The organism is Agrobacterium sp. 16-2014-1-2a (genome assembly GCF_053522705.1).
The window spans coordinates 1-230,686 of record NZ_JBNWBX010000009.1; the positions used below are offsets into that span (position 1 = coordinate 1).

General features: G+C 59.0%; 197 protein-coding genes and 1 pseudogene (1 of these 198 cut by a window edge). 121 read left to right on the forward strand and 77 right to left on the reverse strand.

The window, feature by feature from the left end:
* Nucleotides 1-254 precede the first annotated feature (254 nt).
* From ACQZ45_RS21855 to ACQZ45_RS21870, 4 genes are all read right to left on the reverse strand, one after another.
* Nucleotides 255-473 carry a hypothetical protein gene (locus tag ACQZ45_RS21855; RefSeq protein ID WP_236742561.1) on the reverse strand — a complete coding sequence of 73 codons (219 nt, stop codon included), beginning with the start codon at nucleotides 471-473 and terminating at the stop codon, nucleotides 255-257.
* A 103-nt stretch (nucleotides 474-576) separates the two neighbouring features.
* Nucleotides 577-1,581 (reverse strand): cell division protein FtsZ, encoded by a 1,005-nt coding sequence (gene ftsZ, locus ACQZ45_RS21860; protein WP_448742548.1) that lies wholly within the window; start codon nucleotides 1,579-1,581, stop codon nucleotides 577-579.
* A gap of 57 nt (nucleotides 1,582-1,638) precedes the next feature.
* Nucleotides 1,639-2,922 carry a beta-ketoacyl-ACP synthase II gene (gene fabF, locus ACQZ45_RS21865; RefSeq protein WP_025595181.1) on the reverse strand — a complete coding sequence of 428 codons (1,284 nt, stop codon included), beginning with the start codon at nucleotides 2,920-2,922 and terminating at the stop codon, nucleotides 1,639-1,641.
* 173 nt (nucleotides 2,923-3,095) lie between these two features.
* The gene (locus ACQZ45_RS21870) at nucleotides 3,096-3,683 is read right to left on the reverse strand and encodes a TetR/AcrR family transcriptional regulator (protein ID WP_013762146.1); all 588 of its coding nucleotides are present in this window, start codon (nucleotides 3,681-3,683) and stop codon (nucleotides 3,096-3,098) included.
* A 98-nt stretch (nucleotides 3,684-3,781) separates the two neighbouring features.
* Between ACQZ45_RS21870 and ACQZ45_RS21875 the strand changes: the two genes are divergently transcribed.
* Together ACQZ45_RS21875 and ACQZ45_RS21880 are read left to right on the forward strand one after the other, a co-directional pair.
* On the forward strand, nucleotides 3,782-4,894 hold the full coding sequence (locus ACQZ45_RS21875) for an efflux RND transporter periplasmic adaptor subunit (RefSeq protein WP_013762147.1): 1,113 nt from the start codon (nucleotides 3,782-3,784) through the stop codon (nucleotides 4,892-4,894).
* Nucleotides 4,894-8,004 (forward strand): efflux RND transporter permease subunit, encoded by a 3,111-nt coding sequence (locus tag ACQZ45_RS21880; RefSeq protein WP_013762148.1) that lies wholly within the window; start codon nucleotides 4,894-4,896, stop codon nucleotides 8,002-8,004. Before ACQZ45_RS21875 ends, ACQZ45_RS21880 begins: the two co-directional genes overlap by 1 nt.
* Nucleotides 8,005-8,027: 23 nt before the next feature.
* Here ACQZ45_RS21880 and ACQZ45_RS21885 read toward each other — a convergent pair.
* Both ACQZ45_RS21885 and ACQZ45_RS21890 read right to left on the reverse strand, forming a co-directional pair.
* Nucleotides 8,028-8,158 (reverse strand): annotated as a pseudogene (locus tag ACQZ45_RS21885) (flavin reductase family protein); the annotation flags it as partial.
* A gap of 217 nt (nucleotides 8,159-8,375) precedes the next feature.
* Complete coding sequence (locus ACQZ45_RS21890; protein WP_013762149.1) at nucleotides 8,376-8,924, reverse strand: TetR/AcrR family transcriptional regulator; 549 nt, start codon at nucleotides 8,922-8,924, stop codon at nucleotides 8,376-8,378.
* Between the two features lie 112 nt (nucleotides 8,925-9,036).
* Here ACQZ45_RS21890 and ACQZ45_RS21895 point away from each other — a divergent pair, with 112 nt between their 5' ends.
* The 4 genes from ACQZ45_RS21895 to ACQZ45_RS21910 all read left to right on the forward strand — a co-directional run bounded on the left by ACQZ45_RS21895 (nucleotide 9,037) and on the right by ACQZ45_RS21910 (nucleotide 13,163).
* Entirely contained in the window at nucleotides 9,037-9,825 is a 789-nt protein-coding gene (locus ACQZ45_RS21895) for an SDR family NAD(P)-dependent oxidoreductase (RefSeq protein ID WP_448742549.1), read from the forward strand.
* Between the two features lie 48 nt (nucleotides 9,826-9,873).
* The gene (locus ACQZ45_RS21900) at nucleotides 9,874-10,968 is read left to right on the forward strand and encodes an alkene reductase (RefSeq protein WP_013762151.1); all 1,095 of its coding nucleotides are present in this window, start codon (nucleotides 9,874-9,876) and stop codon (nucleotides 10,966-10,968) included.
* Nucleotides 10,969-11,222: 254 nt separating this feature from the next.
* Nucleotides 11,223-12,047, forward strand: a complete 825-nt coding sequence (locus ACQZ45_RS21905; RefSeq protein ID WP_111788694.1) for an oxidoreductase — start codon at nucleotides 11,223-11,225, stop codon at nucleotides 12,045-12,047.
* 111 nt (nucleotides 12,048-12,158) lie between these two features.
* On the forward strand, nucleotides 12,159-13,163 hold the full coding sequence (locus ACQZ45_RS21910) for an NADP-dependent oxidoreductase (RefSeq protein ID WP_013762153.1): 1,005 nt from the start codon (nucleotides 12,159-12,161) through the stop codon (nucleotides 13,161-13,163).
* Nucleotides 13,164-13,203: 40 nt separating this feature from the next.
* Here ACQZ45_RS21910 and ACQZ45_RS21915 read toward each other — a convergent pair whose 3' ends face one another.
* Together ACQZ45_RS21915 and ACQZ45_RS21920 are read right to left on the reverse strand one after the other, a co-directional pair.
* Nucleotides 13,204-13,785: a TetR/AcrR family transcriptional regulator gene (locus ACQZ45_RS21915; protein WP_025595177.1), complete on the reverse strand. Its 582-nt coding sequence runs from the start codon at nucleotides 13,783-13,785 to the stop codon at nucleotides 13,204-13,206.
* A gap of 219 nt (nucleotides 13,786-14,004) precedes the next feature.
* Nucleotides 14,005-16,290: an FdhF/YdeP family oxidoreductase gene (locus ACQZ45_RS21920; RefSeq protein WP_025595176.1), complete on the reverse strand. Its 2,286-nt coding sequence runs from the start codon at nucleotides 16,288-16,290 to the stop codon at nucleotides 14,005-14,007.
* 156 nt (nucleotides 16,291-16,446) lie between these two features.
* On the opposite strand from ACQZ45_RS21920, the gene ACQZ45_RS21925 reads away from it, so the two are divergent.
* Nucleotides 16,447-17,670, forward strand: coding sequence for an MFS transporter (locus tag ACQZ45_RS21925; protein WP_025595175.1), 1,224 nt, complete (start codon nucleotides 16,447-16,449; stop codon nucleotides 17,668-17,670).
* 10 nt (nucleotides 17,671-17,680) lie between these two features.
* Nucleotides 17,681-18,796, forward strand: a complete 1,116-nt coding sequence (locus ACQZ45_RS21930) for an FAD binding domain-containing protein (RefSeq protein ID WP_025595174.1) — start codon at nucleotides 17,681-17,683, stop codon at nucleotides 18,794-18,796.
* A 96-nt stretch (nucleotides 18,797-18,892) separates the two neighbouring features.
* Here the strand turns inward: ACQZ45_RS21930 and ACQZ45_RS21935 are convergent, their stop codons facing one another.
* The 5 genes from ACQZ45_RS21935 to ACQZ45_RS21955 form a co-directional block, all read right to left on the reverse strand.
* Nucleotides 18,893-20,566 carry an FAD-dependent oxidoreductase gene (locus ACQZ45_RS21935; RefSeq protein ID WP_065658409.1) on the reverse strand — a complete coding sequence of 558 codons (1,674 nt, stop codon included), beginning with the start codon at nucleotides 20,564-20,566 and terminating at the stop codon, nucleotides 18,893-18,895.
* A gap of 57 nt (nucleotides 20,567-20,623) precedes the next feature.
* Nucleotides 20,624-20,929 (reverse strand): UBP-type zinc finger domain-containing protein, encoded by a 306-nt coding sequence (locus tag ACQZ45_RS21940; protein WP_003519260.1) that lies wholly within the window; start codon nucleotides 20,927-20,929, stop codon nucleotides 20,624-20,626.
* Between the two features lie 28 nt (nucleotides 20,930-20,957).
* On the reverse strand, nucleotides 20,958-21,329 hold the full coding sequence (locus ACQZ45_RS21945; protein WP_003519258.1) for a response regulator transcription factor: 372 nt from the start codon (nucleotides 21,327-21,329) through the stop codon (nucleotides 20,958-20,960).
* A 91-nt stretch (nucleotides 21,330-21,420) separates the two neighbouring features.
* Nucleotides 21,421-22,062, reverse strand: a complete 642-nt coding sequence (locus ACQZ45_RS21950; RefSeq protein WP_013762159.1) for a response regulator transcription factor — start codon at nucleotides 22,060-22,062, stop codon at nucleotides 21,421-21,423.
* On the reverse strand, nucleotides 22,055-23,632 hold the full coding sequence (locus ACQZ45_RS21955) for an ATP-binding protein (RefSeq protein WP_112673767.1): 1,578 nt from the start codon (nucleotides 23,630-23,632) through the stop codon (nucleotides 22,055-22,057). The genes ACQZ45_RS21950 and ACQZ45_RS21955 overlap by 8 nt, the downstream gene beginning before the upstream one ends.
* A gap of 362 nt (nucleotides 23,633-23,994) precedes the next feature.
* Between ACQZ45_RS21955 and ACQZ45_RS21960 the strand changes: the two genes are divergently transcribed.
* From ACQZ45_RS21960 to ACQZ45_RS21970, 3 genes are read left to right on the forward strand one after another with little or no spacing between them, the layout of a single operon-like run.
* Nucleotides 23,995-25,014, forward strand: a complete 1,020-nt coding sequence (locus ACQZ45_RS21960; protein ID WP_333704566.1) for a cupin domain-containing protein — start codon at nucleotides 23,995-23,997, stop codon at nucleotides 25,012-25,014.
* 54 nt (nucleotides 25,015-25,068) lie between these two features.
* Nucleotides 25,069-25,587 carry a Dps family protein gene (locus ACQZ45_RS21965; RefSeq protein WP_003519251.1) on the forward strand — a complete coding sequence of 173 codons (519 nt, stop codon included), beginning with the start codon at nucleotides 25,069-25,071 and terminating at the stop codon, nucleotides 25,585-25,587.
* Nucleotides 25,588-25,611: 24 nt separating this feature from the next.
* Nucleotides 25,612-26,583, forward strand: a complete 972-nt coding sequence (locus ACQZ45_RS21970) for an alpha/beta fold hydrolase (RefSeq protein WP_448742550.1) — start codon at nucleotides 25,612-25,614, stop codon at nucleotides 26,581-26,583.
* 71 nt (nucleotides 26,584-26,654) lie between these two features.
* On the opposite strand, the gene ACQZ45_RS21975 is transcribed toward ACQZ45_RS21970, so the two are convergent.
* Nucleotides 26,655-27,560 carry a LysR family transcriptional regulator gene (locus ACQZ45_RS21975; protein ID WP_333711321.1) on the reverse strand — a complete coding sequence of 302 codons (906 nt, stop codon included), beginning with the start codon at nucleotides 27,558-27,560 and terminating at the stop codon, nucleotides 26,655-26,657.
* Between the two features lie 95 nt (nucleotides 27,561-27,655).
* On the opposite strand from ACQZ45_RS21975, the gene ACQZ45_RS21980 reads away from it, so the two are divergent.
* Nucleotides 27,656-27,979, forward strand: a complete 324-nt coding sequence (locus ACQZ45_RS21980; protein ID WP_333711320.1) for a nuclear transport factor 2 family protein — start codon at nucleotides 27,656-27,658, stop codon at nucleotides 27,977-27,979.
* A complete protein-coding gene (locus tag ACQZ45_RS21985) occupies nucleotides 27,976-28,755 on the forward strand; it encodes an SDR family oxidoreductase (RefSeq protein ID WP_065658416.1) in 780 nt (259 codons plus the stop codon). Before ACQZ45_RS21980 ends, ACQZ45_RS21985 begins: the two co-directional genes overlap by 4 nt.
* Nucleotides 28,756-28,776: 21 nt before the next feature.
* Here the strand turns inward: ACQZ45_RS21985 and ACQZ45_RS21990 are convergent, their stop codons facing one another.
* Nucleotides 28,777-29,244, reverse strand: a complete 468-nt coding sequence (locus ACQZ45_RS21990) for a MarR family winged helix-turn-helix transcriptional regulator (protein WP_333711319.1) — start codon at nucleotides 29,242-29,244, stop codon at nucleotides 28,777-28,779.
* Nucleotides 29,245-29,388: 144 nt separating this feature from the next.
* Between ACQZ45_RS21990 and ACQZ45_RS21995 the strand changes: the two genes are divergently transcribed.
* The 3 genes from ACQZ45_RS21995 to ACQZ45_RS22005 all read left to right on the forward strand — a co-directional run bounded on the left by ACQZ45_RS21995 (nucleotide 29,389) and on the right by ACQZ45_RS22005 (nucleotide 32,134).
* Entirely contained in the window at nucleotides 29,389-30,180 is a 792-nt protein-coding gene (locus ACQZ45_RS21995; protein ID WP_013762166.1) for an alpha/beta fold hydrolase, read from the forward strand.
* A 331-nt stretch (nucleotides 30,181-30,511) separates the two neighbouring features.
* Entirely contained in the window at nucleotides 30,512-31,348 is an 837-nt protein-coding gene (locus ACQZ45_RS22000; RefSeq protein WP_416333375.1) for an alpha/beta fold hydrolase, read from the forward strand.
* A 75-nt stretch (nucleotides 31,349-31,423) separates the two neighbouring features.
* Nucleotides 31,424-32,134 carry a gamma-glutamylcyclotransferase gene (locus tag ACQZ45_RS22005; RefSeq protein WP_025595163.1) on the forward strand — a complete coding sequence of 237 codons (711 nt, stop codon included), beginning with the start codon at nucleotides 31,424-31,426 and terminating at the stop codon, nucleotides 32,132-32,134.
* On the opposite strand, the gene ACQZ45_RS22010 is transcribed toward ACQZ45_RS22005, so the two are convergent.
* Nucleotides 32,121-33,020, reverse strand: a complete 900-nt coding sequence (locus ACQZ45_RS22010) for a LysR family transcriptional regulator (RefSeq protein ID WP_003519235.1) — start codon at nucleotides 33,018-33,020, stop codon at nucleotides 32,121-32,123. The two genes, ACQZ45_RS22005 and ACQZ45_RS22010, sit on opposite strands and share 14 nt — an antisense overlap.
* 120 nt (nucleotides 33,021-33,140) lie before the next feature.
* Here ACQZ45_RS22010 and ACQZ45_RS22015 point away from each other — a divergent pair, with 120 nt between their 5' ends.
* The 16 genes from ACQZ45_RS22015 to ACQZ45_RS22090 all read left to right on the forward strand — a co-directional run bounded on the left by ACQZ45_RS22015 (nucleotide 33,141) and on the right by ACQZ45_RS22090 (nucleotide 50,879).
* Nucleotides 33,141-34,073: a VOC family protein gene (locus ACQZ45_RS22015; protein WP_003519234.1), complete on the forward strand. Its 933-nt coding sequence runs from the start codon at nucleotides 33,141-33,143 to the stop codon at nucleotides 34,071-34,073.
* 57 nt (nucleotides 34,074-34,130) lie between these two features.
* A complete protein-coding gene (locus ACQZ45_RS22020) occupies nucleotides 34,131-35,048 on the forward strand; it encodes a LysR family transcriptional regulator (RefSeq protein WP_003519232.1) in 918 nt (305 codons plus the stop codon).
* Between the two features lie 723 nt (nucleotides 35,049-35,771).
* Nucleotides 35,772-36,461 carry a hydrolase gene (locus ACQZ45_RS22025; RefSeq protein WP_013762171.1) on the forward strand — a complete coding sequence of 230 codons (690 nt, stop codon included), beginning with the start codon at nucleotides 35,772-35,774 and terminating at the stop codon, nucleotides 36,459-36,461.
* A 62-nt stretch (nucleotides 36,462-36,523) separates the two neighbouring features.
* A complete protein-coding gene (locus ACQZ45_RS22030; protein ID WP_003519470.1) occupies nucleotides 36,524-36,811 on the forward strand; it encodes a XapX domain-containing protein in 288 nt (95 codons plus the stop codon).
* Nucleotides 36,811-38,793 carry an amidohydrolase gene (locus ACQZ45_RS22035; RefSeq protein ID WP_013762172.1) on the forward strand — a complete coding sequence of 661 codons (1,983 nt, stop codon included), beginning with the start codon at nucleotides 36,811-36,813 and terminating at the stop codon, nucleotides 38,791-38,793. Before ACQZ45_RS22030 ends, ACQZ45_RS22035 begins: the two co-directional genes overlap by 1 nt.
* A 173-nt stretch (nucleotides 38,794-38,966) precedes the next feature.
* Nucleotides 38,967-39,410, forward strand: coding sequence for a DoxX family protein (locus ACQZ45_RS22040; RefSeq protein ID WP_448742551.1), 444 nt, complete (start codon nucleotides 38,967-38,969; stop codon nucleotides 39,408-39,410).
* Nucleotides 39,407-41,005, forward strand: coding sequence for an MFS transporter (locus tag ACQZ45_RS22045; protein ID WP_333711316.1), 1,599 nt, complete (start codon nucleotides 39,407-39,409; stop codon nucleotides 41,003-41,005). Before ACQZ45_RS22040 ends, ACQZ45_RS22045 begins: the two co-directional genes overlap by 4 nt.
* A gap of 549 nt (nucleotides 41,006-41,554) precedes the next feature.
* Nucleotides 41,555-41,731, forward strand: coding sequence for a hypothetical protein (locus ACQZ45_RS22050; RefSeq protein ID WP_448742552.1), 177 nt, complete (start codon nucleotides 41,555-41,557; stop codon nucleotides 41,729-41,731).
* A 216-nt stretch (nucleotides 41,732-41,947) separates the two neighbouring features.
* Nucleotides 41,948-42,586 (forward strand): aldehyde dehydrogenase iron-sulfur subunit PaoA, encoded by a 639-nt coding sequence (gene paoA / locus ACQZ45_RS22055; RefSeq protein ID WP_035202503.1) that lies wholly within the window; start codon nucleotides 41,948-41,950, stop codon nucleotides 42,584-42,586.
* The gene (locus tag ACQZ45_RS22060; protein ID WP_013762176.1) at nucleotides 42,583-43,533 is read left to right on the forward strand and encodes an FAD binding domain-containing protein; all 951 of its coding nucleotides are present in this window, start codon (nucleotides 42,583-42,585) and stop codon (nucleotides 43,531-43,533) included. The genes paoA and ACQZ45_RS22060 overlap by 4 nt, the downstream gene beginning before the upstream one ends.
* A gap of 5 nt (nucleotides 43,534-43,538) precedes the next feature.
* Complete coding sequence (gene paoC, locus ACQZ45_RS22065) at nucleotides 43,539-45,737, forward strand: aldehyde oxidoreductase molybdenum-binding subunit PaoC (RefSeq protein WP_025595156.1); 2,199 nt, start codon at nucleotides 43,539-43,541, stop codon at nucleotides 45,735-45,737.
* Nucleotides 45,727-46,686 carry an XdhC family protein gene (locus ACQZ45_RS22070; RefSeq protein WP_025595155.1) on the forward strand — a complete coding sequence of 320 codons (960 nt, stop codon included), beginning with the start codon at nucleotides 45,727-45,729 and terminating at the stop codon, nucleotides 46,684-46,686. Before paoC ends, ACQZ45_RS22070 begins: the two co-directional genes overlap by 11 nt.
* A gap of 44 nt (nucleotides 46,687-46,730) precedes the next feature.
* Complete coding sequence (locus ACQZ45_RS22075; RefSeq protein WP_441360827.1) at nucleotides 46,731-47,324, forward strand: nucleotidyltransferase family protein; 594 nt, start codon at nucleotides 46,731-46,733, stop codon at nucleotides 47,322-47,324.
* 139 nt (nucleotides 47,325-47,463) lie between these two features.
* Nucleotides 47,464-47,769: a putative quinol monooxygenase gene (locus tag ACQZ45_RS22080; RefSeq protein WP_060642898.1), complete on the forward strand. Its 306-nt coding sequence runs from the start codon at nucleotides 47,464-47,466 to the stop codon at nucleotides 47,767-47,769.
* A gap of 299 nt (nucleotides 47,770-48,068) precedes the next feature.
* Nucleotides 48,069-49,055 carry a GlxA family transcriptional regulator gene (locus ACQZ45_RS22085; protein WP_333711311.1) on the forward strand — a complete coding sequence of 329 codons (987 nt, stop codon included), beginning with the start codon at nucleotides 48,069-48,071 and terminating at the stop codon, nucleotides 49,053-49,055.
* 66 nt (nucleotides 49,056-49,121) lie between these two features.
* Complete coding sequence (locus ACQZ45_RS22090) at nucleotides 49,122-50,879, forward strand: putative bifunctional diguanylate cyclase/phosphodiesterase (RefSeq protein WP_333711310.1); 1,758 nt, start codon at nucleotides 49,122-49,124, stop codon at nucleotides 50,877-50,879.
* A gap of 61 nt (nucleotides 50,880-50,940) precedes the next feature.
* Here ACQZ45_RS22090 and ACQZ45_RS22095 read toward each other — a convergent pair whose 3' ends face one another.
* Nucleotides 50,941-51,144 carry a cold-shock protein gene (locus ACQZ45_RS22095; protein ID WP_003518333.1) on the reverse strand — a complete coding sequence of 68 codons (204 nt, stop codon included), beginning with the start codon at nucleotides 51,142-51,144 and terminating at the stop codon, nucleotides 50,941-50,943.
* Nucleotides 51,145-51,647: 503 nt separating this feature from the next.
* Here ACQZ45_RS22095 and ACQZ45_RS22100 point away from each other — a divergent pair.
* From ACQZ45_RS22100 to ACQZ45_RS22125, 6 genes are all read left to right on the forward strand, one after another.
* A complete protein-coding gene (locus ACQZ45_RS22100) occupies nucleotides 51,648-52,760 on the forward strand; it encodes an ABC transporter ATP-binding protein (protein ID WP_019566835.1) in 1,113 nt (370 codons plus the stop codon).
* Entirely contained in the window at nucleotides 52,757-53,407 is a 651-nt protein-coding gene (locus ACQZ45_RS22105; protein ID WP_019566836.1) for an ABC transporter permease, read from the forward strand. Before ACQZ45_RS22100 ends, ACQZ45_RS22105 begins: the two co-directional genes overlap by 4 nt.
* Nucleotides 53,404-54,081, forward strand: coding sequence for an ABC transporter permease (locus tag ACQZ45_RS22110; RefSeq protein WP_003518330.1), 678 nt, complete (start codon nucleotides 53,404-53,406; stop codon nucleotides 54,079-54,081). The genes ACQZ45_RS22105 and ACQZ45_RS22110 overlap by 4 nt, the downstream gene beginning before the upstream one ends.
* Nucleotides 54,082-54,142: 61 nt before the next feature.
* Nucleotides 54,143-55,057, forward strand: a complete 915-nt coding sequence (locus ACQZ45_RS22115) for an ABC transporter substrate-binding protein (protein WP_003518329.1) — start codon at nucleotides 54,143-54,145, stop codon at nucleotides 55,055-55,057.
* Nucleotides 55,058-55,161: 104 nt separating this feature from the next.
* Complete coding sequence (hutC, locus tag ACQZ45_RS22120; protein ID WP_025595150.1) at nucleotides 55,162-55,905, forward strand: histidine utilization repressor; 744 nt, start codon at nucleotides 55,162-55,164, stop codon at nucleotides 55,903-55,905.
* A gap of 79 nt (nucleotides 55,906-55,984) precedes the next feature.
* A complete protein-coding gene (locus tag ACQZ45_RS22125; protein ID WP_025595149.1) occupies nucleotides 55,985-57,475 on the forward strand; it encodes an HAL/PAL/TAL family ammonia-lyase in 1,491 nt (496 codons plus the stop codon).
* 23 nt (nucleotides 57,476-57,498) lie between these two features.
* On the opposite strand, the gene ACQZ45_RS22130 is transcribed toward ACQZ45_RS22125, so the two are convergent.
* Together ACQZ45_RS22130 and ACQZ45_RS22135 are read right to left on the reverse strand one after the other, a co-directional pair.
* The gene (locus ACQZ45_RS22130; RefSeq protein ID WP_029658842.1) at nucleotides 57,499-58,245 is read right to left on the reverse strand and encodes a phosphate/phosphite/phosphonate ABC transporter substrate-binding protein; all 747 of its coding nucleotides are present in this window, start codon (nucleotides 58,243-58,245) and stop codon (nucleotides 57,499-57,501) included.
* 20 nt (nucleotides 58,246-58,265) lie between these two features.
* Nucleotides 58,266-59,309: a fatty acid desaturase gene (locus tag ACQZ45_RS22135; RefSeq protein ID WP_025595147.1), complete on the reverse strand. Its 1,044-nt coding sequence runs from the start codon at nucleotides 59,307-59,309 to the stop codon at nucleotides 58,266-58,268.
* A gap of 135 nt (nucleotides 59,310-59,444) precedes the next feature.
* On the opposite strand from ACQZ45_RS22135, the gene ACQZ45_RS22140 reads away from it, so the two are divergent.
* Complete coding sequence (locus tag ACQZ45_RS22140) at nucleotides 59,445-60,281, forward strand: helix-turn-helix domain-containing protein (protein WP_025595146.1); 837 nt, start codon at nucleotides 59,445-59,447, stop codon at nucleotides 60,279-60,281.
* Between the two features lie 172 nt (nucleotides 60,282-60,453).
* On the opposite strand, the gene ACQZ45_RS22145 is transcribed toward ACQZ45_RS22140, so the two are convergent.
* The 4 genes from ACQZ45_RS22145 to ACQZ45_RS22160 are packed head-to-tail and all read right to left on the reverse strand — an operon-like array spanning nucleotide 60,454 to nucleotide 65,761.
* Nucleotides 60,454-62,064, reverse strand: a complete 1,611-nt coding sequence (locus tag ACQZ45_RS22145; RefSeq protein ID WP_025595145.1) for an ABC transporter ATP-binding protein — start codon at nucleotides 62,062-62,064, stop codon at nucleotides 60,454-60,456.
* 1 nt (nucleotide 62,065) lies between these two features.
* On the reverse strand, nucleotides 62,066-63,196 hold the full coding sequence (locus tag ACQZ45_RS22150; RefSeq protein ID WP_003518322.1) for an ABC transporter permease: 1,131 nt from the start codon (nucleotides 63,194-63,196) through the stop codon (nucleotides 62,066-62,068).
* On the reverse strand, nucleotides 63,189-64,112 hold the full coding sequence (oppB, locus tag ACQZ45_RS22155) for an oligopeptide ABC transporter permease OppB (RefSeq protein ID WP_013762192.1): 924 nt from the start codon (nucleotides 64,110-64,112) through the stop codon (nucleotides 63,189-63,191). Before oppB ends, ACQZ45_RS22150 begins: the two co-directional genes overlap by 8 nt.
* 53 nt (nucleotides 64,113-64,165) lie before the next feature.
* Nucleotides 64,166-65,761 carry a peptide ABC transporter substrate-binding protein gene (locus ACQZ45_RS22160; RefSeq protein ID WP_003518320.1) on the reverse strand — a complete coding sequence of 532 codons (1,596 nt, stop codon included), beginning with the start codon at nucleotides 65,759-65,761 and terminating at the stop codon, nucleotides 64,166-64,168.
* Between the two features lie 598 nt (nucleotides 65,762-66,359).
* On the opposite strand from ACQZ45_RS22160, the gene ACQZ45_RS22165 reads away from it, so the two are divergent.
* Nucleotides 66,360-68,303 (forward strand): methyl-accepting chemotaxis protein, encoded by a 1,944-nt coding sequence (locus ACQZ45_RS22165; RefSeq protein ID WP_025595143.1) that lies wholly within the window; start codon nucleotides 66,360-66,362, stop codon nucleotides 68,301-68,303.
* A gap of 314 nt (nucleotides 68,304-68,617) precedes the next feature.
* Nucleotides 68,618-69,316, forward strand: coding sequence for a DUF2161 domain-containing phosphodiesterase (locus ACQZ45_RS22170; protein ID WP_441360828.1), 699 nt, complete (start codon nucleotides 68,618-68,620; stop codon nucleotides 69,314-69,316).
* Nucleotides 69,317-69,496: 180 nt separating this feature from the next.
* On the opposite strand, the gene ACQZ45_RS22175 is transcribed toward ACQZ45_RS22170, so the two are convergent.
* From ACQZ45_RS22175 to ACQZ45_RS22200, 6 genes are all read right to left on the reverse strand, one after another.
* Complete coding sequence (locus tag ACQZ45_RS22175; RefSeq protein WP_025595141.1) at nucleotides 69,497-71,038, reverse strand: aldehyde dehydrogenase family protein; 1,542 nt, start codon at nucleotides 71,036-71,038, stop codon at nucleotides 69,497-69,499.
* An 11-nt stretch (nucleotides 71,039-71,049) separates the two neighbouring features.
* On the reverse strand, nucleotides 71,050-71,937 hold the full coding sequence (locus ACQZ45_RS22180; RefSeq protein ID WP_013762195.1) for an NAD(P)-dependent oxidoreductase: 888 nt from the start codon (nucleotides 71,935-71,937) through the stop codon (nucleotides 71,050-71,052).
* Nucleotides 71,938-72,071: 134 nt separating this feature from the next.
* Nucleotides 72,072-72,983: a LysR family transcriptional regulator gene (locus ACQZ45_RS22185; RefSeq protein WP_003518306.1), complete on the reverse strand. Its 912-nt coding sequence runs from the start codon at nucleotides 72,981-72,983 to the stop codon at nucleotides 72,072-72,074.
* 62 nt (nucleotides 72,984-73,045) lie between these two features.
* Complete coding sequence (locus tag ACQZ45_RS22190) at nucleotides 73,046-74,203, reverse strand: M20 aminoacylase family protein (protein WP_013762196.1); 1,158 nt, start codon at nucleotides 74,201-74,203, stop codon at nucleotides 73,046-73,048.
* Nucleotides 74,204-74,264: 61 nt separating this feature from the next.
* Nucleotides 74,265-74,783 (reverse strand): hypothetical protein, encoded by a 519-nt coding sequence (locus tag ACQZ45_RS22195; RefSeq protein WP_003518302.1) that lies wholly within the window; start codon nucleotides 74,781-74,783, stop codon nucleotides 74,265-74,267.
* Nucleotides 74,780-75,613: a DUF3100 domain-containing protein gene (locus ACQZ45_RS22200; RefSeq protein ID WP_013762197.1), complete on the reverse strand. Its 834-nt coding sequence runs from the start codon at nucleotides 75,611-75,613 to the stop codon at nucleotides 74,780-74,782. Before ACQZ45_RS22200 ends, ACQZ45_RS22195 begins: the two co-directional genes overlap by 4 nt.
* A gap of 502 nt (nucleotides 75,614-76,115) precedes the next feature.
* On the opposite strand from ACQZ45_RS22200, the gene ACQZ45_RS22205 reads away from it, so the two are divergent.
* A complete protein-coding gene (locus ACQZ45_RS22205; protein ID WP_025595140.1) occupies nucleotides 76,116-76,868 on the forward strand; it encodes a FadR/GntR family transcriptional regulator in 753 nt (250 codons plus the stop codon).
* Here ACQZ45_RS22205 and ACQZ45_RS22210 read toward each other — a convergent pair.
* Both ACQZ45_RS22210 and ACQZ45_RS22215 read right to left on the reverse strand, forming a co-directional pair.
* Nucleotides 76,865-77,662: a DUF7402 domain-containing protein gene (locus ACQZ45_RS22210; protein ID WP_060642835.1), complete on the reverse strand. Its 798-nt coding sequence runs from the start codon at nucleotides 77,660-77,662 to the stop codon at nucleotides 76,865-76,867. The two genes, ACQZ45_RS22205 and ACQZ45_RS22210, sit on opposite strands and share 4 nt — an antisense overlap.
* Before the next feature lie 10 nt (nucleotides 77,663-77,672).
* Complete coding sequence (locus tag ACQZ45_RS22215) at nucleotides 77,673-79,460, reverse strand: heparinase II/III domain-containing protein (protein WP_025595138.1); 1,788 nt, start codon at nucleotides 79,458-79,460, stop codon at nucleotides 77,673-77,675.
* 246 nt (nucleotides 79,461-79,706) lie between these two features.
* On the opposite strand from ACQZ45_RS22215, the gene ACQZ45_RS22220 reads away from it, so the two are divergent.
* From ACQZ45_RS22220 to ACQZ45_RS22270, 11 genes are all read left to right on the forward strand, one after another.
* The gene (locus ACQZ45_RS22220) at nucleotides 79,707-80,636 is read left to right on the forward strand and encodes a carbohydrate ABC transporter permease (RefSeq protein ID WP_236759678.1); all 930 of its coding nucleotides are present in this window, start codon (nucleotides 79,707-79,709) and stop codon (nucleotides 80,634-80,636) included.
* Nucleotides 80,637-80,639: 3 nt separating this feature from the next.
* Complete coding sequence (locus ACQZ45_RS22225) at nucleotides 80,640-81,476, forward strand: carbohydrate ABC transporter permease (protein WP_003518288.1); 837 nt, start codon at nucleotides 80,640-80,642, stop codon at nucleotides 81,474-81,476.
* A 4-nt stretch (nucleotides 81,477-81,480) separates the two neighbouring features.
* The gene (locus tag ACQZ45_RS22230) at nucleotides 81,481-82,653 is read left to right on the forward strand and encodes a glycoside hydrolase family 88 protein (protein WP_003518286.1); all 1,173 of its coding nucleotides are present in this window, start codon (nucleotides 81,481-81,483) and stop codon (nucleotides 82,651-82,653) included.
* Nucleotides 82,654-82,666: 13 nt separating this feature from the next.
* Nucleotides 82,667-83,776, forward strand: a complete 1,110-nt coding sequence (locus ACQZ45_RS22235; protein ID WP_448742553.1) for an ABC transporter ATP-binding protein — start codon at nucleotides 82,667-82,669, stop codon at nucleotides 83,774-83,776.
* A 19-nt stretch (nucleotides 83,777-83,795) separates the two neighbouring features.
* Nucleotides 83,796-84,500 (forward strand): DUF624 domain-containing protein, encoded by a 705-nt coding sequence (locus tag ACQZ45_RS22240; protein ID WP_003518282.1) that lies wholly within the window; start codon nucleotides 83,796-83,798, stop codon nucleotides 84,498-84,500.
* 47 nt (nucleotides 84,501-84,547) lie between these two features.
* Complete coding sequence (locus tag ACQZ45_RS22245; protein ID WP_013762202.1) at nucleotides 84,548-85,828, forward strand: ABC transporter substrate-binding protein; 1,281 nt, start codon at nucleotides 84,548-84,550, stop codon at nucleotides 85,826-85,828.
* 69 nt (nucleotides 85,829-85,897) lie between these two features.
* Entirely contained in the window at nucleotides 85,898-87,772 is a 1,875-nt protein-coding gene (locus ACQZ45_RS22250; RefSeq protein ID WP_025595137.1) for a DUF2264 domain-containing protein, read from the forward strand.
* Complete coding sequence (locus ACQZ45_RS22255; protein WP_025595136.1) at nucleotides 87,769-89,466, forward strand: acyltransferase; 1,698 nt, start codon at nucleotides 87,769-87,771, stop codon at nucleotides 89,464-89,466. The genes ACQZ45_RS22250 and ACQZ45_RS22255 overlap by 4 nt, the downstream gene beginning before the upstream one ends.
* Before the next feature lie 74 nt (nucleotides 89,467-89,540).
* Complete coding sequence (locus ACQZ45_RS22260) at nucleotides 89,541-91,493, forward strand: putative bifunctional diguanylate cyclase/phosphodiesterase (RefSeq protein WP_013762205.1); 1,953 nt, start codon at nucleotides 89,541-89,543, stop codon at nucleotides 91,491-91,493.
* A gap of 607 nt (nucleotides 91,494-92,100) precedes the next feature.
* Nucleotides 92,101-92,394 (forward strand): hypothetical protein, encoded by a 294-nt coding sequence (locus ACQZ45_RS22265; RefSeq protein WP_025595135.1) that lies wholly within the window; start codon nucleotides 92,101-92,103, stop codon nucleotides 92,392-92,394.
* Nucleotides 92,391-92,660, forward strand: a complete 270-nt coding sequence (locus ACQZ45_RS22270; RefSeq protein WP_013762208.1) for a DUF1488 family protein — start codon at nucleotides 92,391-92,393, stop codon at nucleotides 92,658-92,660. The genes ACQZ45_RS22265 and ACQZ45_RS22270 overlap by 4 nt, the downstream gene beginning before the upstream one ends.
* Before the next feature lie 111 nt (nucleotides 92,661-92,771).
* On the opposite strand, the gene ACQZ45_RS22275 is transcribed toward ACQZ45_RS22270, so the two are convergent.
* Complete coding sequence (locus ACQZ45_RS22275) at nucleotides 92,772-93,059, reverse strand: hypothetical protein (RefSeq protein WP_013762209.1); 288 nt, start codon at nucleotides 93,057-93,059, stop codon at nucleotides 92,772-92,774.
* 528 nt (nucleotides 93,060-93,587) lie between these two features.
* Here ACQZ45_RS22275 and ACQZ45_RS22280 point away from each other — a divergent pair.
* The 6 genes from ACQZ45_RS22280 to ACQZ45_RS22305 are packed head-to-tail and all read left to right on the forward strand — an operon-like array spanning nucleotide 93,588 to nucleotide 99,277.
* On the forward strand, nucleotides 93,588-94,613 hold the full coding sequence (locus ACQZ45_RS22280; RefSeq protein ID WP_013762211.1) for a LacI family DNA-binding transcriptional regulator: 1,026 nt from the start codon (nucleotides 93,588-93,590) through the stop codon (nucleotides 94,611-94,613).
* A 35-nt stretch (nucleotides 94,614-94,648) separates the two neighbouring features.
* Entirely contained in the window at nucleotides 94,649-95,602 is a 954-nt protein-coding gene (locus ACQZ45_RS22285) for an ABC transporter substrate-binding protein (protein ID WP_025595134.1), read from the forward strand.
* A complete protein-coding gene (locus ACQZ45_RS22290) occupies nucleotides 95,599-96,408 on the forward strand; it encodes an ATP-binding cassette domain-containing protein (protein ID WP_013762213.1) in 810 nt (269 codons plus the stop codon). The genes ACQZ45_RS22285 and ACQZ45_RS22290 overlap by 4 nt, the downstream gene beginning before the upstream one ends.
* A complete protein-coding gene (locus ACQZ45_RS22295) occupies nucleotides 96,405-97,409 on the forward strand; it encodes an ABC transporter permease (protein WP_003518264.1) in 1,005 nt (334 codons plus the stop codon). Before ACQZ45_RS22290 ends, ACQZ45_RS22295 begins: the two co-directional genes overlap by 4 nt.
* 4 nt (nucleotides 97,410-97,413) lie before the next feature.
* The gene (locus tag ACQZ45_RS22300) at nucleotides 97,414-98,481 is read left to right on the forward strand and encodes a phosphotriesterase family protein (protein WP_013762214.1); all 1,068 of its coding nucleotides are present in this window, start codon (nucleotides 97,414-97,416) and stop codon (nucleotides 98,479-98,481) included.
* 25 nt (nucleotides 98,482-98,506) lie between these two features.
* Nucleotides 98,507-99,277, forward strand: coding sequence for a glutamine amidotransferase (locus ACQZ45_RS22305; RefSeq protein ID WP_025595133.1), 771 nt, complete (start codon nucleotides 98,507-98,509; stop codon nucleotides 99,275-99,277).
* Nucleotides 99,278-99,308: 31 nt separating this feature from the next.
* On the opposite strand, the gene ACQZ45_RS22310 is transcribed toward ACQZ45_RS22305, so the two are convergent.
* On the reverse strand, nucleotides 99,309-100,205 hold the full coding sequence (locus ACQZ45_RS22310) for a ribokinase (RefSeq protein ID WP_448742554.1): 897 nt from the start codon (nucleotides 100,203-100,205) through the stop codon (nucleotides 99,309-99,311).
* Between the two features lie 24 nt (nucleotides 100,206-100,229).
* On the opposite strand from ACQZ45_RS22310, the gene ACQZ45_RS22315 reads away from it, so the two are divergent.
* The 9 genes from ACQZ45_RS22315 to nadE all read left to right on the forward strand — a co-directional run bounded on the left by ACQZ45_RS22315 (nucleotide 100,230) and on the right by nadE (nucleotide 112,424).
* Entirely contained in the window at nucleotides 100,230-101,072 is an 843-nt protein-coding gene (locus tag ACQZ45_RS22315; RefSeq protein ID WP_025595132.1) for a BtpA/SgcQ family protein, read from the forward strand.
* 19 nt (nucleotides 101,073-101,091) lie between these two features.
* The gene (locus ACQZ45_RS22320) at nucleotides 101,092-102,348 is read left to right on the forward strand and encodes a Zn-dependent hydrolase (protein ID WP_025595131.1); all 1,257 of its coding nucleotides are present in this window, start codon (nucleotides 101,092-101,094) and stop codon (nucleotides 102,346-102,348) included.
* A gap of 262 nt (nucleotides 102,349-102,610) precedes the next feature.
* Nucleotides 102,611-103,168, forward strand: coding sequence for a fasciclin domain-containing protein (locus ACQZ45_RS22325; RefSeq protein WP_003518253.1), 558 nt, complete (start codon nucleotides 102,611-102,613; stop codon nucleotides 103,166-103,168).
* A 338-nt stretch (nucleotides 103,169-103,506) separates the two neighbouring features.
* On the forward strand, nucleotides 103,507-106,296 hold the full coding sequence (locus tag ACQZ45_RS22330; protein ID WP_112178896.1) for a bifunctional aconitate hydratase 2/2-methylisocitrate dehydratase: 2,790 nt from the start codon (nucleotides 103,507-103,509) through the stop codon (nucleotides 106,294-106,296).
* 245 nt (nucleotides 106,297-106,541) lie between these two features.
* The gene (locus ACQZ45_RS22335; protein WP_013762220.1) at nucleotides 106,542-107,666 is read left to right on the forward strand and encodes a hypothetical protein; all 1,125 of its coding nucleotides are present in this window, start codon (nucleotides 106,542-106,544) and stop codon (nucleotides 107,664-107,666) included.
* Nucleotides 107,666-109,618 carry an asparagine synthase (glutamine-hydrolyzing) gene (gene asnB / locus ACQZ45_RS22340; protein WP_448742555.1) on the forward strand — a complete coding sequence of 651 codons (1,953 nt, stop codon included), beginning with the start codon at nucleotides 107,666-107,668 and terminating at the stop codon, nucleotides 109,616-109,618. The genes ACQZ45_RS22335 and asnB overlap by 1 nt, the downstream gene beginning before the upstream one ends.
* Nucleotides 109,615-109,878: an acyl carrier protein gene (locus tag ACQZ45_RS22345; RefSeq protein WP_003518245.1), complete on the forward strand. Its 264-nt coding sequence runs from the start codon at nucleotides 109,615-109,617 to the stop codon at nucleotides 109,876-109,878. Before asnB ends, ACQZ45_RS22345 begins: the two co-directional genes overlap by 4 nt.
* Before the next feature lie 18 nt (nucleotides 109,879-109,896).
* The gene (locus tag ACQZ45_RS22350) at nucleotides 109,897-111,429 is read left to right on the forward strand and encodes a class I adenylate-forming enzyme family protein (protein ID WP_112191773.1); all 1,533 of its coding nucleotides are present in this window, start codon (nucleotides 109,897-109,899) and stop codon (nucleotides 111,427-111,429) included.
* Complete coding sequence (nadE, locus tag ACQZ45_RS22355) at nucleotides 111,426-112,424, forward strand: NAD(+) synthase (protein WP_112191772.1); 999 nt, start codon at nucleotides 111,426-111,428, stop codon at nucleotides 112,422-112,424. Before ACQZ45_RS22350 ends, nadE begins: the two co-directional genes overlap by 4 nt.
* A gap of 166 nt (nucleotides 112,425-112,590) precedes the next feature.
* Here nadE and ACQZ45_RS22360 read toward each other — a convergent pair whose 3' ends face one another.
* From ACQZ45_RS22360 to ACQZ45_RS22385, 6 genes are all read right to left on the reverse strand, one after another.
* Nucleotides 112,591-113,109: a hypothetical protein gene (locus tag ACQZ45_RS22360; protein WP_003518238.1), complete on the reverse strand. Its 519-nt coding sequence runs from the start codon at nucleotides 113,107-113,109 to the stop codon at nucleotides 112,591-112,593.
* Nucleotides 113,110-113,313: 204 nt separating this feature from the next.
* Complete coding sequence (locus ACQZ45_RS22365) at nucleotides 113,314-114,138, reverse strand: hypothetical protein (RefSeq protein WP_149916516.1); 825 nt, start codon at nucleotides 114,136-114,138, stop codon at nucleotides 113,314-113,316.
* 236 nt (nucleotides 114,139-114,374) lie between these two features.
* Nucleotides 114,375-114,950 (reverse strand): sarcosine oxidase subunit gamma, encoded by a 576-nt coding sequence (locus tag ACQZ45_RS22370; RefSeq protein WP_149916515.1) that lies wholly within the window; start codon nucleotides 114,948-114,950, stop codon nucleotides 114,375-114,377.
* Complete coding sequence (locus ACQZ45_RS22375) at nucleotides 114,943-117,867, reverse strand: sarcosine oxidase subunit alpha family protein (RefSeq protein ID WP_149916514.1); 2,925 nt, start codon at nucleotides 117,865-117,867, stop codon at nucleotides 114,943-114,945. The genes ACQZ45_RS22370 and ACQZ45_RS22375 overlap by 8 nt, the downstream gene beginning before the upstream one ends.
* Nucleotides 117,864-118,154 (reverse strand): sarcosine oxidase subunit delta, encoded by a 291-nt coding sequence (locus ACQZ45_RS22380; protein WP_112191768.1) that lies wholly within the window; start codon nucleotides 118,152-118,154, stop codon nucleotides 117,864-117,866. Before ACQZ45_RS22380 ends, ACQZ45_RS22375 begins: the two co-directional genes overlap by 4 nt.
* A gap of 10 nt (nucleotides 118,155-118,164) precedes the next feature.
* Nucleotides 118,165-119,415 carry a sarcosine oxidase subunit beta family protein gene (locus ACQZ45_RS22385; protein WP_149916513.1) on the reverse strand — a complete coding sequence of 417 codons (1,251 nt, stop codon included), beginning with the start codon at nucleotides 119,413-119,415 and terminating at the stop codon, nucleotides 118,165-118,167.
* 140 nt (nucleotides 119,416-119,555) lie between these two features.
* Here ACQZ45_RS22385 and ACQZ45_RS22390 point away from each other — a divergent pair, with 140 nt between their 5' ends.
* Nucleotides 119,556-120,542 carry a GlxA family transcriptional regulator gene (locus tag ACQZ45_RS22390; protein ID WP_149916512.1) on the forward strand — a complete coding sequence of 329 codons (987 nt, stop codon included), beginning with the start codon at nucleotides 119,556-119,558 and terminating at the stop codon, nucleotides 120,540-120,542.
* A gap of 55 nt (nucleotides 120,543-120,597) precedes the next feature.
* Here ACQZ45_RS22390 and ACQZ45_RS22395 read toward each other — a convergent pair whose 3' ends face one another.
* The 4 genes from ACQZ45_RS22395 to ACQZ45_RS22410 all read right to left on the reverse strand — a co-directional run bounded on the left by ACQZ45_RS22395 (nucleotide 120,598) and on the right by ACQZ45_RS22410 (nucleotide 125,352).
* Entirely contained in the window at nucleotides 120,598-122,139 is a 1,542-nt protein-coding gene (locus tag ACQZ45_RS22395; RefSeq protein ID WP_448742556.1) for a sugar ABC transporter ATP-binding protein, read from the reverse strand.
* A 4-nt stretch (nucleotides 122,140-122,143) separates the two neighbouring features.
* Nucleotides 122,144-123,121, reverse strand: a complete 978-nt coding sequence (locus tag ACQZ45_RS22400; RefSeq protein ID WP_035200079.1) for an ABC transporter permease — start codon at nucleotides 123,119-123,121, stop codon at nucleotides 122,144-122,146.
* Between the two features lie 10 nt (nucleotides 123,122-123,131).
* Nucleotides 123,132-124,172 (reverse strand): ABC transporter permease, encoded by a 1,041-nt coding sequence (locus ACQZ45_RS22405; protein ID WP_149916510.1) that lies wholly within the window; start codon nucleotides 124,170-124,172, stop codon nucleotides 123,132-123,134.
* 139 nt (nucleotides 124,173-124,311) lie between these two features.
* A complete protein-coding gene (locus ACQZ45_RS22410; protein WP_003518216.1) occupies nucleotides 124,312-125,352 on the reverse strand; it encodes a sugar ABC transporter substrate-binding protein in 1,041 nt (346 codons plus the stop codon).
* 151 nt (nucleotides 125,353-125,503) lie between these two features.
* On the opposite strand from ACQZ45_RS22410, the gene ACQZ45_RS22415 reads away from it, so the two are divergent.
* From ACQZ45_RS22415 to ACQZ45_RS22440, 6 genes are read left to right on the forward strand one after another with little or no spacing between them, the layout of a single operon-like run.
* Entirely contained in the window at nucleotides 125,504-126,253 is a 750-nt protein-coding gene (locus ACQZ45_RS22415) for a GntR family transcriptional regulator (RefSeq protein ID WP_025595124.1), read from the forward strand.
* 22 nt (nucleotides 126,254-126,275) lie between these two features.
* Nucleotides 126,276-127,016 carry an SDR family NAD(P)-dependent oxidoreductase gene (locus tag ACQZ45_RS22420; protein ID WP_003518213.1) on the forward strand — a complete coding sequence of 247 codons (741 nt, stop codon included), beginning with the start codon at nucleotides 126,276-126,278 and terminating at the stop codon, nucleotides 127,014-127,016.
* A gap of 19 nt (nucleotides 127,017-127,035) precedes the next feature.
* Nucleotides 127,036-128,508: a mannitol dehydrogenase family protein gene (locus ACQZ45_RS22425; protein WP_149916509.1), complete on the forward strand. Its 1,473-nt coding sequence runs from the start codon at nucleotides 127,036-127,038 to the stop codon at nucleotides 128,506-128,508.
* A gap of 3 nt (nucleotides 128,509-128,511) precedes the next feature.
* On the forward strand, nucleotides 128,512-129,705 hold the full coding sequence (gene uxuA, locus ACQZ45_RS22430; protein ID WP_019566874.1) for a mannonate dehydratase: 1,194 nt from the start codon (nucleotides 128,512-128,514) through the stop codon (nucleotides 129,703-129,705).
* Nucleotides 129,702-130,691, forward strand: coding sequence for an aldo/keto reductase (locus ACQZ45_RS22435; protein ID WP_111802285.1), 990 nt, complete (start codon nucleotides 129,702-129,704; stop codon nucleotides 130,689-130,691). The genes uxuA and ACQZ45_RS22435 overlap by 4 nt, the downstream gene beginning before the upstream one ends.
* Nucleotides 130,692-130,716: 25 nt before the next feature.
* Nucleotides 130,717-131,559, forward strand: coding sequence for an amidohydrolase family protein (locus ACQZ45_RS22440; protein WP_013762236.1), 843 nt, complete (start codon nucleotides 130,717-130,719; stop codon nucleotides 131,557-131,559).
* Between the two features lie 84 nt (nucleotides 131,560-131,643).
* Here ACQZ45_RS22440 and ACQZ45_RS22445 read toward each other — a convergent pair whose 3' ends face one another.
* A complete protein-coding gene (locus ACQZ45_RS22445; protein ID WP_149916508.1) occupies nucleotides 131,644-132,870 on the reverse strand; it encodes an MFS transporter in 1,227 nt (408 codons plus the stop codon).
* A 121-nt stretch (nucleotides 132,871-132,991) separates the two neighbouring features.
* On the opposite strand from ACQZ45_RS22445, the gene ACQZ45_RS22450 reads away from it, so the two are divergent.
* From ACQZ45_RS22450 to ACQZ45_RS22490, 9 genes are all read left to right on the forward strand, one after another.
* Nucleotides 132,992-133,582, forward strand: a complete 591-nt coding sequence (locus ACQZ45_RS22450) for a TetR/AcrR family transcriptional regulator (protein ID WP_003518207.1) — start codon at nucleotides 132,992-132,994, stop codon at nucleotides 133,580-133,582.
* Nucleotides 133,583-133,877: 295 nt separating this feature from the next.
* Nucleotides 133,878-134,915, forward strand: coding sequence for an NAD(P)-dependent alcohol dehydrogenase (locus ACQZ45_RS22455; protein WP_003518206.1), 1,038 nt, complete (start codon nucleotides 133,878-133,880; stop codon nucleotides 134,913-134,915).
* A 378-nt stretch (nucleotides 134,916-135,293) separates the two neighbouring features.
* The gene (locus ACQZ45_RS22460) at nucleotides 135,294-136,178 is read left to right on the forward strand and encodes an AraC family transcriptional regulator (RefSeq protein ID WP_112673718.1); all 885 of its coding nucleotides are present in this window, start codon (nucleotides 135,294-135,296) and stop codon (nucleotides 136,176-136,178) included.
* Nucleotides 136,179-136,274: 96 nt separating this feature from the next.
* Nucleotides 136,275-137,186 (forward strand): ABC transporter substrate-binding protein, encoded by a 912-nt coding sequence (locus ACQZ45_RS22465; RefSeq protein WP_013762239.1) that lies wholly within the window; start codon nucleotides 136,275-136,277, stop codon nucleotides 137,184-137,186.
* Between the two features lie 71 nt (nucleotides 137,187-137,257).
* Nucleotides 137,258-138,760 carry a sugar ABC transporter ATP-binding protein gene (locus ACQZ45_RS22470; protein WP_149916507.1) on the forward strand — a complete coding sequence of 501 codons (1,503 nt, stop codon included), beginning with the start codon at nucleotides 137,258-137,260 and terminating at the stop codon, nucleotides 138,758-138,760.
* A complete protein-coding gene (locus ACQZ45_RS22475) occupies nucleotides 138,750-139,727 on the forward strand; it encodes an ABC transporter permease (RefSeq protein WP_019566881.1) in 978 nt (325 codons plus the stop codon). The genes ACQZ45_RS22470 and ACQZ45_RS22475 overlap by 11 nt, the downstream gene beginning before the upstream one ends.
* Before the next feature lie 38 nt (nucleotides 139,728-139,765).
* Nucleotides 139,766-140,497, forward strand: a complete 732-nt coding sequence (locus tag ACQZ45_RS22480; RefSeq protein WP_013762241.1) for an SDR family oxidoreductase — start codon at nucleotides 139,766-139,768, stop codon at nucleotides 140,495-140,497.
* A 25-nt stretch (nucleotides 140,498-140,522) separates the two neighbouring features.
* On the forward strand, nucleotides 140,523-142,133 hold the full coding sequence (locus ACQZ45_RS22485) for an FGGY-family carbohydrate kinase (protein WP_060642856.1): 1,611 nt from the start codon (nucleotides 140,523-140,525) through the stop codon (nucleotides 142,131-142,133).
* A gap of 55 nt (nucleotides 142,134-142,188) precedes the next feature.
* Nucleotides 142,189-142,914, forward strand: a complete 726-nt coding sequence (locus tag ACQZ45_RS22490) for an SDR family oxidoreductase (protein WP_448742557.1) — start codon at nucleotides 142,189-142,191, stop codon at nucleotides 142,912-142,914.
* A 64-nt stretch (nucleotides 142,915-142,978) separates the two neighbouring features.
* On the opposite strand, the gene proP is transcribed toward ACQZ45_RS22490, so the two are convergent.
* Nucleotides 142,979-144,499 (reverse strand): glycine betaine/L-proline transporter ProP, encoded by a 1,521-nt coding sequence (gene proP / locus ACQZ45_RS22495; protein WP_025595114.1) that lies wholly within the window; start codon nucleotides 144,497-144,499, stop codon nucleotides 142,979-142,981.
* A 189-nt stretch (nucleotides 144,500-144,688) separates the two neighbouring features.
* Nucleotides 144,689-144,985, reverse strand: a complete 297-nt coding sequence (locus ACQZ45_RS22500; RefSeq protein WP_003518197.1) for a PRC-barrel domain-containing protein — start codon at nucleotides 144,983-144,985, stop codon at nucleotides 144,689-144,691.
* A gap of 215 nt (nucleotides 144,986-145,200) precedes the next feature.
* On the opposite strand from ACQZ45_RS22500, the gene ACQZ45_RS22505 reads away from it, so the two are divergent.
* From ACQZ45_RS22505 to ACQZ45_RS22520, 4 genes are all read left to right on the forward strand, one after another.
* Entirely contained in the window at nucleotides 145,201-146,040 is an 840-nt protein-coding gene (locus ACQZ45_RS22505; RefSeq protein ID WP_019566887.1) for an inositol monophosphatase family protein, read from the forward strand.
* Nucleotides 146,041-146,093: 53 nt separating this feature from the next.
* Nucleotides 146,094-146,702, forward strand: coding sequence for a dual specificity protein phosphatase family protein (locus ACQZ45_RS22510; RefSeq protein ID WP_019566888.1), 609 nt, complete (start codon nucleotides 146,094-146,096; stop codon nucleotides 146,700-146,702).
* Nucleotides 146,696-148,378, forward strand: coding sequence for a metallophosphoesterase family protein (locus ACQZ45_RS22515; protein WP_112153122.1), 1,683 nt, complete (start codon nucleotides 146,696-146,698; stop codon nucleotides 148,376-148,378). The genes ACQZ45_RS22510 and ACQZ45_RS22515 overlap by 7 nt, the downstream gene beginning before the upstream one ends.
* Nucleotides 148,379-148,475: 97 nt before the next feature.
* Entirely contained in the window at nucleotides 148,476-150,119 is a 1,644-nt protein-coding gene (locus ACQZ45_RS22520; protein WP_035200110.1) for a Na/Pi cotransporter family protein, read from the forward strand.
* A 48-nt stretch (nucleotides 150,120-150,167) separates the two neighbouring features.
* Here the strand turns inward: ACQZ45_RS22520 and ACQZ45_RS22525 are convergent, their stop codons facing one another.
* Nucleotides 150,168-151,154: a LacI family DNA-binding transcriptional regulator gene (locus ACQZ45_RS22525; RefSeq protein ID WP_003518188.1), complete on the reverse strand. Its 987-nt coding sequence runs from the start codon at nucleotides 151,152-151,154 to the stop codon at nucleotides 150,168-150,170.
* Nucleotides 151,155-151,671: 517 nt separating this feature from the next.
* Here ACQZ45_RS22525 and ACQZ45_RS22530 point away from each other — a divergent pair.
* The 7 genes from ACQZ45_RS22530 (at nucleotide 151,672) to ACQZ45_RS22560 (ending at nucleotide 159,810) form a co-directional block, all read left to right on the forward strand.
* A complete protein-coding gene (locus tag ACQZ45_RS22530; protein WP_003518186.1) occupies nucleotides 151,672-153,525 on the forward strand; it encodes an ABC transporter permease in 1,854 nt (617 codons plus the stop codon).
* Entirely contained in the window at nucleotides 153,525-154,658 is a 1,134-nt protein-coding gene (locus tag ACQZ45_RS22535) for an ABC transporter ATP-binding protein (RefSeq protein WP_003518184.1), read from the forward strand. Before ACQZ45_RS22530 ends, ACQZ45_RS22535 begins: the two co-directional genes overlap by 1 nt.
* A 44-nt stretch (nucleotides 154,659-154,702) precedes the next feature.
* A complete protein-coding gene (locus tag ACQZ45_RS22540; protein WP_149916506.1) occupies nucleotides 154,703-155,830 on the forward strand; it encodes an ABC transporter substrate-binding protein in 1,128 nt (375 codons plus the stop codon).
* A gap of 64 nt (nucleotides 155,831-155,894) precedes the next feature.
* Entirely contained in the window at nucleotides 155,895-156,995 is a 1,101-nt protein-coding gene (locus ACQZ45_RS22545) for an ABC transporter substrate-binding protein (protein ID WP_149916539.1), read from the forward strand.
* A 73-nt stretch (nucleotides 156,996-157,068) separates the two neighbouring features.
* Nucleotides 157,069-158,157: an ABC transporter substrate-binding protein gene (locus ACQZ45_RS22550; RefSeq protein WP_035200115.1), complete on the forward strand. Its 1,089-nt coding sequence runs from the start codon at nucleotides 157,069-157,071 to the stop codon at nucleotides 158,155-158,157.
* 59 nt (nucleotides 158,158-158,216) lie between these two features.
* Entirely contained in the window at nucleotides 158,217-159,134 is a 918-nt protein-coding gene (locus ACQZ45_RS22555) for an inositol monophosphatase family protein (RefSeq protein WP_188352080.1), read from the forward strand.
* A gap of 49 nt (nucleotides 159,135-159,183) precedes the next feature.
* Nucleotides 159,184-159,810, forward strand: coding sequence for a dual specificity protein phosphatase family protein (locus tag ACQZ45_RS22560; protein ID WP_013762253.1), 627 nt, complete (start codon nucleotides 159,184-159,186; stop codon nucleotides 159,808-159,810).
* Between the two features lie 113 nt (nucleotides 159,811-159,923).
* On the opposite strand, the gene ACQZ45_RS22565 is transcribed toward ACQZ45_RS22560, so the two are convergent.
* Both ACQZ45_RS22565 and ACQZ45_RS22570 read right to left on the reverse strand, forming a co-directional pair.
* Nucleotides 159,924-161,483: a TerC family protein gene (locus tag ACQZ45_RS22565; RefSeq protein ID WP_019566897.1), complete on the reverse strand. Its 1,560-nt coding sequence runs from the start codon at nucleotides 161,481-161,483 to the stop codon at nucleotides 159,924-159,926.
* Between the two features lie 301 nt (nucleotides 161,484-161,784).
* Complete coding sequence (locus tag ACQZ45_RS22570; RefSeq protein ID WP_003518169.1) at nucleotides 161,785-162,801, reverse strand: DUF1402 family protein; 1,017 nt, start codon at nucleotides 162,799-162,801, stop codon at nucleotides 161,785-161,787.
* A 258-nt stretch (nucleotides 162,802-163,059) separates the two neighbouring features.
* Between ACQZ45_RS22570 and ACQZ45_RS22575 the strand changes: the two genes are divergently transcribed.
* The gene (locus ACQZ45_RS22575) at nucleotides 163,060-163,725 is read left to right on the forward strand and encodes a transglutaminase-like cysteine peptidase (protein ID WP_065658463.1); all 666 of its coding nucleotides are present in this window, start codon (nucleotides 163,060-163,062) and stop codon (nucleotides 163,723-163,725) included.
* 70 nt (nucleotides 163,726-163,795) lie between these two features.
* Here ACQZ45_RS22575 and ACQZ45_RS22580 read toward each other — a convergent pair whose 3' ends face one another.
* The 6 genes from ACQZ45_RS22580 to ACQZ45_RS22605 all read right to left on the reverse strand — a co-directional run bounded on the left by ACQZ45_RS22580 (nucleotide 163,796) and on the right by ACQZ45_RS22605 (nucleotide 169,969).
* Nucleotides 163,796-164,881, reverse strand: a complete 1,086-nt coding sequence (locus ACQZ45_RS22580) for an ABC transporter ATP-binding protein (RefSeq protein WP_025595105.1) — start codon at nucleotides 164,879-164,881, stop codon at nucleotides 163,796-163,798.
* Nucleotides 164,878-165,705 (reverse strand): carbohydrate ABC transporter permease, encoded by an 828-nt coding sequence (locus ACQZ45_RS22585; protein WP_448742558.1) that lies wholly within the window; start codon nucleotides 165,703-165,705, stop codon nucleotides 164,878-164,880. The genes ACQZ45_RS22580 and ACQZ45_RS22585 overlap by 4 nt, the downstream gene beginning before the upstream one ends.
* Nucleotides 165,702-166,604 carry a carbohydrate ABC transporter permease gene (locus tag ACQZ45_RS22590; protein WP_448742559.1) on the reverse strand — a complete coding sequence of 301 codons (903 nt, stop codon included), beginning with the start codon at nucleotides 166,602-166,604 and terminating at the stop codon, nucleotides 165,702-165,704. The genes ACQZ45_RS22585 and ACQZ45_RS22590 overlap by 4 nt, the downstream gene beginning before the upstream one ends.
* 114 nt (nucleotides 166,605-166,718) lie before the next feature.
* Nucleotides 166,719-167,951, reverse strand: coding sequence for an ABC transporter substrate-binding protein (locus ACQZ45_RS22595; RefSeq protein ID WP_025595104.1), 1,233 nt, complete (start codon nucleotides 167,949-167,951; stop codon nucleotides 166,719-166,721).
* Between the two features lie 68 nt (nucleotides 167,952-168,019).
* Nucleotides 168,020-168,922, reverse strand: a complete 903-nt coding sequence (locus ACQZ45_RS22600) for a sugar phosphate isomerase/epimerase family protein (RefSeq protein WP_045019392.1) — start codon at nucleotides 168,920-168,922, stop codon at nucleotides 168,020-168,022.
* A 12-nt stretch (nucleotides 168,923-168,934) separates the two neighbouring features.
* Nucleotides 168,935-169,969, reverse strand: coding sequence for a Gfo/Idh/MocA family protein (locus ACQZ45_RS22605; RefSeq protein WP_112949020.1), 1,035 nt, complete (start codon nucleotides 169,967-169,969; stop codon nucleotides 168,935-168,937).
* 139 nt (nucleotides 169,970-170,108) lie between these two features.
* Between ACQZ45_RS22605 and ACQZ45_RS22610 the strand changes: the two genes are divergently transcribed.
* Nucleotides 170,109-171,146 carry a LacI family DNA-binding transcriptional regulator gene (locus tag ACQZ45_RS22610; protein WP_112949021.1) on the forward strand — a complete coding sequence of 346 codons (1,038 nt, stop codon included), beginning with the start codon at nucleotides 170,109-170,111 and terminating at the stop codon, nucleotides 171,144-171,146.
* A gap of 8 nt (nucleotides 171,147-171,154) precedes the next feature.
* On the opposite strand, the gene ACQZ45_RS22615 is transcribed toward ACQZ45_RS22610, so the two are convergent.
* Together ACQZ45_RS22615 and ACQZ45_RS22620 are read right to left on the reverse strand one after the other, a co-directional pair.
* Nucleotides 171,155-172,033: a hypothetical protein gene (locus ACQZ45_RS22615; protein WP_112949022.1), complete on the reverse strand. Its 879-nt coding sequence runs from the start codon at nucleotides 172,031-172,033 to the stop codon at nucleotides 171,155-171,157.
* A 129-nt stretch (nucleotides 172,034-172,162) separates the two neighbouring features.
* Nucleotides 172,163-173,194, reverse strand: coding sequence for a GlxA family transcriptional regulator (locus tag ACQZ45_RS22620; RefSeq protein ID WP_019566906.1), 1,032 nt, complete (start codon nucleotides 173,192-173,194; stop codon nucleotides 172,163-172,165).
* A 100-nt stretch (nucleotides 173,195-173,294) separates the two neighbouring features.
* On the opposite strand from ACQZ45_RS22620, the gene ACQZ45_RS22625 reads away from it, so the two are divergent.
* From ACQZ45_RS22625 to purU, 6 genes are all read left to right on the forward strand, one after another.
* Entirely contained in the window at nucleotides 173,295-174,548 is a 1,254-nt protein-coding gene (locus ACQZ45_RS22625) for a sarcosine oxidase subunit beta family protein (protein ID WP_003518155.1), read from the forward strand.
* A gap of 11 nt (nucleotides 174,549-174,559) precedes the next feature.
* The gene (locus ACQZ45_RS22630; protein ID WP_013762264.1) at nucleotides 174,560-174,880 is read left to right on the forward strand and encodes a sarcosine oxidase subunit delta; all 321 of its coding nucleotides are present in this window, start codon (nucleotides 174,560-174,562) and stop codon (nucleotides 174,878-174,880) included.
* Complete coding sequence (locus ACQZ45_RS22635; protein WP_448742560.1) at nucleotides 174,877-177,867, forward strand: sarcosine oxidase subunit alpha; 2,991 nt, start codon at nucleotides 174,877-174,879, stop codon at nucleotides 177,865-177,867. Before ACQZ45_RS22630 ends, ACQZ45_RS22635 begins: the two co-directional genes overlap by 4 nt.
* Nucleotides 177,868-177,880: 13 nt before the next feature.
* A complete protein-coding gene (soxG, locus tag ACQZ45_RS22640) occupies nucleotides 177,881-178,435 on the forward strand; it encodes a sarcosine oxidase subunit gamma family protein (RefSeq protein ID WP_065687423.1) in 555 nt (184 codons plus the stop codon).
* A 17-nt stretch (nucleotides 178,436-178,452) separates the two neighbouring features.
* A complete protein-coding gene (gene glyA / locus ACQZ45_RS22645) occupies nucleotides 178,453-179,721 on the forward strand; it encodes a serine hydroxymethyltransferase (protein WP_448742561.1) in 1,269 nt (422 codons plus the stop codon).
* A gap of 90 nt (nucleotides 179,722-179,811) precedes the next feature.
* Nucleotides 179,812-180,696, forward strand: a complete 885-nt coding sequence (gene purU, locus ACQZ45_RS22650; RefSeq protein ID WP_448742562.1) for a formyltetrahydrofolate deformylase — start codon at nucleotides 179,812-179,814, stop codon at nucleotides 180,694-180,696.
* A 24-nt stretch (nucleotides 180,697-180,720) separates the two neighbouring features.
* Here purU and ACQZ45_RS22655 read toward each other — a convergent pair whose 3' ends face one another.
* The 10 genes from ACQZ45_RS22655 to ACQZ45_RS22700 form a co-directional block, all read right to left on the reverse strand.
* The gene (locus ACQZ45_RS22655) at nucleotides 180,721-182,814 is read right to left on the reverse strand and encodes a mechanosensitive ion channel domain-containing protein (protein WP_448742563.1); all 2,094 of its coding nucleotides are present in this window, start codon (nucleotides 182,812-182,814) and stop codon (nucleotides 180,721-180,723) included.
* Nucleotides 182,811-183,428 carry a ParB-like protein gene (locus ACQZ45_RS22660; protein ID WP_115064536.1) on the reverse strand — a complete coding sequence of 206 codons (618 nt, stop codon included), beginning with the start codon at nucleotides 183,426-183,428 and terminating at the stop codon, nucleotides 182,811-182,813. The genes ACQZ45_RS22655 and ACQZ45_RS22660 overlap by 4 nt, the downstream gene beginning before the upstream one ends.
* A complete protein-coding gene (locus tag ACQZ45_RS22665; protein ID WP_448742564.1) occupies nucleotides 183,412-185,043 on the reverse strand; it encodes a SulP family inorganic anion transporter in 1,632 nt (543 codons plus the stop codon). Before ACQZ45_RS22665 ends, ACQZ45_RS22660 begins: the two co-directional genes overlap by 17 nt.
* Nucleotides 185,044-185,261: 218 nt before the next feature.
* A complete protein-coding gene (locus ACQZ45_RS22670; RefSeq protein WP_003518141.1) occupies nucleotides 185,262-185,657 on the reverse strand; it encodes a (R)-mandelonitrile lyase in 396 nt (131 codons plus the stop codon).
* A gap of 163 nt (nucleotides 185,658-185,820) precedes the next feature.
* Nucleotides 185,821-187,734 (reverse strand): PhoX family protein, encoded by a 1,914-nt coding sequence (locus tag ACQZ45_RS22675; RefSeq protein WP_013762272.1) that lies wholly within the window; start codon nucleotides 187,732-187,734, stop codon nucleotides 185,821-185,823.
* Nucleotides 187,735-187,863: 129 nt separating this feature from the next.
* Nucleotides 187,864-188,577 carry a 4'-phosphopantetheinyl transferase family protein gene (locus ACQZ45_RS22680; protein ID WP_013762273.1) on the reverse strand — a complete coding sequence of 238 codons (714 nt, stop codon included), beginning with the start codon at nucleotides 188,575-188,577 and terminating at the stop codon, nucleotides 187,864-187,866.
* Between the two features lie 30 nt (nucleotides 188,578-188,607).
* Nucleotides 188,608-189,363 (reverse strand): 2,3-dihydro-2,3-dihydroxybenzoate dehydrogenase, encoded by a 756-nt coding sequence (dhbA, locus tag ACQZ45_RS22685; RefSeq protein ID WP_035200133.1) that lies wholly within the window; start codon nucleotides 189,361-189,363, stop codon nucleotides 188,608-188,610.
* 13 nt (nucleotides 189,364-189,376) lie between these two features.
* A complete protein-coding gene (locus ACQZ45_RS22690; protein WP_013762275.1) occupies nucleotides 189,377-190,246 on the reverse strand; it encodes an isochorismatase in 870 nt (289 codons plus the stop codon).
* Nucleotides 190,247-190,319: 73 nt separating this feature from the next.
* Complete coding sequence (locus ACQZ45_RS22695; protein ID WP_035200135.1) at nucleotides 190,320-191,939, reverse strand: (2,3-dihydroxybenzoyl)adenylate synthase; 1,620 nt, start codon at nucleotides 191,937-191,939, stop codon at nucleotides 190,320-190,322.
* A gap of 18 nt (nucleotides 191,940-191,957) precedes the next feature.
* Complete coding sequence (locus ACQZ45_RS22700; RefSeq protein WP_013762277.1) at nucleotides 191,958-193,133, reverse strand: isochorismate synthase; 1,176 nt, start codon at nucleotides 193,131-193,133, stop codon at nucleotides 191,958-191,960.
* Nucleotides 193,134-193,214: 81 nt separating this feature from the next.
* On the opposite strand from ACQZ45_RS22700, the gene ACQZ45_RS22705 reads away from it, so the two are divergent.
* A complete protein-coding gene (locus tag ACQZ45_RS22705) occupies nucleotides 193,215-197,654 on the forward strand; it encodes an amino acid adenylation domain-containing protein (RefSeq protein ID WP_080671303.1) in 4,440 nt (1,479 codons plus the stop codon).
* Nucleotides 197,655-197,702: 48 nt separating this feature from the next.
* The gene (locus tag ACQZ45_RS22710; RefSeq protein ID WP_035200137.1) at nucleotides 197,703-199,049 is read left to right on the forward strand and encodes a condensation domain-containing protein; all 1,347 of its coding nucleotides are present in this window, start codon (nucleotides 197,703-197,705) and stop codon (nucleotides 199,047-199,049) included.
* Nucleotides 199,050-199,369: 320 nt separating this feature from the next.
* Here the strand turns inward: ACQZ45_RS22710 and ACQZ45_RS22715 are convergent, their stop codons facing one another.
* The 7 genes from ACQZ45_RS22715 to ACQZ45_RS22745 all read right to left on the reverse strand — a co-directional run bounded on the left by ACQZ45_RS22715 (nucleotide 199,370) and on the right by ACQZ45_RS22745 (nucleotide 207,516).
* Nucleotides 199,370-202,225, reverse strand: coding sequence for a condensation domain-containing protein (locus tag ACQZ45_RS22715; RefSeq protein WP_448742565.1), 2,856 nt, complete (start codon nucleotides 202,223-202,225; stop codon nucleotides 199,370-199,372).
* A gap of 69 nt (nucleotides 202,226-202,294) precedes the next feature.
* Entirely contained in the window at nucleotides 202,295-202,573 is a 279-nt protein-coding gene (locus ACQZ45_RS22720) for a phosphopantetheine-binding protein (RefSeq protein WP_013762281.1), read from the reverse strand.
* Nucleotides 202,566-203,405 (reverse strand): siderophore-interacting protein, encoded by an 840-nt coding sequence (locus ACQZ45_RS22725; RefSeq protein WP_013762282.1) that lies wholly within the window; start codon nucleotides 203,403-203,405, stop codon nucleotides 202,566-202,568. The genes ACQZ45_RS22720 and ACQZ45_RS22725 overlap by 8 nt, the downstream gene beginning before the upstream one ends.
* Before the next feature lie 232 nt (nucleotides 203,406-203,637).
* A complete protein-coding gene (locus tag ACQZ45_RS22730; protein WP_035200139.1) occupies nucleotides 203,638-204,591 on the reverse strand; it encodes an ABC transporter substrate-binding protein in 954 nt (317 codons plus the stop codon).
* Nucleotides 204,592-204,614: 23 nt separating this feature from the next.
* Nucleotides 204,615-205,679, reverse strand: a complete 1,065-nt coding sequence (locus ACQZ45_RS22735) for a FecCD family ABC transporter permease (RefSeq protein ID WP_448742566.1) — start codon at nucleotides 205,677-205,679, stop codon at nucleotides 204,615-204,617.
* 11 nt (nucleotides 205,680-205,690) lie between these two features.
* On the reverse strand, nucleotides 205,691-206,704 hold the full coding sequence (locus ACQZ45_RS22740) for a FecCD family ABC transporter permease (RefSeq protein WP_013762285.1): 1,014 nt from the start codon (nucleotides 206,702-206,704) through the stop codon (nucleotides 205,691-205,693).
* Nucleotides 206,701-207,516 (reverse strand): ABC transporter ATP-binding protein, encoded by an 816-nt coding sequence (locus tag ACQZ45_RS22745; RefSeq protein WP_013762286.1) that lies wholly within the window; start codon nucleotides 207,514-207,516, stop codon nucleotides 206,701-206,703. Before ACQZ45_RS22745 ends, ACQZ45_RS22740 begins: the two co-directional genes overlap by 4 nt.
* Nucleotides 207,517-207,716: 200 nt before the next feature.
* Here ACQZ45_RS22745 and ACQZ45_RS22750 point away from each other — a divergent pair, with 200 nt between their 5' ends.
* Nucleotides 207,717-209,018, forward strand: coding sequence for an NtaA/DmoA family FMN-dependent monooxygenase (locus ACQZ45_RS22750; RefSeq protein ID WP_013762287.1), 1,302 nt, complete (start codon nucleotides 207,717-207,719; stop codon nucleotides 209,016-209,018).
* 2 nt (nucleotides 209,019-209,020) lie between these two features.
* On the opposite strand, the gene ACQZ45_RS22755 is transcribed toward ACQZ45_RS22750, so the two are convergent.
* Nucleotides 209,021-209,797 (reverse strand): IclR family transcriptional regulator, encoded by a 777-nt coding sequence (locus tag ACQZ45_RS22755; RefSeq protein WP_013762288.1) that lies wholly within the window; start codon nucleotides 209,795-209,797, stop codon nucleotides 209,021-209,023.
* A 272-nt stretch (nucleotides 209,798-210,069) separates the two neighbouring features.
* Between ACQZ45_RS22755 and ACQZ45_RS22760 the strand changes: the two genes are divergently transcribed.
* A complete protein-coding gene (locus ACQZ45_RS22760) occupies nucleotides 210,070-212,169 on the forward strand; it encodes a TonB-dependent receptor (protein ID WP_035200142.1) in 2,100 nt (699 codons plus the stop codon).
* Between the two features lie 87 nt (nucleotides 212,170-212,256).
* On the opposite strand, the gene ACQZ45_RS22765 is transcribed toward ACQZ45_RS22760, so the two are convergent.
* Nucleotides 212,257-213,444 carry an acyl-CoA dehydrogenase gene (locus tag ACQZ45_RS22765; protein WP_035200144.1) on the reverse strand — a complete coding sequence of 396 codons (1,188 nt, stop codon included), beginning with the start codon at nucleotides 213,442-213,444 and terminating at the stop codon, nucleotides 212,257-212,259.
* Nucleotides 213,445-213,540: 96 nt separating this feature from the next.
* Between ACQZ45_RS22765 and ACQZ45_RS22770 the strand changes: the two genes are divergently transcribed.
* The 9 genes from ACQZ45_RS22770 to cml all read left to right on the forward strand — a co-directional run bounded on the left by ACQZ45_RS22770 (nucleotide 213,541) and on the right by cml (nucleotide 223,590).
* Entirely contained in the window at nucleotides 213,541-214,467 is a 927-nt protein-coding gene (locus ACQZ45_RS22770) for a LysR family transcriptional regulator (RefSeq protein ID WP_035200145.1), read from the forward strand.
* A gap of 128 nt (nucleotides 214,468-214,595) precedes the next feature.
* Nucleotides 214,596-215,663: a LacI family DNA-binding transcriptional regulator gene (locus ACQZ45_RS22775; protein ID WP_025595077.1), complete on the forward strand. Its 1,068-nt coding sequence runs from the start codon at nucleotides 214,596-214,598 to the stop codon at nucleotides 215,661-215,663.
* Nucleotides 215,660-216,682: an ABC transporter substrate-binding protein gene (locus ACQZ45_RS22780; protein ID WP_003518109.1), complete on the forward strand. Its 1,023-nt coding sequence runs from the start codon at nucleotides 215,660-215,662 to the stop codon at nucleotides 216,680-216,682. The genes ACQZ45_RS22775 and ACQZ45_RS22780 overlap by 4 nt, the downstream gene beginning before the upstream one ends.
* Before the next feature lie 169 nt (nucleotides 216,683-216,851).
* Nucleotides 216,852-217,679 (forward strand): ABC transporter permease, encoded by an 828-nt coding sequence (locus ACQZ45_RS22785; protein ID WP_003504739.1) that lies wholly within the window; start codon nucleotides 216,852-216,854, stop codon nucleotides 217,677-217,679.
* A complete protein-coding gene (locus ACQZ45_RS22790) occupies nucleotides 217,676-218,455 on the forward strand; it encodes an ABC transporter permease (RefSeq protein ID WP_003504740.1) in 780 nt (259 codons plus the stop codon). Before ACQZ45_RS22785 ends, ACQZ45_RS22790 begins: the two co-directional genes overlap by 4 nt.
* Complete coding sequence (locus ACQZ45_RS22795; RefSeq protein WP_035200151.1) at nucleotides 218,448-219,473, forward strand: ABC transporter ATP-binding protein; 1,026 nt, start codon at nucleotides 218,448-218,450, stop codon at nucleotides 219,471-219,473. Before ACQZ45_RS22790 ends, ACQZ45_RS22795 begins: the two co-directional genes overlap by 8 nt.
* A 2-nt stretch (nucleotides 219,474-219,475) precedes the next feature.
* Nucleotides 219,476-220,396: a nucleoside hydrolase gene (locus ACQZ45_RS22800; RefSeq protein WP_035200152.1), complete on the forward strand. Its 921-nt coding sequence runs from the start codon at nucleotides 219,476-219,478 to the stop codon at nucleotides 220,394-220,396.
* Nucleotides 220,393-222,186 carry an adenine deaminase gene (locus tag ACQZ45_RS22805; RefSeq protein WP_035200153.1) on the forward strand — a complete coding sequence of 598 codons (1,794 nt, stop codon included), beginning with the start codon at nucleotides 220,393-220,395 and terminating at the stop codon, nucleotides 222,184-222,186. Before ACQZ45_RS22800 ends, ACQZ45_RS22805 begins: the two co-directional genes overlap by 4 nt.
* Nucleotides 222,187-222,399: 213 nt before the next feature.
* A complete protein-coding gene (gene cml / locus ACQZ45_RS22810; protein WP_333704633.1) occupies nucleotides 222,400-223,590 on the forward strand; it encodes a CmlA/FloR family chloramphenicol efflux MFS transporter in 1,191 nt (396 codons plus the stop codon).
* A gap of 74 nt (nucleotides 223,591-223,664) precedes the next feature.
* Here cml and ACQZ45_RS22815 read toward each other — a convergent pair whose 3' ends face one another.
* Nucleotides 223,665-224,837, reverse strand: coding sequence for a M20 aminoacylase family protein (locus ACQZ45_RS22815; RefSeq protein ID WP_174069086.1), 1,173 nt, complete (start codon nucleotides 224,835-224,837; stop codon nucleotides 223,665-223,667).
* Between the two features lie 208 nt (nucleotides 224,838-225,045).
* Here ACQZ45_RS22815 and ACQZ45_RS22820 point away from each other — a divergent pair, with 208 nt between their 5' ends.
* The 5 genes from ACQZ45_RS22820 to nikC all read left to right on the forward strand — a co-directional run.
* Nucleotides 225,046-225,753, forward strand: coding sequence for a phosphoribosyltransferase (locus ACQZ45_RS22820; protein ID WP_174069093.1), 708 nt, complete (start codon nucleotides 225,046-225,048; stop codon nucleotides 225,751-225,753).
* A gap of 206 nt (nucleotides 225,754-225,959) precedes the next feature.
* Nucleotides 225,960-227,015 carry a dipeptidase gene (locus tag ACQZ45_RS22825; RefSeq protein WP_003518101.1) on the forward strand — a complete coding sequence of 352 codons (1,056 nt, stop codon included), beginning with the start codon at nucleotides 225,960-225,962 and terminating at the stop codon, nucleotides 227,013-227,015.
* A 50-nt stretch (nucleotides 227,016-227,065) separates the two neighbouring features.
* Nucleotides 227,066-228,706 (forward strand): ABC transporter substrate-binding protein, encoded by a 1,641-nt coding sequence (locus ACQZ45_RS22830; protein WP_003518100.1) that lies wholly within the window; start codon nucleotides 227,066-227,068, stop codon nucleotides 228,704-228,706.
* 18 nt (nucleotides 228,707-228,724) lie between these two features.
* Nucleotides 228,725-229,792 carry an ABC transporter permease gene (locus ACQZ45_RS22835; RefSeq protein ID WP_003518099.1) on the forward strand — a complete coding sequence of 356 codons (1,068 nt, stop codon included), beginning with the start codon at nucleotides 228,725-228,727 and terminating at the stop codon, nucleotides 229,790-229,792.
* A protein-coding gene (gene nikC, locus ACQZ45_RS22840; RefSeq protein ID WP_025595070.1) for a nickel transporter permease crosses the window boundary here: on the forward strand, nucleotides 229,789-230,686 show its 5' portion. Its footprint extends 35 nt past the window's final position; only the first 898 of its 933 coding nucleotides appear in the window; it begins with the start codon at nucleotides 229,789-229,791; the stop codon falls past the right edge of the window. The genes ACQZ45_RS22835 and nikC overlap by 4 nt, the downstream gene beginning before the upstream one ends.

The following is a 230,686-nucleotide window of genomic DNA, read 5'->3' on the forward strand; positions in this document are numbered from 1 at the left end:
GTCAGGCTCATAACCTGAAGGCCGCAGGTTCAAATCCTGCCCCCGCAACCAATATCTTCAAGACTATCAACAACAAAGCCCTCCCATCCCGGAGGGCACCTTGCGTTTAGGGCCTTGGATACCGCAAATGACTTGCTGGCGGTATAGCCACGTGGGGCTTCGATAGCGTGCACCTAGGCCTTTGTAAAACACGAGCCGGAACAAGCACTTCAAGCGCTCAGAGCGGCATTCACTCTGTGATCAGGGTTTCCGCGTCACCGACGTGGCGTTGTTTCGGCAGCTTCGGGCAAGGTCGCAGGCAGGCGTTTTCTATCTAACGCCTCCGTAGCTGCCTCGAGCTGAGCCACGCGATTTTCCAAGGAGAAGAGGTAGTCCCCCTGCAAATCATCGATACCGAGAAATGCTTCTTCCCACAGACGCCATTTTTCTAAGAAGTGCTTCAGCATGTGCTGTTTTCTCTCGATCGATTTCACTGGAATTTTCTATGTCGCCCTATCTTGGGCCGGGCGGTAGCAGACACGCAGGCACTCTCAAGTCTTCAAGGACATGCTCGCTCGAGGGTGCAAAGGAGCAGGCTCACCCCGTGCGCTCCGCAAGAAAGGTCACCTCTGCCGGTTGCCGCAATCCGCTCGCGACAACGGACACTTTCAGTCGACCCGCAAGCGCATCGTCGAACGTCGCGCCGATCACGACATCGGCGTTAGCGTCGACCTCTTCGCGCACGCGCGTGGCTGCTTCGTCCACATCGAACAGCGTCATGTCCGGTCCACCGGAAATCGAGACGAGGAGCCCTTTGGCACCTTTGACCGATGTGTCGTCAAAAAGCGGATTAGCAATCGCTGCTTCGGCGGCAGCTCTTGCACGGCCTTCGCCTGCCGCTTCTCCCGTGCCCATCACAGCTCGGCCCATACCGCGCATCACTGACCTTAGGTCGGCGAAATCGAGATTGATAAGCCCTTCCCTGACAATCAGATCGACGACGGAGCTGACGCCTGCATAAAGAACCCGATCCGCCATTTCGAAAGCCTCAGCAAACGTCGTTGTGGCATCTGCCACCCGGAAAAGGTTCTGATTTGGGATCACGATCACGGCATCCGCGCTTTCGACTAGACACTCTACCCCGTGTTGGGCCATTCGCATTCGATGTATGCCCTCAAATGCGAATGGCATGGTTACCACGCCGACCGTCAGTATTCCGGCCTTCCGCGCAGCTCGAGCTATAACAGGCGCGGCGCCCGTTCCAGTGCCGCCCCCCATGCCCGCGGTCACGAAACACATATGCATCCCGGTCAGATGGTCCATGATTTCGTCGATCGTTTCTTCGGCCGCCGCTTGTCCGATCTCGGCGAGTGATCCGGCCCCAAGCCCGCCAGTCGCGATCAGGCCGAGTTGAACAACTCGTGGGGCTTTAGACATGGAGAGAGCTTGCGCATCGGTGTTTGCTGCAATGAATTCTACCCCTTGCAGCTTCTGCGCCATCATGTTGTTGACCGCATTACCACCACCGCCGCCGACGCCTATAACGGCAATCCTCGGTTTGAGGTGCAGTATGTCCGGTGTCGTGCCCAAGGTTTGGTTCATTGACGTTCAAGTCCCAAGCGAAAACAGTTTCAGCGTGTGGTGGCGCGACGGTGATCCTCAGCCAGCGCCGTTTGCCTTCGGCCACCGCCGGAACACTGCGCTCGCATTGACACCGCCAAAACCGAAACCATTGGATATTGCGAATTCAGCGTCTAATTGGCGCGCGTGGTTCGCCACAAAATCGATGCCTTCGGCTTCCGGATCCGGAGCATTCAGGTTGAGAGTTGGCGGCGCAATCTGATGCTGGAGTGCTAGAATGGTGAAGATTGCTTCCAATCCTCCAGCCGCGCCAAGTAGGTGTCCTGTTGCTGACTTCGTCCCGCTGACAGCGACAGTCTTCTCGGAACCAAAGATACTTTTGATGGCCCTGATTTCGCCGAGGTCTCCGACCGGGGTCGAGGTGGCGTGGGCATTCAGATGACCTATTTCGCGGGGGGAAATGCCTGCCTGCGCAATGGCGATCTCCATGGCTCTTTTGGCACCGTTCCCGTCTTCTGGTCCTGACGTGATGTGATGAGCGTCGGCTGTCGTGCCGTATCCGACGAGTTCGGCAATTGGTGTAGCGCCGCGAGCAAGCGCATGGCTCAGGGATTCAATGACAAGCATGCCCGCTCCTTCGCCCATGACGAAGCCATCGCGTGATGTGTCGAAGGGGCGCGATGCCTTGTCTGGTGTTTCGTTGAAAGCAGTCGACAGAGATCTGGCGGCTGCAAAACCCCCGAGGCTGACGATGTTCATGCAGGCTTCTGTTCCGCCGCATATCGCAATTTCGGCTTCATTTGACCGAATAAGCCTCGCAGCATCGCCAATTGCCTGAACGCCGGCGGCGCACGCGGTTACCGGTGCACCGAGAGGACCTTTGAAGCCATGACGGATTGAGACATGCCCGGCTGCGAGATTGACCAGAAACGACGGTATGGTGAAGGGCGAAAGGCGACGGACACCGCGTTGATCGACGGTGCGGACCGCTTCGGTTATCGCAGGAAAGCCGCCTATACCGGACGCGATAATCGTCGCGGTCCTCAGCCGTTCCTCATTCGAGGTCGGCTTCCAGTTTGCTTGTGCAAGCGCTTCTTCCGCGGCTGCCAGTGCAAATATGATAAAACGGTCGACCTTGCGTTGGTCCTTCGGAGCCACAATGGTGTCGGGATCGAAGCCGCCCTCGGGATCTTCCATCAATGAGGGGACAATGCCCCCGATTTTCGATGGAAGGTCCGCCACCACGTCGTCACCCAGCCGTCGAATGCCACTTCGACCCGCGAGCAGGCGCGACCAGGAGATACCGACATTCGCTCCAAGGGGACTGACAGCTCCCATTCCTGTGACAACGATACGACGCATGTTTTACACCTGTTCTTCGTTTAAATTGGCATGCCTTCGGCATCCCGACCGACGGTGCGGTCAGGGCCTGTTCTCCGGATATGCAGTTTCTTCAGTGCCTAAATCGCATCCGCCCGAACCCGACGCGGCGACTGCGTTTGGCTTTTGTTTTCCCTAGCTACCGAGCGCGATCCTCAGGCCGCATGATCAGCGCCTGCGATGCGCCTGATTTCCTCCGCCGCTGCGTCGAGGATTCCTTGAGACGTATTCTCGTCTTCCATGATCCGCGACAGGGTAACGGCGCCGACCATGAGAGACAGGATCGCCATCGCCTTGCCGCTGGGATTGGGGCTTCTGGTGTCATCAAGCAGTTCATTGAGCACCTCGAAGTGAGCGCGTATCCCATCCTCGAATGGACGCCTGACTTCGTCACTCTGCCGAGTAGCGTCCGACCCCAGTGCCACCAGGGGGCAACCTTCTGCCTTTTCTCCACGGTGGTCCTTTGACAGATAGAACGCCATCACTGCTTCGAGAGGATCGGAACTGTCCGCAGCCGCTTCAGACCATCTGCGTGTAGCGCTTTCCATCGCGCGCCTTGAAGCCTGGGCTGCAAGATCGTCCTTCGATGCAAACTGCTTGTAGAACCCGCCTTGAGTGAGTCCTGCACCCTTCATCAAATCTTTCAGGCCAATGCCATCGAATCCGTGCTCGCGAAACAGACGGCTGGCAACGTTGATCACCGTCTCCCGATTTTCCTCGGCTTGTGCCCGGCTCACTCTCATATCGACCTCCAGTTAGATTTCGTTTGACATTTATATCGCACATAGATTTAGATCGCAATCTAAATAATTTGCACCGCTGGTCAAGAAGAGAACTTACAATGAAACGCAAACATGTCCTGACTGTCGTGGGTCTTGTCGCAGCGGCTGGGGCCGCCGCCTTTTTCCTCGTTTCTGAGACCCCAAAACGGGAAGCCGAGGCCGCAGACCCAAGGACGGCTTCACCACTGGTAAGGATTGCGGAGGCGAAAAGGACCGGCAGGGCCGACCGGTCATTCACCGGGACGGTCGCATCGCGCGTTCAAAGCAATCTCGGATTTCGCGTTCCCGGTAAAATCGTGGAGCGGCTGGTCGATGTCGGTCAGCAGGTCAAACAGGGCCAACCGCTGATGCGCATTGATGAGACCGATCTTCAGCTTGCACTGACAGCAAAGCGGAATTCGGTCATATCAGCGCGTGCTATTCTGCTTCAGGCGCAAGCCGATGAGAAGCGCTATGCGGCACTGGTCAAGAATGGCCTGGCGGCCACGCCCCAGCGTTATGAACAGGCAAAGGCGGCTCTCGATACAGCGACGGCACAGCTTGCGGCGGCCGAGGCCGAAGCGGAGGTGGCCGAGAACGCGGCAACCTACACCACTCTTGTTGCTGACTCGGATGGAACGGTCGTTGAAACTCTCGGTGATCCGGGACAAGTGGTCGCCGCCGGCCAGACGGTTGTTCAACTCGCAAAGGCGGGCCCTCGCGAGGCGGTCGTCTGGCTGCCTGAGACACTGCGACCTAAGGTGGGATCGGAAGCACAGGCCAGTGTTTATGGAAGCGACGGGCTTAGTGGAAACGCCAGACTGCGACAAATCTCCGATTCGGCTGATCCTCAAACGAGAACCTATGAAGCGCGTTACATTCTTGAGGGTGATGCGGCCTCAGCACCGCTTGGCGCTACTGTAACAATCAGAACACCGGATGCCGAACGCCAGTCGGAGGTCACCGTCCCCGTCGGCGCCATTATGGACGACGGTAATCGCACAGGCGTTTGGGTCGTCGACGGCGCCACGTCAAAGGTGAAGTTCACCCCGATTAAAGTTCAGCAGATTGGCGAGGAGACGGCATTTGTCACGGGGATCGGGACCGGGGAGCAGGTCGTTGCCCTCGGCGCGCATCTTCTCGACGATGGCGCGACCGTCAGGATTGCCTCGAGCCAAGAGGTGAAAAACTAATGCGCTTCAACCTGTCAGCCATCGCGGTTCGCGAACGCGCCATCACCCTGTTCTTTATCGTGCTGCTGGCCGCAGCCGGCGTCTACGCTTTCGTCAAGCTGGGGCGCGCCGAGGATCCGTCCTTCACCATCAAGACATTGACGGTCACGTCAGTCTGGCCGGGTGCAACAGCGCGAGAAATGCAGGACCTCGTCGCCGAGCCGCTTGAGAAACGTATTCAGGAACTGACCTGGTACGACCGCGTCGAGACCACAACGAGGCCAGGTTACGCTTTCCTGACCGTCACCCTCAAGGATAACACGCCGGCAAGTGCGGTTGCAGAAGAGTTCTATCAGGCGCGCAAGAAGCTTGGCGACGAAGCCCGCAATCTCCCCCCGGGCGTCATGGGCCCATTCGTCAACGACGAATATTCTGACGTGAGTTTCGGCCTCTATGCCCTGAAGGCAAAGGGAATGCCGATGCGCGATCTCGTTCGGCAAGCGGAAGTCATCCGCCAGGACCTCCTGCACGTGCCTGGCGTCAAGAAAATCAACATCGTCGGCGAGCGCCCCGAGCAGATTTTCGTCGAGTTCTCCTATGCGAAGCTCGCGACACTCGGCATATCCGCGCAGGATATCGCTTCTGCGTTGCAGCGACAGAACACGGTCACGCCTGCGGGTTCAATCGACACACGAGGCCCACAGGTCTTTATCCGCTTCGACGGAGCTTACAACAGTGTGCAGGCGATTGCCGACACGCCGATCGTTGCTGCTGGACGAACCCTGAAGCTCTCCGATCTTGCAGAGGTGCGACGCGGTTATCAGGATCCCGCCACCTATATCATCCGCCACGAGGGTGAACCGACAATCATGCTGGGTGCGGTGATGCAGGCGGGATGGAACGGTCTTGATCTCGGCAAGGCGCTTGAGGCTCGCTCTGCCGCCATTGCGCAAACATTGCCGCTGGGGATGACGCTTACCAAAGTCAGCGACCAGGCCGTCAACATCGATGAAGCCGTCGGCGAGTTCATGCTCAAGTTCGCGATGGCGCTTGGCGTGGTTCTGTTTGTCAGTCTGGTGGCACTTGGCTGGCGCGTTGGTATTGTTGTCGCACTTGCTGTGCCACTCACCCTTGCGGTGGTCTTTCTCATCATGCTGGAGACCGGGCGCTTCTTCGACCGCATCACGCTTGGCGCTTTGATTCTCGCGCTTGGCCTTCTAGTTGACGATGCCATCATTGCCATCGAAGTGATGGTGGTGAAGATGGAAGAGGGCATGGACCGCATCAAGGCGGCCGCCTATGCCTGGAGCCATACGGCAGCGCCGATGCTGTCCGGCACGCTGGTCACGATCATCGGACTGATGCCCGTGGGTTTTGCCAAGTCGACCGCAGGCGAATATGCCGGCAACATCTTCTGGGTGGTGGGCTTTGCGCTCATCGTATCCTGGATCGTCGCCGTCACCTTCACGCCCTATCTCGGCGTCAAGATGTTGCCCAACATCAAGCCGGTCGAGGGCGGTCATCACGCCATCTATGACACGCCGAATTACCGCCGTCTGCGCTCCGTCATCGAGTTCGCTGTCCGCCATAAGTTCATGGTCTGCGCCGTGGTCGGCATTTCCATGGCCGTTTCGGTCGTTGGAATGGGCGGCGTGAAACAACAGTTTTTCCCGACATCGGATCGGCCTGAGGTGCTGGTCGAGGTGCGCATGCCCGAGGGTACGAGCATCGAGGCGACGACATCTGCGGTGAAGAAAGTCGAGGACTGGCTGCAAACTCAGCCTGAGACCAATATCGTCACGTCCTACGTAGGGCAGGGCGCACCCCGGTTCTTCTTTGCCATGGCACCGGAACTACCTGACCCTGCCTTCGCCAAGGTCGTCGTGCTCACACCCGATGCCCACGCACGTGAAGAACTGAAGCATCGCCTTCGTGCAGCTATTTCGGAGGGTCTTGTTCCTGAAGCGTCCGTCCGCGTCACCCAGCTTGTGTTTGGTCCTTACACGCCGTTCCCGGTCGAGTTCCGGATCATGGGTCCCGATCAGGATGAACTCTACAGGATTTCTGAGCAGGCTCTGGCGATCATGAAGACTATACCCGATGTTCGCCAAGCCAACCGTGACTGGGGCAACCGAACACCCGTTCTGCGATTTGTGCCCGACCAGGAGCGGCTCAATCTGATTGGTCTTTCTCCATCGGAGGCAGCCCAGCAATTGCAGATGCTGCTCTCCGGCATCCCCGTTACGCAGGTGCGCGACAATATCCGCAACGTGCCCGTCGTCGCTCGCAGTGCTGGCGAAAACCGCCTCGATCCGTCACGTCTTGCCGATTTCTCTCTAATGAGCAGGGATGGCCGTCAGGTTCCGCTGGATCAACTCGGGCACTCCGAAATCCGGTTTGAAGAACCTATCCTGAAGCGTCGCGACCGCACGCCTGTCATCACGATCAGGTCTGATATCAACGAGGCGACGCAGCCTCCGGAGGTTTCCCAGCAGGTTATGAAAGCTCTGCAGCCACTCATCGCGTCGCTTCCCGTTGGATACCGTATCGAGATGGGCGGCAACATCGAGGAGTCTCTCAAGGCGAATACGGCACTCGCTCAGGTTTTCCCGGTGATGATTGCTGCCATGCTGATCGTCATCATTCTGCAGGTTCGCAGTCTCTCGACAATGACAATGGTGATGCTGACAGCGCCGCTTGGTCTTGCCGGGGTGGTTCCGACCCTGCTCCTGTTCAATCAGCCTTTCGGCTTCAACGCCATTCTCGGCTTGATCGGACTGGCGGGTATCCTGATGCGCAACACGCTTATCCTGACAGAGCAAATCAAGGAGAACAAGGCGGCAGGGCTCGATGATTATCATGCCGTTATCGAAGCGACAGTGCAGCGGACACGACCCGTGATCCTGACGGCTCTCGCGGCGATCCTGGCGTTCATACCTCTGACCCACTCAGTATTTTGGGGGTCGATGGCCTATACCCTGATCGGTGGAACGGCAGCAGGCACGGTGATGATCCTGCTCTTCCTTCCGGCCCTCTATGCTGTCTGGTTCCGGATCAAGCCACCCAAGCCAGATGTCGAAAAGGAGACGGTCGAGCACGTAGGGCAGCCACTGGCGCTCGCGGCAGAGTAGGGGCGTCCATGCGTGCCGGCTCAAACCTGAAGAGTGGTGTGACGGCGGCGTTCAAGGGCAGCAGGAGCCGCAACAATGCGGGGCCGCACACCATCTGGCCGGGCACGGTTGAAAGGCTGGGGGTTTCCATCTCATCCACATCCGGACCGATCTTCCGGCCGGACTCATCACGCGGATACCAGACCCCGGCAGGCTATGCCGGGATCATCACTGCGCCCGGCTCCAATGCCGCGGGAGATCAAAGCTTCGCTTTGCTACCGATTGCCCACACCGCGCCAACTGGAATGTTGAAAAACGCAGAGCCTCCAATCGCATTTGGATGAAGGTTCCGTGGGAGGGTCATGCCGGTACGCGTCGTCGTTTTTTGCGGACTAACTGATGCTGTTATCGATCCATGCGTGCGTCTGTTCCAGAATCTCGTCCGATAGTTCCAGATCGTCGATTGCCCGGGCGAGTATGACCGCCCCAACCATGGCCGCCCAGCTTCCTATCGCTGTGCGCCGGCGATCTGCCGGGTCCAGTTGCGGGAGTGCCTTTTCGATCCGGCTAATCTGCGCACGAAGGCCTTCTGTCATGGCGGAGCGCGCCGGCGGCGTCTGGTGGCGAATTGCTGCAGCGAGACCGGCGGTTGGGCAGCCACCGGCAGCGTTGTCGCGATGGCGAGGCGCAAGATAGGATTTGACGAAATCGCTGAAGTTGCCTCCTCCGACGCTATCTGAAGCAAGGGCATGGGCAAGGGTCTCCGCGACCAGATCGTCTTTTGAACTGAAATGTCCATAAAAGCCGCCGTGAGTAAGACCGGCTGCCTTCATCACCTCCGCAACGCTGACGGCATCGAACCCCTTGTCGCGAAACAGCCGGCTGGCGACATCCAGAATCCGGCGACGGTTTTCCGCCATCTGTTCTCGGCTGACCTTCATTTTCACAATTCTCCCAACATGGTCGTTGACATTTACATGATGGCTATCATATTTAAATCCAATCATGATGATCGTCATGAATATAGGTTCCATCACAGAAAAGAGCAATCCTATGAGCACAAATCCTGCAGTCCTCATCACCGGCGCTTCCACCGGTATTGGTGCAACCTATGCCGATCGGTTTGCGCGGCGCGGCCACGATCTCGTGCTGGTCGCCCGTGACGTGGCGCGAATGGAGGCCGTTGCAAGCCGTCTGCGACAGGAAACCGGCGTGGCCATAGACATCGTCCAGGCGGATCTCACGCAACTCGCCGATCTTGCGAAAGTAGAGACGAGACTGCGCGACGATGACAGCATCGGCATCCTCGTCAACAATGCCGGAACGGCCATCGGTGGAACGTTCATCGATCAGAGCACCGACGACATGGCCCGGCTTGTTGCACTCAATTCGACTGCACTCCTTCGCCTTGCCAGCGCAATTGCCCCTCGACTCGTCAAGAAAGGTGAGGGTGCAATCGTCAACATCGGCTCCGTGGTTGGTCTGGCGCCGGAGTTCGGCATGACGGTCTACGGCGCAACCAAGGCCTTTGTCCTCTTCCTGTCTCAGGGGCTTAGCCTCGAGCTTGGACCGAAGGGCGTCTACGTTCAGGCTGTTCTTCCCGCCACGACACGAACCGAAATCTGGGACCATGTCGGCGCCGACGTCAACGCCCTGAACAACGTCATGGAGGTGGGCGATCTTGTGGATGCGGCTCTGGTCGGCTTCGACCGTCGCGAGCCGGTGACCATCCCGCCGCTTCCCGATGCCGGTCAGTGGGAAGCCTTTGAAGCTGCGCGCAAGACCATGCTGGCCAACTTCGGCAATGCGCTGCCAGCCGAACGGTACCGCACCGTCGCTTGAGCAGACCGCGCAACCCATACCGCTGCGGCGGCAACACATAGGCAAATCATGACTAAAAAGACGCTTTTCGAACCCTATACGCTCGGCTCCTTGACGCTTTCCAACCGGATCGTCATGGCGCCCCTGACGCGCAATCGCGCCGGTTCGGGCTTTGTCGCAGGTGACCTGACGGCTGAATATTACGGCCAGCGTGCTTCGGCCGGGCTCATCATTTCCGAAGCCACGCAAATATCACAGCAGGGGCAGGGATACCAGGATACGCCCGGTATCTATACCCAGGCGCAGATCGAAGGCTGGCGCAAGGTCACCAGTGCGGTGCACGAGAAGGGTGGCCATATATTCCTCCAGCTCTGGCACGTCGGTCGCATCAGCCATGTTGATCTCCAGCCGAACGGCGCAGCGCCGGTCGCCCCTTCAGCCATCCGCGCCGAGACAAAGACGTTCGTCAACAATGCCTTCGTGGATGTTTCGCAACCCCGTGCCCTTGAACTGGAAGAGCTTCCTGGGATCGTCAACGATTTCCGTCAGGCAGCAGCCAACGCCATCAAGGCTGGTTTCGATGGTGTCGAGATCCACGGGGCCAACGGCTATCTGCTTGATCAGTTCGCCAAGGACGGTGCCAATGTTCGCACAGACGCCTATGGCGGCTCTGTCGAAAACCGTGCGCGCCTCATGCTGGAAGTCACGGCCGCGGTTGTCCAGGAAATCGGCGCTGCACGCACCGGCATCCGCATCTCGCCGGTCTCGCCCGCCAATGGCATTTCGAGTACTGATCCGCAGGCGCAGTTCGATTACATCGTCGATCAGCTCGAAGCCCTTGGCATCGTGTACATTCATGTCGTCGAGGGTGCCACAGGTGGGCCGCGCGATATCGCGCCATTCGACTTCGGATCATTGCGCCGTCGCTTCAGCAAGACCTATATCGCCAACAACGGCTATGACTTCGAGCTGGCGAGTTCGCATCTTGCCGAGGGTCGGGCGGATCTGATCGCCTTCGGCCGGCCGTTCATTGCCAATCCTGATTTGGTTGAACGATTGAAAAGCGATGCGCCGTTGGCAGAGATAAACCCGGCTACGCTCTATGGTGGCGGTGCCGCGGGTTATATCGATTACCCCTCTTTGGCGGCAACTGCCGGGCGTTGACTGCTTTTGGGGCCGCTCGCTGATGCGGCCCCATCAAATCAGTTTGCTGTGCCTGATCCTTTGCGGATTGGTGCCGGGTCCCGACACTGAAGGGTTACCCTTTCCCTCACCACATGAAAGTCACGCTTGACTTTAATGATGATATATATCATTAAAAATCATCAATGATGATGATAATCATCATTAAATTAGTGTCGTAAAACCATATGCCTTGGCGGCAATCCATGGTGATACCGAAAAGAGAGAAAGACGCTATGGCGACGTTTGCTACTAAAAGACAGAAGACCGCCTTTGTGACCGGGGCTTCCAGTGGGATTGGCAAGGCGGCCGCCACGGCTCTGGCCCGGGCAGGCTACCGGGTGATTGGCACGAGTCGTAAGGCCGCACCTGGCGAGATACGTGATGGCATTCGGATGATTGCTTGTGACGTGACTTCCGATTTGTCTGTCGCGGATGCCGTGGCGCTGGCGCATCAGGAACTTGGCCGTATCGACCTTCTGGTCAACAATGCCGGTTACGCCCTGTCCGGGGCGGCCGAAGAAAGCTCGGTGGATCAGGTTCGTTCGCTGTTCGAAACCAATTTTCTGGGTGTCGTTCGGGTGACCAATGCCGTGTTGCCGATGATGCGCCAACAGGGCTATGGCAGGATATTGAACATCGGCTCTGTCCTGGGCTTAATACCCGGTCCTTTTGGAGCCTATTACTCGGCCAGCAAGCACGCCATTGAGGGCTATTCGGAATCGCTGGACCATGAGGTTCGCCAGTTCGGCATCCGTGTCGCCGTGATCGAGCCTTGGGCAACGAAAACCTCGATCGAGGCCAATTCTCCGCAAGGCGACCGTCCGGTTGCAGCCTATGGCCAGACACTGGCCAGATACCGCACGGCGTTTGACTTGGCCATGGCGACCGGCGACACGGCGGATGATGTTGCGGCCACCATCCTGATGGCGGCGCAGGACAAGGCGCCGCGGTTGCGCTACCCCTCCGGCAAGGCGGCCCGGCAGACCTCGTTTGCCCGGCGTTTCCTGCCGCGCGCGCTGTTTGATCGAACCTTGCGCAAGCAATTCAACATCGCGTGAGCGAGAATGACGGCCACGGCAGGGCCTTCCAACAACATGCTCAGTTCGCGCTGAAAGCCTTGGCTTTTTTAGCCATCTGAGCCGATAATATTTTTACACTGGAGAACGTCCGTGAAAGCCTTCGTCGTCGACAAATACAAAAAGAAGGGCGCCTTGCGTCTGGCAGACATGCCCGAACCCCGGATGGGCGCGAATGATGTTCTGGTTCGCATTCAGGCCACGGCGATCAACCTTCTGGATTCCAAGGTGAGGGACGGCGAGTTCAAGCTGTTCCTGCCCTATCGCCCGCCCTTTATTCTGGGTCACGATCTAGCCGGAACGGTTGTAAGCGTGGGCGCGAATGTGCGGCAATTCAAGGCTGGGGACGAGGTTTACGCCCGTCCGAGGGATCACCGGGCCGGTACCTTTGCAGAGTTCATCGCAATTGACGCCGCCGATGTAGCGCTGAAGCCCGCAAGCCTTTCGATGGAGCAGGCCGCATCGATACCGCTGGTTGGACTGACCGCCTGGCAGGCGCTGGTGGAGGTCGGCAAGGTCAAGCCCGGCCAGAAAGTGTTCATTCAGGCTGGTTCCGGTGGGGTTGGGACCTTTGCCATCCAGCTTGCCAAGCATCTCGGCGCCACGGTGGCCACCACGACCAGTGCCGCGAATATTGACCTGGTCAAAAGCCTCGGCGCCGATGTGGTGATCGACTACAGGACGCAGGATTTCGAACAGGTGCTATCCGGTTATGATCTGGTGCTGAACAGTCAGGATGCCAAGACGCTGGCCAAGTCGCTGAATGTTCTGAAACCGGGTGGTCGGTTGATATCGATCTCGGGGCCGCCGGATGTTCCCTTTGCCAGATCTCTGGGGCTGAACATGTTCCTGCGCTTGGTGGTACGGATGCTGAGCCGGGGCGTGCTGAAGAAGGCGAAAAGCCGGGGCGTCTTGTATTCCTTCCTGTTTATGCGCGCGGAAGGGCAACAACTTGCCCAGATCGCCAAGCTGATCGACGCCGGCGTGATCCGTCCGGTCGTGGACAAGGTATTTCCCTTTGCTCAGACGGCGGAGGCCTTGGCCCATGTCGAGACCGGGCGCGCCAGGGGCAAGGTCGTTGTGAAGGTCGCAGACTGAGTTCGTATTTTGCAGGAGATGGGGTCGCATGGCTGCGGCCCTATTGCTCCCGCCCGCCATTTTCGACAGAGGCCCGGCAATCGGCGCGGCAAATATCGAGAATTTCATCCGCCAGGGCCGATGCGTCCGGGCAGGCCCGCGATAGCACGATGGCCCCGACAGCTTGCGCCATAATGCTGATGGCTTGCGTGCGGGCATTTGAGCCAGCGGGCTGGTTCGCCGCAAGATTGCTCTCCAGCGCATCAACAAGGCGCTCGATGCCTTCGCCGAAAACAGCTCTGGTTTCGTTTGGCAGCCGCGCTGCTTCCCCGCTCAGTGCGGCGGCCGTGCAGCCTTGGCCACGCGCATCACGATGCGTGCGCGAGATGTAGGCGTCGATCATCTCGCCCAAATCATACCCGGCATAGCGTGCCAACGTTTCGGAAAGCCCTTTGGCGGAGGCTTCTGCTATGAGCGCCTCCTTCGAGACGAAGTGGTTGTAAAATCCACCATGGGTCAGGCCCGCACCCTCCATCAGGTCAGCCACGCCAACGCCATCGAACCCTCGTTCGCGAAACATCCCGGATGCAATCGCAACAATCCGGTCATGATTTTCCTGCTTCTTTTCCTTGGTGATCCGCATGTCCGAACCCTTTCGACGGCGCCGTCTCCATGATGTTGGATATCATCATGGATTGAGAGTATTGCTGACGCTTATCATTAATAATGCGCTCAACACAAGGAACACGTCGTATCGGCTACCTAATTTTCCGTCCTTCGCCGCCGATATCTTGTCGCTGGCTGCAACGAAGCTTCTGTTTCTGGGAAGCTGGCCCGGATTGTTTGGTAAAATCAAACTCGGCTACGTGGATCGGCGTATCCTCACTGGAACGCCCTTATATGCTGGGGTCCCGGATTTCCTGTCGTAGTCTGCGAGCGCAATGACCTGGTTCATTTCGGGGTAATAACCTGCTACCGAGCCGGGCGGAATATTGTAGGCAACGGCGGTAAATCCGGTAGCGGTTTTGGCGCCACTCCCGCAAATTGCTTCGACATCGATGAGGTCTCCGTCTCTTAGTCCCCGCGTCTCAAGGTCCCGCTGGTTCATGAAGATGACGTCGCGGCGGCCGTAGACACCACGGTAGCGGTCGTCGAGGCTGTATATGGTGGTGTTGTACTGGTCATGACTGCGCAAGGTGGTCAGCACAAGGGCTTCGGGGTCGTGCAAGCGTGTGTCCTCATCAAGGCCCGGTGCGACGAGAAATTCGGCCTTGCCGGACGGCGTATTCCACACACGATCAGAAGCCGCGACCGTGAGCCGGAAGCCTCCGGGCGTTTTCACGCGCGTATTGAAATCATGAAAATCGGGAAATACGATTTCGATCTTGTCGCGGATCTGCTCATAGTCGCCGGCCATCCCGTCCCAGTCGATGTCGTGTCGATTACCAAGCGTCGCCTTGGCCATGCCGGCAACGATCCAGGGTTCCGAGCGTAACTCATCGCTTGGTGGTTTGAGGAAACCGCGCGACGCGTGCACCATCGACATGGAATCCTCTACCGTGACGGATTGGCGCCCTGTCGCCTGAATATCCAGATCCGTTCGGCCCAGAACCGGCAGGAGGATCGATGTCTTTGCCAGCAGCAGATGCGAGCGATTGAGCTTTGTCGCAAGATGAACGGCCAGATCGAGTTTCCGCATGCCCGCGAACGTCGCTTCAGGATCGGACATGGCGACAGCAAGATTGCCACCAAGACACACCAACGCTTTCGACCTGCCCTCAATGATGGCCTCGATCGCCTCCACGGCATTATGGCCCTTTTCACCAGACGGGCGGAAACCGAAGGCTTTTTCCATGCCAGCAAGAAGAGCCTCATTGGGAATTTCAGTGATGCCGACGGTCCGGTCGCCCTGAACGTTGGAATGGCCGCGCAGGGGACAGATACCGGCGCCTGGCCGGCCTATATTGCCGCGCAGCATCAGGAAATTGGCGAGTTGCTGCACATTGGCCGTGCCGTGGGCATGCTGTGTGATGCCCATGCCATAACAGAGAATGACGTTTTTCGCCTTGAGGTAGACATCCACGGCGCTATCGAGCGCTTCCAGTGACAGGCCGGATTTCTCGATAATCTCCGGCCATTGCGTCTGGTCGATATCGGCTTGCAGGGCTTCGAGGCCAATCGTATGCGCTGCGATGAAATCGCGGTCGATGACGCCGGGCCCGCCAGCTTCGATATCGGCCGCGTCCCGCTCGAAGATGCGCTTCATCATACCCTTGAGTGCGGCAAGATCGCCGCCGGTACGAACCTGATGATAGGCAGATGCGATCGGCGTGGATGACATCGTCGCCATTTCGATCGGATCCTGCGGGGCTGCAAACCGCTCCAGCGCCCGCTCCTTGAGTGGATTGAAGACGACGATCGGCACACCCCTGCGGGAGGCCTCATGTAATGTCGTCATCATGCGCGGATGGTTGGTGCCGGGATTGTGCCCGAACGAAAAGATCGCGTCGGCATGATCGAAATCCTCCAGCGTTACAGTGCCCTTGCCGACACCGATCGACAGGGGCAGACCGACGCTGGTGGCTTCGTGGCACATATTGGAACAGTCGGGGAAATTGTTGGTGCCATAGGCGCGAACGAAGAGCTGAAAGAGAAACGCCGCTTCGTTGGAGGCACGACCGGACGTGTAGAACTCGGCCATATGAGGGCTGGGAAGGGCGTTCAACTCCGAGGCAATACGCGCGAATGCGGCATCCCATTCGATCGGCACGTAGCGGTCACTGGCATGATCATAGATCAGCGGATGCGTCAGGCGCCCCTGATCTTCAAGATTGTGGTCGGTCCATTGCCAGAGATCCGTCACCGAATGAGCGGCAAAGAAATCGGGGCCAACCCGCTTGGCCGTCGATTCCCAGGTGATCGCCTTTGCTCCGTTCTCGCAGAACTCAAATGAACTTGTGTGCTTCGGATCGGGCCAGGCGCAGCCAGGACAATCGAAGCCTTCGGGCTGGTTTGCCTTTAACAATGTCGCCGCGCCCTCGGCGATGATCTGCTGGTGAGCAAGGGTTTTGGCAACGGCTTTTAGTGCGCCCCAGCCACCTGCTGGCGCTGTATAATGCTCTATCCCATCCGGCCGCTTCTCGCTCATCACAGTCTCCCTTCAGCGTGTTTCAATAAATCTAGCATCGAACGCATCAGTACGAACCTAGACCGATGTATAGGTCCAGGTAGACGTCTATCGAATGTGCGGCCAACGAGATTGAGCATATTTTGCCCAGATCAAGATTGGCGGTGGAACAGTATCATGGAAAAGACAGGACACATGCAAGCCGGGGCGGCAAGCGCCACCCACAATGATGCGATCGGACAAGTGGCGCTTCTGGCCATGGCCGTCGCGGGCGGTATTGCAGTCGCAAACATCTACTACAATCAGCCGATGCTCGGGCTTATCGAGGCGGACTTCAGTCGGCAGCCAGTTACCGGCATGGTGCCCACCGCAACGCAACTCGGTTACGCACTGGGGTTGTTCCTTTTACTGCCGCTCGGCGACCTCGTTAATCGCCGCCGGATGATCATCGGGCAATTCGTGGTGCTTGCCGCCGCGCTCGCGCTGGCTGCACTGGCGCCGACGGCCTGGATGCTGGTTGCAGCATCGGTCATGGTTGGAGCATGCTCGACAGTCGCCCAGCAGATCGTGCCCTTTGCGGCATCGCTGGCCGCGCCGGAAAAGCGCGGCGCCACAATCGGCACCGTCATGGCAGGCGTATTGTCGGGCATATTGTTCAGCCGCACCCTGTCGGGCTTTGTGGGCGAACACGCTGGCTGGCGGGAAATGTTCTGGATCGGCGTACCGCTCGCCCTGCTCGCCGCGGGCCTCATGTTTGCGGTCCTGCCGCATCATCGGCCAACCTCGACTTTGCGATATCATCAGGCGCTCCGGTCGCTCGGCCAGCTATGGAAACGCCACCCGGCCTTGAGGGCAGCGACTATCATCCAGGCGTTTCTGTTCGCGTCGTTCACGGCCTTCTGGACCATCCTCGCTCTCTATCTGGCGGGGCCAGAATTTCAGCTCGGTGCGGATGTCGCGGGTCTGTTTGGGATCGTCGGTGCGGTCGGCATATTTGCAGCGCCTCTGGCAGGAGTTGTTGCCGACAGACGGGGACCGCATTTCGTGGTCTGGATGGGCGCCGGATTGACGATCGCCGCCTGGCTTATCTTCGGCCTCTGGGCATCGATCGCTTCCTTGGTTGTAGGCGTCATCGTACTTGATTTCGGCATACAGAGCGCGCTGATTTCTAACCAGCACATCATTTATGCCCTGGATGCCGATGCGCGTAGCCGTCTCAACACGGTCTTCATGACTGGCATGTTTCTGGGGGGTGCCACAGGTTCGGCAATGGCGACACTGGCCTGGGGGCAGGGCGGCTGGCTCGTCGTCAGCCTTCTCGGCGCGGCGTTTGGCCTCGCAGCCTTCGCAGTTAAAATATTTCATCATCGCCGGCATTCGCCGACGGTTGTCGGAAACTGAGGGCGGAACGATGGAAAAGCTACGTATAGGAATCGTCGGCGGTTCGCTTGCCGGCCTCTTCGCTGGCATCATGTTACAGCAGGCTGGCCACGATGTTCGCATCTACGAGCGATCGAAGAGCGGTCTTGCAGGTCGGGGAGCGGGCCTCGTCGGTCAGAGGGACCTGCTGCACATTCTCCGGCTGATTGGCTGCGAGCATGTCGCCCGTATCGGCGTGGTGGCTAAGGAACGCATCTATCTCGATCAGGACGGCCGTATCGCACAGACCGTTAAGGCGCCCCAGACCCAGATTTCCTGGGATTACCTGTTCGAAACTGTCGCTTCCCGCATCGCTTCAGGAAGCTATGTGCTGGGTCGGGATGTCGTCAAAGTGCTGGATGGCGAGAGTGGCGCGGAGCTGATTTTTGGTGACGGCACGCGGGTGAATGCCGATCTGGTTATCGGTGCCGATGGCCTTGGTTCGGTGGTGCGCGCAGCGGTCAATCCCGGAGACACTCAAAACCGCTATTCCGGCTATGTCGCATGGCGTGGATTGATACCGGAAACGAGGCTTCCAACGGCAGCAAATCTGCTTCTCGACCGGTTTGCCTTTCATGTCAGGCCGGGCGTACATGCGCTCGGTTATCTTGTCCCGGGCTCAAAGAGCGAAATGGACATCGGCAATCGCCGATATAACTGGGTCTGGTATCGCAAAGTGCCAGCAAGCGAACTTGCCCACACGTTCACCGATCTGGATGGGCGAACGCATGCATTTTCGCTGCCGCGTGGTGGCTTGTCGAGCGACCGTCTGGAGGCGTTGCGCGTCGATGCGCTGCAGATGCTTCCGCCGCAATTCGCCCAGGCGGTCGAGGCGGAGCCAAGCCCCTCTATCCAGGGCATTTTCGACTACGAGTCGCCCCGCATGACGGGCCGTTCGGTCGTCCTCATCGGCGACGCCGCCTTTGTCGCGCGTCCGCACACCGCGATGGGCGTGTCGAAGGCAGCGGGCGATGTCATGGCGTTGAGCAACAGCCTGGAGTCCGAGGTTGACCTTCCCAGTGCCCTGCAGCGGTTCGAGGATGATCGCATCGCGGTTGGCCGGGAAATCGTTGCTTATGGCCGGCAACTCGGTGCGTCGGCTATCTGAGTATCGACCGGCTGTCTGTCACGGTACTCAAGAACGATATTTTTAACCCGCTGGCTTCTGCCAGCGGGTTTTTGATTTTGAGAAAGGTCGGATGCTTCAGTTTGGGGGCTTTATCAGGCTTAGTGCGGCGTGGATTTGCGAGACGACGGCGGCACCTTCCCCAACTGCTGCCGCGACCCGCTTGGTCGATCCGGCACGGACATCCCCGATGGCAAAGACATTCGGCAGGCTGGTTTCGAGAGGCAATGGCTTGCGGGAAAAACGACAATGCTCATCGAAGGATTGCCCAGTGACGATGAAGCCCTTGTCATCGGTTTGCACCCGGCTGCTGATCCAGCCAGCGTTCGGATCCGCGCCGATAAAAAGGAAGAGATGATGAAGCGGCAAGGTGTTCACGCTTCCATCCAGGCGGTTGCGCAGTCTTGCGGAGGAAATGCCAGTGGCGTTATCGCCATTGATCGCGTCCACTTCGCAATGCATGTGCAGTTGGACGTTCGGCAGGGCCTTGATACGGTCGATCAGATATTGCGACATCGTATCTTCGAGTGCGCGCCGCACGACCAGATGAAGTGTCTTGACCTGAGGCGCCAGAAAGACGATGGCCTGGCCTGCCGAATTGCCGCCGCCAACCAGGACGATCTCTTCGCCGGCGCAAAGTTTTGCCTCGATCGGCGAGGCCCAATAGGAAACGCCGTTGCCCTCGAAACCGTCGATGTTGGTGATGTCCGGTCGCCTGTAGCGAGCGCCGGATGCGATGACGACACTGCGGGCCGTCACCGATTTTCCACCGTCGAGTTCGAGCGCCAGCACACCGGCGTCATCTTTCGGAGGGATCAGATTTTTGACAGCGACGGGAAGAACCATTTCTGCCCCGAACTTGAGAGCCTGATTGTAGGCACGTCCCGCCAGCGCCTGTCCGGATATGCCCGTCGGGAAGCCGAGATAGTTTTCGATCCGAGACGAAGCGCCGGCCTGCCCCCCAATCGAGTGTTCATCGATGACAAGGACGTCGAGCCCTTCCGAAGCGGCATAGACGGCGGTGGCAAGGCCCGCCGGTCCAGCGCCGACAACAGCGACGTCATAGAGCTTTCCGGGCTTGAGGTCCGGCGTCATGCCGAGACATGCTGCGGCCTCCGCATCGGTCGGTTTCTTGAGCACGGTGCCGTTGGGGCAGACCATTAGCGGAAGGTCGGAGGCGAGAATACCCAGACGTTCGATCAGCGCCTTACCTTCACCCTCCATGGCAGCATCAAGCACGATGTGGGGAAAGGCATTGCGGGCTAGGAATCCTTGCAGGCGCGAGAGCGCGGCATTGCCAGCGGTTCCAATCAGAACAGAACCTGCGCCTGCATCGATCAGACCGACGCGGCGCAGGATGAAGGCGCGCATGATGATTTCGCCGACATCGGCCGATCCGATCACCAAGGCCCGCAAATGGGCGGCATCAAAGGGAATGGCCGTGCAGCCCTCGGACCCGGCGCGGGCCCCGGCAAGTGTCGGTCGACCCGACAGCTGGTTGACTTCGCCAGACAACTGGCCTGCTCCATGCGTCGTGATCGGTGCCTCGCCGGAAAGACCTTCGTGGCGAAACACGTCCATCGATCCCTTCAGCACCAGCCAGGCGGGCGCTGCGTGGTCTCCTACCTTGTAGACGAAGTCACCACGTGCGAAATCTTTTGGCTCGCCGCTGGCAAAACGCTTCGCCGTCTCGACCTGATGGGGGTTGAGCACCGGAAACATCTGGTCCAGGCGCGCGCTGAGATCTGCCATCTGTTACCTCCAGCTGGAAATGTCGTCCGCAGGTCACCGCCGATTTTTCGGCGAAGTTCAGTAATATCGCGGTATCGGCCCGCGTTGCGGTGTCTGATCAGGCAGGTCCACCATGGTTTCGTCCACATAACACCAGCCCCAGCCTTCCGGCGGGTCATAGCCCTCGATGATGGGGTGGCGGGTGGTGTGGAAATGCGCGGTCGCGTGGCGGCCGGGGGACTGATCGCAGCAGCCGACATGACCACATTCGCGGCAGAGCCTCAAATGAAGCCATATCTGGCCAGTTTCGAGACATTCCTCGCAGCCAAGCGTCATGGGCTTGACCGATCGGATCGTCGGCAGGTGCGAGCATTGATCAGACATGGTTCCACTCCTGAACGTGTTGGAAATTTCAGTGCTTCAGTGCTTCTTCAAGACACAGTATAAGCTGGTTGAAATCGACTGGCTTCCCAAGGAATGCGAATGCACCGCCATCCATTGCCGCTGCTCTCGTTCGCTCGTCGCAATAGGATGTCATGAAGATCATCGGCGGCTTTTGATCACCACGCGAGTTTAACACGTCCTGCATCTGGATGCCGCTCAAGCCTGGCATTTTAACGTCGACCAGCATGCAGTCGATCGCGACGCGATCACCGCGGGCCAGAAAGTCTTCCGCAGACGAAAACAGCCGGCTCTCGTAACCGCAGGACAAAACGAGATCGTCAAGGGCTTCGCGGATCGACCGATCGTCGTCAACGATGGCTATGACAGGTGTTTTGGACAATTTGATTGGGCCTTGCCTCTTAAAATCAACTGGCTTCTATATGCGCCATCGAGACACAACATTGCACCATACAAGGGTCTAGGTTTTGGCCTCAAAGGCCCAGCAGTTCCGCCTTGCGCACCAGTTCGGCTACGGAGCGCGCCTCCATTTTGCGCATGACATTGCCGCGATGCAGCTTGACCGTGATCTCGCTGATCCCGAGGTTGAACGCAATCTGCTTGTTCATCAGGCCTTGCACGACAGCCGTCATGACCTCATGCTCGCGGCGGGTCAATGTCTTGGCCAGTTCCACGACGGCGCCATTTGCAGCAGATTGCTGGCGCATTTCCCGATCTTTCTGAAAAGCGACCGAGACGGCGTCGAGGATGTCCTGGTCCCGAAAAGGTTTGGTCAGGAAGTCGATGGCACCTGCTTTCATGGCACGGACTGTCATTGGTATATCACCGTGACCGGTCATGAAGATGATCGGCATTCGGTTGCCGAGTTTTTCCAGGTGGAGCTGAAAATCAAGGCCGTTCGCACCGGGCAGGCGAACGTCGAGAAGAATGCAGCCAGGTCGGTCCAGATCGGCATTTTCGAGCAGGTCCTGGGCGCTTTCAAAGGATTTTGCTTCTGTTCGAATTGACAGGAACAGATCGACCAAAGCCTCGCGTATCGCAGTATCGTCGTCGACGACGTAGACAACCGGCGTATCGCCGTTCGGCGGTTTGGCGGACTTTCTCGCATCATTCATGGGTTGCCTCCATCGGGACGATCATTTCGAACAATGCGCCACCATCGGTGTGATTGCCGGCAGACAGCGTGCCGCCGCGGGCTTCGAGCATGCTGCGGCAGATGGCAAGGCCCATGCCAAGCCCGGTCGGTTTGGTCGTGCAGAATGGTTTGAACAGGTTTTTGAGAACGTCCGGACTGAGCCCGGGACCTGTGTCGAGAACCTTGATGATCACGCTTTGACCATCCCCAGGCTCGATCGTTACCGATATCCGCCGCATCGCTTCCGGGGTTTCGGCCATGGCGTGAAGCGAATTGGTGATCAGGTTGATCAAGACTTGCTGCAGCTCTATCCGCACGGCGTTGACGGTGGGCGCATCGCTTGCTTCAGCTATTTCAACAATGACCCCGTTTCTGACAAGCTCGCTCTCCATCAGCGCGCGTGTCTCCGTGACGAGATCGGCCAGCGAAACCGGCTCGATATCGGGCGGGCGGTTACCAAGCATTGATCGTGCGCTCTGAATGATGTCACTGGCACGCTGGCTGTCACGAGCGATGCGCTCAGCTGAGCGGGAAACGGCTGCCAGATCCGGCGGGTCGCGATCCAGCCAGCGCTGCAGGGTCTGGGCGTTGACCACCAAGGCGCCGAGCGGCTGATTGAGTTCGTGCGCGAGCGAGGCAGATAACGCGCCGACGGTTGCCGCGCGCGACGCCAATGCCAATTCCGCCTGGGCCTCGAACAGTGCTTTCTGGGCGAGTTCCCGCTCCGTAATGTCGAACATACCGACAATGACACGGTTGAAATTGGCAGGATCTTCAGGAAAGCCAACGGTCAGCAGCACAAATTTGCTGGTGCCATCGCTGGTGAGGATGCTGCCCTTGCCTTCGAAATGCGTCTCGTTGTTGAAAATTGCCGCGATGAGATCGAGAAAGGTGGCGTCGTCCTGGGCAATATAGCGGCGCATGGAGCCGGGATTGCTGTTGCCCACATGGCCCAGCAATTCAAGTGCCGCCGCGTTGGCGGCAACGGTAGGGACGCTGACAATGCATCGCTCCAGAAAATCCGGGTTCTCCCGAGCGTGAGCACCAAGGTCTTTGACACCATTTGCTTTCAACGCCATCAGCATGGCTCGGACCTGCGAATAGTCGCGCTCCCAAAGTGCAACACGGCTTTGCTCGAAAATCGTACGGTAGCGCTCTTCGCTGCTCTGCAGGGCGGCATTGAATTTCACAAGATTGAGGCGCGCGCGCTGATTGCGGATGATCAAGGCGCAGGTGATCAACATTGCAGCAACCGCGACCGCCAGGCGTAGGGTTGCGGCGAGGTCGGTTTGCAGCCCATGAGCTGCAAGATACGAGACTGCCGCCAGACTGATACAGATACCGGTCACCAGCATCGTTCCTTTTTCTGTCAGGGTTTCTGCCGACAGAAGCAAGGTGATGACATAGAGCGTGGCAAGCGCGCTGTGAATGTCGGTATAGGTATCGAGATAGAAGATCAGCGCTGCGAGCAAAAATGCGCAGACGAGCACGCCAAGTTCAAAGCGCGCCGGCAGCCGTCTTTCCGGGTTTACCAAGACCAGCGAATGCAAGGAGATTTCCCACGTTGAGATCGACCGCATTATCAAGCCATCCCTGCTGCCGAAACGCAATTGGCAATTCCAATATTCCTATGCAAACTCAATCTCATAACCGCGCAAAAAAGAAAGGCCATTCCAGGACTGGGATGGCCTCAGATGGATCGCGACATCCATGTGAAAGGGCGCGCTTGAACATTCAGGGTGCATTGGCATCCAGCATCTCTTCAGTGGAGGGCCTGAATTTGTAGCCTCGGTTCGGCAGGCGAGCCACTATACTTAGGTGTCAGTCCGACTAACCAAGCATTGGATACCGCGCAACCAGATCCTCGCCTACAACCATCTCGTCAAACAAACGATGTGGGCAGGAGCTGAAGATGCAGATTTCAAAACATGTTCTTTCTCTCAAGGACCGGCCTGCAGCCTTCGAAAGCCCGGCGGGATCGATCATGCGCCTTGGTCGCAATCAACTGCCAATCCTCAAAGGCCTTTCAATACGCAGGCTGGTGCTCACGGCACACGCGATCAGGGAGCCTCACTGGCATGCGAATGCCAATGAACTGGGCTACTGTGTCCGCGGCCAGGTACTGGTGACTGTCGTCGGCAATCATGGCAGCCGCGACGTCTTTCTTATCGGCATTGGCGAAATGTTCTTCGTTCCGTCAGGCACGGTTCACGCAATTGAAAATACCGGTGAGACGGAGGCGGAGTTCATCCTTGCCTTTTCGAACGAGGATCCGGAAGATTTCAGCCTGTCTGGCGCCTTCGACGTGATGTCCGACGCCGTGCTGCTGAGCACATTCGAGTGGCAACCGCAAAAGCCGCCGAGTTTTGGCAGGCTGAACGCAAACACAGAGATATTCGACCTGCAGGCCCAGCCAGCCGTTGAAAAGCAGGCGCTTCATCCAAACAGGCTCAAATTCCGTGTCGAGGAGTCAGCGCCGCACGTATCGTCGCCGGCGGGCTCTGCAAGGACCGCGCAGGCTCCGGCTTGGTCTGTTCTAAATGGTCTTTCGATGTTTTCTGTCCGCATCAGCGAGATTGGCCTGCGCGAACCGCACTGGCACCCCGAGACCGCCGAAATGGGCTATGTGCTCGAAGGGACCGGTCAGATGACAGTCCTTGATCCCGATGGAAGCGCTGACACTTATTCGATCCATCCGGGTGACGCCTATTTCGTGCCGCCAGCTTACCCGCATCACATCGAAAACACCGGCAGTGGCACACTGCATATCCTGATTTTCTTCAGTCGCAGCGCGCCACAAGATATCGGTTACCGAGCAGCGGCGGCCGGTTATTCACGCAATGTGATCGCTAGCCAGTTGGGCCTTTCCGAGCAAGCCCTCCTGCCTCTTCCTGTCGATATCGACGATCCGCTGATCGTTGCACGGCTCTGAATCCCTGAATCCCTGAAACCCTGAAACCCAAACCCAAACCCAATGGAGATTACCATGAACCGCACCCTCGCTGAAAAACATCGCAAGTCGCCTCTTGCAACACCGACTGCCCTTGGCACGAACGCAACCGCCGATATTTCCGGCGCGTTGACGGCGCTGCTGGCCGATGTCTTCGCGCTTTATCTCAAGACGAAGAATTTTCACTGGCATATGAGCGGTCCGCATTTCCGTGATTACCACCTGATGCTGGACGAGCAGGGCGAGCAGATCTTCGCCATGACGGATGACATTGCCGAGCGAGCCCGCAAGATCGGCGGCACCACGCTTCGTTCGATCAGCCATATTTCCAGGTTGCAGCGGCTTCTCGACAACGACGCCGATTTCGTGACCCCGGCGGATATGCTGGCCGAGCTTCGCGACGATAACCTCACACTCGTCTCGCTGATGAAGGCGACACACAATCTTTGTGAAGACCATGGCGACATCGCAACCGCCAGCCTGATCGAAAACTGGGTGGATGAGGCAGAGCGCCGTGCCTGGTTCCTGTTCGAAAGCACCCGCGGCGCCGAATGAGCGCGCGAAATTTCGGAGAGGCCCATGATCAACGAACTTTCACTGTCCCGTCGGCAGGTCCTGTTGGCCGGCACCACGGTTTCTCTGGCCTTGGCCATGCCGGCGATGGCTTCCGAAAAGAAAATTTCCCGTAACCCAGAAGGAATTGCATCGATGACCACGAATTTCGTCACCACCAAAGACGGCGTAGAGATCTTCTTCAAGGACTGGGGTCCGAAGGATGCACAGCCGATCGTCTTCCACCATGGCTGGCCGCTGTCGTCAGACGACTGGGATGCCCAGATGCTGTTCTTCCTCAGCAAGGGATATCGTGTTGTGGCCCACGACCGCCGCGGCCATGGACGCTCCAGCCAGGTGAGCAATGGTCACGACATGGATCATTACGCTGCCGATGCCTCCGCCGTCGCCGAATATCTTGACCTGCGCAATGCCGTTCATATCGGCCACTCCACAGGCGGCGGCGAAGTCGCTCGGTACATCGCACGGCATGGTCAGCCACAGGGCCGCGTGGCAAAGGCTATCCTCGTCAGCGCCGTTCCGCCGCTGATGCTGAAAACCGCAGCCAATCCTGATGGCACACCGATGGAAGTCTTCGATGGGTTCCGTAGCGCCCTGGCAGCCAATCGCGCGCAGTTCTTCCTCGATGTTGCGTCGGGCCCATTTTATGGTTTCAACCGGCCGGATGCGAAAGTTTCGCAGGGTGTGATCGACAATTGGTGGCGCCAGGGGATGATGGGCAGCGCCGTGGCGCACTATGAAGGTATCAAGGCGTTTTCGGAGACAGATCAGACCGAAGACTTGAAGGCGATTACCGTTCCCACGCTGGTGACCCAGGGTGATGACGACCAGGTCGTTCCCTACAAGGCCGCCGTAGAGCTTCAGGCCAAGCTGATCAAGAACAGCACGATGAAGATATACAAGGGCTTCCCGCACGGGATGCTGACCACGCATGCCGACGTGATCAATCCAGACCTGTTGGCCTTCATCAAGGCTTGATTGTTTCCCTATCCCAAGACGTGTGTGGCGGCTCCCCAAAGGGCCGCCACTACAAATGCGGGGTCAGCGGGTTAGTCAGCCGCTCGTCGCGAAAGCTCGCGGGCCAGATCAAGAAACGCTTTCACTCCAGCCGACAGATTTCGGCGTCCGGGATAATACAGGCAGAGCCCCGGATAAGGTGGTGTCCAGTCCTCCAGCACCCGGACGAGGCGCCCCGCTTTGATGTCGGGGAGCACTTCCTCTTCCATGGTATAGCCCAGGCCGGTACCTTCCAGCACCGAAGTCCTCACAAGGCCCGCTTCATCAAGTGTGATCGGGCCTCGCACATCGATTTGCACCGGCTCGTCGTCTTTTTCAAACCGCCATCGAAACAGTGAGCCGTCCGGCAAGCGAACGCGAATGCATCTGTGATTGAGAAGATCCGGAGGAACCACGGGTTTGGGATGTTGCGCGAAATAGTCCGGAGAACCAACAACAGCGTGTCGCTGGGGCCGGCCGAGCGAAACGGCAATCATGTCGCTGGGAACGAGACCTGCCACCCTGACGCCCAGATCAAAACCGTCATTGACGATATCAACCATTTTTCCTTCCGTGACCAGATCAACATTCATCTCGGGATAGCGACGCAGGAACTCAAGCACGAGCGGTGAGATGATGGCGCGTGCTGCAAACGGTGCCGCATTGATGCGTATCGTTCCAGACGGTGTCTCGCGTTGAGAGCGCACCGTTTCCAGAGCGGCATGAAGGTCCTGAAGCGAAGGCGCAACCTGCTGTACAAAGAGCCTGCCGGCATCTGTCAGCGAGACGCTGCGCGTGGTGCGATTGAACAATCGTACGCCGAGCCCCGCCTCAAGCCTGCCGATGGTGTGGCTGAGCGCAGTTGTGGACATACCGAGATCGATAGCCGCTGCGCGAAACGTCCCGCGCCTGGCGATCGCGATGACTGCTTCGAGTTCCCTAAGGTCCAACTGTTCCATTATCCCGATCTGTTCAACATCACGTGCTTATTTATCCCACTTATCCATGCAATGGTAGAGCACTAACTTAGGGGCACCTCACAAGGAGAAATAAGATGGATATGCCCCAAGTTGTGAATATGTATTTTGACGCCGACACCCGCAACGATGCCGACGGGCTGTTGCAAACGCTTGATGTCGATGCGGTGGTCGAGGACGAGAATGCCCGCTATCAGGGCACTGCCGCCATCCGTCAATGGTGGATGGCCGCCAAGAGGTCGGCTCAATACGTTGCCGAACCTGTGGAAACCACGGTTGACGGTGACAAGGTACTCGTGCGGGCGAGGGTGAGTGGCAAGTTTCCCGGTAGTCCGGTGATGCTAATCCATGCCTTCACGATCAAGGACGACAGGATCGTCAGGCTGGAGATCCGGTCATGATCGACTTTCTCAATCTGAAAGGCAAACGCGCACTCATTACGGCTGGAACCAAGGGTGCTGGCGCTGCGACCGTCAGCCTGTTTCGCGAACTCGGCGCAAAGGTGCTGACGACAGCGCGCGCCCGTCCGGAAAACATGCCGGAAGAATTGTTCGTCGATGCGGACCTGAGCACCGAAGAGGGATGTGAAATCGTCGCAGAGGCCACGCGGCGGCGCCTTGGCGGCGTCGATGTCATCGTCCATATGCTGGGTGGCTCCTCAGCATCGGGGGGCGGCTTTTCTGCCCTGTCGGAGGATGACTGGCACAAGGAAATGTCGCTGAACCTTTATCCGGCTGTCCGACTGGATCGGCAACTGGTCCCGGATATGGTCGCCCGGGAAAGCGGCGTCGTCGTGCATGTGACATCCATCCAGAGAGTCCTGCCACTTCCGGAATCGACAACAGCCTATGCCGCAGCAAAAGCGGCACTTTCGACCTATAGTAAGGCGATGTCGAAGGAAGTGTCGCCCAAAGGCGTGCGCGTCGTTCGGGTTTCGCCGGGCTGGATCGAAACGGAAGCCTCCGTCCACCTTGCAGAGCGCCTGGCGAAGCAGGCCGGAACTGACCTTGAGGGTGGCAAGAAGATCATCATGGATGGACTGGGCGGCATTCCGCTCGGCCGCCCGGCAAAACCGGAAGAGGTCGCAAACCTGATCGCCTTCCTCGCTTCCGACCGTGCGGCTTCGATTACTGGTACCGAATACACAATTGATGGGGGGACGGTGCCGACAGCGTAGGTTCCGAGATGCGCCTGCAGATCAGGCGGGCGCGTCCCACCCGCCGATCTGTGAATAGATCGCGTCGCGGAGATGGCGGACGTCGTGGTTCAGATCGGCCAGCTCCTTTGGAGTTTGCATTGAAGCTGCAAGCAAGGTGTCGCTGAGGCAACCCGCCCTGTGCTGCAATGCGCGGCCTTCCTCGGTCAACGCGATCACCACCTGCCGCTCATTGCTGAGGTTTCTGGTCCTGCGCAACAAGCCGGCTGTCTCAAGGCGCTTCAAGATCGGCGTCAGTGTGCTCGATTCCAATGCGAGGGCTTTTGCAATGGCGCCAACGGTTTGCTCATCTCCGCTCCAAAGCACGTTTAGCACGAGATATTGCGGGTACGTCAGCCCCAGCTCATCCAGAAGGGGCTTGTAAGCGCGCTGGATGGCAATGCCGGCAGTATAAATTGCGTAGCACAGCTGGTCGTGCAAGGGCAGTGGATTGTTGTGACGTATGGTCATTCTAGGCTCCTTCACACATACATATAGCCAATCATACGGCAAAAATAAATATCGCGATAAGAATTATCTTGACGGAAGCATCGGCATCTGTCAGCTTATGTGTATCGCGATAACAGTTATCGCAAAATAAAGAAGGAAGAAGCCATGACACGCAAGTCCGCAACCGCCCTTTCTGCAATTGCCGCCGCCGCATTGTCTGCCGCACTGCCGGCAAACGCTGCCGACACCATTTCCCAGAACCAGTCCGTAAAAAACGTCGTGCTCGTCCATGGCGCTTTTGCTGACGGCTCTGGCTGGAAGGGTGTCTACGACAATCTCACAAAGCGTGGTTACCGCGTGACCATCGTCCAGAATCCCCTGACCTCTCTGGCGGACGACGTTGCCGCCACAAAGCGTGCTCTCGAGCGGCAGGACGGTCCGGTCATTCTGGTCGGACATTCCTGGGGCGGCACCGTCATTACAGAAGCGGGCGTTGATGAAAAGGTTGCTGGCCTCGTCTATGTCTCTGCGCTCTCGCCAGATGCCGGCGAAACGACAGCCCAGCAATATCAGGGGTTTGCTCCCGCATCGGAATTCGTCATCGAAACCACGAAGGATGGTTTTGGATATGTCAGCCCGGCAAAGTTCAAGGCCGGTTTTGCTCATGACGTTAGCGATGCCGATGTTGCGTTCATGAGGGACGCTCAGGTCCCGATCAACATGTCGGCGTTCGGCACGAAGCTCGAACATGCTGCCTGGCGTACCAAGCCCAGCTGGGCTGTGATCGCTACCGAGGACAAGGCATTCGACCAGGCAATGCTGATCCATATGGCCGAACGCATCAAAGCCAAGATCACCAAGGTCTCAGCAAGCCACGCCCTGTTCATGACGCAGCCGACGGTCGTCGCTGATACCATCGATGCTGCCGCCAAGGCCGTCTCGGCAAAGCAGAAATGATAGGTTCCGCGTTATCGGGACAATCCGCACTGTCCCGATAACGACCGGGACGTATTATTTCGAATTTCACAACAAACTATGAATTATTAGTTCAATTGTTGTGCCCGCGACTTGGTAGCAATATCCACGCATCAGACGAGCAACGGCGTCGCCTGAAACACGAAACCATACATTTGCAGGACGTGAGATGACCCAGAACGACTTTTCCATAACGCGCCGTGGCGCACTGCTTTCAGTTGGTGCAGCCGCAGCGGCGATGGCCATTTCACCCGTATTCACCTTCGCAGCAAACGCTGCCCCCACCAACACATCAATCGAAGGAAACAAGACCATGGGTACTATCACCACCAAGGACGGCGTCGAAATATTCTTTAAGGATTGGGGCTCCAAGGATGCTCAGCCCGTCGTCTTCCATCACGGCTGGCCGTTATCGTCTGACGACTGGGATGCCCAGATGCTGTTCTTCCTCGCCAACGGTTACCGGGTCGTTGCCCATGATCGCCGTGGCCACGGACGCTCTGCCCAGGTTTCCGAAGGGCATGATATGGACCACTATGCCGCCGACGCTTTCGCTGTCGTCGAAGCGCTGGATCTGAAAAATGCCGTGCATATCGGTCATTCCACCGGCGGTGGCGAAGTGGCGCGCTATGTGGCGAAGTTTGGTCAGCCGGCCGGTCGTGTCGCCAAGGCCGTTCTGGTATCGGCAGTCCCACCGCTGATGCTGAAGACCGCAGCCAATCCCGAAGGCCTGCCGATCGAAGTGTTCGACGGCTTCCGTTCGGCGCTGGCGGCCAATCGGGCGCAATTCTTCCGCGATGTCCCGGCCGGCCCGTTCTACGGTTTTAACCGCGATGGCGCCAAGGTTCAGGAAGGCGTAATCCAGAATTGGTGGCGCCAGGGCATGATGGGCGGTGCAAAGGCGCACTATGATGGCATCAAGGCCTTCTCCGAAACCGACCAGACGGAAGATCTGAAGGCAATCACGGTGCCGACGCTCGTTCTCCACGGCGAAGACGATCAGATCGTTCCAATCGCGGATTCTGCACTGAAGTCCGCCAAGCTGCTGAAGAATGGTTCGCTGAAGACCTATCCCGGCTTCTCGCATGGCATGCTGACCGTGAATGCCGATGTGCTGAACGCCGATCTTCTGGCATTCATTCGATCCTGACGATAAGAGGTGGCCGTGGCGGAACCTGCCACGGCCACTGATGCAATCCTTGCCGTACTACCGATCGAGACGACGATGCAGTTGACGCCCGAGCTTGTAGCCCTGACCATCAGAGACGTCCGTGACGACGGCCCAGAGCCGGGCTGGACGCCGTTATCTGAAACAGAACTTGACGCTCTGGTTGCCGCTATCGAGCGTGAAGCCGATAGCGATCCAATCTGGGTGTTTGCATACGGTTCCCTCATCTGGAATCCTGAGTTCAAGCCAGCCGGCAGGCGACGTGCCACCGCCCATGGCTGGCATCGTTCGTTTTCCCTGAAAATCGAGCGCTGGCGGGCAACGAGCGCGCAGCCAGGTCTGATGATGGCACTTGAGCGTGGTGGACAGTGCGACGGCGTCATCCTGCAACTCTCGTCCGAGCGGCGGCGTGACGACCTTCGAGCTCTCGTCGCCCGCGAAATCAGGTATCGGGAAGTCATCGACATGGTGCGCTGGGTAAAGGTCAAAACGCCTGACGGCATCCAGAAGGCTCTGACATTCTGGGCGAGCACAAAGCGCGCGGGTCTGACGGCGCCGCTACCGGTGGAAACGACGGCAAAACTGATCGCCAGCGCCTGCGGAGAGGGCGGTTCCTGCGCCCAGTATCTGCACAACACGATCGTCGATCTTCAGGCAGAGGGCATTCGCGATCGAAACCTCTGGCAGTTACAGGCGCGGGTCGCGGCCGAGATCTCCGCACAGCAAGGACGCTGTGGCGGGACAGTCCGGGATATCAATCAAGCATGACCATCTGCGCCGCAACCTGCTCCTCGAAGAATTTGGAGAAGGATGCAATGCGGGGAGGCAGAGCCTGATAGGGCGGGTAGTAGAGGGTCAACCACAGATCGGGTGGGGCCCAGCCCTTGAAGACGTGCACGAGGCGCCCACTCTTGAGGTGTTCCGAGACATGAAAGTTCGGCAGCATGGCAACGCCTGCTCCATCTGCGGCCATGTCGGCCAGAACCTCACCATTATTGGCGCTGAAGGCGCGCCCTGCCGATATCGTCATGCTCGAGCCGCCGTCCGAGAGCACCCAGTTCTCTCGCCGGCTTTCGCCGCTATAGGCGAGGCAATCGTCTGGCGTCAGCTCGTTCGGATGCTGCATCTCGACAAACCGGCTTCCCGGTGCCGCAACCAGAATGCGCGGCACGACGCGGATTTTCCTCCATATCGTGAACTTGTCCGATGGCTGAGACGAGATGCGGATCGCCAGATCGTAGTCATCATCAACGATATTCACCAGTCCGTCGGACAGTGATATCTCGAAGCCCATCTTCGGGTACCGCTCTTTGAAGCCGGAGAGGATCGGTGGGAGCACCGCCTTGCCAAACCACGTCGGCGCACTGATCCTGAGACGCCCTTCGTCGGCTTTGTGAGCGTTCATCACGTCGCGGCGCGCTTCTTCAAGCGTCTTCACCGCCGGCTGAATCTGGGCGGCGAAGATCGCACCGTCTGTTGTCAGCGACACTTGCCGGGTCGTACGGACAAACAGCTGAACGCCGAGTTCGGCTTCAAGTGCCGCAATAGCCCTTGTGACTGCAGCCGGCGTCATGTCGAGTTCGCGGGCAACCTGGGCGAAATTTCGCTTTTCGGCCGCAAGGAGGAAGGTTCGCAGAGCTTTGTAATCGTTCATTGGGATTGTTTCAAAAAGAGCAACGCAGTCGAAATTAATATTGCAATTCTCTGGCGTGATCAATCGGTCTAGATATTCGTCAACAGCCAAACACTAACGGCGACATTGAAAGGCAAGGACATGATCAAGGATATCAAGGGACTGCATCACGTAACCTCAATGGCTTCGGATGCGCGTCAGAACAATCGCTTCTTCACCGACACACTGGGCCTGCGTCGCGTCAAGCAGACCGTTAACTTCGACGACCCGAACGTCTACCACCTTTATTATGGTGACGAGAACGGCTCCGCAGGCACCGTCATGACCTACTTCCCGTTCCCGAACATGATGCTGGGTCGTCCCGGTGTTGGTGAGGTCGGGGAAACCCAGTTCTCCGTGCCAAAGGGCGCATTGAAATTCTGGCAGGATCGGTTTACCGCGCACGGTGTCGATGGCTTGAAAACTGACACCGTCTTTGGCGCCAACAGACTTCAATTCATGGGTCCGGACGGTGACAGTCTGGCGCTGATTGAATCTGCCGATGACAACCGCGCGCCGTGGCTGGCGGACGGCATTCCGGGCGATGCAGCTATCCGCGGTTTTGCCGGCGCCCGGTTCAGCCTGCACGATACTGCCGCGACAGAAGAGCTTCTGGGTTTCATGGGGTATCAACGCGCCGAGAAGGAAGGTGACGTGACCCGCTTTATCATTCCCAATGGAAACGGCGCCGATACGATTGATGTCGCAGCACTGCCGAAAACGTCGTTTGCCCGTCAGGGCGCCGGTTCGGTTCACCATATCGCCTTTGCCGTCGAAAACCGCGAAAAGCAACTCGAAGTTCGCAAGGCACTGATGGACACCGGTTATCAGGTTACGCCCGTCATTGACCGCGATTATTTCTGGGCAATCTACTTCCGCACACCAGGCGGCGTGTTGTTCGAGATTGCCACGAACGAGCCGGGGTTTGACCGGGACGAGGACACGGCACATCTGGGCGAGGCGCTTAAGTTGCCGAGCCGGTATGAAGCGTTCCGTGACCAGATCCAGGCAAATCTCGAGCCGCTGACTGCCTAACAACCCCCGCTCACTGGTGTCTGTGGCAACTGATCGGGCTTCTATGGAGAAATGCCAATGGATCAATTGGGAGCAATCAGAGCCTTTGTTCGCGTCGTCGAGGCCGGATCCTTTGCAAAGGCTGCCAGCACGATGGGTGCGCCACGGTCCACCGTGAGCAAGCTTGTTCAGGATCTTGAGGCCAGCTTGAGCCTCAAATTGTTGGAACGAACGACACGTTCACTCACGGTGACACCCGAGGGCGTTGCTTATTACGAGCGCGCCCTCCGGCTGATCGCCGATTTCGATGAAATGAACAACGAGGCGACCCGCGGGCGCCTTGCCACCAGGGGAAAACTTCGTGTTGACGTAGGAGGGACCTTCGCCAATACGATTCTGATCCCTCGGTTGCCAGAGTTTTACGCGCTCTATCCAGAGATCGAGTTGCACCTTGGTGTGACAGAACGTCAGGCCGACATCGTTGAAGAGGGAATAGATTGCGTCATTCGTGCCGGAGATCTGCCCAGCGCATCTCTTGTTGCGAAGAAACTATGCAGCGTCGAGATAGTCACCTGCGCCACCCCGGCGTACCTCGAAAAATACGGCGTGCCAGCTTCGCCATCGGATCTGCAGCGTGATCATGTTTTCGTTCAGTACTTTTTCGCGCGCAGCCTGAAGGCCGCACCAGTGCGATTGATGAATGGTGACGAGAAAATAGAAATCTACAGCCCGATCAAGCTCTCCACCAGTGATGCGACTGCGCATTTGCATGGAATATTGGCGGGGCTGGGTATTGGACAGACATTTGAATTCTTGGCACGCGCCCATATCGCTCGCGGCGCACTGGTCCCCATCCTGCAAGATTGGGCGCCACCACGTTATCCTGTTCACATAGTTAGGCCAGCGGGCCGGTTTCCGAGCGTGAAGTATCGGGTATTTGCAGACTGGGTTGCGGGCGTGTTTTCTGCCTACGATGAGGGCATCGCCACGTCCTGATAGCTTTATCCATATCCATGGATAGTTACTCCACAACGGCGGGCTTCTCCACGTTCTCCTTTGACGATATCCCACGGCTGATGTGAGCCCGTGGCTCTATCCCGAATGGGAGTATGCTGTGACAGGCTTGGCTCCTTGGTCGCACGAACCCACCTGCAATTTGGAATAACGGTTGTTCAGATCAAGTATAAGGCGACGTGATCGCGATATGGGGCGTCAATGCCAACGGTGACCCGCCATCTTGTCGCGTCAATACTCAACGGCAGACTGCCAAGGATTACGCGGCTCACACACCGCGCAACCGTTGTTCACTGGCAGTGCCGCGCAGAGCCAATTCAGCCAAATCGCTTCCCACCGAGCAGCGAAACCAAGGACGCTGCAGAGGTCTTCAAGGCCGACTCTGCGCATCAAATTTCCTTCAGAAGTTTTCGTAAAGAGTGGCCGCGTATCGCAGCCCCGTGCGAAGTCCGCAGCTCAGCCGGATCGAGAGGTTATTGTTGCGATAAGAGCAATTCATTCGCAATTAATATTGCAATTCTACGGGGTCGCAAGTCGCGCTACCTTTTCTTTCAGCAGCCGAGGCAGCAAGCGAAAGAAAGCATCGGTTTCAACCTCCCGACGGTCTTGGAAGCTGTGTCCCTGGGCACGGCATCCGACCGAAAGGTCCTGCTCATTTCATAACCGGCCGCATTCGCGGTCCAAAACAACCGAAGAGGAATTGACATGTCCAAGCTTGAAGTTCTTACCCCCGCCAACAGCCAGCTCATTTTCATCGATCAGCAGCCGCAGATGGCATTCGGCGTTCAATCGATCGACCGCCAGACCCTGAAGAACAACGTCGTTGGCTTGGCCAAGGCTGCCAAGATTTTCAACGTGCCAACCACGATTACCACGGTTGAGACCGAGAGCTTCTCGGGCAACACCTTCCCCGAACTTTTGGCCGTCTATCCGCAGAATGACATCCTTGAACGCACCTCGATGAACTCCTGGGATGATCAGAACGTACGCGATGCGCTGGCAAAGAATGCTGCCAACGGCCGCAAGAAGATTGTCGTCTCCGGTCTGTGGACCGAAGTCTGCAACACGACCTTTGCACTCTCTGCTTTGCATGACGTTCCGGAGTACGAAATCTACATGGTCGCCGATGCTTCCGGCGGCACCTCTTCCGATGCGCACAAATATGCAATGGACCGCATGGTGCAGGCTGGCGTCATACCCGTCACCTGGCAGCAGGTCTTGCTCGAATGGCAGCGCGACTGGGCTCGCAAGGAAACCTACGATGCGGTTACCACACTGGTGAAGGAGCATTCCGGCGCTTACGGCATGGGCATCGATTACGCAGTCACCCACGTCCACGGCGGTGCCGAGCGTGTCAGCCATGGCAAGCGCATCGGCCCGAACCCCGCGAAGTAAGCCAGATCAACCGCTCCGGTGACGCATCGGAGCGGTTGTCCGTTTTAACGAGGATGACTCTCATGAAAATCTATCTTCTGTCTCTTGGCGCGGGTCTGCTGGTCGGCATCGTCTACAGCCTGCTCAACGTGCGTTCGCCTGCTCCGCCGGTTATCGCGCTTGTCGGCCTGCTCGGCATTCTCGTCGGTGAGCAGATCATCCCGCTCGCCAAATCGCTCTGGAGCAAGGAGCCGGCAGCGGTTTCCTGGCTCCAGCAGGTGAAGCCGCACATGTTCGGTCACATGCCGAAGGGCGGAAATTCTCCGGAGATTGCCCATCGTTCGCAAACCAATTTGGAGGAGCGGAGCTGATGACGACGCGCCGAACCTTCCTTGGAGCGGCCTCGAGCCTGGCGTTTTCGAACCTCTTCTCAAAGGCCAATGCCGCCGATCCCAACCAGACCGGAATAGATACCATGCACCCAGACCTGATCCTCCATAACGGTCGCTTCACGACCCTTGACCGCACCAATCCAAACGCGACCGCGGTCGCCATCAAGGATGGACTGTTTCTTGAAGTCGGTTCAGACAGCGAGGTCATGTCCCTTGCTGGTTCCAACACCAGGATCGTCGATCTCAAGGGCAAGCGCGTCCTGCCCGGCCTCATCGATAACCACACCCACGTTGTGCGTGGCGGGCTAAACTACAATATGGAATTGCGCTGGGACGGCGTGCGCTCGCTGGCAGATGCAATGGACATGCTCAAGCGCCAGGTGGCGATAACGCCAGCCCCGCAATGGGTGCGTGTTGTCGGCGGGTTCACCGAACACCAGTTTGCGGAGAAGCGTCTGCCGACGATCGAGGAGATCAACGCAGTCGCGCCAGATACCCCAGTATTTCTGCTGCACCTCTATGACCGCGCGCTCTTGAACGGCGCTGCACTGCGCGCCGTCGGTTACACCCGCGATACGCCCAATCCACCCGGTGGCGAAATCACCCGTGATGCCAACGGCAATCCGACTGGCCTGTTGCTGGCCAAGCCTAATGCCGGCATTCTCTATTCCACCCTTGCCAAGGGACCCAAACTGCCTCTCGACTATCAGGTCAACTCCACCCGCCATTTCATGCGTGAGCTCAATCGTCTTGGCGTAACGGGTGTGATTGATGCAGGCGGTGGCTTCCAGAACTACCCCGATGACTACGAGGTCATTCAAAAACTTTCTGACGAGAACCAGATGACGGTGCGTCTGGCCTACAATCTCTTCACCCAGAAGCCCAAGGAAGAAAAGCAAGACTTTCTCAACTGGACGTCTTCAGTCAAATACAAGCAGGGCAACGACTATTTCCGTCACAACGGTGCCGGCGAAATGCTGGTCTTCTCCGCGGCGGACTTCGAGGACTTTCGCCAGCCACGTCCGGAAATGGCGCCGGAAATGGAAGGCGAACTCGAAGAAGTGGTGCGCGTTCTGGCCGAGAACCGTTGGCCATGGCGCATGCACGCCACGTATGACGAGACAATTTCCCGTTCGCTTGACGTCTTCGAGAAGGTCAACAAGGACATTCCGCTTGAAGGTCTGAACTGGTTCTTCGACCATGCCGAAACCATCTCGGACCGGTCCATCGACCGCATTGCGGCCCTTGGTGGCGGCATCGCAACCCAGCATCGCATGGCCTATCAGGGCGAATATTTTGTCGAGCGATATGGCCAAGGCGTTGCCGAAGCGACCCCACCGATCCGAAAGATGCTCGACAAGGGCGTCAACGTTTCCGCCGGCACGGATGCGACCCGCGTCGCCTCCTACAACCCCTGGGTCTCGCTGTCCTGGATGGTGACCGGCAAGACGGTTGGTGGCATGCAACTCTATCCGCGTGCCAACTGCCTTGATCGCGAGACGGCTCTGCGGATGTGGACTGAAAAAGTCACATGGTTTTCGAATGAAGAAGGCAAGAAAGGCCGTATCGAGAAAGGCCAGTTCGCCGACCTTGTCGTTCCCGACAAGGACTTCTTCTCCTGCGCCGAAGACGAGATCTCGTTTCTGGTATCGGAGCTGACCATGGTTGGCGGCAAAATCGTCTATGGAGCAGGTGACTTCAAAACGCTCGACGAGAACGACGTGCCACCTGCAATGCCCGACTGGTCTCCAGTCCGCAAGTTCGGCGGATATGCTGCATGGGGTGAGCCGGAAGGAGCTGGCGCGCGGTCTCTAAGGCGCACGGCTATCTCGACCTGTGGCTGCGCCAGCGATTGCGGCGTGCATGGTCACGACCATGCAGGAGCCTGGACCTCGAAACTGCCGATCGCCGACCTCAAGGGTTTCTTCGGCGCTCTTGGCTGCTCTTGCTGGGCAGTCTGATCGTGTCCTCGCTTGGGCGACTTTTGTTCGCCCAAGCGATCCGACCCCATAATTGCAATATTGGCAATTAAATCGAAACTATTGCTGCAATTGTTGGCAGTGCGATCACCGGCCAATATCGCTCCATCAAACGCGGCCGCTCGATCCCGTCAGCGACCAAAAAGGAGCAGGATATGACCTACCAATCCCCTATATCGAATTCGGCCTTGAGCGGACTTGCACGCGTCGTCGGCTCTCCCATTACGAGAACTGTATCGCTGCTTGCTCTCTGCGCTGCCTACATCCAGGGTCCACTCACCAAGATTTTCGATTTCAATGGCGCGCTTGCTGAGATGAATCAATTCGGTCTGCACCCTGCCGCTCTCTTTGCCGTCGTCGTCATCGTGTTCGAGCTTACGGCCTCCGCGATGGTGGTCTCGGGCTTCCTGCGCTGGGCAGGCGCACTCGCACTTGCAGGCTTTACGCTTCTCGCAACGTTCATTGCTCTTCGCTTCTGGGAAATGGCGCCCGGCATGGACCGCATGATGGCAACGAACGCCTTCTTCGAACACATCGGTCTGGCCGGTGCATTCATCTTCGTTGCAGCGGCCGACCTTGCAAAGGGAGCGGGTAAATGAGCGCCACGAAAACATCCGGGGGCACCTTTGCTCCTCTCGCACAGCCCGTCTTCGCGGTCCTGTGGATTGCAACGGTTCTCGGCAATACCGGAAGCTTCATGCGCGATGTCGCAAGCTCATGGCTGATGACGGACCTCTCGGCATCGCCTGCTGCAGTCGCCATGGTTCAGGCGGCCGGAACATTGCCGATCTTCCTGCTTGCCATTCCGGCAGGCGTTCTCACCGACATTCTGGATCGCCGCAAGTTCCTTATTGCGGTCCAGCTCCTGCTGGCCTCCGTAAGTATCTCACTGATGGTCCTCTCGCAGACAGGCATGCTTTCCGTGAGCGCACTGATCGGCCTGACCTTCCTCGGCGGCATTGGTGCCGCATTGATGGGCCCGACCTGGCAGGCGATTGTTCCTGAACTGGTGAAACGCGAGGACGTGAAGAGCGCTGTCGCTCTCAACTCCCTCGGCATCAATATCGCTCGTTCCATCGGCCCAGCTGCTGGCGGTTTGCTTCTGGCAGCGTTCGGGGCGGGGATCACCTATGGCGCAGACGTTGCAAGCTACATCTTCGTTATCGCGGCTCTGGTGTGGTGGCCACGTGCCAAAAACGCCAACGACGCTCTACAAGAGAACTTCTTCGGCGCGTTCAGGGCTGGCCTACGTTACACTCGCTCAAGCCGCCCCCTGCATGTCGTCCTTCTTCGTGCCGCCATCTTCTTCGCATTCGCCAGTGCCGTCTGGGCACTTCTTCCGCTGGTTGCCCGTCAACTGCTGGGTGGTGATGCCAGCTTCTACGGTATTCTGCTTGGTGCGGTCGGCGCCGGTGCGATCGGTGGAGCATTGGTCATGCCGAGGCTACGCGAACGCCTGAGCTCGGATGGTCTGCTTCTTGGCGCAGCGGTGATAACCGCAGTTGTCATGGGTGTCCTTTCGCTCGCCCCGCCGAAGCTCGTCGCCATTATCGCTCTTCTGTTCCTCGGTGGTGCTTGGATCACCGCCCTTACGACCCTGAACGGCGCAGCCCAGGCTGTTCTGCCCAACTGGGTGCGTGGGCGTGGCCTTGCTGTCTATCTGACCGTATTCAACGGAGCCATGACGGCGGGCAGCCTCGGCTGGGGTGCTGTGGGCGAAGCCGTTGGAATTCAGACCACATTGCTTATCGGTGCAGCTGGCTTGCTCGTTGCGGGGTTCATCATGCACCGCGTAAAGCTCCCGGCTGGTGACGCCGACATGGTGCCGTCCAACCACTGGCCGGAACCGCTGGTCGCCGAGCCTGTTGCTCATGACCGTGGTCCTGTCCTGATCCTCATCGAGTACAAGGTCGAGAAACAGCATCGTTCAGCCTTCCTGCGTGCTCTCGACCACCTGTCTCAAGAACGCCGCCGCGATGGTGCCTATGGGTGGGGTGTGACGGAAGACTCCGCCGATCCGGAAAAGATCGTCGAGTGGTTCATGGTGGAATCCTGGGCTGAGCACCTCCGCCAGCACAAGCGGGTTTCCAACGCCGATGCAGACGTGCAGGGAAAGGTTCTGACCTACCATGTTGGTCCGGACAAACCCGTCGTTCGTCACTTCCTGACGATCAATCGGCCAGGGGCGGCGTAAACATTCCATAAAAAGGGCGGCTCTGGCCGCCCTTTTTATGCCATTTGACGCAGGAAACTTGGAGCCGACTAAACTTTTCTCATTCATCCGTTGTCGTGAGAAGGTACCAGATGGATGTCGGCCATCCTCCCCGCCAGAAAGGCGCGACCAAACGGCGCATATACGGATCGATTAACCGGCTCTTGCTGCATTCGAAGCGAAAAAGCCGCAATCGAGCTTTACAACTGTCTGAAAGACGTGGAGGAGCGTGGTACCGTGAAACATCCTATCCCAGCGCTGTTTGTATGTATGGCGTCGCTCGTCGCCTCAGCCGCCCCCGTTTTCGCAAATTGCTTTTCTCTGGTTGGGCGGCCTGAATGGCCGCTCATTGCAGGGGCAGTTTCCTCAGCACAGGTTTGTGAGCAGCTCCCAGCCGGACCCAACCAAACTCGCAGTTTCCGCGTGCAATCCGCAGAACTTTGCCGTGGCGTGGATCAAAACTCCACTCTCAGAGCTACGGCCATAGTTACTTGCGGAAGCCCTCCCGACGCGCTTTTCGAGATGCCACCGATGCAGTCGGAGATTGCGGTGATCGTTTCAGTCAACGAAAGAGCATGCAAAGTCACCGATGCTCAAATTCAGATCGGCGGTGAGCTGGGAAGCCTCCTGCCCGGCACGGTGGATGCCAGCGAACTCGCGAGGCGCTGGACGGGGTCGCAATTGTCGCAACTCTGCCAGATGCGTTAGTTTTATGATCGCGTGGTCTACTCTCTCTCGAAAGAGAGCCTGGGTGACAGTGGGCGGCTTACTGTGGCTGCCCCATGGATCGCTTATGCCGATTTATGAGCCTCGCTAATAAGTGTTAGCGAAAAGGCGCATCTAATCATCTTCTTTTGCTTCCCTATGTTGAGATATGGCGTTTCTCCGAATGCGCCAGGCCATCAACAACGAATGGAGCTGGAGATGAGAGATCACTCACATTTGGAACTTTCGCGGCGGGACTTACTTGTTTCCTCGGCGGCGGCAATTGCTGTCACGGGAGTTGCGGCAAAAGGAGCCGCAGCAAAGTCCTCGGGGGAAGAAATGAATTTCAAGACGAGTGTTTCCTTCAAAGTGAACGGCGAGATGCATGATCTCGAACTCGACAATCGCACGAGCTTGCTCGACGCCTTGCGCGAGCACCTTCATCTAACCGGCACAAAGAAAGGCTGCGATCACGGACAGTGCGGCGCTTGTACCGTGATGGTGGATGGACGCCGGATCAATTCGTGCCTGACGTTGGCTGTGATGCACGACGGTGACGAGGTCACCACCATCGAGGGCCTCGGGCAACCTGGAAACCTGCATCCCATGCAAGCCGCATTCATCAAACACGACGGTTTTCAGTGTGGTTACTGTACTCCCGGACAAATCTGTTCCTCCGTGGCGGTCTTGGAGGAAATCAAGTCGAACATCCCAAGCCACGCCACTGCAGACATTTCCGCAAAGGTGGAAGTCACCGCGGCAGAAGTTCGGGAACGAATGAGCGGAAACATCTGTCGATGCGGCGCCTACTCGAACATTCTCGATGCAATTGCCGAAGTCGGGGGGATCGAAGCATGAGAGCCTTCACATACGAGCGAGCCACAACGGCTCAGGCGGCAGCGAAAGCGGCAGCAGCCAATCCGGAATCCAAATTCATCGCCGGCGGGACAAATATCCTGGACTTGATGAAGCTGGAGATCGAGCACCCGGCGCATCTCATCGACATCAACGGAGTTGGTCTCGACAAGATCGAAACCACCCCTGATGGCGGTCTGCGCATAGGGGCTCTGGTACGCAATACCGATCTGGCAAGCGACGAGACTGTCCGTCGCGACTATGGTTTGCTTACCCGCGCCCTGGTCGCCGGGGCGTCTGGTCAACTGCGAAACAAGGCCACCACCGCGGGCAATCTCCTCCAGCGCACGCGCTGTCCGTATTTCTATGACACCAACCAACCGTGCAACAAGCGGCAGCCGGGAAGCGGATGTTCGGCCCTTGGCGGTTTTTCGCGACAGCATGCAGTCGTCGGAAGCAGCGAATCCTGTATCGCCACCCATCCCAGCGACATGGCTGTTGCGATGAGGGCGCTCGACGCAACCGTCGAAACGGTCAATGGCGACGGTCGTAGCCGCGCAATCCCGATCGCAGACTTTCACAGGCTTCCCGGCGATACCCCACACATCGAGACGGTCCTGGAGCCGGGCGAGTTCATAACTGCGGTCACGCTGCCGAAGCCAATTGGGGGCAAGCATATCTATCGCAAGGTGCGCGATCGGGCCTCCTACGCGTTTGCGCTCGTATCCGTCGCTGCGGTGATCCAGCCGGATGGCACCGGCCGCGTGGCTGTAGGTGGCGTCGCTCACAAGCCCTGGCGAACAGGCTCAGGTGACCAGGAGCTGAAGAGCGGTGCAAAAGCCGCAAGTGCGGCACTTCTCGGCGACGCTCGCCCGACGGAGCAAAATCGCTTCAAGATAACCCTCGTGGAACGAACGATCGGTGCGGTGATCGCAGAGGCAAGGGGATAACGACCATGAAATTCGACACACCTGCAATCAACAATCCCATCGACCGGATGAAAGTCGTCGGTCAGCCTATCCCCCGCATTGACGGCCAAGAGAAAACGACGGGCCGAGCAATGTATGCCTACGAATGGCATGATCCGAATATTCCTTACGCCTACGGGTATCCGGTCGGTGCCGCGATTGCGAAGGGCCGTATCCGGTCGATATCGACCGACGCCGCAAAGCGGTCCCCCGGCGTTTTGACGGTTGTCACCACCTTGGACGTGGGCAAGCGCGAGAAGGGTAAATTCAACACAGCCAATCTTTTTGGTGGCGATGAAGTCCAGCACTATCACCAGGCGGTGGCAGTGGTCGTCGCAGAAACCTTCGAGCAGGCGCGCGCCGCAGCTTCGCTTGTGACAGTAGAATATGAAACCGCGCTCGGGAGCTTCGATCTCAAGAAGGCCAAGGACAGTGCGGTCAAGCCCGACGAGAAGCAGCAGCCCGACACGGCAGTCGGTGACTTCGAGGGAGCCTTCAAGAGCGCACCGGTCACTCTCGACGAAAGTTATACCACTCCAGATCAGTCACATTCCATGATGGAGCCCCATGCGTCCATCGCTGCGTGGCATGGCGATAAACTGACCGTTTGGACGTCCAGCCAGATGATTGATTGGTGGCGATCCGATCTGGCGACTACACTTGGTATCGACAAGGACAATATCCATTTGATGTCGCCATTCATAGGTGGGGGTTTCGGGGGTAAGCTTTTCTTGCGGGCCGACGCGGTGCTCGCTGCCTTTGCAGCAAAGGCTACTGGACGTCCGGTCAAGGTCGCGCTTCCCCGTCCGTTCATAGCCAACAACACGACGCATCGGCCGGCGACGATCCAGCGTATTCGCATTGGAGCGACACAGGACGGCAAAATCACCGCGATTGCTCACGAAAGCTGGTCGGGTGACCAGCCTGGGGGCCAGCTGGAAACGGCTGTCAATCAGACACGACTGCTCTACGCGGGTGAGAACCGGATGACTGCCATGAGACTGGCCACGCTTCACTTGCCAGAAGGCAATGCGATGCGGGCGCCCGGCGAAGCGCCGGGGTTGATGGCCCTCGAGATCGCCATAGACGAGATAGCCGAAAAGGTGGGCGTCGATCCGGTCGAGTTTCGGATACTCAACGACACTCAGGTCGACCCTGAGAAGCCCGAGCGCGCTTTTACCCAAAGGAACCTGGTCGGCTGTCTCAAACTCGGCGCGGAACGGTTTGGCTGGAACCAGCGCGGCAAGCCGGGTTCCCGACGAGAAGGAAACTGGCTGATCGGATCTGGTGTCGCAGCCGCTTTGCGCAACAATCTTCTCCTCCCATCCGCAGCAAGGGTTCGGCTCGGCGTGGACGGCATTGCAACGGTTGAAACAGATATGACCGATATCGGGACCGGCAGCTATACCATCATCGCACAAACAGCAGCTGAGATGCTGGGCCTGCCGGTCGATCGAGTAGCCGTCCAGCTGGGCGATTCCCGCTTTCCGGTTTCGGCGGGGTCGGGCGGGCAGTTCGGCGCGAACTGTTCTACCTCCGGCGTCTACGCAGCCTGCGTGAAGCTTCGTGAGGCGGTGGCGCAGAAACTCGGCTTTAACACTGATGACGTCGTGTTCGAGAACGGACAGGTTCGATCTGGAAACCGTTCGGTAGCGCTTACGGACGCGGCTGCGCCAAACGGCCTTGTTGGCGAGGATGGAATGGAATGGGGCGATCTTTCCGAAGCCCATCAACAGTCAACGTTCGGTGCCCACTTCGTGGAAGTCGGCGTTGACGTGGCAACTGGTGAAACGCGCATTCGACGCATGCTGGCCGTCTGTGCGGCCGGACGGATCCTGAACCCGATAACAGCGCGCAGCCAGGTCATTGGTGCCATGACAATGGGTGTGGGTGGAGCGCTATCAGAGGAGTTGGCGGTCGATACGAAGCAAGGCTTCTTCGTCAACCACGATCTGGCTGGCTACGAAGTTCCGGTGCATGCCGACATTCCTCATCAGGAAGTGATTTTCATGGACGAAGCAGACCCCATGTCGTCGCCGATGAAGGCCAAGGGCGTTGGCGAGCTTGGTCTCTGCGGGGTTTCTGCAGCTGTCGCCAACGCAATCTACAATGCCACCGGGGTGAGGGTGCGTCACTATCCTGTGACGCTCGACAAGATCATAGGCGGGCTGCCGGATGTTGCATGACGACATCGCCGCCCTCACGGATATCTGTCCTCAGGAGGATATCCAAGCTGCGACAAAGCCGACGCCGGTCAGGTCGTTGCTCACCGATGATACGGAAGAAATATTTGGCTTTGCGATAAGGGAGCTTGCAAAGGGCAGGGTGGCACTTGCCACCCTTGTCGAAATTCGCGGGGGAGCGGCGCGCGCGCTTGGCTCCCATGTCGCCATTGCGGCCGATGGTCGTTTTTGTGGTTATGTGTCTGGGGGCTGCATCGAGGCAGCGGTCGCTTCCGAGGCGCTCGACGCAATGGGCGAGAACAGAGATAGGGAGGTGAAGTTCGGATTAGGCTCCCCCTTTTTCGATATTGCCCTGCCGTGCGGCGGTGGGATTACCGTGTCGATCCACGTGCTGCAAAATACCGAGATGTTGAGCGGCGTTCTTGAACAGCTTCATCAGCGCCGGACCACGGGCCTGTGCTACACGAGGCAGACCCAACAGCTCGAGATCGTCGAGCCGCCATCGCGGGCCGGTTACGCCGACGACCGCTTTTTCACGGTCTATCGGCCGCGCACGCGTATCGTGATTTCCGGTCAAAGTATAGAGGCCGAGAGGGCCGCTGATATAGCCCAATCCTCCGGCTACGACGTGGTGGCCTGCACAGCGAACGAAAAAGTTGTGCCCGATATCGATCAGTACACCGCTGTTGTTCTTCTCCACCACGACCTTGATGCGGAGCAGGCCGTTCTGCAAGCCGCGTTACGGTCACCCGCATTCTACATCGGCGCCTTGGGGAGCACCCGTACACACCGTAGACGGGTCGATTTCCTTGTCAGCTCCGGTTTCTCCCGGGCAGATACTGATCGGATAAGGGCACCGATCGGGCTTTTCGGGCCAACCCGCGATGCGAACTCCCTTGCCCTGTCCATCCTTGCCGACATCGCGGCGAGCCGCTTGTCCCTCTATGCGTGAGGTTCGGTGTGGAAGCGGCAGGAGATAGACGAGTTTCAGTTGCCGTGGTTGTCCTGGCCGCTGGACGATCGAGCAGGATGGCGGGTGCCGGGCACAAGCTTCTTGCGCGTTTTCGGGAAACCAGCCTCGTTCGTCGGGCCGCATTGGCAGCGCTTGGGGCCGGCAGTCGTTCTGTGGTTGTTGTGACCGGATACCGAAGCTCGGACGTCGAGGCCGAAATTGCAGGGCTCGACCTGATCATCGCGAGAAACTCCAACTTCAGTGACGGAATGGCAAGCTCGATCGTGCTCGGCGTCCAGCGCGCCGCGTTGCAAGCTCCCGACGGGATTATGATCATGCTTGCGGATATGCCGTTGCTTGAACCTGCGGATATTGACGCACTAATCGGCGCTTTTGCGGAGAGAAACGGAAAGGCGATTATCCGCGCGGTGTGCGAAGGAAATCCGGGAAACCCGGTTGTCTTTCCTCGCGCCGCATTCCCGCAGCTCATGGAGCTTATAGGCGACAGCGGCGCGCGCAAGATAATCACCCAATCTGGTCTCGACGTCATCGACATAGAGATCGGCGAAAGCGCCAAGGTGGACATAGACAACACAGAGCAGCTCGTTGCTTTAGGTGGCCATCCAGAAATCGACTGATCATCGAAACCTCATGTGTGCAGAGGCGTGGATCGCTTTTTTTACATCGACACCCCTTTTTATTGTCCATCACCGAACATTTGTCGTGCTTAACGCGTTACTTCAGTTGCGGCACAATGATGTGCCCATGGAGGTGGTCATGACCAAATTCGCGCTTTACGTTCCGCTCGAGGCAATGCCCGGCAAGGAACAGGAGGTCGCCGAGTTTCTGCGATCAGCCATACCGCTGGTCAATGCAGAGCCCGGCACGATTTCCTGGTACGCGATACAGGGAGGCCCAAGTTCGTTTGCAATCTTCGATACGTTCGACGATGAGGACGGTAGGGATGCGCACTTAAATGGCCAAGTCGCTGCAGCCTTGATGGCGAAGGCAGAGGCAGGGGACCTGTTCGCCAAGCCGCCGCAGATACACATGCTGTCTATCCTCGCCGAAAAGCGTTCATAGCCCAGACTATTCGGCCCTCACAATGTCGAACAGATGGGCTCAGATCGGCAACAAAATGAGATAATATCTCGTTGACCAATAGCGGGCGGCTGGGGTTGCGGTAGCAATCATAAAAGCCTCCGTTAGTGGTCGGCAGTTCGAACAAAGTCAGCGCGTGCAGAGTTCTTCCGCCGCTTCGAGCTAATACCTTTGACTTTGACGGACCTTCAGCATTTTGCAACCGTCGCCACATAGACCGGCGTCGGCGCTTAGATCCTCGTTGAGAGCTTTGAGTCCTTTGTGCAGGGAAAGATACTCTCATGCGGATCGTGATCTTCGTTCCAAAGGACGTGCATTCTCTCGAGCTTGCAGGGCTAATGGACGTGTTTGCCGAAGCAAATGCCCGTGTTGAAAAGTTATTCTACGAAGTTGCTGTCTTGGCAGGGCACGAGGGTACGATCCGCTGTGCATCGGGGCTAAAAATCCTGACCGACTGCGCTTTCGATGCGTACCTTGGGAGCCCCGATACATTGCTTGTGGCCGGGAGCGTCGGAGTTCCGCAAAGTCCGGGCGGGCGTGTTGTCGACTGGATTGTTAAAATCGCGGCTCAGGCGCGACGCTATGGCTCCGTCTGCACAGGGGCATTCGTGCTTGGCGAGGCAGGTCTACTAAAAGACCGGCGTGTCACGACGCACTGGCAGTTCGCGTCACTGTTGGCCGAGCGCTTCCCCGAGACGCGGGTGGAAAGCGACCGGGTTTTTGTGCGTGATGGCGCGATGATCACGTCGGCCGGTTCCAGCGCGGCTATAGATCTCGGCCTTTCCCTCGTCGAGGAGGACTTGGGCCGGGAGATTGCGCTCTACGTTGCTCGCCGGCTCGTCGTGTTTCTGAAGCGACCAGGCGATCAGTCGCAGTTCAGCGTGCATCTGGCGGCACAGGCTATCGACCGCAGCCGTCTACACAACGTCCAGCAATATGTTCTGAACCATCCGGCGGCGGACCTCTCTGTCAGCGCCTTGGCGAAGATCGCGGCCATGAGTGTGCGGAACTTTACGCGTGTTTTTTCGCAGGAGGTCGGTATATCGCCATCAGACTATGTCGACCGGACCCGTATCGACGTTGCGCGCTTCCTTTTGGAGGGGAGCCGCCTGCCAATCGCATTGGTGGCAGCGAGAAGTGGTTTTGGATCGACACGCGCGATGCGCCGTGCCTTTGTTTCGCGCGCTGGAGTGACGCCGTCCGACTACCGTGATCGCTTTCGGACGTCTGGCGATGGCGCGAGAATCAGTTTGTCCGAAAACGGCTGACGCTTGTCCTGGAACCGCCTCTGCTGCGGGTTGCCCCGTCTGTGTTCGCCGTCCATGGTTCGTGTCATGGAAGAATTCGAAAAACGCATGCAGTCGCACCCCATGCAGCCCGCGCCGGTCATGTCGAACAACGCGCTTCTCAGCTCCGACGCTATCAGGCCAATTATTGCGACGCTGGTCGAAGAACTAACCGATGGGATCGCGATCGCACAGCGTTTGGGCGCCAATTCGCCTTTGCTCTATGTCAATAAGGCCTTCGAGCATCTGACTGGCTACGCTCGGAACGAGGTCGTCGGGAAAGATTGCCGCTATTTGCAGGGCAACGAGCGCGACCAACAAGAGGTCGTCCACATTCGCGCTGCGATCGAGGCGGCGGAGCCTCTGGACTCAACGCTGCGTAACTATCGAAAGGACGGGTCGGCGTTCTGGAACAGTCTCAGTCTCCGGCCTGCCTGGGTGGGCGAAGAACTATTTTACGTCGGCATACTGCGCGACGTCTCGGCGATTCGCCAGGCGCACACCGCGCTGGATCGTGTCGCGAACCTCGACGCGACCACGGGTTGCCTGAACCGTCAAGCATTTATCCTGGCTACCGAGGAGCGTTTCGCAACCAATGCCAAAGCGACGCCCTTGGTCGTGAAGCTGGATGTGATCGGTTTTCACGATTTCAACACGGGATACGGTTTCGAAGTCGGGGATGCCCTGCTTTATGAAACCGGGCGGCGGCTGCGGGACGTGGGAGCTGCCCAGGTGGGACGCATGGGCGCCAATGAGTTCGCTTTGGCTTTTGAGCTCACGGATGGATCAAGTGCGGATACTATCGTGGCAGCGGTATCCGCTTCGCTTGCCGCAGACTTCGTCGTGCCAGGTGCAAGTGTCTCACTGCGTTTCGCCATCGGCTATGCGGTGGGCCAGCCTCGGGCGAGACCCATTTCGCTGATCCGCAATGCCGGCATCGCCCTGTGGGCCGCCAAGTCCGCCCCTCTGGGTGGTCCGCGACGGTTTCGAGACTCGGATCACGAACAGGCAAGCCGACGCGTGCGAATGACTCGCGAATTGAAGGTCGCGGTCGCGAATGACGAATTTGTGTATCACTTCCAACCCCAGGTAGACCTTGCAACCGGCGAGTGGGTGGGTGCGGAAGCTCTGATACGCTGGAATCATCCTCTGTTTGGCAGCCAGCTCCCCGGAAGTTTCGTTGAGACTGCCGAGCGATCAGGTCTGCTGCTTGATCTGACCGAACGAAGTCTGACGACCGTCGCGGCTTATGCACGGGGCATTAACGCGCATCGCGGCAAGGCTTTGCGCTTTGCGGTGAATGTATCCGCCGGGGAGTTCCTGCAGCATGACATGGCCGAAATGCTGTATCGGGTCCTGTGTCTGACCAAGGCCGACCCGGCATGGTTGACGCTTGAGATCACCGAAAGTATGTTCCTCAGCGATACACCCGGCGTGATGGACGCCTTTCAGCGGCTGCGACAGAGCGGCGTCGGCCTTTCCGTCGATGACTTCGGCACGGGCTATTCGAACCTGCGATCGCTCGAAACCTTTCCGGTTACCGAGATCAAGATAGACCGCACCTTTATCAGCGAACTCGCAACGAGGCCGTCCAGAAGGGTGATCGTCCAGGCCGTTATCGATCTTGGACGCGCCCTTGGGTTAACTGTGGTTGCAGAAGGCGTGGAGACCGAGGCCCAGCGCAAAATGCTTCGCGAAATGGGCTGTCCGGTCGGCCAAGGCTACCTTTTCGGCCGTCCCATCGACGCCGAAGTTTTTGCAGCCGACTTGGCACGGATTGGGAGCGACGGGATGGAGACAGCCTAACGTCAGCGGGAGTAAGGACCGATTTGGCCCCGCGAGTAATCGCGGAGCCAAGAGACGCTGATCAGATGAGGCTGACGTTCTCGGCCTTGGACTTTCCAGTCTTGCGGTCCTGTCCCACATCGTAGCTGACCTTCTGGCCATCCTGAAGAGAACCACCAAACCCTACGGCGGAGATGTGGACGAAGACGTCCGGGCCGCCGTTGTCCGGTGTGATGAAGCCGAAGCCCTTGTCCTGTGCGAAAAATTTGACGGTACCTGTTGCCATGTTATCCTCGTTAATTGAATACGACGCGGTAATACTATTGTTCGATGGCGGTGGCCACAAGGCTTTATGGCCTTCTCGAGACAAGTCGCCGTGGATGAGTGGCTTTCAAAAACGCCTGTTTTGCGGTCTCAGTCACGATCAGCACGCGATCTGTTGAATTTCAGCACGAATTAATTCGTATTTCCATTCTGCTCCCGCGCACAAAAATTGAAGCAACGAGTTGCTTATGGACAAATTTGTCGCGTTGAGCGGGCCTGATCTTGATCGGCAAAGCAGCGCAGTTTGAAGGCGTAGAGAGTTCCGGCCGCCGAGATCGCTTGCTCTATGTGCATATAGCGTCTCTATAGCGGTCAAAATGCTTAAAGTTTAGTCATTTGCAGGGTTGCGGATATTTTCATCGATCTATCTTGCGGATACGCTATTTGCGTGCTTGTATAGACAACCTAGGCAGTCATCACAGTTGCCGAGCCTGAAGGCGCAGACAAAGCGCAGGAGAGATTTGCATGATCGTCTTCGACAACGTCACCAAGCAATATGCGGGCGCGGCTACTGCCGTAAACGGTTTGTCCCTGACGGCGCCAAACGGCAAACTGACCGTGTTCGTCGGCCCTTCGGGTTGCGGCAAAACCACATCCTTGCGGATGATCAACAGGTTGATCGTACAATCGTCCGGGTCGATCCTTCTTGACGGCGAACCGACAGATGGCATGGACGTGGCACTGCTGCGTCGTCGTATCGGTTATGTCATCCAGCATGCCGGGCTTTTCCCCCATCGCACCGTTGTTCAGAACATAGCGACCACTGCGCGGCTAAACGGAGCGCCGAAGGAAAAAGCACTGCGCACGGCGCATGAGTTGCTTGAGCGTGTAGGACTGACCGCCGCCTTTGCCGATCGCTATCCGTGGCAGCTTTCGGGTGGCCAGCAGCAACGCGTCGGTGTTGCACGTGCACTCGCTTCCGATCCCAAATTCATGCTGATGGACGAACCCTTCAGTGCTGTCGATCCCGTCGTTCGTACACAGTTGCAGGACGAATTTCTTCGCTTGCAGCGTGAGATTGGCAAGACCATCATCATGGTGACGCATGATATTGACGAAGCGTTGAAGCTTGGCGATCAGGTTGCTGTTTTGCGTGCTGGCGGAACGCTTGCGCAGATCGCCACTCCAGAGGAATTGCTGGCGCGCCCGGCAGATGCCTTCGTGGCGGACTTTATCGGCCGGGACAGAGGGTATCGCTTCCTGAGTTTTGCCGAATTTGACGGAGCAGTCCCTCTCGGTGCGGAGCCGACAGCCTTGCTCGGCGCAACACCGGACAGCCTTCGTGGCGTTGCAACGGATCGCTGGGTTCTGGTGACTGACGCCGAACATCGTCCCATCGGATGGGCCGATGCGCAGGGTCTCAGGCAGCCACTGCGTGAGGGAGATCTCAATCTCAGCGGTACGCTGGCGCCGGAAGGCAGCAGTTTGCGCCATGTGCTCGATGCAGCGTTGAGTTCGCCCTCCGGCCGCGGGGTCATCGTAGGGTCAACGGGCCAGCTTGTCGGCACCGTCACACTCTCTGATGTCGCCAAAGCCATCGAAGCCGCGCGGGTCGGTCGCTTCGGAGGTCAGCCATGAGGTTTGATTGGCTCTACCGGGAATCCGGGCGGATTTTCGAGCTTTTCATCTGGCATCTCGGCCTTTCGGTCATCCCGGTGGTGATCGGCCTGCTTCTTGCCCTGCCGCTCGGTTGGATTGCGCAGCGGGCCGGTTTATTCCGGTCGACCCTGCTGGGGGTTGCCGGACTTCTTTACACAATTCCGTCGCTTGCGCTGTTCGTCCTGCTGCCGCTGGTGCTCGGCACCCGTATACTCGATCCGCTAAACGTCGTCGTCGCGCTGACGATCTACGCGTTGGCGCTTCTGGTGCGAACAGTGAACGATGGTTTGGAATCGGTTTCGCCAGACGTCCTCCAGGCGGCGAATGCCATGGGCTACAGACAGGTTGCGCGTCTGGTGATGGTGGAGCTACCGCTCGCCGTTCCTGTGATTGCCGCCGGATTGCGTGTGGCCGTGGTTTCCAATGTCAGCATCGTTTCCGTAGCGGCACTGGTTGGAACGCCGCAACTTGGTCTGCTCTTCACGCAGGGGCTTCAGCTGCGGTTCCTGACGCCGATCATAGCAGGCATCGTACTCTGCGTGCTGCTCGCAGCCTTGCTGGACGGGCTTGTTCTGTTCATTTCACGCCGCCTGACGCCGTGGCAGCCTGGGAGTGCGGCGCGATGATCGAATGGTTTAGCGATCCAGCTCACTGGACAGGGAGTGATGGTGTCATCGTTCTCGTCGGTCAGCATCTGGCTTATAGCTTTGCGGCCCTTTTCCTCGCCTGTCTGATTGGCTTGCCGGTTGGGCTTTATGTGGGACACACGGGACGCGGTGTCGTCTTCATCGCGGGTCTTGCAAATGCGCTGCGCTCCCTTCCAAGCCTCGGCCTGATCGCACTTCTTGTGATTGTTTTTGGCCCCGTTTTCGCATCCGATATGGCTTTTATCGTACCCAGCCTTATCGTGCTCGTGCTTCTGGCCGTGCCGCCGATCATGACTGGCAGTTACGCCGGTATCGCGGCGGTGGATCCCGCTGCGGTGGACGCTGCAAGAGGCATGGGGAAACGTCCGCTCGATATTCTGTTCGATGTGGAACTGCCCTGCGCTCTGCCATTGATCTTTTCCGGTCTGCGCAGCGCCACGCTTCAGATCATCTCGACCGCAACCATCGCCGCTTATGTTTCTCTTGGTGGTCTCGGTCGCCTGATCATCGATGGGCGGGCGCAGAACGATTATTATCAGATGGCCGCAGGTGCCGTTCTCGTCGGTGCGTTGGCCCTGACCGTGGATCTGATCATCGGCGTCATATCGAGGGTCACCGTATCACCAGGGCTGACGCGTCGAGCGAAGCGTTAGAGGTTCTAAAATAACCGGGTTTTCTATTCCACGACTGTTTCAACATAAAGGAGAAGCTCGCATGGCATTCAGGATCATCACTGCCGCCAGCGCATTTGCGCTCATGGCACTTTCCGCTGCTTCGGCATTGGCGCAAAGCAATCCGCTGGCCGCGCCAGCCACTCCGCGAACCGATACGACGACAATCATCGTCGGTTCCGCCGACTTCCCCGAAAGCCAGCTTCTGGCGACGATCTACGCCAAGGCCCTTGCCGCCAAGGGTGTTGCCGTCGAAACGAAGTTGAGCATCGGTAGCCGCGAAGTCTATATCCCTGCGTTGCTCGACGGATCAATCGATCTGTTGCCGGAGTATGCTGGTGCGACGCTGAGCTATCTCGACAAGAACGCCACGGCCCATTCGCCAAGCGATGTGGCCGCAGCGCTCAAGGCGGCTCTGCCGAAAGGCGTCTCGATGCTGACACCCTCCGCAGCACAGGATTCCGATAGCGTGGCTGTGACGCGCGCGACCGCTGACAAATACAAGCTGAAGACGATTGCCGATCTCGCACCCGTAGCCTCGCAGCTCGTACTTGGCGGTCCACCGGAATGGAAAACGCGCAAGGAAGGCATTATCGGTCTGAAGGAACTTTATGGCCTCGAGTTCCAGTCGTTCAAATCGCTTGACGTCGGTGGCCCGCTGACCCTTTCGGCACTCATCAACGGTCAGGTCCATGCTGCAAACCTGTTCTCGACCGATCCGGCCATCGCTGCAAACGATCTCATCGTGCTTGAAGACGTCAAGAACCTCTTTCCCGCCCAGAACATCGTACCAGTGATTGCCACACCGAAAGTTAGCGACGTTGTGACAAGCACTCTCGATGCTGTTTCTGCCGCCCTGACGACGAAAGATCTCGTCGTTATGAACGGTCGTCTGGCCAATCACGACAGTTTCGATGTCGTGGCGGGCGACTGGCTGGCCGAACACAAATTGAACTGAATCCATCGGCAAAGGGCGTGGCATTGCCCCGCCCTTTGCCGACAACCCTGCGTATTGGTGACGTCATAGCTATGGATCACGACAGAAAGATTTTCCGGGAAGTGATGCCGCCGATATCTGAGGACGCTCGTGACGCGCAGGGCACCGAAGACCAGAGTTCACCGCTCTATGTAAAGCTCAAGGACTATGTCCGCAGTCGCGTCGAGGCGGGTGAGTGGAAGATCGGTCAACGTGTTCCATCGGAAAACGAACTGGTCGATATTCTCGGTGTCAGCCGTATGACGGCCAACCGCGCTTTGCGTGAGCTGGCCGACGAAGGGCTTGTGGTGCGTGTACGCGGCAAAGGTTCGTTCGTTGCGTCCAAGAAGCGCACATCGCAGTTCCAGAGCGTACCCAACATTGCCGAAGAAATAACACGCAACGGCGGTGTTCACAGCGCGCGGGTCATACTTCTTCAAATCGAAACCTGCGATCCAGATCTTGCCGAAGCTCTCTCTGTTCCGGCTGGCAGCCTTGCTGCGCACTCGATCATTGTGCATGCGGAAGACGGCGTGCCGATGCAAATCGAGGATCGTTTCGTCAATTCGGAATGCGCGCCCGATTACATCAAACAGGATTTCAACCTCGTAACACCCAACGGTTATCTCACGCGAGTGGCACCGATCGTGAAGGCCGAGCAGCATATCGAGGCGGTCAGCGCACAGCCCTGGGAATGCAAGCTGCTGGCGATTTCCAAGACGGAACCATGCCTGCTCGTGCGTCGTCGCACATGGTCGACAAAGGGGATCGTGTCTTCTGTCCGCCTCCTTTATCCCGGCAGCCGCTATCGTCTTTACAGCAGTAATTGAGACACGGGCCAACGCCGGCAGTATTCAAGATGGAAAATTCCCGCTCCTCGTAGCCGTTTCTGCATCATAGGAAAACGTCATGACTGTTCTACTGGATGATGGATTGAGTTGGCGCGATGTGGCCCATATCGGCAAGGGCGAGGCACTGCGTGTGTCAGACGCGGCCTATCTGCGGATTGACCGGGCGAGCCAGATCGTTGACAGCATCGTCGAAAGCGGTGTGCGTGCCTATGGCATCAATACCGGGGTCGGTGCACTGTCGGACACTGTGGTGGATCGCACCGCGCAGGGTCGGCTTTCGCGCTCCATTATTCTCAGCCATGCCTGCGGTGTCGGCCCGTTGTTGGATCCTCGCGAAGTTCGGGCAATCATGGCGGCGCAGATCGCCAATTTCGCCCATGGGCACTCCGGTGTCCGACGCGAGATCGTCTCGCATCTGTCGACGTTTCTGGAACAGGATTGTATTCCCGACGTGCCGTCCCGCGGATCGGCGGGCTATCTGGTGCACAACGCGCATGTTGCGCTTGTTCTGATCGGAGAAGGCCAGGCCCGGCTCGGCGGGCGCGTTATGAGTGGACGGGATGCCCTGGCGGCAATGGGACTTCAACCCATCGTGCTGGGTGCCAAGGAAGGGCTGAGCCTCGTCAATGGTACAGCCTGTGCGACCGGTCTTTCCTGCATGGCACTCGCGCGGGCCAATCACCTGCTAGATTGGGCCGATGCCATAGCGGCGCTGACGCTTGAAGCAGCAGGCTGCCAGATCGACGCTTTTGACGAGACGGTTCTCGCGCTGCGTCCCTCGACGGGAATCGCGGCCGTCGGGGCTGCTCTGCGATCCCGGCTTGAAGGCAGTGGGCTGGTTGCCGCCGCTCATGGCAGGCGGACACAGGACGCGCTAAGCCTGCGTGCCGTGCCGCATGCGCATGGTGCTGCACGCGACATCTTCGATGCCTGCGCCTCCATAGTTGACCGAGAGCTCGCCTCCGTCACCGACAATCCCGCGATCCTTGGCACGCCCAAGCAGCCCATCGTCTCGTCGGAGGCCCATGCCGTTGCCCCGGCATTGGGGCAGGCGGCAGACAGTCTCGCCATCGCCATTGCACAGATTGCCTCCATGAGCGAGCGCCGTATCGACAGGCTGGTCAATCCTCTGGTGAGTGGTCTGCCGCCATTTCTGGCGACCGATGCCGGAAGCCATTCAGGTTTCATGATCGCGCAATATACGGCCGCAGCTCTTGTCGGCGATAGCAGACGTCTTTCCGCGCCTGCCTCCACAGATGGAGGGCTGACATCGGGATTACAGGAGGATTTCCTCTCTCATCCCACGGCTGCCGCCAACAAGCTGCTCGCGGTTCTCGACAATGCCGAATATATTCTGGCCATCGAATGGATGGCCGGGGTGCAGGCCCATGATTTCCTGGAAAGTGTTGCCGGGCGGGCAGCCGGAACAAATGCGGTCTACAATCTGCTTCGCGAGCACCTCCAGCCCTATTCGGATGACCGGCCTCTGTCTGCGGACATGGAAAAGGCAAGGCTGCTCCTGCGTGATTTCTCGCCACCGGATATGTGATTGAAAGCCGTAAGGCTCGTGCCTTACGTGGTGAAAGGCAGGTCGATACCCTTGGCGCGGATGAAGGGCAGGCCTTTGCGCCGTGCAGTCCAGCCGATAACGTGAAGGCTCCGGGCGGCCGGTTCATGCCGTTGCGCAAGCATCCAGGATTTGCAGTCGATCGCGGCAATGTCCGCCCGGCCCTCGGCCACTGCGATGACGGAAGCGCGGTGCGCACCGGTTTCGAGACAATTTTCAAACAGATCGAGGCCCGCGCCTTCTGCTTCCAGATCGCGTTTCAAGCTGAGATAGCCGGATAATGACTTGTGCTCGTTGAATGCCAGTATTTTCCCGCTAAGAAATCCTTTCGGCAAAGCGGCCTCACCGGTTTTCGAAGGTTCAGCACCCTCTCCACCGTCTGCTATGCGGGCAATGATGGCGCTGGAATAGAACTCGCCTGCACCACCCTTGATGCCATTATAATCGCTCTGTCCAATCACCTGCACATGATCCTGCAGGCCAAACTCCATTGGGCCCCAGCAGGTGCCGGATATCAGCAGAGCCGGATGCCGCCAGAGCACCGCAAGATCCAATGCATCGGGATCGAGCGTGGCAGGGTCTGCGGCAATGATGGCGCCGTCCTTTCCACGAATACCTCCCGGAACCGCCGGCATATCGCCGTTGCGTCTGGTGAGGCCTTTGGGAGCGTCGATACCCTCTGCTAAAAAACGGTTGCGCATATCGGCCCACAGCCTGTCCGTCTCATTGCGCAGTTCGGGCCAGTCATACATTGGCAGTGCCGCGATCCATGTCACGATGGAATTTCCAGTCTCACGTCTTGTTCCTGCATCGCATGGTCAGAAAAAATCAGAGCGGCAGGCACGACGGGTGACGCGATTAAAACTTGCTCGTCCCGTCTCAAGACAGGATGCGCTACCGGTTCCTTGGCCTTGAAGGCGAAAGCACGGAACACCTCGAAATAATTGCTGAACACATATCCTTCATTCATCTTCTGCCACTCCGCCCGCCTCTCGCTGTAGAGGGAGGGCAATTTATACCAGGCGGCTGTCGGCATTTTGTGATGCACGAAATGCAGGTTGTTATAGAGAAACAGTGGAGCCAGGATGGAGTTTTCAACAATGATCGTTCTCCCATCCGGCTGTTCGGACCATTGATGTTCGCAGTAGGAGCGAATGGCAATGATGGATATGCCCAGATAGGCCGCCACACTGACATAGAGCCAGATTGGAACGCCGAAAATCAGGGATATGACCAGCAGTGTCGGAACAAGTCCGGCCAGATGCAAGGTCCAGGCATAGATCACCCGCCGATCACCCTGCGCGATCTTGCGCCATTCGGATATCGTGAAACCAACAACCATCAGCGGAGGGCCGATGACCAGACGCCCGATGAACGTATTGTTCCATCCCAGCAGGACCTTGAGGAACGACGGCATCTTTTGCCAGTCGCCCATAGCCCGGTAATAGCTTTCCGGATCGTCGAATGGGTCGGTCAGACGCTCGTCTGCATGGTGTTGCAGATGCGTGCGCTTGTAACTGCGATAGGGGTAGAAAATCCCGAGCGGCAGAAAGACCAAAGCTTCGTTCAGTCGTGCATTGCGCGTGGGGTGCCCATGCAGAACCTCGTGCTGGAGCGAGGAGTGCAGGGCAACTGCAATGCCCATGAGCACCAGAGAAACGATTGGAAACATCGGATACAGAAAATATCCCGCCAAAATCCATAGACCGTAACAGACCGCCAACAGCGAGACTGTTGGCCATTCAATTCGGTCACGCGTTCTTCTGCGGCGCATGCCAGTCAGCCGCGCCGTCTTCTTTGCCAATATGTCTGTCATTTCATACTCTTGATGCCCCTGTCATCGCAGGGTCGCACCAGTCTCAGTCAGCCACAACGGGTTTATGGTGACCAACTGTTGATTTTGATAACAGTTTAAGCATTATGATGATAATTATAAACAAACGGGTGAATTGTGGACAAACGCACGCTCGCAGAATTGTTTCGTGCCCGCCTGATCCAGCTGGTGAACAGGTCAGAAGACAGCCAGGCGTCTTTTGCCGCCGCCATTGGCATTGATCGATCAGCACTTTCGCAATTGCTTTCCGGTGATTCGGCGCGGCTTCCGCGTGTGGAGACGCTGCTGAATATCGCCGAGCGACATTCCGTCTCGCTCGACTGGCTACTCGGTCTTTCCCATGATCAGGGGTTGATGGGGGAATTGCGGCCAAGTTTCGAGATCGAGGAGGGCGGTGCGGACTATACGGATACGCTGTTGATGAAGTGGCATGCGGAAGCGGCAGGCACCAAAATCCGTTATGTTCCGGCACGCATTCCCGATCTGCTTCGCACACCCGAGATCATCGCTTTCGAGGCCATGGGCGCGCATCAGAGTGTGATGGCGCAGGCCAGCGAAACGGCGTTTCGACTCGATTATAATCGCCAACCTGGTACCGACATGGAAGTTTGCATGCCGCTCGAAACGCTGGAAGCTTTTGCGCAGGGGCGCGGTATGTGGAGCGGTTTGGACCGCGAGACACGTGCCGAACAACTCAAACATATGTCGGGACTTATCAGCGAGCTATACCCATCATTCCGGCTGTTTCTGTTCAATGAAAAAGAACGCTTTTCCGTGCCCTATACGATCTTCGGTTCGCAACGGGCAGCACTTTTCGTCGGCGCCATGTATCTTGTGCTCAATAACGCTGAAGCCATCCGTAAGATGCAACGTCACTTCGACGAGCTGATACGTTTTACCCGCATTCATGCCCATGAAACCGCGGATTTTGTTATGAATTTGGACGTCGCTTAGTCCTGTGGCGGGTACCAGCTTTCGCACATCATCGAACCTGTTTGCTACGTGACGATATGGTCGGGATTGAACAGGAGAGGAAGGCCGCCATGGCCGCGAAATAACGACCTCCTCCACAAACCGGATCTTTTGTAACGGGGCCAGAAAAGGCCCGGCAGTGCCGGGCTGTAATCTATGATGTTACTTCGGCCGAAAACGCGGATTTGATCAGTGTTTTGGTATATTCAGCCGCCGGCCGCTCGAATATCGCGTCCGTTTCTCCCTCTTCGACAATCTTCCCGTTTCTCATCACGATGACATAATCCGAAATGGCCTTTATGACTGAGAGGTCGTGGCTGATGAAGATGTAGGAAAGGTTGTGCGTTTTCTGCAAATTACGCAAGAGGTCGATAACTTGTCCTTGAATGGATCGGTCCAGCGCCGATGTAGGTTCATCGAGAATGACGACATCTGGCTTGAGGATGATCGCGCGGGCAATTGCGATACGCTGACGTTGCCCGCCTGAAAACTCGTGCGGGTAGCGGTTGCGGGCGGCGGGATCGAGGCCGACTTCTTTCAGCGCTTCTATCGCTCGCTCGTCGCGCTGCGCGCGGCTGAGCTGTGGGTCGTGCACAAAGAGACCCTCAGTGATGATCTCTCCAACAGTCTGCCTTGGCGAAAGAGATCCATACGGATCCTGGAACACGAGCTGCAGCTGCCGCCGCAATGGCCTCATTGCCGTTCGGCCAAGTCCGGTGATTTCCGTCTTGCCGAAGAAAATGCGGCCTTCTGCAGTGACAAGGCGCAGAAGCGCGCGACCGAGCGTGGACTTGCCTGATCCGGATTCACCGACGATGCCGATGGTCTGCCCTTGATGAAGGCTGACATTAACGCTGTCCACGGCCCTGAAAGCCCGTGACTTCGACAGGAAGCCGCCCGGGATCACATAATCGATCGTGACGTTCTGGCCAGAGAGAACGACCGGCGCTTCTTTGCCGACCGGCGGCTTGTGGCCGCTGGGTTCGGCATCGAGAAGCATCCTCGTATAGTCCGCCTGCGGGCGCTCGAAGACCTCTTCCGTCGGACCGGTTTCAACGATCTCGCCTCGGCGCATAACCGCAACACGATCGGCAAAATGCCTGACGACACCGAGATCGTGCGTTATCAACACCACGGCCATGCCGAAGCGCTGCTGCAACGACTTCAGAAGATCAAGGATCTGCGCCTGGATTGTCACGTCGAGCGCGGTGGTTGGCTCATCCGCGATCAGAATATCCGGCTCGTTTGCCAGCGCCATGGCGATCATGACGCGTTGGCGCTGGCCGCCTGAAAGTTCATGCGGGTAACTGTCGATGCGCCGCTCCGGGTCTGGAATACCGACAAGTTTCAGAAGCTCGAGAACGCGTGCCCTCGCTTCCTTCTTGCTGCCGCCCCGGTGATGGACGATTGGCTCGGCGATCTGCGCGCCGATCCTGTAAAGCGGATCGAGCGAGGTCATCGGCTCCTGGAAAATCATGGTGATTTTCGCGCCACGGATTTTGTTCAGCTCGTTGACCGGCAAGCCTACCAACTCGCGTCCACGATATTGCGCCGAGCCTTGAATGACGCCGTTGGAAGCCAAGAGGCCCATGATGCCCATCATGGTCTGGCTTTTGCCGGAGCCGGATTCCCCGACGACAGCGAGCGTTTCACCCTGCTTTACGTGGAGATCGACACCTTTGACGGCGTTGACCGTGCCGTCTGGCGTGGCAAAATCGACCTTGAGATTGCGGACGGTGAGAATGTTTTCAGATGTCGTATTCATGTCAACGATCCTTGGGATCGAGTGCATCACGCAATCCGTCGCCTACGAAGTTCAGCGAAAAAAGCGTCAGCACGAAGAAGATTGCCGGGAATATCAGCAGCCACGGGGCCGACTGAATATTGTTGGCGCCTTCGGAAATGAGCGCACCCCAGCTCGTGAGTGGCGCCTGAACGCCAAGGCCGAGAAAGGAGAGGAAGCTTTCAAGAAGTATGACTTTCGGGACAACGACCGTCACGAACACGACCACGGGACCGATGGTGTTGGGGATGATGTGACGGCGGATGATCTGCCAGTCGCTCAAACCCAAGGCCTGAGCTGCTGCCACAAATTCCCGCCGTTTCAAGGCAAGCGTCTGGCCACGCACGATACGCGCCATATCCAGCCACTCCACTGCGCCAATGACAAGGAAGATCAGGATGAAGCTACGCCCGAAGAAAACCACGAGAACCACGACCAGGAAGACGAAGGGCAGCGAATAGAGGATCTCGACGAAACGCATCATTACATTGTCGACGCGCCCGCCGATGTAACCCGCCGTAGCGCCGTAAAGCACGCCGATGCCGAGCGAAACGAGGCTGGCGAGAACGCCGACGGCAATGGAGATCTGGCCGCCCAGCATTACGCGAGCCAGCATGTCGCGACCGTTTGAATCTGTACCGAAGAAGAAGTATTCGCGATTGACATCGCCTTCCAACTTCAGCGTTCGACCATCATCTTCCGTAGCAACGACTTTCGTGTTTTCGAATTCGTTGGCGCGGTCGAAATAACGTGTCGTGCGCGGGTCAATCGGGCTGCTGGAGGTAACCGTTGCCGTGAAGGTCTGCCCTTCGACGGCAAACTCCTTCAGTTCGACGCGCGCACGGCCTGCCACACCTTCCATGACGCTCTGGAGGTTGTTCACGTCCGGGCGCGGCTCGAGGCTTGGCGCGACGGAGACGTAGGACGAAAACACCTGATCATAGGTGTGTGAAAGGAAATGCGGGCCGATAAACGAGAAAAGTGTGATCAGCACAAGCATGATGGAGCCAGCCATGGCGGCCTTGTTTCGTCTGAAACGCAGGGCTGCAAGCTGGAACAGGCTTCGGCTTTTCACCGATGGCTGAGGGGCGATATTGCCGGAGATATCAGTCATGTCTGACCCTCGGATCGAGCAGGCCGTAGAGAATATCGACCACGAGATTGAACAGGATGACGAAAATGGCGATGAGAACGACCGTTCCCATGACCAGCGTGTAGTCACGATTGATGGCGCCAAGAACGAAGTAGCGGCCGACACCGGGAATGGTGAAGATCGTCTCGATGACCGCCGAGCCCGTCAGCAGCGCTGCGGCGCAAGGCGCAAGATATGAAACGACCGGCAGCATCGCCGCGCGCATGGCGTGAACCACCACGACGCTGCGAGCCGGGAGGCCATAGGCTCTGGCGGTGCGGATATGGTCCATGCGCAGAGCCTCGATCATTGCACCGCGCGTCAGACGCGCGATGACCGCAAGCTGCGGCAAGGCGAGCGCGATCATCGGAAGAATGAGATAGCGTAGCGACCCATCACCCCAGCTACCTGCGGGCAGAAGCCCCAGCAAGACGGCGAAGATAAGCGTGAGGACAGGTGCGACGACGAAGTTCGGCACGGTGATGCCGATGGTCGAGATGGACATGATGGAGAAATCGAAGGTGCTATTCTGTCTGAGTGCGGCAAAGGTGCCGGCAAGAATGCCGCCGACCAACGCCAGCAAAAGAGCATAGCAACCGAGCTCCAGCGAATAGGGCAGGCCTTTGCCGATCAACTGGGCGACGGTGTTGTCCTTGTAGATGTAGCTCGGACCGAAATCGCCGGTGGCGGCGTTGCCGAGATAGATGAGATACTGGCGCCACAATGGTTCATCCAGATGATAGGTTCTCATCAGGTTTTCCATGGTTTGCGGGGGCAGGGGCCGCTCGAGGTTGAACGGACCGCCCGGTGCGAAACGCATCAGGAAAAACGAAATCGTGACGACGATGAACAATGTCGGCACGGCGCTCGCCAAACGGCGCAGGATAAATGAAATCATGATTTTCAGGCTCCGACATGGCACGGTGGTTTCGGCCACCGTGCCAGCACTGCTTATTCGGAAACGCTCAGGAAGCGGCTGAGGTGTTCGTTAGCAGCATTGTCTTCCCAACCCTTCACGCGATTGGAAACCAGCCACAGGTCCGCCTGTGTGAGAAGCGGAGCAACCGGCTGTTCCTTCATGAGGATGGTTTCTGCCTCGTGCAACAGTTTGGAGCGAGCAGCAGGATCCTTTTCGTCATATGACTTCTGCATCAGCGCATCATATTCGGCATTATTGAACTTCGAGTAGTTGAAGGTCTTGTTGGAGGATACCGAAAGGGCGAGGAAGTTTTCCGCATCCGCATAGTCGGCAACCCAGCCTGCACGCGCAACGTTGTACTTGCCGCCTTCCTGCAGGTAGCCGTAATGCGAGGCGACGTCGAGGTTCACCAGTGACACTTTCGCGCCAAAGGTATTTTTCCACATGTCCGCAATAGCGGTGGCAACGCGCTCATGGTTCGGGTTGGTGTTGTAGCGAATTTCGACGGAAAGCGGCTTGCCGCCCTCGCCGTAACCGGCTTCCTTCATGAGTTTGACGGCTTCGTCTTCACGATCGAGTTGCGACAGCGTCGCAAACTCTGCTTTCGCAGGCTCACCGTAGGAGTCCATGCCCGGAGGAACCATGGAGTAGGCGGGAACCTGCGAACCGCTGTAGATTTCCTTGGCGAGAAAATCGCGGTCGACTGCCATGGACAGGGCTTGACGGACGCGGACATCGTTATACGGCGCTTCACGCGTGTCGAAGGTATAGTAATAGGTCGCAAGCGTCGGCGAAACGTGAACCTGTTCGCCATAGGCCTTGCGCAGACGGTCGATCTGGTCCGCGGAAAAGTTGTAGGCGAGGTCCATTTCCTTGGCTTCGAAACGACGAACGGATGCGGCCTGGTCGTCGATCGGGTAGAAGATGACCTTGTCGATCTTGGTGTTCGATGCGTCCCAGAAGTTGGTGTTCTTGACCACCGTCAAGCTGTCATTGGGAACATGCGCTTCAAGCTTGTAAGCACCGTTCGAGACCATGACGCCCGGCTTTACGAAGTTGGTTCCGTTCTTGTCAAAGCTTGCCTTCGAGATCGGCAGAGCTGTCTGGTGGGCAAGGAGTTCAAGGAAGAACGGTGTTGAGCGCTCGAGTGTGATCTCAAGGGTCTTGTCATCCACGGCCTTGACGCCAAGCTGGTCAACCGAAGTTTCGCCCTTGTTTATCTTCTCGGCGTTCTTGATCGGATAAAGAATATTCGCATATTTTGCTGCGGTCTTCGGGTCTTCGACGCGCTGATAGGAGAAAACAAAATCTCCAGCCGTTACCGGAGTGCCATCCGACCACTTCGCATCTGCACGCAGTTTGAACGTGTAGACGGTACCATCCTCAGACAGCGTCCAGCTTTCCGCCGTACCGGGAACGATCTTGCCGGCAGCATCGTAAATGGTGAGACCTTCATAAAGGTCTTTAAGGATAAAGGCTTCGATATTGATCGAGGTCTGTGCCTGATCGAGCGTCTGAGGCTCCCCGGAATTGCCGCGGTGAAGAACTGTTTCTGCAAGTGCGGAACTTGCGCCAATCAGAAGCGATCCTACCAGCAGCGTGGCGCGAGTTGTTGTTTTTATCGACATAATTTCCCTCCCGTGAAGAGTGTAAGTCTACAAACAAGGCCAAATTGCTCCGAAGGGCAACCACAATAAATTGTGAGTTTATGCATACACCGTGACTGCTGATCGAAAAGAATAAGGGCAAAGCCATGGCCCGCACGCTGGACATTGCCTCGCGTGACGCGACCTCCGGGACGGTTAAATCGATGCGGCAAGCCGTCGGCCCCATCGATATCCTCGTGAAAATACCGATGCCGCCAGCATCAAGCAGGTGCTGAAACGGTGAGGATAATCTTCTCTTTCGAGTCCGGCTCGCGAAAGCGCGCAGCCCGTCGAAAATCAAAGCCCGAGTAAGTTTACGGCATCACACATGTCATCGTTTGCATATGCCGGGTAACACTTCATTTAGTAATTTTGTGAAATCTAAAATACGCAGGTTCCAAAGTTTCATCGGCGGGGCTGGTAGAACGAGTGGATCCAACGCGCCCAGCCTTTGGCGGCCCGGAGCGGATATCCGCTTGTCGCCCTATGAGGAGGGGCACAGCTACCCGCGATGTTCCATTGTTTGTTTCCCTGGCTTCCTGCGCGGACAGCTGGAGGAGCGCTTGCCCTGAGGCTATTCATGTCTTTCCTGAAGAATACCAAAATAAAAACAAAGGTCTTATTCGTCATATCGGTGATGAGTTTGATGTCGCTTTCCGGAATCAGCTACGTCAGCTTGCAATATAAAAATACCGACAATGTCTACAGTGATTTCATCGCCAATGAGGCGCTTGCTGCGGTGCTGAACGCCCGAACCAGCGGCAATCTCAATGCACTCGGCATGCAGATGCTTCGCGCCAGCCTCAATGACTCGACCAGCAGTGATTTCGAGGCCGCTGTCAAAACATTCAAGGCCGACCGGAAGCAACTGGAAGAACGGCAGAATAAAATCATGCAGCTGGTGCCGGCCCGGACGGATGCCGCTCGTGATATCCTCAAGGGCGTTGCCGAGGTTGAGGAAATCGGCAATCAGGTCATCGCTCTCATGCAGGCGGGAAAAAATGCTGAAGCTCAGCAGATGGCGCTTAACGTCCTTCGAAAAATAACTGAAGTCTCACCGAAAATCAGCGCGGGGAACGAGCAACTGATCCAGGTGATGAACGATGGGAGAGAGCGCCTCACGGCCAGCACCAACACGACAATCTGGACAGCTCTGGTCAGCATAGCACTTGTTTCCCTGGCATTGATCGCGCTCGGCCTGCTTATTTCTTCGCGTGGCATTACCACTCCGATTGCGCGGCTTCGCGAGCGGATGGGGTCGTTGGCGGCAGGCGATACAGCCAGCGAAATCGAAGGTATGGACCGCAAGGATGAAGTCGGCCAGATGGCCGCTGCTGTTCAGGCATTTCGCGAGAACGCCATCGAGCGCCTCCGGCTTGAGAATGAAACGGAAAACCATCGGTCATCTTCAGAGCAGGACCGGATAGAGCGCGAGAAACAGAAGGCGAAAGAAGCTGCCGACGTGCAATTCGCCGTCGACAACCTTGCTGCTGCCCTTTCGAAGATCGCTCAGGGCGACGTTACTTACCGGATCGCTCAGCCGTTCGTGTCCAGCCTTGACGGTATTCGCGGCGACTTCAACAGGGCAGCGGAACAGCTGCAATCGACTCTGAACCAGGTGGCGCAGAACGCGCGCGGCATCGACTCCGGCGCGAACGAGATCAGGGCCGCAGCTGACGATCTGGCCAAGCGTACGGAACAGCAGGCAGCGGCCGTCGAGGAGACTGCTGCTGCACTGGAAGAGATCACCACGACGGTGAAAGACTCGACCAAACGGGCGCAAGAAGCGGGCCACTTTGTCAGTCGTGCAAAAGTTGGCGCGGAACAGTCGGGAGAAGTGGTGCAGAAAGCTGTCACGGCTATGGAGCAAATTGCTGCATCCGCTGATGAGATTTCCAACATTATCGGCGTGATCGACGAGATTGCTTTCCAGACCAACCTTCTGGCGCTGAATGCAGGCGTGGAAGCTGCCCGTGCCGGTGAGGCGGGCAAGGGATTTGCGGTTGTTGCCCAAGAGGTTCGCGAACTGGCACAGCGTTCCGCAGGTGCCGCCAAGGAGATCAAGAATCTCATTACGACATCGAACAGTCAGGTTCAGCAGGGTGTGCAACTGGTTGGCGAAACGGGCAAAGCACTCGAACTCATCGTCACGGAAGTACAGGAAATCAACCGTCACGTGATGGCGATCGCGGAATCGGCACAGGAGCAATCCTCTGGTCTCCAGCAGATCAATACGGCTGTGAACCAGATGGACCAGGACACCCAGAAGAACGCTGCCATGGTGGAAGAAAGCACGGCGGCAAGCCACGGGCTTGCACGCGAGGCTTCGTCGCTCAACCAACTGCTCGCTCGGTTCAAATTGTCAGAAGGTGGTTACAGCGACATCTCCGCACCGGTTCGCGCAGCCTCGTCCGCCGACAGGCCTGCTGTTTCTCCTGCGCGTGCACTCGGCGGAAAGATTAAAGCTGCGTTCTCCGGCAATGCCGCCCTGAGCACATCGCCAGACAATTGGGAAGAGTTTTGAGAAATGCGAGGTCTTTCGCGCCTGAGGTCAGATGAGAGATTGAAGGCTTTTTCGTAAACACTTGCACCGGTGATTGGACTCTGATTGCCGGTGCCTTGCCGATCGCAAATCGAATCCTCGACGATTTTTGATCGTATTTTTCCACCAAAAAGTCGTCCACTTTTGGGGAAAAGTGTCAATTGATCGTCTTAGGGATTATTGGCGACTGCCCGCACCACCGACAACTTGCAACCGCATGGGTGGTTATAATGGTTGTTCTACGCAGGCGGATCGATATATCTAGCGCCTGGATCGTCACTTTAATCTGCGGGTACATGGAAACTTCACTTTATCTGCCCGTCAAATCTTTCCTTGAGCAAGCGGGTTACACTGTCAAAGGTGAGGTTGGCAGTTGTGACCTCGTCGGATTGAGCGACGCCGATCCGCCTGTTGTCGTCATCTGCGAGCTAAAACTGAGCTTCAATCTGGAGCTTATTTTGCAGGCGGTTGATCGCGCGGCTATCGCAGACGAGGTCTGGATTGCGGCACGGGTCTCAGCCAAGGGCAAGGGCCGCGAGGCTGATAAACGTTATCGCGACCTCTGCCGCAGGCTCGGGATCGGCATGCTCGGCATTTCCGATGTTGGGGACGTCAGCGTTATTGTCAGTTCCATATCACCGATGCCGCGAACCAACCCGAAACGGCGTTCGCGATTGATACGTGAACACGAGAGGCGACGCGGAGATCCGGCGGTGGGTGGAAGCACCCGCGCACCAATCATGACCGCGTACCGGCAGCAGGCACTCGGCTGCGCTTTGGCGTTGACATCGGGGCCGCTGCGCGTGCGTCAAGTCAGATCCAGCGTACCGGATGCCGGGAAGATTTTGCTTGCAAACGTCTATGGCTGGTTTGACCGTCTGGATAGAGGCGTCTACGGCTTGACCGATACCGGACGGGAGGCACTGCGCCGATGGCCGCAGCAGGAGATGACGGCAAAGACCGTCGTTGATGGAGAGCCGCCGAAGGCCCCTTGATCTTTTGAAATTCGGCTCGATCTCTATGGGACGTTGATCGCGTCCCAACCCGCTGCGCAACCTACGCCAATACCGATGGCAACCGCGATGAATAGCCTGTGCCGTCGCCCCTCCCGAGGAGCAATAGCGCCACGGCCTCCAGCGAGATGAGGACCGGACTGTTGCCCGGTCCTGCCTTGATCAGCCCGAGAAATAACCGAAGGTGATGACCGGTTCCGCGGCGGTTTCGACCCAGATGCTTTTTGTCTGGGTATAAGCGAGAAGCGCGTCCCTGCCGCTGGAACGGCCGTAACCGCTTTTGCCGAAACCACCAAAAGGCGACATCACGCTGATGGTCTTGTAGCCGTTGATCCAGAATGTTCCCGCCCGGACCTGCGAGGCGACCCGGTGTGCCCGTGCGACGTTTTGCGTCCAGACAGCTCCGGCAAGTCCGTAAGGATTGTCATTGGCGAGCGAGATTGCCTCCTCCTCCGTATCGAATGGCGTAACGCCGACGACCGGGCCGAAAACCTCTTCTTTCGAGATCGTCGCATCCGAAGCGACATTATCGAGGATGGTTGGCGCAAAATAAAAGCCGCCTGTCTCCTCGAGGTGCTCTGGCTTGCGTCCGCCTGTAGCCAGATGCGCGCCTTCGCTGATGCCCTGCTGGACCATCTCGCTGATCTTGTTCCACTGGCGTAGATTGTTGATCGGACCGATCTGGGTTGTGTCGAGATAGGGGTCGCCGACAGGAATTTTCGCCGTTGCCGCCGCATAGCGCTCGATGAACTGCTTATGAACAGAACGATGAATCAGCAGTCTTGAACCGGCAACACAACTTTGTCCCGCGCCGCCAAAGATCGCCGATTGGGCGCCGAGGATTGCGCGGTCGATATCGGCGTCGTCGAAAACGACGTTGGCAGATTTGCCGCCAAGTTCAAGAATACAGGGGACCACATTTTTGGCTGCCGCCGCTGCAATCAGAGATCCCGCATGCGCCGATCCGACGAACACGACAAGACCCGTCTTGGCGTGGGCCACGGCTGCTTGCCCGGCGGTCACGCCCTGGCCCGCGATGACGTTCACCAGGCCGCGGGGCGCTCCACCCTGCTCGCAGAGAAGACCCAGAATGATGGTGCTGAGCGGCGTCAGTTCGGAGGGCTTGATGACGACCGCGTTGCCAGCACAGATGGCGGGCGCGATCTGCCATCCGCCGGTGTTCAGCGGTGCGTTCCACGGCGTGATCTGTACAACCACGCCGATCGGTTCCTGGCGTGTGTAGTTGAGATGGGAAGTCGGAACGGGAATGACGTCGCCATGCAGCTTGTCGCACCATCCGGCGTAATATTCGAACATCTCTGCGACTTTGACGACTTCGCCACGGATATCGCGGATCGGACGGCCAGCCGAGCGGCTTTCGATTTCAGCGATGTCGGCCGAATGTTCGCGGATCGTGCGTGCGATCTCGTTCATGACCCGTCCGCGGCCGGAGGCGGTGAGTTGCATCCATGCGCGTTGCGCTCTGGCGGCGGCATCCATTGCGCTGTCCACCACCGAACTGTCGGCGTCTTTGTATGTCGCGAAGGATTTGCCGCTGGAGGGATCGGTAAGGGTGAGCTCTTCGCCCGAACCGAAGACAATCTCACCATTAACGAAACTGCCGATCTCTTCGGTGCCGATGAAGGCCTTGAGGATTTCGCGAATGCGCGGACCCGGATCGCGGATGATATCTACGTTGCCCATAATGCTCGTCCTTAGTTTGAAGCGGGCTGGAAAGCGCCCATGCGGGTAAAGTCGTCGGAATCTTTCAGGTCGCTGGAGCCGGACCAAAGTTTTGCAACGATCTCTGCCATAGGCAGGTCTGCACCGGTCCTTGCTGCAAGCTCATGCGCAAGCCGAACGTCCTTTCGCATCAGTCCCATCGAGAAACCGCTGTCGAACTTGTCCGACATGATCCACGTTGGGAAATGCACTTCGCTGATCATAGATCGACCCGACGCTGCGTTGAGAACACGTAGCGCTGCTTCGGGATCGATCCCTGCGGCGAGAGCAAGCTTCAGACCCTCACTGGTCGTTACCATGTGTGCTGCGGCAAGAAGGTTGTTCACCAGCTTGGCGACATTGCCCGCGCCGCTAGGCCCCACATGCAGGGCTTTGGCCGACATGGCTTCGATGGCGGGCCTTGCAAGAGCGACGTCTTCGTCAGTGCCACCAATCATCATCGTCAACTTGCCAGAGGCAGCACCGGCGGGGCCGCCGCTGACCGGTGCATCCAGAAAGCCGTGACCAAGCAAGGCAAGCTTTGCGGCAAGCTCGCGGCTCACGTCTGGTTCCGACGTCGAGGTGTCGATGATGATCACCCGCTGAGCGCTCCGGCTTTTCAGGATTTCGATCTGGTCGTTGACCACGCTGGCAACGTCCTTGGCCGTTGGCAGCGAGAAGACCAGGAAAGTGCTCTCTTCAAAGGCATGCGCGATGGTGTCTACGGCAACGACGCCGGACTGCTGCGCCAGCTCTTTCCTCTCTTCCGACAGATCGAAACCCAATGTCCGGAAACCCTTGCCAGCCAGCGTTTGAGCCATGCCAAGGCCCATGCTTCCAAGGCCAATTATTCCAACAATTGTCTGCTTTGCATCCGACATTTGATCGAACTCCCTTTATCTGCGCCGCCGCGTGGCATCGGCTGACGATCATTCAGGTGGGACGTTCTCATCAAAAGGGGACACTCGATAGTGAGGTGTCCGGGTACAGAGCGTTGCGGGTTCAGCAACGCGCATCAGGCTTTGAACGCCGTCATTTCGGCGGCGAGATATCCTGCGAGACTGTCCACCGACCTGGGCAGCCGGCGCCGTGCTTTGACCATCAGGTGGGCGCTGGCCTCGGACAGAAGCGGATCGCTCAGTTCGACGACGCCGAACGCCGACCTCATAAGTTCGGTTGACACGGCGAATCTGGGGAGGAAGGTCACGCCAAGGCCGGCGGCCACGAAGCGGCGCAGAGCATCGATGGACGGCGTCTCGATCAGCGGTGTAACCGCTGCACCACAATTGGCCGCGACACGGCTGACAAGCTGGGTGACGCCGTGTCCTTTGCTGAGCAAGGCGTATTGCGTGTCAGCCAGGCAGTCTTCGAGCGCCACCCGCGGGTTGCTCAACAGCCGATGTCCGAGTGGGGCGACAAGACAAAGCGGTTGCCGGGAAATGGCGAGGGACCGGACACGAATATCGATGACCGGATTGTAGGCAATGCCAATATCCGTATCGCCGTTGGCGACACTATCGAGAACGCCTTCGGTACTTCCCAACTGGACGTCGTAACGGATCGCCGGATAGACGGTGACGAAGGGCTTTAGCCCGTGTTCGATGAGGTCCCCTAGAAAACCCTCACCACAACAAAGCCGGATGCGTCCCCGTTGCACGCCTCTCAGCTGGTCGAGTTGTTCCGAAAGCAGACCATTGTCTTCGAGGATACGTTTGCCATGTTCAAACACCAGTTCCCCGGCCTCGGTCAGTCCAACGCCCCGGCTTGTTCTGTCGAAAAGCGGAAGACCGATCTTCTTCTCTGTATCGGCGATCTGGCGGCTGACGACTGAAGGGGCGACATTGAGATGTTCGGCCGCACTGCGGATCGAGCCGAAGCGAACGACGGCCATAAACATCCGCAGTGCTTTGGCATCCATGGTCTCCATCAAAGCCATCCTGTGCCGGAACGATTATCAGGTCAATGCGCGTTGCTTTTGAAGCAACGCCCTTACGCTGCCTTCAGCTGGTTGTCGACGAGGGATATCCACATCTGAACCCCCAAGGGGAGAAGCGCGTCGTTGAAGTCGAAATAGGCTGAGTGGAGCCCTGGATTTTTACCGGCCTTTTGCGCGCCAAGCCAGAAATAACATCCTGCCTTTTCGCGGAGCATGAAGGAAAAGTCTTCAGCAGCCATGCTCGGCATGGCGTCGACTACCTCGATCCCCGGCATGGTGGAGGCAATATCCCTGATGATTGCGGCGCATCCTGGATCGTTTATCGTCGCCGGATATCGGAAGAGATGATCGACTGTCGCAGTGCAGTCGAATCCGGTTGCAATAGAGGTTGCCAAGGCGTGAATGCGTTTCTCTATCTTTGCGCCGACATCCTCCTCGAACCAGCGCGTGGTGCCGCGGATGACGACATTCTCCGGGATGACGTTCCAGGCGTCACCTCCGTGTATCTGTGTCACCGAAATGACGGCGGATTCCAGAGGGGAGACGTTGCGGCTGGCAATGGTTTGAAGTCCGGAGACGATTTGAGATGCGGCCACGATCGGGTCAGCACCTTCATGGGGCATGGCTCCGTGAGCGCCACGGCCGGTTATCGTGATCTCGAATGTTCCAAACGCCGCCATCATCTGGTCGTCCCTGGCAACGCATTTGCCAAGCTCCAGCGCCGGCCAGTTGTGCAGACCGTAGATTGCGTCCATGGGGAAATCGCGGAACAGGCCGTCCTCGACCATCGCCCGGCCTCCGCCCTCGTTTTCTTCTGCGGGTTGGAAAATGAAATGCACCGTGCCGTCGAAGTTCAACCGGCTGCAGGCGCGGGCGGCGGCAAGCGCCATCGACACGTGACCGTCGTGGCCGCAGGCATGCATCTTGCCGGGTGTGCGGGAGGCATAGGCAAGCCCTGTTTGCTCCAGGATCGGAAGTGCATCGATGTCTGCGCGGATGCCAATCACCTTTGAAGACGTCCCGCGGCTGAGCGTTCCGACCACTCCGGTCTTACCGTAACCCGTGCGAACTGAGTAACCCCATTCGGAAAGGCGTGCCGCGATGAAAGCTGACGTTTCCTGCTCCTGAAATCCCAATTCAGGGTTTTGGTGGAGATAGTGCCGCCATTGAACGGCTTCATCGATTTCCGTGCTTGGAAAGAATTGCTGCATCTAGGTCTTGCTCCTGAAGGATGCAGCCGTCTTTGCAGGACGGCCGCATCTGGTTCCGGTATTATTGCCCACCGATCCGAAGCGCAATGTCTGCGATAAAGACCGAGCCAATATATGTGCCGAACATCACGCAGACGGCGATGATGACGATCTTCCATCCCGATTTTCGTGCGATGTCGAATTCGCCCTTGGTGAGGGCGAGGCCGCCATAAGCCAGTGCGGGCGTCGCAAGAGCGAGGAAGTTAAGAGCCTCTACCTGCGAAATCACCCATGCCGAACCGGGAATGCCCGGAATTGTCACGAGGATCGCAAGCAGCGACGTCCATGCCACGCCCGGCAAGTAGAACGGCATGAAACGGGCAAACAGAAGACCACCGACCGAAACGAGGTACAATATACTCATGCCCGGCAAGGCGGTGAGCGGGTCTGTGCCGGTGCCTACCCAGTTCGAAACGAGGCCGATGAGAGACGCGACCAACAGAAGTCCGGAGTATCGGACGACGTTGATTTTGCGTTCGTCTTCACCCTCGGATGGCAATGTGTGTTCAGCGGACGCAGTGTGGGTTGAGTTCATGCTCATATCTTCGCTCCTGTCTGAACCTTGTTGGCGGGGTCGTGAGGCCGTGATTTCTTATAAAGCCACTCTGTCAACGGAAGTGCCACGAACAGGCCGACATAAAGACCGGTCGCATAGGTGAGGATGTTGCTCGCCGCTGCCAGAGCCAGAATGATGTCCTTGTTTTCCGGCATGACGGTAGCAAGGCTACCCGTGCAGGCTGCCAGCATGCTGCCCGAGCCGACGCCACAGGACATTGCCAGTGCGCGATAATCGAACCATCCAAGCGCATGGATCAGAGGAGGCATGATTGCGAAGACGAATGTACCGATCAGCGTCCCGGTGGCATAGACGCCCATTGCGCCAGCTCCCTCGGGGCTGTTCAGGCCGTAGCGATCGGCAATCAATGCGATGTTCGGTTCGCGGTCGATCGAGTAGGTGGCTCCGATCGCCTCACGGCCCATACGCAGGAGAAACACGGCGACCGGGAAAGCGATCAGGATCGTTCCGAGATTGCCTATTTCCTGCAAGACAAGCGCCGGGCCTGCCTCGATGATTTTCTCGATCTGAGGCCCAACTGTTGTTCCGAACTTCGCAATGAACGGCATGATCGCGATGGTGATCATAGTGCCGGAAAGTTTCACGGCGCTCGGCGGAATGAGCTTTGCCGTCTTCTTTAGAATATGCGGGTTAAGCGCGATGCCGATGGCAAACGCATACAGGATCGGCAGGAACACGACGGTTCCTATGCCGATCGGAACTTTTCGGATGCCGATTATTTCCGCAATGATGACGATGGCCAGGACGATACCGTGAAGCCACCAGCTTCCTGCTGATGTTGGGGCTCTGCTCATATTTTTCTTCCTCTGGTCGGTCGCGCACCGATTGTTTTTCTTTATGTGCACCATCGACGAATATGAAGTGAGCTATGACACTTTGTAGTCCCGGAAGCGGGAACAATGCGTTGCGCGTGCGGCAACAGACGGGCAGTCCGTGAGAGAATTTTGGAACAGTATTTCTCGGGTCCGATAGACAGCCAGGCTCGGGAAACACGTGAAAAATGCAACAGGCCTGCCGCGTGCAATACATACGTGCCGGACGAAGACGCCAGGAAGCCTCCGTTTACTCAGCGGTAAGGAGACCATGCCGAGCCTACGACGCGGCGAATTTCTGGCGGATTTCCCTGTTGCCGATGATGGGAAATGCACGCGATCCGGTAACACGTTCGATTATCAAGCTGCTCATCGCCAATTTTGAACGATATGAGGCATTTGTGCAAAAACTGGTATAATTGGTATGATCATTGAGTTTGAATGAAATTCATCATACATATTTATCATTCTCTATTTTCCATGCATGGTGACCGACGTGCCAGAACAACAAAAACAGCGCAGCAAGTCTTCCGGGTCTCTGGTGACCAAGGTCAGCTTGAGCCTTAGAAACGCTATTGCGTCCGGCCAATATGGACCCGGCGACCGCCTGCCCAGCGAGATCGAAATGACGGAGGCGCACGGTGTCAGCCGCACTGTCGTGCGTGAGGCGGTTACGGCGTTGCGATGCGACGGGCTGGTGGAGGTTCGCCAGGGGGCTGGCATCTTCGTGCTGAAGCGCGGAAAGGAAGTCTCGTCCGCTCCCGGCGTCGATCGCGCCCGACTGTCTTCCGACCTTGAAGTGTTGGAAATCAGAACGCCGCTTGAAATCGAGGCGGCAGGCCTTGCCGCTCTTCGCCGTTCACCATCGCAGGAAGAGGCGATTTTCGACTGTCACGCCCGGCTTCTCGAATGTATTGAGCAGAACCGCTCCATTCGCGAGGCGGATCTGGCTCTTCACATCGCCGTGGCGACCGCGACCAACAATCCGCTCTTCACACAATTTCTCGAGTTGCACGGCCAGGCCGTCATCCCGCAATCCCGCGTGGTTTCCGAAGCCGCGGAAAACGACCAGACGGCCTACAGACGGCTGATCCACAAGGAACATGAGGCGATCGTCATCGCCATATCGGACAGAAATGAACAGGATGCCAAACTGGCGATGCAGGCGCATCTACGCGGCAGCCAGAACCGCTACCGTGACATGATGCGCGACCTGCGGGGCATCGCGCACAGCTAAAGACTTTCCGGAAGATCGGCGCCCCAGACCTCGATTTGCGTCAGTGCGGGAAATGGCGATGGGTCATCCGCTTTTTTAAGATCGTGCAGACGAATCCATTCCACCTGGCGCGGCGAGACTGAAAAAGTCTGGGCGGCTCCGGTTTTTTGCAAGGCGAAGCTTACGCACTCACCGTCGGAAAAGGTGACACTCGCTTGTTTCCACCATGCATCGTGGGGGAAATCCGCCCGCAGATAGAATGTCAGTTGGTCGATCATCACCGCACGGCCAAAAACAAGCGTCAATGAAGCGTCAGGATCGCGATTGATGCCCCAGCTGGTATAGGGCCAAAAACCGTGACCTGCGCTGGCTTTTTCACCATCAATCACATTGCGTGCCGCAAAGGCGGCCTCTCCGCGCGTCTCGGTACTCGCATAGACGTGTGGAAACAGGGCGGTGTTTTCATGTTCATCAAACGGGTTCAAGGCCAGGTTTCTACGGACCCCAACATCCCCGGCGAGCGCACGGCGCGCCGCGATCCGGTGAATGGCGCCGCTGAACGCCTGCGGCGGATAGGATTTTCGCCTTGAGGCGGAAGGAACGGGCAGGACGAATTCTGTCGTTCGTAAAAAAACCAGTGTCGCCGGCATTCCGGCATCCAGGGCAAGCCAGATGTGTCCGGGCTGTGAAACCTCGACGACAAGCCGATCACCCTCGCAATACTCGGCCCTGTAGACGAGAAAAACCTCGTCTTCCGCACCGGTCTGCGCCAAAATCGCGCCAGCCGCATTAACGACCTTGAGTGTAAGCTTCATCGGCACTTCCTTAAGTGATTTTCAGGCAAAGACGGTTGGCTTTAACAGGGATGAGAATGCGATAGATCACCGGCGGCCAGGACTGGCGAAGGCGGGTATCGTCGATCGATATCGTCTCAATGGCCGGGTCGCCCTCGCCGTCGCAGTCCACCTTTCCTAGGTCTGCAAAATTAAAGCCACCCGGTGTGATTTGCGGTTTTTCTGCAACCATCAGCGACAGGACCGCGTCAATTTCGCCCCGATGGTCATCGATGATTTCCACATGGCTGCCGCGCAGCAACCGGACACGGCGACGATAATGCGCGACAGTTGCTGCGGCTGGATATGCACCGGCTATATCAAAGGAAATTTCCGCCTTTCCCTCCGAGAATTCGGCCACAAAATCGCGTGCTGCAAACTCAGGTCCGGCGGATTGCATGACGCCGCCGAAGGTCGGCAGGTTGTGAAAGGCCGATTGCATCGTCCAGATGTCATAGCGCTGCGGGGAAAAGGTTTTGGCGGTGTAGGCTTCCACCCCCACATCGATGATGAATGGCCGGCCGTGTTTGTAAAGCGTGAAACTGCCGACATCGTTATGGTTATGGCTTTCGCCGTTATTGCCTGCCTTGACGGCAAGATCGAAAACACTGTCACGGGCAATCACCAGTCCGATGCCTGAATAAACTATGTCGGTCTTTGTGGGTGCCACGGGCGTAAGCGCTGACAATTCCGGTGTGGTGAGAACCGCCTGAACGCGATACCAAAGGTTCCATTCCTTCGACATAAGCCGGTCCGGTGAGCGGTTCCAGCAGGCGGCAGCGAAGGCCTGAAGCGGGGTCGAGGAAACGGCTTTGCCCAAGAGATATTCCCGCACCCCTGATGTCTCGACCTTCGCCGGCGCATCGGCGAAGTTGAAAAAACGGTCTTCTGCCACATGCATATTGAGGACGAATTCGGCCATGTTTCGCAGCTTCGGCGCATTGAAGAGCGGGGCAATCGAGCCGGGCGCGCAGCTTTCGACAATAGTCATCGCCCCGAACATGCAAAGTGCTGCATGGCCGTAATAAAGAACGCCCTCTTCGCAGGCCCCGTCTTCGGCATAATCCTTCTGAAACGCGTCGAGACTCTCAAGTGCCTTTTCAACCACCGAACGTCGCGTCGGCTGGTCTGTCGGCAAGAGCAGCGTCGAGAGCAGGACATTCTGGGTGATCCAGGCCGTCCAATTGTTCATCCGTTCTGCGCCGTTCCCCATCCACCAGAAATGTCTGTTCAGATATGGTGTCGTTATACGCCGGTCTATCTCTGCGTGAATTCTCGAAACGAGATTCGTATTTGCCCGCTCCAGCTCCGGTCCAAGCAGATGCAGGCACAACGCCAGATTGGCACCCGTTTCCGCAGCGAACAGGTCAATCACTGGGTTTTCCGGGTCAGGCAGAGGGTCACGCGGGCCGCCGCGAATATGGGAATTATGAGCGGGCAATTGCCAGCCGCTTTCCTCGCATATCAGCCACAGGCCATCGATGGTGGCATCGAGAAAACGGCCTTGCCCCTCCGCGCATTCACCAAGAACCAGTGCGTTCAGCTTCAGCCGGCGGGAAAAATAAAGCCACTCGAAACGATCACGATTGCCACTCCCGCTATATTCCCGGTAGTCGCCCGCCAGAATGGTGGACCAGGACTCGCCAAGAGCCTGCACCGCCGCCTCGATAAGGCTGCCGCGAACCGCAGCCGACGCTGAGGAGTGAATTTTTTTCGCTGTGAGTTCTGCCCCGAAATCGGCGAACCGATCGGGCATAAGCCGCATCATTTCGACAAACACGCCCTGAACCTCCCGCGCGTTCCGCAATCCGATGATTGGCTCCTATCATACGTATTTTTGAAAAACTAGAAAATTTGTCTGACTTAATGTAAAGTTGTTTGACCAATATCGATATTGTGTTATCCAGAGCGCGGGAGGCGGCAGGGTGAGGATCCCGCGCCGTTATGGAAAACGCAGCAGCCGACACCTGAGATGCGGTGAAACGGCAGCAATGGGAGGTAGGCTGTGGCAATCGCAACCGCGACCATGTCCGACAAGCAGGCGGCCCCGTATCGCAGGAAAAAAGTCCGCATCGTCTCCAGGCGGCGACGCCGGATCGAGAATGCGCTGGTGGCCTATTCTTTTATTGCGCCCAATTTTCTCGGTTTCGCGATTTTCACGCTCGGACCGATCCTTTTTGCCTTCGTGCTCGCCTTCATGCATTGGGACGGCTCCAATCCAATGCGTTTTGCAGGCCTGGATAATTTCTGGCGGCTGTTCGAGGACAAGGCCTTCATCGCGGCCTTATGGAACACGGTCATTTACACTGTCGCATCGGTGCCGGCCACGCTTGCCTGCGCCCTGGGGCTCGCGATACTGCTCAACCAGAAAATCTTAGGTCGCAACTTCTTCCGCACGGCGATGTTCTTTCCCTATGTGGCGTCACTGGTTGCCGTGGCCGTCGTCTGGAACATGATTTTCAATCCGGAGATGGGTCCGGTCAACATGTTGCTCTATACGCTCGGTCTCGATCCCGCCGATATGCCGGGATGGGCGGCGGACCGGCATTGGGCAATGGTTACCGTCATCCTCTTTGGCGTGTGGAAGAGCATGGGCTACTACATGGTCATCTATCTCGCCGGGCTACAGGGCATCAATTCCGAGCTTTATGAAGCGGCCGGTCTTGATGGCGCCAATTCCTGGCAGAAATTCATCCACGTCACCCTGCCGCAGCTCGCACCGACGACTTTTTTCGTCACCGTCATGCTGACGATCCAGTCCTTCAAGGTTTTCGATCAGGTCTACATGATCACGCAGGGCGGACCGGGAACCTCGACGCTGGTTCTGGTCTATCACATCTACAACGAAGCCTTCATTTCTTGGGACCTCGGTTACTCCAGCATGATCGCCCTCGTCCTGTTCTTCCTCGTTCTCATCGTCACTATCGTCCAGTTCAAACGGCAGCGGGAGGATTGAGCCATGCGTATCATGGGCCGGAAAATCCCCGCCACCACGATCGGCATCTATTTCACGGTGATTATCGTCACCATCGTCATGCTCCTGCCGTTCGCATGGATGCTGTCGGCGTCGCTGAAGCTCAGCCGCGATGTCTTCGCCTTCCCGATCGAATGGATCCCTTCTCAGCCGCGCTGGGAGAACTATGTCGATATCTGGACGAAAATCCCACTGGCGCTGTTCATCTACAATACATCGAAGCTGACAATCATCGTCACGCTGCTGCAATTGCTGACATCCAGCTTTGCCGCCTATGCCTTCGCCAAGCTGCACTTTCCCTACAAGAACACGCTGTTTCTAGGCTATATCGCCACCATCGCCATGCCCTGGCAGGTCTATATGGTGCCGCAGTTTCTGCTGATGCGCGAATTCGGGCTCAACAACACCCATCTCGCGCTGATTTTCCTGCAGGCCTTCACCGCCTTCGGCGTTTTCCTGATGCGGCAGTTCTACATGTCGGTTCCGAACGAGCTTTGCGAAGCGGCCCGTATCGATGGCATGAACGAATACCAGATCTGGGCAAAGATCATGCTGCCGCTCTCGAAGCCGGCGCTCTCCACATTGACGATCTTCACCTTCGTCACGACGTGGAACGACTTCCTCGGGCCGATGATCTATCTCACCAAGACCGAGCTGAAGACCATCCAGATCGGCCTGCGCATGTTCATTTCGCAATATTCGGCGGAATACGGGTTGATCATGGCCGCCTCGGTTGTGGCGCTTATCCCGGTTCTCATCGTTTTCCTAGCATTGCAGCGCTTCTTCGTCGAAGGCGTCGCTTCCACTGGCCTCAAGGGTTGATTTCATGTTCGACTTGACCACGACCGTTCCGAACCCGATCACCGCTGCGGAAATCGACGCCGCGCTCGTAGCCGCCGTCGCACAGGTCCGGCGCAATCTGCCGCAGTTCACCTACGCGGCGCAGAACCACTCGAGCGTGAAGAATTTTTACCCCGCAGTCGCCAACGATCAATGGACCGCCGGTTTCTGGCCGGGACAGATGTGGCTCGCCTTCGAACATACCGGCGACAGGACCTTTCAGCACGCGGCGCAAATTCAGGTGCAGAGCTTTCTTCATCGGATCGAAAACCGCATAGAGACCGACCATCATGATATGGGTTTCCTCTATTCGCCCTCCTGCATCGCCGCATGGAAACTGGTGGGTGACGAGGATGGCAGACGAGCGGCGCTGATGGCCGCCGATCAGCTGATGGAGCGGTTCCAGCCGATTGGTCAATTCATTCAGGCCTGGGGTCGCCGGGATAATCCCAACGAATTTCGTTACATCATCGACTGCCTGCTGAACCTGCCGCTGCTTTATTGGGCAAGCCGGGAAACGGGCCGGGAAGATTATCGCACCGTCGCCCTTGCCCATGCCCGCACCACGCTCGCTCACTCTGTGCGGCCGGACGATTCCACCTATCATACATTCTATATGGACCCCGAGACCGGCGCACCGGTGCGCGGCGTGACGAAGCAAGGCTACAGCGACGAGAGCTACTGGGCGCGCGGACAGGCCTGGGGCATTGCCGGCATGGCCATTTCGTACCGCTACGAGCGACTTCCCGCCTATCGCGAAACGTTCGAGCGGCTTCTTGCCTTCTATCTGAAGCGCCTGCCTGATGATCTCGTGCCCTATTGGGACCTGGTCTTTGCGGATGGCGATGACGAGCCGCGCGACAGTTCGGCAGCGGCCATCGTCGCCTGCGGTCTGCTGGAAATGGCGGAGCTGGAAACGCGGGAAAAGGCCAAGGAGTATCGCGAGCTGGCGAGACGCATGGTGAAGAGCCTGATGGACAACTATTCGGTCCGCGACCCGGCGATCTCCAACGGCCAGCTTCTGCACGGCACCTATTCCAAGAAAACCGCCCACAATACCTGCCGGGGCGAAGGGGTCGATGAGTGCGTCTCCTGGGGTGATTATTATTATCTGGAAGCGCTGATCCGGCTTTCGCGCAACTGGTCTTCCTATTGGTGAGCGCGAGGAACAGATGGCAAGCATTTCCCTGAAAAAACTCAATAAAAGCTACGGCGCGCTCAAGGTCGTTCACGATATCGATCTGGATATTGCCGACAAGGAATTCATCATTCTGGTTGGCCCTTCCGGATGCGGCAAATCCACCACCCTGCGGATGATTGCCGGGCTGGAGGAAATTTCCGGCGGCGAATTGCGCATCGGCGAAGACGTGATGAACGATGTGCCCTCCAAGGACCGCGACATCGCCATGGTGTTCCAGAACTATGCGCTTTATCCGCACATGACCGTCTACAAGAACATGGCCTTCGGTCTCGAGCTTAGAAAAGCGCCGCGCGACCTCATCGATACGAAGGTGAAGGACGCGGCGAAAATTCTAGACATCACCCACCTGCTGAACCGCAAACCCAAGGCGCTATCCGGTGGCCAGCGCCAGCGTGTCGCGCTCGGCCGGGCGATGGTGCGCAATCCGGAAGTTTTTCTTCTCGATGAGCCGCTTTCCAATCTGGATGCCAAGCTGCGCGGCACCATGCGGTCGGAAATTTCCAAGCTTCACAAGCGGCTGGACGCCACCTTCATTTATGTGACCCACGATCAGGTTGAGGCCATGACCATGGCGGATCGCATCGTGGTGATGAAGGATGGCCATATCCAGCAGGTGGATACGCCCCAAAATCTATATGACCGGCCGATTAACATGTTCGTTGCAGGTTTCATCGGCGCACCGCAGATGAACATGCTTCCGGTGACGCTGCACCGCCAGGGCGACGGCTTTATCGCCATATTCGACGGCAACCCATTGCCGCTGCCGGCAGGTATCGATCCTGGGCGTGTACTTCCCTACGAAGGAGAACAGCTCGTTCTGGGCATTCGCCCTGAAAATTTCCACGAATTTGCTCCGGCGGATATCGATGCCGCCAATGTCTCTCCCTTCAAGGCGACAGTGGAATTGGCGGAGCCGATGGGATCGGAAGTGCATCTCAATCTCATCTCGGGCGGTCAAAACCTCGTCGCACGTGTTTCACCGCGCTTCCGGGCGAAGATCGGCGATCCCGTTGAGCTGGTGGCCGATCTGACGAATGCGCAGCTCTTTGATCCCGCCACCGAGCGATCGATCCTTTATTGAACGGGCCGGGAGAAAAGCGATGCAATGGCTGGAAGGATTATGGACGAAGGAAGGAGCCGGGATCGACAAGAACGCCCCGCCGCCTACCGGTCTCGCCCTGTTCCTCGATATTATCAGACGCGAATGGTGGGAGATGGTGAAGCTAAACCTCCTCTTTATCATCGCCAGCCTGCCGGTCGTAACGATGCCCGCAGCAATGTTGGCCATGGGCCGCGTCTGCGTTTCTTTCTCGAACGACGAAAATACCTATCTGCTGCGCGATTTCCTTGAAGCCTTGCGGACATTCGCCCTGCGCGGCACCGCGCTTGTGCTTCTCGCAGCGCTGGTGGTCGGTGGCGGTGGTTACGCAACTGTCAGCTATGCCGATGCTGCCCGGTCGCAACTCGCCTACAGTGTGCCTTTTGCGATCAGCCTCGCAGTCACACTGTTCCTCACCCTTCTCTGCGCCTATGCCACCGTTGTCCTGGCGAAGGAGGATTTGCCGCTTTTACAGACCCTGCGGCGTGCGGCGTTTCTGGCGCTCACCAGACCATGGCCGATGCTGGCGGCGCTCAGCTTCGTCGCGGCGCTCTGGATCGCGCATATCCTCTTCTATCCGGTGTCCGTGTTTATGCCGGCAACCATCAATTTTTCGCTCGGCATGTTCGCCCTGTGTTTCGCGGCGAGAAACGTCGCCGCGCAAACGCGCCTGCGGATATCAGAACGGGCGGGGAGCGGCGTTTAAGACATACCAAAATCAAACGACATCAGTCAGGGAAGGAGAAACGGGCTATGGAGTTTAAAACAACCAGACGTGCATTTGCTCTGGCAACCGCCGGTCTCGGCATTGCCATGGGTATGGGAGGAACAGCATTCGCCGCGGGCGATGCCCCCGTCACCTTGAAATGGGCCCTATGGGATCTGGATAAGGGCGCTTACTTCAAGCCCTTGATGGAGGCCTATAAGCAGAAGCATCCGAATGTCACGTTCGAGGTGGTGGACCTCGGCTCGCAGGACTATACGCAGATGATATCCACGCAGTTGACTGGCGGCTCGAAGGACATTGACGTCGTTACCATCAAGGACGTTCCCGGATACGCCAATCTGGTCCGCGCCGGCAACATCACCGATCTCAGCGACTTCATCAAGGATCAGAAGATCGAGACGGCACCCTATGGCGGCCTGATCGAGGAACTGACCATTGACGGCAAGGTATACGCCCTGCCGTTCCGCTCCGATTTCTGGGTGGTCTATTACAACAAGGATATTTTCGACAAGGCAGGCGTGCCTTATCCAACCAATGACATGACCTGGGCGCAGTTCGATGAAACAGCCGGCAAGCTGAAGGGCGGCATGGGCGCGAACCGCATTTACGGCGCTCTGTTGCACACTTGGCGTTCGACGGTGCAACTGCCCGGCATTCAGGATGGAAAACACACGATGGTTGATGGAAACTATGAGTTCCTGAAACCCTGGTATGAGCGTGCGCTTGCCCTGCAAAAGACCGGCGCGATACCGTCCTACGCCTCGCTGAAGACATCCAATACCCATTACTCCGCGCTGTTCTTCAACGGAACGATCGGCATGCTGCCGATGGGCACCTGGTTCGTCGGAACCCAGATCGCCAAGGTGAAATCGGGCGAGTCGAAAAGCGCCAACTGGGGTATCGTGAAATTCCCCCATCCCGATGGCGTGGCGGCAGGTGCGACGGCCGCGCAGATTGCCGGACTGTCGGTCAACACTAATTCCGGCCATAAGGAAGCGGCGCTGGATTTCATTCAGTTCGTGACCGGGCCTGAGGGAGCGGCCATCATTGCCTCCACCGGCACTTTCCCTGCACTCCGAACCGACGATGTGGCTGAGAAGATCGCATCGCTGCCGGGCTTCCCGCAGGATCAGGGCAGCAAGGACGCGTTGCAGGCGGGCAAGGCCTATCTGGAAATGGCGGTCAACCCGAATGCAGCCAAGATCGAAGTCGTTCTGAACCGTGTCCATGACGCACTGATGACCGACAATATTTCAATCGATGACGGCATCAAGGACATGAATGACGGCGTCAAGGCCATCAAATAATTGCCATGGGCCGCAGGCGGAAAGCCTGCGGCCTTTTTCCTGACCCAAGAATTCCGGACATTCGTCACCGTGCCCCATGAAACCGCCGCAGCCAATCCGCTCTTTCACAATCCGCTTTCAAGCAGGGACGATCTCGCAAAGGCTGTGATTGATCTCTTCAATCCGCTGCTTGCCTGTTTTTCGGCGGGCGGCGCGCGCGTGCAGTTGGGCGCGACAGGCGCGATATTTGATTACCCGGCTGCCGAACTGGAAGGCTTTGCCCGACCGTTATGGGGCATCGTACCCCTTGCCGCCGGCGGCTATGACTTTCCGCACTGGGATCTCTACCGGCGCGGATTGGCCAATGGCACCAACCCGGCCCACCCCGAATATTGGGGTGACACCGCAGACCGGCACCAACGATTGGTGGAGCTGGCGGCAATAGGCTTTGCACTCGCCATGGTTCCCGAACACATCTGGGAGCCGCTTGCGGAAACGGATAGAAAGACCGTCACGGTCTACCTTCTGGCGGCGCGCGAGCGGGAATTCGTCGATAATAACTGGAAGTTTTTCCGCGTTCTGATCGATCTCGGGCTGGAGCGGGTGGGTGTCGAATTCGACACGGCCAAGACCCATGCATATCTCGACGAAATAGAGGCATTTGATATCGGCAATGGCTGGTATCGTGACGGGCCGGTACGGCGTGTCGACCACTATATTCCCTTCGCCATGCATTTTTATGGGCTGATCTATACCGTGCTTGCGAAAGACGATGAGGCGAGAAAAAAACGGCTCATCGAACGCTCGAGAGTTTTCGCCCGCGACATGCGCCATTGGTTCGGGCCGGACGGGGCCTCGCTCGCCTTCGGGCGCAGCCAGACATACCGGTTTGCGGCGGGTGGTTTCTGGGGTGCACTCGCCTTTTCCGGCTTGCAGGCGCTGCCATGGCCAGAGATCAAAGGTTATTACATGCGGCATATCCGCTGGTGGTCGAAGCGGCCGATCGCGGATCGCGATGGCGTACTTTCCGTGGGATACGGCTATCCGAACCTTTTAATGAGCGAGAGCTACAATTCTCCCTGCTCGCCCTACTGGGCGCTCAAATTCTTCCTGCCGCTGGCGCTGCCCGCCGATCATCCCTTCTGGACGGCGGAAGAGACCAGATCAGAAGAATTCGCCGAACCCGTTTCATTGCCGGAACCGGGCATGGTTGCTTTCCATACGCCCGGCAACGTCGTTGTTCTATCCTCGGGGCAGCAGCACGACAGGATGCGCGGCGCGCAGGAAAAATATTCGAAATTCGTCTATTCCACCCGTTATGCCTTCAATGTCGAGGCGGATGACCGGCATTTTGCCGCCGCAGCTTTTGACGGCATGCTCGGTCTTTCCGACGATGGTGTACACTTCCGTACGCGCGAGACGATGGAAGAGGCATTGATTGCCGGAGACTGCCTCTATTCCCGCTGGAGGCCATGGGCGGGTGTGGAGATAGAGACCTGGCTCGTGCCGCATAATCCGTGGCATATTAGGCTGCACCGCATCCGGACCCCACGCGCGCTGCAAACATCGGAAGGCGGATTTGCCATAGAGCGCGCCGATTTCAACCGTGACCGAACAGAAGCGGGAGAATGCCGCGCTGTATGCTACGGCCAAAGCGACACAAGCGTCATTGTCGATCTTTCGCTCGGGGCTCGTCGTGAAGGACTGTGCCATCAGGCCATTGCCAACACCAATCTCATCCACGCCAGAACCCTCGTGCCGCAATTGCGTGGCACCGTTCCATCAGGCGAAACGCTGCTTGTTACGGCCTGCATGGCGCTACCCGCCGGCAAGGCGGCAGAAGCGGCATTGGTGACCTTACCGGATGCTCCCGATCTCACCGCGCTGGAAGAGATGTTCAGGCTTGAGGGACGTCGCGTTTCCGCCTTTGCACTCGATGAAAGCCGTGCAGGCTTACCATTATGACAGACGAAACCCAGACTGTTTTCCAACGGCTGGATCGGCTGAATATCCTGACCTGGGAACGAAAACAGGAAGATATCGACCGTCCCGACCATCAGGCGCTGTTGCGCGGTCTTGAGCGCTCGGCCAATGCCAGTTTCGGGCAGGGCGTCTACATCGCCGCAAAAGCCGAGTTGCATACGGACAGGCTGGTGATGGGCGCGCAGTCCTGGATTGCCGGTTACGCAATCGTGCGCGGTGATATCGAACTTGGAGAAAACGTCTCGATCAACCCCTATGCCTGCCTTTCCGGCAGGGTGAAGATCGGTAATGGTGCGCGCATCGCCTCGCATGTCAGCATCGTCGGCTTCAATCACGGTTTTGACGATACCGACACCCCCATCTATCGCCAGCCGTTGACCTCGCTCGGCATAGATATCGGCGACGATGTCTGGATCGGCGCCAACGCAGTCGTGCTGGACGGCGTGAAGATAGGGCGCGGAGCGATTATTGCCGCGGGCGCGGTGGTGGCGAAAGACGTTCCCGCCTTGGCTGTTGCCGGTGGTGTTCCCGCCCGGGTTCTGAAATATCGCGGGGAAAAGGCAGATACGCCCAAGGTGCCTGAAACCGATCGCCTGTTGCGAGAACTCGGCGAGGAAATTGCCGGCGACTGGCTTGCCGCCATTCGCTCCTATGATGAGGGGGGCTCCTATCGTTCAGCCGATGCATCCGGACATGAGGTCGAAAACGCCAGGCATCTGTGTGATGCTATCGAGATCGCCGCAGCCTTCGGGCAGCAAGAGACCGCCTTCGACGTCGAAAGAACCGTGGCTGGCCTTCATGCTATGCAGGATACCCAAACAGGACTGTTTTTCTCTGCCAACCGCCGCCCTTCATCGCCGCCGCAACAGGACCCAACGGTCCTCTACAATATTCTGGCTGTCGGATATGCGCTCGAATGTCTTGGCGCCGGCCCGAAACAGCAGATTGCTTTCGTGGAGGAGATGCGTGCCGACGCCCTCATTCTTCTTCTGGAAGAACTCCCCTGGCAAAACCGGGCATGGCATTGCGGCGCTACTATCGACGCCATCTCCACCGCGCTTTATTTCAACCGGCGCTACTTCGTATCCGGCGACAATCTCGCCGTACTATTTGGCTGGCTGATGGTGAATGCGGACAGAACTACCGGTCTCTGGGGTGACGCGACGACCGAGCAGGGCCTGCTGCAACCGGTCAACGGCTTTTACCGCCTCACCCGCGGCTCTTACGCCCAGTTCGGCCTGCCCGTTCCCTATCCGGAAGCGGCAGTCGACTCGGTCATCGCCAATTATCGCGCCTATGGCGGTTTTCAGGGTACGGAGTTTAACGCCTGCAACCTGCTCGATACGGTCCATCCCCTGCTTCTCTGCCTGGAACAGACGGATCACAGGCGGGACGAGGCAAAAGAGATCGCCCGTGAAGTTCTGAGACGCAATAGGGGGCGCTGGCAGAAAGGCAGCGGATTTGCCTTCGCGGAAGGGCATCCTGCCGGACTACAGGGCACAGAAATGTGGATGTCTGTTCTCTGGCTTTCGGCGAGGCTCCTCGGTGAACAACAGCTTCTGCCATTCCAACCGAGAGGCATTCATCGCTTTGAACCAGTGGAAATCCTCGGCGGCTGCCGCAGATTATGTACAAATATGAATGCACATCTTGGAGTTGATTTCATTTCCTCTTGATTTACCTTGTGTATTTCCGATGATGTAAGACGGACTTGCTAAACAACCGACTCTGTACTCGATGAGTCGTGCAAATGAACATAACAAACGCCAAACAGAAATTGCTTGATTTTATGTCTGTCCGGTCCGACAATCCGGACTTGGTGAAAGCGCAATATCGCGCCTTCACCCGGCAGATGCCGATGATGTATTTCATACTGATTTCAAGTACATGGGCGCTGGCGACTACACATCTGCAACTGGCGCCGTTTTGGCTCACCATTGGAATTCCGGCTTTTTTTACACTCGGCTGCACCGTCAGGATCGCGTTCTGGTGGAGGACCCGCGGTATCGATCCCGCGCCGAAGGTGGCTCATGCAGCGCTTCAGCGCACAAATCGCCTGGCGGCCGGCATTGCCGTGGTATTTACGCTCTGGTCTTTTCTGCTGGTGCCGTATGGGGACGCCTATACGCAATCCCACGTCGCCTTCTACATGGCGATTACCGTCATATCCTGCATCTTCTGTCTGATGTATGTGCGTTCGGCGGCGTTCATGGTCACGGCCATCGTCAACGGCGCCTTCGTCATCTTTTTTTTGGCCTCACAGCAACCGACATTCATCGCCATTGCCATCAATGTTCTGTTGGTCTGTGCGGGCATGATGTCCATCCTGTTGACCAACTACCGCAATTTCGAGCGCATGATTGTTTCGCAGCAGCGCACGGAAGCGCTGAACAATGAGAACCTGCTGCTTGCCAATATTGACAGCCTGACGGAACTGCCTAACCGCCGCGCCTTTTTCGCCCATCTGGAAGCCGAGATCGAGAAAGCAAGGGTGGCGGGAACGCGGCTGGCGCTGGGCGTTATCGATCTCGATGGGTTCAAGCCGGTTAACGACCTTTACGGCCATTCCGTGGGCGACAGGTTGCTCGTCAGCGTCAGCAAACGTCTCACAGATACTCTGACGACCAGCAGGGCATTTAGACTTGGCGGAGACGAATTTGCGATCGTTGCCCCCATCATACCTGACGATGCACAACTCGTTGCAAATGCGAACGTGATCTCGGAACGGTTGAGGGAGGCCTATCATCTTCCCGAGGGGACTGTGCATGTCGCTGCTTCCATGGGCATCGCCGTATTTCCGTGCCTTGCTCTGACGCTTGAGCAACTTTTCGACCGTGCGGACTATGCGTTGTATCACGCCAAGAAAACCCGGCGCGGCGATGCCGTCCTCTTCGATGCGGAGCACGAAAAGCAGATCAATATCGAAGCTCGTATCGAACATCTGCTCAAGCAGAAAGAGATAGAAAACGAGCTTTCAGTCGTGTTCCAACCGATCGTCGACATACGCGATGGAAGAGCTGCGGGCTTTGAAGCACTGGCGCGCTGGCACAGCCCGGTCCTTGGGCATGTCCCGCCTGCCCAGTTCTTCGCCATTGCCGAGCGGGCCGGTATCGTCAGCTCGCTGACGCGGCCTCTTCTTCGAACCGCTCTCGCTTCCGCATCGGTATGGGAGCCATCCCTTAGACTGTCCTTCAACCTCTCGGCCCATGACCTCAATTCCTGCGAAGGCGTGCTGTCATTGATCGGCATCATCGAAAACAGCGGCTTCGACGCAACACGTATTGACCTTGAAATTACCGAAACGGCCTTTGCGCATGATTTCGAACAGGTCAGGCAGTCGGTCGAAATGCTGCGGCGGCTCGGTTGCGGCATTTCGCTGGACGATTTCGGCACCGGTTATTCCAGCCTGACACGGCTGCACGCTCTCCCCCTCACCAAGATCAAGATTGACCGCAGCTTCGTTACGGATCTGCACGAAAAGCCAGCCAGCTACAAAATCGTTAAATCGCTGCTCACGCTCAGCCGCGACATGGGGTTGGAATGCGTGGTGGAAGGGGTCGAAACACTGGAGGAACTCGCGGCCCTTGAAGGTCTCGGTGCTACGCTGGTGCAGGGTTATATCTATGCGGCACCACTACGAGAACAGGATGTCCGTGAGTTTCTTTCCGGACAGGCAAAAAAGCACATGATCCTGTCAGCCTGAAGTGGCCTGGGTTTTTCGGCCCCGATTTTCCGGCTGCGATGCCTGCCTGCTGATGTTGATCCGGGGAAGGACAGGAAACAGGGCTCGGCTACTTCTATCATGGCGTAGAAATGTCTGCTTTGAATAGACATGTTTGCTTTTTCTGCCCGGCAGGTTTTTAGCGTCCGCCTTGTTTTCCGCGCAATCCAGGCGCAGTATAGGCTTCGTTGTGCTGGCAGCACGGCTCCCCGGTGTCAGAGAGGCACCGCCTCTTCTTCGTTGTCCTTTAGTGAATGTTTGCGCTGACGGTGCCGTATTTCTTTGCGGTAATCACCGAGATGTCACCTATTGCGGCACGAGCATGCTGGTTGACGGGCGATTACGCTGCCACCAGTTGCACAACGCAGACCATCTGCATTTCTCCAGTGCCATTTCATGGCATCTGGTCGTTTCGCTCCTGGATTTTCTTGGTACCACCCGGACACGACACCGCATTTAGTCCTTAGGGATGTCTGGCTCAAGCACCACTCCGATCGATAGGGACTTTCGACCGAGAGACAGGAACGCAGCAGTCGCAATGTAGAATAAAACCGGCTCCACGCGGATCAAAGCCGCGCTGAAGCCTCGGATGAAAGGCAAGACCATGAATAGTTATAACGACCAAAGACGCCAGGCGCTCAGGATCGAAGTTTGGGAGAACGAAGGCGGGACTTCCGTCGCCGATACGGTTGACTCCCAATATGGAAGAAGGATCGAGAGGGACCAAACCTGGACCATATATCATGTATTCACCGGTGTGCCGGTACGGGTGGGTGGCCGCAGGCTGACTGAACTCAGCATATCGGAAGCAACCGATGGCATGCTTTCACTCAATCGTCGTAACGTTTTGCGAAGGGAAGAACGCAGCAGGTGTGAAGCATGACACTGGCTTTCCCCAACTCGGCCCGCAGTTTTGACGATGTGCGTAAAGCTGTGCGGTTTTTCGGCCATGACGGCATGTTCGAAATCCGGTTTTTTGTCGAAGCCGCTGCACTCGCTAAGGGCGGCGTGCATGCAACAGGCATGTCGGAGGCCCAATGCCTTTCGTCTTTTGACGCAATGCGCACGCCGATCTACGAGGCTGCCAAGAAGGTGTATGCCAAGTACCGGCGCAATTTGAACGTCCTGACGACTTCCGACTTCGGCTAGAGCACATCCTGTTTAAACAAAATTGTCTGACGTGCTCTAGCTATTTGTTTTTACGCATTTTCCGGGCGTAAAACTGCTACGCACTTTAGGAAATGCGCGACCATTGCGGGATCATGGAATGGCGCGCGGGCCGGCGGCTACGGTTGCGACGTCGCGAGCCAATGCATCATCGATTTCAGTTGGTGACACCTGAAGGAACTGGCGGCGGTTCATGGCGACAGCGACCGCGGGAATCTCTAGATGGGTTCCCACGCGGCGATACGCCGTGAAGCTGAGGCCCTCTATCAATTCCTCGTCTATGACCAGGCGATAAGTGCCCGCTCCCAAGGGTTCCGAAAGGGCCTCCAGACGGAACGGATGCGTGAATGTGATTTCGGTCTCTGTGGTTCTTTCGATCATGTCCAACACCGCTTTCGGTTGCGTTAAAACCCGCACAGTTACAGCCGGTTATCGCAACTATGCGCCGATCAGGATGTAAACGATCAACGCCACACTTGCCGCAGACAAGACGTAGCCAGCCAGCGTTGCGAGATTCTGTTTTGTCGGTTGGTGGAATATGGAAGACATGGCGTCCTCCTTTGTCGGGGCCAGGGTATTCAACCCTTAAACAGCAGCGCCCGTACTATAGCTGCTGGAACAAACACAGTGGACCCGTTTCATTCGTTTAGCAATGAAACAATCCTGATAATCCGAGGTGCTGATCGAAGACACCTCTATGTGAAGGCGAGGAGCGCCGTCACTCGTCTCGCGATTGCCCTTCTCCGTCGGAAGGCCGCAAAAGTCTCCGATATGCCAAAATTCGAATGCCTCACCAAATGATCTTGACAGGGGGCAAGTTTTGGATTTCCTTGTAAACCGGTTTAGTAAATCGCTTTACAAGCTCTATCAAGAGGCCAAAGGCCCACGGGAACAGGAACGGGAAGAATGATGGCGCCAAATCGCGCGACCAGTCTGAAGGATGTTGCCCGCACGGCGGGTGTTTCCGTCGCTACGGTGTCGCGGCTGCTCAACGGCTCACTGGAATTGCCTGCGGACACGAAGGCCCGCATCGAAGACGCCATTCGCCAGCTCAACTATGTTCCTAACCCGCATGCCCGGCGTCTGAGCCGTGGGCGCTCCGATACGATCGGTCTCGTCGTTCCCGATATCGGCAACCCGTTCTTCGGCATGCTGGTTGCAGCAGTGGAAGAGGAGGCAGACAGGCGCGGTCTTGCCGTATCGCTTTTCGCAACGTTGAACCGGCCGGGACGCGAACTGTCCTATCTGCGGCTTCTTGCCCGCAACCATGTCGACGGGCTGGTCTTCGTTACCAACCACCCCGATACGGACGAGCTTGCCGAGCTTATCAGCGCCACCGGCAAAGTCGTTGTGGTCGATGAAGACGTCAGTGGGGCATCCGTGCCGAAGCTGTTCTGTGACAATGAACAGGGCGGCCGCTTGGCTGGTGAACACCTTGCCGGATATGGCCACGAACGCGTACTTTATGTCGGCGGCCCGGCAGAGATGCTCAGCACGCAGCGGCGTTTCCTTGGGTTGGAGGCAGCGTTGCGGACACATTGCGGCTCCGAGCCGTCGATCATGCGCTATTGCGGCGACTATACCGCGGAGTTCGGTCGCGAGGCGGCCTTGCGTTTTCTTTCCGAAGGCCGTCCCGCCACGGCAATTTTCGCCAGCTCCGACGAAATCGCCATCGGGATGATTGAAGTCTTGCGGGCGCAGGGTGTGCGCATTCCGCAGGACGTATCGATGATCGGCTTCGACGATGTCGGCCCGCTGCATCTGTTCGATCCGCCGCTTACCGCCATTCGCCAGCCGGTCAGGGCCATTGGCCAGCGCGCCCTGTCGTTGCTCGCCGAAACCAATTGGGAACAGGAAACTCCGGCCCATCCGGAAGAGCTGCTTCCCGTAGAAATCGTCGTGCGGAGCTCCGTTGCGCCGCCGTCGAAACAATAATTGCGACGGACAAAACCAACAGAGGAAGAACGCAAATGACAATAATCAAACGCAGATATTTCTCCGCAGCCCTTGCCGCCACCTTTCTGGCCGGGGCGACGCTTTCCGCCGGCATTGCCGGTGCCGCGGAAAAGACGATAGCCCTGGTGCAGATCAACCAGCAGGCCATCTTTTTCAACGACATGAACAAGGGTGCGGAAAAGGCGGCGAAGGAAGCGGGCGTCAAGCTCGTCATCTTCAATGCCAATAACGATCCGGCAGCGCAAAACAGCGCCATCGAGACCTATATCCAGCAGAAGGTCGATGGGATCGCGGTCGTTGCCATTGATGTCAACGGCATCATGCCTGCGGTAAAGCAGGCCGCCGAAGCGAACATCCCAGTGGTCGCTATCGACGCAATATTGCCGGAAGGGCCTCAGAAGGCACAGATTGGCGTCGACAATGCCAAGGCTGGTGCCGACATGGGCAAGTTCTTCGTCGACTATGTGAAGTCAGACATGGGCGGCAAGGCCAAGATCGGCGTCGTCGGGGCCCTCAACTCATTCATACAGAATATCCGCCAGAAGGGCTTTGAGGACACGCTCAAGGATCAGCCCGGCATCACGGCGGCTGGCGTCGTTGACGGACAGAACGTGCAGGATACGGCTCTTTCCGCAGCGGAAAACCTCATAACCGGCAATCCGGATATGACCGCAATCTACGCAACGGGTGAACCGGCCCTTCTCGGCGCCGTCGCTGCCGTCGAAAGCCAGAGCAAGCAGAAGGACATCAAGGTCTTCGGCTGGGATCTGACCAAGCAGGCGATCGCTGGCATCGACGCTGGTTATGTCGCGGGTGTCATTCAGCAGGACCCGGCGGCCATGGGTGCTGCGGCCGTCAAGGCGCTGAAGACTGTTTCTGATGGTGGCAGTGTCGAAAAGACGATTGCCGTGCCCGTGACCATCGTCACCAAGGCCAATGTCGAGCCCTACCGGGCGGTCTTCAAATGATCGCCGGCGGACAGCACCCAACCGCTGTCACCGGCGCTGGGGGAGATATTCTCCCCCAGCATCTCTCCGGTGCGGCGCAAGAACCGCGCGTCTCGCTTCGCGGTATCGTAAAAACCTTCGGTTCACATCAGGCGCTGCGCGGCGTCGATCTCGACATCTATCCCGGTGAATGCCTGGGCCTTGTCGGTGACAACGCGGCTGGAAAATCGACGCTGACGAAGGTTATTTCCGGAACCTACATTCCGGATGAAGGATCCATTACGCTCGAAGGGGAAGAGGTCCGTTTCTCCGGTCCCGCCGATGCGCGCAATCGCAATATCGAGATGGTCTTTCAGGATTTGAGCCTCTGTGACCATATAGACGTGATCGGCAACCTGTTTCTTGGGCGCGAGATCACCAAGGGTCCGTTCCTCGACCGGCAGACGATGTTGGCCGAGGCCCGCAAGATGCTCGACGCGCTGGAAATCCGTATTCCAAGGTTGACGGCCAAGGTGGAAAAACTCTCCGGCGGACAGCGGCAGGCAATCGCAATCGCCCGTGCGGCGTCCTTCAATCCCAAGGTCCTGATCATGGACGAACCCACTTCGGCGCTTGCCGTAGCAGAGGTGGAGGCCGTTCTGGCGTTGATCAACCGGGTCAAGGCCAAGGGCGTGTCCGTCATCCTCATCACTCATCGTCTTCAGGATCTGTTCCGCGTGTGTGATCGCATCGCCGTCATGTACGAGGGAACGAAGGTCGCCGAACGGCAGATCAACGAAACCAGCCTCGAAGACCTCGTCAAACTGATCGTGGGAGGTCGCCATTGACCGTCTACACTGAACGCGCCAAGGGCTCACCCGTCGCCGATTTCATCGCCGAAAACGCGCAGGTCTTGTCCATAACGGCCTTTTTCATCGCCTGCATGCTGTTCTTTGCCGTAAGCACGGATACGTTCCTGACGGCAGGCAACCTGCTGAACGTCGTGCGTCAGGCCGCTCCCATCCTCATCGTTTCCGTCGCCATGACGCTTGTCATCATCACCGGCGGCATCGACCTGTCGGTCGGCTCCATGGTTGCGCTGATCAACGCCGTCGGTGCCATCCTCATGGCGGCGGGCTATCCGTGGCCTCTGGTGCTGGTCGCCATGCTCATGCTCGGAGCCGTGCTTGGTCTCTTGCAGGGCTGGTTCATTGCCTATCAGGGCATTCCGGCCTTCATCGTTACGCTCGCAGGCTTGTCCATCCTTCGAGGGGTCGCACTCTATATCACCCAAGGGTATTCGGTGCCGATTCCGGATGCGCCCGGCTTCTTTTTTCTCGGTCGCGGAGACCTGTTCGGTTTCCCGGTGCCGGCGCTGATCGGTATCCTCATCACTGTCGTGGCCTATGTGGTCATTTCGTCCACCCGCTACGGACGCCGGGTCGTGGCGGTAGGCTCCAATCTGGAGGCTGCCCGTCGTGTGGGTATGCCGGCAAAATGGATCCTTGCATCGGTCTATCTGGTCGCAGGCGTGGCATCCGCAATCGCTGGGCTGCTGATCGCGTCACGCCTTGGCTCGGGTTCCTCCAATGCTGCTGTCGGCTTTGAGCTGCAGGTCGTGGCAGCGGTTGTGCTTGGCGGCACATCTTTGATGGGCGGACGCGGAACCATTCTCGGCTCCGTGCTTGGCACCATGACCATTGCCGTGATCGGCAACGGGCTGATCCTGATGCATATTTCGCCCTTTTTCACACAGATCGTCACGGGCGCGATCATTCTTGCCGCCATCTGGCTGAACACGCGCATCTTCACCACCAACTTCCGCTTGGGTTCCAGAAAAAAGGGTTGAGGCCATGGTGGATGAACTCTCGAAAGGCCATATTCGCTCCGGCAATTTCATGACGGTTGCCGGTCCCGTCCCGGTGGAAAAGCTCGGCGTGACGCTGATGCACGAGCATATTCTCAACGATTGCCGCTGCTGGTGGCACGCACCGAAAACGCCGGAGCGGCAATATCTGGCAGAGGGCTTGGTCTGCCAGGAAATCCTCGGCGAACTTCGCCAGGATCCCTTCGTCAACAAGCACAACATCACGCTGGATGATGAGCCGCTTGCGATTAAAGAACTGCATGAATTCGCCGCTCAGGGCGGCCATACAGTGGTGGAGCCGACCTGCCAGGGTATCGGCAGAAATCCGCTTGCCCTCAGGCGGATATCCGAGGCGACCGGGCTCAACATCGTGATGGGGGCGGGTTATTATCTGGCCTCCTCCCATCCTGAGAAAGTGGCAGCGCTCAGCATCGACGACATCGCCAATGAAATCGTTCACGAGGCGCTTCAGGGCGTCGACGGAACCGGCGTGAAAATCGGTCTGATCGGAGAGATCGGTGTGTCCTCGGACTTCACCCCCGAGGAGCAAAAATCGCTGCGGGGTGCGGCGAGGGCGCAGGCCCGTACAGGTTTGCCCCTCATGGTGCATCTTCCGGGCTGGTTAAGGCTGGGTCACAGGGTTCTCGATGTAGTCGAGCAGGAAGGCGCGGATGTCAGTCACACCGTTCTGTGTCACATGAACCCGTCGCATGATGACCTTGGCTATCAGGGAGAACTTGCCGGCCGCGGTGCCTTCATCGAATACGACATGATCGGCATGGATTTCTTCTATGCCGATCAGCAGGTCCAATGCCCGAGTGACGACGAAGCGGCCAAAGCCATCGTCCAGCTGGTGGAGCGGGGATATCTGGACCGCATCCTGCTTTCCCACGATGTTTTCCTGAAGATGATGCTGACGCGGTATGGCGGCAATGGTTACGCCTATATCCTCAAGCATTTCCTGCCGCGATTGAAGCGGCATGGTCTGGATGACCTCACCTTGCAAATCCTCATGCGGGATAACCCGCGCTCGGTCTTCCAGGCGAAGACGTGACGAACCCATAGAAATGGAACGAAAAATGATAAAGAAAATACTTCTCGTGGGCGAAAGCTGGGTCAGCTCCGCCACTCACTACAAGGGCTTCGACCAGTTCGGCAGCGTCACCTTTCACTTGGGCGCGGAACCTCTGGTAAAGGCGCTCGAAGGTAGTGAATACGAGCTGACCTACCTGACGGCTCATGATGCTGTCGAGAAACTTCCCTTCGATATGGCGGGGCTGGATGCGTATGACGCGATCATCCTCTCTGACATCGGTGCCAATTCGCTGCTTTTGCCGCCTGCGGTTTGGTTGCACTCGAAAACCGTTCCAAACCGTCTGAAGCTTCTCAAGGCATGGGTCGAAAAGGGCGGCGGCCTGCTGATGGTTGGCGGATATTTCTCGTTCCAGGGTATCGATGGCAAGGCCCGGTGGCGTCGCACCCCCGTGGAAGATACGCTTCCCGTGACCTGCCTGCCATGGGATGACCGCGTTGAAATTCCAGAAGGATCGACGGCCGACATTCTGATGCCGGATCATCCCACCGTTGCAGGTCTTTCCGGCGAATGGCCGCTTCTCCTCGGTGTCAATGAGGTAGAGGTGCGCGAGCGCGCGGATGTGGACGTGGTCGCCCGCCTGCCTGCGGAGCAGGGCGGTCATCCGCTTCTGGTCACCGGCGTTTTTGGCCAGGGTCGGACAGCGGCGTGGACGTCCGACATTGGTCCGCACTGGCTCTCTCCCGCCTTCTGCGAATGGCAGGGCTACGGCCGTTTGTGGAAAAACATTCTGGGCTGGCTGACAGAAGCTCGCTGAGCGCGGCGGCATGTATCGGTGGAGAGGATCGTCAGTTGGACAAAATATCCGCGAGCTCAAGGATATCGGGAAAGGCTGAAAGCGTGCCCCGACGATTGACGGTCAGCGCAGATGCCTTTGCGCCATGCCTCAACGCCCGTTCATCCACACTGACGTTTCTCAACGCGGCGGAGGCCAGCGTGACGGCCATGAAGCAATCGCCAGCACCCGTCGTGTCGACAACGCCAGTTTTTTCGGCGGGCACGGTCAGGCATTGGTTTGTCGTGCCAAGCATCGAACCCTCGCCGCCAAGGGTGAGGATGACCTGGCGGACACCGGCTGAAATGAGCAATTTTATCGCTGTCGAGCCGGTATCCCCGGTCAGGGCGGCCGCTTCGCCGCGGTTGAGGAAAGCGATGTCCGTGAGCGGCCAGAGACTTTCAAACCAGGGTTGGAGAGGTGACGGATTGAATGCGGTGATCATTCCCGTTGCCTTTGCCTGCGACAGTGCGAGACGGGTGGTTGTTTCGCCCAGATTGCCTTGCACGACGAGAAGGTCGCCGGGGCTGGCTGTACCAAGGGTTCCGGCCACGTCTTCCGGGGTCAGGGATTGTGCGCAGGCAGTGGTCGTGACGATGCTGTTTTCACCATCGGGCGTGTTGAAGATGATGGAGAGATCGCTGGTCTGCCCATCCATGCCAATGAGGTCGGCGGTCAGAGGTTCGGTTGCAAGGCGGGCGCGGATGGTCGCAGACCTGTCATCTGTACCTACAGCAGCAGTCAATGTGGTATCGAGCCCGCATCGGGCCATGACAATGGCTTGATTGCAGCCTTTTCCGCCAAGATCGCGGAAGGCCTGCCGGCCGAAAATCGAAGCCCCGGCTTCCGGCAGGGCGGAAACGGAATAGGTTTCGTCGAGCGCGATATTGCCGATGACGAAGGCACGCATGAAAAACTTTCGAGAGGACAAGGCATGCAGATCATATCCGACAATAGGGCGAATGCCATCCAGGAAATCTTTGGTCGTGACAAGGCCTTGATCGGCATGGTGCATTGCCCGCCGTTTCCCGGAGCACCAAGGTATCGTGGCGCGGCCATGGATGCCATCTACGACGTCTGCATGCGCGATGCCGAGGCTTTGATCGAAGGCGGTATGCATGGTCTTCTCGTTGAAAACCATGGCGATATTCCCTTTTCCAAGCCGGAGGATATCGGTCATGAGACACCTGCCTTCATGAGCGTGGTGACTGACCGGGTCGCGCGGGCGACTGGCGTTCCGCTCGGTATCAACGTGCTTGCCAATGCGCCGATCCCGGCTTTCGCCACTGCCATGGCAGGCGGGGCGAAATTCATCCGCGTCAACCAGTGGGCCAATGCCTATGTCGCCAACGAGGGTTTCATGGAAGGGCGTGCGGCGGAAGCGATGCGTTATCGATCCCTGCTCAGGGCCGAGCACATAAAGGTTTTCGCCGACAGCCACGTCAAGCATGGCGCGCATGCTATCACGGGTGATCGTAGCATCGATGAGCTGACCCGCGACCTTGCCTTCTTTGATGCGGATGCGGTGATCGCTACTGGCCAGCGAACCGGCAACAGCGCAACGATCGCGGAAATCGAAGAGATCGGGCAGGCCACACATCTTCCGCTTCTGGTCGGTTCTGGTGTTGGGGAAGCCAATATCGTTGAAATCCTGAAGCGCACCAGCGGTGTCATCGTCGCTTCGTCGCTAAAACAGGGCGGTGTCTGGTGGAACCCTGTCGAGCCTGCCCGTGTGCGATCGTTTGTTGAGGCGGCGCAGCCAGGGCTTTCGGGTTGAGGGCAAACGGGAAATGATGATGACGCAAACTCTTTCGATCAACGGGCAGCGACTTATCGATCGACTCGACCGGTTTGCGCAAATAGGCGCGACGGCAAAGGGTGGCGTAAACCGCCAGGCCTTGACCGGCCTCGACCGGCAGGCGCGGCAATTGCTGACGGAGCTGGCGCTGCAGCGCGGCTTCAAGGTCTTTCAGGACCCGATTGCCAATCTGTTCATTCGCCGCGAGGGGCGCAACCCGGATCTGTCGCCGCTGCTTATCGGCAGTCATCTCGACAGTCAGCCTGCAGGCGGTCGTTTTGACGGTGCGCTCGGCACGCTCGCAGCTTTTGAGGTTCTGGAAACACTCGAAGATTGCGGGGTGGAAACCGAGCGGCCGGTGGAGGTCGTGTCGTTCACGAATGAAGAGGGCTGCCGCTTCGCGCCGGGCTGCATGGGCTCCATGGCCTTTGCGGCCGGTTCAATTCCAAGCGCCTGGGAGACCATGCGCGCGACTGACGGTGCGCTTTTCGCAGATGAACTCTCCGCCACGCTGGAAAGTCTCCCGGTTGCCGCGATGCGGCCTCTGGGCACGCCGGTTTTCGCTTATCTCGAGGTCCATATCGAGCAAGGCCCTTCATTGGAAAAAGAGGGCTTACCGATCGGCATCGTCACCGGCATACAGGGAACGCGCTGGCTGGAGGTGATTATCGACGGGCAGACCGCCCACGCTGGAACAACGGCGCTGCAATATCGGCATGACCCCATGCAAGCCACGGTCAACGCGCTGTCTGAACTCTATCGCGACATCATGCCAGCCGATCCGGCCGCGCGTTTCACGATTGGCCGAATGGCCCTTGAACCCGGCGCGGTGAACGCGATCCCGGCAACGGTGCGCTTCACGATCGATTTTAGACACCCTTCGCTGACAACAATCGGCGTCATGGAGCAGACAATCCGCATGGCTATCCAACAGGCAGCGGCGGACACAGGCTGCTCGGCGACTATTTCGCAGATTTTCGACATGCCGCCGGCAAGTTTTCCGGATGAATTGCTTGCCGTATTGGATCAGGCCGCACAAGAGCGGGACTTTGCAACAAAGAGAATGCTCTCCGGCGCATTCCACGATGCGCTTTTTATGAACCGCGTCGCGCCATCGGCCATGATTTTCGTACCCTGCCGGGATGGTCTCAGTCACAATGAGGCTGAATATGTGGAGCAGGAGCATAGTATTGCGGGTGGCAACATGCTCTTGGCTTCGCTTCTCCAGCTGCTAGCGCCGACGGGAGCGTCGTAAATCGAATGTTTGCTGGGTGCTTTCGCCCCTTCGTAGGGTTGCTCCGTTTGCAGATCACTGCGCGCTGGCCGATCGCGAGTGTAATTCGGTTGAGAAAAAGCCGAAATGAATCAGCGCTGTAGCAAGCGATCGTATGAAACTACGTTTTGCTTGAAACTTTCCTCCTGTCGCTCTCGTCACTTGTGCTGTTCCCCGAGACAGGAACGACAGGCCTTCAGAGGCGCGCTTCCGCGCCGAGGCGATTAGGGAAGAGGAATATTCAATGTTCAAGTCCGCAATCCGTACGCTCGCCCTTGCGACGGCAATCTCGACTCTTGCTTCGGGTGCCTTTGCTGAAAATCCAAAGGTCGGCGGTGCTGCAATGTACGAAAACAAGAACATCATCGAGAATGCCGTCAACTCGAAGGATCACACCACGCTGGTCGCCGCCGTCAAGGCTGCCGGTCTCGTAGAAACCCTTCAGGGCAAGGGACCGTTCACGGTCTTCGCTCCGACCAATGAGGCCTTTGCCAAATTGCCGAAGGGTACAGTCGAAACTCTGCTGAAGCCGGAAAACAAGGCGCAGCTGACCAAGATCCTGACCTGTCATGTCGTGGCGGCCGATGCCATGTCCAGCGCCATCGAGAAGATGATCAAGGATGACAACGGCACCCATGATGTGAAGACGGTCGGCGGCTGCATCCTCAAGGCGAAGGAAAGCATGGGCAAGATCACCCTGACCGACGAAGCGGGTGGTGTTGCGCATGTGACGATCGCCGACGTCAAGCAGTCGAACGGCGTCATTCATGTCATCGACAAGGTTCTGCTTCCGAAGATGTGATTGCTCTTATCTTCTGCATGCCTGATCCGGCCACCTCCTCGGTGGCCGGATTTTTTTGTGCTCGACGTTGCTTCTATCGGTGAGGCAATGGTTTGCCGGCATCGCGTACGGCAGGCCGCGGGGAGGAATGCCGGGCGCATCCCTGAGGGCACGACGGCAGACGGCATGCCTGCCCGCATGTTCTCCTGTTCCGTTATCGAAAACAGAAACAGAGTGCGCTATCTTGCCTTCCGGCCCTGGTTGACGTACTCGAAATCGATAGGACCCTGGGCCGATTAACAATAGTGTTTCGTGGCGCTGCGTTTCGGCGCCATACACCTCATGACGTTGGGATTGCGATGAACCTTTACTTGGATTACCTGGCTGAGATCGAAAGCAGAAAAACTCAAGGGCTCGCTCCCAAGCCGATCGACGATGGCGGATTAACCGGCGAAATCATTGCCTTGATCAGGGATACCGGTAGCGAATATCGCGCGGATGCCCTCAAATTCTTCATTTACAACACCTTGCCAGGCACCACGAGCGCTGCCGGCGTCAAGGCCGCCTTTCTGAAGCAGATCATTCTGGGCGAAACTGTCGTTCCGGAGATCACGCCCACTTTCGCCCTTGAACTGCTGTCGCATATGAAGGGTGGCCCCTCCATCGAAGCGCTGCTCGACATCGCCCTTGGTGATGATGCCGGGCTTGCCCAGCCGGCAGGCGAAGTGCTGAAGACGCAGGTCTTCCTCTATGACGCCGACATGTTCCGGCTGCGCGATGCCTTCAAGGCGGGCAATACCGTCGCGAAGGGCGTTCTTGAGAGCTATGCCAAGGCTGAGTTCTTCACCAAGCTTCCCGATGTCGAGGATGAGATCAAGGTCGTGACCTTCATCGCCGCCGAAGGCGATATCTCTACCGATCTTCTGTCCCCTGGCAACCAGGCGCATTCGCGCTCCGACCGGCAGCTGCACGGCCAGTGTATGATCACGCCGGAAGCGCAGGCGGAAATCGTCGCGCTGCAGAAGCAGCATCCCGACAAGCGGGTGATGATGATCGCCGAAAAGGGCACGATGGGCGTCGGCTCGTCGCGCATGTCGGGCGTCAACAACGTGGCGCTGTGGACCGGCAAGCAGGCCAGCCCCTATGTGCCCTTCGTCAACTTCGCCCCGATCGTTGCCGGCACCAACGGCATTTCGCCGATCTTCGCCACCACTGTCGATGTGACGGGCGGCATCGGCATCAACCTCAAGAACTGGGTGAAGAAACTCGGCGAAGACGGCAAGCCTATCCTCAACAATGACGGCAATCCGGTTCTGGAGCAGAAATATTCGGTTGAGACCGGCACCGTTTTGAAGATCGACGCCAAGAACTACAAGCTTCGTGACGAGAACGGCACGGAACTGGTCGATCTCTCATCCTCCTTCACACCGCAGAAGATGGAATTCATGAAGGCAGGCAGCTCCTATGCCATCGTCTTCGGCAAGAAGCTCCAGACGTTTGCGGCGGAAACGCTTGGCGTCGAGGCCACCCCTGTCTTTGCGCCCAACAAGGAAATCTCCATCGAAGGCCAGGGCCTCACCGCCGTGGAGAAGATCTTCAACCGCAACGCCGTTGGCGTGACGCCTGGCAAGGTGCTGCATGCTGGCTCGGATGTCCGCGTGAAAGTGAACATCGTCGGCTCGCAGGATACGACCGGCCTGATGACCGCGCAGGAACTTGAGGCGATGGCGGCAACCGTCATTTCGCCGCTGGTGGATGGTGCGTACCAGTCGGGTTGCCACACGGCCTCCGTCTGGGACAAGAAGGCGCAGGCGAACATTCCGAAGCTCATGTCCTTCATGAACAACTTCGGCGTCATCACTGCCCGCGACCCCAAGGGCGTCTATCATTCGATGACGGACGTGATCCACAAGGTGCTGAACGACATCACCGTGGACGACTGGGCGATCATCATCGGCGGCGACAGCCACACCCGCATGTCCAAGGGCGTGGCCTTCGGTGCCGACTCGGGCACTGTGGCGCTGGCACTGGCGACGGGCGAGGCGACCATGCCGATCCCGCAATCCGTCAAGGTCACCTTCAAGGGCAAGATGCAGCCGCATATGGATTTCCGCGATGTTGTCCATGCGACGCAGGCGCAGATGCTGAAGCAGCATGGCGACAACGTTTTCCAGGGCCGCATCATTGAAGTCCATATCGGCACGCTGCTCGCCGACCAGGCCTTCACCTTTACCGACTGGACGGCCGAGATGAAGGCCAAGGCGTCGATCTGTATCTCTGAAGACGAGACGCTGATCGAGTCGCTGGAAATCGCCAAGTCGCGTATCCAGATCATGATCGACAAGGGCATGGATAATGCCGCCCAGACACTGAAGGGCCTGATCGCCAAGGCAGATCAGCGTATTGCCGAAATCCGCTCGGGCGAAAAGCCCGCTCTGACCCCTGACGACAATGCGAAATATTTCGCTGAAGTCGTCGTGGATCTGGACGTGATCGACGAACCGATGATCGCCGACCCCGACGTCAACAACACCGATGTCTCCCGGCGCTACACCCATGACACGATCCGTCCGGTGTCCTATTACGGCGGCACCAAGAAGGTCGATCTGGGCTTCGTCGGTTCGTGCATGGTGCATAAGGGCGACATAAAGATCGTCGCCCAGATGCTGAAGAACATCGAGAAGGCCGAAGGCAAGGTCGAGTTCAAGGCGCCGCTCGTGGTCGCGGCACCGACCTATAACATCATCGACGAGCTGAAGGCGGAAGGGGATTGGGAAATCCTGCAGAAGTATTCCGGCTTCGAGTTCGATGATCTCAAGCCGAAGACTGCCAACCGGACGGAATACGAGAACATCCTCTATCTGGAGCGCCCGGGCTGCAACCTTTGCATGGGCAACCAGGAGAAGGCGGAGAAGGGTGATACTGTTCTGGCAACCTCGACCCGTCTCTTCCAGGGCCGCGTTGTTGAGGACACTGCCGAGAAGAAGGGTGAATCGCTGCTGGCCTCGACCCCTGTCGTGGTACTGTCGGCAATCCTTGGCCGCACACCGAGCGCTGAGGAATACAAGGCCGCCGTGGTAGGTATCGATCTGACCAAGTTCGCACCGCCGAAAGCTGCGCCAATCGATTCCCTGTCTGTCCAATACTAAAGTATTTCCGGGCGTAGGACTTTTACGTCCGGAAAAACGTTTGAAACCAAAGATATAGAGCGCGTCCACCGAATTCAGTTGAAACCGGACGCGCTCTAGGGTTGAAATTACCCGTCAAATTCTTTGCAAAACGCCACAATCACGCGAAAAAACGCCGGCACATAACTTCTGATTAATACGCCTGCGGCAGAATAGGAATGATAATTACTTTCGATTAAATATCTATCCGGCAAGAAGCGGCGAGTATGTCTGAAATACGCTCATTTATTGCGGACGATCTCGTGTCCGTGGCTGACATGTTTCACCGTTTTTTGCGGAAGAAAGATGGGGCCGCGACAGATGATCTGACCTCATATTTGCGCGCCGTCTTTCTCGAAAATTCAAACATAAACCCGGATATTCACTCCAAGGTCTATGTGCGCGACGATGGCCGCGTGTCTGGATTTCTGGGCGTTTTGCCCGTGGCAATGGAACTTAATGGCCGGAACATACAGGCCGCTGTCTGCTCTTCCTTTGTCGCTGAAGACCGTGAGACCGATCCCTTTGCCGGAGCGCGTTTGCTGCGCGAAGTTTTGGGTGGACCTCAGGAGCTGACATTCGGGGAGACGATCAACGACGTTTCCGCCGATATGTGGAAGACGATGCGCGGCCAGCTGCTCGCCTCCTACAGTCTCGATTGGCTGCGGATTTTACGCCCGGCTTCATTCGGGCTGGAAATAGCCGCTGATCGTTTCTCCAGCACTTTCCGCGCGCTGACGCCGTTCAGCAAGATCATCGACCGCACCATTTCGGCGCGTGGCCATGGGCGAGCATTATCCTATTACGCATCACATCCGGACAAGGTGGACAGCTTTACCGACGACGACGCGAGCGATACCGAATTCGCGCGCCTGGCACGGGAACTCGTCGGCCACTTTCCGCTCCATCCCGTTTGGACCGAGGAAAGCCTGTTGCACATGCTCCAACACGCCAAACGCAAACGACTGCACGGCGAACCAGTCCAGCGGATTGTGAGGGCCCGCGGCGGCAGAGCGGTGGGGCTTTTTCTTTACCACGGCAATCCAACGGGCATCGGCCGGACGCTGCAGATCATGGCCGTGCCCGGGCAGGAGCAGATCGTGATCGACCGGCTGATCCGCAATGCCTATGATCGTGGTCTCGCGGCCATCAGAGGTCGCACCCAGCCGGCACTGCTGCGGGCGATGCTCGGCAAGAAATGCACGTTTCTGCATGCGTCATCCACCATCGTGCATTCGCGCAATGCGGACCTCCTCAAGGCAGCGACGGATGGAACGGCATTCTTTAACGGCTTTTGCGGTGAAAGCTGGACGCGCCTCATCGGTGACAGCTTTGGTCAGGCGGTCGAGTAATGTGCGGAATTGCCGGATTTTATCGACACGACATGCCGGCCGAGCACGCAAACGAGCGCCTTGCGCTGATGGCGTCGCGTCTTAAGCATCGTGGTCCAGATGCGCATGGAGCCCTGCTGCGCTGCGATGTCGGCCTTGCCCACGCACGGCTGGCGATTGTGGGCATTGCCGATGGCACGCAGCCGATGCGCACCGTCGAAGACGATCTTGCCATTTCCTTCAACGGCGAAATCTTCAATCACGTCGAACTGCGCGAAACGCTGTCCGCACGCGGCCACCATTTCCGCACCCACTCCGACACCGAAGTCATCCTGCATGACTATCGAGACAAGGGGCTGGATTGCCTCAACGAATTCAACGGCGATTTTGCCTTCGCCCTGCACGACGCCCGCAACGACACGCTGGTGCTTGCGCGTGACCGGATGGGTGTCCGGCCGCTTTATTATACGTGGCATGAAGGTACGTTTTATTTCGCATCCGAGATCGGGGCGCTTCTGGCGTTGCCGGGAATGACGGCCGAGATCGATCCGGTGGCGCTGGATCAGATATTCACCTTCTGGTTCCCGTTGCCGCCGCGCACCGCCTTTCGCGGCATTCACGAATTGCCGCCCGGTCATCTGATGATCCTGCGCGATGGCGCGTCCACGGTACGGCGCTGGTGGCAGCTTTCCTATCCCGACGGCAAGGACGCAGCACCGCCGGCAAGCCTTGGCGCGCAGGTGGAAGAGCTGACGGCGCTGCTGGCCGACGCAACGCGGATCAGGCTTCGCGCCGATGTGCCTGTCGGCTCCTATCTGTCAGGCGGGCTCGATTCCTCCCTCGTTTCTGCCCTGGCTGCGCAAAGCGTTAGCCGAGGCCTGCGCACATTTTCGCTGGCCTTCGAAAGTGCGGAGCACGACGAAAGTATCTGGCAGAAAACAATGAGCCAGCATCTTGGCGTCGCATCCGAAACCACGGAGTGCTCAACTGCGGACATAGCGCAATACATGCCTGAGGTCATGGAGCACGTGCAGACACCCATTCTTCGCACAGCGCCGGTGCCGCTTTACCTGCTTTCCCGGCATGTACGCAAACGGGGCATGAAGGTGGTGCTGACCGGTGAAGGTGCTGATGAGCTGTTCGCTGGCTACGATATTTTCCGCGAAGAGCGGGTACGGCGCTTTTGCAGCCGCCAGCCGCAATCGGCTCGCCGGCCGAAACTGTTCCAGCGGCTTTATCCCTACCTTCCGGGGCTGAAACAGCAGACGCCGGATTATCTGGCACGCTTCTTCTCCTTCGGCGCAGAAGCCACCGACGAGCCGCTGTTTTCCCATCGGCCGCGCTTGCGCTCGACGGCGGCGGCGAAAATCTTCTTTTCAGCGGAATTGAAAGCGCAGCTTGGCGACTACGACGCTGCGGCCGATCTTGCCGCGCAGTTGCCGGAGGATTTCGGCCGCTGGCATCCGCTTCATCAGGCGCAGTACCTCGAGACAGCATTTCTCTTGCCCGGCTATATTCTGTCCAGTCAGGGAGACCGGGTCATGATGGCAAATGGAGTGGAGGGCCGGTTTCCGTTCCTCGATCCCCGTGTGGTGGACTTTGCCGCAGCGCTCCATCCCGAGGCGAAACTGCGCGGTCTGAAGGAAAAGTATATCCTCAAACAGGCTGCAGCCGAGCTGGTGCCCGATGCGATCTTAAACCGACCCAAGCAGCCCTATCGCGCGCCCGACGCAGAAGCCTTCGCGGATGCCGGCTATCTCGACACCGTACTTTCTACCGGTCAAGTGAGGACCACCGGCCTGTTCAATGCCCAGGCGGTGGAAAAGCTGACAACCAAGGTGCGGCAAAAACAGGCGACCGGCTTTCGCGACAACGCCGCCTTCGTCGGCATACTCTCGACCCAGCTTCTGCATTCTGCCACGACCCAGAATTCCACAATGTCATCGCAAAAAATCGAAGGAAGCTCCAAATGACCAATGAAAGCACCGGCATGAAAGCCGAAATTCGCGGTTTCATCATCGAAAACTTTCTGTTCGGTGACGAAAGCCGGCCGTTTGGCGACGATCTTTCGTTGATCGACAATGACATGGTCGATTCCACGGGAATTCTCGAATTGGTGAGCTTCATCGAGGAACGCTACGGCGTCCGCGTTGCCGACGGCGATATCGTACCGGCCAATCTCGATACGATCGACAACATCGCCGCCTTCATCGGTCGCAAGCAGACCGCCTGAAATTTCGGGAAGCGCCAATTGCGTATCGACCACTACCTGCATCGAAGTGCGGAGCGCCATGCCGGCAAGACGGCGCTGGTGGCCGGTGAGACGCGCCTGAGTTACGGCGAACTCAAGACGATGAGCGAGGCTTTCGCCACTGCTCTGATAGCGCGAGACGCAAACCCGGGAGACCGTGTCGTCCTTGTGCTGGACAATGGCTGGCGCATGGCGGTTGCGGTTTTCGGTTGCTGGATGGCGGGCGCTGTTGCCTGCCCCATCAACCCATCGTCCAAGGCCGCACGCCTTTCGCAAATTCTGGACAGTTGTACGCCCTTTGCGGTGGTTGCCGAGGCCCGGCTGGAAAAGGTTGTTTCGGATGCGGCCGGTTCTTCTCCGTTGTTGCGCATCGTTTCCGGCGCGCCGAACCCAACGGCCGATGGTGTCGATTTTGACGCGATGCTCGAGGAACCGATAGGCGCGCTGCCGCAAAACCTGCTCGATACCGATCTGGCAGTAATCATCTATACATCTGGCTCCACCGGCGAGCCAAAGGGCGTGATGCTGGCGCATGATAACATGGATGCTGCCGTCCGTTCGATTACCTCGTATCTCGGCAATAGGCCGGAAGATATTCTGCTCGGAGTATTGCCGCTTTCGTTCGGATATGGCCTGAACCAGCTGCTTTCCAGCGTTTTCGTCGGCGGCACGCTGGTGATCGAGAAATCCTTCGCCTATCCGCATCTGATTTTCGAGCGTATCCGCGACGAGCGGATCACGGGCTTCGCGCTGGTGCCGACCATGCTGTCCATCATGATGCAGACGCGCGATCTGTCGCCGGCACTGTTTGAAAGCCTGCGCTACGTCACCGCCGCCGCTGCACCCCTTTCGCCCACCCATAGCGACTGGCTGCGGACTTTTCTGCCGCATGTGCACCTGTTTTGCATGTATGGCCAGACGGAGTGTACCCGTATCAGCTTTCTGCCGCCGGAAGACCTCGACAGGAAACGCGGTTCTGTCGGCATCGCCATTCCGGGCACTGCCATCGCGGTGGTGAACGAGGACGGAGACAGCCTGTTGCCCGGAGAGGTCGGCGAACTCGTGGTCAGCGGGCCGCACGTCATGCGTGGTTATTGGCGCAACGAGGCTGCCACAGCGCGCGCGCTGCGCGTTGATGCCGCAACGGGCCGGACGCGTCTTCACACCGGCGACCTGTTTACCTGCGATGCCGAGGGTTATCTCACCTTCGTTGCCCGCAAGGACGATATCATCAAGTCGCGTGGCGAAAAGGTTGCGCCGCAGGCGGTCGAGGCCGTTCTGCAAGCCATGCCGGGCGTCTCGGACGCATTGGTCGTCGGCGTTGCGCATGAGGTTTTCGGTCAGGCGGTGAAGGCGATCGTGATCGCATCCGACGAGGCGATCACCGCAAAAGACGTCATGCGCTACTGCGCTCTGCACCTCGAAACCCACATGGTGCCAACACTGGTTGAATTTCGCGATTTCCTGCCGACGACGGATACCGGCAAGGTCAGTCGCCGCCTCGCTGCTCAAGATACGGAGAACAATCGATGACGAACAATGCACAGAGCCTGCCTTTCTCGCCGCTTGAACTTGATGCGGCGGCGGAGGTAGAGCGTATCGCCGAAAAAATCCGCCAGTCGCTTCGTTTCAACCTGCGCAAGCGTGGGCTGGTGCTCGGCATTTCCGGCGGTATCGATTCCAGCGTCTGCGCCGCACTTGCCGTTCACGCGCTCGGGGCAGCAAATGTTATTGGCCTCTTCATGCCGGAAAACGATTCCGACCCGGAAAGCCTGCGCTTGGGGCAGGCTTTGGCGACGAAGCTGGGTATGGACTGCGTGCTGGAAGATATCGGCCCTTCACTTGCCGCCATGGGTTGTTATGAAAGGCGCGATGGCTTCATCCGCGAGGTTGTGCCTGAATACGGGCAGGGCTGGGCCTCCAAGATCGTCTTCGACAACGCCATGAGCACCGGTGCCTATAATATTTCCTCGCTGGTCGTCCGTTCGCCAGCGGGTGAAACGCGCAAGGTTCGCCTCTCCGCAAAAGCCTATCTCGGCATCGTTGCGGCGACGAATATGAAGCAGCGCACGCGCAAGCAGTTCGAATATTATCACGCCGACCGCCTGAACTTCGCGGTGCTCGGAACCCCGAACCGCCTGGAGTACGACCAGGGCTTCTTCGTCAAGAACGGCGACGGCGCTGCCGACATCAAGCCGATCGCCCATCTTTACAAATCACAGGTCTATCAACTCGCGGCCCATCTCGGCGTCCCGCAGGAAATCCGCTCCCGCCCGCCGACAACGGATACCTATTCCATGCCGCAGACGCAGGAAGAGTTCTATTTCGCGCTTCCTTACGACAAGATGGATATCTGCCTCTACGGTCTGGAACACGGCATGCCTGCAACCGAGATCGCTACGGCGACCGGGTTGACGGAGGACAATGTCCGGTTCGTCTGGAACGATATCGCCGCCAAGCGAAAGGTTGCGCACTATCTGCACCACGCCCCTATCCATTTCCATGAGGGCGCTCAGGCGAAATCCTGAGATTGTTCCAAGCGGCGCCGGCCTGGGCGATCAGGCCGGCGTATGAAACAAACCTCGATATGAATATGTAGCCGCGCCCGCCAGCAGAAGAGCTGTGAAAGCGGTATGCGGGCGGCAATTACATTTGTTAGTCAAGGCGTTAGTATTGGCAGTGCTTCGCCACCATTCAGTCCGCTGCGAATTCGCACGCCAACAGGGTCTTGTCGCCAAGTGCCGCACCTTCGCGCGCCACAATGGAGACTTTTCCCGGTCCAGCCAGACCTTCAGGCGGCTGCTGGTCCTGCGGAAGCTGCCGGGCATAACCCTTGGTCGATGTACCCATCAGGTCTGAAGTTTCCGGTTTCAAATCATATTTCGCTGCCAGAGCATCGGCACGCTGGCCCTTGATCAAAACACCGACTGCACCATTGGCGAAGAAGACTTCGTCACTCTCAAACCCATCGCGGCCGATCTGGTTCGGAAGCTTATAGATAGCCGCACCCAAAGACGATGTGTCGGCCTTTGCAAGTTTTTCGGCGGCATCATAAATTTCGGTCGCCGATGTCATCGAATAGGGCGGATTGCACAGGGCCGCATCATAGAATGCGGGATCGATTTCGGCAGCCAAAGCGCTACCGGCATGAAGCGCCGTAATGGCTACGGACATTACGACGGTGCCGCGAAGGAAAGGTGTGAATGCAAACATTGGCGTCCCTTAGAATTTGCCTGTCGTCCGTTTGAAGAGATTGCGTCAGGCTTTGCCATTCCTTGGAGCACCATAATTCACGCCCTGTCGATATACGCGAAGCGTTTTCCCCAGCTCGCCAGAACAAAACTCGTCATCCGACCGCAAGGAAAGCGGGGCGGAAGACGGCATTTCCATAGTGGGGATGAAAATGCTCTGTTGTTGCTAGCCCGGCCGATTCAATAAAGCTTGGCCGGCTTCGTGTTTGACAATCCGCAGCATGGGCTGCCCGCCCACCTCGGCGGATTCAAACCGGGCAAGAAGGTCGAATGAGGTTACGGCTTCGCCCGCCTTGAAGCACTTTCCGTGGACGGCGAGATGTCCAAGCCCAAATACGGCAAGAAGAGCCTCCGTCGGGTTATCCGACGACGTGTCGAAGAGCAAATTCGTTTTGCCGAAATGCTCGAGACCCGTAGTCCAGGCTCTGGTCGCGCCGTTCTCCCGGATCACGAAGGCGCCATAGGTAAGCATTGTTGCTGTCTGTTGCGGCTGATCCAGGTGACTGTTGGCGTAGCTCAGACAGTCGTCGAGATCGGTGCGGCCGACGATGAGGTCTAGATAATGCAACACAACGGCGCGCATCGGTGCAAGCTGGTGGATGCCGAGCAGGGTCATGGCGACCTCGTTATGTGCCACTGTGGGGTCGTCGTCATCCGCCACGATCATCAGTTTGAATTTCGCCTGATGGGTCGCACGGCACAGGTCATCATGCGCAGCTTTTGCATTGATGCAGAACGTGTTCGTCCAGTCGACTTCGACCCTCGCTACCGCAGGATAGTGAGCAGGAATTGCCAGCGTTCCCACCGCCTCGGGAATGCCAACGAAGACGCGGGTTCCGCCGCGAAAGCCGTCAAAGACGCCTTCGCTCTCCAGTTGCTCACATTCATACCCTTCAAGGCCCCAGGCTTCGATCAGCGCCTCAGCCGACAGGGTGGGCAAATCGTCAAAATAGAGTGTTGCCGAAAAATATTGAACATTGTCGCTTGTCACTACGATAACCTCATATTTCCGCTGCACTAGTCCGGCCGTTTTCACAGGCGGCGATAGCCCATCTAGTCGATTTTTGCGACAATATGATTTGCGCCGTCGTCAGAGCGATTATTCACTGATGGCTCAGAACGGTAACCGTTCGAGATGATCCCGATGCGCCCATGTCAACACGACACAGTTCGCCCGTACAGGTCAACGATTGGCAAAAAACGGTCTGGTGGCTTTGCAGTCCGGCTTTATGAGGCAGCGCCAAGAAGTTCCGCCTGACGACGGATCGCAGTCTCGATCACATGCCAGAGTGTTTCCGCAGCGGAGCGCATGCCGAGGATGGCAAGGCGGTCCGGCGCGCGCCGGATGACGAAAACGCTCATATGTTCCATGCCTGTGCGCGTGGCGGTCCCTTGCCCGAATACCGAGGGATCGAGGTTCACCAGCTTCTGCATGAGCGCGACAATCGGCGCCTCGCCTGCGTCGCTCTCGATTTCGAAGGCGACGAAGCCATCGGTCTGTTCCGTCACGGAACAGGAAGGGCAAAGGCTCGTGAGTTCTGCGGCGAAATCCGTTTCGGCCCGGTCTGCGGCCTCAACCAGCCATTGGCCCGGCCCCGTCCAGAAAGCTGAAACCGGGCCTTGCTGGACCCATTTTCCGGGACCCGGCAAGGTGAGGTCAAAGGGCACCGGTTCTTTGACGTTGCGGCGCAGGCTGAGCGATGCGAGGGCAAGCCCCGAATTTTCCTCAAGTCGCAGCGTGCCATGGCGGGCGCGCCGCGAAGTTTGCGCGCCGAGTGCGGTTGTCGGCTTCAAATCAGGCACGGAGTCTCTCTCCCTCAGGGTCGATGAAATGGGGCGAGACCACACGCAATTCGACCGACTGTCCCTGTAAGGGGTTGGCCGCGACGATGATCTCTCCGATACGGTTTGCACCATCGGCAAGGAAACCAAGACCGATGCTGAAACCGAGGTTGGGCGAATAGCAGGCGGATGTGATCCAGCCTTGATCGGTCTCGGTATTCTGGCTGGCGCCGCGGGTAAACAGATGTGAACCTGACACCACAGGGTCCGTTGCCGCAAGCGGCTGCAGGCCGACGAGCACCCGGCTTTCGCCGACAAGCCCTTCGCGGCGAGTCATGACGGTGCCAATCGCGTCTTTCTTGGCCGAAACCATCCTGCCCATGCCCAGCATCTGCGCCGTCGTCTGGCCGTTCAACTCGTTTCCGGCAGCATGGCCTTTTTCGATACGCATGACACCAAGCGCTTCCGTCCCGTAGGCGGTGGCTCCAAGATCCGCACCGATCTCCATCAGCCGGGACATCAGGGCATTACCGTAGCGGGCGGGGACTGCAATCTCGTAAGCAAGTTCCCCTGAAAACGAGATCCGGAACAGCCGTGCTCGCAATCCCCCGCAAACCGTCAGTTCGGCGCAGGCCATGAAGGGAAAGGCTGCGTTGGAAAGGTCGAAACCATCGACAATGCGTTCGATAAGGCGGCGGGCGTTCGGACCGGCGACTGCGAGCTGTGCCCAGGCATCCGTTGCCGAGATCAATTGCACATCCAATTCCGGCCACAGGCATTGGCGGGCGAATTCCATGTGACGATAGACCGGGCCGGCCTGGGCCGTGGTCGTGGTGACGATATAATGATCCTCACCCAGACGGGCACAGGTGCCGTCATCATAGGCGTGGCCGTCTTCCCGCAGCATCAGGCCGTAACGGACCATGCCGACCTTGAGGCTCTTCATTGCATTGCAGTAGAGACGGTCGAGAAATTCAGCCGCATCCGCGCCCTGAACATCCACCTTGCCAAGCGTCGTCACATCGCAGATGCCGACGCCCTTTCGGGTGGCCAGAACCTCGCGGTCGACCGATTGCCGCCAATGGGTCTCCCCGGCTTGAGGGAAATACTGGGCACGCATCCATTGACCGACTTCGACGAAAACGGCGCCATGCGCTTCAGCCCAGGCATGGCTGGGTGTCAGGCGGCGCGGACGGAAATGTGCGCCGGTGTCGCCGCCGCCGAGTACCGCCATCGAAACCGGCGTATAGGGAGGGCGAAAAATCGTCGTACCCGTATCCGGTATCGATTTGCCCGTCAGTTCGGACATGATTGCCAAAGCAGTGGCATTCGATGTCTTGCCCTGGTCAGTTGCCATACCAAGCGTGGTCCAGCGCTTGAGATGCTCGATGGGCCGCATGTTTTCCTGATGGGCGAGCTTGATGTCCTTGACCGTGACGTCGTTCTGGAAATCGACCCAGGCGCGCCCTTTCCCCGGGACATGCCACAGGGGCTTGATGCCGATTTGCGTATCCTCGGCCTCCGGCAGGGCTGGCCTGGATGCGGCAATCCCCATTTGCTCCAGAGCCGTTATGGCAGCGGATGCACCGGAGATCAGCGCCGCCCCCGTGCTGCCTTTACCGGCCGCCGCCCCTGCAACGAGCATATGCGAGGGTACGTCGCCGGGCAGGAATGCCTGTAGCCCGTCATCCCATAACGGGCGACCGCGCTGGTGCGATGTAAGATGAACATTGGGGTTCCAGCCCCCGGAGATACCAAGCGCACCGCAATCGATGGTTTCGTCATAGCCATCCTTGCGGACATCGATGGAAACCAACCCCAGCCTGCCTTTGCTGCCGGTAACTGTCGCCCCCGCAATCAGGCGGTATTCCGCAAGCGCCCGCGCATCCGGGCGCGGATCGATGACTGCGGCGATCTCGACACCTTTCGCAGCCAGGTCGACAGCGGTCCGATGGCCGTCATCGTTATTGGTGAAGATTGCGACCCTGCCTGCCGGACTGACTGCCCAGCGATTGGCATAGGCACGCAGCGAACCGGCAAGCATGATCCCCGGCCGGTCGTTATTTTTAAACGGGATATGCCTCTCTGTCGCCCCGGCGGCAAGCACCGTGCGCTTTGCAGTGATGCGCCAGAGGGACTGGCGTACGCCCTTAGGTGCGGCAAGATGGTCGGAAACCCGCTCGACCGCACCGAATATGCCATGGTCGAATGAGCCGAAAACCGTGGTGCGGCGCATGACGCGCAGGTTCGGCAGGGTTGAAAACTCCGCCTCGAGCGTTCCGATCCAGTCGGTTGCAGGGGCGCCGTCGAGCAGGTGGCTCTCTGCAAGCAGGCGACCTCCGAGGCGATTGTCCTCGTCCGCCAGAATAACCTTGGCACCGGCACGCGCCGCAGTCAGGGCAGCAGCCAGACCGGCCGCTCCGGCGCCGATGACCAGCAGATCGCAGTGAAGGAACCCCTTGTCGTAACTGTCGGGGTCCGGTTTCATCGACAGGCTTCCAAGTCCCGCAGCCTTGCGAATGGCGGGCTCATAGAGCTTTTCCCAGAACGCCTTCGGCCACATGAACGTTTTGTAGTAAAAGCCTGCGGTCAGGAAATCGGCAAACAGATCATTGATCGCAAGGGCATCGAATGACAGGGACGGCCAGCGGTTCTGGCTTTTCGCCTCCAGCCCGTCGAACAGTTCGACCGTCGTGGCGCGGGTATTAGGCTCCATCCGCGATCCCGTGCGCAATTCGACAAGCGCATTCGGCTCTTCTGAGCCGGCAGAGATCACGCCTCTGGGGCGATGATATTTAAAGCTGCGCCCCATCAGGCGGACATCGTTTGCCAGAAGTGCCGAGGCGAGCGTGTCGCCGGGATGCCCCTGATAATTCTTTCCATCGAAGGTGAAATGCAGCACCTTGCTGCGGTCGATCAAGCCGTCCTTCAGTCTCATGCTTCATCTGCCTTCTGACGGAGCGCTACCTCGTTTGCGAGTTCCGCTCCGAGGATTTCATGGGTGACGGTGTTTCGCGTGACCACGAGCCAGCTGCGATCACCCTGTTCGTGAAACCACAGTTCCCGATGCAGGCCGGCGGGATTGTCACGCAGATAGACATAATCGTTGAAGTCTTTCGCAGCGCTCTCGGCCATTCCGTCCGGGCGACGCAACAGGGCGGCATCGCCGAAATAGGTGAATTCCTGAGCGTCGCGCGGCCCGAGCAGTGGGTGAGGGATCAGCATTGTTCAAGCCTCAGTGAAGGTTCGGTTGGGCGCCGGCGCCCTTTTCGTCGATGACATAGCCCTTTTCGAACCGGTCGAGGCGGTAGGCCTTGGCCGTATCATGCGGGGTATCGGTGGCCAGCAGGTGCGCGAATGCATAGCCGCTGGCCGGCGTCGCCTTGAAGCCGCCGTAACACCAGCCGGCATTGAGATAGAGGCCCTTCACAGGCGTGTGGTCGATGATCGGTGAACCGTCCATCGACATGTCCATGATGCCGCCCCAGATGCGCAGCAGGCGCGCCCGGCCGATCATCGGCATCAGCGCCATGCCGCCCTCGGCGACATCTTCGATGACGGGCAGATTGCCGCGCTGGGCATAGGAGTTATAGCCGTCGATATCGCCACCGAAGACCAGGCCACCCTTGTCGGACTGGCTGACGTAGAAATGGCCTGCTCCGAAGGTTATGACGCCCGGTATGGTCGGCTTCAGCCCTTCCGAAACGAAGGCTTGCAGCACATGGCTTTCAATAGGCAGACGCATGCCCGCCATGGCCATAACGCGGCCGGTCGATCCCGCCACGGCGACGCCGACCTTTCCGGCACCGATGTAGCCACGGCTGGTTTCCACGCCCTTGATCGCTCCATCCTCGATGCGAAATCCCTGGACTTCGCAGTTCTGGATAAGATCGACCCCTGCCAGATCGGCGCCCCGCGCGTAACCCCAGGCAACGCCATCGTGGCGGGCAGTTCCAGCGCGGCGCTGGTAAAGGCCGCCCTTGATCGGAAAGCGTGCATTGTCGAAATTGAGAAACGGGATCATTGCGCGGAGATCGTCTTGTGCCAGCAGTTGCGCGTCCGCACCGGCCAGCAGCATGGCGTTGCCGCGACGGCGGTAGGCATCGCGCTGCGCGTCGGTGTGGAACAGGTTCACAATGCCGCGCTGGCTTACCATCGCGTTGAAATTGAATTCCTGTTCAAGCCCTTCCCAGAGCTTCATCGAAAACTCATAGAATGGCTCGTTTCCGGGCAGCAGATAGTTTGAGCGGATGATCGTGGTGTTGCGCCCGATGTTTCCCGATCCCAGCCAGCCTTTTTCCAGAACGGCGATCCGCGACTTGGAGAAGGTCTTGGCTAGATAATAGGCCGTTGCAAGTCCATGACCGCCACCGCCAACAATGATGAAATCGTAATGAGGTTGCGGATCGGGGTTCCGCCACAGTGGGCGCCAGCCCTTGTGGCCGGTCAGGGCCTGTTTGAAAACCTGGAGAGCCGAATAGCGCAAATCTGTGTTCCTCGAAAACAGGGCGGTTGTCCAAGTTTATAGCGCGATACCGGACGATTTTTTTATCCGTGACGGACGCATTATTGTCCAGTTTGGCCAAGTCGGCTAAGCTTGCCCTGGGGATTGTCTTGGAGCAGGTCATGCACGCCGAAGGGTCGATGTCGATCGGGTTCATACTCATTGAGGGTTATGCGCTGATGTCGTTGGCTGCGGCGGTTGAGCCGCTGCGCGCGGCCAATCACCTTGCCGGCAAAACGCTCTACCATTGCCGGTTTTACTCGGCGAATGGCGGGTTTGGCGCATCCACGTCAGGCGGAGGTTTCGATACCGCGCCCGTTTCGCGGGCTTTGTCTGAGAAGCTGGATCTGGTCTTCATCGTCGCGGGCGGAAATCCCATGCTCTATTCAGATCCGGCACTTGTGCGCAACCTGCGCGCGCTCAACCAGCGGGGTGTCAAGCTCGGAGGCATTTCCGGCGGCGCGGCGATCCTTGCCAAATCCGGTCTGATGACGGGCAGACGTTTTACCGTTCACTGGACCCACATCGATCCGCTTAGTGAATATGCCAGCGATCTCCTGATCGAGCGTGCGCTCTACGTCATCGATCGCGATCGCTACACTTGCGCGGGCGGCGTTGCCGCCATTGACATGATGGGGGCTTTTATTGCGAAAGACCATGGTTCTGCCTTCGCGCGCGATGTCAGCGAATGGTTCATACATCCGCGTTTGAGAACGGCCGATGAGCCTCAGTTGGGCCGCGCCGGCCAACGTTTCAACGTCCACCACCCGGTACTCGAAGCTGCCATTGAACTCATGACGACCCATGTTGCGGATCCCCTGTCGCCGGAGCAGCTGGGCCAATTGTGCGGCAGCAGTATTCGCCAGCTCCACCGCCTGTTTTCCAGCCATTTCGACCAATCCATGATGTCTTTTTACCGTGGTCTTCGGCTGGCAAAGGCGGATGAGCTGCTGCAGCAGACCTCGCTTTCGATCGTTGACGTGGCCTTGCTGACGGGGTTCTCGACCGCTGCCCATTTCACCCGTTGCTACACCCAGAAATACGCCGTTCCGCCCAGCAGAAGGCGTCGTGCCGGGAGAGATTTCGAGCAGCCGTCCGATGGTACCTGACGCCCTACCGGAACAGCGTGCGGTTTTTGCGGTGACACTTCGGCAAGGCCGTGCGTCATGCCTGACGTGAAAGGGCCGTTTCGCGCTCCGCATCATGGATCAAGCCCATGATACCCTCGCTCATATCGGCATAGACGCCATTGTTTTCGACCACGCCTTTAACCCGATAGCGGTCCATGACAACAATGCGGTCGGCCAGTGCCACCATCTCCGGCATGTCACTGGTAATGACGAGAATGGCGGTGCCGCTGTCTGCAAGCTCGCGCAGCAGATCGTGCAGATAGGCCTTGGTCTTGATGTCGATGCCAACAGAAGGTTCGTCTACAATCAGCAGCTTCACGTCGGCGGCAAGCCACTTGGCGACGCTGATCTTCTGCTGGTTGCCGCCGGAAAGATTGCCCACGGTCTGGCTCAGGCTCGGCGTCTTCACCTCAAGTTTCTGCAGAAAAGGGGTGACTGCCGCACGGATGCGGCTGTCGGAAAGCACGCCGAATGCGTTTGAGAGCTTGCGCCAGATGGGAACGCCCGCATTGGCAAGAACGGAATGCTGGAGAATGAGGCCGTCACCCTTGCGGTCCTCGCTGACATAACCGACGCCGTATTCGTGGATGGCTTCGGCAACGGAGCGGATGCGGGCCGGGCGATCTTCGATCCGGACTTCGCCCTCCGTGACGGCGAATTTACCCATGATCGATTTTGCCAATTCGGTGCGCCCAGCGCCCACCAGCCCGTAAAGGCCGACGATTTCACCCTTGCGCACGGAAAGACTGACATCGCGATGGCCGATTGCGGTAGAAACACCTTTGAGTTCAAGCACCAGCGGATTGTGCTCGACCGCGCGTTTGCGCCAGCCACCGCCGCCTTCGGCACGGCCAATCATCAGGCGCACCAGGTCCTGGCGTCCGAGACCTTCCATCGACCGGCTTTCGCAGGCGTTTTCGCCATCCCTCAGCACCGTCACCCGGTCGCAAATGTCGAGAACCTCCTCCAACTTGTGGCTGACGAAGACCAGGCTTGCGCCATCATCGCGCAGGCGGCGCAGAATGCGGAAGAGGTTGTCCGTTTCGCTCGGGGTCAGCGATGTCGTGGGTTCGTCGAGCAAAAGAACCCGGCTTTGCAGGGAAAGCGCCTTCGCAATTTCCACGAGCTGCATTTGCGCAACGGAAAGCTCGGATACCGGCATCGCCGGATCGACTTCCAGATTGAGAGCCTGCAGCCAGCGGCGTGCGTCGCGGTTCAGCGCGGCGTAGTCGATGGGTTTGAGATAGTGCGCCCCAAGCTTTTCCATGTGGATATTCTCGGCAATCGAGAAGCGCGGGATGAGGTTGCGTTCCTGATGGACGACACCGATGCCGCGGGCAATGGCTTCGCGCGGGTTGCCGAAGCGCACTTCCTCGCCATCGACAAGGATCTGGCCACTGCTCTGATGGTGGACGCCGGTAATGACCTTGATCAACGTCGATTTGCCGGCGCCGTTCTCACCCAGCAACGCGTGGATCGATCCCGGCTCCAGCGAAAGATTGACGCCCTTGAGCGCCCGAACGCCGGGAAACACTTTTTCGATGTTACGCGCCTGAAAAACAGGTTGCTTGTCCATGATGTCAGGCCTTTCCTGTCTTTTTGCCGAGATGCGTTTCGCGCAGGCGGTTGATGCCAACGGCGGCAAGGATCATTGCGCCGAGCACCACCTGCACGAGGAACGGATCGATGGAGAACAGCACGAGTGCCTGCGTGATGATGGCGACGATGACGACGCCGAGCAGGGTCGCCCCGACGCTGACATGCCCGCCAGCCAGTACGGCACCGCCGATAACGGGTGCGGCAAAGGACAGGATGAGCCAGTCATCGCCAATGGAAGGCTGGCCGATCTGCAGGCGGGATACGAGCAGAATGCCGGCGACCGACGCCAGAAGGCCGGAAATGCCGTGCGCCACAATCATTGTCGTGCGGATCGAAATGCCGGAAAGCTCTGCCGCATGGCTGTTGCCGCCAATGGCAAGGATGAAGCGACCTATCGGCTGGCGGCGCAGCATGAACCACAGCGCGAATGCGATGATGATGGTGGGTGCTGCGAGCCACGGAACCGGGCCAACGAGCAGTGCCGAGCCGAAGGCTTTCACCGATTCCGGCACGCCGTAGAACGGCTCCGCCCGGGTGATGCCAAGGTTGATACCCTTGTAGATCGACAGGGTCGCCAGTGTGATGACGAAGGCGGAAATGCCGGTGATGGCAATCAGCAAACCGTTGAGCATGCCGCAGACAACACCGATCAGTACCGCAGCAATGGCGGCCACCGGTGCCGGAAGCCCCCAGACCTGCATCAGTCCCGCAAAGGAGATTGCCGCCAGTCCGCCGATTGCGCCCACGGACAAGTTCATCTGGCCAATGGCAATGATGATCATCTGGGAAAAGGCGATGAGCGCGTTGACCGCGATTGCAAGAAGCAGAATCTGGATGTTGAAGGAAGAGAGGAAGTTGGGGCTGAAGCCGCGGATAAGCGCGATTGCCAGCACCGTGACCAATAGGGGGCCGAACCAGTCGGTTCTGGCAAGGCGTAGAAGGGTGTTGTCGGTCTTCATCGTCCAGTCCTCAAGCCAGGTTGCGTCGGGCGAGATAGCTTCGCCGCGCCTTGTCCATCAAAACCGCGAGCAACAGCAGCAGGCCGAGAAATGTCTGGACCCAGAATTCACCGAGCTGAAGCAGCAGCAGGCCGCTGGTGAGCATGGTGACCAAAAGTGCGCCAAGACAGGTGCCGAGCACCGAAACTTTGCCGCCCTGCAAAAGTGTGCCACCGAGAACCGGGCCGAGAAAAGCTGGCAGAAGCCAGTCCTGCCCAAGCTGGCCTGCCATGGAAGGAATGGCGGCGCCCGTGCGTGTCACCAGCATCAGGGCGGCGAGTGCTGCAAGCAGGCCCGACAGCACGTGACAGGCAATGAAGATACGGTCGACCCGAATGCCGGAAAGTTCCGCCGCTTCCGGGCGTGCGCCTGCCGCCAGCATTTCGCGGCCAAGAACGGTGCGTCGGTAGAGAAAGGACAGGGCAAGCGCCGTTGCGAGCGTGACGAGAAGCAGCGGCGAGAAATAGGTCGCGAGCTTCATTTTTCCAAAGGCTGCGAAGATCGGCGGTAGGCCACGGTAGGCCTCGGCGCGCGTCAGGAAGATCATCACGCCGAAAAAGATGCTCATGGTGGCAAGCGTGATGATGAAGCTGTGCAGCCCCGTGCGGATGACGGTCCAGCCATTGACGAAACCGAGCGACGCGCCGGTGGCGAGACCGCCAATGAGGGCGAGCGGCCACGGCACGCCAAGCACCTCGATCAGATAACCACAGGCCATGGCCGCCGAGACGCCGATCGCTCCAACGGCAAGATTGAGGCCGCCAGTCACGATCACCGCCATCATCGACAGGCCGATCATGATGTTGATCGCGGCACTGCGACCAAGCGTGAACAGATTGAAAGGCGAAAGGAAGCCGCTGGCCGCGACGCCGAAAATGACGGCGAAGACGACGATCAGCAGAATGAGGCCGAATTCATTGGTCAGAAAAAAGCGGCCTTGCGAAAGGCTGGACCCCAATCGTCTGTCGCCCTCCTGCGAGCCCTTTGTGAGCAAAGTATCGTTCACGGTCATGAAACTGTCCCGGTATTGGTTCGCCCGAAGCGCCTGCGCGGGTCGCCTGGTCATTGCGCTGCCGCCTGAAAGAATATTTTCTGGCGGGGCAGATTGCCGGGCGCGGTTGTTTGCCGCCCGGCAATTGCTCAAGGCATGATTAGTTGCAGCTCAGATAGGTCGTATCGAAGTTGGTGAGCAACTTTTTGGTCTCGGCGCGCATGGCATCGATGTAGTTGTCCACCTTGGCGGCATCGACATAGGCGGTGCCGGAATCGATGAATTTGGTCGTCAGCGCATTGGATTTGAACGGCGCATCTTCCTTCACCTTGCAGCCGGCCTGAAGTTTGCTCAGTGCAAACGCGCCGATATAACCCTGGCCATAGGGGTTCTGAAGCATCGTGCCGTCGACGAAACCGTCCTTGATCGCTTTCAGCACGACTTCGTCATGGTCGATACCGACCATGTGGATGCGCTTGTCGCCGATCTTGCGCAGTGCGTTGGAGGCAACGACCGCAGGAACCCAGGCTGTGGTCACGATACCGTCCACTTCGGAAGCGTGGGCGGCCAGGTAGGCGCTGATCTTTTCTTCCGCCGGTTCCGGCGCGTCGATATCGGCGATGACCTGAACGACTTCGGCGCCGGCTTCGTCAGCTGCCTTTTTCACGGCATCGATACGAAGCTGGGTGTTGGGGTCAACAAGGAAGCCGGTGAAATGGGCGATGCGTTTTTTGCCCGTTCCCATCGCCTTGATCAGCTCCTTGGTGCCGAGATAAGCGGAATTACCGGTGTCGGTACCAAGGCAGAAGGCGGCGGGCGAGGGGTCCTTGAAGCAGCCGGCGCCGGCAATCACATTCGCGCCGTTGCCGGTCAGTTCCTCTGCTGTCGAGACCGCGCCGACGGGATCGCCGGGGAAAATCAGGAAGCCGTTATAACCCTGGCTCAGAAGGCTTTCGAGAAGCTGGTTCTGCTGTGCCAGTTCCCACTTTTGCGGCACCTTATAGTCGGCGCCAGCCAGGCCGAAGTCCTTGGCCGCGTCCTTGCCGGCCTGTTCCCAGGCGGCGAAATAAGGGTGCGGACCGCCCGGAACGAGGGCGATCTTGCTGGCGTCCGCCGCCTGCGCGACACCGCACGCTCCCGCGCCGATGATTGCGGCAGCGACGAGGCTGCGCATGAAATACGTCATGTTTTTCTCCTCCATGAAACGGCCTGCTCCTTAAAAAAAGCGACTGGAACCTCCCTTAATCGCTCTTTCTCCCAACGGCCGACTTGCGTAAGCACCATGGACACTAGTATACTTGTATCCAAGTAGCAACGAGATTTTAACGACCGCCTTTTGAAGGGGAGCGTTCATGACGAAAAACACCAATGCCGGTTTCACTGGGCGCGGCGCTCATCAAGAGGCCCCCGGCTCCGGAATCGAAAGCGTGGAGCTTGTGGTCAATCGTTATGGCTCGGTTGCCGATCAGGTTCATGCGGCGTTGCGTCAGGCGATCGTCGAGGTCCGCCTAGCGCCCGGTGCGCCGATCAGTGAAAACTCGATCTGCCGTCAATTCTCGGTGTCGCGCACCCCGGTGCGTGCCGCGATCCAGCGCCTGTCGGAAGAGGGTCTTGTGGACGTCTATCCGCAACTCGGCAGCTTTGTTGCGCCGATCAGGCTTGGCGAAATTCAGGACAGCCATTTTATCCGCCGTTCACTCGAAGTGGCTTTGCTGCGCGAAGTCGCGCCGAAGTGGACGAAAGAAATGAGCCGTACGATGCGCGACGTCATCGCCGAGCAGGAAAGAGTGATTGCCGCCAACGACGCATCCGGTTTCTTTCATGCCGACGAGGCGTTTCACCGCCTGCTCGGCACGTTTTCCGGTCGCGAAGGTGTCTGGCAGGCGATCCTTGCCGCCAAGGTGACCCTGTCGCGGTTCCATCGTTATTGGGCAAAGCCGGAACGATTGCCCGCCGTCATCGAAGAGCATCTGGCAGTCGTGGATGCTCTCGACCGTGGCGATGCCGAAGGTGCGGAAAAGGCGCTGGTGACGCATCTGGATATGGTTTTCGTGATCTACGAACAGTTGCCTGAAGAAGAGCGGAAGCATTTGTCCATTTGATAGTGGACGTGGAGGAGACAGAATGGAACTGAAACACAAGACGGCGCTCGTGACAGGCGCTTGTGGCGGCATCGGCCGTGCCGTGGTTGCGGCGCTGGTCGCGCAAGGGGCGAGGGTAATCGCCTTCGATCGCGACATCGAAGCTGTTGCGGCGCTTGCGGAGGGGTTTGGCGGTGCTTGTGATCCCGTCGCCGTCGATCTCGGCGATGCGACGGCGCTGCAGGCCGTCATGAAAGATGTCGCCAACCGTTTCGAGGTCATAGACATTCTCGTCAACAATGCCGGTGTGCTGTCGCCGCACAAGCTGGGAGCGACCACGCTTGATGACTGGCACAGGCTGATGGCCGTCAATCTCGATGCCGCCCTGCTGCTGACGCAGGCCGTCGTTCCCGCCATGAAGGAAAACCGCTGGGGGCGGCTGATCAACATCTCGTCCTATGCCTGGAAGTCCGGTGGCCTGACGGCGGGCACGGCCTATTCGGTCTCGAAATCGGCGCTGGTGGGCCTCACTTACTCGTCCGCTCGCGAACTTGCCCCTTTCGGCGTCACCGCCAATGCAGTCGCGCCGGCCTATGTGGTTTCGCCGATGATCATGGAGCAACTGTCAGAGGAAGACCGCCAGCGCCAGCTTGCGGCCATTCCCGTCGGGCGGTTCTGCCAGCCGGAAGAGGTGGCCCATACCGTAGGTTTCCTCGCTTCGCCGCTGTCCGGCTTCATGACCGGCACTGTCGTTGACATGAATGGCGGCCTGCAATTCGGCTGAGATACGGAGATAAATGACCATGACAGAACGCCTCTCGTCCCTTGCGTTGCCGCATCTGCCAAACGACGTCCTTTTGCCCGCCTATGACCGCAAAGCGGTGACACCGGGTATCGTGCATCTCGGCGTTGGCGCTTTTCACCGCGCCCATCAGGCCGTCTTCATCGATGATTGCCTGGCGCGGGGCGAAAGCGGCTGGGGCATTGTCGCTGCCTCGCTGCGCAGCCCCGATACTCGCGATGCCATCGCGCCGCAGGACAATCTCTATACATTCTGCCTGCGTGACGGTGAAAACGAAACGCTGCGGATTGTCGGTTCAATCCTCGAGACCATCGTTGCTCCTGAAGATCCGGAGCGGCTGCTGCAAGCCATGACTGATCCGCGGGTCAGAATCGTCACTTTGACGGTCACGGAAAAGGGTTACCTCGCCGATTTGTCGGCGGGCACGCTTCTTCGTGACCATCCCGATGTCGTTCATGATCTGGCGCATCCGCAAAAGCCGCGCTCCGCGCTCGGTTTTCTGGTGGAAGCGACAAGACGCCGGCGGGCCGCCGGGGCTGTGCCGCTGACTTTGCTCTCCTGCGACAATCTTCCGTCCAACGGTCGCATCCTGCACCGTCTTCTGGTGGAGATGGCTGGTCTCACCGATAATGATCTCGCTGCCTTCATCGCGGAAAATCTCTCCTGCCCCTGCGTCATGGTGGACCGCATCGTGCCCGCCACCACCGCAACTGACCGCGAGCGTGTGACGGCGCGTCTCGGCTGCGAGGATGCCTGGCCGGTAATTGCGGAACCCTACTTCCGCTGGGTAATCGAGGATCGCTTTCCGCACGGTCGCCCCGGCATCGAGCTGTCAGGTGCCGAAATCGTTGATGAGGTCGAGCCGTATGAGCATATGAAGCTCAGGATGCTGAACGGCGCTCACACCGCCATGGCCGCAATCGGCCAATGCAGCGGGCTTGAGACGATCGCCGATATCTATGCCGATGCGTGTGTACGCGGTTACGTCGACCGTTACTGGCGGGAGGTTGGTTCGACATTGAGCCCGGCCGTCAGCGGACCGGACTATGTTGCCGGTCTGCGCCAGCGTTTCGCCAACCCCGCCCTTCGTCATCGCGCCGCCCAGATCGCCTCTGACGCTTCACAGAAAGTGCCGCAACGCATTCTCGCGCCGCTTGCGGAGCTGCGTGCCGCAGGCGCGCCGAATAAGGCCGCTCTTTTTGCGGTTGCGATGTGGATACGGTCCTGCGCAGCGCTGAACGAGCGGGGAGAGGCAATTGTCATGGCCGATCCGGCATTTTCCGAATGGAGTGCACCCACCGGCAACGGCGAGGAGCAGGACGCGGTCATCGACCGGTTTTTAACATTCCGTCGCGTCTTCGGGCCTGAATGGCAGGCGGATGAGGCATTCGTAACGGCGCTTCGGGCGGCCTATCGCGACATCGTCCAATACGGCGCGCTCGGCGCCATCGAACGGCATTTTTCGGAGGAGTAGAATATGAAGGAAACCTGGCGCTGGTTCGGTGAATCGGACCCCATCACCTTGCAGCATGTGCGGCAGACCGGCGCCAGCGGCGTTGTAACGGCGCTGCACCAGATCCCCGACGGCACGGCGTGGCCGGTCGAAGAGATCGCCAAACGCAAGGCGATGATCGAGGCGGCCGGCCTGGAATGGAGTGTCTGCGAATCCATTCCGATGGAACAGTCCATCAAGCGCGGCGATGCCGATGCGCCGAAGGCGATTGCGCGCTGGAAAGATACGCTATCCCGTCTCGGTCACGCGGGCGTTCCCGTCGTCTGCTACAATTTCATGCCGGTGGTGGACTGGACACGCACGAACCTGCGCTGGCAGGCACGCAATACCGGCTTGGCGCTGCGCTTCGAAATGGCGGATTTCGTCGCCTATGACGTCTTCATCCTGAAGCGTGTTCGTGCTGCTGAAAATTACGATCCTGCGCTCGTGGCGCGAGCCGAAAAGCGTTTTGCGCAAATGAGCGAAGATGACCAGTCGCTTCTCGAGCGTAACATCATCGCCGGCCTGCCGGGCGGCGCCTTGGTGCAGACGCGCGAATCCATCGCCGCTCTGATTGCTTCGTTCGATGGCATCGACAGCGCGACCATGCAGGGCAATCTTCTGGCCTTTCTGAGAGAGGTCGTGCCGGTGGCGGAAGAGGTGGGCGTGCATCTCGGCATCCACCCTGATGATCCACCGTTCTCCCTGTTCGGCCTGCCGCGCGTTGTCTCGACACCTGCAGATATTCGCGCCATCCTCTCGGCCGTTGAAAGCCCGAACAATGGCATCACCCTTTGTACCGGCTCCTACGGCGCCCGCAGCGACAATGATCTTGTGGCGATGGCACGGGAGTTCGCGTCTCGCATCAATTTCGCCCATCTTCGGAATGTGACCGTTGAAGCGGATGGTTCCTTCTTTGAGGACGATCATCTGGATGGCGGAACGGACATGATTGGAGTCATCGAGGCATTGTTGCGCGAGGAGCGGGCCGCCGCCAAGGCTGGCCGCCGCACCAATATTCCAATGCGGCCTGACCACGGCCATCTGCTGGGTGATGACATCACCAAAAAGACCAATCCCGGATATTCCTACATTGGCCGCATGAAGGGGCTCGGCGAACTCCGCGGCGTCATCCGCACGATTGAGCGCCAGCTTCGCCGCGAGGAGGGTACCGCATGAAAACCCGCAAACTTGGTCGCACGGCGTTGTCGCTGAGCGAACTTTCCTTCGGCGCGGCCGGTATCGGTAATCTCTATCGCAGCGTCAGCCGCGAAGATGCGATGGAGACGCTGCAAGCCGCCTGGGACGCCGGCATCCGCTATTTCGATACCGCACCCTATTACGGGCAGGGCCTTTCCGAACGCCGCCTCGGGGATTTTCTTCAGGGGAAACCACGCGACGAATTCGTGCTGTCCACCAAGGTCGGGCGGATCCTGAAACCGGCTGAAGCGGGCGTGACACCAGATTACGGATTTGTCGATGCACTGCCTTTCGTGGTGGAATACGACTACAGCTATGATGGCATCATGCGCTCGCATGAACTGAGTCTCGCCCGGCTTGGTCTCGGTTCAGTGGATATTCTTTATGTCCACGATCTGGAGGAGACCACGCTTGGGGAAGAGGCCTATCGCCATCATTTCAGGATATTCACCGAAAGCGGCATCGAGGCCCTGCACGAGTTGAAGGCGACAGGCCGGATCGGCGCGTTCGGTCTTGGCGTGAATGAGGTTCCGGCTTGTCTGAACCTCATGGAGATAGACGAGATCGACTGCATTCTTCTGGCGGGTCGTTACACGCTGCTCGACCGGTCGGCTGCAGCAAAGCTGCTGGGGCGTTGTGCGGAAACCGGCACCTCGCTCGTCATCGGCGGCGTCTTCAACTCTGGCATTCTTGCGACGGGTGCACGGCCGGGTGCGACTTTCAACTATAGTGAAGCAGCAGCAGATGTCATGGAGCGGGTGCGCGCCATGGAGCTCCACGCTGCCGGGCACGGGGTTGCACTTGCGGCCGCTGCCCTGCATTTTCCGCTGCAAAATGCCGATGTCGCAAGTGTCCTGATCGGCACCGCAAAACCGGACAGCCTTTTGCGCAACCTGTCTATTTTCGAAACGGCCGTGCCGGATGCCGCCTGGGCGGGTTTCGACGCGCTCGCCCTCGAAAATTGACCGCAACGACAGGGAGGAGGACGCCATGGATCTGATCGATACTCACCAGCATCTGATCTTGCGAGGCAAGCTCGGTTATGCCTGGACACGAGGGGAGCCCAGCCTTGCGGGAAGCTTCACCCAGGCTGATTACGCAGCGCTTGTCGAGGGATGTGGCGTAGTGGGTACGATCTTCATGGAAAGCGGGGTGGATGACGGCGACTATCAGGCTGAGGCTCGCCTCATCGCCAGCATGATCGGCGAGGGTGCCTTGCCGATGTTCGGCCAGATCGCCAGTTGCCGACCGGAAACGGATAATGGTTTCGAAGCCTGGCTGGAGGAGTGCCGCCACCTCAACGTGGTCGGTTTCCGGCGCATTCTCCACGTTATGCCCGACGACCTCAGCCGCGAGGAAAATTACCGACGAAACGTGCGCACGATTGGAAAGGCCGGATGGCCGGTCGATCTGTGTTTTCATTCCCGCCAGCTTGCCATTGCCGCCGAACTTGTCGGGGCCTGCCCCGATGTGCGCTTCATGCTCGACCATTGCGGCACGCCGGACATTGCCGGAAACGATTTTCGGGAGTGGAGCGGGCGTATGGCCGACTTGGCGACGCTGCCCAATCTCTTCGTCAAACTCTCCGGCATCACCGCCTATTGTGCACCGGGATGCGCGACGCTGGAAAGCGTGACACCCTATGTGGAAACCGTGCTCAACCTGTTCGGACCTGAGAGAATGGTCTGGGGCGGCGACTGGCCGGTGGTCGATCTCGGCTCGGGTCTACCGGAATGGATCGGTATGACGAGTGAGCTTCTTTCGACGCTCTCGCCCGACGAGCAGGCATCGATCGGCCACCGCAATGCCAGACTGTTTTATTTGGCGACATAGCGTGCAGCTTTTCATGCCGATTGTGCATTGCGTCGGCCGGCTATGCCAAGAAGCGCGCCGGCGCGCGCTTCATACGTCTGTGCTTTACTCGGCTGGCTGCGCTGCGGTTGTCGTCGCAGAGCGGTTGGTCTCTCCAGAAAGGCTGCGCTGACCGAGGCTGATAATGGTGACTGTCGACAGGGTGGCGACAATCGATACCCAGAAGCCGTTGCTCGGGCCGAAATTATCGATCACCCAGCCGGAAATGAAGGCGCCGAGCGCCATGCCGATACCGATGCCGGTCATCACCCAGGTCACGCCTTCCGTCAGCATCGATTCCGGCACGCGGCGCTCGATCAGGCCAAATGCCGTGATGAAGATGGGAGAGATTGCAACGCCGCTGAGGAATACGGCGAAGGCAAGCAGGGAAACTGTCGTGCTTGCAAAGAGGAGAGGCAGCGCGGTGAGCGCAAGGACGCTGACGGCGATCAGCAATTGCCGTTGCAGCGGCATTTTGGGGTTGATCGCGCCCAGAAGCAGGCCGACGACAAACGAACCGATGGCATAGACGCCGATGACGAGGCTGGCAGCTTCCGGTTGACCGAGTTCTTTGGTGATGGCAACGGCACTTACCTCGGCTGTGGCGAAAGTGGACCCTACGAAGATCAGGGCGACCGTGATGATCTGGACCGAACGCAGCCGGATAGCCGAATGTTGCCTGCTGCCACTTTCAACCGCGCGTACCTTGGGTTCGGTCGATCGTTGCAGCAGAAAGGCAAAGGTACCGAGTGCCAGCGAGGCGGTGCTGATCATCATACCTGCTTCCGGAAAGAGTGAGACCGCGAGACCGACGGAGAGCGAGGCGCCGGCGATGTAGACAAGTTCGTCGGCGGCGGATTCAAATGCAAACGCGGTGTTCAGCTCAGGTCGGTCACGGAAGATTTCCGTCCAGCGGGCGCGCATCATCGCGGGAATACTCGGCATGGCCGCGGCGAGGAAGGCCGAAAGAAAGAGCGTCCAGGCAGGCCATCTCTGGTTGGTCGCGATAATCAGGATAGCAAAGGCGATGACCGATATGATGGTGGCCGGGACAAGGACGCTGCTCTGGCCCTTGCGGTCCACCAATCTGGAAATCTGCGGCGCAACGGCGGCATTGGTCAGCGCGAAGGTTGCCGAGACCGCGCCGGCAAGCCAATATTCGCCATGGGTCTGGGAAAGCATGGCGACGATGCCGATCGGTGCCATCGCAATCGGAAGACGGGCAAAGAAGCCTGCGGCGGAAAAGCCTTTGGCGCCCGGAGCCCGGAAAATTTCTCTATATGGATTAGACATCGGGATGCACCTTGTTTAGGGAGTACCCACCACAAACATACGTGGCGTATGCAAATGAAATAATTGCATACGTCGCGTATGTCAACTAGTATACGCGACGTATGTAGAATTCGGAGAAAAAATGCGCAAACCTCGCAGTGAAATGATTGCCGAGACGCGGGCGAAGCTTCTGGTCGCTGGCCGCAAGGCATTTGGCAGCATCGGCTATGCCGAAGCTTCGATGGACGACTTCACTGCCGAAGCAGGGCTGACCCGCGGCGCGCTCTATCATCATTTTGGCGACAAGAAAGGCCTGCTGCTGGCGGTTGTGGGTGAGATCGACGCCGAGATGACGAAAAGGCTCTGTGACATCTCGTCTAGGGCCGCGACGCGTTGGGAGGGTTTCGTCGAGGAAAATGTCGGTTACATTCTCATGGCTCTGGAGCCGGAAATCCAGCGGATCATGTTCCGTGATGGGCCAGCCGTTCTCGGCGACCCTTCACGTTGGCCAAATGCCAATGGTTGTATCTCGGCCGTTGCGCGAAGTCTCGATGCGCTGAAGCAGGAAGGGACGATCGTCGACATTGATCCGGAGGCCTGTGCGCGTTTCATAAATGCGGCGAGCAGCAGTGCAGCCCAGTGGATCGCGAATTCCGACGACCCCGAAACGACCTCGAAACGCGCCGTCGACAGTTTCCGCACCTTTCTGGAAGGGCTGAGGATCACACGCTGATCCGCTTGTCGCCGGTTCTGCGTACACATCAGGGTCAATCTCGTTCCGGCTGAGTGGGTAACCTTGAGCCGGCGATATTCCCCGAAGCGCGCTGAGCGAATCGTGCTGTCTCTCTCCCCCGTAGACTCGTTAACGCGCCAGGGATGATAAGAAATTGCCGGCTCATCGATACAGTTTTTCCTCCTTGAAGAAAAACCGGCCGATCCGGCTGATTTCTGTTTACTTTTGTCGAAATTGCACCGCATCACGCTGTTTGAATTCGCTGTAAGGCCTTTCGCAAACTACGGAGGATGAGATGAAAGCACTGGTGCTGGAAGAAAAAGGAAAGCTCTCGCTCAGGGAGTTCGACATTCCCGGCAAGCTCGGACCCAAGGATGTGCGCATCCGTACCCATACCGTCGGGATTTGCGGCTCGGACGTCCATTATTATACCCATGGCAAAATCGGCCATTTCGTTGTGCATGCGCCGATGGTGCTGGGCCATGAAGCTTCCGGAACGGTAATCGAGACCGGTGCCGAGGTTGCGCATCTGAAGGCGGGTGATCGCGTCTGCATGGAGCCGGGCATTCCCGATCCGACCTCGCGCGCTTCCAAACTTGGCATTTACAATGTTGATCCGGCGGTCAGCTTCTGGGCAACGCCACCCGTTCACGGTTGCCTGACACCGGAAGTCATTCATCCCGCCGCCTTTACATACAAGTTGCCCGACAACGTTTCCTTTGCCGAAGGCGCCATGGTGGAACCCTTCGCCATCGGGATGCAGGCAGCGCTCAGGGCGCGTATTCAGCCCGGCGATGTTGCCATCGTGACGGGCGCCGGTCCGATCGGCATGATGGTTGCGCTGGCGGCGCTAGCCGGCGGTTGCGCAAAGGTGATCGTTGCCGATCTTGCCCAGCCGAAGCTGGATATCATCGCAGCCTATGACGGCATCGAGACCGTCAACATCCGCGAACGTGACCTGTCGCAGGCCGTGGCTGATGCGACGGATGGCTGGGGTTGCGATGTCGTTTTCGAATGCTCTGGCGCTGCACCCGCCGTGCTCGGCATGGCGAAACTCGCACGTCCCGGCGGCGCCATCGTCCTCGTCGGTATGCCGGTCGATCCGGTGCCGGTCGATATCGTCGGCTTGCAGGCAAAAGAGCTGCGGGTGGAGACGGTTTTCCGCTACGCCAATGTGTATGACCGTGCGGTCGCTCTCATCGCGTCAGGTAAGGTGGATCTGAAGCCGCTGATCTCCGCGACCATTCCCTTCGAAGACAGCATTGCCGGTTTTGACCGCGCGGTGGAGGCAAGGGAAACGGACGTGAAGCTGCAAATTCTGATGCCGCAATAATCCATTCCGGCAAGCCGCCTGCCGATGCAGGGGCGTCAAAAACCCTTCGGAAAAGTATAAGCTCGACCTGCCGGTGATCGACGGGTCGAGCTTTAAAAAATCATCACATCGATCTTTAAGATGCGCATTTTCTGGGCGTATGGCGTGCAACTGCGCGAAAAAATGGGCGCAACCGCTGGATTAGTTGTCGGTCGATGCACGGCACTCTTCAATTTCTGACAAAAAACAGTCAAAAAAGTATCGGTAATTTCCCCGGTATGATGTGGAAGTAAATGTGCCGCAGGCCATATGCTCCCCATCAACGCCTGGGACGAGCCATAAAGAGGAATGGCTTTGCTCCGCGAATACGGCGGACGTGACCGATGGGAGGAAACATCGATGCAGCCCGATCTGGAACTGGTACATATCCGCAAGGGCGAATCCTTCGCCGCCTGGCGGCATGGCTATCCGTTCCGCACCGTGCGCTGGCATTACCATCCCGAATATGAAATTCATCTGGTCGTGGCGACGTCAGGCACGTTCTACATTGGCGATTTCGTCGGTCGCTTCGGCCCGGGCCAGCTAATCATGACTGGCCCAAATCTCCCTCAAAACTGGATCAGCGAGATCGAGCCGGACGAGATCGTTCCCACGCGCTCTCTCGTCATCCAGTTTCCGGAAGCTTTTATCGAGGATGCCTGCGCTTCCATGTCCGAGATGGAGGTAGTTCGCGCCCTTCTGGACCGCAGCCGCCGCGGCATTCTGTTCGACGAAGAGACCAGCGATCACGTTCGCCCGCTGATACTGCGTTTGATCGAGGCGCAGGGGTTGAAGCGTCTTGCGATTTTTTGGGAAATTCTCGATCTGCTGGTCAATGCGCCGGCGCCCGAGGTGCTGGCGAGCCTGAGCTACGAGCTGGACCTGACGGGCATCGGCGATAGCGGCATCAACCGCGCCTTGTCGCATCTGCGCCAGCATCTAACCGAACAGGTCGAGGAAATCGATCTGGCCGACATGGTTGGCCAGAGCCAGAGTGCCTTTTCCCGTGCCTTCAAGCGGCATACGGGAACGACTTTGGTGCGCTATCGCAATCAGCTGCGCATCGATCTGGCCTGCCAGATGCTTCTGGTGGATCAGGACGTGAAGGTGGCGGAAGTCTGCTACGACGTGGGCTTTTCAAACCTTTCGAATTTCAACAGGCATTTCCTGAAGCTGAAGGGAATGTCGCCATCGAGGTTTCGTACGGTATTCGCGGCCCAGAAGGCAGCGGTCATGGCGGATTAAACCAAGATACATCGCGGATTTTTCACCAATTCGGGCAGAGGACTGTCCGGAAACGGGCTCTTATTGCCCAGATTTTCCAAACGGGAGGAAGTTACTATGAGAATGAAATCCAAGTTCCTGATGGCATCGGCCGCACTTGCAATGATGGCCGCTCCGGCATTGGCACAGGACAAGCTGAAAATCGGCATGACGTTCCAGGAACTGAACAACCCCTATTTCGTGTCCATGCAGGAAGCGCTGAAGGAAGCCGCGGCAAGCATCGGCGCTGATGTTGTCGTCACCGACGCCGGCCACGATGTGGCAAAGCAGATTTCCGACGTGGAAGACATGCTGCAGCAGAAGATCGACATCCTGCTTCTGAACCCGACCGACAGCGCCGGCATCGAAGCCGCCGTGCACGCTGCCAAAGCTGCCGGCGTGATTGTCGTTGCTGTCGACGCCAACGCAAACGGCCCGGTCGACACCTTCGTCGGCTCGAAGAACCGTGACGCAGGCTACAAGTCTTGCAAGCATCTCGGTGATGCGCTCGGCGGCAAGGGTGAAGTCGCAATCCTCGACGGTATCCCGGTCGTGCCGATCCTGCAGCGCGTCGAAGGCTGCAAGGCAGCGCTTGCAGAATTTGCCGATATCAAGCTTGTCGACACGCAGAATGGTCGTCAGGACCGCTCCGTTGCGCTCGGCGTCGTTGAAAACATGATCCAGTCCCGTCCGAACCTCGCCGGTATCTTCTCGGTGAATGATGGCGGCGCAATGGGTGCACTCGCTGCGATCCAGGGCTCCGGCAAGGACATCAAGCTGACCTCGGTTGATGGTGCTCCCGAAGCGGTGAAGGCAATTGCCGACGGCGGCCCTTTCATCGAAACGACCGCGCAGTTCCCGCGTGACCAGGTGCGCGTTGGCCTTGCCATGGCGCTTGCCCAGAAGTGGGGCGCCCGCGTCGTTCCGAAGGAAGTACCGATCGACGTCATGGTCGTTGACAGCAAGAACGCCGGCGACTTCAGCTGGTAAGAATTCCTCCCCAGGTCCCGTCCCCGCCTCGTGTGGGGGCGGGACATGTCCCGACCATCGAGGAGGGTAAAATGCTGGAACTGAATGGAATAAGAAAAAGCTTCGGCAAGATCGAGGTCCTGCGCGGCGTTGACCTGCAGGCGCGCGCCGGCGAGGTGCATGCGCTTCTGGGAGAGAACGGCGCTGGCAAGTCGACATTGATGAAAATCCTGTGCGGCATTTTGCAGCCCTCGGAGGGCACGATCCGCATTGACGGAAAGGACCGCCGCTTCGCCAATTACGATGAGGCGATTGCCGCCGGTATCGGCATCGTGTTTCAGGAATTCAGCCTGATCCCCTATCTCGATGCGGTCGAAAACATGTTTCTGGCACGCGAAATCCGCGGACCGCTGCGCCTGCTGAACAAGCGCGCGATGCGTAAACGTGCCGCCGAAATCATGAGCCGTCTGGCCGTGGACGTTCCGCTCGATGTGCCGGTGCACCGCCTTTCCGTTGCCCAGCAGCAATTCGTGGAAATTGCCAAGGCGCTTTCACTCGATGCCCGTATTCTCGTTCTCGATGAGCCGACTGCGACGCTTACCCCGTCCGAGACCGAGCATCTCTTCAAGGTCATGCGCGAGCTGCGGCGTCAGGGTGTCGCTATCATCTTCATTTCCCATCATCTCGAGGAAATATTCGAGATCTGCGACCGCATCACCGTCCTGCGTGATGGCGAACTCATCGGCTCCTGCCTCACCTCTGACGTCGATAATGACCGTCTGGTGGAGATGATGGTCGGCCGGCGCATCGAGGCCAATTTTCCGCCCAAACCGAAGATCGATACAGCTGCGCGCAACGTGATCGAGGTCGAAGAGCTTCAACTGAAAAAAGGCGGGCCGGTCTCGCGCTTTACCCTGCGGCAGGGTGAGATACTCGGTTTTGCCGGGCTTGTCGGTTCCGGGCGCACGGAAACGGTGCTGGCCATGCTTGGCGCGCATTCCGCTTCGCGCCGCAAGATCAAGGTCGATGGCGTCGAGACCCGCTTTTCCGGCCCGGATGAGGCACTGATGCGCGGCATTGGCCTGCTGCCGGAAAGCCGCAAGGAAGAGGGTCTGATCACCAGTTTCTCCATCCTGCAGAACATCTCCCTCAACAACTATCGCAAGTACCAGAAGGCTCACTGGTTTATCGACCTGAAAAAAGAGCTGGAGCACACGAAAAAGGCGATGGCGCAGGTTCAGGTCAAGGCACAGGGACCCTATGCCCGCGTGGACACGCTGTCCGGTGGAAACCAGCAGAAGATCGTTATCGCCCGCTGGCTGAATCATGACATGCGCGTCCTGATCTTCGACGAACCGACGCGCGGCATCGATGTCGGCGCGAAGGCGGAAATCTATGCGCTGATGCGCGAATTCGCAGCCAAGAGCTATTCGATCATCATGATCTCTTCGGAGCTGCCGGAAGTGATCGGCATGTCGGACCGCGTCTGCGTGTTCCGCTCCGGGGGCATCGTCGCCACCGTCGAGGGCGCAGACATCAATTCAGAAACAATAATGACAAACGCCACCACCGGGAGGGTTGAACATGTCGCTTGATGCAAATACCGGCATTGCCGAAAAGACGAGCGGTTTCGGCCTTGGCAGCATGCTGCGCTCGCCACTCGCCCTGCCTCTGGCGGGCCTGATTGTCGTATCGATCCTGATGGGTCTTGCGAGCGACAATTTCTTCAGCGTGAACAACATCATGAACGTGCTGCGACAGGTTTCAGTCGTGGGCATTCTGGCCGTGGGCATGACATTCGTCATCCTCACGGGCGGCATCGACCTGTCGGTCGGCGCGGTCATGGCGCTGGTCGGCACGTTGTCTGCCGGCCTGATGGTGAATACCGGCCTGCCTGCGTCGCTCGCCTTGCCGGCCGGGCTGTTCATCGGACTTGGCATCGGTATCTTCAACGGAGCACTTGTCGCCTGGGGCAAGATGCCGGCCATCATCGTCACGCTTGCGACCATGGGAATGGCGCGCGGTCTCGGCCTCATCTACTCCGGCGGTTATCCCGTCAGCGGCATTCCGAGCTGGATCTCCTGGTTTGGCGTCGGCCGCGTTGGCGTCGTGCCGGTGCCTGTTATCATCATGGTGGTGATTTACGCCGTGGCCTGGGTGCTTTTGCAGCGTACGGCTTTCGGTCGTCACGTCTATGCACTCGGCGGCAACGAGTTGGCCGCGCGCCTCTCCGGCGTCAAGACCCGGCGCGTCAAGCTTGCCGTCTATGGTATCTCAGGCGTGACGGCAGCGCTTGCAGCTCTCATTCTGACCGGCCGGCTCATGAGCGGACAGCCCAATGCGGGTGTCGGTTTCGAGCTGGATGCCATTGCGGCCGTGGTTCTCGGCGGCACGGCGATTGCCGGCGGACGCGGGCTCATTCTTGGTACCCTTATCGGCGCGGTGCTGCTCGGCATCCTGAATAATGGCCTCAATCTCATGGGTATCAACCCTTATCTGCAGGATGTCATCAAGGGCGCGATCATTCTGCTCGCCATCTATATCGGGCGCGACTGGCGTTGAGCCCACACGTCATATCTTAAAAGAAGCAGGAGAATTAAATGTCTGAATTGCTGCAAGGCAAGATCGCGGTCATCACCGGCGCCGCGTCCGGTATTGGCCTCGCCACCACCGAGGCGCTACTGGAAAACGGTGCAACCGTCGTCATGGTCGACTGGAACGAGAAAGCCCTGAATGAACTTGTCGGTAAACTCGGCAAGCGCGCCATCGCGCAAGTCACGAACCTTCTGGATGCAGACAGTTGCAATGCCATGATCCCGGAAATCCTTGAGAAGGTCGATCACATCGATATTCTCTACTGCAACGCAGGCACTTATATCGGTGGCGATCTCACCGAAACCACGCCGGAAGCCATCGACAAGATGTTGAACCTCAACGTCAATGCCGTGATGAAGAATGTGCAGGCCGTCGTGCCGCACATGTCGGAGCGCAAGACCGGCGACATCATCGTCACTTGCTCGATCGCCGGACATTTCCCGACCTATTGGGAGCCGGTCTATTCGGGTTCGAAATGGGCGATCACCAGCTTCGTGCAGGGCATGCGTCGCCAGATGATCCCGCATGGTGTGCGCGTCGCGCAGGTCTCTCCCGGCCCGGTCGTCTCGGCCCTTCTGGCAGACTGGCCGGAAGAGAATCTTCGCAAGGCCAAGGAATCGGGTAGCCTCATCGACGCGAGTGAAGTGGCCGATGCGGTTGTTTACATGCTGACCCGCAAGCGCACCGTCACCATCCGCGACATGCTGGTGCTGCCCACCAACTTCGACCGCGTTTAAACTACACTCCCAAGGAGTATCGCAAATGGCTTCCTACCTGATTGGCGTCGATGTCGGTACCGGCTCTGCCCGTGCCGGTGTCTTTGATGTGGCGGGCAGGCTTCTCGCCACCGCCAAGCGCCCGATCACGATGCATCGCGAAGACGGCGGCATAGCCGAACAATCGAGTGGTGAGGTTTGGAAAGCCGTTTGCGACAGCGTGCGGGAAAGTGTCTCGCGCGCCGGCATAGATCCCGCAGCCGTGGTTGGCATCGGTTTCGATGCCACCTGCTCGCTCGTGGTGCGCGGGCCTGAGGACGAGACCCTTCCGGTCGGCGCGCCGGATCATCCAGAGCGCGATATCATCGTCTGGATGGATCACCGCGCCGTCGAACAGGCGGAGCGGATCAATGCGGGCGAACATGCCGTTCTGAAATATGTCGGCGGTCGGATTTCCCCGGAAATGCAGACGCCCAAGCTGCTCTGGCTTCGCGAAAACAGGCCGGATATCTATGCGCGCGCCGAGCACTTCTTCGACCTGACGGACTTCCTGACCTGGAAAGCCTCAGGCGCGCTCGATCGTTCCGCCTGCACGGTTACCTGCAAGTGGACTTATCTCGCCCATGAGGAACGTTGGGATGCGGAATATTTCACCCGCATCGGGCTTGGCGATCTGGCGGAGCAGGGATTCCGCCGTATCGGTGAAAGCGTCGTTCATCCAGGCACGGCGCTGGGTAATGGTTTGACCGATGAAGCCGCAACAGCCATGGGGCTGGTTGCTGGAACCGCCGTTGCCGCCGGTCTGATCGATGCGCATGCCGGGGGTGTCGGCACGGTGGCTGCGGGCGGCGACGCTTCGCGGTGCCTCGGTTACGTCTTTGGTACTTCTTCCTGTACCATGACAACCACCTCGGAGCCGGCTTTCGTGCCGGGTGTTTGGGGTCCCTATTATTCCGCCATGGTTCCCGGCGCGTGGCTCAATGAAGGCGGCCAATCCGCCGCCGGTGCGGCCATTGATTATCTGGTGCAATTGCACCCGGCATTTTCAGAGGCAAAGGCGCTTTCCGAAAAAGAAGGCAAGTCATTACCTGCATGGCTTGCCGACCGTGCACTGGCTTTGGCCACGTCTGCTTCCGCTGCCGTGAAGATTGCCGAGAATTTTCACGTGGTGCCGGAGTTCCTCGGCAACCGCGCGCCCTTCGCCGATCCTCATGCCCGTGCCGTCATTGCCGGTTACGGCACCGAGACGGGGGTGGATTCGCTTGTCGCGCTTTACGTAGCGGGGCTTCTCGGCCTCGGTTACGGGCTTCGCCAGATCATCGAGACGCAGGCGCGTCATGGCGCTCCCGTGGAAACGATCAGTGTCAGCGGCGGCGCGGGCGCTCATCCGCTTGCCAGACAATTGCTGGCGGATGCGACGGGGCTTCCGGTTGAACTCACTGAATGCGAGGAGCCGGTGCTTCTTGGATCGGCGATGCTCGGTGCGGTTGCTGCCAAGGCCTATCCCGACCTGATTTCCGCAATGCCCGCCATGTCGCGTATTGCCAAATATTCGGCACCGGACGCTGCATTCAGCCAAGTGCACCAGTCACGCTACGACGCGTTTCTGGCACTGCAGAATGCGGCGCGCGCCATTCGTTCCGCAAACCATTCCTGAAGCGCCACGCGCTTCCATCGTCCGGCCGTTTTGGCCGCAAAATAAAGAGGATTCCATGCAGTTTTCCGGAAAATCCGTCATCATCACCGGCGCAGGCAAGGGCATCGGCCGTGCCTGCGCTATCCTGATGGCCGCGCGCGGTGCTGAGGTCGTGGCAATCAGCCGGACCCAGTCCGATCTCGACAGCCTGAAAAGCGAAATCGGCGGACGCTCGATCCGTGTCGATCTCGCAGATGTGGCGTCGACGCGGGCCGCGATGGTCGAGGCGGGTCCATGCGATTTTCTCATCAACAGCGCCGGCATCAACGTGCTCGAAAGCGTGCTTGATATGAGCGACGAAGGTTATGAGGCTGTACTGGGCATCAATCTGCGTACCGCGCTCGTCACCTGCCAGGAATTCGCCCGTGCCCGTGTCGCAAAGGGTGGCGGCGGCGCAATCGTCAACATCACGTCAATTGCCGGTCATCGCGGTTTTCAGGATCATCTCTGCTACGCGGCCTCGAAAGCGGGGCTTGAAGGCGCAACCCGCGTTCTTGCCAAGGAACTCGGGCCGCACGGCATCCGTGTCAACGCCGTGGCGCCGACCATCACGCTGACTGAACTGGCTGCCGAAGCATGGAACGATCCGGCCAAGAGCACACCAATGATGGTTCGCCATCCTCTGCAGCGCTTTGCCGAGGCCGAAGACGTGGCACAGAGCATCGCACTGCTTCTGTCAGATGATAGCAGCATGATTTCCGGCGCGGTGTTGCCCATCGATGGCGGGTTCCTCGCCGTCTGACGTTTAAGGGATGCGCGGGTGCAAATGCATCGCCGCGCATCCTGTTCCAGGACTGGATATCCGCTCAGGTCAGATCCGGATGTCTGCCAACCAGCTGGTTGCGTTTTGCCTGAAGAATTTCCTTCTGTTCTTCAAGTTTGAGCAATTCGTCGTCTATCTCCTCGACGCTTTTCTCGATGTGCAGATATTGCTCTGCAAGAAGCGACTTCGCTTCCTTTCGGCTAGACGCATTCGGCGTGTCGCCATAAAGCGGCCGGTTGGCGGTTTCCTTGAGGAAAAATGTCGTCACAATGCCAAAGATGGCCGCGACCATGAGATAGTAGGCCGGCATATAGATATTTTCCGTTACCTCCACCAACCATGCGGTGAGTGTCGGCGTGAGCCCGGCAACGATGATCGAGATATTAAACGCGATAGCCAGCGCGCTGTAGCGGATGCGGGCCGGGAAAAGGGCCGGGAGGGTGGATGCCATGATCCCGATCAGGCAGTTAAGTGCGACCGCCAGGATGAGCAGGCCGAAGAAAATCTGAACAACCTGCCCGCTGGCGATGAGATGAAATGCCGGCAGTGAAAGAAACAGGATCGCCGTGCTGCCAACCGCCAGAAACGGCCTGCGTCCGATCCGGTCGCTCAAAAGCCCGATGGCGGGCTGGACGAACAGCATGCCAACCATAACCGCGATGATGATGAGGACGCCATGGTCCTCGCTGTAATTCAGCGTCTTCGACAGATATGTCGGCATGTAGGTGAGCAGCATGTAATAGGTGACGTTGGTCACGAGGACCATGCCTATGCATATTGCCAGCGAGCGGGAATGTTGGCTCACGATCTCGGCGATGGGAACCATGGGGCGCTCTTTCAGCGACTGCCGGTCTTCTTCTTCGGAGCGCTGCAGGCGTTCGGTGAAGGCTGGTGTTTCTTCTGCCGCGTGGCGCAGATAAAGCCCGATCAGCCCGAGGGGTGCCGCCAGAAAGAACGGAATGCGCCAGCCCCAGTCGAGGAACTTGGCTTCACCCATCGCGGTGCTGAGCAGCACGACGAGCCCCGCGCCAAGCACAAAGCCGGCGATGGAGCCGAAGTCGAGCCAGCTTCCAAGGTAACCGCGCTTCCGGTCAGGCGCGTATTCCGCCACGAAAATGGCCGCACCGGTATATTCGCCGCCAACGGAAAACCCCTGGGCAAGCTTGCATAACAGCAACAGAATGGGTGCCCATATGCCGATGGTGGCATAACCGGGGATGAGGCCGATACAGAAGGTGCTCGCGGCCATGATGATGATTGTCAGGGAGAGGACTTTTTGACGCCCGAATTTGTCGCCCATGGCGCCAAAAAATACGCCCCCCAAAGGGCGGATGAGGAAGGGGACGGAGAAGGTTGCGAGCGCCGCCACCGTTTGAACGGCGGGTGACGCGTCAGGGAAGAAGACCTTGCCGACGGCATAGGCGACGAAGCCGTATACGCCGAAGTCGAACCACTCCATCGCGTTACCGAGAGCGGCTGCCGTAACTGCTTTTTTGACCTTCTCGTCATCGATGACGGTGACGTCGTCGATGCTCAGCGGAGTGGCCTGTATCTGGTTGTTCAATCACTGTCCCCCTGAACTGCATTGCGCCCGAATTTTTTGAGCGCCATGAAAATGCTCGATACGCTTAAGCGTTCCATCGGTCGGCAGAACAATCGGGCCTTAGCTCATCTTATGGGGAGGGAGTATGGGCGGGGTCGCCCGACGGGAGAATAAAAAACGCCCGGCTGGTAGCCGGGCGTTTTTTAAAGATTAGTGGTGGTGCTCAGGCATTTCCTTGAGCTGATCCTTGGTCCACGAGGTAATCGCGTGGACATCGCCGTCTTCATCGCGCATGAAATCGAGATCGCTGAGCGGTACGGCGACGGGCTTTGCGCCGATGCCGAGAAAGCCGCCGACGTCGATGATCGCGGTGCTTGCCGCGCCGACGCCATGGACGTGATCGACCTTGCCGACCTTGTGGTCATCTGCGCCATAAACTGTTGCACCTTCCAGAACCGACGGGGTCAGTTCGGTTTCAACGAGGCGTACGTGATTGGCGTGATCCATTTTTCTTCCTCCTGCTTGGGTTGCGATATGGAAACTCCCGCAGTGCAAAACCGTTCCATCGCGTCTGGGGGATTTTGGGCTAAACCGGTTGTCTGAACGCTTAGGGGACTGGTATGAACTCCAGCGGACCGCCCGCCGCAAAATCACGCTTGAAAAGATTGAACACGTGTGCAATATGAACGCGTGTTCAATCTTTTGAGAGATGGTTATTCCGCATGGACCTGATGCCTTATCCGGATACGTTGGCAGCCCGTGCCGAACTGTGCCGCAGCGTTATTCTTTCCGCCGGGGAACTGGTGCTGAAAGGCTTTCAGGGCGAGGCGACACGCAGCTTCTCGATGAAGGGCCCGCAGGACTTTCTGACGGTGACGGATGCAGCCTCCGAAGCGCATATTCGCGGCGCGATCTCGGCCTGCTTTCCTAAGGACAGTTTTTTCGGCGAGGAGGGCGGCGGTGTGATCGGTGATCGCGTCTGGGTCGTTGATCCCGTGGACGGCACCGCAAATTTCGCCCGCGGCATTCCGCACTTCTGCATCTCCATCGCCTATGTCGAAAACGGGCAAACCGAAATCGGCGCTATCTATAATCCGGCTCTGAATGAACTTTATTTCGCCCGACGCGGCGAGGGGGCAACGCGTAACGGACAGCCGATCCAGGTTGCGCAGACGGAACGTTTCGATGCGGCCTCGATCGAAATGGGCTGGTCGACCCGTATCGCGAATGCCACCTATCTTGATGTCGTCAAGAACCTGCTCGATATGGGCACCAATGTGCGCCGCGCCGGTTCCGGTGCGCTGGCGCTTGCCTATGTGGCCGATGGCCGCTCCGATGCCTATCTCGAATTGCATATGAATTCATGGGATTGTCTTGCGGGACTGCTACTCGTCAGCGAAGCTGGCGGCGACGTCTGCCCTTTCCTGGAGATCGGTAGTCTTGAAGATGGCGGGCCGGTGCTGGCCGCAGCCAGCGGTGTTGCAAGCGGCGTCAGCCGGGCATCGAAGATACCTTTGGCAGAGCGGCAGCCTTCGGATCGGCAGCGGGCCGTATCGGCCTGAGTTTAGACGAGCGCCTGTCCGTGAAGGGTGCTTGGTGCATGTGGAGGAATGAGATGGATGGACCCGTTTATGCCCGGCCTGCGATCAGCCTGATTGCGGAAGGGCTCGGCCCGCGTAACGTTGCGCTCTATATCGGCGGCAGCGATGGTGCGAGCGACCTTGGGCTCCTTCACCGGCACGGCATTACCACCGTCGTCAACTGCGCCGTCAATCTGGATATCAATCTCGTGCAGGCGTCGGCGGAAGATGGCGACAGGTGCGCGGTGGGGTATGGCGATATCCGTTATTATAAGCTCGGTCTTATCGACGGCGAAGGCAGTCCGGACACGATGATGTTGGGGGCCTATTATATTCTCGACGGCGCATTGCGGCAGACCATGCCGAAACGCGAAACCTATCCGTTCCCCGATGGCGGCAATGTGCTCGTCAATTGCCGCAGCGGCCGCAGCCGCTCGGTATCGCTGGTCGCGCTTTTCCTGCACAAGCAGCAGCCGCATCTTTACCCTAACCTCGACGATGCACTGGCTGTGATCCGCACGAAGCGGGAATTGCGGCCGGACGAATGGTTCGAGACACCGAAACCGATGCTTTATGCTGCTGCCCGCCGCGCTTCCGACTGGATCGATATGGTCGAAGGCAGAAAGACTGTCCAACCATGCTGAAACGCACGCTTCCTTCCGTCGCCGTCATTGCCGACGCCCATTTCCATGACACGGCGGCCGATTTCGGTTTTCCCGGAATAGAGGTCGATGGAGAACGCATCACCATGCGTAGCTGGTCGGATACACGCGAATCCACCCGTGTTTTCAACGAAAGCGCCGATGCGCTGCATGCTGCACTCGAAGAAGTGCGGCAGCGGGGCATTCGCCATGTGGTGCTGCTTGGCGACTATACCGACGACGGCCAGCGCGCGACATCCGAAACGCTGAAGGGTATTCTGGAGCGTCATCGTGATACCCATGGCACCGCCTTTTATGCGCTGCCCGGAAATCACGATATTTTCGGCCCGCGTGGCCGGCATCATACCAAGGAGTTTCTGACGGAGAACGGCAAATGCCTTTCCGTTTCAAGCGATGCGCGGCGGGCCGGTGATCGGGTGGTGATCAGCGACCGGATGTATTGCGAAGGCTACCCCGTTGGCCTTGGCCCGATGGCGGCTTTCGGATATTTCCGCCAGCCGGACTATCTGCATTGGGAAACACCGTTCGGGCTTTCCGATGCGACGGAAGATCGTCTCTACGAGGTGCGTTCCCCCGATGGCACCAATATCTACCGGCTGATGGACGCATCTTATCTGGTTGAGCCGGAGCCGGGCCTCTGGCTGCTCATGATCGACGCCAATATTTTCGAACCGCTTGACGGCACTTTCGATACGGGTGAGGAAGCGGCTTTCACCGACAGTACCTCTGGCGGCTGGAATGCGCTTTTGCGCTGCAAGCCCTTCATCATCGACTGGATTGCCGATGTGCGCGAAAGGGCGCAGGCGCTCGGCAAGACTTTGCTCGGCTTTTCGCACTATCCGGCGCTCGATCCCTTCGATGGCGCAAGCGGTGCCGAAAGTGCGCTGTTCGGCGAAACCAACGTGGTGCGTCGCACGCCGCGCAAGGCGGTTGAGGATGCGCTGGTCGAGGCCGGGCTCCAAGTCCATTTCAGCGGACATCTGCATGTGGAAGGCGTAACCCGGCGTGGGGAAGGGGAAACCTCGCTCACCAATATCGCCGTGCCGTCTCTGGTTGCCTTTCCACCCGCCTTCAAGGTCGTCCATCCCCAGCAGCACGAGATTTCCATTGAGACGGTGGAAATGGCCGCGCTGCCGATTAACAGCCGCATTTGCCGGGGGTATGCGCAGGAAATGGCACTTGCGGGCGAGGATGAGGACCGCGCATTTGCGGCCGGCAATTATGGTGATTTCCTGCTTGGCCACAAACGCGCGCTTATCAGGCATCGTTATTTCACCAAGGAGTGGCCAGCCGGGATCGTGTCGGCGATTGCGGATAAAACCATATCCGAGGTTATCGGCCTGCTTGGTGAAAAAAGCCTTGCCTCGCATGATGTCGGGCTTTCCTCCGATCTGCCGATGTTCGAGCTTATTGCTGACTGGTATTGCCTGCGTCAAAGCGCGGGTCTGGCGCTTGTCCATATCGCGCCTCAACGGCTTTCCCTTTACCGGATGCTGGCAGAGCGGTTCGGCCGTGAGCCCGATCACCACGACGGTTCGGTTAAGAGTTTTATCGAAATCTTCTTCGGTGCCCTTGGGCTGTTTCTCGACCGTGCCGAAGGCGGTTTGCGGCATCTGGAGCTCCGTCTCACACCGCAACTCCAATCCGTTGCGGTGTGATCCGTAGGTTTTTTCGACGCAATCCGCGATGTGAACGGGGCAGATCAACGTCCCCTCGGGGAAGAGTGGCGGCAAGCAGGACAGGCGAGGTGATCTATTGGAATCGGTCGTTGTCAGCATCAATCTGTTCGGCGCGGTGGCGCTGCTGCTTTTCGGCCTTGGGCAGATCAAGGACGGAATGTCGCGTGCCTTCGGCGCCAAGCTTCGCATCGGGCTTGCCGCCGGTACACGGGGCGGGTTTCGCTCCTTCATCGCCGGTCTTGTGGCGACGATCGCCCTGCAGAGTTCGACAGCCACGGCGCTGATGGTTGCCTCCTTCGTTGAAAAAGACTTGATCGCACCGGCGATGGCGCAAATCGTGCTGCTCGGCGCGAATGTGGGTACTGCGACGACCGCGTGGATTGTCGCACTCGGTCTTGGCTGGCTGTCGCCGATGCTGATCCTTGCCGGTGTCATTCTATTGCGTGGAAAGTCGGTGCAGAGGCAGGGTGCGGGTGCTGCCCTTGCCGGTGTCGGCCTGATGCTGCTTTCCCTGCATCTTCTTTCTGCGGCGACGGATCCGATCCGGCAGTCGCCGGCGCTTAACCTCTTCATTTCCATGCTCGGCAATGCCTGGCCGGTCGCGTTGATCTTTTCCGCGGTGCTGGCCGTGCTGGCATCATCGAGCCTTGCCATCGTCGTCCTCATACTCTCGCTTGCGGCAAGCGGCGGCATTGAAACAAGCCTCGTTATCGTGCTGGTACTCGGCGCCAATCTTGGCGGCGCGGTTCCGCCGGTGCTGGCGACGTTGAAGGCGCCGGTCGCGGCGCGCCGGGTGGCGCTTGGCAACCTCATCGTCCGGACCACCGGCTGTGTCGCAGCCCTGCCTCTTGCCGGGTACGGCGCGGCACTGCTCGACATGTCGCCTTTCTCGCACGCCAATCTAGCGGTCGATGCGCATCTCCTTTTCAATCTTGCTGTTGCTGCGATCGCATGGCCGCTATCGCCTTTGTTGCTGCGGATGACGACCGCGCTGCTGCCGGAAAAAGAGGGAGTCGAAAGCCGCCGCAGCTATCTCGACAGTCATGATCTGGGTCAACCGGTTGCGGCGCTTGCCGGTGCAAGCCGCGAGGTCATGCTGGTTGGTGACCTGATCGAGCGCATGCTGCGTCAGGCGAATGACGCCATGCGCGACAGCGATCTTTCCAAGCTCAATGATATCAGTACGCTGGAAGGCCGGGTCGATAGTATCCAGCATGCCATCAAGGTCTATGTCTCGAAGGTGGGCCAGGACGGTTTGTGCCAGAAGGATCAGCGACGTGCGATGGATATCGTTGAATATGCCATCAATCTCGAACATATCGGCGATATCATCGAGAAGGGCATCCGCCCGGAAATCGCCAAGAAGATCAATCTTGGTCTCAGGTTTTCCGATGATGGCAAAAGCGAGCTGGAACGTCTATTCTCCATCACGCTCGACAATATCCGCATGGCGCAATCCGTTTTCGCCACCCGCAATGCCGACCTTGCCCGTCGGCTGGTGGAGGTGAAGGAAGATGTGCGACGGCTGGAAAAACAGTCATCGGAGCGACATCTCCAGCGCCTGCGCGACGGCCTGACCGACAGCATCCAGACAAGCTCAGTGCATCTCGACATGTTGCGCGATCTGAAGCGCATCAACGCCCATATCGCCGCCGTCGCACATCCGATCCTCGATGAAAGCGGTCTCCTGATCGAAAGCCGGATCAAGCAGGCGGGTTGAAGCCATGCCAGTAAAACGACGCTGTGGTTTTTGCCCGGGAGTGCTCTTCTAGCGCGCGGTGATCCTCTCGACCATCTCAACGGGCACGACCTGAAGCCGGGTCTCGGGCTCGTCGCTGTCGAGGGCGGTCAGGACCTTCTCGGTCAGCGCGTCAAAGGATTGGGCAACGGTCGTCAGCTGATAGCTTTTCCAGCCCGCCTGCGGAATATCGTCGAAACCGACAATCGACAGGTCTTCAGGAATTCGGCGGCCCATCTCTAGCCTTGCTGCATCCATGAAGCCGAGTGCCAGCAGATCGGTCACGCAGAAGGCGCCGTCTATTGTCTTGTCCGTCAGCAACTCGCAGCCTGCCTGATAGCCGCTGTCATAACTCGTCGGACCGCCCGACCATGGAACGACCTCGATACCCTCGATGCTCATGCGCTGGGTGAAAGCGCCGGCGCGGCGCAGCTGTGCCGGTGTCTGGCTGCCGCTGGAAACGACCGCGACCTTCCGGCATTTAGCCGCCACAAGCCGCATGGCGGCGAGATCGGCGCCGTGGGAATCGTCGCTCAGCACCATGTTCGTATCGGTCCGGTCGAGGCGCTGGTTGATGAGGATGAGGCGCACGCCATTGGCAATGCATTCGTCTACGATAGAGGCTGGCGGCTCGCCGGAGAGTACGACGATGGCCTGGGCGCGAAACTCGAAAAGCAGTTCGATCAGCGGCGCGATATCCTTGCGTGCATCGGCCGCATTCAGCAGCAGGCATTGCAAGCCGCGACGCAGAAGGCCGATGCTGAGGAGGTCGAGCTGTTTTGAAATAAACGGCGAGCTGAGATTGGCACCCACCACCCCGATGAGATTGGATCGGTCATTATTGAGGCCCTGGGCCAGACGGTTGACGCGGTAGCCAAGCTCATGCGCGGCTTTCAGCACCTTGCGCCGGACGGCCTTCGATACGCTGCCGCCGGGGGTGAATGTGCGCGAGACGGCGGAGCGCGAGACACCAGCCTTTTTCGCCACCTCTTCGGCCGTCACGAACCCTCTCGCCATTCAACTTCCCCGTTGCAAAACCTCATGTCTGATATCACAGGCCATAAGGGCCGACTATTCCAATCGAAATATTTCAGCTGCGAGGCCTCTTGCTGAGCGAAGGCGGTTCTCGCTTTAGCCGGCAAATATATCGTCCTTTCCATTCTCATTCTGCGGGAAAAAATGACTGCTTGTGCGTCGATAAGAAAATTTGCAAAACAAGTTCAATAAAACTGTTTAAAAACAACGGCATATATCAATGATCACGTGTGCATTTTTTCGTTGACAAAATGCCGTTTAGGATGGATCATGCATTCCAAGGTTAAGCGCTATATGGAATATTTATTCCACATTTTGCTTGCCGGCGATGTTTCCGGGAGGAGCTGGATCATCGTTGCTCGCGGGCCTGATGTGCCCGCTGCTGAAGCATTGACGCATTGCTTATGTTCGACGCACGCGCCGCCTGTTCCGCAGGTTGCGCGCAGGCAGATGCTTGCCGGCGTGTCCGAGCAATGTTGCGGCCATATGGGGAGGAATAATGGCTCTTTTAAGCGAATCAACGAAGGCGGAGGCACTGGGGCGTCCCCCGGCGACCGCGCCTTCGGCATGGCAGGCCTGGCGATATCGCCTCAAGGTTGCGCTCAGGGAGCCGACGACGCTCATCGGCGTGCTGACGGCGTTACTTTTCACCTATCTGATCGTCGTTCCGATCATCTCTATCGTTCTGGATGCCGTCCGTGTCCAGTTCGGCCACGAACGGCGTCTTGGCAAGGATGTCGGTGACCTCACGCTCTATTATCTCGACAGGGCGTTCTTCTCGCCCGTCGCAACGGATCTTTTCTGGCATCCGCTCTTCAACACGCTCACCGTCGCTTTGGGGGCGATTGCGCTTTCGCTTGTTATCGGCACGGTGCTTGCCTGGCTTATCAGCCGCACGGACATGTTCGGTCGCCGCTGGTTCGCGACCGCGCTGATCGTGCCCTACATGCTGCCCGCATGGACCTTCGCTCTCGCCTGGACGACGCTGTTCAAGAACCGCACCGTTGGCGGCCAACCCGGCTGGTTCGAGGCGATGGGCCTGACACCGCCGGACTGGGTGGCCTATGGGCGCTTCCCGATCACCATCATCCTTGCCCTGCATTATACACCTTTCGTTATCCTGCTGTTCGGCTCGGCGCTGCGCCGCTTCGACTCGCAGCTGGAAGATTCGGCCCGGATTCTCGGCGCCCATCGTTATCAGGTGGCTTTGCAGGTCATCCTGCCCTTGATGCGTCCGGCGCTGCTCTCTTCCATGGTGCTGATCTTTGCAAAGTGCCTCGGCGAATTCGGCGTACCCTATGTTCTCGGGCTTCCCGTGAAGTTCGAAGTCCTCTCGACATCGCTGTTCCGCAGCATCGCCTCGCGCCAGACCGGTGTTGCCGGTGTCGTTGCGGCCTCGATCATGCTCATCGGCATCATCACGCTGATGATCGATGCCCGCCTGGTTCGCGAAGCCCGCCGTTTCGTGACGATCGGCTCGAAGGGGTCGATGAACCGGCAAAGCCGCCTCGGCAAAATGCGTCTTCCGGCAACGGGCTTTGCGGCCGCTGTCTTCATTCTCAGCGTTGGTCTGCCTTTGCTCACCCTCGCTCTCTCGACCGTCATGAAGATGCCGGCCAAATTCACGTTCGACAATTTCACGCTCGATTACTGGATCGGCAGCAATCTCAACACGGTGGCCTTGCAGACCGGCGTTCTTTTAAGCCCCGATCTATGGGCAGCCGCGAAGAACACGATGATGATCGTTGGTCTTGCCTCGCTCACATCTGGCGTCCTCGGCCTTCTGGTCGGGTATGTCGTCATCCGCACGCCGGTGCGCGCCCTGTCGGTCTATCTGCGTCAGGTCACGTTCCTGCCCTATCTCGTGCCCGGCATCGCCTTTGCCGCCGCCTATCTCTCGCTCTTTGCGGTTCCGCGCGGGCCGATGCCGGCGCTCTACGGCACGGTGACGATCCTTATCCTCGCACTGATTGCCGACCAGATGCCCTATGCCTCGCGCGCCGGTATCTCGGCCATGACACAGCTTGGAAAGGACCCGGAAGAGGCAGCACAGATCGCCGGTGCCGGTTGGTTCCGCCGCATGGTCTCGATCGTCATCCCGATCCAGAAGGGATCGCTGGTGACGGGGGTTCTCCTGCCCTTCATCTCGGGCATCAAGGGCTTGAGCCTGTTCGTGATCCTCGCGGTGCCGAGCACGGATGTTCTGACCACCTATTCGCTGCGGCTGGTCGACTACCACTATACGCAGGCCGCAAACGCCGTGGTGCTGATCATCGCTGGCATTGCCTATTTCGGTACCCTGTTGGCCCAGAAGCTGACCCGCACAAATCTTGCAGAAGGACTTGGAAGCTGATGCCTACCATCAACCTGCGCGGGGCGCAGAAGAACTACGGCGTGAATTCCGCAAATGCGGTTTCCGATCTCGATCTCGAAATCCGCGACGGCGAATTCATGTGCCTGCTTGGCCCTTCCGGCTGCGGCAAGACCACGACGCTGCGCATGATCGCGGGTCTTGAAAACCTCTCCGGCGGTGAAATCCGTGTCGGCGACAGGGTGATAGATTCCGTCAATGACGGCATATTCGTGCCGCCGGAAAAGCGCGAAATGGGGCTCGTCTTCCAGAGCTACGCGCTCTGGCCACATCTGACCATCGAGCGCAACACCGATTTCGGCCTGCGCCTGCGCAAGCTGCCGAAAGCCGAGCGGGAGGCACGCGTCGAGCGCGTCATGCAGGCGCTCGACATTGCCAAGTACCGCGACCGTTATCCGTCACAGCTTTCCGGTGGGCAGCAGCAGCGTGTGGCGCTGGCCCGCATGCTTGCCGTCAATCCCGGCGTGCTCCTTCTGGATGAGCCGCTGTCCAACCTCGATGCCCGGCTGCGGCTGGAAATGCGCGCCGAGCTTAAGCGGCTGCACAAGGAGTTCAAGACCACCATCGTCTTCGTGACGCATGACCAGTGGGAGGCAATGACACTTGCAACGACAATCGCCGTCATGAACGAGGGCACGCTCCAGCAGATGGGTACGCCGAACGATATCTACGACCGTCCGGCCAACCGCTTCGTCGCCGAATTCGTCGGCAGTCCGCCGATCAATATTCTGACCTTCGGCCAGCCCGGCGTGTCTGATATCGCCGACAATGCGGAGGCTTATTTCGCAACACGTTATCCGCAGTTGCGCGGCATCGCCTCGGTCGGCATGCGGCCAGAGGCGATGGGTTACACGGCAAGGTCTGAGGATGTACCGCAGGGCAGCCTCTTCGGTGAAATGACGGTGACCGGCGTGCTTCCGACGGGCGGCAGCTGGATTCTCGAATTGAGGAGCGAGAACCACACGCTGTTCCTGACCACCCATGCCCTGCCGCGCGTCGATAGTGGCGACCGAGTGTTTTTCCACGTGCCTCCCGACGCCCTGCATGTGTTCGATGCCAAGGGGCAACGGATTACCGAAGCAGACGCCGTGCTGAGGAGCAGTAGCTACAACTGAAAACGACGAAAAGACTGACAATCGCGTGCTGAAGGAGGAGCAGTATGAAGCGGAAAATGACGGGCGGCCTTAGCCGTCTCCTGTGTGCAACGGCAATTCTGGCAACGTTTGGCGGCGTGGCGAAGGCGGGGGAGCCTTTCGACCTCAACGCTCTGATCGAGGCTGCCAAAAAGGAAAAGCCGATCACCGTCTATGACAGCACGGGCAAAATCGTCGAAATGGCGAAGAATTTCGCCAAGAAGTATGGCGTGGGCGCGGAGGGTGCGAAGGTAAAGGCAACAGCGCAGCTGGAGATGGTCATCCGCGAGGCGCGGGCCAACAATATTCAGGGTGACGTCTCGATCATAAGCGATGCCCCGGCGGCGATGGCACAGCTTATTCCAATGGGCTTTGTCGAAAGCTGGTTGCCGCCGGATCTCGCTGGCAATATTCCGCCAGAATATCAGGATCCGCTGACCGTCGTCACCAGCGCCAATGTCTGGGCCTACAATACCGAGCTTTTCGACAAATGCCCGGTTTCCAATATCTGGGAACTGACCGACCCGAAGTGGAAGGGTAAGGTGGCGATGCAGGATCCGCTCGGCAAGGCATCCTATGTCGACTGGTTCAACCAGATGGCTAAGCATGGCGATGGAGAGGTGAAGGCGGCCTATAAGGTGCTTTACGGCAAGGACCTCGAGACCGCAGAGTCAAGCGCGACAGCGGCCTGGGTCAAGGCACTTGCCGCCAACGCGCCGCTGCTGACCGATGCCGATGCAGCGGCGGCGGAAGCCGTTGGCACGCCTGGCCAGAAGCAGCCCTTCATGGGCCTCATCAGCTCGGCGAAGTTTCGCGATAATGCCGACAAGGGCATGAAACTCGGCCTCTGCAAGGAGCTGAAGCCGTGGATCGGCTGGCTTTATCCAGGTGTCGGCCTGATCACCAAGGGCACGGATAGCCCCAATGCTGCAAAGCTCTTCATTCACTACGTCATGACTGCTGAAGGCATCGCGCCGCAGGCGATCGACGGCAAGATGTCCACCAACAAAGACGTGAAACTGCCCGCCGACGAACCTTCGGGTATCGGCGCCGTGCTCGACCGCGTTCTGCCCTACAGCATGGCCACCAGCCTGGAAGACTGGGATGCGCGCGAAACCTGGCAGGACTTCTGGCGTGTGAATTACAAGAAATAACGGGGGGACCGACACAGTGAATATCATGACCAAGAACCGATGTGGTGGCGAGCGGCGGCGGCGGATGGCGGCTTCAGCCCTTTCCCTCATCTTCTCGCTGGCGCTTGGCGGTTCTGCCCACGCGCAGGACGCCTTTAATCTCGATGCGCTCATCGACGCCGCGAAGAAGGAAAAACCGATCACCGTTTATGCGGTGACCGGCAAGATCGTCGACACCGCACAGGCCTTCACCGCGAAATATGGCGTGCAGGCAAGCGGCAAGAAAGTGAACGAGGCAACTCAGGTCGAGTTGATGATCCGCGAACATCGCGCCGGCAATGTCGTCGGCGATGTCAGCGTCGCAACGGATGTCGCCTCCGCCATGGGGGAACTTCTGCCGGAAGGCATTGCCACCAGCTGGTCGCCACCGGATATGGAAAGCGATATTCCGCAAAAGCTGCGCGATCCGCTCGTGGTCGTTTCGGATCCGCATGTGTGGACCTACAATACCGAGAAATACGACAAATGCCCGGTCACCAACATCTGGCAGCTGACGGAGCCGCGTTGGAAGGGCAAGCTTGCCATGCTCGATCTCTTCGACAAGCCGCTTTATGCCGACTGGTTCAACCAGATCGAAACCCATCATGACGCCGATGTCGCCAAGGCCTATGAGGAGCTTTACGGCAAGAGGCTGGAAACGGGCGAAAAAAGCGCGACGGCTGCCTGGGTGAAGGCCTTTGCCGAGAACGCTCCCCTGCTGACGGACTCGAGCACGGTTGCCGATGCGGCGGGCGCTCCGGGACAGACCGATCCCTTTTTCGTCATCACCTCGGCGGCGAAATACCGCGATAATGAGGCCAAGGGGCTGAAGCTCGGTCTTTGCAGCGGCGTAAAACCGTTTTCCGGGTTCCTCTATCCCGGCTTCGGCCTGATTGCCGGGCAGACCAAAAGCCCGAATGCTGCAAAGCTCTTCCTTCACTATCTGATGACGGAAGAGGGCATCGCGCCGCAGACGGTCGATGGCAAAATCTCCGGCAACTCGAAAATCGGTCTGCCGGCGGACGAACCATCGCGGGTAGCCGATCATCTCGACGAGTTGATAGCCTTTGATGCCGCAACGGCGGCCGACGACCTCGACAAGCGCGAAGGCTGGCAGGATTTCTGGCGTGTGAACTACAAAAAATAACGGCAGGGCAGGCGCGAGCCTGCCTTGCCTTTTCCTTGGGAGGGGAAAGATGAGAAGAAGCAGATTTTTACCGATGACGGCGATAGCCATCGCCGTTGCAGGCATATCCGCAATGGGGGCTGCAGCCGAAGAAACCTTCGATCTCGATGCGATCTTGGCGGCGGCGAAGCAGGAGAAGCCGATCAATATCTACGATAGCACCGGCAAGATCGTGGAGATGGCCGACAAGTTCAGCGCCAAATACGGGTTAAAGGCGACAGGCGTGAAGGTTTCCGCCAACAGCCAGCTGGAAATGATCATTCGCGAAAGCCAGTCCGGCAATGTGCAGGGCGACGTGGTGCTGATCACCGATGCGCCATCGGCGCTCGCGCAGCTTCTGCCGGCGGGTTTTGTCGAGAATTACCTGCCGGGTGACATGGTTGCGAAAATCCCGGCGCAGTTCCAGAATCCGCTGGCAATCTCCACCAACGCCAATGTCTGGGCTTACAATACGGAAGCCTATGATAAATGCCCGGTGACCAACATCTGGGAACTGACCGAGCCGAAATGGAAAGGCAAGGTCGCCATGGTCGATCCCTTGAGCAAGAGCACCTATACGGACTGGTTCAACCAGCTCGAAGCCCACGGCAACGAGAAGGTGGCGGCCGCCTACAAGGCCCATTTTGGCAAGGATATCGAAAAGGATGCGGCCGCAGCCTGGATCAAGGCGCTGGCGCAGAACGGCCCGCTTGCCACCGATGGCGATGACCCGGTGGCAGAGGCCGTCGGTGCACCCGGCCAGAAGCAGCCCTTCTTCGGCCTGCTCAGTTCTGCCAAGTTCCGCGACAATGCCGACAAGGGCTACAAGCTCGGCCTCTGCACTGGTCTCGATCCCTGGGTCGGCTGGACCTACATCAAACTTGGGCTCATCGCCTCCAAGACCAAAAGTCCGAACATGGCGAAACTCTTCGTCCACTACATACTGACGGAAGAGGGCATCGCACCGCAGATGAAGGACGGCAAGCTGCCGACCAATATCGACATCAAGATGCCGGCTGACGAGCCGTCGGGGCTGATGAAGGTTGCCGACAGGCTGATGGGTTACGAGTCCGCCACCGGCCTCAACGATTTCGATCGTCGCGAGGAATGGCAGGATGTCTGGCGCGTCAACTACAGGAAATAATCCAGGCTGGCGCGGTCCTGCCGCGCCGGTCCCTCCTTTGCGAAAAAAATAGACTGGATATGCCGATGCAAAGCCCTTCTTCGACTGAAAACAAATCTGGAAATGAGGAGGCGCTTTCCCGCTCGGTGCGGCTGATGAAAATCGCCGAAGCGGCGGCGCGTGCCGTGCGCGATCCGCTGCTGGTGGCATTCCGCTCTGATATGGCGGTGGATTACAAGGTCGATCTCCACGACATCGTCACCATTCACGACAAACGCGCCGAAGCCGCGATCCGCGCCGTCATTCTCGAACGGGAGCCGAATTCGGCGATCATGGGCGAAGAGGGTGGCCAGATCGGCAACGGCGAGGTGCAATGGTATGTCGATCCGATTGACGGCACGGCGAATTTTGCCCGTGGCCTTGCCTTCTGGTGCGTATCGATTGCCGCCGTCATCGGTGGGGAAGCCGTTGCCGGCGTGGTGTACGACCCCGTGGCTGACCAGATGTTTTCCGCCGACCTCGAGGCTTCTTATCTCAACGGCGACAGGCTGCGCTCCCGCAGCGTTGCAGATGAAACCCGGGCGACGCTTATCACGGGCTATCCGGTCTCGCGCGATTTCCGGCTGGATGGGCGGGATGCGGCACTTTCCAATTTCGGTGCACTTGTCGAGACCTTCTCGACGCTGCGCCGGCCCGGCAGCGCTGCCCTCAGCATCGCGCATGTGGCGGCCGGCTGGACAGATGCTGCTGCGGGCTTCGGCGTCAACGCCTGGGATGTGGCAGCAGCCATCCTCATTCTCAAGAATGCCGGGGGAACATACGAGCCGCTGACCTTGGGGAAGGTGGCGGAGGGGTCGGCCGATTTTCTCTGCCCCGGCTATATCGCCACGGGCGAGGGGGCGAATTACCAGACATTGCAGCGGGTGGCGCGAGCCATATCCGCGAGCCGCATAGCCAGGGCAGCGATCCCGCCAAGCCAGACGGCTGCAAACGCCTGAACAAGCAAGGACATGACGGCCGCCACATCGGCGCCGATGGAGACAAGACATGCCGCAACCGGAAAAGACCCTATCTCGCGAACAGGAAACCGGCGAATTGCCGAAGCTCAGCCGCATCTATGAGCGGCATCCTCTTTATGGCGTCGATCTCTTCATTTCAGGTAAGGAAGGCGCCAGCGATCTGAAGCTTCTGCGTGAAAACGGCATCACCACCGTCGTCAATTGCGCCGTCAATCTCGACTTCAACTTCGTGGAGCAGCCGCAGATCGTTTCCGATCATGAAGGCAGCGTCTATGGACCCGGCGAAATACGTTATTACAAGATCGGCCTGATCGACGGCGATGGAAATCCCGATACCCAGATGGTTGCGGCCCATTACATCCTGCGGGCGGCGCTCGAACAGATACTGCCCGACAAGCCGTCCTATCCCCGGCGCGAGCGCGGCAGCGTGCTGATCAATTGCCGCGGCGGCCGCTCGCGTTCCGTCGCCGTTGTTGCGCTCTTTCTGCATATGACGTTGCCGGTGGAATTCCCGACGCTCGACGATGCCATCAGCTTCGTACGCGTGAAGCGTGAGCTGCCTGAAAACGAATGGTACAAGGCGCCGAAACCGGTGCTTGCGGAAGCAGCCCGCCGCGCCGCCGGCTGGATTACCACGATCGATGCCGCCCACTAGAGCGGAGGACGGTTTTCACCGGTCGGCCGCTTGCTTGGTGACGCAAATGTGGAGACGTGCCGTGGCTTGCACGTCACGTCGCCATTTCGAAACGGGTTCGGGATTTTTCCAGCTCACGCCTCGGGAAGCGTGGTGTTCCAGACCCGGACCTTTTCGATGTTTCTGTCCGAGCAGGAAACGATCTCGAACTCGAACCCGTCGCCGGAAACACGTTCGCCGATCTCGGGAAGGCGATTGAGGCGCCAGAGGATATAGCCGGCGACGGTGGAGTAACGATCATCCTCGTCCACCAGATCGATATCCAGCAGATAGGATACCCGTCTGACGTCGACAGCGCCGTCCAGCAGCCAGGAACCGTCCTCTGCCCGTTCCGAAATCTGCGATTCCTCGCCCTCATCCGGAAATTCGCCGGCGATAGCCTCGAGAATGTCGGTAGGCGTCGTTATTCCCTGAAGCGTGCCGTATTCGTCGACGATGACAGCCATCTGGAGCGGGGATTTGCGCAGCTGCTCCATGACCTGCAACGCGGTGGCGCTTTCATGCACGACAAGGGGTTGGCGCAGCGAGCGCTCGAGGTTCAATTTGCCGTCATGCAGCAGATCGCGCAGCAAGTCCCTCGTTGCGGCGACACCGAGGAACGAATCCAGCTTGCCCTGCGCCAGCATCAGGCGGGAATGGTCGAGTTCCAGCAGGCGGTTCCTCAACGTATCATGATCGGCGTCGACATCGAGCCAGTCGATTTCCGTCCGTGGCGTCATGATTGAGACAACGGGGCGCTCGGCAAGCGTAAGGACACCGCGGATCATGTCCTTTTCCTCGGATTTGAACAGGTCGCTTCGTGCCGCCTGTGCCGCGATGACGTCGGCTGTCTCGCCAAGGGACTGTTCTTCGCCGACACGGCCGCCCAGAAGCCGCAGAATGGCATCGGACGTCCGCTCGCGCATATCACCGGCGGTGATACGTCTTTCGCGATTGCGCCTGCCAATCTGGTTTGCCGCCTCGATGAGCACGGAAAAGCCGATTGCGGCATAGAGGTAACCCTTGGGAAGGTGGAAGCCGAAGCCTTCGACGATCAGGCTGAAACCGATCATCAACAAGAAGCCGAGGCAGAGAATGACCACGGTGGGGTGTTTCGACACGAAGCTCATCAGCGGCTTCGATGCTGCCATCATCACGGCCATGGCCACGCAGACGGCGGTAATCATCACCCAGAGATTGTTGACCATGCCGACGGCGGTGATGACGCTGTCGAGCGAGAACACGGCATCAAGCACCACGATCTGCACGATCACCTGCCAGAAGACGGCATGGACGACCTTGCCCTGTTTTGGCTTATGCGCGCCCTCCAGCCGTTCGTGCAGTTCCATCGTTCCCTTGGCGAGCAGGAACGCACCACCGAGAATGAGGATGAGGTCGCGCCCGGAGAAGGAGAAGTCCGCGACCTGAAATAGCGGCCGCGTCAACGTCACGATCCATGAAATCGAAAACAGCAGCAGGATGCGCATGACAAGCGCCAGCGACAGACCGACGATCCGCGCCTTATGGCGTTGATGCGGCGGCAGCTTGTCGGCGAGGATCGCGATGAAAACGAGGTTGTCGATGCCGAGGACGACTTCGAGGACGATAAGGGTAACGAGGCCGATCCAGATATTTGGATCTGCGAGGAATTCCATGGTCAGGGGCCTTTATGGGAACGGGCGCGAACGCAAAAAGCCCCGGACTGAACATCCGAGGTTGAAACCCGTTTCGTTGAAGAAAACAAGAAAGGACGAGGCTGGCTTCGCTTTACGCAAGCCAGCCTCGTTCGGTGTCGACTATCGTCGGTACTGTCGCCTTCGTCAGGCATATCGCGGAATTATCCCACTATCAGTCAATTCTTGTGCACGTGGCAGTAGCAGATTCCGGGCGGTCGGGGAAGCGTTTTGCGTGCATCATCCTTTGCGAGGCGGATTTGCAATCCTCCCTGCAAGGGCATTATCGCGTTTTTTCGCCGATATCCGAGGTGGTTCGCTTGTCGATGGCCTTGCCATCGAGGATGCCTCTCAGAACGTCGAGGCGCTCGTTGATAAGCCATCCATAGTAGTTTTCAACCGGCAGCAGGTTCTTTGCGCCTGCATCCACGGCCGTCCGCAGGCGTTCGGCGCGACGCCGGGGTTGGCCGACATTGTAGAGGGTGGCGGTGATGCCGGGATTGCCGGAAATGTCGAAGCCTTTTTCCCTGTAGGCGTCGATGGAATCTCGAAGGATAGCGGCGATGTAGATGATGCTCCGGTCAGGATCCATGACGTCACGGTAGATCTCTTTCGGCCTGTCGGCGGAGAGTTTCGGCAGACCACTGGTTCTGTTTACGAGATCGGTGACCTGCAGCGCCGTCAACGGGCTGATCTGGCCAAGACCAAAGGTCTGTCCGGCATAGAAGGGCTGGAAGAAGGCCCGCTGGAACGAAATCGCTTCATAGCTCACGCCATCGACGACCTTGCCGCGGAAACTTGCATCCCAAACGATATCGCGGCAGCTCCATTGCTCGGATGTCGTGGCAAGCGTCGCGCAGGAGCGGAATTCCGGACGCTCGAGAAACGTCTTCAGGGCAACGCCCTGATAGCTGAATTTTATATCGAGTTCCGCATAGGAAATGGCCTTGACGTAATATGTCTGCAGGCGGTCCACGGCGGTGACGTTGAAAGTGTGTTCGCCAACGATAGCGCCGACGATATGGATAGGATCGATGCCATATGCCGCTCCCGCCTTCCTGATCTTGCCAAGTAGACCGGGTTCGCTGTTTAGAAGATCAACCGTCTTGCGGAATTTTTCCTCATAGGTCGTGGAAAATGCCCTGGTCCTGATCGCCGAGGCCTGAGGTATTTCCGGCTGTTGGGCGGAGCGGTTTCCGGGAGGTACGACGACCATCTGCTGCGCTGCGGCATTTGAGGGTAGGCAGGCCAGTGCCAGAATGACAGCGGCCGCGCGGGTGGTCTTCGCAAACAGGCTCATGCAGCGTTCTCTAATATGTGGATTACTATTGCGTGACGGCCTCTTCATAGGCAGGCCGCCCCGGTGTGGCAAGTTCCCGCTGCTCACTTTACCGTTGCTGACCGTTCAGATGCCGTGGCTACCCCGGCGTTATCCCAGTCAACGCCGCTCCTTGTCGGGACCATCGGGAGCGGAATTATCGGGTTCGTTAAAAGTCGAGCATTTTGTTTCATGTGAACTCAAATCGCCACCGGTAGGTCATGTCGTCAGGAGACGAACATGACCCATCTCATCAAATTGCTGCAAGCATGTTTCATTCTGGCCGTCGCGGGTTTCGCTGCGCCGGTGCAGGCGTCTCCTTCGATGCAGACTGGCAAGTTCACGTCGCAGCCCATCGGGCATTACGATTTCTGCAAGCGGCATACGGATGAATGTCAGCCGGTCAAGGAAATGCCGCCGCTCAGTCTTACGCCTGATGTCTGGGCTACCCTTGTTTCGATCAACAGCGCAGTCAATATCGAAATCGACCAGCGTTCCGACATGGAAGTGTGGGGTTACGAGGACTATTGGGAGTATCCCTATAACGGCGCGGGAGACTGCGAGGACCTCACGCTGGAGAAACGGAAACGGCTTATGGATGCCGGTTTCCCGGTTTCCGATCTGCTGATCACCGTCGTCCGGGACGAAAAAGGCGATGGCCATGCCATCCTCACGGTAAGAACGGACCGCGGAGATTTCATTCTCGACAATATGAAATCGAAGATCTTTCGCTGGGACGAAACGCCCTATACCTATCTCAAGCGTCAATCCACGGAGCATGCCGGTCGATGGGTGGATATTGAAGGCTCCGGTTCGCCCGCCATCGCCGCCCGCGAGGTTGGCCGGGCCACCGCCACCTCCGCGACCACGCGCCGCAACATCCTCGACATCATCATGGGGCGCTGAAGCTTTCGCCTCGTTGCGGATCGGAAAGCCCCGAAGGGCCGTCCGGTCCGGATATGCCCCATGGTTCGTTTCACCGGCCTCCGAGGCCGGCTCCGGTTTCTTCATCAAACAAATGCAGGTCGGTCGGGTTGATGTCGAGGCCGACGACTTCGCCGCTCCTGACCTCACTGCGCCCCTGTATAGCGATGACCACTTCGGTCGACGTGCCAAGGGTGAGGAAGGTGGCCGAACCTGTGGTTTCCACGGCCGAAACAGGTAACGTCAGCGCCGCGCCGGTTGCGGTTCGCGGTCGGATGTGTTCCGGCCTGATACCAACGATGACACGCTTGCCGGGCGATAAGGGAGCCGGGTTTTTGATGGACTGCTGCGGCTCGCCTTCACTGAAACGCAGCTGAAGCGCCGCGCCGTCCGGGCTGACCGTTGCCGGAATGAAATTCATTGCCGGTGAACCGATGAAGCCAGCAACAAAACGATTGACCGGGCGGTCGTATAATTCCAGTGGCGTGCCCTGCTGTTCGATCACGCCGTCGCGCATGACGACGACGTGATCCGCCATCGTCATCGCCTCTATCTGGTCATGGGTGACATAGACCGAGGTGGCGTGCAGGCGGTCGTGCAACGCTCGGATTTCCTTGCGCATGTGCACACGCAGGGCCGCGTCTAGATTGGAGAGCGGTTCGTCGAACAGGAATGCCTGCGGGTTGCGGATGATCGCGCGGCTCATCGCCACACGCTGGCGCTGCCCGCCGGAAAGTTCGCGCGGATAGCGCTTCATCAGCTTTGACAGGCCTGTGGTGGCTGCAACCTCCTCTGCCGCCTTGCGGGCCTCTGATTTTGCCACGCCGCGCATGCGCAACGAATAGGTCAGGTTCTCCTCCACCGTCATGTGCGGGTAGAGCGCATAGGACTGGAACACCATCGCCACATCGCGCTTGCGCGGCGGCACACCGTTCATCAAAGTGCCTGCAATACGCATGTCGCCGCTCGATATGGTTTCCAGCCCCGCCAGAGAACGCAGCAAGGTGGACTTTCCGCACCCGGACGGGCCGACGAGGGCGACGAAGGTGCCCTTCTTGATGGAAAGATGGATGTTCTTCAGCGCGTGAAAGGCACCGTAATATTTGTTTACGCCGGAAAGTTCGATCTGAAGGGTCATTTTAACGCTCCCGATGTCAGGCCGGAAACGATGCGGCGCTGCAAGAGAATGAACAGGGCAAGAATGGGCGTCACATACATGGTCGCATAGGCCATGATATTGTTCCATTCGCTGGTGTTGGGGCCCATGAAGGAATTGAGGCCGACACTGGCAGGCTGCAATTCAGCCGCCTGGATCATCGATTTCGAATAGACGAATTCCCCGAATGCCTGCATGAAAATGAGAATGGCGCTGACGAGAATGCCGTTTCTGGCAAGCGGCAGCACGATGTTGAAGAAGGCGCCGACGCGGGAATTGCCGTCCACAAGCGCTGCCTCTTCCAGCTCCTGCGGCACCGCCATGAAGGTTGCGCGCACCAGCACCACGAAGAAGGGCATACTTTTCGCCGCAATGGCGAGAACGACCGACAGGCGGGGATAATCCAGCAGACCCACTTGCGAGAAGCCGACGAAGATCGGCGTAATCATAAGGGACGCCGGCAGAACCTGCAGCATGAGGATGAGGAAGAGGCCGATATCAACCCAGACGTTGCGATAGCGCGCCAGCACATAGGCGCAGCCAACGCCAAGCACGGTGATGAGCGCCACGGCACTTGAAGCGATGAGCACCGAATTCCACAGATAACGGCCCATATTGCGGCTTTCCCAGACATAGGCATAGGTCTGCCATTGCGGATCGGCCGGCCAGAAGCCCGGCGGGTTCGCAAACATCTCCGAGCCGCTTTTCAGCGAGGTCAGATACATCCAGTAGAGCGGAAAGAGATAGATGACGGCAAGCACGACGGCGATTGCCAGCATCAACCGGTTGCGGGTCGTGATACTCATCCGCGCACCTCATGCCGTGTCGAGCGCACATAAACGACGGAAGCCAGCATGACGAAAACGATCATGATGACGGAGATCGTCGCGCCCTTGCCGAAATCATATTGCCGGAACGAAAGATCCCAGGCCCAATATTGCGCCACGTTGGAACTGTTGTTGGGCCCGCCATCGGTGATGGCGGCGAAAAGATCGAACTGCTGAAGCGTGAAGATCAGGCCGAGCGAGATGACCGCGCCGATGGTGGAACGCATCATCGGCAGGGTGATGGTGTAAAAACGCTGCCAGGCGTTCGCGCCATCCAGCTCCGCCGCTTCGTAGAGATCGCCGGGGATGGAGGCGAGGCCGACAGAAAGAAGGATCATGTTGAACGAGGTGCCGAGCCAGATATTGGCGATGACCACGGCCCAGAGCGAAAAATTCGCGTCCGATCGCCAGAAGATATTGCCTGAGATCATGCCGCTTTCCCGCAGGAAGAAATTCAGCACGCCGAAATCGCCTGACAATATCCAGTTCCAGATCGCGCCGACGACGAGGCCAGGCATGACCCAGGAAACGAGGAACAGCCCGCGCAGCCAGGTGGCGCCGGGAAAGTTCACCCAGAAGAACAGCGCCAGACCGAAGCCGATGGCGAATTGCCCGGCAATCGAGGTGACGACAAAGGTGACGGTGTTGAAAAGGATCGGCAATGTTTCCGGTTGCCGGAACAGGTCGATATAATTCTTGAAGCCGACGAAGGGGCGCACGAAGGTGCCCAGGCTGAACATGTCGACTTCCTGAAAGCTCATGACGATGTTGTAGATGAGCGGCAGCCCCGCCATGACGAACAGGAAGCCCAAAGGAAAAGCGACGAGGATGAGGTCGAAACCACGACCGTCGCTGACGCTGGAAAACAGTTTTTTCATGAAACATCCTCACAAGCTCCGATCGGGGCCGCCGCTGCATTAAGCAGCAGGCAGCCCCACCGGGAGGAACCCCTTGGATGGGGCCGGGTGAACCCGGCCGCCCGCCCAGACAGATCAGCCTTCGATCAGCTTTATCTTTTCAGCGGCCTGATCGAGCGCGGCCTTCGGCGTCATCTGACCCGACAGGGCGCCCTGGATAGCGTCCTGGATCGCCTTGGAAATCTTCGGCCATTCAGGCGAGGGACCGCGCGGCTGCGCATATTTGAGTTGCTCGATAAAGGTCTTGAGCGCTTCGTCCTTCAGCGCGTTGCCGGTGGGCGGAACGGGAATATCGGAACGCGCCGGCAATTGCCCGAAGTTCTTGAACATGTCCTTGTCCTGCGAGGCGAAAAATTCGATGGCCTTGAAGGCTTCGGCGGGATGTTTGCTCTTGGAGAAGATCGCCCAGTTATAGTCGCCCATGGCCGAAGACCGCGGCGCGTCCGGCGTCGGAACCGGCAGTAGCGTCACGCCCCAGTCGAACTTGGCGTCCTTGAGCATGCGGTCGATTTCCCAAGGACCGGAGATCGCCATGGCCGCGTTGCCGGCGTTGAAGGTGGCGGTGGAATCCCACTGGCTGCGCGTCAGCGTATCCGGCGAGGCCAGCTTTTCACTGAGAAGGGTCTTCCATGTTTCAAGCGCCTTCACCGCGCCATCGGTATTAATGTTTTTGTAGGTGGCGCCGGCCATCTGCGCCCATGGCAGAAACTGGAAGGTGCCCTCCTCGTTGGCCTTGGCGCTGAAGCTGATGCCGTAAACATTCTTGGCGGGGTTGGTCAGCTTGCGGGCAGCTTCCACAAGCTCGTCCCAGGTCTGCGGCGGTTTTGCCGCATCGAGACCGGCTGCCTTGAACAGGTCCTTGTTGTAATAGAGCGCAATCGTATTCGTCGCCTTCGGAACGCCGAAATATTTGCCGTCCCAGGTTACGGATTTCAACGGACCCGGAAAATAGTTTGCCGTCTTGATGACGTCCGACTTCGCAATCATATCCGTCACGTCAAGAAACGCGCCACGTGCGGCGAACATGGCGTGGTTTGGGTTGTCGATGGCGATGATATCGGGCGCGTTGCCGGTCGAGTAGGCTCGCATGGATTCGCTCACCACATCATCGAACTGCAATTGCCGGTATTCGATCTTGATGCCGTTATTGAGCTTGTTGAACTCGTTTACCAGGTTGGGTGCCGGCTGGATGTCCCTGTCCAGCGACCACAGGGTCAAGGTGACATCTTCCGCATGCGCCACCATCGCACCGGCGGATACGCCTGCCAGAACAAGCGCACCGGCGATCATGCATTTCGCGATACCCATAATAATCTCCTCCTCTTGGTTATCGTCTCTGCAATTACTGGAAGCCTTCTCCCAAAGGCTTCCATTCCTTAGGTGGGATCGACGACAAAATCGCCGCCCCGGCAATGTTTCAGATAGTTCAGGCCGTGTACCTGTCCCGTCATTTCCAGCGCGTCGCGATAGACGGGGTCATGCCAGCCTTCGATGTCGATCGAGCCGGACCAGCCGGCCAGGCGCAGTTCCGAAATAATGTCCGTCCAGTTGCTGTCGCCGAAGCCCGGCGTGCGCATGAAGACGAATTTTTCCTTGCCGAAAATCCCATGCTCACGAATGACATCCCAACGAATGGTCGCATCCTTGCCGTGCACGTGGAAAATCTTGTCCGCCCATTTGCGGATCTGCGGCAGCGGATCGATGAGATAAACCATCTGGTGGCAGGGTTCCCACTCGATGCCAATATTGTCGTCCGGCGTTTCGTTGAACATCAGTTCCCACGCATCCGGATTATGGGCGATGTTCCAGTCGCCGGTCTGCCAGTTGCCGTCCATGGCGCAATTTTCAAAGGCGATCTTCACGCCCTTGTCCGCTGCGCGTTTGGCAAGCTCGCTCCAGATTTCCTTGTAACGGGGCAAGCTCTCGGGCAGCGGCTTTCCGCGCAGGCGGCCGGTGAAACCGGCAACGCAGGTGGCACCGAAGTGATGGGCATTGTCGATGCAGTCTTTCCAGCCCTGCAAGGTCTGAAGGTCGATTTCCGTTTCCTCCAGCGGATTGCCGAACATGCCGAGCGTGCCGATGGTGATGTCGCGGTCACCGATCGCGTCAAGTGAACGCTTGCCAAGCTCGGCAAGGTCCTGGCCGTTAGTCGTCTGCCAGAAGAACGGTTCGAAGCTTTCGAAACCAAGATCGGCTATCTGCCCGATGCGTTCAGCCGCCTGTCCCTTGGTGGCGCTGACCATGGTGCCGATGCGGATGGATTTTGCCGGATTGCTCACGTCTGTCGGTCCTTATGCTGCGATGGAAACGCGCTGGCCGATGCGGGCGCTTTCAATCGCGCCGATCACCATTGCCAGGCTGTTGATGTTGTCGAAGGAGGCCGTTTCCGGCATCTGGCCGGTACTGATGGATTGAAGAAACGAGAGTATGACGCTGGCGTGGCCGTGCGTATCCTTCTCGGAAATACTGTCGGAAACGTTTACGGTCTTGAATCCGCGTAGAAGACCCGGATCTTCGCCGGCGACGGATGCGGAGAAATTGTCTTCGCCGTCCCAGAGGATCATTCCCTTGGAGCCAATCAGCCGCCAGCGGGCTTCCCAGCTGGTTCTTTCGCCTTCCGCGCACCAGGAGCCGCGATAGGTAAAGACCACATCGTTGGAGAATTCGAATATGGCATTGGCGCTTGCCCCGTGGGCGTACCAGGAGCCTGCCGGATTTTTCTCCACGCAAAACACGGAGAGCGGCTTTTCATCGGCGACGAAACGCGCCGCATCGAAAGTGTGGATCGCCATGTCGAGAAGAAGAACGTTCTTCATCTCCTCGCGGAAACCGCCGAAATGGGGTCCGAGGAAAAAGTCGCAGTGAATGGCCGTCAAATCACCGATAATGCCGTCTTCCACGGCCCGGCGCAGCCTCCGGATGCCGGAGATAAAGCGCCGGTTTTGCACCACAGCATGAATTTTTCCGGCCTTTTCCGCCAGCTCCACCAGCTTTTCGGCTTCTTCCATCGAGGCCGCAAGCGGCTTTTCGCTGAGCACATGGCACCCGGCTGCAAGACCGGTTTCAACCACGGCATACCGTGCCTGCGGGATGACGACATCGAACAGGATGTCGGCTTTGGTCCGTGCGAGAACATCGCGGAGATCGACGCCGATGATGACGTCGGTGAGGGAGAATTCTTCGGCAAGCGCGCGTGCCGTGTCTTCGTTCAGATCGACGAAGCCAACGATCTTGATCGCGCCGAGAATGTCCGGCGTCGATTGAATGGCGCGCAGCCAGCCTTTGGCCATAGCTCCGCACCCGCATAAAACGGCATTGTATGTCATCTTCTCTCCCCGGTCTCTGGGCAAACTCCTCTTTGCGCAGAGCGTCGTAAACGTTTACGACACTAGGATGATCATGTTAGATATGTCAATACCGTTATTGGGGACGCATATTTCGTACCCGGCTCAGGAGGGGGAGTGCATGAAAGGAATTCGTCAGCTTGCCGATTATCTGGAGATATCGATAGGCACCGTTTCCCGTGCCTTGAACGGCAAGCCCGACGTTAACGAGGAGACGCGGCGGCGTGTTCTGGAGGCGGCGGAAAAACTTGGCTATGTCGCAAACCAGTCAGGCCGCAGCCTCAGGCAGGGGACGACTAACGTCATCGGCCTGATGACCGGCAGCGACGCGCAGACGGTGGAGAACTCCGACAACTTCTTCATGGGAGTGACGGATGGTTTGCAAAGCGTGTTTTCCGCTCACAATCTCGATCTTATCGTTCTGCCGTGTCCCGGTGAGGAAGACCCGGACGAATATCTAAAGCGCATGGTGGCGCGCCGCATGGTGGATGCGATGATCATTTCCTCGACCCGCCGTGTCGATAAGCGTGTCGATTTTTTAAAGCAGACCCGCTTGCCTTTCGTAACGCTCGGCCGCACCTCTTCCAGCGCCGATCATGCGTGGATCGATCTCGATTTCGAGGAGGTTGCGCGCAGTGCCGTCAACCGGCTCGCCGCTGCCGGCCATCGCACCATTGCGGTTGCCGCACCCGATAGCGACGTCAATCTCGGTTATGTTTTCATGGACGGGTACCGGCGCGGACTGGAGGAGAACGGCATTGCTTACGATCCCTCTCTGGTCATCCGAGCGAAATCGAGCGAGCAGGGCGGATATCACGCCGCCAGCGAGTGGCTACAGATGCGGCCGCGGCCAACCGCGCTTGTGCTGATCTATGAGTTGATGGCCCTTGGCCTTTATCGCCGTCTCGCGGAAGTGGGTTTGAGACCGGGACGGGATCTTGCGGTCATCGGTTTTCGCGATGGTCCACGCGGCCAGTTTCTCGAACCGCGATTGACCAGTTTCCGCATGTCCCTGCACGATCTCGGCGTAATGGTCGCGCAGACGCTTCTGTCTACAATGCCGGCCTATGCGCCGTTTTACCCAAATCAGGCGCGTTACTGCGTCTGGCCGATGCAGCTTGTCGCCGGAGAGAGCGACCCAGGCCCCGCATCATTATAGGCGTGGCGTCAAAGCTTGTGGTCTCGAATGGTCGCAACGCCGAACGGATTGAATTTATATTCGTCCTCCTCATACCGCGTGTCATCGGACAGGTCGGCACGACGATCCTTCACGGCCGCTTCAACGCCGTCGCGGGTCATTTGATCGGCGATATCGTCAATCAGCGCGGCGATCTTCAGCTGCTCGCTATTGGTTGAGGGCTGCTGCTGGTCTTTTCGGGTGAAGTGTATCTCCACGTCAGGCAATCCGACCAGATGAAAGCCGACGCTCCCCATTCCGTCGGCATCGCCGCCGATGGGCCGGCGCGCGAAGGCTAGACGGCAGGTTCTGGCGAATGCCAGGGCGTCGTTTGCGGCCGCGTTACGGCGCGACTGTTCGAAGAGTTCCTTCCACCGCTGCACGCCATGGGCAACGCCGGCGCTTTCACCCTTTACGGCAACTGCGCCACTATCGAGCATGTGGTGCACGAACATCAGGGCTTTACCGCAGGTCGCCACGGCTGTTTCCGCGGCCATTGACGGGCCGAGCACATAAAGAACCGAGCCGTGGCCTGCAACTGCCTCCTCGTCACTCTCATGATAGGCGTCCGGCTCGACACGATCCCAGCAGACATTGAAGGAGCGTTCCATCCTGTCGTCCGGTTCATCCTGCGAATAATCCTCATCGAGACTGAAATCGCCGGCAAATTTATCGATAGCGGCGCGAGCGCTCTGCCGCAGCGCTGCCAGACCATTTTCCGGGCCGAGAAAACAAAGGACATGGCGGGGTTTGTATTCGGAGCGGGATTGGGCAACTGCCGGAACGTTGCTCGCGGCCTTGCCGACAGACGGTCTTCCCAGCACAAGGCCACCTAAAAGCGCGAGAACGCCACGACGCTCTGAATTCATCCCATACCCCCCACGGCTCCCCTAAACAGGATCGAGGACTTTTATACCGGTACGGGCAAGTCTGACCATATCAATTACGTTGATCTATTTTTTGCAGGGCCCGACTTTTCGCAGGCGAACAGCAAAGCCTCAAGGTTGCGGCAACAACACGCCGACGGCGAATTCTTCGTCCGTTGTCGTGTGGCCAATCTGCGTCTTGCGATATTCGCTGGGGCTGAATCCGCGCTCGGCACGAAGTGTGCGGGAAAGGTGTGGGGCATCGCAAAACCCGGTGGCGAGCGCAATCTGGGTGATCGGGTCCCGCGTGGTGCGCAGGAGGGAAAGGGCGCGGTCGAGCCGCAGCTCAAGATAGACCTTGGAGGGCGTTGCCTTCAGGTCTCCAAGGAAACGCCGTTCGAGGCTGCGTCGGCCAAGGCCGAGATCGCGCGCGAGTTCCAGCACGGTTCTCGGAACCTCGATGTTCTGCTGCATGCGCAGGATCGCCTTTCTCACCAGGGGATCGGTTGCCGTTCTGGTGCTCTGCTGGCCGGGCTGGGGTTTTTCGCCGCTGAGCGCACTGTCGATCATCATTATATTGAGGCTTTTGATGGCGGCCGACTGGCCGACATGGCGCTCCACAAGGAACGCGGCCAGATGCGCAGCACCGTGGCCACCCGAACAGGTCAGGCGGTTGCGATCTATGACGAAGAGCTGGTCGGAGACCATCTGCTCGGCGTCGAAACGGTCGAGAAAATCCTGATGGTGGAACCAGCTCACGCAGCAGCGATAACCATCCAGCAGGCCGGCTTCATGTAGAATGAAAACGCCGGTGCAGAGTCCGATAAGGGGAGTGCCCGCTGCCGCACGGTCTTTCAGGAACCGCAATGCCTCCGGCGGCAGGGCGCTGTGGTCGCTGATCAATCCGCCGACAACAACGATATAGTCGTAATGCACGGCGTCGATGAGCCGCGTATCCGGTTGCACCTTCACACCACAGCTCGACTGCACATTGCCGAGGGTCGCCGACAGCACGGACCATTCGCACAGGATCGGCCGGGAACGGTCAGCCTCATCGGCAGCAAGACGCAGCACATCGACGAAATTGGCGAAGGCCGACAGCGTGAACCGGTCGGCGAGCAGGAAGGCGACGCTGAGGCGTTTCTTGGCGCGATGAGAGCTCATGGCGCAAATATTCACGCAATCAGACGCGATTGTCCAGCCCGGCCGCTGTAAATCTCCGTAGGCTTTTGAATACCGAGAGTTCCAACCAGCAGGCCCGCTCATGACGCGTTTTAATGCCTTCAATCTCCTGCGGAATGCCCTGACCGGCCACAAGAACTGGGACGAGCAATGGCCTGACAGCCAGCCAAAAGCCGAATATGACGTGGTCATCGTCGGCGCCGGCGGCCATGGTCTGGGTGCGGCCTATTATCTGGCCAGCCAGCACGGTATCACCAATGTCGCTGTCATCGACAAGGGCTGGCTTGGCGGCGGCAATACCGGCCGCAACACGACCATCATCCGCTCCAACTATCTCTACGACGAAAGCGCGCGTCTTTACGATCACGCCGTCGATCTGTGGGAGAACTTGAGCCAGGAACTGAACTACAACGTCATGTATTCGCGGCGCGGGGTGCTGATGCTCGCCCATAATGTCCACGATGTGCAGAGCTTCAAGCGCCACATCCATTCCAACCGTCTGAACGGTGTCGACAATCGCTGGCTCACCCCGGAAGAATGCAAGGAATATTGTCCGCCGCTGAGCATATCGCCAAACGCCCGCTACCCGGTGATGGGCGGTGCGCTTCAGGAACGTGCCGGCACGGCGCGCCACGATGCGGTTGCCTGGGGTTATGCGCGCGGTGCTGCTGCCCGTGGCGTCGATATCATCCAGAATTGCCCGGTCACCGCCATTCGCCGCAATGCCGACGGGTCCGTCGCGGGTGTCGAGACGGCGCGGGGTTTCATCAAGGCGAAAAAAGTTGCGGTTTCCGCTGCCGGCCACACCTCGGTGGTCATGGATACCGCAGGCGTGCGCCTGCCGCTCGAAAGCTATCCGCTGCAGGCTTTGGTATCCGAGCCGATCAAGCCGATCTTCCCCTGCGTGGTCATGTCGAATGCGGTTCACGCCTATATCAGCCAGTCCGACAAGGGTGAGCTGGTGATCGGTTCGGGTACGGACCAGTATACCTCTTATTCGCAGCGCGGCGGCCTGCCGCTGATCGAACATACGATCGCCGCCATCGTCGAAATCTTCCCGATCTTCAACCGCATGCGGATGCTGCGCAAATGGGGCGGCATTGTTGATGTCACGCCGGATCGCTCTGCCATTCTCGGCAAGACGCCGGTCGACGGGCTTTATGTGAATTGCGGCTGGGGCACGGGTGGTTTCAAGGCCACGCCGGGCGCTGCCCACACCTTCGCCTGGACCATCGCGAAAAACGAACCGCACCCGATCAACGCGCCTTTCACGCTGGAGCGTTTCCGCTCCGGCCGCCTGATCGACGAGGCCGCCGCCGCTGCCGTGGCGCACTGAGGAGCTAACCCATGCTGCTGATCCGTTGCCCCTATTGCCATGAAACGCTGCCCGAAGCCGAATTCACCTATGCCGGGCAGGCCCATGTCGTGCGTGCGGCCGACCCCTCATCTCAGAGTGATGAACAGTGGGAAGAATTCCTGTTCATCCGCGAAAACGCCAAGGGTCCGCATTTCGAGCGCTGGCGGCACCTGCATGGCTGCGGTCGCTTCTTCAATGCGGTGCGCGACACGGTGAGCGACCGTTTCCTGACGACCTATCGCGCAGGCGAGCCGCGTCCTGATCTCTCCTCCCTATCCAGCGCACCAGCCAGCTCCGAGGTGTCGAAATGAGTTCCTATCGCGTTCCCGGCCGTGGCCGGGTGGATGCCGCCCGCTCGGTAAGCTTCACCTTCGATGGGAAGACCTATCGCGGCGTAAAGGGGGATACGGTCGCCTCCGCGCTTCTCGCCAATGGCGTACATCTCATGGGCCGCTCGTTCAAATACCACCGCCCGCGCGGCCCTGTAGCGGCGGGTTCCGAGGAGCCGAATGCGCTGATGGGCACCCGCCGCGGCTCCGGCCGGTTCGAGCCAAATACCCGCGCCACGGTGCAGGAAATCTGGAGCGGGCTGGAAACCACCTCTCAGAACAAATATCCCAGCCTGAAATTCGATATCGGCGCAGTCAACGACATGGCCTATATGCTGTTTTCGGCGGGCTTTTACTACAAGACCTTCATGTGGCCGAAGAGCTTCTGGAACAAGGTCTATGAGCCCTTCATCCGCGCGGCGGCCGGTCTCGGCGTCTCGCCCACGGAAGAAGACCCCGATACCTATGCCTCGCGCAACCTGCATTGCGACGTGCTGATCGTCGGCGCCGGTCCTGCGGGTCTTGCTGCGGCGCGCGCAGCGGCGGTCGATGGTCTCAAGGTCGTGCTGGTGGACGAAAATGCCGAAGTCGGCGGGACGCTGCTGTCCGAGCCGCAGGCGCAGATCGACGGCCAGTCAGCATGGAACTGGCTGGCGGACGAGTTGAAGGCGCTGAAGGAGCGCGGCGTCAGGGTCATGAACCGCACGACGGCGATTGCCTACTACCACCAGAAGATGATCGGCCTTTGCGAAAAGCTGACCGACCATCTCGAATCCATGCCCAAGGACATGCCGCGTGAACGCCTGTGGCGGGTGCGGGCGCGCCATGTGGTGCTGGCGCAGGGGGCTCTCGAAAAACCGCTGGTCTTCCATGGCAACGACCGGCCGGGCGTGATGCTGGCGGGCTCCGCCCAGACCTATCTGAACCGCTATGGCGTCAAGGTCGGCAACAGGCCGGTGGTGGTGACGAGCCATGACAGCGCCTGGTATGCCGCCTTCGATCTTCATGGCGCAGGCGCGCGGGTGCAGGCCATCGTCGATACCCGTGCGAAGGTGCGCGAGGAACTGGTGAACGAGGCGCGCGCGCTCGGCATTCCGGTGCGGCTGTCGCATACCGTGACGGCGACTTCGGGCCGGTTGCGTGTGAAATCAGTCCGCGTCAATCCGGTGAATGGCTCCACGGTCGGCGCGGGGCAGGAAATCGCCTGTGATGCGTTGCTGATGTCTGGCGGCTGGACGCCGTCGCTGCATCTGTTTTCCCATACGCAGGGCAAGCTTGTCTGGGACGATCAGCGGACCACCTTCCTGCCGGCCATGACCAATGAGGATTGTGCAATTGCCGGCGCCGGGCGCGGGCTTTGGGGCATTGAAGCGGTGCTGAAGGATGGCGCCGAGCATGGCCGGAAGATCGCTGCAGCCCTGGGCAAGACGGGCGATACCCGCGACTATGCGGTGGAGCACGACCGCACCGGCAGCGGCGTATCGCTGACGGAATTGCCGAGCGATCGCGACGCCGGCAAGGCCAAGGCCTTCGTCGATTACCAGAACGACGTGACCGCCAAGGATCTGCGGCTGGCCGTGCGCGAGGGCATGCGCTCCATCGAGCACGTCAAGCGCTACACCACCAACGGCATGGCGACCGATCAGGGTAAGATGTCCAATATCAACGGCCTCAACATCGCGGCGGAAGCGCTCGGCAAACGCCAGCCGGAAGTCGGCCTCACGACCTTCCGCCCACCCTACACGCCGACGACCTTCGGCGCTTTCGCCGGTTATCATCGCGGCCAGCATTTCGAGGTGACGCGCAAGACGCAGATCGACAGCTGGGCTGAGGAGCATGGCGCGGTTTACGAGCCGGTCGGCCAATGGCGGCGCGCCTGGTACTTCCCCAAACCAGGTGAAGACATGGATGCGGCAGTCGGCCGCGAATGCCGGGCGGTGCGGCAAAGCCTCGGCATGTTCGACGCCTCGACGCTCGGCAAGATCGAGGTCGTCGGGCCGGATGCGGTCGAGTTCATGAACCGCATGTACACCAACCCGTGGTCGAAGCTCGCGCCCGGCCGCTGCCGTTACGGCCTGCTTCTGGGTGATGACGGCTTCATTCGCGACGACGGCGTCATCGGCCGCATGACCGAGGATCGCTTCCACGTCACCACCACCACCGGCGGTGCGGCAAGGGTGATGAACATGATGGAAGATTACCTCCAGACCGAATGGCCGGATCTCAACGTCTGGCTGACTTCCACCACCGAGCAATGGTCTACCATTGCGCTGAACGGCCCGAATGCGGCAAAGCTGCTCGCTCCGCTGGTCGAGGGCGTCGAGCTGACGGAAGAGGCTTTCCCGCATATGTCCTGCGCGGAATGCACGGTGGCCGGCATGCCGGCGCGGCTGTTCCGGGTGTCGTTCACCGGCGAGATCGGCTTCGAAGTCAACGTGCCCGCGCCGCTTGGCCGCAAGCTCTGGGAAATCCTGTGGGAGGCCGGCCAGCAATACGGCATCACCGCCTATGGCACGGAAACCATGCATGTGCTGCGTGCCGAAAAGGGTTACATCATCGTCGGCCAGGATACCGACGGCACGGTCACGCCCTATGATGCCGCGATGGGCTGGGCCGTGGGCAAGACCAAACCGGATTTCGTCGGCAAGCGTGGCCTCGCGCGCCCCGATCTCGTCGCCAAGGGCCGTCGTCACCTCGTCGGTCTTCTGACCGAAGACCGCTCGAAGCTGGAAGAGGGCGCGCAGATTGTCTTCGATCCGAAGCAGCCTATCCCGATGAAAATGGTCGGTCATGTCACCTCATCCTATCATTCGGATGCGGTTGGCCAGCCGATTGCGCTGGCGCTGGTCGAGGGCGGCCATGAGCGGATGGGAGAGACCGTCTATATTCCGATGCCCGAACGCACGATTGCCGCAAAAATCACCGGGATGGTCTTTGTCGATCCCGAAAACACCCGCCTGAAGATCTGACCCGGAGATGACAATGAACATGCGCGTTTCCTCCCCCGTTCCCGGCACGCTGGCCGAGAGCAAAGCAGCCCGGGTCAGCATATTGGCCGCGCAAGGGCGGCTGTCGCTGCGTGCGCGCGGCGATCTGGTACCGCTCAATACAGCCCTTGGCCTGACCTTGCCCGACCGGATCGGCGCTCGCACTGCTGCAGGCGAAATCGAGGCCGTGCGCCTTGGCCCCGACGAATGGACGATCCTTGCTCCTGTTGGCGCGGTCGACGGGGTGATCGCGGCCTGCGCTGGCGTTTATGCCGGCCATCCGCATAGTCTCGTCGATATTTCCGGAAGGGAAGTGACGCTCGCGATCAAGGGGCCGCTCGCCGCCGAGCTTTTGACACTCGGCTGCGCCCGCGACATCGACACCATTCCGGTTGGCGAGGCCCGCAGAACGATTTTCGATGGCGTGACCGTGGTGCTGTGGCGCGATGCGCCGGATGGTTTCCGTATGGATATCTGGAACAGTTTCGCGCCGCATCTCGGCCATTTGCTTGAAACCGGTTGCAAGGAACTTGCCGCCGAAATCGCCTGATCCTTGAGGAGGAAACAATGCTCAACCGTCTGTCCCATAATGCCGTTTCGGATACGGTGATCGCCGACGCCATCGCCGAGGAACTCGATCGCCAGAAAACCCAGATCGAACTGATCGCTTCGGAAAACATCGTGTCCGCCGACGTTCTGGCGGCGCAAGGCTCGGTGCTGACCAACAAATATGCCGAAGGTTATCCCGGCAAACGCTACTATGGCGGCTGCGAATTCGTCGACAAGGTCGAGCAGGTCGCCATCGACCGGCTGAAGCAACTTTTCGGCGCGGAGTTCGCGAACGTTCAGCCGCATTCCGGCGCGCAGGCCAATCAGGCGGTGTTTCTGGCACTTCTTCAGCCGGGCGACCGGATCATGGGGCTTTCGCTGGCCCATGGCGGCCACCTGACCCACGGTTCGCCGGTCACCATGTCGGGCAAGTGGTTCGATGTCGTCTCCTATGAGGTGGATGCCGAGACGCATCTGATCGATATGGAAAAGGTTCGGGCAAAGGCACTGGAAACCAGGCCGAAGCTGATCGTCGCAGGCGCCTCGGCCTATCCGCGCCAGATCGATTTCGAAGGCTTCCGCAAGATCGCCGACGAGGTTGGCGCATGGCTGATGGTCGACATGGCCCATTATGCCGGCCTGATCGCCGGCGGCAAATATCCAAACCCGGTGCCGCACGCCCATGTCGTCACCTCCACCACCCACAAGACCCTGCGCGGCCCTCGCGGCGGCGTGATTTTGACCAACGATGCCGATCTGGCGAAGAAGCTGAATTCGGCCGTCTTCCCCGGCAATCAGGGCGGCCCGCTGATGCATGTCATCGCCGCCAAGGCCGTGGCCTTCGGCGAGGCGCTGCGACCGGACTTTGCCGACTACGCCGGTCAGGTCATCGCCAATGCACAGGCTCTGGCGCGAGTGCTGACGGAAGGCGGTCTGGGGATCGTTTCTGGTGGAACCGACAGCCACATGGTTCTGGTCGATCTGCGTCCGAAGGGCGTTACCGGTAAGGTTGCCGAAATCGCTCTTGAGCGGGCAGGCCTCACCTGCAACAAGAACTCCATTCCCAACGACCCGGAAAAGCCCTTCGTCACCTCGGGCATCCGGCTCGGCAGTTCGGCCGGCACCACGCGCGGTTTCGGCGTGGCCGAATTCGAGCGGATCGGCGTGCTGATCCTGCGCGTCATCGACGCGCTGGCTGTCAGCGCCGAAGGCAATGCTGAGATTGAGGCGAACGTGCGGGCCGAGGTTGCAGCGCTGTGTGAGGACTTCCCGATCTACGGCGCGTAACACGCTATTATCGGTCTCGTTAGCCATGATCGGGCAGGGCGGCATCACCGCCAATGTGCCCGATCGCTGATCCATCAAGGGGAGCAGGATTTGACCAGCTATGTCATGAAAGTCTCGTGCCCGGCACGAAGCGGCATCGTTGCCGCCGTGTCCGGATATCTCGCGCGGTCAGGCTGCAACATCAACGACAGTTCGCAATTCACCGACCTGGAAACGGGCCGCTTTTTCATGCGGCTGAGCTTCGTTTCGGAGGAAGGGATGGAACCCGCTGCTCTCGTCGCAGGGTTCGCTTCCGTCGCCGCCGATTTCGACATGGAATACGATATCCATGATCTCTCGCGGAAAACGAAAGTCGTGATCATGGTTTCACGCTTCGGCCATTGCCTGAACGATCTACTCTATCGTTCCCACATTGGTGCATTGCCTGTGGAGATTGTCGCTGTCATTTCCAATCACCTCGAATACCAGAAGCAGGTAGTGAACGAGGATATTCCCTTTCACCACATTCGCGTCACGCCGGAGACGAAACCGGAAGCCGAGGCGGCCATACTGCAGGTGGTGCGCGATGCAGGCGCGGAACTCGTCGTGCTGGCGCGCTACTTGCAGGTTCTGTCGGAACGGCTGTGCCAGGAAATGTCTGGCCGCATCATCAACATCCACCACTCCTTCCTGCCGTCCTTCAAAGGCGCAAACCCTTACAAGCAGGCCTATGAGCGCGGCGTGCGACTGATCGGCGCGACGGCCCATTACGTCACCGCTGATCTCGATGAAGGCCCGATCATCGAACAGGACACGATCCGTGTCACCCATGCCCAGAGCGGGATGGATTATGTGAGCCTCGGGAGAGACGTGGAAAGCCAGGTTCTGGCACGCGCCATTCATGCCCATATCCATCACCGTGTCTTCCTCAACGGCAACAAGACCGTGGTGTTTCCCGCTTCGCCGGGTGAATATATGTCCGAACGAATGGGCTAAGGTTGGGGCGCGGTTGCCGGAGGCCTATTCTTCCACCGTCCCCGTCCCGTCGCTTGCTTCGGGCTCCTGTGGTCGCGCGCTTCGTGTAGATGTGGGATAGGCGCCCGCCATGCTGGCGAACTGGATGTCGTTTTGCGCAAAGGCATCCTTCAGCATCGAATAGGCCTTGCGGCGCACCATGGAGGATTGCCCGCCGGCGCGCAGCATCATGCCGAAACCAAGCGTCATCCCATATTCGCCGAATTGCTCCACGCCCTTCAGCTTGACGGTTTCGATCAGGAACGGTCCGAATTCCGGGTCTTCCTTCAGCGCCTTGCCGATCTCCTTGGTAATGGCCCGGACCTTGGCAATGTCAGTATCGAAGGCGACCGTGACGAGGAATTTGTCGATCGACCAGTCGCGGCTCATATTTTCGACGGCGCCGAGCGATCCGAACGGCACGGTGAAAATCGGGCCGCGATGGTGCCGCAGTTTGACCGAGCGGATGCTGAAGGATTCAACCGTGCCGCGATAGGAACCGCTCTGGATGTATTCGCCGACGCGGAAGGCGTCGTCGATCATGTAGAACACGCCGCTGATGATATCCTTGACCAGCGTCTGCGAACCGAAACCGATGGCGATGCCGAAGATGCCGGCGCTCGCCAGCAGCGGCCCGATATTGACGCCGAGTTCCGAAAGTGCCGTCATGACCGCAACCGCGGCGATGATGATGCCGAGCATGTTGCGAAGGATCGGCAGAATGGTCAAAAGCCGGTCATCTTGCGGCTGGCCCCCGCCCGTTTGGCCGCTCATCGGGTTGCCGGCGGGTGTACTCAACTCCAGCCGCCGTGCGATCATCGACTTGATCGCGATCCAGACGAGATCGGCAAGAAGCAGGATCAGCGCCCCGTGCAAGACGCCGACGACGATCGACGTCAGCAATGCGCCATCGGGCAGGGAATTCGGATGCGCGCGCACGAGGAAGATCAGCCACAGGATGGCAGTCCCGACGATTGCAAGCCGCACCCCTCGCTCGACCAGTACCGGGCGAAGATCACTTTCCCCATAGGTGCCGATGTCGGTTGCCAGCTTTCGCGCCGCGATGCCAAGCGTCGAGGCAAGGCCGGGCAGAACCAGCGCATAAAGCCCGATCCAGAACAGGACCCCGGCGCCGGCGAGCCGCAACCCGAAGAGGATGATGAGGCCAAAGATCAGCGCGACATCGATTGACCTAGCCCGCTCCGAGCCGGGATCGCCGACCGGACGACGCCAGATCCAGATGCATGCGAGCAGGAACAGCAGGCTGACCATGGCGGAGGACAGAAGCCCAAGCGTGTCACGCGGGACATCGAGATTCTCGAGCGTCCGGAGTAATGCCCAGAAGACGCCGGCAAGGGTCAGGAGCCATGTCCAGCGGACGATCCAGAAATCGCGCCGGGCATTGGCCTCGCGGCCAACGACCCGCCGCAGCAGGCCCGTGAAGGCAAAAAGCAGCGGCAACACGATGCTGGTTGCAAGCCAGGGCAGGAGAACGGCGCTCAGCAAAGGTGACCACTGGATGGCAAGGAACATGGCGGTGGCAGCAATGCCGTAGCCGAAGACGGGCAAAAGCCTCCGCGATACGACAGACGAGGCCTCCTTGCCGATATTCGCGCCGTTCCTGCGGGAGGCCTGCATCGCTATGATCCGGTTCGTGGCAATGCCGCCGGCAAGGCCCGCACCGAACAGGATGGATACATGCAGCAAAAAGACGGCTGTACCGTAGTTGCTGATCTCGTCGCAAAGCCTTCCCAGCGCCGCGATGATCTGCGTGGACATGCCGGGTAGGTCCCTTGCGAGGCGGCCTAAGTGTTCGCGCCGCTTGCTTGCCCATTGGTCGAGATCGCTCAACTGGCTCTGCGGCGTCAGTTCTGGCGGCTGCTCTGTCCCGGCGGCCGCAAGCTTCTGTGTGAGAAGGGCACGAACATCGTCCTGTCCCAGAAGCTGTAGCAACTGGTCGACTTTCTGCTCTGTCGTCTGTTCCGTAGGGGCCGGTCTCGCTGGCGGCGGCAGTTCCTGCGCAGCTAGGCTCGCCGCGCCCAGGACGAAAACTGCGATGGCAGCCGCCATCAATCGGAAAAGGGAGGGAAGGGTGGTCATCGGTCCGCTCCACACCATCCAGGCAGATGCCGCGCATCGCGCGAGCGTGCCAGTTGCATCGCTTCCTCCACAGCGTCCTCGAAGGAATGTCGCAGCTTCTTGCCACCCACCCGGCGGCGCAGGAAATCCGCCCAGAGGAATTCACTGAAGGGAGCGTCTATTTTGGCAAAACCGCCAGCGTCGCGAACCGCGCCGGCCAGCGCGCGGAAGGGATCGTCCTTGAGATCGACGATCCGTTTGGGAAGGTTTTCGATGGGATGGCGCACGCCATCCACGTCGAAAGGATAGACGAAGTTGCGATGGTCCATCACCGACCAGAATTCCTGGCGGGCGAGATGGGAAAGATCGGCTACGATACTGGTCAGGACATGTTTCACGCCTTCCTCATGCAAAGCCAAAGCGAGGTGGTGGTGGTCCACCAGATAAAGACGTTGTTTGTGACCAAGGACGACGGGCACCATGTGGTGTCCGAGGAAGTCGGCTCCCTTTTCCTCACGGATGGCGGCCCATTGCCGGCGCTTGTCCTCCACCTCGCGCAGACCGACTGTCATCTGCGTTGGTTTGAGTGAGGTGATTTCAACCGGGGTCAGATGCGGTTCAAGATTGTGTGGCACGGCTGTCCTTCCGATGCATGGCCGCCGTCACGGCATCATCGACACTGAAATTGCTGCGTGCCACCATGTCGGATCCGCCGCCGACAAGCAGCAGATCCTTCACATGGTCGTGCATGCGCGCATAATAGACCACGATGCTGCTGCGCTGCATCGCTGCATCGAACTCCAGCAACGCATCAAGCGCGGTGGAATCCAGTTCGAATGTTTCCTCAAGGCTGACAATTGCGATGTGCAGTTCCGGCCGCGCAACGATGTATTTGGTAACGGCGGCAAGGATCGGTTCCGCATTGCCGAAGAAAAGCGGCTGTGCGGGCCGGAGAATAATCATGCCTGACACATCCTTCGCATCCGGGTGGCGTTCCATGTCGACAAAGTCATGGCTATCGCCCAGCCGGCCAAGATGCATGACATGCGGTAGGGAAAGCCGGCGAACGAAGACGGCAAAGGAAAGGGAGACGGCGACAAGCATGCCGTTCAGCACACCGAAGGCAAGTACGCCGGCTGCAGCGGCAAGTGCCAGATAGGCGTCGTTGCCGAGCCGCCATAAACGGATGATCGGCGCGGGGTCGAGCGCATGCAGCAGCGCCACGGCGATCACGGCGGCAAGGACTGCTTCCGGGATGAAAGCGAACCAGCTGGCGGCGAGCAGGCTGAGGACCGCCAGGCCGATTGCGGCGATGGCAGAGGCAAGCCGGCTTTGCGGCCCAACCGCCTCGCTTGCTGCGCCTGCGGAAAAACCCGCACCAACCGGCATGCCCTGCATGGCGGCGCTGGCGACATTGGCAAGCCCGAATGCTCTGAGTTCGCGATTGGAATCGACAATTTCGCCATGGCGAAGCGAAAAGCTTCGGATGGTGCCCCATGATTCCGCAAATAGGATGAGGACGAGTGGCGGCGCGAAGCGGGCAACATGCGCGACATCGTCGAGCGACACCGAAAACGGGCCGGCCCATATGCCGGCAAGATCGATCTGGCCGACGACGGCGACGCCCCGACTTTGAAGGTTGAGCAGGATCGAGATGGCAATTCCTGCCACGATGACGACGAGGCTGCCGGGAATGGCGGGGCGCCTGCGCAGGAGAAGCAGCACGGCGAGTGCCACAACGCCGACGGCGATGCTTTCAAGGCTCCAGTCCTGCGGGCGGGAGAGGATTTGCAGGAGAATGGAAAGCGGCTCGCCCGACTGCGCCTTTATCCCGAAGAGGCTCGGCAATTGCTTTATGGTGATCAGAATGGCGAGGCCGAAGGCAAAACCGCGCAGCACGGGGCGCGAGATGACACTCGACAGGGCGCCGAGCCGCGTGGCAGCCGCAAGCAGAAACAGCAGGCCCACCAGAGCGACCGTAATGGCAACGAGCAGCATCTTTTGCGCTGGTGTGACCGAGAGCGTCGCAAGCATTGCCGCCAGGATTGCGGCGGAGGAGGATGTGGGCGAGACGACCGCAAAACGGCTCTGGCCAAAAATGGCATAGACGATGCAGCCCATGATGGCGGCAAGGATGGCGTGCTGGGCCGGAACGCCGGCAATCCCCGAATAGGCGATCGCTTCCGGTAACATCAGGCCGGCAATCGACAACCCCGCCACCACATCGCGCCGGTTGAGTGTCATGGGCATGGAATTGCAACCGCATGGGCGGTGATAAGGGCAAGGACAATTCCACCGGTTAAGATCACGATTCTCCACATGTTCCCGCGACGCGATGAAGGTTCACCCAATGCGCATACGAGTCAAAGTTTAAATAGCGCCCCCGAAATATTTCGGCTCTTCCGGATGTTGCTTAACGCTGGAGATCGTCCGGCAAGCAGGACGAGCGCCATTTCGGCCAGGCCGCTTCAGCCACCATACTGATCGTCCGTGACGTGCTCCATCCAGTCCACGACCTTGCCGTCTTTCACTTCCTGAAGCGCGATATGCGTCATGGCGACATCGGGTGCCGCCCCGTGCCAGTGCCTTTCGCCCGGTGCGAACCACACGGTATCGCCGGGGCGGATTTCTTCCACGGGGCCACCCTCGCGCTGCACCCTTCCAAACCCTGAAACCACGATCAGGGTCTGTCCGAGCGGGTGCGTGTGCCATGCGGTTCGCGCGCCTGGTTCGAAGGTGACCTGAGCGCCCTGAACCCGCTCTGCATCGAACGGGTTGAACAGAGGATCGATACGGACCGTGCCGGTAAACCATGCCTCGGGGCCTTTGGTTGAGGCCCGTGTTCCCGCGCGCAATATTTCCATGGTCATTCTCCTGACTGGTATCGTGTGGGGGGATTTGAAGCGGTAATGCCTCTCTTGTCCACTGGCGAGTGAAAATTCAGTCAGGCCGCATCGACCCTTGGTCACGGGTGACAGGAACCGGATCTCCGCTATGCCGAGACCCGGTTCCGCCTAAGCCAAAGCGTCAGCCGATCTGCGCGTTGTCGTCACGCTTGATGGCGATAACGGTGGAGCGCGGCAGCTTGCCTTCGCCATCCGGGAAGGGGGCGTCGGGGTGCTGGATGCCGACGAAGTGGGTACGCTTGTCGCCGGACCATGTCTGGCCGGTAACTTCGGAACCCTTCGGCGCGGTCAGGAAACGCTCGATACGGCCGGTGGCCGGATCGCCTGCCAGCATCTGGTTATTGCCCTGGCCGGCGAAGTTGCCCTCGTTGCTGTCCTCTCCGTCGGTCTGGATCCAGAGGAGACCGGTCGAATCGAACATCATGCCATCGGGCGAGTTAAACATGTTGCCTTCGTTGATGTTCGAAGAGCCGGCATAGGCATCCTTGTGAACGGTGGGGTTGCCGGCCATGCAGAACAGGTCCCATTTGAATCTGCCGTCCGCGTGATCGTCGTTTTCCGGGTACCAGCGCACGATCTGGCCGTATTCGTTCTTTTCGCGCGGGTTGGCAGCATTGATCGCCATGGCGTCGCCGCCAGCATTGGCGCGCAACTTGCCGTCTTTCATTTCGCCGCGACGGCTGTTGTTGGTAAGGGCGCAATAGGCTTCGATGGCGACCGGGTTGATGGCGACCCATTCCGGGCGGTCCATCGTTGTCGCGCCCACCTTGGAAGCGGCCTGACGCGTGAAGACGCAGATTTCATCGATCTTCATGCCTGTCGTCTCAGGCGTGAGAGCCAGCCATTCACCAGCGCCGTCGTCCGAGAACTTGGCGACGTAGAGAGTGCCTTCGTCTAGCAGTTTCGAGGTGTCGCCACCGGGCACGTAAATGCCGTTGGAGACGAATTTGTAGAGGAATTCGCCACGCTCGTCATCGCCCATGTAAACCACCACGCGGCCGTCACGCGCGATCACCACAGCGGCGTTTTCGTGCTTGATGCGGCCAAGGGCGGTGCGCTTTATCGGGGTGGAGGAGGCGTCCGAAGGATCGATCTCAACCACGTAACCGGCGCGGCGCGGCTCGTTGGGGTTCTTGGCGACATCGAAACGCGCATCGAACTTCTCATAGGCGTAACGGGTCTCGGCGACGATACCGTAGCGCTTGTAGTCATCCGGCAGCTTGAAGGTGGCATCAGTGGTGCCGAAATAGCCGTTGAAGTTTTCCTCGCAGGTGAGGTAGGTGCCCCAGGGCGTGCGGCCGGCGCCGCAATTGTTGAAGGTCCCCAGACAGTCGACACCCTTCGGATCTGCGGCGGTCTTGACGAGGTCCGAGCCTGCGGCCGGGCCGGAAAGCTTCATCGGGGTGTTGTGGTGAATACGGCGGTTGAACGGGCTGTCGAGAACGATTTCCCAGCCTCCGGTGCCTTCCGCAACTTCCATGACGGTGACGCCCTGCATGTTCTGCAGGATCTTGACGTCGTCGGCCGTTTTCGGGTTGCCCTTTTCGGCATGCGGCAGGTTGGTTTCGGGGTTTACATATTCATGGTTGACGGCGATCAGCTGGTGATTGCCGACCATGAACAGTTCCATGCCGTCAGTATTTTCGCCGAAGACCTTGTCGGAGTTTTCAACGCTGACACCCTTGGCAGGGTCGAGGTCGGGCACGTTGGAGAACAGCGGCTGGCCCCACTTGGCGACCGGCTTCCAGCTGTAGCCTTCCGGCACGTGAATGGTGTGGTCGGTCGCGGCAGCCACCGGCTTGAAGGGGAAACGGCCGGCTGCCGCTTCCTGCGCTTCCGCCGAGGTGCTGGTCATCAGGTTGCCGAGCGTGCCCATGGCTGCTGCGGCCGAACCGAAGGCAAGCACGCCACCGAGAAAGCCGCGGCGGGAAATCGCGGTCTCGACCACGCGGTCGAAATCGGTTTCGGCCGGCGGCGGGTTTTGCAGCTCGTCCCACGCATCCCAGGAAAGCTTGCTCGTATCGATGTCGGTCATATCGTATCTCCACCGTTGCATGTTTGGAATCATTCCAACACGGTGCGTACCGTTTCAGTGTTTCACACAAATGACGGAAATAACGACTTTAAATATGATCTTCACAGGAAAGGATTCTGTATTTTTCCCTTAATGCGGGAGAAGGATACGGGTGAGCAAAAAGCCTTCGAAGCGGCAGAAGTGGAAAGGAATGTCCGTTCCCTTGCGCCACTCGCCGCTGATGTCGGTCGTCAGCCGAAGGGATGCTGAACCGCACTCTTCATAGCCGGATAACTCCGCCGCCTCGAAAAAGAACGAACGTCTGACGGTCGGATAAAGCGCTTTGAACAGGCTTTCCTTGGCCGAAAAGATCAGCCCGGTCATGAAGGGATCGATGTCGTTTCCAAGACTGAGGCGTTCGTTTGCGGTCAGTACCTGCGGGGCAATATCGCGAGCTTCCTCCTCGCTCAGAAGCCTTTCGATATCGATGCCAATGCCGCAGAACCGCTCGGAAGAGCCGGCAAGCGCAATTGCCCGCTCGTGGCTGTGGGAAATCGCGCCGACCACGCCTTCGGGCCAGATAGGGGCGCGATCCTCTCCCATGCCGGGAAAGGCGGCGCGGCCGGTTAGACGGCGTATGGCTTCGGCAGCACATCTGCGCCCGGCGATAAATTCCGCCTTGCGTCTGGGCGCAGCGCGCAAAAGCTGCGGCGGCAAGGGAGGGACCTTGCCGCCGCGCCCTTCTTCGGCGCTGTAATGAAGGGTGACGCAATGACAATCGCATCTGTCGTCCGGCCAATGCCAGATGGCCTCGGGTGGATCGCCGGAAACAGCTTCGCCGTGAAACGCCGGCGCGTTGGCCATATCTGTCATCCTCATCACGCGGACCGATGCTCAGGCGGCAAGCGTGGCGCCGCCATCGACCACGATCTGCTGCATCGTCACATGGCCTGCCTGATCGGAGGCGAGGAACAGCACCGTGTCGGCGATGTCGTCCGGCCGCGCGATCTTGCCCAGCGGAATGCCGAGCTTGAACTGCTCGGGAAGACCGGCGACCAGTCGCTGTTTGCCGCTGGGATCGTTCAGCATGCCGGCCAGCATCGGCGTATCGGTGGAGCCGGGTGACACCACATTGCAGCGCACGCCATAGGGCGCGAGTTCAAGTGCTGCACAATGGCTGAGGCTGACGAGTGCGGCCTTGGAGGCACAATAGGCGAGCATGCCGATGCGCGGTACAACGGCGGCGTTGGAGGCGATGTTGACGATTGCCCCCCGCCGCTGCCGCTTGAAGACGCCGCTCCATTGCCGCAGCATGTAGAACGGCCCCGCAGCATTGACATCCATGCAGGCGTTCCAGTCCTGCGGCGTCAGGCTTTCGCTGTCGCCGAGCCGGAGGATGCCGGCGGCGTTGACGAGAATGTCCAGCCCGCCCCATTCCTTCTCGATCGCCTTGCTCGCCGCCTCCACTGCCGCCGCGTCTGTGATGTCGAGCGTGATCTGGCGGAAGGTTGCATCGGTTGCATCGGCAATGAGGTCAAGGCCGATGACCTCGGCCCCTTCCTCGGTGAAACGCTCGGCGATGCGGCGGCCGATGCCCTGCGCGGCACCCGTCACCAGCACGCGCCGCCCGTTAAATCTGTTCTGCATCATCTTGTCCGTCCGCTCAGGCCGCGAGCCGCTTTTCTTCGATCAGCGCCCACCAGGCAGAAAGCGTCGGTACGCGGGCAAGCTCTTCGAAGCCCACGATGACGCCGCGTTCCTTCAGTTCGCCGGCAAGCTTCATCACCTGCAGCGAATCCAGCCCATAGAAGATCAGGTTCTCATCCGGGTCGATGTCGCTCTCGTCCTCCACCATTTGCAGGACGCGGGCCTTCAGCCATTCGCTGATATCGGTGGTCTCTCCCGCGCCGGCAAGGCTTTCAGTGTCGATCACCACGCCGCAGCGTGTTGCCACATATTGCAGCGCCATGCGGTGTTCGGCTTCGGAAAAATCGGCGACGGCATCACCCAGCATGAAGGGCTGAATATCCTTCATGAAGGCTTCAACAGCCGTCATCATGCAGCCGATATGGGCATAGACGCCGCCGATGATGATCTGGTCGCGGCCCCACCCCTTCATACGCTCGGCAAGGTCTGAACGCTGGAAGGCGCTGTAGCGCCATTTGGTCAGCACCACATCGTCGGGCGTCGGCGCAAGCTTGTCCACGACCTTCTGCAACTCCGGGTCGACCACGGTCAGGCCCGGTCCCCACATGTCGTTCAGAAGCGCGCGGTCGGCGGCAGGCTGATCGTGCGGCTGGGCGGTGTAGATGACCGGCACGCCGTTCTGAACCGCCCATGCCTTTACCTTTGCAAGATTGTCGATGAGGGTTGTCATCAACCTGCCGTCGGCCTCGTAGAACCGCAGGAAATAACGCTGCATGTCGTGGATGAGCAGCACGGCGCGCTTGGCGTCCGGCTGCCATTTGGTCTTGTTGGCCGGAAAGCTTGCTGCGACCGGCATCGGATAATCGGAAATGGTGGGGATCGTCATATTGACCTCGATAGTTTGGCGCATCGGCATGGGCGACACGCAATTTTCAAATGGTTGAGGCGTGCACGCTCCGTTACGCCGGGATTGGCGCTGCGAGCATGTCGCGCAGACGTTTCTTGTCGATCTTGCCGACGGCAGTAAGCGGCATGGTGTCGATGAAACGCACCCGATCCGGCAGCTTGTAATCCGCAACACCCAGACCAGAGAGATGCTGGCGGATGGTCGGTGCCTTGAGAGCGGGATTGCGGGAAACGACGAAGACGCAGCTTTTTTCACCGAGGAGTTCGTCCTGCATCGCCACCAGTGCGGCATGCGTCACATCCGGATGCCGCAGGATCAGGTTTTCCACCTCTTCCGATGCGACTTTCTCGCCGCCGCGATTGATCTGGTCTTTCACCCGGCCAACCACCCGCAGGTAACCTTCGGGCGTACGCTGAACGACATCGCCGGAATAATAAAAACCCTGGTTGTCGAAGACGCGCGCGCTGTGCTCGGCGGCGCGGTAATATCCGCGAAACGTATAGGGGCCGCGCGTCGCCAGCATGCCGGCTTCGCCTTCTGGAACGTCGTTGCCGTCCTCGTCAACGATGCGGATCTCGTCATCCGGGCTGATCGGCCGCCCTTGCGTGGTGAAGACAATATGGTCGGGATCACCGGCGCGGGTATAGTTCACCAGACCTTCCGCCATGCCGAAGACCTGCTGGAGGGCGCAACCCAGCACCTGCGGCACCTGACGCGCTAAAGCTTCAGCAAAGCTTGCGCCGCCGACCTGCAGCAGCTTGAGGGATTTCAGCCGTTCGCGATGGGCGGGCGCCACCTGTAACCACAGGGCCACGGCCGGCGGCACCAGAGGCACAATGTCGATGCCATGTTTTTCGATGAGGTCGAAGCAGGCAAGCGGCTCGGGATTGGCCGCCATTACCACGGTGCCGCCAGCGTGGAACACGCCAAGCGCACCCGGCGAACTCATGGGGTAATTATGCGCCACCGGAATGGCGCAGAGGAAACGGGTCTGCGGCGTCAGCTCGCAGATTTCCGCACTGGCCCGGGCGCTGTAGTCATAGTCGTTATGCGTGCGGGGGATCAGTTTCGGCGTTCCGGTGCTGCCGCCGGAAAGCTGGAACAATGCTACCTCATCGGCTGCCGAAGGGCCGTAATGCGGCGCATTTTCGGCGGGTGATGAGAGCCATTGTTCGAGGCTGCGCTGCGGTTCCGTCTCACCAAGCAGCAGCGTCACGGCAAGCCGCGGAGAGGTGAGCTTCAGCGCCTCCAGAAACGTGTCATTGGCAAAAAGCTCGTGGGAACGCGAGCCGATCACCAGCTTTGGCGCAATCTGTTCCGCATAGGAGGTCATTTCCAGCCGACGATGGCTGAAAAGCGCATTGACGGGTGCAGCGCCGATTTTCATCAGAGCGAAAAAGACGAGATAGAACTCCGCGATATTTGGTAATTGCACCAGTGCCGTATCGCCCCTGCCGATCCCGGCGGCAGCCAGATGCCCGGCAAGATTGGAAGATTGCCGGTCGAGATCGGCATAGGTGAAGCGGCGGTCGCCGCCGATCAGCGCGGTCGCGTCCGGCCGAAGTTCCACCTGCTGGGTGAGGATGTCGCTGAGCGGTCTGTCGATCCAGTAGCCGCGGTCGCGGTATCGGCGCGCCAGATCTTCGGGCCAGCGTTCAAATTCGATTGTCATGGTGTGTCCCTGGGAAAATTAGGCAGAAAGACCGCAGGCGTTCAGCATGGTCTTGAGCTTGGTCTGCACCTCGGCCCATTCGGATTCGGGTTCCGAGGCTTCAACGATGCCGGCGCCTGCGAACAGCCGCACGGTTTGCCGTTGCACGGTGCCGCAACGGATTGTCACCACCCACTCGCCGTTACCCTCGGCATCCGTCCAGCCGACCATGCCGGTGAACAGCCCACGCTCGAAAGGCTCGACGAAGCGAATAAGCCTGCGGGCACGCTCGGTGGGGAAACCGCAAACAGCAGGTGTGGGATGCAGCAGGCACGCGAGTTGCAGCGCATTGGTCTCGGGATCAGCAAGGCGACCCTCGATGCGCGTCGAAAGATGCCAGAGAGCGGCCGTGTTGATGAGGGAGGGCTTTTCGGGAACGTCGATTTCAGTGCAGCAAGGCGTAAGCAGCGAGCGTATATCCTCGATCACGAGGCTATGCTCGTAATGGTCTTTTTCCGAAGCCGAAAGCCGGTCTGCATTGGCCTTGTCCGCCACCGGGTCAGCCATGCGTTTTGCTGAGCCCGCGAGCGGGTTCGAGATGACTTTTTCACCCTGCTTGCGGATGAGGAGTTCGGGGCTCACGCCGATCAGATCGCCGCCATCGGGCAGCGGAATGCGGAACTGGTAACCCTCGCGGTTCTGTTTGGCGAGGCTGGCCAGCAATCTTTCGACATTGACCTCGGATGCGAAGGTCAGTTCGCGCATGACCGAAAGCACTGCCTTGCGGACATCGGAATGGCGGAAATTGACGATGGCATGCTCGACGGCGCGCTTGAAACCATTTTCATCGGGCAGGCTGTTTTGGCCGACAAGCGCTGGCATGGCCGAATCAGTCGAGATCGAAGCGGCACCCTTTGGATTCCACTCATGGTTGTTGGGGATATATAGGCAGGATGGCTCGTTGACGTCGAAGGGGATGGCGCCAATGGCGATGGGATTGTCCTGTCCGGCCCTGCGCGCCCTCTCAAAAGCGGCCTTTATCGCCTTCTGCAAAGGGCTTCCCGCGTCTTCGGCGCCATGGGCAGGAATCGTTATCCTTTCGCTAATGCCTCTGGCACGCAGTTCGCCCGAGCCAGAAGTGAACAGAAATTCTCTATCAAAATCAGTAATTTCGTCGGAATCGACGTCATTCGTCCTGAGTGCTCCCGTTTTCATGGGATGCCTCCTGTGCGAGTGGTTGACGGTGGCTTATACTTGATTATGATAATCATGTTTTGTCAATCGGTGCAAATTCACATGCTAAATTTAACCCCCATGCAGGTTGCCTACTGGGTTGGCCGAGAGGCGGACGGGATACTCGGAAAAGTTACGCCGCATCTCTATCTCGAGTTCGAAGGCAGGGGGCTGGAGGCGGAAAGACTGGCCGTCGCGGTCGAAAGGCTTTGCCGGCGTCACCCCATGCTCAGCCTCAGGATCGATGCGGAAGGGCGACAGACGGTGGACCCCGCCGGCCGGCCGCTCGGCCTCGACGTGGAGGACATGGCGTCTCTCAATGAGGAGGCGCTTGCGCACCGTCTTGCCACCAAACGTGAGGCGTGGAGCCATCGCCAGATCGATCTGCGCGTTGCCCCACCGGCGGCAGTATCGCTCAGCCTGCTGCCCGCAGGTCGCGCCAGGCTGCATTTGGATACCGACATGCTGGCCATCGATCCCGCCAGTATGCGTATCGTGCTGGAAGATCTCGCCCGCTTTTATGAAGCCGACGCGGACGAACTCGAGCCATTGGGGGATACACCACCATCGTTTTTCAGCTGGGCGGAAAGTCTTGCATCCGATCCGGAACTCAAAGCCCAGCGTGAAAGGGACCGGCTGTGGTGGCGGCAACATATTGCCGATATTCTGGAGGCACCGCCATTGCCGTTTTTGCCCGAGGACCCGTCACGCGCCGTTCACACCGATCGCCTTGCAGCAAGACTTTCTCCGGCTGAACGCAGCAGTCTGGAACGGATGGCGCGGCGCTGCGGCGTGACCACGTCGACCCTGTTGCTTGGTGTCTTTGCAATGGTGCTTTCGCAAGCGACGAATACGGAAAAGTTCCGGCTTTCCGTGCCGGCTTTCTGGCGCGCGCCGCTGGTGGAAGGGGTCGATGCCATCGTCGGCGAATTCTCCAATGTGCTCATGCTTGGCGTTGATATCCGGCCTGAGGAGAGCCTTGAGCGACTGCTTGGACGGCTGTTCGGAGAAATGAACGGGCTTCTGGCGCACCAGTCCTATCCCGGGGTCAGCGTCATGCGCGACCTTTCCCGCCTGCGCGGCGGTTTGCAGACCTCACCGGTTGTCTTTACCGCGGGTGTCGATTTGCCCGGGGGCGAGTTGTTTTCGGAAAATGTGGGGCGCGTGTTCGGCCCGATGATCCACACCGTCTCGCAGGGGCCTGGAGTTGCGCTGGATGCGCAGGTCGCAGCGCTCGATGGCGGGCTTTTGATCAACTGGGATGTGCGGCTCGATGCGCTGCCGGAAAGCTGGCTGCGAGCCCTGTTCGACGCCTATACCGCCCGTCTTCGCCACCTTGCCACCAGCCCTGATCTCGTTTCCGAGACCGTGGAGCGATTAGGCTTGCAAGCGCCTGAAGCGACAGTGCAGACAAAAGGAAAATCCATGGAACGGCCACTCTCAGCCTTGCAAAAGGCCTATCTGCTCGGTCGCGGCACCCATCTGCCGCTGAGCGGCGTGGCGATGCAGGAGTTCCGCGAATATCGCGGCAATATCGATCCGGCATTGCTTCGCTCGCGCCTCACCGCAATGGTCGAGCGGCATGAAAGCCTGCGCACCCACATCGATGAGCGGCGTCTGGTGCAGGTGGTCTCGAATGAGCCGAAGCTAAACCTTGATATTGTTGATCTTTCGCACCTGTCCGCTGCCGAAGCCGAACAGCGGATCGGCACCGTGCGGCAGGATTTCTCCCATGCCAATTTAGATCTTGCCGCTTCTCCCTGGCAGGTCACGGTCTTTCGTCTGCCGGAGGTTGCGGTGGGGGACAGCGTGGCGGTCTTCCTGCGCTTCGACGCCCTCATTCTCGACGGACGGGGAATAGCCAGCCTTGCGGCGGAACTCTTCGACGATGTCGTGCCGCCCGCATCAACCGTAGCAAACATCGCCGCGCAGCAGGATATCGCAGCGGCCCGCGCCGAAGATGCCGCCTATTGGGCGGAGAAACTTGAGGGTGCGGAAGTGCCCTCGCAACTGCCTTGGAAAGCCCCGCTCGAAACCATTGCCGTTTCGCGTTACAGCCGCCAGAGCCTGACCGTGGAAAAACAACGCTTTACCGCCTTTTCACGGATCGGCGCGAAAGAGCGGCTGTTCAAGAATTCTGCGCTGACGGCGGTAATCCTCGATGTGCTGTCGCTTTGGCTGAACGAAGGTGCCCTCGTCGTCGGCATTCCCGTCGCCCCGCAGGTGGAAGGCACCTTTGCCAATCGCTCGAGCTTCATCGCGCTCAAATGGGACGCGGCCAAGGGCGATTTTGCGGAGCGTGCCGCAGCTTTGCAAACGGATGTGCTTGAGGGCCTCAATCATCTGGCTTTTTCAGGGATCGATCTCAATCGCATCCTTCTCAACGCCAATCCCGGCGGGCTCGCCCTGCCTGTCGTCATCACCAACGGCCTCTCATGGCCGACGCTTTCGCAAGCTTCCACGCTTCGTTGGACGGACGGGCTGACCCAGACACCACAGGTGGCGTTGGATTTCCGGTTTTCGCAAAACCCGGATGGCGATCTCGTCCTCGATATCGATTATGCGGAGCAGGCGATCGATGCCGGAATGGTGGCTGGCATTCTCGGCGCCATAGAGCGTGCGATTACCGCGATCACCGCCAGCGGGACGTTTTCGATGAATTTCCGCGAGATCGTCGACCTGTCTCACTATCGGCTGAATGGCGACGAGCGGAACTTCGTCTGCCCGCCATTCCTGGAACGGATCGCCTCGCATCTTTTCGAAGGAGACGGATCGCGCACGGCCCTGATCAACGGCGAACGGCGCATCTCCTATCACGAACTTGGCGACGCGGTGGCGCGGGCGATGGCGGGCCTTAAGACGCGCGGCATTGGCCGGGGCGATGTCGTAGCGGTGTGCCTGCCGCGCAGCCCGGAGCACACGGCCGTCACGCTGGCCGCTGCACTTATCGGCGCCATTTGGGTGCCGATCGATGCGAGCTCGCCGGAAGATCGCCTGCACTATCTGCTGACCAATTGCCGCCCGGCCATCATCGTTGCCCATAGCGTTCCTGAAGGATTCGACGCTGTCGGTCCCGAGGAGCTTCTCGCAGCGCCAGCCGCCTCCGGCGTGCCCGTTAACGCGGCGGAACTGGCGGTACTTTCAGCAAGCGAAGCACCCGCTTATTACCTCTACACTTCCGGCACGACAGGCAAACCGAAATGCGTCGTGCTCTCTAACAGGGCCACGGCCAATGTCATCGACAGTACGCTTTCGGAATGGACGGTGACGGAGAATGACGTCTTTATCTCCGTTACGCCCTTGCACCACGACATGTCGGTCTTCGATGTATTCGGCGCGCTTGCCGCCGGTGCGACGCTGGTGCTGCCGGAACCCGGCGAGGAAAAGGATGCGGTCCGCTGGAACGAGTTGGTGGCCGAACACGGCGTTACGCTGTGGTGCTCGGTGCCGGCGATCCTTGAGATGCTCCTGTCCTGCCGTCGTGGCGACCAGCTCGGCTCGCTCCGGCTCGTTGCGCAGGGCGGTGATTACATCAAGCCCGTGGTCATCGAGGAGTTGCGCCGGCTGAAACCCGAGCTTCGGCTGATATCGCTGGGCGGGCCGACGGAAACGACCATCTGGAGCATCTGGCACGAGATCGTGGCAGCCGATACCACGGCGATACCCTATGGACACCCTCTACCCAGCAATCGATATTTCATCCTCAACGATCAGGGCGGCCATTGCCCGGCGGGCGTTGTCGGACGCATCCACACAGTGGGCGTGAATGTGGCGATCGGCTATCTTGAAGATGGTGCCATTACCCAGACGGATTTCGTCACGGTCAGCGATCCCGGTGGACATGCGGTGCGCGCCTTCCGCACCGGAGACCGGGGCCGTTACCGGCCGGATGGCAAGATCATGTTCGCCAGCCGCGTCAACGGTTACGTCAAGGTGCGCGGGGTGCGGGTCTCGCTGCCGGATGTGGAAAATGAACTTATCCGCCACCCCTCCATCCAGCGTGTACTGGTGGTGGATTACGGTGCCGAGCAAAAGGGGGAGGCTGCTATCGGCGTGCTTTATGTTCCGATGCCCGACCTTGAGCTTTCCACCGCCGATCTGCGCAATTTCGCCCGCAGGCATCTGCCGGAATCGCATGTGCCCGGCCGCTTTCTCAATGTGGCCGATCTGCCGCTCTCGGCTAATGGCAAGCCGGATCGCCGCCGCGCCCGCGAATTGCTGACGGCAGCGGAACCGGCAAAGGCACCTGCGGCTGTAACAATCAAAGTCGCCGATCAGGGTGATCGCCGGGTGCTGGATATCTATCTCGGCGTGCTGGGCAAAAACCCGGCAAATGTGGACACGAGCAGCGATCTGCTGGCGCTTGGCCTTTTGCCTTCGCATCTGAAAACCGTCTCGGCCGAAATTCGCAGCGCCTTCGGCGTGGAGCTTTCGCCGCAGCAACTCCTGCGTTGCCGAAACGCCAAACAGGTCAGTTCGCTTTTACCCGCTTCGGCGGCATGAGCCGCATCATTGCGGCCAAAATTACGGAAATAATTCAAGGAAAAACAGATGGCGCATATCGATCCTGCCGGCGGCTGGCTTCCCCTGACCCAGCCGCAACTCGATTTCTGGGAGGAGTTTTCCTTCCATCCCGACGAGCCGGTCTCTACCGTCGCCCATTACATCGAGCTTTCCGGTGCCGTGAACGAAGGCGCCCTGCTTGAGGCAATCAGGCGCACCGTGCGCGAATCGGAAGTTCTGTCGATCCGTTTTCGCGTCGGTGAGGATGGTGAGACGCCGCAGCAATGCTGCGATCCGCTCCACGCTCCGATGGTCGAGCTTGTCGATCTCCGTGCCCATCCCGCGCCTTTCGAGGAAGCGCTGCGGCGCATGAACGCGGATGTCGAGGCAAGGCTTGATCTTCGAACCGACAAGCTCTCCGCCCAGGTGCTTTACCGCATCGCCGACGATCGCTACCTCTGGTATATCCGAGCCCATCATATCGTCGTCGACGGTTATGGTTTGACGCTGGTGGAGCAGCGCTGCGGGCAGCTTTACGGACACTATTGCGGCAAGGGCGGGGCGGGTCCGGGTTTCCATCCTTTTCCCAGTTTTCTTGCCGAAGAGGACGCTTACCGGCAAAGCCGCCGTTTCGAAAAGGACCGCGAGTTCTGGACGGCCTATCTCGCGCCGCCGGTGGATCTGCCCGTGCTGGACAAGGATTGCGAGGATTACGGTGGCGGCGGCCTGCATGCCGATGCGGGATTGCCGGAAGGTTTCAGCACAAGACTGCAACAGATATCCAGCGCACTGGAGATAGGCTGGCCGGACGTGCTGGTGCTGCTTTCAGGCCTTTATCTTCACCGCGTATTGCCGCGCCCGGATCGCGATGTGCTGACGCTGTGGCTGCCCTTCATGAGCCGCTGGGGCAGTGTCGGCGCGCATATGCCCGCCATGCTCGTCAATATCCTGCCTTTCCATCTGACGATAGAACCGCAGGAGAGCCTTGGTAGCTTCCTTGCGCGCAATGCCGCCAATCTGCGCCGGCAACGCCTGCATGGCCGCTACCGCATCGAACAGATCGCCGCCGATCGCAACATATCAAAGGGCCGGCGGTTTTTCTTCTCACCGCTTATCAACGTCCTGCCCTTCAGCGCGCCGGTATTTGCAGGGCTTGCCGTTATCAGACACATTCTCGCCAATGGTCCAGGCGACGGGTTCAACCTGACCTTCCGTGGCGAGGATGACGGCAGTGATCTGAACCTGCATATCGACGCGGATTCCGCACTGACCGAAGCCGACGATTTCGCGCGTTACTGCGAGGAGTTGCCGCTGTTTCTGGATGCCATGCTGCGCGACGAGGCGCTGGCGGTTCCGGCCGGAGAGGTTTCCGCGGCGTTCCGTCTGGCGGTTTGAGAAGCCGGGTACTCTGCAAGAAGGCGACGGAAATCTCTCTGCCGTCACTCTGCATTTGGTCGGGAGTGACTGGGTGCGGATGTGATAAACCCGGCTCCGTTATGCAAAACCCTGCCTGATGGGGTGACATGCTCTCCTCCCACCCAACGTCATCCTTGGGCTTGTCCCAAGGATCCAGTCACGTCCAAATAAAACCAGACGTCGCAGATGCTGGCGACAGGCCCGAGCATGTCGGAAGAGAGCTTTCAGGACATTTGTCAAAAAGCAAAAACCCGGTGCCGCCACACGGAGCCGGGTTTATTGGGCAGCCTGGCCAGCACTCAGGCCAGCGTGGTCAGCACACGGCCCGAAGCGCCTGCTTCGGCGAAACGGCTGAAGACGCCGCTGGTGGTCGTGCGCAGCCGGTCGACATCCTCGGGGCCGTAACGGTCGGAGCGGTAGCTCATCAACACGCGGATGGAGCGTTCGCCGCCAATCGTTTCTTCCATCACCTCGAATTGCAGCCCCAGCATGGATTCGTGCTTGTCGGGATCGATCTGGCGGAACTCGACGGCTTTGCCGTCCGGTCCTGTAAGAGTGCCGTTCAGCTTGTTCTTGGCGTGAATCTGGATGAATACCTCGAACAGATGATCTCGACCCGGTGTCATGCCAAGCGCCTCTTCGACGAGATCGATCGGGATTTCGCTGTGTTCAAGAGAGCCGTTGACCGTGTTCTTCACCGAGGAGATCAGTTCGCCGACAGTCATCTCCTCGCGGAAACGCACACGATGGGCAACGACCGTGGTGAAATAACCGATCGTATCGAAATAGCCGCTGTCGGTGCGCCCGGACGCCGATGTGCCGACCACCAAATCGCTCAACCCACCCAGATGTCGCAGCGATGCGGCGATGGCGGCATAAACGACGTTGAACAGGGAGGCGCTGTTCTGCTTGGCGATGGCGTAAAGTCCGTCGCTGACGTGTTTTTCCAGCTTGAACTCGATCCAGCCGCCCGCCGGCGCCTCGTCGTGTGCAGCATCTGTCGGCGTGCTGTTCTGTCCAGTGAGGACCAGGCCCTTCGGCGCGTCCCGCAGCATATCGGTCCAGTAGGCAAGGTGGTCGCCGTTGACGCCGGATGCCACCTGTTTTCTGGCGAATTCATGGAAGGGTGCGGGCTTGCTCGCAAAGACAGGGGCCTTGCCCGTGGCTCTTGCCCTATAGGCTTCGGTCAGCTCGTCCATCATCAGGTTCACCGACCATTCGTCCAGTACGATATGGTGGAAGAGGAAAGAGAGCACCTGGCCGCCGGTTTGCGGATTGCGCAGGAAACGCAGCCGCATCGGCAATTCACGGGCAAGGTCGAACCGCCAGGACGCTTCCGTGTGCCGGTCCACGCCTTCGCTTTCCTCGCTCGTCCAGAACCACTTGTAGCCGGGCAGGTCGTGCATCGGCACGATCTTTTGCAGAACCGTCCCATCTTCGACGTAAAAATGGGTTCGCAGGCCGGGATGACGCTCGATAATATCGAGGAATGCACATTCGAAAGCGCTCTCATCCACCGGATCGAGGAAATCGAGCGCGAAGGCGATGTTGAAAATCTCGCCGAAACCGAAGGCGGCATAGGCTTTCCAGAGCGACATCTGTGCCAGCGACAGCGGTGCCGTCAGCGAGCCGGTCGCGGTCGCTTCCGCCTGTGCAGGGGCGGCGGTTTCGAGACGCGTCGCCTGTTTTGCGAGCGATGCGGCGGTGGGATAGCTGAACAGGTCGTTGAAACGCAGCTCGATGCCGTGATTGCTCAAAAGGCGTCCGATGATGCGGGTCGCGATCAGCGAATGGCCGCCAAAATCGAAGAAATCGTCATCCGGTCCCATGTCTGGCGACGCAAGCGCTTCGCGGAATTCGGCAAGGATCGTTGCGGCAGTCTCGTCGTCGCTGGAGCGGGAGGCGGCGGGCAGGGATGCTGCAGCCTCCGGCCCTGCGGACGAGGTTTGATGCGTAATGCCGGAAAAATCCGCACCGCCTTCGAGATGGGCGATGAAACGCTCCAGCAGAAATGCCGTCGCATGCGGCGAGGCCTCCTTGCCGCCGGTCAGTTCCAGACGGATGTGGCCATCAACCGTGCTGCCGGCAGCGAGCGTCAGGCCAAGGCCGGACTGGAGAGAGGGGAGCGGCAGGCGCTCGAACCGGAGCCGCTCGACGGATGAGGTTTCAGCCGATGTTGCCAGCGTCTGAAGCGTGAAGGTGGCAACTTCGTCGTTGTGTTCGCCACGTCGGGCCAACCCAGCCAGAACGGCTTTTTCGGCCTCCTGCGGTGGCTGGCCACGTGAGATCGAGACGCGGGCGACCGCATCTGCCGGAAGCGGCAAGCCGGCCTCGCTCCCGGGTTGCAGGGGCAGGCGCAGGGTAACAGTGTCGAGATCGCCATTGGCCGCCAGAAAAAGCGCGAAACGGGCACCGGTGCGTGCCAGAAGCGCGTCCGTTGCGGCCGAACCGCCTAGCTCCAGCAGAGCGGCCGGAAGATAGACGCCGTGGCAGTGGCTCGCCGGCTTGGTCCCGTTATTTCGGAGAGAGACGACGGGCGTGCTGGAGGCCGGTCCTTGCAGCCAGGGGAGCGGAACTGGATTGACGATGGCGTTTTCGGTGATGAGTGGCGAAAGCGGCTTTGGTGCCTCGCCAGCATAGGCTGCGGCAATAGCGCCCAGCAAAATCTGCGGCGAGAGGGATTCGCCAAGCAGGCCATGCACCAGAAGCGCCAGCAGTACCTCTCCTTCGCTCAAGAGCACGATGGCCTGAAACGGCGGATCGATTTCCGCGTCGAACGGGCTTGCCTGAAGGTCGTGCAGAAGGGCCACCGCTTCGTCTTTCGATGCCGTCTGAAACAGTTGCACGAGAGATGCCGAAGGGGCCTCTACGCTCTTGGCAAGGGTGCCGTCTTCTCCAAAGGAAAACCGCACGCGCAGTTCGGGCCATGCCTCGCAAACCGTCTCCAGTGCCGATGTCAGGCGCAGAAGGTCGCTCTCGCCGCCGATGCGGTAGGTGAGAATATGCCGGAAGACCTGATCGGGGTCCTGAAACTGCTGGAACCAGACCCGCTCCTCATATTGGCTTGGCTGCGATCCGCTCCGTGGGGCTTCGTCCGCATTGTCGAAGGTTTGTTCGATGCGGCGCGCAAGCATGCGCGAATTATCTGCTGCCATGGTCCTCTCCTTGGAAGTATAATGTTGAGGTAGGTCGCGCTTGGCGGGAAAAGTTCCCTCTTGCGGGGATCAGCAGCCCGCGCGCGACTGCTCGATCAGCGCCTGCCAGGCGGCAAGCGTGGGCTGACGGGCGAGATCGTCATAGTGAAGTCGCGTGCCGGCGAGCTGCGAAAGCGGCGGGATCAGGCGCATGAGAGCGAGGGAATGAAGTCCGCAGCCGAACAGGTTGGCGTTCGGGCCGATATGTCCCACCTCATCGTCCAGAACCTTGGCAAGATGGGCTTTGAGTTCCGTCGTCGTCATGTCCGCCTCCAGCTTGCCAGCCGCCGCGATTGCCGGTTCATTCATCGAAATGATCGTGAACGCCGCTTGCCCCGCGCCGCCAGTAGCCGGAAGCGCGCGTCCATTTGGGGTTCGCGCCGTACTCGCCGATCAGGATGGCGCGCAGGTCTTTCGCCGCTTTCGATTCGCAGGCGACCCAGCTGAAGAAATCGCCCTCAGGCAGTTCAAGCGTACGCAGCGCCTCCGTCAGGGCGTCGTGATCGGCGCCGCCCGCGGCCTCCTGCGTTACCCAGATGATCGACGCGTCAGCTTTCGTGGCGAGGTCCAGGCGATCAGCCTCCGTCTCAACTTCGATCAGCGCTACGACGCGGGTGCCCTCGGGCATTTCTTCCAGTCGCCGTGCAAGGGCGGGAAGGCCGGTATCGTCGGCAATCAGCAGATGCCAGTCGAACGTGAAGGGAATGGTGAACGAGCCGCGCGGGCCTGCAATCCATGCCTTGTCACCCACCCTGGCGGATTTTGCCCAGTTGCTGGCGGGGCCATCATGGTGCGTGGCGAAATCGATGGCGAGTTCACCCTTCTCGGCATCGAAGCTGCGCGGCGTGTAATCGCGTGCGAGCGGGCGCGGCGCGCCTTCGGGAAATTCGAGGCCGTTCGGGCCGATCACCGGCAGGTTAGGTTCGGTTTCGCCGGGAAGCGGGAAGAACATCTTGACGTGGTCGTCAAAACCGAGACTGGCAAAGCCTTCAAGCTCAGGCCCGGTCAATACGATGCGCACCATGGACCGGCTGAGTTTTTCCACGCGGGCCACGTCAAGGCAGCGTAGCTTGACGGCGTAACGATGGCGTTTGGGGGTCCGGTCCGGAACGCCGGTTTCAATGCTTTGTGCAATGCTCATGTTGCTGTCTTCCCTGGGATATCGCCGATGGGGATCGGCAGTTTCGCTGTCCCGGATCGGCATGCCGGACAATCGCGCACCGGAGTTTTCGGGCGGGAGATCCGACGTCGTTGTGTCAAGATGCGCAAACCATAACAGGCGGTTCCGGCGGTCGCAATATAAGTTTCTTCAAAAACTCAAGTTTATGTCCGGCGCATGGTTTGCGCCGGAATTGCGCTTGTCGAAAAGGCGTTTAACGGCGGCCTGCCCAGCTTTCCACCGCGTCCAGCGTGTGCAGCGCGCTTGGGATGGACGGCGTCGTGACCCGGCTGGAATCGAGAAAGACGATCCGGCCGTCACGCGCCGGTTTGACGAAGCGTTCCCAGCCGGGAATGATCTTTTCAAGTGCGGCGCGCGTTCCGGCTTCGCCTCGGGCGGGGCTGTTATAGCTGTTCATCACCACCAGCAGATCCGGATTGAGCTTGCCAAAAGCCTCGGCACTGAGCGGCATCGTCAGGGTGGAACCCAGCCCACCCGACGAGGTTGCGTTGTCGATTTTCAGCCGTGCATAACCCAGATCCTCGAGCGCCTGCACCGCACCGGACATGTCGCCGACCGCGTTGATCTGGTCGGTCAGCAGAATTGCGAGATAGGTCTTGCCTTTTGCGTCTTCGCCGAGTGCTTTTTTGACGGTGGCGAGTTTCTCGTCATAGGTCTTCCGGCGCTCGGCAAAAGCGTCACTTCTGCCAACGAGACCCGAAAGATTCTCTTCGACGCTGAAGCCATAGGTGTGGCCAGTGCTTACCTTCTGCAGATAGACGGGCGCGATGGTGGAAAGCTGCTCGGCCTTGCCGCTGTCCATTTCCGTGGCGACGATCAGGTCAGGTTGCAGCGCTCTCAGCTTTTCGAGATCGATCTGACCCACCGCGCCGAAACCTTTCGGTTTCGTGCGGCCTTCACCGAGAACGGTGTCGATGAAATCAACGGCGGTTGCGAATTTGCCGTCGCTGTTGCGGCCATAGGCGCCTACCACGTTGGCGCCAAGATCCATCAGCGGCACGCCCAGCAGCGGTTCGTGCATGACGACAATGCGCTGCGGCTGCTCGGGGATGGAGACCGTGCGGCCGGCGGCATCGGTGACGGTTCGCTCTGCGGCAAGGCTGCTTCCGGCGGTCAGAAGTGCTGCAACGAGGATGGCAAATCGCATGGCATACCCTTTGTTCAATTTCTTCAGTGGCGGTTGGTTCTGCGCAGCGCCTGCAGGCGCAGCGTGAGGATGAAAAGCGGCACGCCGATCAGCGTCAGCGCAAGGCCTATCGGCATCGGCGTATCGGCCACCAGCCCACGCGAAAGCGTATCGGCGGTCACCACCAGAATGCCGCCCGTCAGCCCCGACAGGAAAAGCCTGGCGCGACCGACGGCGGGCGACACGAAGGTGGCGAGATGCGGGGCGATGACGCCGAGAAAGGTCAAGGGGCCGACAGCGGTGACGGAAGCGGAGCTGAGGATGACCGCAAAAACGATGACGAGCGGGCGCGAACGTTTGACCGTTTCGCCGAGCGCCATGGCCATCTCGTTACCGAGATCTAAAACCGCAAGCGCCCGGCCGATGAGGAAAATGCCCACAAGGCTGACCGCGAAAAGAGGCGCGAATATGAGGATGATCGGCCAGCTCGCCTGAAATAGCGAACCCGCCATCCAGTCTGCAAGCGACAGCGATGTTTCCGTTGGCGTGTAAAGCAAAAGCACTGATGAGACTGATGAAAGGGCGGATTCGATTGCGATGCCCATCAGCAGGATGGCGAGCCCGCTGGAACGTTCCCGCCCCACGAGCGCTATGAGCAGGAAAGCTACTGCAAGGCCGCCGCCGACGGCCGCAAGCGCCACCATGGTCTTGGGCGCCGTCGGCACCAGCACAAGGAGCAGCATGATGGTGGTCATTGATCCCTGGCTCAGACCTAACAGGCCGGGATCGGCAAGCGGATTGCGGGCGACCGATTGCAGCATGGCCCCGGCCAGCGCAACGCTCCATCCGGCCATAAAACCAAGCAGGATGCGCGGCAGCCGCACCGTCCACAGCGCATAGGCCTGATCGTCGCTCAAATGCCCGCCGGTAACGCCGTGGAGAAGGTCAATGAGACCGGTCTGTGTATTTCCAAGACTAACGGAAATGGCGGCGAGCACCAACGCCAGTAGGATCAGTGCAAGGCCGGCCTTTAGGTTGCCGATGCCGATCTGCAGACCGCTCGGCAGCCGCAGGACCGCTTTGCCATCGGTGGCCAATTGCCTTTTCATGACAGCCCTCTTCATGACAGTTTATTGGCCGAAGGCGAAAGATAGAAGCGCTTGACGATGACGATGAAGACGAGGCCGCCAAGCAGGTCCATGAACAGTCCGGTATTGACCACATACGGCCTGAACAGGGTTTGCGCGCCCAGATCGGCCAGCACGCAGAGACTCGCCCCGACAAGGGATGAAGCGGGCAAAGCCAGCGTGAAATTCACCCCGACCAGCGGCCGCACCATGTGCGGAACGATGAGGCCGACGAAGCCTATGGGACCGCAGATGGCCACGGCCGAGCCAGAGGCCAGCATTGTGGCGAAAAGTGCGATCCGGGAAACGCGCGTGACGTTGACGCCGGCGGAGGCGGCTTTTTCCGCACCCAGCAGTACGAGCGTCAGCGGGCGGGCGACCGACCAGAGCATCACCATCGCAATGGCGCCAATCCACCAGAAGTCGGTGAGGCGCTCGGCATAGACGTGGTTGATATTGCCGCCGACCCAGCTCAGGAATTCGGCGCGACGTGTGGGGTTTGACAAAAGGAGGGCATTGGTGATGCCGATCAGCAGCATGGAGACAAGCGCACCGGACAGGATGAGCGACAGGCCGCGCGGATCGTTTGACCGCCCGGCCAGCCGGGCAACGAGGAAGCAGGCGCCAAAGCCGAAGCCAGCGCCGATAAGCGCGATGAGCCCCTGTATTTCGGGCGAGAAATCGAACACCAGCGCACCGGCGACCACAAAAAGCGTCGCACCGGCATTCAGGCCCAGGGTGGAGGGCGAGGCGAGAGGATTGCGGGCAAGCCCCTGCAGCACGCAGCCACTGACGGCCGTGGTGGCGCCGACATAGATCGCAATCAGTGAGCGCGGGATTTGCTGATAGAGGAGAACCGACTGTTCATAGGTTTCGGCTTCGCCATGCAGGAGCGTCGTCGCGATTTCGGCAAGTGGCAGGTCGCCAGTCATCAGCACGAAGTTGATGACGAGAACAACGGCCAGCAAGATCGCGGCGGCAAAGATCAGCATTATTTTAGATGTCATGCCGGAATGGCCTGTTCCTGCCGCTCCAGCCGCGGCACGCAGATGAGCCGCCCCTGCCGGGAAAATATGTCGGCCTCGAGATCAAAGACGTCGGCAACATTGGCTGATGTGACCGTATTCGCGACAGGCCCGGAGGCGAGAACCCGTCCGGCTTTCAGCATGATGACGTCATCGGCGAAGGTGGAGGCGAGGTTGAGATCATGCAGCACGACGATAACAGTTTTGCCGTGCCTGTCCGTCAGTTCGCGCACGAGGCTGAGGACGGCATATTGGTATTTCATGTCGAGATGGTTGACCGGCTCGTCCATCAGGATCACCTCCGTGTCCTGAGCGAGCACCATGGCGATGAAGGCGCGCTGGCGCTGGCCGCCGGACAGCGTGTTGACCTGCGCCCTGGCCTTGTCTTCCAGCCCGACGGTCTTCAGCGCTTCGGCAAAAAGCGCCCGGTCGCGTTCGGATGGACCGCCGCCAAGCCCGTAACGTGCATAACCCGCAAGCTCGATCAATTCGCCAAGCGTCATATAGTCAGGGCAATGGCATTCCTGCGGCAGATAGGAGATGCGGCGGGCGAGTTCGCGGCGTCCGATCGCGCCGATCAGGCGGTCACCGAGTCTTATCCTGCCTGATGATAAAGGCACGAAACCCATGATGGTCTTCAACAGCGTCGACTTGCCACAGCCGTTGGGTCCGACCAGCGCTGTGACGCGGCTGGTTTGAAAGCGGGCAGACAGGCCCTGCAATACGGGGATGTGTCCGTAACTCGCATGAAGGTCCGTGGCATCAAGCACCGGATTACAACTCCTGTTATTCATAGGGCCATGCGGCGACTCGACGCACGTCCTACCTAAGCTGTTGAATTCACATATCGAACTTGCGAAAATCGGGTTCTGTACCGGCAAGCGCGACAGGCTGGTCTTGATGCGACACTAAACTATAGTAAAATTCTCCACAAATCGAAATTTGCCGATTCACATCGCGGATTTCGTGATGATTTTTTCATTCGAGGTGTTTCATGTCAGTCGCGCTCAAGCTTCACGTCGGCATGTCGCTGGCGCCAACCTGGCTCAGCGGCGAGGCATGGCGGCGTCAAGACAGCGGTATAGACGGGGTTTTCTCCAGCGATTATTTCGTCGATCTTGCAAAGCGCGCCGAGGCTGCGCATGTGGATTTTGTCTTCCGGCCCGACACGCTGTTTCTGCGCACTGAGGGGCTGGAGACCGGCGGCGGATTTGCGAGCATGGACCCGAACATGCTTCTGGCCGCCATCGCACGGGAGACCAGCCATGTCGGCCTGTTATCCACGGTTTCAACGACATTCCTGCCGCCTTATGTGGTTGCCCGCCAACTGCAATCGCTGAACTGGCTGAGCAATGGCCGGGCGGGATGGAACATCGTCACGGCGCTGGACGGCCACGAAAATTTCGGCCTGAAAGAAATGCCGTCGCCACAGGAGCGCTATGAACGCGCCGCCGAGTTCACGCAGGTAGTACAGCAGCTCTGGGCGAGCTTTCCCAACGAGGCGCTGAAGCTGGACAAAGAGAGCGGGCGTTTTGCCGATTCGTCGCTGGTCCAGCCAATCGCGCATGAAGGAAAGCACTTCAGCGTCAAAGGCCCGCTCAACCTGCCTGCCCATTCCAGCCGTATTCCACTGGTGCAGGCTGGAGCTTCCCCCGAGGGCCGCGATTTCGCAGCCTCTGTTGCGGATGCGGTCTTTGCCTCGACGCCGGATATGCAGGCGGCAATCGAGCTTCGGGCGGATTTACGGCAAAGAGCGGAGCGGCATGGGCGCTCACCGGATGTGGTAAAGCTGATGCCGGGTCTCAGTCTTTATCTGGCGGACACAAAGAACGAGGCGCTGGAGCTGTTTGCGGAGACCCACGCAAGGGCCAACCATGGCCGCATATTTGCATCCATTCAAAATCTGATGGGTCTTGACCTTTCCGACTGGTCGCTCACGCGGATCGTCACCCCTTCTGACTTCCCGCCGCCGCCCGAGACACCGAGAAGCCGCACCCATGCCAATCTGCTCCGCCGGCTGATCGAACGGGAAACGCTGAGCGTTGCCGAATTGTTGCGGCGACCGGAAGTGATGGGGTCGGGTCATTGGCAGATCATCGGCACGGTTGAGGATGCTTTTGAAAGCATCCGCGAATGGGTGGCGGCCGGCGCGATAGACGGCTTTGTCGCGGTGCCTGGCGGTTCGGTCGCGTCGATGCGGCTGGTGTTGGAGCGGCTGCTTCCGAGGCTCGGTGATGCCGGGCTCTTCCGCACCGCCTATTCCGGCAGCACCTTCGCCGACCACCTGGCCGGATAGGTTTACGAGCCGCCGGATTCTGCCGTCGCCTTTCCGGCCGCTTCAAGAAGCTGCTGAAAGTGCCGCTCGGTCTCGGCGGTCGCGAGGAAAGAAACGGTGGTGACGACGCAACAGATTTCGCCCTGCGCGTCGAAAACCGGGGCGGCCTTGCCGGTCAGGGCGGAGAACAGGTGTTCGTTGAGTTCCGCGCCGCCCGTCTCACGAATGGCGTGCAGGACTTTAGCGTCTGGGCGGGACCCGCGAAAGGCGGGCGGCTGCAGCTTGCGCACCGGCGCTGTCCTATCCGGTGGCAAATAAGCCTGAAAAACCAGCCCGCAGGCGCTGTTATCCAGCGGCAAAACATCCCCCAGCGCCACGGTGCTGATGGAGAAGCTGGCACTCCTGTGCCACTGCACCACGGTCGGGCCGCGATCGGTCCAGATCGCCACGCCGCAACTGGCGCCGATCTGCGAGGCCAGTGCTTTCATCTGTCGACCGGCGGTTTCAACCGGATTGATTCGTCTGAGCGCGCTGACGCCTATCGAGAGCGCGGTTGGGCCGAGGTCGTAGCTGCCGGTTGCAGGGTCCTGTGCCACCAGTCCCTCCCGCACGAGGCTTTGCAGGTAACGATGAGCTGTGGAACGGCCTGTGCCGGCGCGTTTGGCGAGTTCGCCGAGTGCAAGCGCCCCGTCCGATTTTGCCAGAAGGTCGAGAAAACGGGCAGCAATAGAGACCGACTGAATGAGGGCAGAGCGCTTCTCTCCGTCGTTTTCAGGCAGATTGTCCGGCTCGTCATCCATGGCGTCCAAGTCCTCTCCCCGATTTATGTCGTGAACATGCCTAGCGCATCCGACCGGAAATCGGAATCGATTTCTGAGCTATTTCAACGCCTTCCCCTTGAGACGGGGAACTACACGACAACGGCCAGTCGATAAACTTTGTTGTAAATATGGCACATCCCGTTACGGAACCCTATTCGTCCACAATACGGAACGCATTCTCTATTGCGAAACGGATAACGCTTCCGTTACTTGAATATGACTTTGATACTCATGTTTATTAGGGGTGTGTTATGGGGTTTCGTTCTAGCGGCCGTTTGATGGGCGGGGTCAGCGTTTTGACGCTGGCCGCCCTGTTTGTGACGCCGGTTTTCGCCCAGGAGCAACAGGCCGAGGCCTCGGGAACGACCGTTCTCAAGCCGATTGTGGTGACCGGCGAAAAAGTCGCGCGCGACATGAAGAACACGGCGTCTTCCGTCTCGGTCAAATCCAGCGATGAACTGAAAAAGGAAAAGACCGGCGATCCAACCGTCTCAGACGCGATCAAGGACATTCCAAACGTTGTTTATACCGACAATGTCAGCGCCCCGATCATTCGCGGTCTCGACACGCAGGGCCCGAACACCGGAGCAACGGCGTTCTTCGCCGGCACCGTGCCGCGCGCCACCATCAATGTCGATGGTCACTATCTCGGTTATAACGAGTTCATCTATGGCGCGACGTCCATCTGGGATGTCGAAAGCATCGAGGTCTTCCGTGGGCCGCAGACCACATCGCAGGGCGCTAACGCCATTGCCGGCGCCATTCTCGTCAATACGAAGGACCCGACGTTTACGCCGGAAGCAAGCTATCAGGCCGAAATCGGGAATTATCACCAGAAGCGGGCGTCCTTTGCGGTCTCAGGCCCTTTGATCGAAGACGAGCTGGCGGCGCGTCTGGCAATCGATTATTCGGGTCGCGATACCTTTATCGATTACATCAATTCCGGTTTTGCCCACGCAGGCACCAACCAGGATTTCAAGGAATTCAACGCGCGTTTCAAGCTTCTGTGGGAACCGCCGGAAATTCCGGGCCTGACGACCAAGCTGACCTATTCCTATAACGCCGCCAACCGGCCGAGCCAGGAAGCGGCGTCGCGTCCTTTCGAGGATCTCAACCACGTCACCACCACCATGCCGAGCTGGAGCCAGAATACCCACACCGGTATTCTCGACATCAACTATGACTTTGAAAACGGCGTAAAACTCTTCAACCAGACGCAATTTTCCGCCTCAGACGCGCGCCGCAGGGTGGGTGTGGTCAATAATGGCGACGCCAATATCGATCAGAAGAATGTGTCCCACGAGACCCGTGTGACCTTCGGTGACCAGGAAGACGTTCTGAGTGGCGTCGCGGGCATATTTTATGCCCACACGCAGGCCGATGAAGTTCTTTATCTGCGGGGTACATACAACAACAGCGTTTCGACATTCGATGATACCAAGGACAATCTAGGTATCTTCAGCGAGCTGAGCTATCGTTTGACGGACCAGTGGACGCTTACCGGCGGCCTGCGTTACCAGACCGACCGTATCCAGCGGGCGGGCCGCTCCGTCTATTCGGCCAGGGCGGTGGATTTTGACGAGACATTCTCCGAACTGCTTCCCAAGGCCACGCTCGCTTACGCGATCAATGATGACTGGACCGTTGGCGGCATGATCAGCCGTGGTTACAATCCCGGCGGCATATCGCTGAACATCTCGTCGGGCCAATGGTTGCCCTTCGAGAAGGAAACCATCTGGAACTACGAACTCTACACGCGCGCGAAGCTGCTGGATGACAGGCTGACGCTCAACAGCAACCTGTTCTACATGGATTACAAGAACGCCCAGTACAATATTCCGGTCGTTATCTCGTCAGGCATTACTCAATCCTACACCATCAATGCGCAGAAAGCGCATGCCTATGGTCTGGAAGTCGGCGCCGACTATCAGGTTCTCGACAATCTGACGCTGAAGGCAAGTGCCGGCGTGCTGAAGACCGAAATCGACCAGATTTCCAGCAATGCCAGCTATGCAGGCAATGAATTCGCGAAATCGCCTGGTTACATGTTCAGCATCGGGGCAAGCTGGGATGTGACCGACAAGTTCACCGTCTCGGGTCAGGTGCGTCATATCGACGGTTATTATTCCGACACGGCCAACACGGCTGCCTATGCGATCGACCCCTACACCATCGCCGATGTGCGTGCGAGCTACAAGTTCCAGGAGGAGATGGAGGTCTACGCTTACGTGAAGAACGTCTTCGACGAGCGTGCGCCGACCTATATGCAGCAGAACCGCGGCATTGGCGGCATCGAGGCCAGCATGACCGAACCGCGCATGTTCGGCATTGGTGTCAGAGGCACGTTCTAAGCGATTGCCTGAACCGGAAAAGTAAAAAGGCCTTCGAAGTGATTTTCGAAGGCCTTTTTTCATGAAGGAAATGATGCGGAGAAGGTCTCAGAAAAACGCCTGAATGCCCGTCTGCGCCCGGCCGAGGATAAGCGCGTGAACGTCGTGCGTGCCCTCGTAGGTGTTGACCGTTTCGAGGTTCTGGGCGTGGCGCATCACGTGGTATTCGATCTGGATACCGTTGCCGCCGTGCATGTCGCGGGCCTGGCGGGCGATATCCAGCGCCTTGCCGCAATTGTTGCGCTTGATGATGGAGATCATTTCCGGCGCCATTTTGTGCTCGTCCATCAGGCGGCCGACGCGCAGCGATGCCTGGAGGCCGAGAGCGATCTCGGTCTGCATGTCGGCGAGCTTTTTCTGGTAAAGCTGCATGCCGGCCAGCGGCTTGCCGAACTGCTTGCGGTCGAGACCATATTGCAGGGCGCGGAACCAGCAATCTTCCGCAGCGCCCATCACGCCCCAGGAAATGCCGTAGCGGGCGCGGTTGAGGCAGCCGAACGGGCCTTTCAGGCCGGAAACATTCGGAAGCAGCGCATCTTCGCCCACTTCCACGCCATCCATGACGATCTCGCCTGTTATGGAGGCGCGCAGCGAAAGCTTGCCGCCGATCTTCGGTGCAGACAGACCCTTCATGCCTTTTTCCAGCACGAAGCCGCGAATCTGGTTGTCGTGGGCTTCGGATTTCGCCCAGACGACGAAGACATCGGCGATGGGCGCATTGGAAATCCACATTTTCGAACCACGCAGGCGATATCCGCCGGCGATCTTTTCGGCGCGGGTCTTCATTCCGCCCGGATCGGAGCCGGCATCCGGTTCGGTCAGGCCGAAACAGCCGATCAGCTCGCCGGAGACGAGACCGGGCAGATACTTCTTCTTCTGTTCGTCCGAGCCATAAGCGAAGATCGGATGGATGACGAGCGAGGACTGCACGCTCATCATCGAGCGATAACCGCTGTCGATCCGCTCCACCTCGCGGGCCACGAGACCATAGGCCACGTAGCTGGCATTTGCGGCGCCATATTCTTCCGGCAGGGTGACGCCCAGAAGGCCGGTGCGGCCCATCAGGCGGAACAGTTCCGGTTCGGTGGTCTCAGAAAGATAGGCCTCGGACACACGCGGCATAAGTTCCGATTTGCCGAAGGCTGCGGCGGCGTCGCGGATCATCCGCTCGTCTTCGGTCAGTTGGTCTTCCAGCAGAAAAGGGTCCTGCCAATTGAATGCTGCGCGTTCGCTCACGTTATGCCTCCGGATTTGCTGGCCGGATTATTCGTATCCGAGCCCACGCGCGCAAGCCATGTTTACTCATTTTTGCATTACCTATAGTAATAGGTCATGACATCTCTCAGCCGCAAACTCCTGCCCTCCACCAGTGCGCTTGCCGCCTTTGATTCCGTTGCCCGGCTTGGCAGCTTTTCAGCCGCTGCCGATGAACTTGCCTTGACGCAAGGGGCGATCAGCCGTCAGGTTATGTCACTGGAAGAACAGCTTGGGGTGCGGCTGTTCGAGCGCGGCGCGCGTGGGGTGTCACTGACGAACGAGGGTGGTGCTTACGCGAAATCAATTGCCGCAGCCCTTGGCGAGATACGTGCCGCCTCGTTGCAGATCATGACCAAAACGCATGGCAATACGCTCAATCTAGCGATGCTGCCGACATTCGGCACCCGCTGGCTTCTGCCGCGCATTCCTGATTTCGTCTCCAGCCATCCGGAAATCACCATCAATTTCGCCACCCGCATCGGCCAGTTCGACTTCGAGCGTGAGCAACTGGATATGGCGATCCACATCGGGCAGGCGGATTGGCCGGGGGCGGAAAGCACCTTTCTAATGCATGAGATGGTTGCGCCGGTATGCAGCCCCGAATTCCTGAAGGCGCATCCGGTCGAAAAGGGTGAGGATATTGCCAGCCTGCCTCTGCTGCACATGGCCTCGCGGCCTGGTGCCTGGAGCCACTGGTTCGAGAGCCTCGGCCATTCGCTTGCCTTGCCGCAGGGCATGCGGTTCGAGCAGTTTTCCAGCGTGGCGCAGGCCTGTATCGCCGGACTTGGCGTGGCTTTGATGCCGCTTTTCCTGATCGATAACGAACTGAAATCGCGGCAACTGGTGAAAGCCTACGATCATCAGGCCAAAAGCCCGAGTTCCTATTATGCGGTCGCGCCGCTATCCCGTGCCAACCACGTTCCAGTCGTGCTGTTTCGCGACTGGCTGGTACGGCAGGTGGAGGCCTATCGTGCCGCGGGCAATCTGCCACTGGAAAAATAAGCGCACTTTTTTCGGGCATTTAGAGTTCGTGCCTCGATTTTTGCCCGGTTTTGTCTCTGGCCGGACTCGACAGGACGGTTTTGGTCGATTATCGTGATTAAACGTTTAATCAGCCCTTTCGGACCATCATGGCGTCTTCACGGCCTGCCACCAATCTGAGCGCGATAGCAGCGGCACTCGGCGTGTCGGTTGCAACCGTGTCCAATGCGCTGTCAGGCAAGGGCCGTGTTTCGCCGGAACTGGTGGAGCGCATCCGCAAGACCGCAAGCGAACTTGGTTATGTGCCGAGTTCGGCGGGCAGGGCGCTGCGCACCGGCAGGTCAGGAGTTCTCGGGCTGGTGCTGCCGGATATCGCCAATCCACTCTTCCCACAGATCGCGCAGGCCATCGAAAAGGCAGCCGTCAATGCCGGTTATGGTGTTTTGATCGCCGACTCCCGCGGCGAGATCGCCATGCAGACGGACGCCATCAACCGGCTGATCGAGCGTGGAGTGGATGGCATGGTCGTCGTTCCCCGCCGCGGCACGCGTATCGCGGATGTCGATTGCCCGGTGGCGGTGATCGACAGCCCCTCGACGCCCGGAAATACGGTAGCCGCTGACCACTGGGACGGCGGCCGGCAGATCGGCGAATATCTCTCAGCCCTCGGACACGACAAGGTGGTGCTGATCGGCAAGAACCGCGACTCAAATGTGCAGAACGACCGACTCGGCGGCATTCGCGATGGTTTGGGCAAGGCCTGCGTCACGGAGACGCTGTGGGTAGACGCCATTGAAAAGGCGGATGGTGCGGGTTGCCGTCTCGGCCTTACCGAAAAGGTGAGGGATGGTTTCACTGCCTTTGCTGCCGTATCCGACCTGCATGCGTTGCGCGCGCTCACTGAATTGCAGCGCGAGGGCATCGAGGTGCCGGAAGAGGCGAGTGTCACCGGCTTCGACGATCTGATTTTCTCCGCCGTGGTGACGCCGCCGCTGACGACGATGCGCATGGATATGCGCCGCATCGCCGATCTGGCCGTGGATGCGCTGTTGCGCGCGATCGATGGCGAGGCGGGCATCGAAAACGGCATAGCTGCCGAGGTCACGGCAGAAATCTCGAAAGTACCGATGGCGCTGATCATGCGCGGCTCCACCGGCGAAAAAAAGCATGATGCGATTGAAGCCAAAAACACGACAGCAGGAGAACTCACACCATGAAAAAGATCATTCTTGCATCGGGCACCGCCCTGATGCTGACGATGGGTGCCGCGCAGGCGCAGGACAAGACGCTGACGATCTCGGTCTACGCCTTCGCGCAGGACGAATTCAAGGAACTGGTCTATACACCGTTCGAAAAGCAATGCGGCTGCAAGCTGGTCGTAGAGACCGGCAACAGCGTTGAGCGCCTCGCCAAGATGGAGGCCAACAAGGCCAATCCGGTGGTCGATCTCGCCATTGTTTCCATGGCGGATGCGCTTTCCGCCACCCGCAAGGACCTGATCCAGAAGATCGATGCCGCCAAGGTGCCGAATATCGGCAAGCTCTATGACATCGCCAAGGATCCGAATGGCGACGGCATGAGCGTTGGCGTCAACTTCTACGCCACGTCAATCGTTTACCGCACAGACAAGATGAAGATCGACAGCTGGGCCGATCTTTTGAAGGACGGTATCGTTGACCACGTCGCTTTCCCGAATGTCACCACCAATCAGGGCCCGCCGGCGCTTTACATGCTGGGCAAGGCCATCGGCAAGGATACGCCTGATCTTTCTGGCGCTATCGAAGCCGTGGGCGAAAAGAAGGACGATATCGTCACGTTCTACGTGAAATCCTCGCAGCTGGTGCAGCTCATGCAGCAGGAAGAAATCTGGGCCGCCCCCATCGGCCGCTTCTCCTGGGCGCCCTTTACCAAGCTCGATCTGCCGCTTGCCTGGGCAACCCCCAAGGAAGGCCAGACCGGCGGCATGAACGTGCTCGTGGTGCCGAAGGGCACGAAGAACGAAGATCTGGCGCTGCAGTTCATGGATTTCTGGCTCTCGACCGACGTTCAGAAGGCGCTGGCCGAAAAGCTCGTGGACAGCCCGACCAACAAGGAAGTCAAGGTGTCCGACGAGGTGGCGAACAACATCACCTATGGCGACGAAACCGCAAAAAGCCTGCAGCTCATTCCTTCCGCCGTGACGCTCGACAACCGTGACAAGTGGCTGTCGGAGTGGAACGCCAAGGTCGGTCAGTAAGTCCTTATCAAGGTTTGGAATGGGGCATTTAAAACGTCCGAAAGGGCGGCTCCATTCCCGGAAAAGCGGTTTGGTCGTCCCCTGACCGCTTTTCCACCTCTCAATTCCGCAAGCTGGCCCTGGCCGCTTGCAGTAACAATCGGCCGCAGGCCGTTCAGGGAATAAAGCGATGTTTCAGAACCGGGCCGAAGCGCTGGCGCTTGCATTGCCCGCCGCAATTTTCGCGGCGGCGGTCTTTCTTGTGCCGGTCTTCATGCTTCTGTCGGAGGGCTTTCACACCACTGACGGCTGGACATTGTCCGCTTACGCCGATTTCTTCTCCGATCCGCTGAACAGGGCGGTTTTCCTGCGCACCCTGAAGCTTGGCGCGCTCGTCACCATCGTATCTGCGGTGGTGGGTTATGCGGCGGCTTTCGCCATCGTCAATCTGTCGCAGGGCGCGAAAGGACATGTCGTCAATCTGGTCGTCTTGCCGCTGATGATCTCGCCGGTTGCCCGAACCTATGCCTGGATCGTCATTCTCGGAAGAACCGGCATCGTCAACCAGGCGCTTCAGGCTGTAGGACTGAGCGATGCGCCGATCCGTATACTGTTTTCCGAAACGGCTGTTTTCATCGGCCTTCTGCAATTGTTCCTGCCATTAATGATCATTTCCCTCATCAGTGCGCTGGAGAATATGCCCAAGGATACGATCGCAGCCGCCCGCGTTCTCGGCGCAAACTGGCTGCAGGTGTTCTGGAAGGTCATCCTGCCGCTCACCAAGGAGGGGCTTGTTGTCGGCGGCACGCTGGTGTTCACCGGTTCGCTCACGGCCTATATCACGCCGGCCATTCTCGGCGGCTCCAAGGTGCTGATGCTGGAAACCCTGCTCTACCAGCAGGTGACGGTCTCCAACAATTTCGTCGCCGCCAGCGTCATCGCCTTCATCCTGATCGTCATGAGCTTTGCCGCCAATATCCTGCTGAAGCGCATCGCCACCGCAAGGAACAAGAAATGACCCGGCAGCTCTTCATTCCGCTCACGCTCCTGCTCGTTGTCGGCTTCCTGATCGGGCCGTTCCTCATCATCGTTGCGGCCTCATTTTCGGCCGGCGACACGCTCGCCTTTCCGCCGCAGGGCTTTTCACTGAAATGGATCGCGAAGGTCTTCACCGTCGAAAGTTTCCGTGAAAGCTTCGCGATGTCGATGTTCCTCGCCATCGGCGGCACATTCACGGCGCTCGTCCTCGGTATTCCCGCTTCCTACGCCATGTCGCGCTACAAGCTGCCCTTTGCGGAAACCGTGCGCACGATCGTTTCGGCGCCGATCATCGTGCCGGGTATCATCGTCGGTCTGGCGCTGCTGCGCTATTTCGTCGTGCCCTTCGGCATCGGCATCACGCTTGCCCTGTTTCTCGCGCACACGGCGCTCATCCTGCCCTATGCGGTACGGGTGGTTTCGGCCAGCCTCAACAATCTGCGTTCGGATATCGAGGAGGCGGCGGTGCTGCTCGGCTCGTCGCGGTTTGGCGCATTTTTCCGTGTGGTGCTGCCCAATATTCGCGGTGGTATCCTGTCGGCCTTCATCCTCGGTTTCGTGACGAGTTTCAATCAGGTGCCCGTGTCGCTGTTCCTGTCGGGTCCGGGCGTGCGCACGCTGCCCATCGACATGCTGGGCTACATGGAGATCGTTTTCGATCCGTCTGTCGCCGCACTCTCATCGCTGCTCGCCTTCCTTTCCATCGGCATCGTCTTCCTGGCCGAACGTTTTCTGGGGTTCTCCCGTTATGTCTGACGCAAATTACCTTTCGCTCCAAAAAGTCTCGCTCGCCTACGGCAACAGCATCGCCGTCAAGGATCTCGACCTCGATATCCGCAAGGGTGAACTTCTCGCACTGCTAGGTCCTTCCGGCTGTGGCAAGACCACCACGATGCGTGCCATTGCCGGGCTGATGCCGGTGGCGGGCGGGCGCATCGATCTCGACGGCGCCGATATCACCCGCGTCGCCGCCAACAAGCGCGCCGTGGGGCTGGTGTTTCAGTCCTATGCGCTGTTTCCGCACCTGACGGTTTACGAAAACGTCGCCTTCGGCCTCAAACTCAAGGGCATGAACGGCAAGGCGCTTGATGACAAGGTCGCCTCCGGCCTGAAGTCCGTGGGATTGTCGAACTTCGCATCGCGCAAGCCGGCCGAGCTTTCCGGCGGCCAGCAGCAGCGCGTGGCGCTGGCGCGCTCCATGGTCATGGAGCCGAAGGTGCTGCTGCTCGACGAGCCGCTCTCCAACCTTGATGCGCGCCTCAGGCTTGAAATGCGCACCGAATTGCAGCGCGTGCAGAAGGAAACCGGTGTGACGATGATCTTCGTCACCCATGACCAGATCGAGGCGCTCGCATTGGCCGACCGTATTGTCGTCATGAAGGGCGGCAAGATTGAGCAGATCGGTACACCGGAAGAGATCTACAATGCGCCGGTTTCCGCCTTCGTGGCGGATTTCGTCGGCTTTGAAAACATCTTCGCGCTGGAAGGCGGCGCGTTGAAAACCGAAAACGGCATAACACCGCTTACCGGACCAGTCCCTTCAGCATCTGGACTGGCCTGGCGGCCGCGCATGGTCACCCTTGGTTCAGGTCCTTTCCAGGGAACCGTGCGCGGCACATCCTTTGCCGGAAATACCCGTGAGTACCTGCTGGATACGCTGCTTGGTCCCATCAAGGCGGAGACCGACGCTGCGCTGACCGCCCATACGATCGGTGATACGCTCGCCTTCGACCTTCCGGTCGAAAAGGCGGCAAGCCTCAAGGTGTTTGGCTGATCATGGGTGTGTGGATCGATACTGATATGGGCTTTGACGATATCGCCGCCATCATGGTGGTGCAATCGGCAGGCCTTGCCATAGACGGCATTTCGCTGGTCTTCGGCAATGCGACGCTGGATGTTGTCTGCAGCAACGCCGCAGGCGCGGTCGCCGCCTTCGGCTGGTCCATGCCGCTCCATCAGGGCCGTGCCAAACCCGTCCTTGGCGCGCTCGAAACCGCACAATGCATTCTGGGTGACAGCGGCATTCCGACCGTTGGCCGCAGCCTGCCGGATGCCCCCGCTCTGCCGCAAAGCGACGCTTTCACTGCGCTGTGCGGCTGGCTTGAGGGGGCAGGCGAAAAGCGTATCCTCGCGCTCGGCCCGCTTACCAATATCGCCGCCCTTTGCCTTGCCCGGCCCGATCTTGTTGCCAGAATTTCCGATCTGACCTGGATGGGCGGCGGCGTGACGAGCGGAAACCACACCGCATCTGCCGAATTCAACGCCTTTGCCGATCCGGAAGCGCTGGCCATCGTGCTTTCCCATGACCTGCCGCTGCGCATGGTCGATCTGGACGCCTGCCGCAAGGTCACCGCCTCGCCAGCCGATGTGCTGCCGATCCGAAATGCTGGCGGCAAAAACGCCGGCCTGATTGCCGACCTGTTGGAAGGTTTCATCGGCATCGCCACGAGACGCGGCAGACCGGCCATGGCGCTTTACGATCCCGTTGCCGCTGTCGGCTTCACCTCCGAGCTGCTTGGCTGGCGCCACACGCGGATCGATGTCGAGCTTCACGCGGCGTTAACGCGCGGGCGAACGGTGGTGGAGCCGCGTGCCGACAAGGTTGCCGCCTTCAACGCGCATTTCGCCGACACCGTGAATGCCGAAGCGGCAAAGGCTGCGGTTCTCGAGGCGTTGCGCCGCGAGGCTGCCCGATGAGTGCACAATCCCCGATACGCGAGCCGGTCGATCTCAACGACGATGCGCTGCGCGCCCGCGCGGTTGCCGCTGCGCGCGGCGATGCGGCTTTCGATGTTCTCATTACTGGCGGAACGCTGGTGGATGTGGTGACGGGGGAGCTTCGCGCCGCTGATATCGGCATTGTCGGTCCGCTAATCGCCAGCGTTCACGAACCGGCAAGCCGCAGCGATGCAGCGCAGCTCGTCGACGCGTCGGGCGCCTTTGTCTCGCCCGGCCTGATCGACACGCATATGCACATCGAAAGCTCGATGATAACGCCCGCTGCCTATGCGGCAGCAGTCGTTGCCCGCGGCGTCACCACTATCGTCTGGGACCCGCATGAATTCGGCAATGTCCATGGTGTCGAAGGGGTTCTCTGGGCGGCGAAATCCATCGAAAACCTGCCGCTGCGCGCCATTCTGCTTGCACCCTCCTCAGTGCCATCAGCACCGGGTCTGGAGCGCGGCGGCGCTGATTTCGATGCCGGAATTCTCGCTGATATCCTGTCGTGGCCGCAGATTGGCGGGGTTGCGGAAATCATGAACATGCGCGGCGTCATCGACCGCGATCCACGGATGAGCGGCATCGTACAGGCCGGTCTTGTCTCGGAAAAGCTGATCTGTGGCCATGCGCGCGGCCTGAAGGACGCCGATCTCAACGCCTTCATGGTGGCCGGTGTTTCTTCCGATCACGAGCTGGTCTCGGCTGAAGACCTGATGGCGAAGCTTCGGGCGGGGTTGACCATCGAGCTGCGCGGCTCGCACGATCATCTGCTGCCGGAATTTGTGGAGGCGCTGAATGCGCTCGGCCACCTGCCGCAGACGCTGACGCTCTGCACTGACGATGTTTTCCCGGACGATCTGTTGCGGGGCGGCGGGCTGGATGATGTGGTGCGCCGCCTTGTCCGTTATGGCCTGAAACCGGAATGGGCGCTGCGCGCCGCAACACTGAATGCTGCGCAAAGGCTTGGCCGTGCCGATCTCGGCCTCATCGCCGCCGGTCGCCGTGCCGATATCGTCGTTTTCGAGGATTTGAGTGGTTTTTCACCCCTTCATGTCTTGGCCGGTGGCAGGGCGGTTGCGGAAGCCGGGCATATGCTCGTCGACATTCCAGCCTGCGATGCGGCGGCGCTCGAAGGCTCGATGAAGCTGCCGCTGCGCGCAGCCGATGATTTCCGGGTTGCCTGCGAGGGCGCAAGGGTGCGCCTTGCCACCATCGACCGCCCACGCTTCACGCAATGGGGCGAGGCGGAAGCCGAGGTGAAGGATGGTTTCGTCGTTCCCCCCGAAGGCGCCACGATGATTTCCGTCACCCACCGCCACGGCAAGGCCGAGCCAGTTACCAGGACCGGCTTCCTTACCGGCTGGGGACGCTGGAACGGCGCCTTCGCCACCACCGTCTCGCATGACAGCCACAACCTCACTGTCTTCGGCGGTAATGCCGAAGACATGGCGCTGGCCGCCAATGCGGTGATTGCGACAGGCGGCGGCATGGCTGTCGCCTCTGAGGGTAAGGTGACCGCGCTTCTACCCCTGCCGCTCTCAGGCCTCGTTTCCGATGCGCCGCTTGAAGACGTAGCACAGGCTTTCGAGGAATTGCGCGCCGCTGTCGGCAAGGTGGTCGATTGGCAGCCACCCTATCTGGTCTTCAAAGCCTGCTTCGGCGCCACGCTCGCCTGCAACATCGGTCCTCACCAGACAGATATGGGCATTGCCGATGTGTTGACGGGACGGGTGATGGAAAGCCCGGTGCTTGCGGTGGTGGGGTAAACCAGGGTCGAGCGTTGCCAAAAAGCCGGCATATTGCTAAATCCAACCCCTGTTTACCTGTCGCTCTATATGGATGTTGAACATGGGTGCCTCGAAGTCATCAGATAAGTAAGCCGCAACGACGATATTTCGTTGTTGCGGCGTTCTGTCGAGCGATCCCTGTTTCTTCGGGCAGACGCCGCCAAATGTCCTCATTTGAGCGGATCAATTCTAATGTCTATTCCAACTCCCGTTTGGGGGAGATCGCTGTTGGCAGCAATGCTGCTGATGGCTCCCTTTGATATTCTCGCCTCGCTGGCCATGGATATTTACCTGCCGGTCGTCCCCATCATGCCGGAAGCCCTCGGCACGACACCGGTGGTGGTTCAACTCACGCTCACCGTTTACATGGTGATGCTCGGCCTTGGGCAAATCGTGTTTGGCCCCATCTCCGACCGCATCGGTCGCCGGCCCGTCTTGATCGGCGGTGCCCTGCTGTTCGTCGTGGCCTCGTTCTGCCTCGCAGCTGTGACAACGGCGAGCGCCTTTATCGTTTTCCGGTTCCTTCAGTCGGCTGGAGCGGCGGCGGCATTGGTCGCCACTTTCGCCACCGTTCGCGACGTCTATGCGGATCGTCCGGAAGCAACGACGATATACGGAACGTTCAGCTCCATTCTCGCATTCGTCCCGGCACTCGGTCCGATTGTCGGGGCGGTCATCGCCAATGAATTCGGCTGGCGTGCCATCTTCGTCACCCTGGGCGCGGCAGCTTTCATTGCGACGGTTGCCGCAGGGATGAACTGGAGCGAAACCCGACCGGCGACGGCAACGATGTCACGCCTATCGCCTTTGCGCATGTTGGGCAGTGGTCGCTTCTGGACCTATACGCTTGGGTTCAGCACTGCCATGGGAACGTTTTTCGTATTCTTCTCCACCGCTCCGCTTGTCATGATCGGCAGGGCAGGTCTCTCCGAGGTGGAGTTCAGCCTGGCTTTTGCAACCGTCGCAATCGCAATGATCGTTACCACCCGTTTTGCGAAGTTTTTCGTTGCCAGATGGGGTGTGCAGGGCAGTCTCGTGAGGGGCATGGCCCTGTTGTTGGTGGGGGCGTTTCTGTTCACTGCAGGTGAAGTCGGGGCGGTTCCGTCATTTTTGACGTTTATCGTACCGATGTGGGTCATGGCGGTCGGAATCGTTTTTACGGTTTCAGTCACCGCCAATGGCGCGCTGGAGGAGTTCGGGCACATGGCTGGAACAGCCGTCGCCTTCTATTTCTGCATTCAAAGTCTGTTTGTGGGAATAGCGGGCACCTTGGCTGTCGTCATTCTGCCGGGTGATGCGGCATGGCCGGTGATCGCCTATTCATCGATCATGGCCTGCCTTGTCCTGACGGCGCTATATTTGTTGAACCGCCGGAATATCTAAGCGAGAAAGCCGGGCAGCGCGTCTGCCGCTGCCCGGCTTTTCAGATTTGGGAATGCAAAAAGTGGCTTTCGGCCTTATTCCGCCGCCAGTTCCTGCTCCACCAGTGTTGCCCAGAAAGCGACGCCGGGAACGATTGCCGCGTCGTTGAAGTCGTAGGAGGTGTTGTGGTGCAGCGCGCCATCCACCGCGGGGCCGTTGCCGAGCCAGACGTAGCAGCCGGGGGCTTCGCCCGCGAAAAAGGCGAAGTCGTCGCCAGCGGTCGAGGGCGGGAAGGCGGTGCGGGATTTGTTGCCGAAGACGGTCTTGGCGGCTCGGAGCGCCCGTTTCGTCGCATCGGCATCGTTGATGACGGGCGGAATGCGGCGGATGAATTCATAGCTTGCCTCGATGCCGAACATCGCCGCCGTACCGTTGGCGAGCCTGCCGATTTCCGTTTCAAGCTGGCTGCGCACATCCGGCGCATAGGCCCGCGCCGTGCCGCCGATTTCGACCAGATCGGGAATGACGTTGAGCGCCTTGGGGTCACCCGCGTGCACCGAGCAGGCGCTGACGACGGCAGGTTGCAGCGGATCGACGACGCGGCCGACGATGCTTTGCAGCGAAGCGAGGAAGGTGCCCGCCGCCGTTACCGGATCGCGGCCGAGATGCGGCTTGGCGCCGTGGGTGCCAATGCCCCTGAAGGTGACGCGCCAGCTATCGGAAGAGGCAAGCTGCGGTCCTTCCACCACGGCCATTTCGTCAATGCCAAGCCCCGGCATGTTGTGCAGGCCATAAACTGCATCGCAGGGAAACAGGTCGAAAAGCCCGTCCTCAACCATTTTTTTGGCGCCGCCACGGCCTTCTTCGGCCGGCTGGAAGATGAAATGGACGGTGCCGGAAAAATCGCGGGTACTGGCGAGATAACGCGCAGCGCCCAGCAGCATGGCGGTGTGGCCGTCATGGCCGCAGGCATGCATCTTGCCGGGGAACTTCGATTTATAGGGCCGGTCGGGAATTTCCGGCATGGCCAGCGCATCCATATCGGCGCGAAGACCGATGCTGCGGGTGCCGTTGCCCACCTGCAGCGTGCCGACCACGCCGGTACCGCCAAGGCCGCGATGCACCTTCACTCCCGCCCTTTCGAGAAGATCGGCGACGATGGCGCTGGTTCTCTCCTCTTCAAAGCCCAGTTCCGGATGGGCGTGGAGATCGTGGCGAAGCTCCGTCAGGAATGGCAGGTCCTCGCCGATGCGGTCCAGCAGTCTCATGGGTAGCTTGTCCTTGAATATGGGGAAAACCCACGCCATAGGTGGGCTTGTCCGAATGCCTGTTGCTTTGTTTCCTTCTAGCTGAAAAACCCAATGAAATGAACCCGCCGCATGCCTGCGGTTGTCGAAATGCCTGATATGCCGAACGGGGATGGCGCGGATGAAAATCACTTCCGCTTTTGCCGTCCCGCTTCTGAAAGGAAAACCGATGCCGCAATCCGCATCGCCCGCCGCATCATCCCCCGCCGCGCCGCATGAGTTCTGGCAGGATGTTCTACCGCCCCGTTCATTCGATACGACAGGCCCGCATTCGGCTTTCTTTCCGGCGGAGCTGGATGACGGGCGGCAGATCTGCCTGCCGATCCGGCCCTTGGCGGATGGCGAACATGCGCTCGCCTCGCTCATCGTCAATCAGGCCTCTTTTGACGTGCTGGAAGTGCTGGCCGCCGACCTTGCGGAAAAGCTTCGCCCCCTCAAGCCAGATGTCGTGATCGGCCTGCCGACTCTGGGGCTGACGCTTGCCGCAGCCGTTGCCCGTCACCTCGGCCATTCGCGATATGTGCCGCTCGGCACTTCGCGCAAATTCTGGTATCTGGAGGAACTGTCGGTGCCGATGTCCTCCATTACCACCAAGCAGGAAAAACGGCTTTACATCGATCCGCGCATGTTGCCCCTCATCGAGGGCAGGCGGGTGGTGCTGGTGGACGATGTCATCTCCAGCGGCAGTTCCATCATTTCAGGTCTTTCGCTTCTCGCCTCATCCGGCATCAAGCCGGTGGTAATCGGCGCTGCCATGCTGCAATCGGATCGCTGGGTGCAAAAAATCGCTGCTTTCGGGCCGGAATGGCCGGAGCGGGTGAGGGGTGTTTTCGCGACGCCGCTGCTGAAAAAAGCCGTAGGCGGCTGGCAGGCTTGACGTTGCGCAATTCCCGGCAAAAGGCAAGTGGTGATAATTTCATCGGTGCCTAATTTGCGTCTTGCGGAGCCGTGAGAGATCGTCCTAAGATCGTTTCTGACAGACTATAGCAGTCGGCGAAAAATGCGCCGGTTTGCTCTCGCGCGGTGTTATTCCGGCGTCTGCCCGCCCCCTTTTGGTTTTGCCGCTTACTGGAATTTCTTGACATGCATGCAGTGTTCGACGGTCATAATGATGTGCTGCTTCGGTTGTGGCGCAACAGCAAGGCCGGTGGCGATCCGGTGGCTGAATTCAAGAACGGTACCCGCGAAGGCCATATCGACGGTCCGCGTGCACGTGCAGGCGGTCTCGGCGGCGGCATCTGCGCCATCTACATTCCTTCCGGCGATCTGGTCCTGCAGGAGCCGGACGCGCAGGGTCATTACGACACACCGCTTGCGGCGCCGCTCGAACGCCAGCCCTCGCTCGATATTGCGATGGAAAAGGCTGCGATCGCGCTCAGGCTTGACCGTGCCGGCGCCTGGCGCCTTTGCCGCTCGACGGCCGATATCCGCAAGGCCTTTGCCGAGGATATTTTCGCGGCCGTGCTGCACATGGAAGGCTGTGAGGCGATCGGTGCCGATCTCGATGCGCTTGAGGTTTTTTATGCCGCCGGCCTGCGTTCGCTCGGTCCGGTCTGGAGCCGGCACAATATTTTCGGTCACGGCGTTCCCTTCTCCTATCCAATGTCGCCCGATACCGCGCCCGGCCTTACCGATGCCGGTTTTGCGCTGGTCAAGGAGTGCAACCGGCTCGGCATTCTCATCGATCTCGCCCACATCACCGAAAAGGGCTTCTGGGATGTGGCGAAGACCACGAACCAGCCTTTGATCGCCAGCCATTCCAACGCACATGCGCTCACCCCCGTCGCCCGCAATCTTACTGACCGGCAGATGGATGCCATCAAGGAGAGCGGCGGTCTGGTGGGCCTCAACTACGCGGTCACCATGTTGCGGGCGGATGCGCGCGACATTGCCGACACGCCGCTTTCCGACATGGTGCGCCACATCGACTACATGGTGGAGCGTATGGGCGTCGATTGCGTGGCGCTCGGATCGGATTTCGACGGCGCGACGGTACCCGTTGGCGTTGCCGATGCCAGCGGCAACCACAATCTGGTTGCGGCGCTGAAATCGGCGGGCTACGGTGATGGAGAACTTGCTAAAATATGCCGGGAAAACTGGCTGCGCGTCCTATCCCAGGCCTGGCACGAGCCGGCCTGAAGGCAAATAAAAGCGAACTAAATCAATCTCATAACAAAAGGGGAGATCCTATGATCAAATCGCTCAACAAGTCCATGCGTATCCTCAGCACCAGCGCTGCTCTGTCGCTGATGATGCTGTCTGCGCCGCACGCTTTTGCCGCCACGCCGGCCGATACGCTGGTTGAAGGTTTCGCCATCGACGACATCATCACGCTCGATCCGGGTGAGGCATTCGAGCTTTCGGCAGCTGAAGTTACCGGCAACACTTACAGTAAGCTGGTTTCCATCGATCTCAACGACACCTCCAAGGTGATCGGCGATCTAGCCGAGAGCTGGACGACCTCTGAAGACGGTCTCACCTATACCTTCAAGCTGAAGACAGGCCTGAAATTCGCCTCCGGCAATCCGGTGACGGCAGATGATGTTGCCTTTTCCTTTGAACGTGCCATCAAGCTCGACAAGTCGCCAGCATTCCTTCTGACGCAGTTCGGCCTCAAGGGCGACAACGTCACTGAGAAGGCGAAAGCAACGGACGCCAACACCTTCGTACTGACGGTCGACAAGCCCTATGCACCGAGCTTCGTGCTGAACGTTCTGACCGCGACCGTTGCCGCAGTTGTCGACAAGAAGCTGGTGACCGAAAAGGCCAAGCCCGTCACGCCGAGCGCCGATTACAAATACGACACCGATTTCGGCAATGCGTTCCTGAAAACAGGTTATGCCGGTTCCGGCCCCTACAAGATCCTTGGCTGGAAGGCCAACGAAGCCGTCATTCTGGAGGCCAACCCCAACTATTACGGTGAGAAGCCGAAGTTGAAGCGCGTGGTCTATCGTCACATGAAGGAAAGCTCCGGCCAGCGCCTGGCGCTTGAAAATGGTGATATCGACGTTGCCCGCAACCTCGAGCCGGGTGATATGGAAGCCGTTTCCAAGAAGGAAGGCCTTGCCGTCACCTCCGCGCCCAAGGGCACCGTTTATTACTTCAGCCTCAACCAGAAGAACGAGAACCTGAAGAAGCCTGAGGTCGTTGAGGCCTTTAAATATCTCGTCGACTACGACGCGATCGGCGCGACGATCATCAAGGGCATCGGCGAAATCCACCAGACCTTCCTGCCAAAGGGCCAGCTCGGCGCGCTTGACGAGAACCCATACAAGCTCGACGTCGCAAAGGCCAAGGAACTGCTGGCAAAGGCTGGTCTGAAGGACGGCTTCACCGTGACCATGGATGTGCGTAACACGCAGCCGGTGACCGGAATTGCCGAAAGCGTACAGCAGACGCTGGCGCAGGCTGGCATCAAGCTGGAAATCATTCCCGGCGACGGCAAGCAGACGCTGACCAAGTACCGCGCCCGCACGCACGATATCTACATCGGCCAGTGGGGTTCGGACTATTTCGACCCGAACTCGAATGCCGAAACCTTCACGATCAACTACGACAACTCCGAAGAAGGCAAGAACAAGACGCTTGCCTGGCGTAACGCCTGGGACGTTCCGGAGCTGACGAAGGAAACGCAGTCGGCACTTCTGGAAAAGGATAATGCCAAGCGCGCCGCCATCTATCAGAACCTCCAGAAGGAAGTTCTCGAAAAAGGCCCGTTCGTCATCATCTTCCAGCAGACGGAAGTGGCGGGATACTCCGCGAAGCTCAAGGGCCTGAAGCTCGGACCGAGCTTCGACACCAACTACGTCTATACGATCTCCAAGGAATGATCCGGAAGGATCGGTCTCTTGAGCATCGTTGAAGCAAACAGCCGGGCGAGGCAGGGCAAACGCCGTGCCAACGCCCGCGCGAAGGCCATTCTTGGCTTCGCCGTCACCGTCATCACCACCTTTCTGGGGCTGATGGCGGTCACATTTTTCATTGGCCGCGTTGTGCCGATCGATCCCGCACTGGCGATTGTCGGCGACCGCGCGCCTGCGCATGTGGTCGAGCGCGTGCGTGAGCAGCTCGGCCTCAACCTGCCGCTCTGGCAGCAGTTCTTCATCTATCTGAAGCAGGCGCTGTCGGGTGATTTCGGCATCTCAGTCCTCACCACCAACCCGGTGATGGAGGATATCAAGCGGGTTTTCCCGGCAACCATAGAGCTTGCCACGCTCGGCACCATCATCGGCGCCGTTTTTGGCATTCCGCTCGGCGTGCTTGCCGCGGTCAAGCGCGGCAGCTTTGCCGACCAGGTCGTGCGCGTCATCGGCCTTATCGGCTATTCCGTGCCGATTTTCTGGCTTGGCCTCCTGGCGCTCCTGGTGTTTTACGCCCGGTTGCAATGGGTCGCCTATCCCGGCCGGATGGATATCGTCTACGAATTCACCTTCACGCCGGTCACGGGTTTCTTCCTGATCGACGCGATCTGGCAACGGCAATGGGACGTATTGTGGGATCTGTTCCGCCACATCATCCTGCCCGCCTCGCTGCTCGGCTATTTTTCGCTGGCCTATATCAGCCGCATGACGCGTTCGTTCATGCTGAATGAGCTCGCCCAGGAATATATCGTTGCGGCGCGCGCCAAGGGGCTTTCGGAAACGCGCATCATCTGGTTTCACGCTCTGCGCAACGCCGCCGTGCCGCTGGTGACCGTGATTGCGCTATCTTACGCCGGTCTGCTGGAAGGTTCGGTGCTGACCGAAACCATCTTCGCGTGGCCGGGGCTCGGCCTCTACATCACCAATTCCCTGCAGAATGCGGATATGAATGCCGTTCTTGGCGGCACGATCGTGATCGGCGCCATCTTCGTCGGCATCAATCTCTTCTCCGATCTGCTTTACCGGACGCTCGACCCAAGGACGCGCAGCCGATGACGATTTCGACCGATACACTCAAACCCTACAGCCGCGAATGGCTGCTCTCCGACCGGCCTGCCTCGCGCAGGCAGGCACGGCTTGGCCGTGCCTATGTCATCTGGCGGCGCTTTTCGGAAAACCGGCTGGCGCTGCTTGGCCTCGGCATCATCATTGCGCTGCTGTTTGTCGCGCTGTTTGCCAATGTGCTTGCACCACACGATCCGGTGCAGGGCGATCTGCGCAATGCCCGGCTTCTGCCTCCGGGGACAGAAGGTTACCTGCTCGGCACTGACGATCAGGGGCGTGATATTCTCTCGCGCCTCATCCACGGTTCGCGGCTGACCCTGTTCGTCGTGCTGCTGGTGGCCATCATCGCCGCACCCATCGGACTCATCGTCGGCACCGTCTCGGGTTATGCCGGCGGCTGGGTGGATGCCGTTCTGATGCGCATCACCGATATCTTTCTGGCCTTTCCGAAACTGGTTCTGGCGCTTGCGCTGGTGGCCGCACTTGGACCGGGCATTGAAAACGCGGTGCTCGCCATCGCGGTCACCTCATGGCCGCCCTATGCGCGCATCGCGCGCGCCGAAACCATGACCTTCCGCAATTCCGATTTCATCGCGGCGGTCAAGCTCATGGGCGCGTCGCCGTTTCGCATCGTCCTGAAACACGTCATGCCGCTTTGCATGTCGTCGCTCATCGTGCGTGTCACGCTCGATATGGCGGGCATCATCCTCACCGCGGCCGGTCTCGGCTTCCTTGGCCTCGGTGCACAGCCGCCGCTGCCGGAATGGGGCGCGATGATTGCTTCCGGACGCCGCTTCATTCTCGATCAATGGTGGGTGGCCGCCATGCCGGGCATTGCGATCCTGATCGTCAGCCTCGGTTTCAACCTTCTGGGCGATGGCCTGC

Coding starts and splice junctions, on each gene's coding strand:
- ftsZ (WP_448742548.1), bottom strand. CDS start 1,581: ATGAACCAAACCTTGGGCACGACACCGGACATACTGCACCTCAAACCG.
- fabF (WP_025595181.1), bottom strand. CDS start 2,922: ATGCGTCGTATCGTTGTCACAGGAATGGGAGCTGTCAGTCCCCTTGGA.
- ACQZ45_RS21870 (WP_013762146.1), bottom strand. CDS start 3,683: ATGAGAGTGAGCCGGGCACAAGCCGAGGAAAATCGGGAGACGGTGATC.
- ACQZ45_RS21875 (WP_013762147.1), top strand. CDS start 3,782: ATGAAACGCAAACATGTCCTGACTGTCGTGGGTCTTGTCGCAGCGGCT.
- ACQZ45_RS21880 (WP_013762148.1), top strand. CDS start 4,894: ATGCGCTTCAACCTGTCAGCCATCGCGGTTCGCGAACGCGCCATCACC.
- ACQZ45_RS21890 (WP_013762149.1), bottom strand. CDS start 8,924: ATGAAGGTCAGCCGAGAACAGATGGCGGAAAACCGTCGCCGGATTCTG.
- ACQZ45_RS21895 (WP_448742549.1), top strand. CDS start 9,037: ATGAGCACAAATCCTGCAGTCCTCATCACCGGCGCTTCCACCGGTATT.
- ACQZ45_RS21900 (WP_013762151.1), top strand. CDS start 9,874: ATGACTAAAAAGACGCTTTTCGAACCCTATACGCTCGGCTCCTTGACG.
- ACQZ45_RS21905 (WP_111788694.1), top strand. CDS start 11,223: ATGGCGACGTTTGCTACTAAAAGACAGAAGACCGCCTTTGTGACCGGG.
- ACQZ45_RS21915 (WP_025595177.1), bottom strand. CDS start 13,785: ATGCGGATCACCAAGGAAAAGAAGCAGGAAAATCATGACCGGATTGTT.
- ACQZ45_RS21920 (WP_025595176.1), bottom strand. CDS start 16,290: ATGAGCGAGAAGCGGCCGGATGGGATAGAGCATTATACAGCGCCAGCA.
- ACQZ45_RS21925 (WP_025595175.1), top strand. CDS start 16,447: ATGGAAAAGACAGGACACATGCAAGCCGGGGCGGCAAGCGCCACCCAC.
- ACQZ45_RS21930 (WP_025595174.1), top strand. CDS start 17,681: ATGGAAAAGCTACGTATAGGAATCGTCGGCGGTTCGCTTGCCGGCCTC.
- ACQZ45_RS21935 (WP_065658409.1), bottom strand. CDS start 20,566: ATGGCAGATCTCAGCGCGCGCCTGGACCAGATGTTTCCGGTGCTCAAC.
- ACQZ45_RS21940 (WP_003519260.1), bottom strand. CDS start 20,929: ATGTCTGATCAATGCTCGCACCTGCCGACGATCCGATCGGTCAAGCCC.
- ACQZ45_RS21950 (WP_013762159.1), bottom strand. CDS start 22,062: ATGAATGATGCGAGAAAGTCCGCCAAACCGCCGAACGGCGATACGCCG.
- ACQZ45_RS21960 (WP_333704566.1), top strand. CDS start 23,995: ATGCAGATTTCAAAACATGTTCTTTCTCTCAAGGACCGGCCTGCAGCC.
- ACQZ45_RS21965 (WP_003519251.1), top strand. CDS start 25,069: ATGAACCGCACCCTCGCTGAAAAACATCGCAAGTCGCCTCTTGCAACA.
- ACQZ45_RS21970 (WP_448742550.1), top strand. CDS start 25,612: ATGATCAACGAACTTTCACTGTCCCGTCGGCAGGTCCTGTTGGCCGGC.
- ACQZ45_RS21975 (WP_333711321.1), bottom strand. CDS start 27,560: ATGGAACAGTTGGACCTTAGGGAACTCGAAGCAGTCATCGCGATCGCC.
- ACQZ45_RS21980 (WP_333711320.1), top strand. CDS start 27,656: ATGGATATGCCCCAAGTTGTGAATATGTATTTTGACGCCGACACCCGC.
- ACQZ45_RS21985 (WP_065658416.1), top strand. CDS start 27,976: ATGATCGACTTTCTCAATCTGAAAGGCAAACGCGCACTCATTACGGCT.
- ACQZ45_RS21990 (WP_333711319.1), bottom strand. CDS start 29,244: ATGACCATACGTCACAACAATCCACTGCCCTTGCACGACCAGCTGTGC.
- ACQZ45_RS21995 (WP_013762166.1), top strand. CDS start 29,389: ATGACACGCAAGTCCGCAACCGCCCTTTCTGCAATTGCCGCCGCCGCA.
- ACQZ45_RS22000 (WP_416333375.1), top strand. CDS start 30,512: ATGGGTACTATCACCACCAAGGACGGCGTCGAAATATTCTTTAAGGAT.
- ACQZ45_RS22005 (WP_025595163.1), top strand. CDS start 31,424: ATGCAGTTGACGCCCGAGCTTGTAGCCCTGACCATCAGAGACGTCCGT.
- ACQZ45_RS22010 (WP_003519235.1), bottom strand. CDS start 33,020: ATGAACGATTACAAAGCTCTGCGAACCTTCCTCCTTGCGGCCGAAAAG.
- ACQZ45_RS22015 (WP_003519234.1), top strand. CDS start 33,141: ATGATCAAGGATATCAAGGGACTGCATCACGTAACCTCAATGGCTTCG.
- ACQZ45_RS22020 (WP_003519232.1), top strand. CDS start 34,131: ATGGATCAATTGGGAGCAATCAGAGCCTTTGTTCGCGTCGTCGAGGCC.
- ACQZ45_RS22025 (WP_013762171.1), top strand. CDS start 35,772: ATGTCCAAGCTTGAAGTTCTTACCCCCGCCAACAGCCAGCTCATTTTC.
- ACQZ45_RS22030 (WP_003519470.1), top strand. CDS start 36,524: ATGAAAATCTATCTTCTGTCTCTTGGCGCGGGTCTGCTGGTCGGCATC.
- ACQZ45_RS22035 (WP_013762172.1), top strand. CDS start 36,811: ATGACGACGCGCCGAACCTTCCTTGGAGCGGCCTCGAGCCTGGCGTTT.
- ACQZ45_RS22040 (WP_448742551.1), top strand. CDS start 38,967: ATGACCTACCAATCCCCTATATCGAATTCGGCCTTGAGCGGACTTGCA.
- ACQZ45_RS22045 (WP_333711316.1), top strand. CDS start 39,407: ATGAGCGCCACGAAAACATCCGGGGGCACCTTTGCTCCTCTCGCACAG.
- ACQZ45_RS22050 (WP_448742552.1), top strand. CDS start 41,555: ATGCAGTCGGAGATTGCGGTGATCGTTTCAGTCAACGAAAGAGCATGC.
- paoA (WP_035202503.1), top strand. CDS start 41,948: ATGAGAGATCACTCACATTTGGAACTTTCGCGGCGGGACTTACTTGTT.
- ACQZ45_RS22060 (WP_013762176.1), top strand. CDS start 42,583: ATGAGAGCCTTCACATACGAGCGAGCCACAACGGCTCAGGCGGCAGCG.
- paoC (WP_025595156.1), top strand. CDS start 43,539: ATGAAATTCGACACACCTGCAATCAACAATCCCATCGACCGGATGAAA.
- ACQZ45_RS22070 (WP_025595155.1), top strand. CDS start 45,727: ATGTTGCATGACGACATCGCCGCCCTCACGGATATCTGTCCTCAGGAG.
- ACQZ45_RS22080 (WP_060642898.1), top strand. CDS start 47,464: ATGACCAAATTCGCGCTTTACGTTCCGCTCGAGGCAATGCCCGGCAAG.
- ACQZ45_RS22085 (WP_333711311.1), top strand. CDS start 48,069: ATGCGGATCGTGATCTTCGTTCCAAAGGACGTGCATTCTCTCGAGCTT.
- ACQZ45_RS22090 (WP_333711310.1), top strand. CDS start 49,122: ATGGAAGAATTCGAAAAACGCATGCAGTCGCACCCCATGCAGCCCGCG.
- ACQZ45_RS22095 (WP_003518333.1), bottom strand. CDS start 51,144: ATGGCAACAGGTACCGTCAAATTTTTCGCACAGGACAAGGGCTTCGGC.
- ACQZ45_RS22100 (WP_019566835.1), top strand. CDS start 51,648: ATGATCGTCTTCGACAACGTCACCAAGCAATATGCGGGCGCGGCTACT.
- ACQZ45_RS22105 (WP_019566836.1), top strand. CDS start 52,757: ATGAGGTTTGATTGGCTCTACCGGGAATCCGGGCGGATTTTCGAGCTT.
- ACQZ45_RS22110 (WP_003518330.1), top strand. CDS start 53,404: ATGATCGAATGGTTTAGCGATCCAGCTCACTGGACAGGGAGTGATGGT.
- ACQZ45_RS22115 (WP_003518329.1), top strand. CDS start 54,143: ATGGCATTCAGGATCATCACTGCCGCCAGCGCATTTGCGCTCATGGCA.
- hutC (WP_025595150.1), top strand. CDS start 55,162: ATGCCGCCGATATCTGAGGACGCTCGTGACGCGCAGGGCACCGAAGAC.
- ACQZ45_RS22125 (WP_025595149.1), top strand. CDS start 55,985: ATGACTGTTCTACTGGATGATGGATTGAGTTGGCGCGATGTGGCCCAT.
- ACQZ45_RS22130 (WP_029658842.1), bottom strand. CDS start 58,245: ATGTATGACTGGCCCGAACTGCGCAATGAGACGGACAGGCTGTGGGCC.
- ACQZ45_RS22135 (WP_025595147.1), bottom strand. CDS start 59,309: ATGACAGACATATTGGCAAAGAAGACGGCGCGGCTGACTGGCATGCGC.
- ACQZ45_RS22145 (WP_025595145.1), bottom strand. CDS start 62,064: ATGAATACGACATCTGAAAACATTCTCACCGTCCGCAATCTCAAGGTC.
- ACQZ45_RS22150 (WP_003518322.1), bottom strand. CDS start 63,196: ATGACTGATATCTCCGGCAATATCGCCCCTCAGCCATCGGTGAAAAGC.
- oppB (WP_013762192.1), bottom strand. CDS start 64,112: ATGATTTCATTTATCCTGCGCCGTTTGGCGAGCGCCGTGCCGACATTG.
- ACQZ45_RS22160 (WP_003518320.1), bottom strand. CDS start 65,761: ATGTCGATAAAAACAACAACTCGCGCCACGCTGCTGGTAGGATCGCTT.
- ACQZ45_RS22165 (WP_025595143.1), top strand. CDS start 66,360: ATGTCTTTCCTGAAGAATACCAAAATAAAAACAAAGGTCTTATTCGTC.
- ACQZ45_RS22170 (WP_441360828.1), top strand. CDS start 68,618: ATGGAAACTTCACTTTATCTGCCCGTCAAATCTTTCCTTGAGCAAGCG.
- ACQZ45_RS22175 (WP_025595141.1), bottom strand. CDS start 71,038: ATGGGCAACGTAGATATCATCCGCGATCCGGGTCCGCGCATTCGCGAA.
- ACQZ45_RS22180 (WP_013762195.1), bottom strand. CDS start 71,937: ATGTCGGATGCAAAGCAGACAATTGTTGGAATAATTGGCCTTGGAAGC.
- ACQZ45_RS22185 (WP_003518306.1), bottom strand. CDS start 72,983: ATGGAGACCATGGATGCCAAAGCACTGCGGATGTTTATGGCCGTCGTT.
- ACQZ45_RS22190 (WP_013762196.1), bottom strand. CDS start 74,203: ATGCAGCAATTCTTTCCAAGCACGGAAATCGATGAAGCCGTTCAATGG.
- ACQZ45_RS22195 (WP_003518302.1), bottom strand. CDS start 74,783: ATGAGCATGAACTCAACCCACACTGCGTCCGCTGAACACACATTGCCA.
- ACQZ45_RS22200 (WP_013762197.1), bottom strand. CDS start 75,613: ATGAGCAGAGCCCCAACATCAGCAGGAAGCTGGTGGCTTCACGGTATC.
- ACQZ45_RS22205 (WP_025595140.1), top strand. CDS start 76,116: ATGGTGACCGACGTGCCAGAACAACAAAAACAGCGCAGCAAGTCTTCC.
- ACQZ45_RS22210 (WP_060642835.1), bottom strand. CDS start 77,662: ATGAAGCTTACACTCAAGGTCGTTAATGCGGCTGGCGCGATTTTGGCG.
- ACQZ45_RS22220 (WP_236759678.1), top strand. CDS start 79,707: ATGTCCGACAAGCAGGCGGCCCCGTATCGCAGGAAAAAAGTCCGCATC.
- ACQZ45_RS22225 (WP_003518288.1), top strand. CDS start 80,640: ATGCGTATCATGGGCCGGAAAATCCCCGCCACCACGATCGGCATCTAT.
- ACQZ45_RS22230 (WP_003518286.1), top strand. CDS start 81,481: ATGTTCGACTTGACCACGACCGTTCCGAACCCGATCACCGCTGCGGAA.
- ACQZ45_RS22235 (WP_448742553.1), top strand. CDS start 82,667: ATGGCAAGCATTTCCCTGAAAAAACTCAATAAAAGCTACGGCGCGCTC.
- ACQZ45_RS22240 (WP_003518282.1), top strand. CDS start 83,796: ATGCAATGGCTGGAAGGATTATGGACGAAGGAAGGAGCCGGGATCGAC.
- ACQZ45_RS22245 (WP_013762202.1), top strand. CDS start 84,548: ATGGAGTTTAAAACAACCAGACGTGCATTTGCTCTGGCAACCGCCGGT.
- ACQZ45_RS22255 (WP_025595136.1), top strand. CDS start 87,769: ATGACAGACGAAACCCAGACTGTTTTCCAACGGCTGGATCGGCTGAAT.
- ACQZ45_RS22260 (WP_013762205.1), top strand. CDS start 89,541: ATGAACATAACAAACGCCAAACAGAAATTGCTTGATTTTATGTCTGTC.
- ACQZ45_RS22265 (WP_025595135.1), top strand. CDS start 92,101: ATGAAAGGCAAGACCATGAATAGTTATAACGACCAAAGACGCCAGGCG.
- ACQZ45_RS22270 (WP_013762208.1), top strand. CDS start 92,391: ATGACACTGGCTTTCCCCAACTCGGCCCGCAGTTTTGACGATGTGCGT.
- ACQZ45_RS22275 (WP_013762209.1), bottom strand. CDS start 93,059: ATGATCGAAAGAACCACAGAGACCGAAATCACATTCACGCATCCGTTC.
- ACQZ45_RS22280 (WP_013762211.1), top strand. CDS start 93,588: ATGGCGCCAAATCGCGCGACCAGTCTGAAGGATGTTGCCCGCACGGCG.
- ACQZ45_RS22285 (WP_025595134.1), top strand. CDS start 94,649: ATGACAATAATCAAACGCAGATATTTCTCCGCAGCCCTTGCCGCCACC.
- ACQZ45_RS22290 (WP_013762213.1), top strand. CDS start 95,599: ATGATCGCCGGCGGACAGCACCCAACCGCTGTCACCGGCGCTGGGGGA.
- ACQZ45_RS22300 (WP_013762214.1), top strand. CDS start 97,414: ATGGTGGATGAACTCTCGAAAGGCCATATTCGCTCCGGCAATTTCATG.
- ACQZ45_RS22305 (WP_025595133.1), top strand. CDS start 98,507: ATGATAAAGAAAATACTTCTCGTGGGCGAAAGCTGGGTCAGCTCCGCC.
- ACQZ45_RS22310 (WP_448742554.1), bottom strand. CDS start 100,205: ATGCGTGCCTTCGTCATCGGCAATATCGCGCTCGACGAAACCTATTCC.
- ACQZ45_RS22315 (WP_025595132.1), top strand. CDS start 100,230: ATGCAGATCATATCCGACAATAGGGCGAATGCCATCCAGGAAATCTTT.
- ACQZ45_RS22320 (WP_025595131.1), top strand. CDS start 101,092: ATGACGCAAACTCTTTCGATCAACGGGCAGCGACTTATCGATCGACTC.
- ACQZ45_RS22325 (WP_003518253.1), top strand. CDS start 102,611: ATGTTCAAGTCCGCAATCCGTACGCTCGCCCTTGCGACGGCAATCTCG.
- ACQZ45_RS22330 (WP_112178896.1), top strand. CDS start 103,507: ATGAACCTTTACTTGGATTACCTGGCTGAGATCGAAAGCAGAAAAACT.
- ACQZ45_RS22335 (WP_013762220.1), top strand. CDS start 106,542: ATGTCTGAAATACGCTCATTTATTGCGGACGATCTCGTGTCCGTGGCT.
- asnB (WP_448742555.1), top strand. CDS start 107,666: ATGTGCGGAATTGCCGGATTTTATCGACACGACATGCCGGCCGAGCAC.
- ACQZ45_RS22345 (WP_003518245.1), top strand. CDS start 109,615: ATGACCAATGAAAGCACCGGCATGAAAGCCGAAATTCGCGGTTTCATC.
- nadE (WP_112191772.1), top strand. CDS start 111,426: ATGACGAACAATGCACAGAGCCTGCCTTTCTCGCCGCTTGAACTTGAT.
- ACQZ45_RS22360 (WP_003518238.1), bottom strand. CDS start 113,109: ATGTTTGCATTCACACCTTTCCTTCGCGGCACCGTCGTAATGTCCGTA.
- ACQZ45_RS22375 (WP_149916514.1), bottom strand. CDS start 117,867: ATGAGACTGAAGGACGGCTTGATCGACCGCAGCAAGGTGCTGCATTTC.
- ACQZ45_RS22380 (WP_112191768.1), bottom strand. CDS start 118,154: ATGCTGATCCCTCACCCACTGCTCGGGCCGCGCGACGCTCAGGAATTC.
- ACQZ45_RS22390 (WP_149916512.1), top strand. CDS start 119,556: ATGCACGCCGAAGGGTCGATGTCGATCGGGTTCATACTCATTGAGGGT.
- ACQZ45_RS22395 (WP_448742556.1), bottom strand. CDS start 122,139: ATGGACAAGCAACCTGTTTTTCAGGCGCGTAACATCGAAAAAGTGTTT.
- ACQZ45_RS22400 (WP_035200079.1), bottom strand. CDS start 123,121: ATGAAGACCGACAACACCCTTCTACGCCTTGCCAGAACCGACTGGTTC.
- ACQZ45_RS22405 (WP_149916510.1), bottom strand. CDS start 124,172: ATGACCGTGAACGATACTTTGCTCACAAAGGGCTCGCAGGAGGGCGAC.
- ACQZ45_RS22410 (WP_003518216.1), bottom strand. CDS start 125,352: ATGGAGGAGAAAAACATGACGTATTTCATGCGCAGCCTCGTCGCTGCC.
- ACQZ45_RS22415 (WP_025595124.1), top strand. CDS start 125,504: ATGACGAAAAACACCAATGCCGGTTTCACTGGGCGCGGCGCTCATCAA.
- ACQZ45_RS22420 (WP_003518213.1), top strand. CDS start 126,276: ATGGAACTGAAACACAAGACGGCGCTCGTGACAGGCGCTTGTGGCGGC.
- ACQZ45_RS22425 (WP_149916509.1), top strand. CDS start 127,036: ATGACAGAACGCCTCTCGTCCCTTGCGTTGCCGCATCTGCCAAACGAC.
- uxuA (WP_019566874.1), top strand. CDS start 128,512: ATGAAGGAAACCTGGCGCTGGTTCGGTGAATCGGACCCCATCACCTTG.
- ACQZ45_RS22435 (WP_111802285.1), top strand. CDS start 129,702: ATGAAAACCCGCAAACTTGGTCGCACGGCGTTGTCGCTGAGCGAACTT.
- ACQZ45_RS22440 (WP_013762236.1), top strand. CDS start 130,717: ATGGATCTGATCGATACTCACCAGCATCTGATCTTGCGAGGCAAGCTC.
- ACQZ45_RS22445 (WP_149916508.1), bottom strand. CDS start 132,870: ATGTCTAATCCATATAGAGAAATTTTCCGGGCTCCGGGCGCCAAAGGC.
- ACQZ45_RS22450 (WP_003518207.1), top strand. CDS start 132,992: ATGCGCAAACCTCGCAGTGAAATGATTGCCGAGACGCGGGCGAAGCTT.
- ACQZ45_RS22455 (WP_003518206.1), top strand. CDS start 133,878: ATGAAAGCACTGGTGCTGGAAGAAAAAGGAAAGCTCTCGCTCAGGGAG.
- ACQZ45_RS22460 (WP_112673718.1), top strand. CDS start 135,294: ATGCAGCCCGATCTGGAACTGGTACATATCCGCAAGGGCGAATCCTTC.
- ACQZ45_RS22465 (WP_013762239.1), top strand. CDS start 136,275: ATGAGAATGAAATCCAAGTTCCTGATGGCATCGGCCGCACTTGCAATG.
- ACQZ45_RS22470 (WP_149916507.1), top strand. CDS start 137,258: ATGCTGGAACTGAATGGAATAAGAAAAAGCTTCGGCAAGATCGAGGTC.
- ACQZ45_RS22475 (WP_019566881.1), top strand. CDS start 138,750: ATGTCGCTTGATGCAAATACCGGCATTGCCGAAAAGACGAGCGGTTTC.
- ACQZ45_RS22480 (WP_013762241.1), top strand. CDS start 139,766: ATGTCTGAATTGCTGCAAGGCAAGATCGCGGTCATCACCGGCGCCGCG.
- ACQZ45_RS22485 (WP_060642856.1), top strand. CDS start 140,523: ATGGCTTCCTACCTGATTGGCGTCGATGTCGGTACCGGCTCTGCCCGT.
- ACQZ45_RS22490 (WP_448742557.1), top strand. CDS start 142,189: ATGCAGTTTTCCGGAAAATCCGTCATCATCACCGGCGCAGGCAAGGGC.
- ACQZ45_RS22500 (WP_003518197.1), bottom strand. CDS start 144,985: ATGGATCACGCCAATCACGTACGCCTCGTTGAAACCGAACTGACCCCG.
- ACQZ45_RS22505 (WP_019566887.1), top strand. CDS start 145,201: ATGGACCTGATGCCTTATCCGGATACGTTGGCAGCCCGTGCCGAACTG.
- ACQZ45_RS22510 (WP_019566888.1), top strand. CDS start 146,094: ATGGATGGACCCGTTTATGCCCGGCCTGCGATCAGCCTGATTGCGGAA.
- ACQZ45_RS22515 (WP_112153122.1), top strand. CDS start 146,696: ATGCTGAAACGCACGCTTCCTTCCGTCGCCGTCATTGCCGACGCCCAT.
- ACQZ45_RS22525 (WP_003518188.1), bottom strand. CDS start 151,154: ATGGCGAGAGGGTTCGTGACGGCCGAAGAGGTGGCGAAAAAGGCTGGT.
- ACQZ45_RS22530 (WP_003518186.1), top strand. CDS start 151,672: ATGGCTCTTTTAAGCGAATCAACGAAGGCGGAGGCACTGGGGCGTCCC.
- ACQZ45_RS22535 (WP_003518184.1), top strand. CDS start 153,525: ATGCCTACCATCAACCTGCGCGGGGCGCAGAAGAACTACGGCGTGAAT.
- ACQZ45_RS22540 (WP_149916506.1), top strand. CDS start 154,703: ATGAAGCGGAAAATGACGGGCGGCCTTAGCCGTCTCCTGTGTGCAACG.
- ACQZ45_RS22545 (WP_149916539.1), top strand. CDS start 155,895: ATGGCGGCTTCAGCCCTTTCCCTCATCTTCTCGCTGGCGCTTGGCGGT.
- ACQZ45_RS22550 (WP_035200115.1), top strand. CDS start 157,069: ATGACGGCGATAGCCATCGCCGTTGCAGGCATATCCGCAATGGGGGCT.
- ACQZ45_RS22555 (WP_188352080.1), top strand. CDS start 158,217: ATGCCGATGCAAAGCCCTTCTTCGACTGAAAACAAATCTGGAAATGAG.
- ACQZ45_RS22560 (WP_013762253.1), top strand. CDS start 159,184: ATGCCGCAACCGGAAAAGACCCTATCTCGCGAACAGGAAACCGGCGAA.
- ACQZ45_RS22565 (WP_019566897.1), bottom strand. CDS start 161,483: ATGGAATTCCTCGCAGATCCAAATATCTGGATCGGCCTCGTTACCCTT.
- ACQZ45_RS22570 (WP_003518169.1), bottom strand. CDS start 162,801: ATGAGCCTGTTTGCGAAGACCACCCGCGCGGCCGCTGTCATTCTGGCA.
- ACQZ45_RS22575 (WP_065658463.1), top strand. CDS start 163,060: ATGACCCATCTCATCAAATTGCTGCAAGCATGTTTCATTCTGGCCGTC.
- ACQZ45_RS22580 (WP_025595105.1), bottom strand. CDS start 164,881: ATGACCCTTCAGATCGAACTTTCCGGCGTAAACAAATATTACGGTGCC.
- ACQZ45_RS22585 (WP_448742558.1), bottom strand. CDS start 165,705: ATGAGTATCACGACCCGCAACCGGTTGATGCTGGCAATCGCCGTCGTG.
- ACQZ45_RS22590 (WP_448742559.1), bottom strand. CDS start 166,604: ATGAAAAAACTGTTTTCCAGCGTCAGCGACGGTCGTGGTTTCGACCTC.
- ACQZ45_RS22595 (WP_025595104.1), bottom strand. CDS start 167,951: ATGGGTATCGCGAAATGCATGATCGCCGGTGCGCTTGTTCTGGCAGGC.
- ACQZ45_RS22605 (WP_112949020.1), bottom strand. CDS start 169,969: ATGACATACAATGCCGTTTTATGCGGGTGCGGAGCTATGGCCAAAGGC.
- ACQZ45_RS22610 (WP_112949021.1), top strand. CDS start 170,109: ATGAAAGGAATTCGTCAGCTTGCCGATTATCTGGAGATATCGATAGGC.
- ACQZ45_RS22615 (WP_112949022.1), bottom strand. CDS start 172,033: ATGAATTCAGAGCGTCGTGGCGTTCTCGCGCTTTTAGGTGGCCTTGTG.
- ACQZ45_RS22620 (WP_019566906.1), bottom strand. CDS start 173,194: ATGAGCTCTCATCGCGCCAAGAAACGCCTCAGCGTCGCCTTCCTGCTC.
- ACQZ45_RS22625 (WP_003518155.1), top strand. CDS start 173,295: ATGACGCGTTTTAATGCCTTCAATCTCCTGCGGAATGCCCTGACCGGC.
- ACQZ45_RS22630 (WP_013762264.1), top strand. CDS start 174,560: ATGCTGCTGATCCGTTGCCCCTATTGCCATGAAACGCTGCCCGAAGCC.
- ACQZ45_RS22635 (WP_448742560.1), top strand. CDS start 174,877: ATGAGTTCCTATCGCGTTCCCGGCCGTGGCCGGGTGGATGCCGCCCGC.
- soxG (WP_065687423.1), top strand. CDS start 177,881: ATGAACATGCGCGTTTCCTCCCCCGTTCCCGGCACGCTGGCCGAGAGC.
- glyA (WP_448742561.1), top strand. CDS start 178,453: ATGCTCAACCGTCTGTCCCATAATGCCGTTTCGGATACGGTGATCGCC.
- ACQZ45_RS22655 (WP_448742563.1), bottom strand. CDS start 182,814: ATGACCACCCTTCCCTCCCTTTTCCGATTGATGGCGGCTGCCATCGCA.
- ACQZ45_RS22665 (WP_448742564.1), bottom strand. CDS start 185,043: ATGCCCATGACACTCAACCGGCGCGATGTGGTGGCGGGGTTGTCGATT.
- ACQZ45_RS22670 (WP_003518141.1), bottom strand. CDS start 185,657: ATGGAAATATTGCGCGCGGGAACACGGGCCTCAACCAAAGGCCCCGAG.
- ACQZ45_RS22675 (WP_013762272.1), bottom strand. CDS start 187,734: ATGACCGACATCGATACGAGCAAGCTTTCCTGGGATGCGTGGGACGAG.
- ACQZ45_RS22680 (WP_013762273.1), bottom strand. CDS start 188,577: ATGGCCAACGCGCCGGCGTTTCACGGCGAAGCTGTTTCCGGCGATCCA.
- dhbA (WP_035200133.1), bottom strand. CDS start 189,363: ATGATGCAGAACAGATTTAACGGGCGGCGCGTGCTGGTGACGGGTGCC.
- ACQZ45_RS22690 (WP_013762275.1), bottom strand. CDS start 190,246: ATGACGATCCCCACCATTTCCGATTATCCGATGCCGGTCGCAGCAAGC.
- ACQZ45_RS22695 (WP_035200135.1), bottom strand. CDS start 191,939: ATGACAATCGAATTTGAACGCTGGCCCGAAGATCTGGCGCGCCGATAC.
- ACQZ45_RS22700 (WP_013762277.1), bottom strand. CDS start 193,133: ATGAAAACGGGAGCACTCAGGACGAATGACGTCGATTCCGACGAAATT.
- ACQZ45_RS22705 (WP_080671303.1), top strand. CDS start 193,215: ATGCTAAATTTAACCCCCATGCAGGTTGCCTACTGGGTTGGCCGAGAG.
- ACQZ45_RS22710 (WP_035200137.1), top strand. CDS start 197,703: ATGGCGCATATCGATCCTGCCGGCGGCTGGCTTCCCCTGACCCAGCCG.
- ACQZ45_RS22715 (WP_448742565.1), bottom strand. CDS start 202,225: ATGGCAGCAGATAATTCGCGCATGCTTGCGCGCCGCATCGAACAAACC.
- ACQZ45_RS22720 (WP_013762281.1), bottom strand. CDS start 202,573: ATGAATGAACCGGCAATCGCGGCGGCTGGCAAGCTGGAGGCGGACATG.
- ACQZ45_RS22725 (WP_013762282.1), bottom strand. CDS start 203,405: ATGAGCATTGCACAAAGCATTGAAACCGGCGTTCCGGACCGGACCCCC.
- ACQZ45_RS22730 (WP_035200139.1), bottom strand. CDS start 204,591: ATGCGATTTGCCATCCTCGTTGCAGCACTTCTGACCGCCGGAAGCAGC.
- ACQZ45_RS22735 (WP_448742566.1), bottom strand. CDS start 205,679: ATGAAAAGGCAATTGGCCACCGATGGCAAAGCGGTCCTGCGGCTGCCG.
- ACQZ45_RS22740 (WP_013762285.1), bottom strand. CDS start 206,704: ATGACATCTAAAATAATGCTGATCTTTGCCGCCGCGATCTTGCTGGCC.
- ACQZ45_RS22745 (WP_013762286.1), bottom strand. CDS start 207,516: ATGAATAACAGGAGTTGTAATCCGGTGCTTGATGCCACGGACCTTCAT.
- ACQZ45_RS22750 (WP_013762287.1), top strand. CDS start 207,717: ATGTCAGTCGCGCTCAAGCTTCACGTCGGCATGTCGCTGGCGCCAACC.
- ACQZ45_RS22755 (WP_013762288.1), bottom strand. CDS start 209,797: ATGGATGACGAGCCGGACAATCTGCCTGAAAACGACGGAGAGAAGCGC.
- ACQZ45_RS22760 (WP_035200142.1), top strand. CDS start 210,070: ATGGGGTTTCGTTCTAGCGGCCGTTTGATGGGCGGGGTCAGCGTTTTG.
- ACQZ45_RS22770 (WP_035200145.1), top strand. CDS start 213,541: ATGACATCTCTCAGCCGCAAACTCCTGCCCTCCACCAGTGCGCTTGCC.
- ACQZ45_RS22775 (WP_025595077.1), top strand. CDS start 214,596: ATGGCGTCTTCACGGCCTGCCACCAATCTGAGCGCGATAGCAGCGGCA.
- ACQZ45_RS22780 (WP_003518109.1), top strand. CDS start 215,660: ATGAAAAAGATCATTCTTGCATCGGGCACCGCCCTGATGCTGACGATG.
- ACQZ45_RS22785 (WP_003504739.1), top strand. CDS start 216,852: ATGTTTCAGAACCGGGCCGAAGCGCTGGCGCTTGCATTGCCCGCCGCA.
- ACQZ45_RS22790 (WP_003504740.1), top strand. CDS start 217,676: ATGACCCGGCAGCTCTTCATTCCGCTCACGCTCCTGCTCGTTGTCGGC.
- ACQZ45_RS22795 (WP_035200151.1), top strand. CDS start 218,448: ATGTCTGACGCAAATTACCTTTCGCTCCAAAAAGTCTCGCTCGCCTAC.
- ACQZ45_RS22800 (WP_035200152.1), top strand. CDS start 219,476: ATGGGTGTGTGGATCGATACTGATATGGGCTTTGACGATATCGCCGCC.
- ACQZ45_RS22805 (WP_035200153.1), top strand. CDS start 220,393: ATGAGTGCACAATCCCCGATACGCGAGCCGGTCGATCTCAACGACGAT.
- cml (WP_333704633.1), top strand. CDS start 222,400: ATGTCTATTCCAACTCCCGTTTGGGGGAGATCGCTGTTGGCAGCAATG.
- ACQZ45_RS22815 (WP_174069086.1), bottom strand. CDS start 224,837: ATGAGACTGCTGGACCGCATCGGCGAGGACCTGCCATTCCTGACGGAG.
- ACQZ45_RS22820 (WP_174069093.1), top strand. CDS start 225,046: ATGCCGCAATCCGCATCGCCCGCCGCATCATCCCCCGCCGCGCCGCAT.
- ACQZ45_RS22825 (WP_003518101.1), top strand. CDS start 225,960: ATGCATGCAGTGTTCGACGGTCATAATGATGTGCTGCTTCGGTTGTGG.
- ACQZ45_RS22830 (WP_003518100.1), top strand. CDS start 227,066: ATGATCAAATCGCTCAACAAGTCCATGCGTATCCTCAGCACCAGCGCT.